Raw genomic sequence first — 225,371 nt, forward strand, 5'->3', positions numbered from 1 at the left:
TGGCTCGCCCCGATCAACGCGAGAACCGTCGTGGGCGCCCGCATCGGCGTCAACCTGCTGACCGCCTTCGCGCAGACGGCCATCTTCCTGGCGGTCGCCTCGCTGCCCTACTACGGGCTGGAACTGACCGGACACTGGTGGCTGTGCCTGCCGCTGGTCGTGTGCGGCACGCTGGCGTTCATGTCCATCGGACTGCTGGTCGGCTCGTTCGCGAAGACCGAGGAGGCGGCCAACGGGCTGGCGCAGCTGATCATCCTGCCCATGGCGTTCCTGTCCGGGGCCTTCTTCCCGCTGGACAACGCGCCGGGCTGGGTGCGCACAGTCAGCGATTTCCTGCCGCTGAAACATCTCTCCCAGGCCATGCAGGATGTCCTCAGCCGCGGCGAGAGCTGGGGCGCTGCGCTGCCCGTGATGGGCGGACTGCTGCTGTTCGCCGCGGTGCTGACGCTGATCGCGGCGCGGCTGTTCCGGTGGGACGACGCGTAGTCGGGAGGGCGGACGTGAGGGCTTCGCCCCCAGACTCCCATCGTCCTGGGGGCTCCCCCTCGGTCGTGGTCCTAGGGCTACAGCCTTCGTCCTCGGCGTCTGCGACCATGGACGGGTGATGGAGATTCCGCGCGGCAGTCTGGAGACGCAGACCTTCTACGAACAGGTCGGCGGCGAGGAGACCTTTCGACGGCTGGTGCGCCGCTTCTACCAGGGGGTCGCCGAGGACCCGCTGCTGCGGCCCATGTACCCCGAGGAGGATCTGGGCCCCGCAGAGGAGCGGCTGACGCTCTTCCTGATGCAGTACTGGGGCGGCCCCCGGACCTACAGCGACGCGCGGGGCCACCCCCGGCTGCGGATGCGGCACGCGCCGTTCAAGGTGAACCAGGCGGCGCACGACGCCTGGTTGCGGCACATGCGCGACGCCGTCGACAGTCTGGAGCTTCCCGAGCATCTGGAGGCGCAGCTGTGGAAGTACCTCGTCTACGCCGCCGGGTCGCTGATCAACTCCGCGGAGTGAGCGGGCCGACCGCCCCGTAGGGCCCCCTCACACCGGGGTGACGCTCAGCCCGCCGCCCGCGCCGCCCGGGCGCTCACCGCGCCGTACGACAACCGAACCGTAGGCCGTCCGCAGCCGCAGCCAGGGGCCGGACTCCAGCAGCACCGCGGGGTCCGTACCCCGCAGAAAACCGAGCGCGTGCGCCGCGTGCGCGGCCCGCAGCGGCAGCCGCGTACGCCCCAGCGGACGGGACCAGATCTCCTCCGCGAGAGAGTCCAGCTTCTGCCTGCCGCGCTGCTCGGGCGGCAGCTTCTCGGCCCGCTCACGGAACTCGCCGACAGCGGCAGCCGCCACCGAACCCACCGCGTCCACCGGCACCCTGGCGAACTCCTGCCAGCCGCCGCGCGGCGGCAGCACACCCGCCCAGGACGGCCCGGTGACGGCCTTCGGGACACCGACGGCCTCCCGCTCCTCCTCCACCAGCTCCAGCAGCTCACCGGCGGCCACGGTGACATCGAGATCGACCGGCTCCAGCAACCTGCCCGTACGCACGGCAAGGACCTCGAAACGGGCCGGTTTGGCGAACACCGCGGCCACGCCGCCGCCCGCCTGGATGCGCACGGCGGCATTCTTCTCCCAGCGCACCAGCCGCTCCAGGAAGGCGGCGAGACCCGCCGCCTCCCCGGGGTCGGCGAAGACCAGCCGGTCAGCCACTGTGGCTGTCATCGAAGTAACCCTCCAGGAAGGAGCGCTCGGCGGCCGACAGCCGCCGTGGATAGCCCTCCCGCACGTTGTACGGGACCACGATCGTCCGCGCCCGTACGAACGGACCCTCCGCGGACTCGGGGTCCTTGATCTCGTAGCCGAACGTGACCGAGGCTGCGGCCAGCTTCTCCACCCACAGCTCCACCGTCACCGGGTCGGCCTGGTGGACCAACTGCCGCAGATAGTCGATCTCGTGCCGCGCCACCACGGTGTCACCGGCGAACGCCCCCGGGTCCGCCTCCCGCGCCGCCCGGGTCAGGAAGTCGATCCGGGCCTCCTCCAGATAACGGAGATAGACCGCGTTGTTGACGTGCCCGAGGGCATCCATGTCCGACCAGCGCAGGGGGCACCGGTAGCTGTGCCGCACCCGATCAGCTCCGGGTGAGCTTCTTGTACGTCGCCCGGTGCGGACGCGCCGCATCCGGACCCAGCCGCTCGATCTTGTTCTTCTCGTACGACTCGAAGTTGCCCTCGAACCAGAACCACTTGCTCTCACCCTCGTAGGCGAGGATGTGCGTGGCCACCCGGTCCAGGAACCAGCGGTCGTGGGAGACGACCACCGCGCAGCCCGGGAATTCGAGCAGCGCGTTCTCCAGCGAGGAGAGCGTCTCCACGTCCAGGTCGTTCGTCGGCTCGTCCAGCAGCAGCAGGTTGCCGCCCTGCTTGAGGGTGAGCGCCAGGTTGAGACGGTTGCGCTCACCGCCGGAGAGCACACCCGCGGGCTTCTGCTGGTCCGGGCCCTTGAACCCGAACGCGCTCACATAGGCACGCGACGGCATCTCGACCTGGCCCACGTTGATGTAGTCCAGCTCGTCGGAGACGACCGCCCACAGCGTCTTCTTCGCGTCGATATTGGCGCGGCTCTGGTCCACGTAGGAGATCTTGACCGTGTCGCCCACCTTGATGGTGCCCGAGTCGGCCTCCTCCAGCCCCTGGATCATCTTGAACAGGGTGGTCTTGCCCGCACCGTTCGGACCGATCACACCGACGATGCCGTTGCGCGGCAGCGAGAAGGACAGGTCGTCGATGAGCACCTTCTCACCGAACGCCTTGTGCAGATTCTCGACCTCCACCACGACGTTGCCCAGCCGCGGCCCCGGCGGGATCTGGATCTCCTCGAAGTCCAGCTTCCGGGTCTTCTCCGCCTCGGCCGCCATCTCCTCGTAACGGGTCAGTCGCGCCCGGGACTTGGCCTGCCGCCCCTTGGCGTTGGAGCGGACCCACTCCAGCTCCTCCTTGAGGCGCTTCTGGCGCTTGGCGTCCTTCTGCCCCTCCACCTTGAGGCGGGACTGCTTCTTCTCCAGATACGTGGAGTAGTTGCCCTCGTAGCCGATGGCGCGGCCGCGGTCCAGCTCCATGATCCAGCCGGCCACGTTGTCCAGGAAGTACCGGTCGTGGGTGATGGCCACCACGGTGCCGGGGTACTTCGCCAGGTGCTGCTCCAGCCACTGCACCGACTCGGCGTCCAGGTGGTTGGTGGGCTCGTCCAGCAGCAGCAGGTCGGGCTGCTCCAGCAGCAGCTTGCACAGCGCGACGCGGCGCTTCTCACCGCCGGACAGGTTGGTGACCGGCCAGTCGCCGGGCGGGCAGCCCAGCGCGTCCATGGCCTGCTCCAGCTGCGCGTCCAGGTCCCAGGCGTTTGAGTGGTCGAGCTTCTCCTGAAGCTTGCCCATCTCCTCCATCAGCTCATCGGTGTACTCGGTCGCCATCTGCTCGGCGATCTCGTTGAACCGGTCGAGCTGCTGCTTCGTCTCCGCGACACCGTCCTGGACGTTCTCCAGCACCGTCTTCGACTCGTCCAGCGGCGGCTCCTGGAGCAGGATGCCCACGCTGTAGCCGGGCGAGAGCATGGCGTCACCGTTGGAGGGCTGCTCCAGGCCCGCCATGATCTTGAGCACGGTGGACTTTCCCGCGCCGTTGGGGCCCACGACACCGATCTTCGCGCCGGGCAGGAAGCTCAAGGTGACGTCGTCGAGGATCACCTTGTCGCCGTGCGCCTTGCGCGCCTTGCGCATGGTGTAGATGTACTCAGCCAAGAGGAACCGTCCGGCAATCTGTAGTCAGTCGTACGCGGTCAGGCCGCGCGGGTCGTCATGCGGCAGCGCGCCGCGGGTTGATATGCGGCCGCACCACGTAAGGCATACGCACCCCATCTTGCCGCACCCGGGCCCCACCCCGGAAACCGCACCTGACGGCGAGGGCCCCTGCGGGAGGGGCGCGGCCGTCGGAGCGGCTCGCTGTAGTCGGCAGGCGTACGGACGGTGATGCTCACCTGGCTCGCTTGGGGCAGGTGATGCTCACCGGGCCTCTGGGGGTAGGCGTACGTGACGGGCGGCGGGCGGGAGTGCCCGCTGCGGGCCGCGGCCGTGCGCGGCTTCCGCTTCCACTGCTCCACTGCGAACCGGCCACTGCGGCTCGTCTGACCTTGCGGATTCTCGACCATTGCGGAGACCAGGGTGTTGCGGCTTCCGCCGCGTTGGCGTTGCCCGACAGCCGCCGGCCCCCGGCCGCTGCGGACATCTGGGCGTTGCGGCTCCGAGGACGTTGCCGTTGCCGCACAGCCGCGGGGGCCCCGTTCGCTGCGGGATCCCGCCGTTGCAGTCCGTCAGCCCCGGCGGCGCAGGATGCGCAGGGTGGTCACGCCCACGGCGAGCAGGCCGATGGCCAGGGCACCGAAGAGACGGGTGCCGCCGCTGCCGGTGTCGGCCAGGTCGCCCGTGTCCGACACGGCGCCGCCCCCGCCGACGGTTGCGGGGCGCTCGACCGTCGTGGGCGCGCTCTGCTGGGTGATCCCGCGCGCCGCGGCCGAGGTCGTGCAGTCGAGGACGCCGCTGAACGTCTTCTCGTACCCGTGCGGCCCGCGCACCGGGATCCGGTACGGCTGGCCCTCGGCCACCGGCACCGTCACCGTCCCGTGCTTGCCCTCCGCGATCTCCTCGCGCTGCTTACCGAGCCGCAGCGGGAACGCGGCGTCACCGCTGTTGGCAACGGTGATGTCCACACTGGACGCGGAGCAGTTCTCCGCCGCGACGGTGGCGGGCACCGGTCCGCGCTTGGCCCAGTTGACTGCGGAGGTGGCCGAGACGGTCGACTGGCTGGACCCGGCCAGGATCTGCGCCTGGCCCCCGCCGCGCTCCCCCGCGCCGGTGAGGACTCGCCCCACGGGCACCTTGGTCGCCGCCTGCGCGGTCAGCGAGGCGTTACCGGGCTCGCCGCCCCTGGGCAGTTGGAAGTAGAGCTTCGTTCCGTTGCGTGCGGTACGGACCCGCCTGCCCTCCTCGTCGACGATCCGCACGCCCTGGGCGGCGGCGTGCGGTCCCGGCGCCACGCTCACGGTGGCGGCGTTCGTCCGCACGGTCACCGGGCCGGGACGCTCACCGTTCCGGCCCGAGACCTCGGCCTTGTCGAAGGTGAGCGAAGGACCCGGCTCTGCCATCGAACGGGCCTTCCTCACCAGGTAGGCGGCGAGCTTCTGGGCGGAGGGGTCGGTGGCGGTGATGACGGGGCGCTCCTGGGGGGCCTCCCTCCTTCCCCCACCCCCCCTGACCCCCCGTGCCCCGTTTTCGGCGAACCTCCAGATGGCAACCTGCGTACCCGCCGCCGCGGTCTGCGGGGTGAGCCCCTTGGCACCCGCGGCCTTGGCCAGCGCCTGGAGGTCGTTCCGCCGTGGATAGGAGTGCTCGACTATCCAGCGGATCCTGCCCGCGTTGCGGTTGCCGGCCAGCGACGAGGACTTCCACTCCCCCTCCGCGTAACGCGACTGCTCCTGTATCGGGTTGAGCGCGTCCAGCCCGTACGTCTGGAGCGTGCCGCCCCCGTCGACGGACATCTCGAACAGCCCGGCGCCGACCTTCTGCTTCTCGCCGCCCGCGGTCACGACCGCCTGACCGGAGGTCTCCAGACCGTTCAGCGTGGCCATCGCTCCGCTGCGCTGCTCGGGCATCCCGCCGGTGAGCGATCCCCCGACGGTGTACCCGGCGGCAGCCCGGGCCGGGGCCGCGGCCGCCGGCCCGCCGTTGCCCGCCATGCCGGTCGCGCACAGCCCGGTGGCCGCCGCGACGACGGCGAGCCGGCGGGCCGCCCGCGCGCGTGCAGAAGTCATGGTCTTCCCCTCTTGGCAGAACCTCCCCCCGGCCGCGTCGCCCACGTGCCGCTGGTCCACCGCAAAGCTCTGAACCCCCTGGTCAATACATCTGGGATCGTAAGGAGACCAACGGCGCGCGATCCCCACGATTCACGGTGGCCACACATTCCGACTCGGAATCGTTATCGCCGAATCCGGCGGACCGGGACGATCACGACGCACCGCGCTGACCTGGAACGCTTCCTTCCGCCACCGCCTCCGGCACCAACTGCTCCTCCCCCGGGGCCTCCTCGCGCTCCCCGCCGACACCGGCCGCGCCCGTCCCGTCACCGGGCGCCCCGAAAGGCGGCGGCCCGGCGGCTTCGACAGACGGCGGCGGCCAGGCTGGTGCCGGGCCGCGCGTCAACTCGGCCCCGCGAGGCAGCTCCGGACCGCGCGTCAGCTCCGGATGGGCACGGGAGACTCGCACGAAGGCCGCCGTCCCGCGCGTCAGATCGTGCCCGACTGTCGACGCCAGCAGATCCGCCGACAGATATCGCCTTCCCTCCCGCTCGTCCTCCACGATCCGCAACTGCCCACGTACGACCACCGGTTCGCCGCGCGCCACCGAGGAGGCGACATTGGTGGCCAGCCCACGCCAGGCCCACACCGTGTAGAAGCTGGTGGACGCGTCCGTCCAGCACTCCTTGTGCTTGTCGAACCGCCGGACGGTACTGGCCAGCCGGAACCTGGCAACCGCCACCCCCGACGGGGACGTCCAGTGGTCGACCTTCGTCGCCACGTTGCCCGCCACCGTCACATACGTCTCGTTCATACGAATCTCCCCCGCGCCCCCGCCTCGCAGCGGGTTGCTGCCTCGTCCTGTCGCCGGCCACCACTTCGGAGCCGTCGTACGGACCCGTCGTGCGAACCCCTCATACGGACCCGTCGTACGGACCCGTCGTAAGGACCCCTCGTACGGATCCGTCGTAGCGATTCCAGGATGAGGGCGGAGGCGGGGGCGTGGGGAAAAAGATTCTCAGCTGTGGATTACTCGGCAGTTGTGCACAACTCGGTCACCCCGGCGGGTGCTTCCTCCCCGGTCCCGGCCGCGGATTCCCCGGCGTCCGCCGGGCGCTCGTCCAGGGCCGAGTCCACGACGCCGGCCGCGATCGCGTACTGCTCCCGCACCTGCCGGTACCGCAGCAGTTCGGCGGCCACCGGCTCCAGCACCCGCGTCCTGCCGCAGCACGCCGCCAACTGCCGCAGCCTGCGCTCCTCCTGCAGCCCGTACGTCCGGGCAGGGCCACGCGCGGCCCTCCGGCACGCCCACGCGAGCACCGGGCCCGCGACGGTGGCCGCCGCGAACAGCGCGCAGGGCAGCAGCACGGCCTGGTCGAACCCGCGCGCGAGGACCAGCACGGCGACCGCCCATACGGCTCCCACCACCTGGAGGGCGAACAGCAGCCACTGGCCCGCGAAAGCCGCGGTGTGCCAGGTGGGGCGCGGCACTCGCGCCCCGTGGCCGGTCCGCCTGCCCGCGCCCTGCGGCGCCTCCTCGGGCACGATCGCCGGCTCGGTCACCGGCCCGGTCACCGACGCGGCCCCCGACGCCGTCCCCGATCCGGCTGCCGTCTCAGGCGCCCCGTCCGAACCGGATTTCGCGAGGGCGCCGCTCCGCTCTTCCGGCCCGCTGTCCTTGCCGCTCCCCGTTCCGCTTCCCGGAGCGGGCGCTTCCGCGAGCGACTGCTGCGCGGGCACCGTCGGTGCTGCGGCGTCCTTGAGTGACGAGGCGGCGTCCATCCCCAGGGCGACGTCCGTCATCGACGCCGTGATCGAGGCTCTCCGCGCCGCGTCAGGACCGGAAGCGCAGACTTCCATGACCTCGTCCAGCACCTCGGGCAGCCCTGCTGCGCCGCGGCGGGCGGACTCACGTACGGTGCGCGCCCAGGCGCTGGGCAGGCCGCCGGCCGCGGCGTCCGCCAACTCCCGTACGGCCTGCGCCACCACCGGCCGGGCGGCGAGCGGCTGCTGAAGGGTCGTGCGGCGGGCCGACGGTCCCCCGGCGGCGCCGTCCCGCTCCCCGGGCTGCTCCCCCGACTGTTCTGCGGCCGCGGTCCGGGCGGCCTCGTCCCGCGCCTGGGTGGGCCTGGAGGCGTACCAGCGCAGCGCGCGTACCCAGGGGATGCCGGAAGAGCGCTCGGCCTGGCGCAACCAGGCACGTTCCGCGGCCTGTCCGGCGGCAGCCGCGCCCACGGCGACTGCGAGCCGGTCCTCGAAGTCCTCGCGGGCGCTTTCGGTCAGCCCGATGGGGCTCTCTTCCGTACCGGGTCCGGGATCGGCGTAGACGGGGCGCAGGCGTTCCGTCGCGCCGTCCAGGTCGGCGGTCAGTCGCAGGACTGCTGCGCGCTGCTGTGCGACGAACTCGCCCAGTTCCTCCCGCAGTACGTCGATGCCCTCGTGTGTGAGGGCCGAGGCGGACAGGACGACGGCGCCGGGTTCGCCGTGCTCGCCCAGTGCCATGCCGTCCTCGTCCAGCAGCCGCCGCAGGTCGTCGAGGACGGCGTCGACTGCGTCGCGGGTGAGCCGGTCGGTCTGGTTGAGGACGACGAAGGTGACCTCGGCGTGGCCGGCGAGCCGGCGCAGATAGCCCTCGTGCAGCAGCGCGTCCGCGTACTTCTCCGGGTCGACCACCCACACCACCGCGTCGACCAGTTGCAGCATCCTGTCCACCTGTTCGCGGTGTCCTGGTGCGACAGAGTCGTGGTCGGGCAGGTCGACGAGGATGAGGCCGCTCAGTGTGCCGTCGTGCGTACGGTGCCGTGCGTGCTGCGGAATGCCGAGCCTGTCGAGCAGTCCGTCGGGGCCGCCGTCGCTGTACCGTCCCGCCTCCCAGGTGCACGCCACCGGCTGCGCGGTGGTGGGGCGGCGCATCCCCACCTCGGACAGCCGCCCCCCTGTCAGAGCGTTGAACAGTGAGGACTTTCCACTGCCTGTCGCACCGGCGAGAGCGACGGTCGTGTAGGAGCGGGGCAGTCCCCTGCGGGTTGTCGCCTCGTCCAGCACCTTTCCCGCCTCGGCGAGCACCTCGGAGTCGAGCCGGGTGCGCGACAGTCCGACGAGTTCGCGGAGCGCGCTCAGCCGCTGGCGCAGTACGTGCTCTCCGGCGTCGCGTCGGGGGTCCCTGCGGAGCTCTCTGCGAAGGTCCCGGCAGATGTCCGTTCCGACGCTGCGGCGCGGCTGCGTGCGGGTGTCCGGTACGGCTGCCCTTTCGACGTCCTCCTGGGCGTCCGGACAGACGTCGGTGTCCGCGTGGATGTCCGTTTCGGTGTCCACGTGAACGTTCGCGTGGACATCCGGGTGGGTGTCCGGGGGGACATCGCTGTGCTGTGCGGCCAAGGAGTGCGTCTGCTGCGCAGCCGTCGCGGGAGGCGTGCGGTCGGTGCCGGGCGGCGGTGTTTCTCGTACGGCATCCCGTACGGCTTCGGGGACGGTGCCGTACGAGGACTCGGGCCAGGCGGTGCCGCGCCAGGGCGGAGCGGGGGTGAAGCCGGGCCTGGGGTGGTCCCCTCCCCGCTCGGAGGTGTCCGCCTTCGGGACGTGCCCCCGGGGATTCGGCGCCCGGACCTCGGGCTCCGGTGCGGCGGCGGGCTCGACGGGCTCGTACGGCGCTTCGTGCCGCTCGGTGGGCTCGTGCGGCGTTTCGTACGGCGTTCCGTGCTGCGGAGCAGGCTCGTGCCGCGGCTCGTACTCCGGTTTGTACGACGACTCGTGCTGCGGGGCGGGCTCGGGTTGCGGGGCGGACTCAGCAGGCCGAACGGGTTCGGGTTGCGGGACAGGTTCGGCCCGCACAACAGTCTCCATCCGCACCGCAGACTCCGCCCGCACAACAGGCTCGGTCTGAGGCGGGGCCGTCTCGGCCTGTTGGGCGAGTTGGGCGGCCCGTTCGGCGGGTGCTCTGCGGGCGATGACGCCGTCGTCCCAGCCGGGCTCGCCCCCGGTGTCGGACGGGAGGTCTGCCGCGGCCTCCGACTGCTGACGCGGCAGCTCCGCCGTAGCACGGGGCGCCATGGGTCCGTCCGATCCGTCCGGTCCCTCGGGTGCGTCCGGCGCGGGGTGCTGCTGGGCCGGTGACGGCGATGGTGGCGGCGAGGGCGCTGGGGCGTCCTCGCCGTCGTCCAGGCTCAGTTCCAGCTGCCCCTCGACGGGCTCGCTGTGGGCGCTGACCCAGCCGTCGGGCAGGCTGCCGGTCCAGCGCTCGGGCGGTTCGCCCGGTCCGGTGTGGGTGGCATCGGTGGACGTCACTGGGTCACCTCTCCATGTGCGCGCTCTGTAGACCGCGCCCGCCGTCCGGGCCGAGCGGGGTACGCGTCGGCGGGAAGTCACGGGCGGTCACGTCCGTCCGGCTCGGCTCCTGCGGACCGGCCGACTCCTGCGGTACGGGCGTCCACTGCGGCTCCCGCGCCTGATGTGCCGACTCCTGCGCCTGGTGTGCCGGCTCCTGCGCCTGGTGTGCGGGCTCCTGCGACAGGTACAGCTCGCGCAACTGGTGCGGCTCGTGCAGCCCGTGCGTTCTGTTGAGCTTGTCCAGCACGGAGAACGCGGCGATCAGTTCCATCTGTGGTTCGGGCCCGGCGTTGAGCGTTGCCAGGGGGGCGAGGCGGAGGTCGCGTTCGCCGTACAGCACGCGTTCCACGCAGTCGTCCAGCAGTTCAGCGCACTGTTCGCGCAACTGCTGGGCGCTCTCCTCGCCGAGCAGGTCCTCCAGCGAGTCGTCGGCGCCTGCTGCCCGGTGTCCGCCCAGGAGGGCGGCGGCCAGCAGGGCGGCAGCGCGCTCGGCCTCCTCGTCGGAGCAGGTCGCGCGGCCTGCGGCGTGGGTCTCCTCCTCGGCCAATTCCTCGACGCAGCGGCGCCATCTGCGCACCATCACGCCGATCCGGCCGGTGGCCTCGTCGCGCTCGCTCTGGCCGCTCGGCAGGAGCTGGGCGCACCCCTCCAGTCCGGGTACGCCGCGGCGCAGTTCGGCGATCCGTTCGTCGGCTGCGGCGATCGCGCCGGACAGCAGTGCGGTCAGTCCATCGGCGAAGGCGTCGAACAGTTCGTCGCCGCCGCAGTCGGTGGGGAAGCTGCGCCAGTGCTCGGCGGCGTCGCCGGCCAGCAGTTCGCCGTCGGCGATACGGGTACGCATCCGTTTGCCCGCGGTCTCGTAGGCGGTCTCGATGCAGCGGGTGAGCCGCTCGGCGGCCGCGTGCTGTGCGGCGGAGGCGCCGGCGAGGGCGGTGATGCGGGGGCGCAGCGAGGCGAGGGTCCCGTCTGCGGTACGGCTGGCGGCCGCGTACCGGGCGTCGGCGTCCTGTGTGCGCTCTTCCAACCAGTCGCGCAGGCCGCAGACGGCGGAGACGGGCAGCAGTCCTGAGCCGCCGGCCGATTCGGGCAGCTCAGGGATGGTGAAGCGGGGTACCTGTCCGAGGCCTTCGCGTTCCAGCAGCAGGCCGTACTGTGCGGTGACCTCGGCGGCCATCTGGTGCGGCACCCGGTCGAGCACGGTGGCGAGGGTGACGTCGTACTCCTTGGCGGTGCGCAGCAGATGCCAGGGAATGGCGTCGCCGTAGCGCGCGGCGGTGGTGACCAGCACCCAGATGTCGGCGGCGCAGATCAGCTCGGCGGCCAGGTCGCGGTTGTGGGCGACGAGGGAGTCGATGTCGGGCGCGTCGAGCAGGGCGAGGCCGAGCGGCAGGCCGCTGTCGGTCTCCAGGCGGAGGACACGCCGGGGTTCACCCGGGTCGGCGTCCGCGTCCCACTCGGCTTCCCAGTCCGCCTCGGGGCCGGTGTCCCAGCCGTGCTCCCAACCGGTGCCGCGGCCGGGTTGCCGTCCGGGGTCCCAGTCGGCGGCCCACCGGCTGTCCCAGTCGCCGCTACGGTCGGCCGCCCGGTCGCCGTACCGGTCGGTGCCCCCGTCCCCGCCGTCCCGGCTGCCGTGCGGGCCGGGCATGCCATGGGTGCCGGTCGCGTCCTGCCGGGGCATCCAGACCCGCTCCAGCCGGGGGAGCACGCGTTGTCCGACGAACCAGCCGCGGTCGTCCGGATGGCAGACCAGCACAGGCGTGCGGGTCGTGGGCCGCAGCACTCCCGCCTCGCTGACCTTGCGTCCCACCAGGGAGTTGACCAGCGTCGATTTGCCGGCGCCCGTCGAACCGCCGATCACCGCGAGCAGCGGCGCCTCGGGGGTGCGCACGCGCGGAACGAGGTAGTCGTCGAGCTGAGCCAGCAGCTCGTCCCTGGAGCGGCGGGCACGCTCGGCGCCCGGCAACGGGAGGGGGAAGCGCGCGGCAGCGACGCGCTCCCGCAGTGCGGTGAGCGCGTCGAGCAGTTCAAGCCGTACGTCCAAGATCGCCACATGGGCAGAATGCCCAATTTTGCGGCAGTTTTGAAGCTTATTCGCGGTTGCGGACGGTGAAAATGGGTGGTTTCACCATCGAATGCCTCTTTCGCCCCCTTCGCCCCGCATGACCCACCTGCCACCCGGCCGCCCCCATAACGACTGCGCAACACCCGCACCCCGCGCCGCCAAAACCGCTGCACGAATCGCACCCGCCTGCGATTATCGGGACCGCTTCACGGAACCTCCACATAGCGTCGCGGACGTGGAGCGAGCAGGACGAGCCGCACGGCCCCCTATCCTTGACCCCGCCATGGTCACGGGGCCGGCGAGCCCGCCCACCCGCGACGGAGGCCGGCCCCCGTAGCTCAGTGGATAGAGCAGGCGCCTTCTAAGCGCTTGGCCGCAGGTTCGAGTCCTGCCGGGGGCGCCACGATCCGCCCTCCCACTGGGAGGGCATTTTTACTGGTCAGAGTGGGTGACACTCGACACGACGAAGCCCCGGGCCCTCACTCGGCGATCAAGGAGAAAGTCCGGGGCTGTCCGGCTGTCACCGGGTTTTTGCGGGTGGCTACGGTGGATACGCGGTGGCGCTTCCGTACCCGGTCAAACACCGTCGGGGAGCTCCGGCAGGTCCTCGTCTGCCTCCATCCGCCTCTTGAGGTCGGAGAGCTGCCCGGAGACACCGCGGGCGTAGGTGGCCAGCAGCACGGGGAGGCGGTTTCGGCTCACTCGGCCCCCAGACGCCCCGCTCGGCTCGAAGAGCCGCCTAGAGACTCGCCGCTGTGTGAGCCGAGTCCTTGCCACCGGCGAGGCGTTTTCAACCCCGCCCGCCACAAGAGCAGCCATTGCAGGAGCCGCCCTCGGTCCGTCTGTTTCCATTCGAAGTAGTGCGAAGCGTCACCGAATGAGTCCGGACGAGGCCTGGACTGGCCCGGGCCAGGGCAGAAGGGGGCTCCGCGGCCGGTGATCTCGCCGGACTGGTTCCTGGCCGCGGATCAGGGGGCGGTCGTGCTGTCGCAGAGCTCCTGGTATGCCTGGGAGATGTCAGCGAAGCGGACAGTGGTGATCTCTTCGCGTGTGGGCGTGCTGGAGCCTCCGTGGAGTTCATCCAGACGCAGGTCGCGCAGTGCAGCAGCCTTGCGGCACAGTTCACGGGCGAAGCGGCCGTTTCCCAACTGATCGACAAGATCGTCGTCCACGGCCCGCCTGCAACAGGCTTCGAGTGCGCTGGCGGCGTCCTCGTCAAGAACGTCACCCTGCGACTCCAAGAGGCTGCGAGCGATCTGTACGAGCTCATCAGCGGAGTACGACGGAAAGTCAACCCGCGTGGTGAACCTGGAGGCGAGCCCTGGATTGCTCGCGAGTAGTTCGGCGAGCTCGTTCGGGTAGCCGGCAAGAATGACGACGAGTCGGTCCCGATCGTCTTCGGCGCGCTTGAGCAGGACCTGGAGCGCTTCGGCACCGAAGGCGTCGCCCCCGGAGTAGCCACTGTTGGACAGTGCATAGGCCTCGTCGATGAACAGGACACCGTCGAGTGCCGAGTCGATCACCTTGCTCGTCTTCACCGCTGTCTCGCCGAGATGCTGACCGACCAGGTCGACACGCTGCGCTTCTACTACCCGCCCCTCTTCGAGCAGTCCTAGTCCAGCGAACACCTTGCCGATCACGCGGGCCACGGTGGTCTTTCCGGTGCCTGGAGGGCCGGCGAATACGAAATGCTGCGGAGTCGAAGCCGAGGGAAGTCCCTGCTCTCGCCGCACCGCAGCCATGCGCAACTGTGCGATGAGCGTGCGCAGTTGGCGCTTGATGGACTCGAGACCCACCATGCCGTCCAACAGCGTCATCGCCTCTGTCAGAAGCAACTCCCGCTTTTGGGGCTCGGCCGGAAGCGAAGAGTCGACCACAGAGTCTTCAGAGGATGCTGTCTGCGGACTGGAGGCCGCCTTGGCCTGAACGGGGACGGCTTTAGCACGGGCGGCTACATCGGTAAGGGTGGGGAAGCAGCGAAAAGCGTACTGAAAGTGGCGCAGGGCCTCTTCCTGTTGCCCGAGTCCCTCGTGCGCCAGCCCTCGCAAATAGCCGACTTCACCGTCGAACCGGCTTTCCTTGCCCAACGCCTGCGGAAGCGGGGCCAGAGCGTTGAGTGCCTCGTGGAAGACGTGCTGCTCGATGAGGGCCCTGGCTACGTACAACTGGGATTCGTCACGGAAGAACCTATCAGTGATGTTCCGCGAGAAATTCAGAACAAGCGGCCAATCCTGCCCCAAGAAGGCGTACCTCGTACACGCGAACCGCGTCTCATCGCAGTCGAGATAGGCCGTCGAAAGCGACTGCCACGCCGCATCCAAATGCCCCTCTTCCAGGAGCCTCGCTACGACAGCAAGCCAGAGGTCACGAGCAGTCTCAAGCCGAAAGGAAACGTAACGACCGAGATCGAATCGCGACTTCAGCGGCATCCCGCACTTCCTGCGCAAAGCACCGAAAGATTCGTGGTTCCGCGACATGGCGTCGACCGCTTCTGCCTGTCGGTGCCCAGCGGCGTGCATACCCAGCCAAGCATCAGCGGCCGACGGATCATGCTGGGTGGCCTGTTCGAAGCGACTCGCAGCCCAGTCCGGACGTCCCTGCCGCAAGAACCCGACGGCCTCCATCCAGGCACGCTCGCACTTCCTGGGGGAGTACCGCGGCGGGGACGCTCCCTGCAATGCTTCTCCTCTTCGCGTAAGCAGTTGGACCCGTCGTTCTGGCGCAGGGATTATTTCACCCCGTCACCAGCACCTTCCCATGCCGCTGCAGAAGGTATGAGCCAACCGACGTCGACTTCCCGTCATCTCCCGAATCCCTCAACGTCGTTGAGCGCGACCTCTGCCTCTGCGCGAGTCAACGGCCTCGATGGCTTCGCGAGCGTCCGCGAAGGGCGGCGAGGACGAGGCGGCCATAGCGGGTGGTGAGCAGTGCGGCAGTGGCGGCGAGGGCGCCGCTGGTGGCGGTGACGAGGTCTTCGGTGAGGTGGTCGATGCGGGAGCGCTGGACCATGCCGAACAGGAGGGCGTCGAGCTAGATGCTGCGCCCGTGGAGTTCGGCGTAGCCGTAGAAGGGGTCGGTGGGCCGTAGTCGCGGCGGTGGCCGATGAAAGCTGCGGCCTGGCGGAGGACGTGGCCGCTCCAGTCGGCGGAATACGTACCGACCAGCCTTGCCTTGTGGCTCCTACCGGAGGGGTCGAACCTGCGGTCACGACGCGGTACGGGGCACTGCGGCACCTGGCACCCACGCCGCCTGTTACCTGTCAGGCACCCATCGGCGGACCGGATGGGCAGCCATCCCAGACCGCCGCCAAATGTCCCGCAGGGCCCCGTCATCGGCGGCGGGCTCCGTCGCCGGAAGCCCCGGAGTTCGCCGCCCCTTCCTGACGGCCCATCAGGCCAATCCAGCAACTATCCGGCAGAGCCAACAGGATGGCTGTTCATCCAGCACACCCCGCCACGCGGTCGCCTAATTTCAGGGTGGCGTCGTTTCACCGTCTCCTTCTTGTCAGCCGATAGACGGCGTACGTGCCGCCCACGATGATGTCCACGGCAGCCCACAAACCGATGATCAAGCCCACACCGATCGTGGTGCCTACGTCCTTGGCGTCCTGGCATTCCTGAGGGGGCAGGCCCTCGCAGCTGCCGCCCTGGGCCTCGAGGCCGCCCAGGATCAGCCATACGATGAAGGCAGCCTGAATGGCTACGAAGAACCACCAGAAGATGCGGTGGCGCTTCTTCGGTTTTTCCTCACCAGGCGGCGCCGCTGGAGGCTGTGAACCACCACGGCCAGGGGAGCCGCTGCCCAGCTCATTTCCACTGCCCACATGGGCAGTCGTCCTAGAGTCCCATCGGGGGTCGCGACGCGCGTCGCGCTTCACTGTCTTGCTCATCGGATCTCCTGTTGGGGAACGCGCGAAAAGTGATCCCACATACTTAAAGTAGCAATTGGGGCAAAGTAGTCGACTATTGCTGGATCAATTTCATGTTCGACCACAAACCTGCACACACTTCGTGCTCACCATTCACCCGTGTGTGACCACGGGAAGGCCGTCAGGTTCATGGATTTCGGATGACCTCCGGCGCGGAAGTGGCCGGATGTCGTCCCCGGCGTGCGTGCTCGAAGTCGCGTGCTCTCCACCCGCTGGGAGGAGGTCCTGCAGGGCGCGTACGGAGGCAGGCTGCCTGGGCAATAACGACGGGCTATCGACTGGCTAGTGGGTGTTGTGATCGCGGGGCTGACGATCCATGTGCACAACTGTGCCGGGAAGTTCTGGAAAACCGCAGGTACAGGCGCCAGCGTTTCGGCCCTCCCTTTCGGGAGGGCCTTTTTGCGATCCGGGACGGCCCGGAGCCGCCGGGGTCAGCGGCGGAGGGTGTTGTAGATGGTGGCGCGGGAGACGCCGAGGAGGCCGGTGAGGGTGGGGACGGCGCCTTTGAGTTCGAGGAAGCCCTGGTCCTTCAGGGTGCGGATGAGGGTGGTGCGGTCGGTGGTGGTCAGGGCGCGCGGGGTGGTGCCGCGGGCGGCGGCGAAGGACTCGGTGACGGTGCGGAGTTCGTCCGCCGTGCGGGCGCGCAGGGTCTCGTGGACGGGCGGCTGGTGGTCCTCCGTACGCAGCAGTTCGGTGAGACCGCGGGTGAGGGTGGACAGCACGGAGACGTCCAGATTGAGGCAGACGGCGGCGATGTAGCGGCCCTCGCTGTTCCTGATGCCGATCGATGTGCTCTTGGCGGGGCGGCCGTCGGGGAAGCGGTTGGGGTAGTTCTGGAGGACCTCCGGATAGCCGGGGTCCGCGATGCGGGCCAGGCCCAGTTCGGTCGCCGGGTCGCCGGGGCGGCGGCCCGAGAGGTTGTTCTCCACGGTGCGTACCGCGTGGTCGGGGCGACGCAGGTCGTGCAGTACGGCCTCGCACAGGCCGGGGAACATCCGGCCCACAGCGGTGACGATCTTCTCCGCTTCCCGCAGCAGCACCTCGTCCTCGCTGAGGCCGCTCATACGACGCCCTTGACGATCCGCGCCGTCGCGGTGGGCGCCTTGAGGGCGGATCCGGTGAGGATCACCACCGTGGTCCCGCCCGGCGGCAGTTCGCCGCGCTCCGCGAAGACGTCGACAGCGGCCGCCGCGGTGGCGCTGGTGGGCTCCGCGTACAGGCCGGTGGCCGCGAGACGGCGTACGGCGGAGGCGATGTCCTGCTCCGGGATCGCGGCCGTGGTCCCGCCCGAGCGGCGTACGGCGGCCAGCACCTCCGGCAGCCGGACCGGCTCCTTGATGGCCGTGCCCTCCGCCATGGTCGGCTGCCATGCGCCGGGCACGGGCCCTTCGGCGTCAGCGGTGAACGCGGCGTGCAGCGGGGCGCAGTTGGCGGGCTGGGCCACCAGGAGGCGGGGCAGCGCGGCGATCCGGCCGGCGGCGAGCAGTTCGGTGAAGCCCAGATCGCAGCCGAGGACGATGCTGCCCGCGCCGGCCACCGTCACCACCGCGTCCGGGGCCCGGAAACCGAGGTCCTCCCAGATCTCGTACGCCAGGGTCTTGGTGCCCTCCAGGAAGTACGGATGCCAGTTGTGACTGGCGTACACCGTGTGCTCCGCCCGGCGCAGCGCCTCGGCAGCCGTCGCGTCCCGGTCGCCGGGCACCGGGGTGACCCGCGCGCCGTAGGCCGTGGCCTGCAACGTCTTGGCGGGTGAGGTGTGTTCGGGCACGAGGACGGTGGCCTCGACTCCGGCCGCGGCGCAGTACGCGGCGACGGACGAGCCGCCGTTGCCTGAGCTGTCCTCGAGGACCTGGCCGACGCCCTGCGCGGCGAGGGCGGAGATCAGCACGCTGCTGCCGCGGTCCTTGAAGCTTCCGCTGGGGTTGAACCACTCCAGTTTGAAGCCGACTTCGACGCCTCCCCAGGTCCGCGCCAGCAGCGGGGTGCACCCCTCCCCCAGGCTGATGCCCGGCGCCCCGGGCGGAACCGGCAGCGCCGCGCGGTAGCGCCACAGCGAACGGTCGGCCGCCACGATGTCGCCGGGGGCCGGCGCCCGCGCCGGGGAGACCAGCAGCGGCGTCCCGTCGTCGCCCCGCCAGCGCAGCGGGTCCAGCGGGTAGCGCCGCCCCGAGCGCGGATCGCACAGGGTGCGCTGATCGCTGGGACGGGACGCGTCCACACCGGGAGTGACCACGGCAGGTTCTCCTCGCTGACCTCGGCAGTTGTACGAGAAGTCTAGAAGTGGACGTTCCGTAAAACCAGAGCCGCAAGCCCCAGGGTCAGCCCACGTAGCGGCGCGCCGTCGACCGGCGTTGGGCGCTCTCCAGGGTGGCCAGCCGGGCCTCCACCGTGGCGGGGACGGGGCGGCGGTTGGCCAGCACCCAGGGCAGCGCTGCGGCGGCCCGGGCGAAGGCGCGGGCGCTGGCCGCGTCGCGGGGGACCGTACGGGCCAGATACCAGGTGCGGCGCAGCGCGGCGGGGAGGGGGCGGCGCAGCCAGGTGTACCAGAGGGTGTTGCGCAGCCCGTCCACCCGCCTGCCGGTGGCGTCCCGTACCCGGGAGGGGGCGTGGTGGACGGTGAGCTCTTCGGCGAAGGACAGCCACCAGCCGCGTACGGCCAGGTCGGTGGCGAGCAGTTCCTCCTCGCCGCCGAGCCACAGCCGGGGCTCGAAGCCGCCCGCCGCGCGGAACGCGGAGACCCGCAGACAGGTGGCGGCGGCCAGGAACGAGCCCAGCGCGGGGCCGGGCAGCCAGTCGGGGCCCGGCACCGGGGAGTCGCGCAGCTCCGCCACCACCGGGTCCTCCGTGCCCTCCGGCTCGACGACGATCCGCGCGACCACGCCCGCCAGCCACGGGTGCGCGTCCAGTTGGTCGGCGGCGCCGCGCAGCGAGCCGGGCGCCCACCACGAGTCGTCGTCGCAGAAGGCCACATACGGGGTGGTGACCTGGCGTACGGCGAGGTTACGGCCCACCGCGCCGGTGTTGCGGCCCGGCGACAGCAGCGTCACCTCCGGATGCGCGGCCCGTACGGCGTCGACGGTTCCGTCGGCCGACGCGTTGTCGACGACGATCACCCTGGGCCGCTCCGGGAGTTGGGCGAGCGCGCGGAGGGTGCGGAGGAGTTCGTCCTTGCGGTCGCGGGTGATGACGACGACCGTCACACGCGGGTCCGGCCCCCCGTCCGGCTCCGTCGCGGGCGGGTGCGGCGGCGTCTCCTCCGGCTCCGTCATACCGGGCTCCGTCATACCGCCATCCCCTCCACGCGGCGGGCGGCTTCCTCCACCGCCCGCGGGAGGGGGCGGCGGAGGCGGAACGCTGCCGGGAGGCGGGGCAGCAGGCCGCGGGCGGCGCTGCGGGCCTCGGGGTCCCGGGCGGCGGCCGCGCACAGCGCCGCCGTCCGGCCCAGGGCCACCGGCAGCGGACGGCGCAGCCAGGCGATCAGCAGTTCGTTGCGGCGGATCAGTGCCTGGCGGCCGGGCCGGGGCGCTTCGGGCGGGGCATCGGCGCGGTCGCCGTCCTGGGCGCCTGCCGGGGAGTGCCGGGCGACGACGTCGGGGCAGTGCAGCACGTCCCAGCCCGCCGCCGTCAGGTCGTACGCCAGGAGCGTCTCCTCGGCGCCGAAGAACAGCAGCGGGTGGTAGCCGCCGACATCCAGATACGCCTGCCTGCGGGCCACGGCGGCACAGCCGAGGAAACCGAGGACCTTGCGGCTGCGCGGTACGGCGCCGTCGCCCAGGGGCGAGGCCGCCAGCACGGCGTTGAGCGGGTCCGGGCGGCCGTGCGGGCCGACAGTGATGTCCGCGGCCAGCAGCCCCGTGGCGGGGTGGGCCGCGAGGATGTCCACCGCCTTGCGCAGGGCCCCGGGCTCCCACCAGGAGTCGTCGTCGCTGAAGGCAATGTAGGGGGTGTGCAGGGCGCGGACCCCGTCGTTACGGGCGAGGGCGCCGCGGTTGACGGGCAACCGCAGCACCTGCGCGGCGGGGAAGGAGCGCGCCACCATGTCGGCCGTCCCGTCCGTGGAGGCGTTGTCCACGACCAGGACGTGCGGCCGCTCGGGGAGGGCCAGCAGCTTGCCGAGCGTACGGGCGAGGGTGTCGCGCCGGTTGCGTGTCGCGATGACGACGCCGAGCCGGTCGGAGAGGCCCCGCTTGGCGCCGGACACGCTCTGCTGTGCGCGGCTGCTGGGGGGAGCCGGGTCCATGGCGCCTCGTCTTCTCAGCTCGACCGGGAGGAGGTGCGGGGGCTGTGGTCAGCCCCGGAACATCTCCTTCTCGACCTGGTCGGGGCCCTCGATGCGGTCGCTCTTGAGGTGGGCGATCTTGTCGACGACCTTGTCGCTCGCCTTGTTCTTCTTGGCGAGCTCGGTGAGCGTCTTACGGTCGGTCGGGTAGGAGGCTCCCTTGAGGGCCTGCTGGACCTCGATCGGGTTCATCTCGGCCATTGCGTCCTCCATTCGCGTGCGCCTTATGACGCTGAGTACCCCTTTGTCCTTCTTGCTCACTCCATGGTGAGAGCCCCCCGGGTGCCCCGCAACACAAGCCCCGGCAAGCAGCAGGCCGGCATGGGCAGGGGCACCCCATGGGCAGGGGCACCCCTCAGCGGCGCCCTCACGCAGTGGCAGGCTCCGCCTCGCGCACGGCCATCGCCGGAGTCGGCGCCGTACGCGGAGCAGGCACCACCGGGGCCTTCGGCATGGCAGGCGCGGCCTCAGCAGGCGCAGCGTCCCGTGCCGTACGACGCTGCGTGAGCAGCACCGCGCCGGTGACGACGACGATCGCCATTCCGCCCGCGATCAGCCCGCCCCGGGCGCCGGCGAACTCCATGAGGGCACCCAGCAGCGGCGGGCCGACCAGGCCCCAGCCCGTGCTGGCGCTGCGCCACACTCCGAGCACCCGGCCGCGCAGATGGCTGGGCGGCTCGGTCTGCAGGACGGTGGTACCGGCGGTGTCGGAGACCGACTCCACCACGGCCATGGGCGCCACCAGCAGGATGAGCACGACCAGCGAGGGGGAGAGCCCCGCGACGGCCTGGAGCAGCGCGCCGGCCGCGGCGAGCAGCGCCACGTGCCGTACGGAGGGCTTGCGCAGGCAGCCAGCGGCCACGGCACCGATCATGCCGCCGACGGCGAGCACGGTGGAGACGGTGCTGAACGCGCCGGCGCCGGCCGCCAGCGGGCCCGTCACCAGGACGGCCAGCGTCAGCTGGTAGTTGCGGCCGAAGATCGCGGAGATGCCGGTGATGGTGGCGAGCCCGACCAGCCGGGGGTTGCGCACGAAGTAGACCAGCCCCTCGCGGCTGCCGCCGGGCGCGGGGCGGCGCTTGCCCTCGGCGACGGCCGGGGCGGGGCGCTCCCGCTCCGTCTGCGGCTCGCGTTCCTCCTTGGGCACCAGCTTCAGGAAGGGGATGACGGCGGCGACCGCCAGGAACGACAGCCCGTTGACCACATAGGCGGACGCCATGCCGAACCAGGCGATGGTGGCACCGGCGGCGGCCGTACCCAGCAGCCGTCCGGCGCTGTGCACCACCGAGCCCAGCGCGATCGCGGAGGGCACGTCCTTGCGCTTGACCAGGTCGTTGCCGAGCAGCGAGCAGGCCGGGTTGTCCACCGTGGCGATGGATCCGGTGACGGCGGCGAGCACCATCAGCAGCGGAACGGTGAGCATGTCGAAGGCCACGAACGCGGCCGTGCTGAACGCGACCACGCCGAGCAGTGCCTGGCTGACCGTGGCGGTCATCTTGCGCGGCCAGGAGTCGACGAGGCGGCCGCCGACCAGGCTCAGCAGCAGTCCGGGCGCTGCCTGTACGGCGAGCGAGAGGCCGGTCGTGGCGGCGGAGCCGGTGAGTTGGAGCACCAGCAGGTTCTGCACCGTCAGCTGCATCCAGGTGCCGACGTTGGAGACCATATTGGCCGCCGACCACCAGCGCATGCTGGGGTAGCGCAGACAGCGCCAGGGATTGCGCTCGGAGCGATCGGAGTCAGCAGAGCCGCGTCGGAAACGCTCTGCCCAGCGGGCGGCAATCGAGTGAAGAAAAGGCATGGGGAATTCGCGCAGGAAGGCAGGGGACAGGAAGGCGGGGAAAGCAGTGGGAAGGCAACGGGCGGCCTCCCGCTTCGGGCGGAAAGGCTCGCGCCGGTTGCCCTCAGCCATGTTCACAGACGGTTCACGCCGACTCGTCGCCAAGTGCCGCCGCAATGCGCCGAACAGCCCGCTCGCACTGTCCTGAGCTGCGAAGGAAAGGCCCAAGTTGCCTTGCTCACAGGCCGGAACGGGGGCCGGGGAGTCGCCACGATGCGTCAATGACTGACCCCGCTTCACAGCGGTCAATGACAGGCCGTGACGGCTTCGTGTTTGGGTCGGTTCGGTCGGGTACTCGACCACGGTGAGCAGCGCTCGACAGCTCCTCGGTTGCGGCTCCAGTTACCGGGCCGCACGCTGAGAGGGCGAGCGGACGGGATTTCAGCCACCCGTCCGAATTCCGCCCGGAAGCTCGAGCGATACCCGGGAGTCCGGGTGAGCCAAGGAACATTCAGCACATCGCCCGTAGGAAAGCGCTTCATCTCCCGGAACGTATCTGTGCCCGAAGGCATGGTGACCTCAGGAGTGCCCATGGATTTGCCCACCGCTGCCGTACCTCGTTTCCGGCACGCCGTCGTGACCGGCGGGGCGGGCTTCCTCGGCTCGCATTTGTGCGCCGCGCTGCTGGAAAGCGGCTGCGCGGTCACCTGTGTGGACGACTTCTGCACCGGCCGCCGGGAAAATGTGGCGCATCTGACGGGGCGGCCGGGATTCACGCTGCTGGAGGCCGATATATGCCATCCGTTCGAGGTGGACGGGGTGGCTTCCGGCTCCTTGCCCCCGCCCGACCTGGTTTTGAATTTCGCCTCCCCGGCCTCGCCCGCCGACTATCTGCGCATGCCGCTGCACACGCTGGAGACGGGGAGTTCCGGCACCCGTAACGCGCTGGCGCTGGCCCGGCGGCACGGGGCGCGGTTCGTGCAGGCCTCGACCTCGGAGGCGTACGGCGATCCGGAGGAGCACCCGCAGAGCGAGCGGTACTGGGGGCATGTGAACCCGGTCGGGCCGCGCAGTGTGTACGACGAGGCCAAGCGGTTCGGCGAGGCGCTGACGGCGGCTGAGGCCCGCACCCACGGCAGCAACGTGGGCATCGTCCGCCTCTTCAACACCTACGGGCCGCGGATGCGCGGCTACGACGGGCGGGCCGTTCCCACCTTCGTACGGCAGGCGCTGGCCGGCGAGGAGCTGACGGTGACGGGCGACGGGCGGCAGACCCGGTCCCTCGCGTACGTCGACGACACGGTGCGCGGCGTCCTGGCGATGGCCGGCTCGGAGCTGCTGGGCCCCGTCAACATCGGCAACCCGGACGAGATCACCATGCAGGAGCTGGCCGAGCTGGTCATCGAGTTGGCCGGCTCGCCGTCGGGTCTGCGCTTCGTGGAGCGGCCCAGCGACGATCCGGCCGTGCGCTGCCCCGACATCACGCTGGCCCGCGGAAAGCTCCAGTGGGAGCCGCGGGTCACGGCCCGCGACGGGCTGGAACGGACGATCAGCTGGTTCCGGCGGCATCTCGGCGGCTGACCCCGCGGCCCGGCCTCCGGGCCCCTTCCGGCGAAAGGCAGACCATGCGCGTACTCGGTATCAACGCCCTCTTCCACGACCCGGCAGCCGCGCTCGTCATCGACGGACAGACCGTCGCCGCGGCGGAGGAGGAGCGGTTCTCCCGGCGCAAGCACGGCAAACGCCCGGTGCCGTTCGCCGCCTGGGAGCTCCCGTACAAGGCCGCCGCGTGGTGTCTGGCCGAGGCGGGGCTGCGGCCGCAGGACATCGACGCGGTCGCCTACTCCTTCGACCCGGATCTGGCCAAGCCCGCCGTCGACATGGGACTGGACGACCCGTGGGACCCGCTGCGGCTGACGTACGCGCGGGAGGCGCCGTCGTTCCTGTGCGAGGCGCTGCCCGGTCTCGACCGCGAGAAGGTGCGCTTCGTACCGCACCACTTGGCGCACGCGGCCTCCAGCGCGTTCGCCGCGCCGGACGCGGACCGCTCCTCGGTGCTGGTGGTGGACGGGCGCGGCGAGTCGACGTCCCATCTGGCGGCGCGGCGCCGTGGTACCGCCCTGGAACCGCTGCACAGCCAGCAGTTGCCGCACTCGCTCGGCCTCGTCTACGAGGAGCTGACCGAGCACCTGGGATTCCTGCGCTCCAGCGACGAGTACAAGGTGATGGCGCTGGCCTCCTACGGAAGGCCGCGGATGGCCGCCGAGCTGGCCAGGTACGTGCACTCCACCGGGGACGGCGGATTCGTCGCCAAGGACGTGCCGTGGGAGAGTTTCGCCCCCGCTGCCAGGGCGGGCCAGGGCTGGTCGCAGGAGCAGGCCGATCTGGCGGCCAGCGCACAGTGCTGCCTGGAGGACACGCTGCTGGACATGGTGCGCTGGCTGCACGGCCGCACCCACGACGAACTGCTCACCATGGCGGGAGGCGTGGCGCTCAACTGTGTGGCCAACTCACGGCTGGCCGCCGAAGGCCCCTTCTCCCGCGTCTGGGTGCAGCCCGCCGCCGGGGACGCCGGTACGGCGCTGGGCGGCGCGCTGGCGCTGGCCTCCCAGGGCGGCGACGCGACCGCGCCGATGGCCGGGGCCGACCTGGGCCGGCAGTGGGACGAGCGGGAACTGCGGGAGTGGCTCACCACCGCTGGGGTGCCGTTCGAGCGGCCCGACGATGTGGCGGAGACCGTGGCACAGGCGCTCGCCGACGACGCGATCGTCGCCTGGTTCCAGGGCCGCTCCGAGTACGGGCCCCGCGCGCTGGGCCACCGCTCGCTGCTGGCGCACCCGGGGCGGGCCGCCAATCTGGAGCGCCTCAACGATGTGAAGGGCCGCGAGCAGTTCCGCCCGGTGGCGCCGATGGTCCTCGGCGAACGGGCGCCGGAGATCTTCGAGGGGCCGCTGCCGAGCCCCTACATGCTCTTCGTGCACGATGTGCGGCCCGCCTGGCTGGACCGGATCCCCGCCGTGGTGCACACCGACGGCACCGCGCGCATCCAGACCGTCGACCGCGGACAGGAGCCGCGTCTCGCCCGGATGCTGGCGGCGTTCGAACGGCTCACCGGGCTGCCCGTCGTCGTCAACACCAGCCTCAACACGGCGGGACGGCCCATGGTGGACGACCCGCGGGACGCGCTGGAGTGCTTCGGCTCGGCGCCGGTGGACCTGCTCGCCATCGGCCCGTACGTGGTGCGCCGCGCCGGCTTCTTCCACAGGCCCGAACCGGTCCCGGCTCCCCAAGGCTTCGACGTCGCGGGAGGGGAGCCCACGTGAGCACCGGACATCCGGGCGACGCGCCCGAGTTCGCCGTCGTCGTGCCCACCCTGGGCAGGCCATCGCTGGCCGGGACGCTGCGGGCGCTGGCCGACGCCGGTCCCCCGCTGCCGCGCCGGATCGTGCTGGTGGACGACCGTCCGGCCCGCGAGTGCGGCCCGCTGCCGGTGCGGGTGCCGGACGAACTGGCCCCGCTCGTCGAGGTGGTGCCCGGCACGGCCGCCGGACCCGCCGCCGCGCGGAACGTGGGCTGGCGGGCCGCCGAGGAGGAGTGGATCGCGTTCCTGGACGACGACGTGCTCCCCGGCGAGCACTGGACCCGGCGGCTCGCCGCCGATCTGACAGCGGCCGACGCGACCACGGCCGGCAGCCAGGCCCGTATCACCGTCCCGCTGCCCGCACACCGGCCGGCCACCGACTGGGAGCGCAACACCGCGGGGCTGGCCGGCGCGCGCTGGATCACCGCCGACATGGCCTACCGGCGTGCGGCCCTGGAGTCGGTCGGCGGCTTCGACGAGCGGTTCCGCCGGGCCTTCCGGGAGGACGCGGATCTGGCGCTGCGGCTGCTGGCCGCCGGCTGGCAGCTGGCGCAGGGCGAGCGCCATACGGTGCACCCGGTGCGGCCCGCCGACCGCTGGGTCTCGGTACGTGCCCAACGGGGCAACGCCGACGACGTGTTGATGAACCGTATCCACGGGCCCGGCTGGTGGCGGCGCGCCGGAGCGGCCCGTGGCCGGCTGCCGCGGCATGCGGCCGTCACCGCGGCGGCGGGTGCCGCGCTGGGCACGCTGGCCGCCGGGCGCCGCCGGGCGGCAGCCGTGCTGGGCGGGCTGTGGCTGCTGGGCACCGGCGAGTTCCTCGCCGCCCGGCTGCGCCCAGGGCCGCGCACCCGGGACGAGATCCTCACCATGCTGCTGAGCAGCCCGCTGATCCCGCCCGTCGCCACCTACCACTGGGCCGGCGCCTGGCTGCGGGCGCTGCCCGCGCGGAGCAGCACCGGGGCCGCGGAGCCGGGCTTCGCCGGGCAACCGGGCCGCGGTGGCGAGGAGCTGACCGTCGGTGCCCGGGAGGTGCGGGCATGAACAGCCAGGCACCCGTGGAGCCCGCGCCCCCGCCCGGGGCCGGGAGCGCGCGCCCGGCGGCGGTGGTGCTCCGTACGGTGACCGCCACCTGGTACCAGGACGGGCCGCGGGAGCCGCTGGTGCGGATTCCGCACACCGGTTCGGTGCCCTGCGCGGCGGTACCGGCGTGCGGGCGGCCCCGCGCCGTGCTCTTCGACCGGGACGGCACCCTGATCGAGGACGTACCGGACAACACCGACCCCGGGCGGGTACGGCCGCTGCCGTCCGTGCGGGAGGCGCTGGCGACGCTGCGTGCCGCCGGGGTGCCGGCGGGCGTGGTGAGCAACCAGCCCGGCATCGGGCGGGGCAGGCTGCGGCTGGAGCAGCTCGACGCGCTGCACGCGCGGATGGAGGCGCTGGTGGGGCCGCTCGCGGTGACGGCAGTGTGCCCGCACCGCCCGCAGGACGGCTGCGGCTGCCGCAAGCCGGCCCCCGGCCTGGTGTTCGCCGCCTGCCGGGTGCTGGGGGTACGCCCGCCGGAGACCGCCGTGGTCGGGGACATCGCCGCCGACCTCGGCGCCGCGCACCGGGCGGGGGCCACCGGCGTGCTCGTACCCAACGCCGCCACCCGCGCGGCCGAGACCCGCGCGGCGCCCTGCACCGCCGCGCATCTGGCAGCCGCCGTCCGCGCCCTGGTCGGCGCCCCCACCCGGCTGGGAGGCCCGGCATGACCGTTGAGAACCCACGCCCGCCGGCCCGCTCGCGGCCCCGCCCGCACACGCTCGTCGTACGGCTCGACAGCGTCGGCGACGTCCTGCTGGCCGGGCCCGCCGTGCGGATGGCGGCGGCGGGGTCCCGGCGGGTGACGCTGCTGGCGGGGCCGCTCGGCGCGGGCGCGGCGGGGCTGCTGCCCGGCGTGGACGAGGTGCTCACCTTCGACGCGCCCTGGGTGGGCCGGGATCCCGCGCCGGTGGAGCGCACCGCGACCGCCGCACTGATCGACGCGCTCGCCCGGCGGCGCTTCGACCGCGCTCTGGTGCTCACCTCCTACCACCAGAACCCGCTGCCGACGGCGCTGCTGCTCAAGCTCGCCGGGGTGCCGTGGGTGGGCGCCGACAGCGAGGACTATCCCGGCTCGCTGCTGGAGCTGCGGCACCGCAGGGCGGCGGGGCGGCACGAGGCGGAGGCAGCCATGGACCTGGCGGCCGCAGCCGGGTTCGCGCTGCCGGAGGGCGACCACGGGGGCCTGGCGATCCATCCGCCGCCGGACACCGGCCCGTTGACCGGGACCGACCCCTACATCGTCGTCCACCCCGGCGCCTCGGCGCCGGCGCGCGCCTGGAGCCGCGAGCGGGCTGCGCGTGCGGTGGCGGCGCTCGCCGGGGCCGGGCATCGGGTGGTGGTCACCGGCGGAACGTCGGAGAAGGAGCTGACGGCCGCCGTCGCCGGGGAACACGCACTGGATCTGGGCGGCCGGACCGGGCTGCACGAGCTGGCGGGCGTCCTTGCGGGCGCCCGCGCGGCGGTCGTCGGCAACACCGGCCCCTCCCATCTGGCGGCTGCCGTGGGCACTCCGGTCGTCTGCCTGTTCTCCCCCGTGGTACCGGCCGACCGCTGGGCGCCGTTCGGGGTGCCGCATGTGCTGCTCGGCGACCAGGGCGCGCCGTGCGCCGGTACCCGCGAGGTGACCTGCCCGGTGCCGGGCCACCCCTGTCTGGAGCGGGTGGACGACGCGGAGGTGCTGGCGGCGCTCGACCGGCTGTCGCACGCCCCTGGACCGCGAACCGAACGAACGGCACGTACGGCAGCCGCGTCCGCCACGGACCGGGCTGCCGAGGAGGCCCGCACATGAGGATTCTGCTGTGGCACGTGCACGGCTCCTGGACGACGGCGTTCGTCCAGGGACCGCACACCTATCTGGTGCCGGTGCTGCCCGACCGCGGCCCGGACGGGCTGGGCCGGGCCGAGACCTTCGCCTGGCCGGAGTCGGTACGGGAGGTGACCCCGCGGCAGCTGGCCGACACGGACGTGGACGTCGTCGTACTGCAGCGCCCGCACGAGGAGGAGCTGGCGGCGCGCTGGCTGGGCGGGCGCCGGCCGGGCCGCGACATCCCGGCCGTCTACCTGGAGCACAACGCGCCCGACGGCAACGTGCCGAACACCCGCCACCCGTGCGCCGACCGGGACGATCTGACGCTGGTGCACGTCACCCACTTCAACCGGCTCTTCTGGGACAACGGCGCCACCCGCACCACCGTCATCGAGCACGGCATCGTCGACCCGGGCCACCGGTGGACCGGGGAACTGCCCCGTGCGGCAGTCGTCGTCAACGACCCCGTACGGCGCGGCCGGTACGTCGGCACCGACCTGCTGCCCGCGCTGAGCGAGGCCGCGCCGCTGGACGTCTTCGGCATGCGCACAGCGCCGCTCGCCGCACATCTGGGGCTGCCACCGGAACGCTGCCACGCCCAGGACCTGCCGCAGGAGCAGCTGCACTCCGCGATGGCACGGCGGCGCTGCTACCTGCACCCGGTGCGGTGGACCTCGCTGGGCCTGTCGCTGCTGGAGGCCATGCACCTGGGCATGCCGGTGGTCGCGCTGGCCACCACCGAGGCGGTCGAGGCCGTACCGGAGGGCACCGGCACCCTCTCCACCCGCCCCGAGGTGCTGGCCGAGGCGGCGCGCCGATACGTCAACGAGCCGCAGGCCGCGGCCGAGGACGGGGAACGCGCCCGGCGCGCCGCGCTGAGCCGCTACGGGCTCAAACCGTTCCTGCACCGCTGGGAGCAGCTTCTGGAGGAGGTGACCCGCTGATGACGGTGCAACAGCCGGCCTGGACGGCCCGGAAGAAGGAGCAGCTGCGCATCGCGCTCGTCTCGGAGCACGCCAGTCCGCTGGCGGCGCTGGGCGGCGCCGACGCGGGCGGCCAGAACGTGCATGTGGCGCGGCTGGCCGAGACGCTGGCCGCGCAGGGGCACCGGGTGACCGTCTACACCCGCCGCGACTCCCCCGACCTGCCCGAGCGGCTGCCGCTGCGGCACGGCGTGGACGTCCACCATGTGCCGGCCGGCCCGCCGCAGCCCGTGCCGAAGGACGAACTGCTGCCCTACATGGGGCTGTTCGGCGCCTTCCTGTCGTCCCAGTGGGCTGCCGAGCGGCCCGACCTGGTGCACTCGCACTTCTGGATGTCCGGTCTCGCCACCCTCCAGGCCGCACAGGAGCGCGCCCTGCCGTTCCTGCACACCTACCACGCGCTGGGCACCGTCAAGAAGCGGCACCAGGGCGACGCCGACACCAGCCCGGGCGAACGCATCCCCTGCGAGAGGGCGATCGGCACCTCCTGCGACCGGATCATCGCCACCTGCCGCGACGAGGTGGCGGAGCTGGCCGCGATGCGGGTGGGCGCCGACCACATCTCCGTCGTCCCCTGCGGCGTCGACCCGGATGTGTTCACCCCGGCCGGGCCGCAGTGGCAGCGCCCCGCACACCGCCCGCTGCTGGCGCACATCGGGCGGCTGGTGCCGCGCAAGGGCGCCGCGCTGTCCATCGCGGCGCTCGCCCGGATACCGGAGGCCGAACTGGTCGTCGCGGGCGGCCCGAAGGGCGCGGAGCTGGCGCGCGACCCGGAGGCCAGGCGGCTGCGCCGGCTCGCCCACGAGCTGGGCGTCGCGGAGCGGGTGCATCTGACGGGCGGGCTGGACCGGGAGGAGGTGCCGCGGCTGATGCGGGCCGCGGACGCCGTGCTGTGCCCCGCCGACTACGAGCCGTTCGGCATCGTCCCCCTGGAGGCCATGAGCTGCGGAACTCCCGTGGTGGCCACCGCCGTCGGGGGCCAGTGCGACACCGTCGCGCACCGCGGCACCGGGCTGCTGGTGCCGCCCCGCGACGCGGAGGCGCTGGCAGCCGCCGTACGGACGCTGCTGGCGATGCCCGCACGGGGCCGGGAGTACGGCGCCGCCGGGCGGCGGCGGGTGCTGTCCCGGTACAGCTGGCAGCGGGTGGTGGCGCAGACGGAGGACGTCTATCGGCGCGTACTGGACGCCCACGCGGCACGGGCCCCCGCCCGTCCGGCCGCCGTACCCGTGACACCTGCCGTCTCCTGAGGAGCCCGACATGCTTCCTGCCGACCCCGCACACGCACACTGCCAGGCACTCGAACAGGCCGTGGCCGCCTTCCGGGAACAGCACACGCCCCAAGTGACCGCCTGGGGCCAGCAGTTGGCCGAGGCGCTGCGCGACGGCGGCCGGCTGCTGGCCGCGGGCAACGGCGGCAGCGCGGCCCAGGCCCAGCATCTGACCGCCGAACTCGTCGGCCGCTACCAGTGCGAACGCAGACCGTACTCCGCCATCGCGCTGCACGCCGACACCTCGGCGGTGACGGCCATCGGCAACGACTACGGCTTCGCCGATCTGTACGCCCGCCAGGTGGCCGGCCACGGCCGCCCCGGTGACGTACTGCTGCTGCTGTCCACCTCGGGCCGCAGCGAGAACCTGGTCAACGCCGCGCTGGCGGGCCGCGAGACGGGGCTGCGGGTGTGGGCGCTGACCGGGCCGGGGCCCAACCCGCTGGCCGCGGCTGCGGACGCGGCGCTGTGCGTTGCCGCGGACACCACGGCAACCGTCCAAGAGGTGCACCTGGTGGCCGTCCATCTGCTGTGCGAGGCGTTCGACGCGGCACAGGAACCGGCCGAGGACCTGCTGTCGGCCACCGCCCCGCTGCCCGCCGCCCCTCCCGGAACCCCGTAGACCGCAACAGCGCGAACAGGAGCACGGATCGCACAGGAGACTGCAACGCGCAGGAGAGCAACGCGCAGGAGACTGCAACACGTAGGAGAACGGAACGCACAGGAGACCGAACGCACCTGACGAAGGAAGCCGTCATGCCTCGCAACCGCCCGATAGTCGTCGTCGGCGACACGCTGCTGGACACCGACGTCGAGGGCCAGGCCCACCGGCTGGCCCCGGACGCGCCCGCGCCGGTGCTGGACGTGACCGAGGAGCACAACCGGCCAGGCGGGGCCGGACTCGCCGCGGCGCTCGCCGGTGCCTTCCCGCAGGACGGCGCGGACCGTCCGGAGATCGTCCTGGTCACGGCGCTCGGCCAGAGCCGGTCCGACCAGGTGGTACGGGATCTGCTGGCGCCCCGGGTGCGGCTGCTGGAGTTGCCGCTGCGCGGCAGTGTGCCCGTCAAGACGCGGCTGTGCGCCGAAGGGCGACCCCTGCTGCGGGTCGACCGCGGCGGCGGCACCGTCGGGCCGGTCACCGACGAGGTACGGGTGGCGCTGGCCGGGGCGCACACCGTCCTGGTCTCCGACTACGGACGCGGCGTCGCGGCCCGGCTGCGCGCCGAACTCGCCGTACTGGCCGGACATACGCAGGTGGTGTGGGACCCGCATCCGCGCGGCGAGCCGCCTGTCCCCGGTGCCCGCCTGGTGACGCCGAACGCGGCTGAGGCCGTGCTGCTGTGCCCGGGGGAGCACCCGGACGCCGACGGTGACGGGCTGCACGGGCACGGCCGGCGCGGCGCAGCGCTCGCGGCCCAGTGGCGCAGTGCCGCCGTCGCGGTGACGCTGGGTCGGCGCGGCGCTGTGCTGGCGCGGCCCGACGACGAGGCGCCGCTGTACTTCCCGCCGCTCCAGGAGGCCGAGGGCGATCCCTGCGGCGCCGGTGACTGCTTCGCCGCGACGGCTGTGCGCGCCCTGGCCGACGGCGCCCTCCCGGAGGAGGCCACCCAGGAGGCGGTTCGGGAGTCGGGCGCCTTCGTGGCCGCCGGCGGGGTGCGCAACCCCGCGCTGTGGGGCGGGGTGCCCAGCGCACCGCAGGGCCCGTCGCCGCTGCGGTCGCCGCTGTCCAAGACGGACGACGCGCGCGCCCTGGCCGCCGCCGTACGGGCGCGTGGCGGCACGGTCGTGGCCACCGGCGGCTGCTTCGATCTGCTGCACGCCGGGCACGTGGGGATGTTGCAGAACGCGCGCCGTACCGGCGACTGCCTCATCGTCTGCCTCAACTCCGATGTGTCGGTGCGCAGGCTCAAGGGCGAGGGCCGGCCGATCACCCCGGAGGCCGACCGGATCTCGGTGCTGGCCGGGCTCGACTGTGTCGACGCGATCGCCGTGTTCGACGAGAACACCCCCGAACGGCTGCTGCGGGAACTGCGTCCGCATGTGTGGGTCAAGGGCGGCGACTACGGGACGGAGCGGCTTCCCGAGGCCGCCACCCTGGAGGAGTGGGGCGGCCGCGTCCTGCTGCTGCCGTATCTGGACGGCCGCTCGACCACGGCGCTGGCCCGCCGCGCCGCCGACCACCACGGCACGGTGCGCGCCTCGGGGCCAGCCGGTCCGGCCGGTCTGGAGCAGTCGTCGTGAGCGCCCGCCGGGCCGGTGATCCGCCGCCGGGCAGCGGTGCGCGGCGGGCCCGTGGGCAGCCCGGCGGGGCGTGGCCCGGGCGGCCGGGGGGTGAACCGGAACGTCCCGCGCCGCTGGTGCTGCGGGAGGGGGCGGGCGCCGACCCGGACCGGCCGCGCACGCTGGTGCTGCGCGCGCTGGGGCTCGGTGACCTGCTGACCGCCGTCCCCGCGCTGCGTGCGCTGCGCCGCGCGCTTCCGCACCACGAGTTGGTGCTGGCGGCCCCAGGGTGGCTGGCCGACGCGGTGCGGGCGGTCGATGTCGTCGACGTCCTGCTGCCCGCCGGTGCCGCGGACCGCGAGGTTCCGGCCCGGGTGCCGTGGCCGTGGGCCCCGCCCGACCTGGCCGTCGATCTGCACGGCAACGGCCCGGCGAGCCGTGCGGTGCTCGCCCGGCTCAGGCCCCGGCGGCTGCTGGCGTACGCGGACGGGTCGGCGCCCCACTGGCGCGCCGACGAGCACGAACGGGAGCGCTGGTGCCGCCTGTTGACCTGGTACGGCATCCCCGCCGACCCGGACGATCTGCTGCTGCGGCGGCCCGCCGCCGAGTCGCCCGCACCCGGAGCGGTGGTGCTGCATCCGGGCGCCGACGCAGGCGCGCGGCGGTGGCCGCCCGAGCGGTTCGCCACCGTCGCACGGGAGCTGCGCAGGCGCGGGGAGGAGGTGGCGCTCAGCTGCGGGCCCGGCGAACAGGAGCTGTGCCACGGCGTCGCCGAGCAGGCCGGGTTGCCGCCCGCCGCTGTGCTGGGGCCGCCCGCCGGGCTGCCGTTCGGCACACTGGCCGCGCTGGTGGCCCGGGCGCGCGCGGTGGTCGTCGGCGACACGGGAGTGGCCCACCTCGCCTCGGCGCTCGCCGTACCGTCCGTCGTGCTGTTCGGCCCCGTCTCCCCCGCCCTGTGGGGGCCGCCCCCGCATCCGCGGCACCGCGTGCTGTGGCGGCCGTTCCCCGGTGACGGGGTACGCCCCGGTGACCCGCACGGTGCCGGCACCGACCCGCGGCTGCTCCGCATCACGCCGGACGAGGTCGTGGTGGCCTGCACGGCGCTGCCGGGTAGGGGCGCGCCGGGGTCGCCGGGCGCGGGTTCCGTGGCGCCCGGCGACCCCGGGGCGGATGCCGGCGACGGTGTCGGGACGCGGGAAGCCGGAGCGCCGCACGGGGTGGGACTGTGACGTATCGGCGGGCGCTGCTCACCGGGTGGTTCAGCTTCGTGGACGGCGAGGTGACGGCCGGGGACGTGGTGGCGTTGCGGCGAGCCGAGGACGTGGTGCGGAGCATGGGGGTGGCGTACGACGTGGCGTGGAGCCCCGGGTTCCGACCCGGGGAGCTGTCGTTGGAGGCGGCCCCGGCCGGGGAGTACGACCTGCTGCTGTTCGTCTGCGGACCGTGCAGCGGCCCGCAGACGGCGGCCCTGCACCAGCGCTTCGCGCACTGCCGCCGCATTGCCGTCGGCGTCTCGGTGGTCGACCCGGAGGACCCGGCCGTGCGGGGGTTCCACGAGGTGATCGCCAGGGACGGCGGCGCGGCCCTCCCCCGGCTGACGCCGGGTGCCACCGGCCCGTCGCCCGATCTGTCGGCGGGCACCCGGCCACCGGACCGGCTGCCGCCGGTGGTGGCGACGGTCCTCACGGCCGGCCAGCACGAGTACACGGGCCGGCGGCGGCACGAGGAGACGGTGCGCCGAATCACCGACTGGCTGGGCAGCCAGGACTGTGCGCGGCTGGAACTGGAGACGCGGCTGGACACCCGCGACTGGCGGCTGTGTGGCACCCCGGAGCAGCTGGACGCCGTGCTGGCCCGGGTCGACCTGGTGGTGACCAACCGGCTGCACGGCATGGTGCTGGCGCTGCGGTCCGGTGTGCCCGCCGTCGCCGTCGACCCGGTGGCGGGCGGCGCGAAGGTCAGCGCGCAGGCACAGGCACTGGACTGGCCCGCGGTGATCCCCGCCGAGCGGCTGGACGACGCGGCGCTGGCGCACTGGTGGGAGTGGGCGCACGCGGAGGGCCGCAGCCGGGCCGCCGCCTACGCCGCCACGCCACGGCCCGAACCCCTCGCCGATGCCCTGCGCGACTCCCTCGCACGGACCGGAGAGGGCACCGGTCACGCCGCTCATCCCATTTGACACGTTTTGCTGGCATGAGAACCTGATTGGGGGAGGACCGGGCCGAAGGGAGCCGCATCATGACCACCGATCTGCACGGCACGACGGTGGCACTCCTCGCCACCGACGGCGTGGAACGCGTCGAGCTGGAGCAACCGCGCGGCGCCCTGCACGGTGCGGGGGCCCGTACGGAGGTGATCTCACCGCACACCGGGGAGATCAACGCCCGCCAGATGGACATCGACCCGGCAGGCACCCTCACCGTGGACAGGACGGTCGCCGACGCGTCCGCCGACGACTACGACGCGCTGGTGCTGCCCGGCGGCGCGATGAACCCCGACCAGCTGCGGACGGACCCCGACGCGGTCGACTTCGCACGGGAGTTCATGCAGGCCGGGAAACCCGTCGCGGCCATCTGCCATGGCCCGGTGACCCTGGCTGAGGCGGACGTGATCCGTGGCCGCCGCCTCACCTCGTGGCCCAGCATCCGCACCGATCTGCGCAACGCGGGCGCCGAGGTGGTCGAGGAGGAGGTCGTCATCGACGGCAACCTCGTCACCAGCCGCGGCTTCCCCGACGACTTCGCGCCGTTCTGCGCCGCCCTCGTCCAGCAGGTGGCCAAGGCCAGAACACCCCAGCCGGCCTGACCCACCCGACGCGTACACCGCCCCGGCCGCGCGGCACACGAGCAGGTCAAGCAGGTGCTCCCCCAGTCCCCTTGGGAACGAAGTCGGCCGGTGTCGCATGACGCAACCGGGTACGCAGATACGCCGGGAAGTGCGGGGCCGGGACGGTCAGGACCGGGCAGGTGGCCCGGGCCGGCACGCGGCGCCGGGTTCCGCCGTAATGGAACAGGCCGCGCCGCGCCACTCGTGTGCCGATGATCAGGCGGTCGTCGGGACGGCAGGCGGTACGGCACAGCGCACGCCAGGGCCGGTCCCTGACCAGTCGGCGTTCGACCGCGGTGACCCCGGGCGGGTCGCCCCCGAACGCCTCGTCGAAGGCCCGGTCCAGCCGCGCGGCGGCCTCCCGGCGCCAGTTCTCGGCCCAGATCCGGTCGGGCCGCAGCATGTACCCCGCCTCACCCTCCGGCGGCTCCCAGGCCAGCACCGCCAGCAGCGGGCGCCCGCTGCTCCGGGCCTCACGCGCCGCCGCCCGCAGCGCCGCGAGGCTGGCGAGCGACCCGCTCACACCGACGATCAGCCGTCCCTGCTGTGCCGCGTCGCCACCGTTACCGCCCGGCGCCGCCCCGCTCCGTCCGGTGGCGCCACCTCTGCCTCTCATCGCTCCCCCTTCCAGCTGCTCCGCTTCGGCGCGGCCTGTCCGACAACCGCTGTGGAAGGCAGTTTGGCGCTGATTGGACTGCTGGGACAGAGCCAATGCGAACGGATTGGTCTGCTGTGGATCATCGGGCCCTCGGGCCACAGGGGCATCGGCCGGGCGCGGGGCGTCAGGCGCGGGTTACGCGTGCTGCGGGGCGCGTGTCAGCCGCGGGGCGCTCCGGATGGCCCCCGCGCCGGGCGGCGGCGACCCCGGTCCGCCTGGCGGTCGTGCTCGACCTGCCGACGGACCCGCTCACAGCTCCTGGACAGCAGCCGGGAGACGTGCATCTGCGAGATGCCCAGCTCCTGGCCGATCCGCGACTGCGACATATCGCGGAAGAACCGCAGATACAGCACGCGGCGCTGGCGTTCGGGCAGTTCACGCAGACACGGCTTGACCGCCTCCCGGGCCACCACCGTGTCGTACTCGGCCTCCTCCTGACCGAAGGTATCGGCCAGCGAGAAACCGTCATCCGCACCGGCCGCCACCGAGGCGTCCAGCGACAGCGAGCGGAAACTGCCGATCGCCTCCAGCCCCGCCACCACGTCCTCCTGGGACATACCGGTGTGCTCGGCGATCCGCTCCACGGACGGAAGGCCGTCCTCCATGCCGGTGTTCAGCTCCCGGACAGCGGCCCGCACCCTGTTGCGCAACTCCTGGACCCGGCGCGGTACGTGCACATCCCACGTACGGTCGCGGAAGTGGCGGCGGATCTCGCCGGTGATGGTCGGCACGGCGAACGGCACAAACGGGGTGCCGAGCGCCGGGTCGTAGCGGTCGACGGCCTTGACCAGGCCCAGCGCGGCAACCTGCTCCAAGTCCTCCAGGGACTCACCACGGTTGCGGTACTTGGCCGCCAGCCGCCGGGCCATCGGCAGCCACGCCTCCACCAGACGGCTGCTCAGCTCCTCCCGCTCGGGACCCTCCGGCAGCGCGGCCAGCCGCGCGAAGTCCTCGGCGGTGTCAGGGGCGTCGTCGTGGCTGTGGCGTATGCGCTGCTGACGGTAGCGGACTGCACACATCTCGGAATCCTCCCGTCCCGCTGGTGCGATGACGCTGCGCGAGAGGGCGGCTCAGGGAGCACACACGGAGACACTCACCGGGGACCTGACCGCTCGCCTCCCGCGGTACGCCTGTTCTCCCAAGCACTTGGAGACTCGGCTAACCGGCACATCGCCCGCCAAACCTCCCCGCTCCGCTTCGGCACCGCCGGCTGCCCGCGTGTTCCTCCCGTCAGCTGCCCGTACGGCGGGTGTCGCCGGCGTCCTGGCGGAGCCGCCCGGTGTGGGAGGCGAGCGTGTCGACGCGCGCCGCGAGCTCCGGGTGGCTGCCGGTCAGATGCCGCTGAGCTCCTATCAGCGGACCGACGAGCCGGGCCGCGTCGTTGTCGGCGAGCGCGCCCGCCAGCACGGCGCGGGGTTCGGCGGGCAGGTCGGGCAGCGCGGTGATCTGCCCGGCGAGTTGGCGCAGGTCGGAGGCGTTGCGCCGGGCCCAGGCCGCGACCGTGCGATCGGCGGCGCGGCGGTCACGGGTGGCCTGCACCCGCTGCTCACCTGTCGTGCCGGGGGTGCCGGGCCGGCCGCGCAGATAGCGCCGCTCGGCGGCCTGCCGGCTGGCGACACCGAGCGGGCCGGCCAGCTCGGCCCAACTGGCGCCTGCCGTACGGGCGGTCTCGATCAGGGAGGTCTCCCAGCCGGCGAGCTGGTCGCGCACCTGGCGCAGCACCAGCAGCGCGGCCAGCGCCTGGTCACAGTCGGGTTCGCCGCTCTTCGGAGGCCGAGGGTCACCGGCCGGGTCCTGGGCGGCGTGTACCGCCTCCTGGATCCGGTCCAGCGCCGCCGCGGCGGCGAGAAAAGAGGCGGGAGCCGGGTCGCTCGCGGCGGTCGGCACCGGCTCTTCCGCGAGCCGCGCGCGCTGTTCTTCAGGTGTGGGCACGGGGGTCCTCCCCTAGCAATGTCGTCCATCGGGCGACAACCACGCTTGTCATCGTTCCGATGACATGGTACAAGAAAGGCAAGGTGCAGCGCATTGGCAGACGCAGATACTGCCCAGGCTCATCGGAGGTGTTTCGTAATGTTGATGCGCACCGATCCGTTCCGCGAGCTCGACCGCATCGCCCAGCAGTTCCTGGGCACGGGCGGCACCTGGTCCCGGCCGTCCGCGATGCCGATGGACGCCTACCGGGACGGCGACGACTATGTGATCGCCCTCGACCTGCCGGGCGTCTCGCCGGACGCCATCGACATCGATGTCGAACGGAACATGCTCACCGTCAAGGCCGAGCGCCGCCCTGTCGCCGGGAACGACGACGTGCACATGGAGCTCGCCGAGCGGCCGCTGGGGGTCTTCTCCCGCCAGGTCATGCTGGCCGACACCCTGGACACCGAGCACATCAGGGCCGACTACGACGCAGGTGTGCTGACCGTCCGCATCCCCGTCACCGAACGCGCCAAGGCTCGCAAGATCACCGTCGGCAACGGAGCCGACCGCAAGCAGATCAGCAGCTGACCAGCGCGGGAACACCCGCCGCCGCCGAGCCGGGAGCCGGGGTGCAGCCCACCCGGCTCCCCGCTCCGCCGCGCCCGCCCTGCGCGGCGAAGCCCCGTCCCTCAACCACAACCGGAGACTGAAACGTGTCACTGACGCACACGAAGCCCCTGGCCGACCCCGTCACGGATGGCATGACGTACGACCGGATGGTCGAACGGGTGAGGTACGACGGTGCCTACCCCACCCGCGAACGAGCCGAGGCCGTCATACACGCCGTACTGGCCGCCCTCGGACGACGTCTCTCCGGTGACGAACGCGTCGAACTCGCCGCCGTCCTCCCGCCGGAGGCCGCCCGTACGTTCACCGCCCAGATCCCCGAGCAGGCACGGCTCACCGGCTGGGAGTTCGTGAAGGACCTCGCCTCCCGGACCGGCGGCACGGCAGCCACCACCCGCTGGGACACCGGCACCGTCCTCGCCCTGGTGGCCCGCCTCGTCGGCGAGGAGCTGACCACCCGCATCATCGCCCAACTCCCTCCCGGCTACGCCCTATTGTTCGGCCGCGCCGAACTGAACCAGGCCGCCGCGTGAAGCCCTGACACTTGCGTACCCCGCAATGGGGGCTGCGCTTGCCCACCCTGCGCCCTGGGGGCACCTCCCGGACGGAGTCTGGGGGAGCAGACCGCCCAAGCGCAGCAGGGAGCGCGCGCCCCGCAAGGGGCGCGGGGAACTGCGCGAGCAACCACAGCGGACCCGCAGTCCGCGACCGACAGGCAGGGGCAGCCCCTCATCGGAACTCCGTCAGCGCAGGGGCGGCAAGCACAAGCGCAGCCTCCTCAGCCGGCGGAAACCCCAACCGGTTGAAGGCCATATGGACATGGTGCAGCAACAACTCCACGCGGGGCACAGGGACATGCGACGCCGCGCAATGGTCCAGCGACGCAGCCACCACGTCCGCGTGCGCCGCCAGCCGACCCCGCATATGGCCCCGCGGCCACGGAGCGCCCCGTACGCCGGCCGCCAGCCCCCGCAGCCGGTCCCGGATCTCATCCGCGGGCAGGGCCATCCGCAGCCGGGCCAGCCAGCGGCGCCGGTGCGCCGTCCAGAAGGCGTCCCGTTCCCCGGGCGCCAGACAGCGCTCCACCAGCATGCCGGTGAGATCGACAGCAGCAGCGGCACGTTCGTAAGCGGCGGGAAGCGCCACCAGCCGCGTCTCGTCGAGCATCGCGCAGCAGTCGGTGAAAACCGCCTCCGCCGAGCGGATGCCCACCGCGCCGCCGTACTTGGCCAGTTCGGGCGCGTACGGGGCGGGGCTCACCCCGGTGCGCTGGTGCCGAGGGGCCATGGTGGGCTCGGCGGGCAGCAGACTGCCGCCGTCAGGCTCTTCCGGCGGCTCGGGCAGGGTCGACATCAGCGCGCGCAGCCGCGGGACGCAGTCGTGCAGCGCGTCGGCCTGATCGGGTGTGCAGCGGATGCGCAGCCGCAGATGGTGGCCGGTCGCGTCCCAGTAGCGCAGGAAGTGCCAGGCTGGTGCCTCCAGTTCGGCCGCGCGCGCCGCCAGCCACGGCAGCGCCGCGCGGACTCCGGAGTCCATCCGTGCGGGTCCACCGGGGTAGGCCCGTACGTACCACCAGTCGGTTGCCGCGTCGGAGGCCGCGGTCGCGGTCACCGGTCCCCCTCTCCGTCCGACCAGTGCAGCAGTACGGCGTGTTCGGCGGCGCGCTGCTCGCCGTGCGCGTCGCGCAGCGGGTGCTGGTCGTGTGCCGGCAGTGCCTCGACCAGCCGTACGTGGCTGATCCCGGGGGTGATCCAGTGGGCCAGTACGTCGAGTGAGACGGCCGAGTCCAGCCGGATCCACAGCGGTTTCCGGTCGTGGTCCGGGCTCATCCCGCGCCCGGCGGGCAGCAGGTAGGCGAACAGTTCGTACGGCATGCCGTGTGCGCGGCGGAACGCGTCCGCTGCTGTGACGGCCTCCGCGTCACTGCCGGACCCCAGCAAGGGCAGCCGGTCGACCGGAACGATCCACGACGCGCGCCGGGTCACCACCCGGCCCTCGCCGCCCAGGGTCTGTCTGTCCAGGGCGAGCACCCGTTCGGGGTCGCGGGGCAGTTGGAACGGCATGCGGTAGTCCGACAGCGGTGAGCCGTTGATCCATGGGTCGGACAGCACGGCGAGGAACCGGGCGAACTTGGGGAACAGATGCGTGGGCACCAGCCCGGTGTAGGCGGCGGCCAGCGGCAGCCCGTCGGGCGCCAGCAGCGTGAGGGTGTCCTGGTGCGGGTCGTGCACCAGTCGGGTCGCGCTCAGCGCGAGTGCGCCGGGCGCCGTCAGCTCCCCGGGGAGGGTGAGCGGGGGGAGCAGACCGGCGGACTGGGCCTGCACGGTGCTGCACTCGGTCCACAGCACCAGCTCGTGGTGGTGCGCGGCATACGGCCAGCAACGGCGTACGTGGGTGCGCAGCGCGTCCGCGAAACCGTCGCCCAGCAGCCCCTTGAATCGGGTGAGCAGGCCACCCGTACCGGGGTTGAACTGGTTGACGACCATACGGGGGCCGCCGACCGGCCGCATCTGCTGGAAGAGCACGGCAGCCGAGGGAGGGGCGCTGCTCGGGCCGACCGGGAGCCAGGCCCGCTCCCCCGGGTCCTCACGTGCGGCGAGGTCGAGTTGCGCGGCCCGCTCCAGCTCCGGGTCGCGGTCGGTCTCGGCGCCGCAGCGCATGGCGAACCCGAGCACGTCGTCGCAGCTGCCGCCCCTCCCGTACAGGGCGACGAACCGGCGCACCAGTTCGTCGTACAGGTGCGAACGGAACAGCCGGGGGCGGATACTCGCGCCGAGGCGCCGCAGGTCGGCTGCCGTCTCCTCGTCCTCCAGCACGGGCGGCAGCCGCAGTTCGGTGACGGCGTCCTCGTAGCAGACCTCGGCCGGTTCGAACCGGTCCCAGCCCGCTGCCCGCGCCCACTCCCGCCCCAGCTCACGTACGCGCGCGACGGCGCCGGCTCGCTGCCGCGGGGCATCCGCCGCCGCTCCGAAGGGGGCGGCCATCCGGTCGCGTTCGGCGGCGAGCTCCCGCAACTGCGCCACGACGGCGGGCCCGTCGTCCCGCACGCCGTCGGTCAGTGCCAGCAGCACCGACACCGCGTCCTCGCCGCGCCGCCATGGGGCGACGGGGGCCAGGACGCCGCTGTCCAGCAGGCGCAGGTAGCGGCGGAACGGGTCCGCGCCGCCGAGTGCGCGCAGCGCCGCCTCGTGGGACAGCGTGCCGTCGCCCTCGTCGCAGGCCGCGGCCAGTGTGTGCGCCCAGCCCGCCGCAGGGCCCGCCTCCACCACATGGTCGATCCGCCAGGTGACGCCGCCGGTGGCGACGTACTCGGGGTGGAGCAGCAGCTCCCCCGTCGTGGGCGAGGGGCGGTAGCGGAGCAGCGGTGCCGTGTGCGGCGAGCAGGCGAGGGCGTACAGGGCGGTGAAGGCGACGGTGGCGGACACCTGGTGCACGGCGTGGCCGTCGTGGGCCCGGCCGGGGACGCCGACGGTGGTAAGCCGGGCGAAGGGGCTGGTCTTGGCGGCGGCGCGGACGGTGTACGAGTACAGCGTCCGGATGGCGCGCTGCCGTTTCCTGGCCTTGTGGAGCTTGCGGGCGCTGCCGTAGCGCACCCAGTCCGGAGTGGCCAGCGCGAGGGAGTGCGCGAAGGCCGGGTCCTCCAGCGCCGCGGTCAGGGTGTCCTCGGCGGCGGCGCGGTCCTGTGCGACCTCCTTCTCCAGCTCACCGGCCACCGCCTGCGCGGCGGCGGTCAGCTCCTGCCAGCGGTGCAGCGCGGCGCGCGCTTCCTCGTCGGCGTACTCCTCGATCCGCGCCGCTGTCCGCTCGTCCCAGCCCGGCGGAGCCGCACGGTGCGCGGCGCGGCGGGCCGCCAGGACGGCACGGCGCAGTTCACGCGCGTCGTCCAGCAGCGGTACGAGGGCGAACAGGACGTCCTCCACCCGCCCCCTGAGCTCCTCCAGCGCGCCGCTCAACTCTGCCTGCCGGTCCAGGAGTTCGGCGGTCCGGGCGCCGGGGCGGGGGCAGCAGACGGCGGGCAGCCCGGCGACGCGGGTCAACTCCGGGACGCCCAGCTGTACCGGGGTGTGCGTCGCGGTGGCTGTCACCGGCCCCACATCCCCTGCACGCTGCCGTACGAGAACGCCGTACCGCGCACCGCCACATACGCCAGCGCCAGCACATACAGCGTGCACAGTGCCCCGTAGGCCAGGTGCAGTCTGCGCGCGGCGGGGGTCATGGCGGCCAGGTGGGAGGGCAGCGGGCGGCGTCGCAGTGTGTGCTTGAGCAGGCCGAAAGCGCGGCCGCGCGCGTCGACGGTGCCCATGCCGGCCTCCAGCGCCGCGTAACCGTCGCTGGGCAGCAGTGGGTTGAGGTTGGTGATGACGCTGAAGAGCTGGAAGACCAGCATCGTCGCGGCCACGGTCGCCGCGGGGCCGTGCGCCGTGGTGGCGACCAGCGCGGTGATCCCGGCGACCCAGCCGTCGTTGACGGGCCCGGCCAGCGCGAGGACGACTCTGCCCGCGCGGGAGCGCAGCCGGTAGGCGTCGGTGCGGTCGACGTAGGCGAGCGGCATGAAGTAGAACAGCAACGCGAACCCGAAGCCCCGTACGGGCACCTTCAGGATCTGCGCGACCATCGCGTGCGCCGCCTCGTGCAGCACGATCTGGCACAGGAACAGGACGAGTGCGAGCAGCGTCGTCCAGTGCGCGGGGCGCGGATCGGCGGACGGCCCCGCGAGCAGCGCCCAGACGGCGAGCACGGTACCCAGCACGCCGCCGGCGATGTGCACGCCCGCCAGCGCGCTGCCGGGCAGCTTGCGCAGTACGGCTGCGAGGGGTTCCAGCAGCCGGGGCAGCAGCGTCCGGCTGACGACGAAGCGCGGCATCATCTGGTTGCGCTTGCCGCGCCGCCCGGCGTTCCGGGCCCGCTGCGGGGTGGGCGAGCCGTCCAGCAGGCCGCTGTCGTAGAGGTTCTGCACGAAGCGGTCGAGCTCGGCGCGGGCCGCCTCGGGTGTCTTGGTGCCGCGCGCCGCCATCAGCCCCGCGATGTCGTCCAGCGACCGGGAACCGTCCAGCCGCTGGACGAGGCCGGCGGCCGAGCGGCTGAGCCGGTGGTAGATACCGGAGGACTCGTCGTACAGCAGCGGATGGTCGTCCATCCCGCGAATGACTTCCAGGCCCTCGCGGAGCTTCGGTCGGGTGAGGGTCTCCATGCACAACTCCCTGCTGGCGGTCGGGCGCGCGGGCCGCGTCGTAGCCTGAGCGGTGCTCGCGGGTCGCATCCGCGAGCGCCCGGTTCCGGGGCGCTTCGCCCGCTCCGGAACCGGGGCCTCACCTCACGGCGCGGTCCGGTGTTCGCATCTCACCGGGCCGCTGACGGAACAGTTGCGTTCCGTTTGTCAGTTGCCGTTGGAGGAGAAGGAGCCTGCCGAACTCACGCAGGCGGGGCCCGGGCAGCTGCCGCAGCCCGCGGTGCCGGCACAGCCGAAGGTGCTGAACGGGCTGTCGGCCTCGGGGAGTGCTTCCAGTTCGAGGTCCTCGGCCCACAGTTCGAGGTCGGCGCTGTTGGTGTCCATGTGTGTCACCTCCTCTCGACGGTGCGGAGCGATGCTCGCCGAGCCACCCGTCAGCCGTAGCTGGAGGCGCTCGAATAGGACGAGGCCGAGCTGTACGGGCAGGACGCCGAGCCCGCCGTGGTGGCGCTGCCCCAGGTGCTCAGCGCGGTGCCCTCGCTCAGCTCCTCGACCACCAGGTCGTCGTCGAACGTCTCGACGAACAGGTCGAGGTCGTCACTGTTCTGCATCTCTCATCTCCCTTCTCGCGAGTCGGTGCGCAGGGCCGGGCCCTGCGCCGGCGCCGGCTGTCAGCAGCTAGCTGTCAGCCGATGCAGGACGCGGTGCCGACGGTGGCCGCCGACGAGCCGGGGCAGGACGCCGTGGACGCCGAACCCGCGCAGGCGAAGCAGCCGCCCGGTGCGTTGCCGTCCGGCAGTTCCTCGACCGCGAGGTCCTGATCCTCGATGTAAAGGTCCAGCTCCATGTGGTCCATGGGTTCCATGGGTCACCTCTTCCTGAGTACTTCCTGGTGGGAGCCGGTCAGCCGTAGCTCGAAACGCTGGAGGCGCTCGACGCGCTGGTCGCCGGGCAGGAGGCGGTGCTGGCGCTGGTGGCCGTGGAGAAGCTCGCCAGGGCGTTGCCCTCGGGCAGCTCTTCCAACGCCAACTCGTCCTCGGCCACGGCGTACAGGTCGATGACGTCTTCCACTGCGATTCACTTCCTTTCGTCGCTCGGTGCGGATCGGTGGGACATCCGACGACTTTGCCGTCGGACGATCAGTGGGCGGTTTCCCCGCCGGGCGGGCCCGCCGGGTGGCCCAGCGCGAGGGCGAACACCTGCTGCCTGCCGGTGCCGTCGGAGCGCAGCGGTGCCCGTACGGCAGCGGGGATGAACCCGGCGAACACCGAACCGGTCAGCCCGTGCGAGACCCCGGCCAGCCACATGGAGTGGACGGCCGCGCCGACCCGGGTCAGCAGCGTCCGGTAGCCGTGCCCTCCGTCGCGCGCCTCGGCCGTACGCAGATCCACGGCGACGGAGACGATCGCCGGCGCGGCCCCGAACTCGGCCTGGAGGGTGAGGGTGTGGCGCCGCTCGGGCGGCGGCAGTTCCATGACGGGGTGCGCGCTGCGGCCGGTCCCGTCGACGTGGTGCACGGCGGGTGCCAGACCTGCCACCCGGAAGGCCACGACGGTGATCTCCAGTGGGGTGTGCGGCTGTTCGTCCGGCCACTCCTCGGCGTCCGCCTCGACGCCCTCGCCGATGATGTCGGCCAGCAGCGGCGCGGCCAGCGGTTCGGGCGACCAGACGCGGTGCGCGCGGCGGGCCTCCAGAGTGTCCAGCAGGTCGAGCCGGGGCGCTGCGGGGTCGGGTGACCGCCCCAGACGGACGGGCGGACCCAGTGGTGCGGGCGCGGCCGCGCGCCGGGGTGCCGCCTCGGTGCGCGGGCTCGCGGGCGCGGACGCGAAGGAGTCGACGAGTTGGAGGGCGAGGTCGTCAGGGGCGATCACAGCGGCCTCCCGAGGTCGGTGACGGCGGTGACGGGTTCGACGCGCGGGTCGACACCGAGCGCCCCGGTGACCGCCCGCTCGTCCCAGCGCCGCACCGGCGTGCGGGGCAGCCCGAGGGTGCGGCAGACGCGGCGCAGGGTGGCCTGGGCGCAGCCCGCGTCGAGCAGCGTCACCCGCAGCGCGAAAGAGTGGTACTTCTTGGCGACCTTGCCGAGGTTGCCGGTCAGCACCAGCGTGGCCGGGCCCCGTCCCGGCACCCCGTCGAGCGCGGCGGTGCCGGGCGCGAGCAGGGCCAGCCGGTGGCCGCCGGGTACGTAGCCGTAGAGGCCGGGCTCCAGCCCCTCCGCCTCGCGTACGGCCAGATGTGCGAGGACGGAGCCGATGTTGCCGCCACTGGGTGTCCACCGGCGCAGGACGTCCGGGTCGCCCTCGCGGATGCCCGCGACGGTGGCCAGGACGAGCGAGAGGGTGTCCAGGTCGACGGCGACGTCCCGGACTGTTTCCGCGCTCCCGTACGGCTGCCCGGCCAGGCGTGCGGTGTCCGGGGCGGGCAGGGCGACCCGCGGGCAGACGGGCCAGCTCTTCTCCTGCCGCTGCAGGGCCAGGTTGGAGGGCTTGTAGTGCTGCTGGTGGCCCTTGAGGTCCAGGTACTCGTGCGGGGGGAAGCCGATGAACGCCTCGTAGCGCGCGGCCAGCGGGGCGGGTTCGGGGCCGTCGGGATCTCCGGGCTCCTCGGGGGCGGCTGGTACGGCGGAGCAGTTGGGGCAGCCGGGGCGGGTGGCTCCGCTGTACCGCCGCTGTTTGAGGTCCTCCAGGTCGACGGTGCGCCACTGGTTGGGGTAGGGCGAGGGCACGGAGCGGGAGAGGAATGCGAACAGGTCGTGCGCGGCGAGTGCCGCGGTGAGTGCTGCCGCCTCCTCGTCGGTCTCCGTACCGTCCGCGGCCTCCGTACCGTCCGCGGCCTCCGTACCGGACTCCTCCGTACACGCCTCCTCCGCCAACAGGCAGTCCAGGCACGGCGTGTAGCGGGGATGGGCGAACGGGCCCAGGCGTGCGCGTCCGGCGAAGACGGCCACCCGCACCAGCGGGAGGTCCCGTTCCCGGCAGCCGGCGGCGACGGCCGAAAGTTCGCCGGGCGGCAGATCGGCGGCGACGGCCAGCGTGGTGCCGTCGGGCGGTACGCCCTCCGTTCCGGTCACCCGGCTCACCCGCACGGACGGCGCCAGCTCCGTGGCCAGCGCCGTAGCCGTCGGCCCGGTGCCGAAGAGAGCGACCCGCGCGGTGGCCAGCCGCAGCGCGCCCTGCTCCCAGCAGCTGTTGGCGCCGGTGGAGTCGCCCATCCGGGAGAGGTAGTCGGCGAGTTCGGCGGCGAGCGCCGCCCCGGCGTCGGCCTCCTCTCCCCCAGCCGACGGGCTGTCCTCGATGACCCCGCACATCCACAGCAGCGAGAGGGCCTTGAAGACGGCGCCGGGCGCCATGTCCAGCTCCTCGGCGAGTGCCGCGCAGTCCCTGCCGCCGTCCAGCAGCGGCAGCAGCCGGGGCAGCAGCGCGGTGGCGGCCTTGCCGCGGAACACCTGCGGCGTGGGCAGCCCTTCGACGACCAGGCCCTCGCTGACCGGGTGGACCGCCACGCCGCGGCGGAGCCGGGGCAGCGCGGGTACGGACAGCTGCGGGTCGCGCAGCGCGGCGGCTCCGGTCTGTTCGGCGGTGAGTACGTCCCCCTTGGGCATGGTGCTCAGCTCCCCACCGGTGCGGCGCCGGTCAGCCCCTGGAAGATCCGCCACGAGGTGTCCTCGCCGCCGCGCGCAGGGCGGCAGCGCGGGCACTGGTCGACGGCGACCACATGGCTGCGGGCCGTCCTGCCGTCGGCGAGATTGACGGAGCGCACCCGTGAGGCCGGTGCGGGCTCCTGGCCCGCGGCGTCCCGTGGAGCGCCGGAGTCGAAGAGATCGTGCACGGCGGCACGGGCCAGCGCGACGGCCATGCCGACGTGGTGCGGCGCGTAGCCGGTGACGCGCGCCCGGCCGGCGGCCCAAGCGCCGGGCTCTTCCGAGGCGTTCCGGCGGTGCTGCCCGCGCTCCTCACGGGGGAGGCGCTCCTCGCGGGGGACGGGCGAGCGGTCGTGCTGGGCGCGGCGCCGGGTGAAACAGCGGTGGCAGGCGCCGGCGCCGGGCCGTACGGCCGGTCCGCAGCGTAGCTCGGTGGGCTCCAGTTCGATCGGGAACCAGGGCAGGTCCCAGGCGTACGCGGAGGACTCGACCGCCTCGGCGAGCGTCGGCCTGGGATGGTCGGTGACCAGCACCAGCAGATCGCTGACCGGCCAGAAGCTGGGGTGGCTGCCCTCGTCGACGCCCATGACGACGGCGCCGGTGTACACCTTGGCCAGCCGCTCGGTGACGGCGTGCCCGAAGGAGCCCGCCGCGAGAAACAGCGGTCTGCGGGGACCGGTTGTTCCGGTGTGCATCGCTTCTCCTGCCCGGGTGGTGTGGTGGATGTGCACGGGTGGTGCGCGCTTGGCGGGTGGCGCCGTGCGCGTGGCCGGTGCGTCAGGCGAACGGCTGCGGGAGCTGGGTGATCTCGTCCTCGTCCAGCACCGGATGGCCCATCGCACGCGGTGCCTCGTACAGCCGCGGATGGCCGAGGTAGCGGGCCCGGTGCACGAAGGAGAGGGGCATCAGCTGGGGCACCGCCACCCGGACGACGGTGGCGCCGACCTGGCGGGCCTCATCGGTGGTCAGATCGACGGCGAGCACTTCGCAGCCCCGCGCGTGCAGCCGCTCCAGCAGCCAGCCGAGGACGCCGCGCGGGTCGGTGGCGGCGGGGCGGGGCAGCGCGGAGAGCGGCCGGTGCGCCCGCTCGCCCTCCAGGAGGAAGGAGAAACGGTCACGGGCGGCGAGGGGCCCGGCCTGGACCGCGCCGCCGACGACGTCGACCAGCTGCTCGCCGCGCTCCGCCGCCGCGCGCGCCTTGTTCGCCGGGTTGGTGATGTGATGCCGCAGGGCGATCCGCAGCGAGGCGGCCTCGCGGTAGAGCTTGGCGATGGCGTCGCCCGGGTCCGGGTCGCAGGTGGCGGCGACGACCTGGGCCAGTTCCGGGTCGGAGTCCGCGAGCTGGACACCGTAGATCACCGGGATGCCGAGGTCGGTGGTGGCGTCGTAGAACTGGGTGCGGACATGCGGGTTGGCGGCGCGCTCGACGAACTGCCGCTGCCGGGGCGTCAGTTCATCGGCGTCGAAGGTCAGCCGGGGCAGTCGTAGCCGCTGCAGCCAGGTCAGCGCTATCGCGTCGCGTTCGACCACCTCCAGCAGACCGTTGACGACGGCCGACGTCACCTCGGTGTGGACGGCGCAGCCGGTGGACACGGGGTGGCTGATGCGCTCGCCCAGGGCCTCGGGCGGGTTCTTCAGCCATACGTGCACCGCGGGCACCCACACAGGCCGCTGCCGGGTGAACGACCAGCCGCGTACCCAGCGCATCGGAGCGTCCGGGTCGGGTCCGACCAGCCCGTGTCCGCCCGCCGCGAGTTCGGCGGCCGACAGCCTGGGCCAGACGTCCAGCGGCACGGCCTCGTCGCCGAGTTCCCCGGCCGTCGCCCAGCACCAGCGGTCGGTGTCCCGGGCGCAGGACGAGTAGCGCTCCAGTGACTCGGCGACCGCCAGCAGCGCGGCACGCTCGGGCGACAGATCGCCGCCGGCCCCGTCGAAGTTGCCGTGCTCGGCCCCCAGGTCCCAGTCCTCGTGCCCGGTCAGCACCTGCCCGGGGTTGCCGAGGGAGGCGGTGAAGACGGGGAAGTCGGGGTCGCCGGGGCTGCCGGGGAGTCGTGCCGCACCGCTGACGAGGCCGTACGGCGAGACCAGATCGCCCATCCGGCGCAGCGACGCGGGCGGCGTCGCGGTGACGGCGTCCTCGACGGGGTGCGGCGTGGTCGCGGTGTCGTCGGCGCCGTACGGCATGGTCGCGGCGCCCTCGGCGCTGTGCGGCGTGGTGGTCACGGTCATCAGTTCTTCTTCTCCGTGTCCCAGCGGAAGGCGCGGACTGCCGCGATGGTCAGCAGTGCGGCGGTGCCGGCGATGAGCAGCCAGTCGAGCCACTGCTGGTGCCGGGTGACACCGCCGGAGACGTCGTGCCGCAGCGCGTCGCCGAGCAGGGCGACGGGGTTCCACGACAGGACGTCCGCGAGTCCGTCGGGCATCAGCTCCAGCGGGAACAGCACGCCGGAGCCCATCAGCAGCAGCGGGGTGAGCAGTCCGGAGATCGCGTTCGTCAGCTCGGGCGAGCGCAGCGTGCCGCCGAGCAGGAACCCCACGGCCATCAGCAGCCACATGCCGAGCACTGTCGTCAGCAGCATCGTCAGCCCGGACAGCGGCGTCAGCAGCCCCAGCGCCGTGGCGACGGCCCCCGCGACCGCGAGCAGCGCCAGACCGAGCGCGCCACGCGCCGGCAGCAGCGAGACGAGGATGGCCTGCGGCCGGGCCGGTGTGGTGCGCAGCAGCCGCAGGGTGCCGTTGGCGCGCAGCGACACCAGCGTGCCGGCGGTGGCGCTCAGGGCGAGCGACATCAGCGCGAAGACGAGAACGCCCGGCACCACGAACGGCATCGGTTCGAACGGCGGACTGCCGTCGGTGCCGATCGCGTCGACCTCCCTCCCGTCCCAGCCGGTCTGCGGCAGCGCGTCGCGCAACGCGGAGACGACCGAGGGGCTTTCGGGGTCGGTGACCACCCGCAGGGTGTCGCCGTCGGCGGACGGTGCCACCACCGCTTCTGTGCCCTCGGGCGCGCCGCGCGGCGAGCCGACGGCGGTGACCTTGGAACCGTCGCCCAGCGCGTCCCGCAGCTCGGTCGCCTGGGTGCCGCTGCCCACCACCGCGATCTTGTACGGGCCACCGGCCCAGGTGAGCTGCATGATGGCGACGAAGAGCCCGGCCAGCAGCACCGGGAAGACGACGCTGAAGAACAGCGCCATCGGGTCGCGGACCAGTTCCTTGGTCATGCCCTTGGCCAGCGCCTTGAACTGCCCTGGCGGAGGGGCCGCGGTGCCGGGTCCCGGGGAGTCGTCGGGGACGGGGGCGCGTGGCGCGGTGCGGGTGCCGGTCGGGCTGGTGTCGAGCGCGCTCACTGCTCGCTCCCCTCGTCGGGGCCGGCGGGTCCGGTACCGGTGGCGGCCAGGAAGGCGTCCTCCAGCGTCGGGCGGTGGATCCGTACGTCCGCTCCGGGCGCCCGTTCCTCGAACCAGGCGACGGCCCGCTCGGGCCGCTCGGTCGCCACGCTGAACCGCGGGATTCCGCCGGCCTCAGGACGGGCGGTGGCACCGGGCTGCGGCTGTACCGCGTCCGTGCCGAACTCCGCGCGGGCGGCGCCGATCAGGTCATCGCGGTCCGACCTGACGGTGACGGTGCTGCCGTGGGTGAGGCTCCGCACGATCTGCGCGGGGGTGCCGGAGGTGCGCAGCCGGCCCTCGTGGAGGACGGCCAGCCGGTCGCACATCTCCTCCGCCTCCTCCATGGCGTGGGTGCTCAGCAGAAAGGTGGTGCCGCCCGCGCGGGCCCGGTTGATGACCCGCCAGGCGTCGCGGCGGGCGTGCGGGTCGAGCCCGGTGGTGGGCTCGTCGAGGACGACGAGCGGGGTGTTGCCGACCAACGCGGCGGCGAGCAGCAGCCGTTGCTGCTGGCCGCCGGAGAGCTTGCCGGCCCTGGTGCGGGCCTTGTCGGCGAGGCCGAGCTCCTCGATGAGCTCCGGCACCGGGCGCGGCTCGGGGTACAGCGACGCCCACATGTGCAGCGTCTCGTCCACCTGGAGACGGGGGAAGAGACTGGTCTTCTGCGGCTGGAGGGAGAGTGCGCTGCCCAGCCGGCCGCCGCTCCGCCGATCCGGCTCCACCCGCCTGCCGAGTACGGAGACGCTGCCGCCGGCGGGCCGCAGCAGTCCGGTGACCGCCGCGATGGTGCTCGTCTTGCCCGCGCCGTTGCGGCCCAGCAGGCCGTAGATCTCGCCGCGCCGCACGGTGAACTCCACAGTGTTCACTGCCGTGAAATCGCCGTAACGGACCGTGAGTTCTCTGACCGCGAGGGCGAGCGAGGCATCGGCTTCGGCGGCCTCGTGATCCGGGTGTTCGCTGCGTTCTTGAGTACTCAACATGTGACGCTGCCTCCCCACGTCCCGCGCATTTACGTCGATACGTTCTGCGCTATGCGTCAGGTCGGTCTGGTCGACGGTGACCGCGAGCAATGCTGGCCGCTCGGCGCGAGACGCGGCAAGGGGCGTTCGGAGAGACCGAATACGGGAACCGGGTCCGGCTGACCGCCAGTTGGGGCCCGATCTGCCCGGCTGTCCGTCAGCCGCCTTGTGCCATGCGGGACTTACGGGGAATAGTGAGTTGTCCGACCAGGCGGATACCGCGGGACGATCTTCCACGGCCCGGGCACCACCGCAGGCAGTGCCCTTCTGTCCGCTGGACACCGAGTTTGCATGATTTGCCACAACGGGGAGACTCAGTGAACGATCGGATGCTTCGCGCGTTCGTGACGTGCGCCCGAACCGGCAGCGTGACCAGGACCGCAACCGAATTGGGTTACTCGGCCGCCAGTATCAGCGACCAGATCCGACAACTGGAAGTCCACACTCAGAAGCCGCTGTTCCGGCGCACATCGGGGGGCATGAGTCTGACGGAAGCGGGTAGGCGCATGGTTCCGGTGGCGCACGACATTCTCTCGCGGATGGACCTGCTCTGCCGCTGCGAAGCAAAGGCGGGTTATGGCAGGCGGAACCGCGGCAATCGATCCGCGCCGCTCCACGAAGTTCACCACGTGCGCCGCAGCGCGTAATTGCGCGTACGCCGTGGCGGGTAATTGACCGAGCATTTACGGGGGATATTCGCAAAGGAAAACATGAAAGCGGGGAGCGATGGGCGAAGCATCGCTCCCCGCCTTCTGCTGGGGTGCGCCCCGAAGGGGCGCGGAACTTAGCGAGCATGACAAGCTCACCCACAGCCCGCATACAACGGACAGAGGCACGGCCTAACCGGGGCTGTCCATCGGCGGACCCACATCCAGCCCTCGCGCGATCGCCTGCAAACCCGCACAGTGCTCCTGGAAGACCTCCCTGCCTTTCGCGGTGGCCTTCAACCAAGTGCGGGGCCGCTTGCCGAGGTACCCCTTCTCGACCTCGACCAGCCCCGCCTCCTCCAGCGCGGCGGACTGCTTGGAGAGCGCCGAGTCGTTGATCTCGACCGCGTCCCGGACGAACCGGAACTCCAGCCGCTCGGCCGAGGCCAGCGCCGCCATGACGGAGAACCGCACCGGGGACTGGAGCAGCGGCTCAAGCCGGTGCCGCGGATGCCGTGCGGTGCTCACCGCGCGCCCGCTCGGCGCACCAGCAGCGCCGCGCCCAGGTTCCACACCGCGAGTACGGCCAGCGAGGCGAGCCACCACGGCAACGGCGCACCCCCGCTCCAGACGGTGCCGACGACGACGGCAGCCACGTACAGCCCGGTCCACCCGGCGCTGAAGGCTAGGTGGAAGCGGCGGAAGTCGCGGGTGACGACGGGACGCGTACCCGCGTAGCCCATCGCCGCCATACCGAGCAACGCGCCTGCCGTGGTGAGCGTGATGGCCACCGCGGGTTCGGTACGGGCCGCCGCCGCGGCGCCGAGCAGCAGCACGGTGTAGCCGAGAAAGCCGAACAGATACCGCGTATACCAACCGGCGTGCGCCCGCCGTCCGGTCCGCTGCACCGACTCCCGCCGGTCGAGCGCGGCCTGTGCCTCCGCTGCTTCCATGACATGCCTCCCGTCGCAGTCGGCCACTCACGCCCTTTCAGGCTAGGCATCTACTTTCCAACTTGGCAAGTACGTCTCCAGCGGCAGGTGGTCCGCCAGTTGGGCCGACCACCGCACCGCTGGGCACGGGATGACGGCCGGTAACGTGCCGTCCATGAGCACACAGACCTCCCCCGAGCAGCCCGGTTTCTGGGAGGAGCGCCGTACCTGCTTCCTGACCACGCCGCGTCCCGACGGCACCCCGCATCTGGTTCCGGTCGGGGTGACCTACGATCCGCTGACGCGGACCGCGCGGGTCATCAGCAGCCGCTCCAGCAAGAAGGTGCGCAACGTGCTGGCCGCCGGGCCCGGCGGAGTGCGCGTCGCGGTGAGCCAGGCGGAGGGGCGGCGCTGGTGCACGCTGGAGGGCACCGCCGTGGTTCGGGACGACCCGGAATCGGTGGCCGACGCCGAGGAGCGGTACACCCGGCGCTACAAGCCGCCCCGGCCCAACCCGGAACGGGTCGTCATCGAGATCGCCGTCACCCGGGCGATGGGCACCGCGAAGCCCCCCGGCTGGTGACCGGATCCGCCGGAGCGCCGCTCACCCCCAGACCGCCCCGGCCGCCGTCACTCCCGCGTAGGCCGCACCCAGCCCGACCGCGAGGCTCGCGGCCACGTTGAGCAGCGCGTACCCGGCCGCGCCCTGCTCGGCGAGCCGCAGCGTCTCGTACGAGAACGTCGAGTACGTACTCAGCGCCCCGCACAGCCCGGTGCTCAGGAGCAGTTGGACGTGCGGCGAGGAGAGGCCGGGGGCGCCCGCCGGCGCCGCGCCGGTGAGCAGGCCCAGCAGCAGGCAGGCGGTGATGTTCACCAGGAACGTGCCCCAGGGGAAGAGCATGTCGTGCCGGGCCTGGACGGTCCGGTCGGTCAGATAGCGCAGCGGTGCCCCGACGGCGGCTCCGGCGATCACATACAGCCAGTTCACGCGCCCGCCTCACCGCCGAGCGGGCCGTCCGCGGCCGGGGCGTCGCGGGCCGGGAAGCGGACGATCTCCACCTCGTCCAGCAGCACCAGTCGCCCACGGGCCGGCTCCTCCAGCTCGGGGAGGAAGGCCCGGACGCGGGCGGCCTCGTCCACGATGACGACGGCCACCGGCAGGTCCTCGCTCAGCGACAGCAGCCGGGTGGTGTGCACCAGCGACGAGGCGCCGAAGCCCTCGACACCTCGGAAGACGCTGGCTCCCGCGAGCCCGGCGGCGTGCGCCCGGTGCACGATCTCGGCGTATGCGGGGCGGTGCTGGAATTGATCGTTCTCGCCGAGCAGCACCGTAAGCCGCAGCGCGTCACCCCGCGGCCCGTCGCCGCGCGGCCCGTCACCGCGCGGCCCCGCCGGTCCGTGTGCCGTGTCCGTCATGGCCGCCTCCCTGAGGTCAGGCGCCGGGTCACCGTCGCCGTGAGCCAGACCGCCGCGACCGCGCCGAGCAGCGTCAGCCCGAGATAGCCCAGCGCGGTGCCGGGCCGGTGCGCCTCCAGCAGTTGCTGGGCGTCCACGGCGTACGTCGAGAAGGTGGTGAAGCCGCCCAGTACGCCGGTCCCGAAGAACGGCCGTACGAGGCGGTGCGCTGCCCAGACATCGCTGATCAGCACCATGAACACCCCGATGACGGCGCACCCGGACACGTTCACGCCCAGGGTGGTCCACGGGAAGGCGCCGTGCGGGGTGGGCCACAGCAGCGCGGCGCCGTAGCGGGCGCAGGCCCCGAGCACACCGCCGAGGGCGACGACCGCGATGACGGGGCCCTGGCCGCGCAGCACGGGCGGGCGCGGGGTCCGCAGCGGTCCTCGCAATGGCGGCACAGGGCGCCGTGAAACCTTCTCCACACTGTCTCCTACTCGCCGGGCGCCCATGGGCGCGCGCTGCCGCAAGCAGGGACCGTTGGCGGCACCGTTGCCGCGGTTCGGGTCCGGCGGGCCCCACCGCCGTACGGGTCCCAGGGGGACACCGCGCCCCCAGATTAACCCCGGCCCCACGGCCCCGCACCCGCGCGAGCCCGCCGGAGGGACCGGCGGTCGGGCCGATCATTGCGTTCGACCCTCTTGCGTGTGTTCGAAAATCTGGGGCAGGCTCCCCCCGTCCCATGCCAACACGGGGCGCATCCGGGGGAGTTGACACCGGGCGCGGCCCGTGCCATCGAGAGGACCCCCCATGCGTGCCTTTCACGCTCCTCTGGCCGTCGCACTCGGCACCGCGGCGCTGCTGGCGCTGTCCCCGCAGGCCACCGCGACGCCCCTCACTCCCGACTCCCCCACCCGCGCGAACGACGCTCCCGCCGACTACTACAAGGACGCCGAGGGCAAGACGGGCCCCGAGCTGAAATCGGCCCTGCACGGCATCATCAAGGAATCCGACGCGCTCTCCTACGACCAGGTGTGGGACGCGCTCAAGGCCACCGACAAGGATCCGGACAACGCCTCCAACGTCATCCTCCTCTACACCGGCCGTTCACAGAGCGCGGACGACAACGGCGGCGGCGAGGACCAGTGGAACCGGGAGCACGTGTGGGCCAAGTCGCACGGCGACTTCGGCACCGAAACCGGGCCCGGCACCGACATCCACCACCTGCGTCCCACCGATGTCTCCGTCAACAGCACCCGCGGCAGCAAGGACTTCGATGCGGGCGGCGAGGAGGTCGGGGAGGCGCCGGGCAACTACACCGACGGTGACTCCTTCGAGCCGCGCGACGAGGTCAAGGGCGATGTGGCCCGCATGATCCTGTACATGGCGGTTCGGTACGAGGGCGACGACTCCTTCCCCGACCTGGAGCCCAACGACAAGGTGGAGAACGGCTCGGCGCCCGCACACGGCCGGCTCTCCGTACTGAAGAAGTGGAACGAGCAGGACCCGCCGAGCGCCTTCGAGAAGAACCGGAACGACGTCATATACGACAAGTTCCAGCACAACCGCAACCCGTTCGTCGACCACCCGGAGTGGGTCGACGCGATCTGGTCCTGACCGACCCGGGGGTGGGGCCGACCGGCCGGCCCCACCCCCGGCCAACCCATGGCAAAACGCCCATATCCTGTGACGCTTGTCATCCAACGGCTATGTCACACCCGGCCGGACCGATCTCCGCGCAACCGCATCACCAGCACGGATGCCGCTGTTGGGTGTCAAGCCGCCGCAACGATCTTTACCGCCCCCTAATTGGAGCATTCGGACAGCTGTGCTTACGGTCGCTCCCGCTCGACACGTTCGCCTCGAACTCGCAGGCGGACAGCCGCGACCGAAGGAAAGAAAGACCATGCTGTTCTCCGGCAAGGGCCGTCACCGTCGTCCCAGCAAGGCCACCCGCATCGCCACCGTCACCGGTGTCGCAGGCGCGGCAGTCGCCCTTCCGCTGGTCTCCGCCACGGGCGCGCAGGCCGCCTCGGTGGACACCTGGGAGAAGGTCGCCCAGTGCGAGTCCTCGGGCAACTGGCAGGCCAACACCGGTAACGGCTACTACGGCGGCCTCCAGTTCAACAACTCCAGCTGGGCCGCGGCGGGCGGCACCAAGTACGCGCCGCGCGCCGACCTGGCCACCAAGGACCAGCAGATCGCCACCGCCGAGAAGCTGCTGAAGATGCAGGGCCCGGGCGCCTGGGCCTGCGCCGGCGCGGGCGGCCTGACCTCCGGCGGCCCCGCGGCCGATGTGAACCCGGACGGCGGCAGCAACCAGGCCCAGCCGCAGCAGGAGTCGGCGCCCAAGCAGGCCGCTCCGCAGAAGCCGGCCCAGCCGAAGGCCCAGCCGAAGCCCGCCCAGCCGCAGCAGCAGGCCCCCAAGAAGGGCCACGGCAACTACACCGTCAAGCCGGGCGACACCCTCGGCAAGATCGCCGAGTCGCACGGCACCACCTGGCAGCAGATCTACGCGGACAACAAGTCCACCATCGGCGACGACGCCGACCTCATCCTGCCGGGCCAGAAGCTCCAGGTCGGCTGACGACGCCCAGGGCTTCACCGCAGACCGCCATGGTCCGCGCCTCTTCCCCCGAGGGCGCGGGCCATGGCCCCTTTTGTCCGCCCGGGCTCAGTGCCTGCCCTGCGCCCGGCTGATGTTCTTCGCCAGCCCGGCCGCCGAACGCAGCCCCGGCTCCTCCGCGAGCCGGTCCGCCTCGGCGCGCAGCTTGTCGAGCGAGGGCGCCGCGGGCAGCGGCTCGGCCACCGACTCGGCCGGCCTGGGCTCGGGACCTGGCGAGGCACTGCCGTCCCCGGCGCGCAGCGCGTCGGCGAAGTACGCGGCGACCGCCGACAGCCGCAGATACGGGGAGACCTCGGCGCCCTGCCAGAGGCTGTCGCCGGTCAGCGCCGAGGCGGCGACCTCGTGCGACTTCTCGTGCGGCTTCCGGCTGTCGGGATCCAGCCAGCGGACCGTCGCGGTGGCCGCCTTGCCCGTCGCGCCGTGCTTCAGCCGGACCGCGTACAGTGCCGTGACCGTATGGCCGGGGCCGACCTCGCCGCCGTCCACCTTGTCGTCGCGGAAGTCGTCGTCGGCCACCTTCCGGTTCTCGTAGCCGAGCAGCCGGAAGTCGCGTACCGCGCCCCGGTCGAAGACGACCTGCGCCTTGGCGTCGCGGGCACGCAGCTGGATGTTGCGGGGCAGCTGGTTGACGAAGACCTCGCGCGCTTCCGTGCGGGTGGAGATGTAGACGGTGTGGCCGTCGCCCTTGTTGGTGAGGCGCTCCATCAGCGCGTCGCCGTAGTCGCTGCCCACGCCGACGCCGAAGAGGGAGATGCCCTGCTCCTTACGGTGCCGCGCGACATCGCTCAGGATCGCCTTCGCGTCGGTCTCGCCCGTGTTGGCGAGCGCGTCGGACATCAGCACGACGCGGTTGGTGGCGCCGGAGCGCCGGTGCTCGGCCGCCTGCTGATAGCCCTCCTTCACCCCGGCGCCGAGGTTGGTGCTCGACTGCGGCTTCAGCTCGTCGACGGCCGAGCGGAGTTTGCCCCGGCCGCCGTCGTCCAGCCGCGTCATGGGAAGGACGGTCTCCGCGTTGCCGCTGAAGGTCACCAGCGACACGGAGTCGCTGTCACGCAGCCGGCCCGCCGCCGTCCGCAGCGCGTCCTTGACCAGGTCCAGCCGCCCCGGCTCGGCCATCGAACCCGATACGTCGAGTACGAAGGTGAGCGCGGCCGGGCGGCGTGGTGCCTTCGGGTCGCTCTTCTTCGTCGCGAGCCCGACCCGCATCAGCGACCAGTCCGCCGCACCGGTGCGGGCGCCGTCCGCGGAGACGGAGAAGCCGTCGCCCTTCGGCCGCCGGTAGCCCTGCGGGAAGCTGTTGACGAACTCCTCGGTCCGCACCGTGGCCGGGGCCGGCTTGGCACCGTCCCTCAGGGTGCGCTGGGCGTAGCTGTAGGAGGCGGTGTCGACGTCCAGCGCGAATGTCGACCGGAAATCCTCCGGTTCGGTGGGCTTTGCGGAAGCGGCCTCCCCCGGTGCGGAGCCGCCCTTCGCATAGCCGGGCGCGCCGGGCCCGCCCTGGGCGCCGCCCTCCTTCGCGAGGTCGGCCGTCCTGGTGCTGTCGGTGCTGCCCGTGCATCCGGCCAGCATCCCCGCCGCCAGCGCTGTGGCGACCCCCGCCATCCATCCCCGTCGCATCGCGTCCCCTCACACCCTCGTTCGGCTCCGTGCCCCGATGTGACGGCGCGGGCCCCCGGCGGGACCCAGAAAAAAGGTCGCGATTGGATGACAACTCCACCCACAAACCGCCGGAGTCAGCGGGGGTAGGCCCCCGGCGCGAGCTCTTCCAGGAGGGCGCGGGTCCGCGGGGGGAGCCCTCGGTCGGCGCCATGGAGCTGGGCGGCGCGCTCCGCGACCCAGCGGACCGCATCGCCCAGTGCGGCCCGCTCCCCGGTGGCATGCGCGGCCCGCAACAGCGCGTCCCACAGCCGCTCGTCAGCGGAAGCACTCCGCAGGGCGGCCCGCACGGCGTGCAGCGCGGCCTCCGGTTCCCCGAACCGGAGCTGCTCGGCGGCGAGGGCGAGCCCGACCTCGGCGACGAGCAGCGGATGCTGCGCCTCCACGACGTCGTACGCCAGCCACCCGTACCGCCCCTCGGCCCGGTCGGCCAGCAGCGGACCGCGCGCGAGGTCCAGCGCTTCGGTGAGCTTCTGGATCCGCACCTGCGGCGCCAGCTTGGCGCCGCGTTCCCCGGTGCAGCCGTGGTGCAGGGTGCGCAGCACATCCCAGTCGGAGACGACGGAGGGCCGCAGCACGAGCCGCCCGTCCCGGTCGGTGGACAGCCGGGGCGTGCCGTCGGTCTCGATCCCCAGCCAGCCGCGCAGCCGTTCGACGAGCGCGTCCCGCACATCGTCGGTGACGCCCTTGGGCCACAGCGCCGAGGCCAGTACGCGCGGGTGCACACCGTCCCGGTTGAGCAGCAGCAGCGCCAGCGCCTCATGCAGGAGCGCGCTGCGCGACTCCTCGGGCGGCTCGATGCCGGTGACGTCGTAGCCGCCCATGATGCGCGCATAGACCGCCGGACGGCCGCCCTCGCTCAGGTCGACGCGGAAGCCGGGGCCGCGGCCGCCCGCGGTCTGCTCGTCGTCGGTGTCGGCGAACAGTTCGACCACCGCGGCGCGCAGCTCCTCGGGCAGCAGCTGAGCCCGTACCTCCAGACCCATCCGGGGCGCGGCGAGCGTCCCGTCCGCGCCGACGGTGAACTCCCATACGACGCTGGGCAGCCGCCCGCCGGGTACGCCGACGACGAAGCCGACCCGCGGCCCCTCGCTCTCGGTGGCGAGCGCGGCCAGCCGGCGGGCCTCGTCCTTGGTGGGCTCTACGCCGATCAGCACCACCTGCGGTGCCGCCGCCTGCCGCCCCGGCGTCTCCTCCCGCTCCCGCAGCAGCGCCGGCACATCCGCCAGGTACCGCACCCGGTCGGGGGCGAGCGCGGTCAGCTCCCGGCCGAAGCCGACGAGGGTCAGGCCGATGCCCTGGGACCAGCTGCCGGTTGCGAGTTCGGCGGCGATGGAGGCGAGGACGGCGGTACGCCGCTCCTCGCCGCCCGCCACCGAGACCAGCCCGGGCACCGACTCCAGGTTGAGCAGCAGCCGCGCCTCACCGCGCAGACCGAGGCTGACCAGCGCCGGGTAGGGCGCAGGGCCGCTGGTGTCCACATCGAAGCGGGTGTGAGCGCGCTGGATGGTCCAGAAGCTGGGGCTCTGCCCGAACCGCCAGGGCGCGGGCGGCTGTCCGGACTCCTGGGCGAGTTGCAGATGCAGATCCTGACCGGTCAGCCAGGCCGCATAGACGACGGGCAGCGGGCGGCCCGTCTCGGCGAGGTCCTCGGCCAGCCCGCGCAGCGCACGGTCGAGGAAGCGTACGGCGGCGGGGTCGGCGCCGACCAGAAGCGCGTCGTGAGCCTGCGCGGCCGGGTCCGACGGGGGCGTGAAGTCGTCGCCGGGTGCGCGCCGGTTGCCGACGGTGACCGCCTGCCACAGCGCCGTGCGCCGCCGCCGGCCCAGCGCGGCCAGCACCCCGGCCGCCAACAGAGGTGCGCCGAGCAGCGCTTCGGGCAGCCCGACCGGGCCGAGCGCGCCACCGTCGTCCGCGTCCGCCGAGCGGTCCAGCTGGTGGGTGCGGTCGCCTTTCGGGAGCTCGGCGTGGTCGAGGTCGGCGGGGGTGTCGTCGCCCTTGCGGTCGCTCGCCGCGTCCCGGCGGCTGTCGTCACCACGGTCGCCGCGGTCACTGCGGTCGCCGCTTGCGCCGTTGCCGTCGCTGTCGTTGTCGCCGTCGCTGTCGGTCGAGGGGCTGTGCGGTGCGGTGCCGCCCGGCCGGGTGTCCTGGGCACCCGGCCGGATGTCGCCGGGCTGGGAGATGCCGGGGCCCGGCAGCCCGTCGTCGTCCTCCGCGTCGCCGAGGTCGTCGGGGCGCGTCGGCTGCTGCTCGGTCGGGGCCTCGGGGACGGACTGCTCCTGCCGGTCGGGCGTGTGTTCGCCCGGCGGGACCTTCAGCTTCTCCCGCGTGTCCGGCCGTACATCGGCATCCGAGCCGTCGGAGCCGTCCGCGTCCTGGCCGCCCTGGCCGCCGGAGCTGGGCCCGTCGCCCGGGCGGGTGTCGTCGTCCGGTGTGTCGGGGATCTCCTGGTCCGGCTGGGTGGGCGAAAGGTCCTCGCTCCCGTCGTCCGGGTCGCTCTTCTCCGGGATGCTCGGCTTGAGTACGGGCTCGTCGGACCCCTCCTTGGAGTCCCCGTCGGAGTCCTTGGAACCCCGGTCCTGCGAGCCCTCATCGGACGAGTCCCGCTCCTGCGAGCCCTGGTCCGACGCGTCATCGTCCGGCGTGCCGGGCTCGTCCTGTGCCGGCCGGTCCCCGCCCTCGCCCTGCTCCCGGTCCCCGCCCTGCTCCCGGTCACGGTCCTGGTCCTGGTCCTGGTCCTTGTCCTGGTCCTGCTGCGACGGCTGTTGCTGCCCCCGTCCGTCGTCGTAACCGCCACCGTGGTCATCGGCGCCGCGGCCTGCTCCGTTGTCCTGGTAACGCTCGTACTGGGCACGCTCCTTGGCGCCCAGTTCCTCCGCGTCGTCCGGCATCTCGACCAGTTCGCCGCCGTGTGCGTCGGCGGGCATTTCCATGATCCAGCCGGGCCGGATGAGGCTCGCCTCGGACAGCCGGGAGCCGTCCGGCTGCACCCGGTCCTTGTTGAGACGGTAGATCTCCTTGTAGCGGCGGCCGTCGTCCAGGTGCCGTTCGGCGATCTCCCACAGGGAGTCGTGGTGGCGGCCCACCGGGGGCTGGATGCGGTAGAACTTCGTCTTCCTGGCCTGGGAGGTGTCGCCGGGCGCGGACGCCTGGTTCGCCGTACCGGCCCGCTCGCTGCCGCCCCCGGCCAGTACCACCGTGTCCGAGCCGCCCCCGCCCATGACGTGCGCACCGGAACCGTCCACCTGGGGGGCCGGCTCCCCCGCCCGCTGCTGGCCGGGGAGGAGCTGGGCGCTCGCCACGGTCTGCGACGGGTGGTGCGGCTGCACGGAGTGGCCGAGGTCGGCCAGGCCCGGCGCGAAGCTCGCGGTGCTGGAGCCCAGCAGCAGGATCGCGGTGACCAGTTGCCGGGCCAGCAGCTGGCTGGGGCCCGCGCCCGGCACCCGCGCGGGCAGGCCCACACCGGACAGCGCGGCCTTCGCCTCGACCAGCACACAGGCGGTGAACTGCGCCCAGGCGAGCCAGACGACGACCGTCAGTACGTTGATGAAGACGCCGACGCCCACCTCGTCGCGCAGCATGTCCAACGACGGCATCCGGTGCGGCAGTGGCCAGCCGATGAAGTACGCCAGCGCCAACGGCACCCCGGCCACCAGCACGGCCAGCGCGACGAACGCGCAGAACGCCTTGAGCACGTCCCCGAACGTGCGGCGGGTGCGCACGGGTACCGGCGTACGCGAGCGCGAGCGGGACCTGGGCCCGCCGGGGGCAGGTGCCGGTGTCGAACTGCGGCGCGCCATGTCGTGTGCTCCCAGTGTGAGAAGTGCGGACGTGGAGGAGGGGGCGGTGGTTCCGGGGGCCGGTCGGTCAGCCGGTCACGGATTCCGCCGTCGCCGTGCCGTGGACGGTGAGGGGTGCGCTGTAGAACAGCCCGGTGAGAACCGGACGGTAGGTGAGCCGGATCCGGACCTGCACCTGCTGGGCGCTGGCGGACACACAGCCGGAGGCCGCCACGTCGGCCCCGGAGAGGCCGGACTGGGTGGCGAACTCATGGACGCGGGAGGGACAGTTCTCGTAGTTGATCGGCGCGTTGCGGCCCTGGCTGGCGCGCAGCGCCTCCTCGTCGATGTCCTGCGCCGCGTAGCGGGCCGCCTGCTCGGCGATGTCGGCAGCACGTTCGCGCTTCGAGATGGACAGCCCGCCGTCCACCACGAACGCGGCCAGCACCATGAACAGCAACGCGAACATGATGACGGCCGCGGCACCTGACCCGCTGTCGTCGCAGGCCGCCCGTCTGGCGCGCAGCCAACTGCCCGCCCACGCGGCGAGGGCCCGTCTCCCCCGGCTCATCCGGTCCTCCGGTACGGGTCGATCGGCGAACTGGAGCGGCCCGAGATGTCCTTGGCGATGTCCAGGCCCAGAATGCCCAGCCCGCGCACCCGGCAGCTCACCTCGACGGTGAACAGCCCGCCGGAGCGGTAGTCGCTGCCCGCGTCCCGTACGGTGACGTTCCCCGCGCAGGTGCCCTTGAGGGTCGCGTTGGCCGCCTGTTGCGCGGCCGCCATCGCAGCGCCGTGGCTGCCGTGCTGCAGCGACCCGGCGCGTGCGGCGTCCCGGGCGGCGCTGTCCACGGCCCCGCGCCCGTCCACGAGCTGGCCGAACGCCACCAGTACGAGGATGAACAGGATCATCACCGGCGCGAGGATGACGACCTCGATGGTCGACAGCCCGGCGTCGCCGCCGCGCGGACCGGCCCACCGTCGCTCTCTCATCACCCGCCCCCGTCCGGTACGAACCGCTCCACCGGGCCGCGGGAGATCGCGTACACATCCATGTCCAGGCCCGGGAAGACGGAGGGCACCTGGGCGCGGATCTCCACACCCACGGCGTTGTCCTCGGGGCCCAGCAGCTTCACATCGGGGTTCAGGATCAGCTCGGGGCCGAGCTGTTCGATGTACTCGCCGGACGTCTGCCGCGCCTCGGCGCGCCAGCCGCCCGGATCGGCGTCGGCCTCCTGCCGGGCCTTACGGGCGCCGGCCTGGGCCGCCGCCTGTGCCACATGGTCCGCGAAGAAGTACAGCGCGAACTGCACCGTCGCGAAGATCAGGAAGAACAGCACCGGGGTGAGCAGCACGAACTCGATCGCGGTCATGCCGCTTTCGCCGCGCTGGGAGGCTGCCTCCCCTCTGCGGCGTATCCACGCGACGAGCCCTCGTTCCGCTCTCACCGGCGCTGCACCTACTTGCAGGTGCCGTCCTCGTCGGCGCCGTCGATGCAGTCGCTCACCTTGTCGGCCCCGTTGCGAAGCGCGAGGTTGATGATGGCGGCGACCACGCCGACGATCGCCACCACGACCGCCGAGATGATCACCCACTCGACGGCGGAGGCGCCGCGGTCCAGCTCACCGGAGCGGGCGCGCTGGATTCGGGCACGCAGGAACGTGACGAGGAAGTCGACGGCGGGATGACTGACCGAGCGAATCGGATTCTGCATCGTTCTCAGTCCTTTCTTTGGTCTCGGGCTTCGGGTCTTCGGACAGGTGGTCAGATCTGGAAGACGCGCATGGCCGCCGGATAGATGAGAAAGACGAGGAAGCCCGCGCAGAGCATCAGCTGGGCCACGAGCATCGACTGGGACTTCTCACCCGCGCTGCCCTCGATCTCGGACAGCTCGCGGTGCCGCATGGTCTCGGCGCGGGAGGAGAGCGAGGCGCGCACCTTGGCCCCGTCGTCGGCGACCAGCGCCAAGGATGCCGACAGATCCTTGAGTTCGTCGACCCCCAGCCGGATGCCGAGGTCCCCGAGCGCCGCCCACTGGCTCTGCCCGGTGATCCGCGCGTCGGCGAGGGTGTCGCGGATCCGGCGCAGCGCCCAGCCGTCGCTGACCTCGCTGGCCGCCTTCAGCGCCTCTGGCAGTCCGCGCCCGCCGGCCAGGTTCATGGCCACCAGGTCGAGATAGGCGCCGACGACCCGCCGCAGGTCACGCCGCTTGGCGGCGGCGTCGCGGCGCACCTCCAGGTCCGGCAGCATGAAGAACAGCCCGGCGAAGAACAGCGCCAGCCACAGCGGGACCAGCGGGCTGCGGCCGAAGCCGATCAGCCACCCGATCGAGAACAGGAACGGCCCGAAGAACAGCCCCGCGGCGCCCAGCAGCACCTTCGTCGCGAGGAAGCTCTCCCAGCGGCGCTCCAGCACCTCCAGGTCGGAGCGGAGGCTGCGCTGCTCCCAGCCCTGCCGCAGATACAGCTCGGCGACCCGGACACCGATCCGCGCCCGGAGGGCGGCGAACCGCCCGGTCTCCTCCGGGGCCCCCGCGCCGATCTGCTGGTGTGCGGCGGCGCGGGCGCGCAGCGCGTCGATCTCGGCGACGGAAGCGACGGCACCCCGCTTGCCGGGCACCAGCGCCCGTACGAGCAGGAACAGACCGAGCCCGGCGAGGGCACCGGTGAGTGCGGTGAGGGTGAGGGTGTTCATCGGCCCAGCGCCTCCGTTCCGCCGACGGCCGGCTGCTCGCCCCGGTCGGCCGGCTGGTCGCCCCGTTCCGCCGGGTGGCCCGCGCGGGCCGACGGCGCCGGCTGGTCGGCGTGGACCAGGAACCGCTGCGGGGTCTCGATCCGCGACAGCTTGCGCAGCCACCAGAAGCCGCAGGCGAACATCGCGCAGACGCAGGCGAGTACGACCTGCCCGAGCGGGGTGCCGTAGGGCTTGACGAAGTCCCGGTTGAAGACGGCCAGGCCCAGGACGAAGGCCACACTGACACCGACGACGATCTGCACGCTGCGCCGGGTGGACGCGCGCTGCGCCATCACCCGCTGCCGCATGTCCACTTCCTCGCGGGCCGACTTGGCCAGCGCGCCCAGCACCTCGCGCAGACCGGGGCCGCGCAGCCGGGAGTTGAGGATGAGGGCCGCTACGACGATGTCGGCCGAGGGGTCGTCCAGCTCGTCCGCCAGATTCTGCAACGCGGTCGGCAGCGGGGTGCGGGCCCGCAGCCGGTCGATGAGCGCGTCCAGATGCGGGCGGAGCGAGGGGGCTGCGGCGCGGGCCGAGGCGGGGATGGCCTGTTCGAGGCCGACGGCGCCCGCGATGGTGTCGCGCAGCGACTCCGTCCACGCCGCCAGCGCCTCCACCCGCTTCATCGCGGCCCGCTCCTCGGCCGCGCCGCCGAAGAGCCGGTCCCACAGGAAGACCAGGACACCGGTGGCGATCGCCGCCACCGGCCAGCGGGTCAGCAGCAGCACCAGCAGCCCCGCGCACACCGCGATGGAGCCGCGCCGGCTCATGAACCGGGCCAGCTCAGAGGCGCGCTTGCCCGCGTCCCGCTTCTCGTCCGGCGCCTTGGCCGGCAGCCCGCGCAGCGCGACGATCAGCAGCGCGAGACCGCCGCCGACGGCGACGCCGCAGGCGAGCGCATAGAGGGTGGGCAGGGAGAAGATGCCGCCCGTACCGCCGCTGAGAGGCACGGTCTCACCCCCAGTTTCCGGTCGGCTGGTATCCGTAGACGGCCAGCTCCCGCGCACAGGAGACCGGCGCGTGCGCCAGCAGCCGCCCGTCGGGTGTCTCGGCGAACACCTCGCTGGAGAGCACCCGGCCGTCCACGCCGTTGATCTCCCGTACGGAAGTGACCGAGCGGGACAGCCGCCCGCCGCTGGCGAAGGCGTTGCGGCGCTCGATGAAGACGACGAAGTTGATGGCCCCGGCGATCAGCATCTGGGTGGCTTCGATGGGCAGCCGCTCGGTTGCCTGGAGCGCGTAGGTGGAGATGCGGTTGAAGACCTCGCTGGAGCTGTTGGCGTGGATCGTGGACAGCGAGCCGTCGTTGCCCTGGGACATGGCGTTGAGCATGGTGACGATCTCGTCGCCGAGCACCTCGCCGACGATCACCCGGGAGGGGTTCATCCGCAGCGAGCGGCGCACCAGTTCGGCCATGCTGATGGCGCCCTGGCCCTCGGAGTTGGGCAGCCGCTCCTCGAACGCGACCACGTTCGGGTGCAGTTCGGGGAACTGGTCGAGGCCCAGCTCCAGTGCGCGCTCGACGGTGATCAGCCGCTCGTGCGGCGGTATCTCGTTGGCCAGAGCGCGCAGCAGCGTCGTCTTACCGGCGTTGGTCGCGCCCGCGATCATGATGTTCTTGCGCGCCCGCACGGCCGCCGTCAGAAAACTGCCCAGCTCCGGTGTGAGCGTTCCGTTGCCCACCAGGTCGGAGATGAAGACCTTGCCCATCCGGGCGCGCCGGATGGACAGCGCGGGGCGCCTCGTCACGTCCATGACGGCGGAGAGCCGGGAGCCGTCGGGCAGCCGCAGGTCCAACTGCGGGTTGGCGGAGTCGAACGGGCGGGAGGACAGGCCCGAGTAGGCGCCGAGCACCTGGATCAGCTCGATCAGTTCCTCGTCGGACTCGGCGACCGGCTCGCCCCGCATCTCGCGGCCGTCGGCATAGCCGACGAACACCTGGTCGTACCCGTTGACATCGATGTTCTCAACCTCGGGGTCGTCCAGCAGCGGCTGGAGCCGCCCCACGCCGAACAGCGCGGCGTGCACGGCCGCCGCGTAGGCCTCCTCGGACTGCGCGTCCGGCGGGGTACGTCCCGAGGTGATCTCCGTGCGCGCGTACTCCTCGAGGATCTGCGCGATCACCGCGCGCGCGAACTGCCGCTCGTCCTCGGTCGTCATCGGCGCGACGCCGGACGCCTGGTCTATTCGGCGCTGCTCGGCGATCCGGTCCCCGGCCTCCTGCCGGAACCGCTTCACCAACTGGTGGTCGACCATGCCCGCGCTCACGATGCGGCCCCCTCGTCCCGCGACCGCTCCCCGCTCCCGGGCAACGGCACCGGCGGGGTCGGCGCGGGTGCCGTGGCCCTGCGCCGCGCGCGCAGCCCCTTGAGCCCTCGCGAGGGCTCACCCTGCGCGGGGCCGCCTTGCGCCGGCGGTGCGGCTGCCTGCGCCGGCGGTGCCTGAACGGGGGGCAGCGCGCCGGGAGTCTGCGCACGAGGCGGCTGCGAAGGCGGGGCGCCGTAGTCGGGCCCGGCGGGTGGCGGGCCCTGCTGCGGGGGTGGGGTCCGATGCGGGGGTGGCCCCTGCCGCGGCGGCGGGGTGTGGTCCTGGCCCGCACCGGGTCGGCCCGTCGGGGCGTGCGGCGCCGGGCCGGTGGGGAGGGGCTCGGCCGGGCCGGTGGGCTGCCCGGCGACCGGCGCCGGACCGGGGCCCTGGCGCTGAACCCGGTCCTGGCCGCGCGAAGGTGAAGGCTGCGGCTGCGCTGCGGCCGGTGCCCAGGCCGTCGCGTACTGCTGGTGGAGGTCGGTGGCGACCTTCCGTACGGAGCGGACGAGCAGCGAGCGTTCGACCCGGCCCCGGCGACGGCCCGCCAACTGCTCGGCACCCAGCGGGTCATGAGCGAGTACGCCCACCACCTGGGCGCCCGCGCGGGAGGCGACCAGCATGTCGTTGACCTGCCCCGCGATCTTGGCGGCACCCTGTGCCCGGGCGACCAGCAGCACGCCGAGCAGCGGCTGGGCGAGCGGCGACATACCGCGGCCCGCGCCGTGCAGCCGCGCGGTCAGAGCCAGCGCCCGGTCCCGTACGCGGGCGATCTGCTCCGGCTCGTCCCGCGCGATCAGCAGCACCAGCGCGGCGTGCGGGAAGAGCGCGACCGAAGCGGACTCCGGGCCGATACGCCCGCAGTCGGCGATGACGTCGGCGGCCAGCTGCGGATGCGGGGAGTCCGCGAGGGAGGCGAAGGCACGGCCCAGGGTGTCCCACTGTCCGGCCAGCCCCGCCGACTGCTCGGCGTTGCCCAGTCCGACGAGGACCTCCAGCCCTCCGGAGAGCCGCTGGGTGTGGTCCCACAGCTGTTCGGCGGCGAGCCCTCGGCGCGCGGTCGCGGCCAGCGAGAGCAACCCGGCGTTGGGGTCCAGCGGACGGCCGTCCGACGCGGGGCTGCGGTAGACGAGGTCGCCGCCAGCGGTGTCCATCTCGGCCAGCAGTGCGCGGCGCGGCCACACCGCCGAGAGGGCCACGGCGGCCGTGGTGACCCCCGGTGCCCCTTTGTCGGCGGCGAGTGCGATCAGCGCCATCCGGCTACGCCTTTCCTTGGTGTCTTGTCGTCCCTGCCGTACTGCCCCTCGCTGCGTCTGCCGTCGTGTCCTGCCGTAGCCGACGACGATGCTCCGCGGCCAACGGTTCCGCGGCACGTTCCATCGTCCACGGTGCGTCCACGGCGCGGTGCGGCTGCGCGGGCCGTCAGTTTCCGCCGTCGGAGTCGAGGACGAGGGACACTTCCCCGTTGGACGCGGCCGCGGTCAACTCGGCCGCGTCGGCTTTGTCGACGACGACGGAGACGGGGAGGCTGCCGCTGGAGGCGAGGGAGTCGTCGGAACCGGACCTGACCGACTGGACCTTGGCGCCCTCGACGATCGCCGCGTTGCCGGAACCGCGGTTCCGCCCCGAGGTGTCACCGCTCGCGTCGTCGGACCCGCCGCTGCTGCCCGAGGAGGTCTCGCGGCCCACGCGGTACGCGGAGACCGTGTCGCCCTCCCGCAGCCGCGGCGGATACTGCCCGCTCTTGAGCGAGAGCCCCACCACGGCCTTGCCGGGACCGAGACCCTTGTCCTTGGTGAGCATGCTGCCCACCAGCACGGTCCCGTCGACCAGATCGGCGGCCGAGCGGTACTTCTTGAGCAGTCCGCGCTGGTCCCAGCGCACGTACTTGATGTCGCTGTCCTCGGCGACCATCACCGATTTGATGGCCGAGTCCGGAATCGGCTGCCCCTGCGGTACCCGCTTGGTGAGGGCGACGGCCTCGACCCGGTCACCCGCGCGCATCACCAGGACGGTCGCGCCCAGGGCGCCGAGCAGCACCAGGAGGACGGCGAGTGCGGCGAGCGCGGGCTTGCGTTCGCGTGGCGGGGACGGCAACCGGTCCCCGGCCGGTGCGGTGAGTGCTGCTCCGCGCCCGACCCCGGCGGAGCTCCGCTCCTGGGTCTTCACCTCACCACCCCCGTGTTGTGGTCTTTCCCCGTGTTGTGGTCTTTGTGCGTCTCACGTCGTGTCACGTCGAGAACCTGCCCCGTGCCGACATACCGCTACCGCCATGTCGGACATACCCCCGCGTACCAACAGGCGACTACGCCATGTAAATCCCGGGCACAGTATCAACACCCCCCGACCCCCTCAAGGCGGATCCGAACGCCCACCGGCCCGTGATCCGGGCGCCGTCGCGGCCCGCGGCCGGTGCGCTGCCCGGGCAATGACCCCGAACAAGTCCGGGCAGATCGCCGCAGTTCGAGTACGGTGTCAGAAAGGCGTCAAGATCGCGCCACGTTCTCATAGGTGTGCCGGGAAGTCTGGTCGGCGGTACGGGGCCCTCCCCGTATCTCCGCACGCGCCGATCCGGGGAGCCACCGATGACACCGCCCGCGACGAACGACGGCCGCACCTCCCTCTTCGCCCGGCCGTCGGCCCGGGAGCGCCGGGTGCTGGCGGACGCGCTGCGCACCGAGACCGTGGGCGGGACGGTGCTGCTGGCCGCCGCCGTGGTGGCGCTGATCTGGGCCAACACCCCACTCGCGCACCTGTACGAGACGGTGCGCACCTTCCACTTCGGCATCCCCGCGCTGGGCCTGGATCTGTCGGTGGAGCACTGGGCCTCGGACGGCATCCTGACGGTCTTCTTCTTCGTCGCCGGTGCCGAACTGAAACGGGAGCTGACCGTCGGCGAACTCCGCCGGCCGGCCGCCGCCGCACTCCCCGTGGTCGCGGCGGCGAGCGGGATGGCCGTACCCGCCCTGACCTACGTCGTGGTGAATCTGGCGCGCGGCGGCGATCTGAACGGCTGGGCCGTTCCGATGGCCACCGACATCGCCTTCGCCCTCGGCGTGCTCGCCGTGATCGGCACCAATCTGCCCTCCGGGATCCGCGCCTTCCTGCTGACCCTGGCCATCGTCGACGACCTGGGCGCGATCCTCGTCATCGCCGTCTTCTACACCTCCACCCTCAACTGGATGGCGTTCGGTGGCGCCGTCGCGGGGCTGGTGCTCTTCCGTATCCTCCACGTCAACCTGCGGCTGCCCGGCTGGTACGTGTACGTACCGCTGGCCGTGGTCATCTGGGCGCTGATGTACAACAGCGGCGTGCACGCCACCATCGCGGGCGTCGCGATGGGTCTGCTGCTGCGGGTGCAGCCCGACGATCCCGACGACCCGGAGAGCCTCTCCCCCGCCGAGCGCATCGAGCGCCTGGTCCGGCCGCTCTCGGCGGGCTTCGCGGTGCCCGTCTTCGCCCTGTTCGCGGCGGGCGTCGGTGTCTCGGGCCCGGCGCTGGCCGAGACCTTCCGGCAGCCGGAGGCGCTCGGGGTGATGCTGGGCCTGTTCGCGGGGAAGTTCATCGGCGTCTTCGGCGGCACCTATCTGGCCGCCCGCTTCACCCGGGCCCGGCTCAGCTCGGACCTCGCCTGGGCCGATGTGGCCGGAGTCGCGATGCTGGCGGGGATCGGCTTCACGGTCTCCCTGCTGGTGTCCGAACTGGCCTTCCAGGGCGAGACCGTCACCGAAGACGCCAAGGCCGCCGTCCTCCTGGGCTCCCTGCTCTCCGCACTGGTCGCCTGCGTCCTGCTGAAACTGCGGGACGCGAAGTACCGGGCACTGTGGGAGGAGGAGACCCGCGACGAGGACCGGGACTCCGTCCCGGACATAGACCAGGACGTGGACCCGATAAACCGCCCCACGGAGGCCGCGCGGCGCGCCCGCAAACGCGATTGACGGCGCGCGCGGGGAACTGCGCGCTCAGCCACAGCTCACCCGCAGCCTGCGACGCCGGCCAGGGGCACCCCCTGCCCAGTCCATGGGCGCCGGGCAAGCGGCTGACAGCGGGGCTGCCCCTTGCTGACGTCCGCAGGCTGCGGGCAGTTGGTGGTTGCTCGCGCAGTTCCCCGCGCCCCTTCGGGGCGCGCGCCCCCCAGCTGCGCTTGGGCAGTCTGCTCCCCCAGACTCCGTCCGGGAGGTGCCCCCAGGGCGCAGGGTGGGCAAGCGCAGCCGCCCCATTGCCGGGCAAGGGCAAGTCACCGCGCCTGCCCAAGAGTGAGCCGCAGAAAGCGGGGGCGGTAATAGGCGACGTCCCGATGAATGGCGGCGCCGGAATCGCGGAGCACGTTGACGTCGTAGCTGACCAGCAGTTCGCGGCCCGACCGGCGGGAGAACTCCGCATGCCACTGCGGGTTGTACGGCACGGCACCCGCACCCGGTGCACCCTCGGGGAGCGGGGGTTTCGCCACCCGCCCTGGCCCGCGCCAGGGCCCGGTCGGCGTACAGGACCAGTACGAGACGATGTCGGTGACCCCTCCCCCGTCCGGCGCCCCGGCGTCCATGGTCAGCAGCAGCCAGCTGTCCCGGTGCCGGACGACCGAGTAGGTGCCGGTCGCGCCGCGCTGCACCGTCTTGCCGACGAGTATCGGCTCCGACTTCGCGGGTTCGTCCTGCCACCCGCCGCCCTCGCCCCCCGCGCGCGGCGACCCCGCCCAGAATTGCCAGGCCGCGGCGTCGGCGAGTCTCCCCCGTGGCACCCGGGCGACATGGGCGCGGGACGCCTTGCCGCTGACGCTGCCCTCGTCGGCCCCGAAGACGAATGTCCAGCCGCCCCGGGTGACCGCCGACGTGCCGTACAGCACGCGCCGTTCGATATCGGCCTGGCGCGGGCGGTGGATCGGCGTGACCCCCTCCAGCTTCAGATCCGGCAGCGACAGGGTCGCCACCTCCGAGGCCCGGGGTACGCCGAAGATCCACGGCGGCTGCCCCGCCTCGCGCTGCCACAGCAGTACCCGCACCACCTTCTCGGCCGAGCCAGGGCGGCGCGGTTCCACCACGGCCTGCACCGGCCACCGCCACGCCTCGCGCCCGTCGGCGGTCGCGGTGCCGGGGAAGAGGGCGGTGGGACGGGTGTCGGTGCCGCCGAGCAGCGTCCGCTCGAACCGCCCGCCCCGGTCCGTCACCAGCGCCGAGTTGCGCACCCAGACGGGGTTGGGCTTACGGCTCCGAGGGCCGTTCACCGCGCCGTACACCTGGTCGAGGAAGGTGTCGGCGGACAGCCACAGCGTCCGCCCGTCGGGCAGCCGCACCGAGCGTGTGCCGTCGCCGCCGGTCCAGTCGTCGAACCGGGCGTTGTCGTCGCCGTACCGGGCCAGCTCCCGCGTCATCCGGTCATCGGTCCGCCAGCCGGTCACCTTCGCCCCCGAGCAGCCGTCCCGGCGGCGTTCCTCCCCGTCGGGCACCGTGAGCAGCACGCCGACCAGCACCAGCGCGGCCAGCACGCCCACCCCGAGTCGCCCTCGGGCACCCCGAGTTGACCCTTTCCCCTGACCCGCCATCGGCCACAGGCTAATGCGTGCCCCGCACTCACCCGAAAGAGCGCTGCATGAGGATGGTGTCGATCCACCGGCCGTGCTTGTGGCCCACCCCGGTGAGCCGGCCTGCCGGGACGAAGCCGAAACGGCGGTGCAGGGCTGGCGAGGCATCGCTGCCGGTGTCGGCGATGACGGCCACGATCTGCCGGACCCCGGCCTGTTCGCACTCGTGCAGCAGCCTCGTCAGCAGGGCCGAGCCAAGTCCCAGGCCGGTGCGGCCCGGTGCGAGGTAGACGGTGTTCTCCACGGTGTGCCGGTAGGCCGGCTTCGGGCGCCAGGGACCCGCGTAGGCGTACCCGACGACCTCGCCGGCCTCCCCGGTCTCGCCGGTCCCGCTGCCGAGCTTCGCCACCAGGAAGGGCAGGCCCCGCTCGGACAGCTCGTCCAGGCGGCGCCGCCAGTCGGCAACCGTCGGCGGAACCTGCTCGAACGTGATGACGCTGTCGGTGACGTAGTGCGCGTAGATCTCGGCGACGGCTTCCAGATCGGCGGGGGTGGCGGGGCAGACGATCGGGGAAGTGGCCATCGGACCGGTCCTTTTCTCTATAGCGCGTACTTCGCGGCGGATGTCTCGCATGGTTGCGCTCCCGCGCCCCGTAAGGGGCGCGGGGAACGGCTCCCCTGGGGGCACCTCCCGGCCGGAGGCTGGGGGACTTCGGCCGGGAGGTGCCCCCACAAGCCACGACACACCCGCAGCCTGCAACGTCGAGCAGGGGCACCCCGTTCCCAGCAGAGGGGAGGGTGACTGCGCAAGCTCCGCCGGACAAGCCATAGAGTGCTGGCACGAGACCCGAAGCACGAGGGCGGGGCTCGAAGTGAACGGGGGCAGGAACATGGTGAGCGCGGCCGAGGGCAATCAAGTGCGGCCCGCAAGCGACGACGACGCGGCGAACGACGACTCCGCGTACGGCGAAGCCCTCCTACGCGCCGAACTCGCCCCCGGCGCTCTGTGGGCGCGGGTCGCGCTGATCGTCGGCCTGTGCGCGGGCTGCGGCTTCCTGGCCTCCGGGATCTACGACTACACCCACGTCGGCCGCCCCAAGGGACTGGCCGCGAACCTGTCGCTCGGCGTCGGCGCCGCGCTCGTCCCGGCGACGCTCGCACTGCTGCTCACGCTGCGTGGCAAGAGCCGCGACCGGCGCAGGCTGATAGAGCTGTACGGGGTCGCGGCCCGCCGGGGCAGAACCGAACAGGCGCTGCGCGGGCGGCGGGCCGGGTGGATGACGGTCTGCGTCCTCGCGCTCTTCCTGGCGTTCCTCTTCCTCGTCGGCGGACTCCAGCAGGCGTTCTCCTCCGACCCGTACGAGGAGCCCGACCCCACCGTCTACGGCGCCCTGCTGGCGTGGGCCGTGATCCTGACGGCCGCCGCCTGCGCGGGCATTGCGAAGGCCCGCCGCTACCGGACGGGTCCGGACGCGAGCACCGGCGGCACCTACGGGAGCGGCACGCCCGCCCCCGGAGGCCGTACCGTCCGGGCCCCGCAGCCCTCGCCGCGCGCCGCGCTCTACGCACGGCTCGGCTCCCGGCCCGCCGCCCCGCACCGGCTCAGCCCCCGGCTGGACGCCCGTATCCAGCGGCTCTCCCGCCCCGCGGCCGTGGCGCTGGCGACGGCCGCCACACTTGTGGGCTGCGCGCTGGCGGGCGCCACCATGCTGCTGCCCCGGTATGCGGGCGGCGGCAGACCGCTGTTCTGGACGCTGCTGCTGCTCACCGTGGTCTATCTGATCTGCCTGCTGCTGGAGCTGACGTACTACGGGCCGCGCCGCCGCTATCTGCTGCTCGTCATCTTCGCGGGCATAGCCCTGCTGCCGATCTCCGGGCACGGCTACACCACCTCCGTACTGCTGGAGCGCGGTGAGTGGGTGCGGGTCGAGATGACGGAGGTGCACCACCACGCCAAGGGCGGGCCGACCTGCGATCTGCGGCCGCTGACCAAGGGAAGCGTCACCGAGGACGACGACCTGACCATCTCGTGCGACGAGGACGAGGCGGGCGACACCCTGTCGGTCTTCGCCGACCCGCAGGGCGAGGTGGGGCCGCGCCGCTCGGAGCCCACGAGCCTGATGAGCTTCTTCCTCGGCTGGGGCATCACCAGCACCGTGCTGGTGGGCTGCGCCGTCGGCGCCGCGCTCTACGGCCACCGGCGCCGCAGGGAGCTGGGACTGAACACGCCGGATACGGAAGGGGACCGTTGATGCCGACCGAGCCCGAGGCCGCCGCCACACCTGCCGCGCCCACAGCCGCCGCCCCCGCCGGGGACGCCCCCGTCTACCCCGACCTGGCGGGCAAGGTGGCGGTGGTCACCGGTGGTTCGCGGGGCATCGGCGCCGAGACGGGGCGGGCGCTGGCCGCACAGGGCGTCGCCGTCTGTCTGGTGGGCCGGGACCGGCCGGCGCTGTTCGAGGTCGCCGACAGCATCGGCAAGGAGGGCGGCAACGCGATCGGCGTCGTCGCCGACGTCACGGACGCCGCCGCGCTGGGCCGGGTGGCCGAACGGGTCGCCGACGAACTGGGCCCGGTCGACATCCTCGCCGCCTTCGCGGGCAGTCCGGGTGAGCCGACCCCCACCCCCGAACTGACCGAGGAGCGCTGGCGCCAGATCCTCGACGCGGACCTGACCTCCGCCTTCCTCACCATCCACACCTTCCTGCCCGGCATGGTCGAGCGGTTCAGCGGCAGCATCCTCACCCTGTCCTCGGCAGCCGGCCGCCAGCCAGGACAGGCCAACCTCGCGCACGGCGTCGCCAACGCGGGCCTGACCATGCTCACCCGGCAACTCGCCACGGAGCTGGGCCCGCAGGGCATCCGCGTCAACTGCCTCGCCCCCACCACGGTCCGCACCGAGAAGGTCACGGCCACCATGTCCAAGGAGCTCCAGCACAAGGCGGCCCTCCGCCATCCCCTCCGCCGCCTGGCCGAGCCCACCGACGTTGCCTCAGCCGCCCTCTTCCTCGCCTCCGACGCCGCCGGCTATCTGACGGGCGTCACCCTGGACGTGGCAGGCGGCCGGATCACCAACTAGCGCTTCGCCACCCATTCATCGTGGTCGACCCCCGGCCGGGGCGCACGACTGTCACGGCCCGGCCAGCTCCTCCTCGATACGGGTACGCAGAGCCACAGCACGCGGATCGCTGTACGCGGCCAGACCGCTTCGGGCTTCGGCCCAGTGGGCGCGCGCCGCCCCGGGGTCTTCCGGCTGCACGGCGGCGGCAAGGCAGTCGAGCTCCAGGACACGCTGCCAGGTATCGGAGAGTTCGGCGTGCACGACGGCGGCCTGCCGATGAAACGCGACGGCCTCGTCATGCCGGCCCATCGCCACATACGTCTGCCCGGTGCCCCGCCAGGCGAGGGCTTCCCGACTGCGGTTCCTCAGCCCACGGTGCAGCTTGGCGGACCGATGGTACGAGGCGAGCGCGTCGCCGAGCCGAGCAGTGGAGCGCTGGATATCCCCGAGAGTGAGCAGCCAGAACCCTTCCAGGGTGTGGGATCGCAGATTGAGTGCGATGTCGAGGGCTTCCTCGATCGCGCTCAGTGCCGCTTCATGCCGGCCCTGTTCCCGGCGAATTTCAGCGAGGATGTTGAGCGCGTTGCCGACGCTCCGCTGATTGTTCAGAGCCCGATGAGCGCTCAATGCCTGCTGCGCGGCCGTTTCGGCCTCCTGCAGACGGCCCGAGTCAAGCCTTGTGCTGGCGATGTTGGACAGGGCCATGGCCGCTCTGCGGGGCTCGTCCAATTCGCGGAACTGTGCAGCCGCGCGCTCGAAATGCTCGGCCGCCGGATCGAGCTGACGGCTGTCGAGGTGGATCAGGCCGATGAGATTGTTCGAGCGGGCCTCATCAAAAGGCACCTCTTCGGCACGAGCCAGTTCCAGAGCCCGTTGGTGACAGTCCAGGCCATCTTCAAGTCGATGGCACTGCCGGTAAGCCATACCGAGATTATTGAGCAGTCGGATCTGGGCAACCGGTTTGTGCGCGCGTTCAGCAGCCGCGAGGCCGGCGCGTCCGGTGTCGAGCCAGTCGAGAACCGACGACGACGGTGAGCGAGCGTTCCACAGGACCTCGGCCAACTGCCATGCGAGGGAATCGAATCCGGCGGAGAAGGCTGTCGACGCCAGACGAATGAGGATCGAGTGTTCGCGGTCCGCCCAGTCGACCGCCGTGTCGTAATCGGGAAAGCTCGTGGGAGATACGGTGTCGGCCGGCTCGGTCAGCGTGAGGCGTTCCTCGATCGGCTTGATCCAGCTCTGCGCCGCGTCGGCAGTGTGCAGATACCATTCAAGCACCCGGTGCAGGGCCATGGCGCGCTGTTCGGACGGCTCATCGCTCTGCGCCTGGTGTGCGGCGAAAGCACGGAGCAGGTCGTGGAATTGAAAGCGATCCGGTGCGATCTGCTCCAGCAGGTGAGCGCCGACGAGATCGTCCAAGAGTGGCCTCGTGCGCCGGGGCGGAAGCTCAGCCAGGGCGGCAGCCGCATGCAGGCTGAACTCCGGCCCGGGATGGAGCCCCAGCAGCCGGAAAAGCCGCGCGGACTGCGCGGGCAGGGCCCGATAGGACCAGGCGAAAACCGAGCGGACTGCCTCGGCATCCTCATCAATTCCCGTACTGAGCGCATCCCACAATGCCGACTCATCCCGCAAGTCGGCGATGAGATCGTCGATCCGCATATGGGGATGACTGGCGGCCCGCTCCGCCGCTATACGCAAAGCGAGTGGCAGCCGAGCGCAGAGCCGGCTCAGCTCGGTGAGCTTTTCCTCGCCGTCCTCGGGCCGGTAGTTGCTGGTAACCGCGCGCAGCAGCGCTACTGCCTCCTGCTCCGGAAGCGTGCCGAGGGAGAGATGACGGGCACCGTCGCGAACCGCCAGGCCGGTGAGGCGACTGCGGCTGGTGACGATGACCAGGCTGGTGCCGCCGCCCGGGAGCAATGGCCGCACCTGGCTCGCTGTGGCGGCATTGTCCAGCACGATGAGAACGCGCCGCTCGGCGAGCAGGGAGCGGTACAAAGAGGCGGCTTCGTCGACATCCTGGGGAATGCGATCGGCGGGCACGCCGAGTGCGGCCAGGAAACGGCGCAGCGCCTGGTTCGCGGTGACCGGTTCGCCAGGATCGTAGCCGCGCAGATTGATGAATAGCTGCCCGTCCGGAAAGTGGTCCTTCACCTCGTGCGCCCAGTGCAGCACGAGCGAGGTCTTTCCCGCGCCTGCGGTACCCGCGACCACATGAACGGAGACAACCAGCCGGTCGCCGCTGCGGTCGGTCAGGATTGCCTTGAGCTGACGCAGCTCGTCGGTGCGGTTGACGAAGGCGTGGACGTCGGCGGGAAGTTGCCGTGGCGTGGGTCCGCCCCCTTCCCGGTCCCGCCCCTGGTGAAAATGGATCCCGCCTGCGACACTTCCAGCCTGCACGACGTCACGGGAGTCCCCTGAAAGGTCGTTGCGGGACTCCTGCGAAGGTCCGTCCCCGTTTCCGGACACGCTGTGATCCGCTCCTCTCAGGCCGCTCTCAAGCCGCCGGGGGCGGTGGCAGGTGCGCCACCACGCGTTCGAAGTACGACTGGATGTCCTCAGCCACCGTGTAAGCCTGCTTCACAAAGGCCACCCAGGGTTTCACCACATCGGGGTCGGTGAAGCGGCGGGCGCGCTCGAAGGCGCCCTTTTCGGTGTAGAGGACTTCGTACAGCGTCTTGCCGTCCAGAACGACGATCTCGGGCAGCAGACCGTCGGTCTCGGCCGGGGCAACTTCCTTTGCATGCAGCACCCGGCATTGATGCCCGGCTTCCGCGCGCATGTGCAGCCAGTGCAACTCCCACTGCATATACGGCGTCAACGGCTCCTCCACCACACGCAGGCGGCGGAAGGGCGAAGAGCGCTTTCTGTCATCCTCGGCTGTCTTCCGCGCTTCATCAAGACGTGCCTCGAACAGGCGGAGTGCCTCCGGCCAGTCACCCCGCCGGAGCGCGTCCCGGGTAGGGCTGTCCTCCTCGAAATGCTGGAGCCGCTCCAACTTCCACGACTCGCCGTTACGGATGGCTTTGCGCCGCGCCCGGAAGTCACTGACGTAGGGGTCGTGTTCCAGGAGTTCACCTTGCTCCGGCGGGAGAGACGGAGCACGAAGATCAAGCATCAGGAATTTCTGCCTTTGCTGCGCTGAGCATGCTGCCGGGAATTACGACCAGCCGTTCGTCGGAACGAAGAGATACACCCTTCGGCAAGCGGGAGCCGTAGTCGTCGGTGAGATCTCGGCCTATGACGGCGATATCGCCGTTGTCCAACTGCCAGATGTCCGGGCAGTCTTCCTCATCCTCCGAGACCCCTATCTCCCCCGCCGACTTCCCCAGCCTCCGGAGGAATAACGCGGACGGGTCGGCTTCCCAGGTACGGGCCATGGCTACCCCCAGTCATTGTCACGTGACGGACTTCACGGTACCGGAAGTGTTTGAACGTGTGCAGTCCGTGTTCAGCCAGCCGCAGCGGTCGGTGCGAGATTGGCGCGACTCACTTCTCAAGTGCTTCGCGCTGCGCCGCGCTCAGGCGATCCGTTCGCGTGGTGAAGGTGTATATCCCGGGCCCGACAACACGCAGGACGAGGGGATCAGCGATGGCCGGCTGACGTTGGTTCGCGTCCAGGGCGGCGGCAGTACGCTCCTGGGGCCAGCCGAGTGCGGTGGCCAGGGCGTCCAGGCTGAGCGGCCGGCCGGCATGTACGAGGGCGGCGAGCACGGTCAGTGCGTCGTACACGACGGACTCGGCGAGGTTGCTGCCGCTCATCTGGTCGCTGAGCCGGGCGAAGAACTGGCCCATCCTGCCCAGCCGCCGGCCCGCGGTTGTGTCGGCGCCGAAGACTTCGACGCCCTGCTGGGCGGCGGTCGCGATCTCGCCGTGTGCGCTGGTGTCGGCCCGCCACGCCCGGAGCCAGGCGTCGTCGTCGATGACGTACCGATCACGGCGCCCGCCGGGATCCGGTTGGCGCACGACCAGTTCCAGGGCTTCGAGGAACGCGATGGATTTGGAAACCGACGCCGGGCTGACCTGCAGCCGGCGCACCAGGTCGCCCGCCGTCAGGCCGCCGGCGTCAGCGGTGAGCAGGCAGACGAACACCCGGGCGGTCATCCGGGGCAGCCCGGTCGCGGCGAGCAGGGTCGCGAAGGTGTCCACGAAATCGCGCTCCACCTCGGTCGGTTGCCCGTCGCCCACCGGCTCGGCCGGTCGGGCGGGCTTGCTCCGACGGGCACGGTCGCCGGCGGTCTGCTGCGCTTGGTCGGCCAGGTAGTTGCCGGGTTCGCCGTTGCGTGCGACCTCGCGGCTGATCGTGGAGGTCGGCCGGCCGAGCCGTCGGCCGATCTCGGCGAACCCGAGCCCGTCGGCCAGCCACTCCGCGATCCGCCGGCGGTCCTCGTGGGTCAGCCTGCCTCCCGGCATCGGCGTATCTCCTTTCCTTGCATTCACCCACAGCACGTTGCAACGGTTCGGTTGACGGAATTGCATTCATTCACATCGCTGTTGCAACGAATTGCTTCCACCTCCCGTTTTCAACCCTCCTTCCATTGACCCAACTTGAAACGCAACGTAGCTTTCCCACCTGGAAAACGAGGAGGGCACAATGATGCACGTAATGGCCGTGTCGACCGTCTCGGACGACGGCAAGTTCTGGAGCGGCCTGAAGAAGGCGCACGCCAAGCTCCCCAAGGGCGCCAAGTGGAAGCTGGCGGTCGGCAGCAAGGACGGGGCCAAGGCGGTGAACATCATCACCTACGACTCGATCGATGCCGTCCGGGACTTCTTCGAGGCGCACGCCGGCGCCTATGCCGTGACGGAGTTCTTCGAAGCAGACGCCGCGAACGCGGTCGGTCTCCCGCGATGAGGATCGACATACCGCGGATTATCGACATACCGCGGATTCAGTCCCGGGTCGTCGAACTCCTCGCCGAGTACGGAATTCCGAGTGCCGCGATCGGGATTCTCCACGGCGGACAGCTCGCCGAGTTCGCGGTCGGTGTCAAGAACGTGGAAACGCGCGAGCCCGCCACGCCGGACACCGTCTACCAGTGCGGCTCCATGACCAAGACGTGGACCGCGCTGGCCTTCATGCAGCTCGTCGACGAAGGGAAAGTCGATCTGGACGAGCCGGTGCGGACCTACTTGCCCGGTTTCACGGTGGCCGATCCCGAGGCAAGCGCCAAAGTCACCCCTCGTCATCTGCTGTGCCACACCAGCGGAATCGAGGAAGCCTTCGGCGATCCCGGCGAAGACGACGACGTCTACGAGCGCATGGTCGAGAACATCGCCGACGCGCCCCAGGTGTTCCCACTGGGCCACACCCATGGGTACAGCGCGGCGCTGGGTTACGGAATTCTCGCGCGGATCCTGGAGGTGCAGGACGGCAAACTCTGGGACGACGTCATGCGAGACCGCCTCTTCGACCCCATGGACCTCACCAGCACGAGCAGTCGGCCCGAGCAGGAGGACGAAACCCGGGTCGCGACCGGGCACCTGATCCGGTCCCTGGAGGAGGGCCCCATCGTCACACCGGTGGACCACCTGCCACGCGCCTTCGGCCCCGGCGGCAACATCACCTCGACGGTCCGGGAAGTGCTCGCAATGGCGCACGTCCTCCTCGACGAGGGCACGGCGCCGAACGGGCAGCGCATCGTCTCGGCCGAAAGCCTCCGGGAGATGACGCGTTCGCGGGTGCCGGTACCGGATCCGTACATGTTCGGACCGGAGTGGGCGCTCGGTCTCATAGCGTGTGACTGGAACGGCGAAACCGTCTATGCGACCGACGGCAGCACGATCGGCCAGAACGCCCGGCTACGGCTCCTGCCGGACTCCAACACCGCCATCACGATGCTGACGAACGGCGGACCGCGGGAAAGCTTCTACCGCCAGGTGTTCAACGAGATCCTGACCGGCCTCGGCACGGTCACCATCCCGGACATGCCCGCACCGCACCCGACGCTGAAGCTCGATCTGCCCAGGTACGAAGGCGTCTACGAGCGCCCCGGCGCACGGTACGAGGTGTCGGCCGACGGTGGAAAACTCCACCTGACCCTGGTCCTCGACCCGATGCAGGCGGAGTTCCTCCAGAAACCGGACCGCGTCACATATGAGCTGCTCCCGGTGAGCGAAACGCATTTTCTGATGCCGCCGGTGGACGCGTTGGAGGACACCCAGACGGTCGCGATCTACGACTTCACGCACGGCGCCGCGGGGTGCGCCGCGGGGTACGCGGCCCGGTACCTGCACACCAACTGCCGGGTGCACCCGCGAAGGGCGTAGCCTGCCGACTCCGGCGGCGGAGGGCCGGGCCCGGGGCTGCTCTCGCGGTTCGGTTGTTGAGAAGATCCCCGCCATGGAGTTCAACGACCCCGCCGACATGCGCCGCATATGCGCCGAACGGCTCGGCGAGCCGGCCGGGCGGCAGCTCGCGGCCATGGCCCGCCGCGGCTTCCGGCTCGACCGTCCGACGGACGAAACCCCCGCCACCGGCCGCTGCCGGCTCGGCGGTCCAGCGCTGCTGGAACCGGGCACCCCCTGGCCCGAGCTCGACGGCTACCCGCTGTCCCTCCACGCCGTACTCGACACCGACGCGCTCGCCCCCTGGCTCGGCGACGAACTCCCCACGCGCCCTGGCCTGCTCAACTTCTTCTATCTCGACCCGGATGTGCCGTACGAGGAGTACCGGAAGCTGGACGCCGACGCGCCCGAGGCGTGCCGGGTGATTCCCGCCGATCCCGCGCGCGCGGTCGAGACGTCTGCGCCCGCCCCCGCAAGGAGCTATCCGGTCGCCCCGGTGCATGCGGCCGGGACGGCCATGCTCCCGGACTGCTGGGATCTGGAGGATGGCGACATCCCATACGACCGGGACGAGCACTGGGGCCTGCCATCGCTCATCCTGACCCAGCTGGACGGTCTCGACGGGAACACCGCCGGCCACCACTGTGCCTTCGGCTGGCCCGACACCTCGTATGCCATCTACGTCACCGAACGGGACGCCGACGGCCCCGAGATCCATCTGCTCCAGCTCGCGGAGGACGGGGAGCTCGGGTGGGGCTGGGGTGACGCCGGAACCCTGTACTTCATGATCCCGGCGAGCGCCTTCGCGGCGGGCGACTTCAGTCGGGCCGAGGCGAGGATTCGCTGCTGCTGAGCCCCTTCGGGCGAGGGGGTGCCCCTGTCTGATGTTTGCCGACTGCGGGTGCCGTTGTGGCTGGTCGCGCAGTTCCCCGCGCCCCTGACGGGGCACGTCCGCGTCCCCCCTGCTGCGCCGCGATTGGGCACGCTGCCGCCCAGCCCCTTCGGACGAGGGGGTGCCCCTGTCCGACGTTTGCCGACTGCGGGTGCGTTGTGGCTGGTCGCGCAGTTCCCCGCGCCCCTGACGGGGCGCGTCCGCATCCCCCCGGCTGCGCCGCGCCTGGGCACGCTGCCGCCCAGCCCCTTCGGCCAAGGGGGTGCCCCAGTCCGACGTTCGCCGACTGCGGGTGCGTTGTGGTTGCTCGCGCAGTTCCCCGCGCCCCTGACGGGGCGCGTCCGCGTCCCCCCTGCTGCGCTGCCCTTGGGCACGCTGCCGCCCAGCGCCTTCGGGCGAGAGGGTGCCCCTGTCCGACGTTGCCGACTGCGGATGCCGTTGTGGCTGGTCGCGCAGTTCCCCGCGCCCCTGACGGGGCGCGTCCGCATCCCCCCTGCTGCACTTGGGCAGTCTGCGCCCGGGGCGCAGGGTGGGCAAGCGCAGCCCCACGCGCGGGGTGCCCCTAGCCGGCCCGCTTCACCTGGTCAACGAATGCCTGCCAGACCGGAGTTGAGAACGTCAGCGGCGTGCGGGCCGTGTCCTTGCTGTCACGTACCGGGACGACGCCGGGGAAGCCGTCCGCGACCTCGACGCAGTTGCCGCCCTCCTGGTTGCTGTAGCTGCTTGCGTGCCAGCGCGCGCCGGTCAAATCCACCATGGCTGGGGCCCTCCACTGCATCAGCGATCACCTGAGCGGACATCACCCGAGGGAGCGAGTCCGCACGCAACTGATCGTAAGCCCGGATGAACGACGCCACATCGTCCGGCTCTTCATAGAGCTGCCCCTGATCGGAGCCCTCGGTATACGCCACCTCGGACCCGTCCGGCATGGTCAGGATGGTGAGGGAGACGCCCATCATTGGGTGCTCCCCAGACGTGAACGGGAGCACCTGAATCGCATGCTTTCCACATGCCTGCCGCAGACCCTCGAACTGCTCACGCATCGTCCTGTCACCACCCACCGGACGCGCGAGAACGGCCTCGTCGAGCACTGCGCAGAGAGTGGGAGCATCGGCTGCTTGGAGCCGGGTCTGTCGTGCCATTCGTAGCGCGACACGTTCTTCAAGCATCTCGGGGCCCGTCAGGGTCCGTCCGACACTCAGCATGGCTCGGGCATACGCCTCGGTTTGAAGGAGTCCTGGCACGGCGTGCGCCGCGTATTCGCGGATGGCCACAGCCTTGGCTGCGAGCTCCATAAAGCGCCGGGACCAGTCCGGGAAGCTCTCCCGGTACACATGCGGCCACAAGTCGTTCAGCAGGTCGTTGGCGCCAACGGCGGCGTCAATGGCCCTGGTCAACTCCCTGGTCGGGCGGGCTCCCGACGCGCACTCCAGCTGCGCGATCCGCCCGGGGCTGACGTAGACCTTGGCGGCCAGCTCCTTCTGGGTCCAGCCGCGCTGCTCGCGGAGGCGTTTGAGGTGGACGCCGTAGAGGGCGGCCATGCTGGATGACGGGTCCAATTGATTCTTGGCCATGGGCTCACCCCGGCTGGCTACTTGGCAACTAGTAAAGCTCTCAGTGCTGTTGAGGCTACTTCGGGTGACGCACGCTGTTGGCGGTAACCAGCAATTCCAGCAAGAGGGAAATCAATGGAGAGTCCTCGTCCGGCCTGCCAGGACTGTGAGTGGTTCCGCACGATGATCAATCGGGCGGCGGGGGATCCGGAACCGCGGGCCGATCTGGAGGCGCTGTTCGGCGCGCATCTGCGCCACAAGCACAGCGACGAAGAGCGTCGGCTGCGGAGTGTGTGAGGTGTGGGCCGAGGGCGACAGGGTGCGGGACGCGAAGACCGGCAAGCCGGGGACGGTGGTGCAGGTGACGGGGCCGGCGCCGTTCATCTACCGGGTGCTGGTGGAGGGGGACGCGGCGGGCGGGGCGCCGATCATGATCTATCGGTACGGCGACCAGTTGCGCCGCGTGTCCGACTGCGAACGCAGCAAGCAGGGCTCCGCGTAATGAATACGAGCAACTCCAGGCGTCAGGACCGGGGTTGGCGTTTGGGGACGACCGCCTGGGCGAGGTCGTCCAGCGCGTCGGTGAGGAGTTCGGCCGTGCGCAGGGCGACGGGTGGCGGGTGGTCGGCCTGCTCCCACCAGCGGGCCAGCGCCTCATGGACGGCGTCCCACTCCAGCGGCTCGCTGTTCCGTACGGCGGTGACGGCGGTGGAGACATCGGAGGCGAGGGCCGCCGAGAAGTCGGCGGCGGCGCTGTCGGGCCGCGCACTGGGGTGGGGACTCGGCAGATGGGCTTCCAGCAGCATGCAGGCGCGGCCCATGGTGACCAGCGCCGACTGCGCTTCGCCGGCCGAGCGGCGGGAGAGCCGGCCGTGGTGGCGGACGGGTTCGACCTCGGCGCGGCTGAGGGTCTCCTCCCAGTCCTGCCGGGCCGCGCGGGTGTCGAGCAGCGCTTCGCGTACCCGGCGGGGGGCGTGTTCGGCGGGCTGCGCGAAGGCGTCCAGTACCGCGATGGCGTACCGTCCGGTCGCCGCCAGCCAGTCGGCGAGCCGGTCACGCAGCAGCGGGGTGTGCCAGGCGGGGAAGAGCGCGTAACTCAGCATGGCCAGCACCCCGCCGAGCGCGGTCAGTCCGGCGCGCTCGTAGGCGGTCTGGTACCAGTCGGCGCCCAGGATGCCGAGCAGGAAGATCACGTACGCGCCGGTCCAGACGGAGGCGATGACGTACCCGGTGTTCAGCAGCAGATACATCAGGCCCACGCTCACCACGGCCAGCGCGGCGCTCAGATACGGCCCCGGGCTCGCCAGCGCCATCACCGTACCCGCGACGGCGACACCGATGAGGGTGCCGACGGCCCGGCCGACGCCCCGCTCGTACGTACGCGAGAAGTCCGGCCGCAGCACCATGACCGCGGTCAGCGGCACCCAGTAGCCGTGTGCGGGCGGCAGGGATTTGCCGATCAGATAGCCGACGGAGACGACGCCGCTGACGCGCAGTGCGTGCCGCAGGATGGGGGACTTCCAGTGGAGTTCGCGGCGCAGGGCGCGGAGTGCGACCGGGACCAGGCCCGCGAGGGTGGGCATGTGCAGATGGCGTTCGCGGGCGAGCGCGTGCCCGGCGGCGGGGGTGTGCTTGCCCCCGGCCGCCTTGCGGCGGGCCCGTTCGGCCTCCAGCGCCGCGGCCTCCTCGGCGGCGACCTCCTCCGGGTCGGGGCCGTAGGGGCCGTCCAGGCTGGCGTCCACCACCGGGGGCCGGTCGGGGAAGCCGCGGCGGCGGCCCTCGCGGTCGGCCACATGCCAGGTCACCCGCGCCAGCACCCCGCCCTTGGTGACCTCGACGGGCTCCTGCGCGGCTTCCACGGCGTCGTCGGTGAGGGCGATCAGACGAAGCCCCGCACGCCGCGCGGGGCCGCTCAGCACGGGTCCCGTCTCGGGTACTTGGAGTACGTCCAGCGCCTGGTCGGGCAGCCGGACGCGTTCGCCACGCCGGATGGCGCGCGCGGTCGCGTCCAGCACGGTCGCGGCGGCGGCCAGCAGCTCGCGTACCCGGTCCCGTTCGGGTCCCACCATCGGTGCCCCGCCCACCACCGGGTCGGCGAGGGAGGCCAGCACCGGGCGGAAGCGCTCGGCCATCGCCCGGTAGCCGTGCAACTGGCGGGGCCTGCGGCGGGCCTGACGGGGGGTGACGGCGGCGGCGCTGCGGGCCTCGATCAGCGGTTCGGGGTCGAAGGGCGCCATCGGGTCGTGCCGCAGCCGCCGCGCGTAGTCCGCCACCGCGGCCAGCGCGTCCGCGAGGGTGTCACGCCGCTCGCCCCACGGCCGTACGGGGAACAGCACGATGAGTCCGGCCTGTACGACACCGCCGGTGGCGATCAGCGCGGCGTGGCCGAGCGCGCCCAGTGTGCTGGTGGGCAGATGGACGGTGATGAGCATGACGGAGATGTTGAACGCCGCCACCACGCCGGAGGTGGGGCCCACGCCCCACGCCATCCCGGCCAGGAACGACCACACGGCGAGAAGCAGTACGAACGCCCACGGCAGGTCGATCAGCAGATAGCCGAGGAAGGTGGAGACGGCGAGCCCGGTCGCCGCCGCCAGCGCCAGCACGGGCCGGGGCCGCCAGCTGCGCTGGAACGTCGCGATACCGGAGGCGAACGCGCCGAACGCGCTGGAGACCGCCAGTTGCGGGGTGCCGATCAGCAGCGCCAGCCCGACCACCAGGCCGACCCCGCACGCCCCGCGCAGCGCGGTCAGCGGCGTCAACGAGGCACGCTCCACGCTGACCCCGGAACGGGCGGTGTCCTTCAGCGCCCGGAGCCAGGGCAATGGTGCGGCGAGCATGCGGCGAGCCTATCGAAGCCGGACGTTCTGGTTTCGGCCCGCGCCTTTGCCGCCGGACTCCCGCCGTTGTGGCTTGCCGCCGCGTCGGCGGGAAGGGTTGCCCGGAACCTCTTCCCGCCGCAACGGCGAGCACCGCCCACCCACAGGGTCCGGCGGAAGGAATCAATGGTTACTGGGGAAGCCGAGGTTGATGGCGGAGGTTTCGGAGGGGTCGGGCCAGCGGGTGGTGATGACCTTGCCGCGGGTGTAGAACTGCACGCCGTCGTTGCCGTAGATGTGCAGGTCCCCGAAGAGGCTCTGCTTCCAGCCGCCGAAGGAGTGGTAGCCGACCGGCACCGGGATGGGGACGTTGACGCCGACCATGCCGGCCTCGACCTCCAGCTGGAACCGCCGGGCAGCCCCACCATCGCGGGTGAAAATGGCGGTGCCGTTGCCCCACTTGCTGGAGTTGATCAGCGCGATGCCCTCGTCGTACGTCTCGGCGCGTACGACGCACAGCACGGGGCCGAAGATCTCGTCGTCGTAGGCGGCCATACCGGGCTGGACCCTGTCGAGCAGCGAGACGCCGAGGAAGAAGCCGTCCTCGTGGCCCGCCACCGAGAAGCCGGTGCCGTCCACGACGACCTCGGCACCCTGCGCGGCAGCGCCCGTCACGTAGGAGGCGACCTTGTCGCGGTGCTCCCTCGTGATCAGCGGGCCCATTTCGCTGGCCGGGTCGTCACCCGGCCCGATCCGCAGCTTGCCGGCCCGCTCGGCGATCTTGGCGACCAGTTCGTCGCCGATTCCGCCAACCGCGACAACGACGGAAACCGCCATGCACCGCTCGCCCGCCGAGCCGTACGCCGCGTTGATGGCGTTGTCCGCCGCGTGGTCGAGGTCGGCGTCGGGCAGCACCATCATGTGATTCTTGGCGCCGCCCAGCGCCTGCACCCGCTTGCCGTGAGCAGTGGCCTCCGCCTGGATGTGCCGGGCGATGGGGGTGGAGCCGACGAAGGAGACGGCGGCCACGTCCGGGTGCGCCAGCAGCCGGTCGACGGCCGGCTTGTCGCCGTTGACGACGTTGAGGACGCCCTCGGGCAGCCCCGCCTCGGCGGCGAGTTCGGCGAGCCGATAGGAGGCCGAGGGGTCCTTCTCGCTCGGCTTGAGGACGAAGGTGTTACCGCAGGCGATGGCCAGCGGGAACATCCACATCGGCACCATCGCGGGGAAGTTGAACGGGGTGATGCCCGCCACCACGCCGACCGGCTGCCGGATGGCGGAGACGTCCACCCGGGTGGAGACCTGGGTGGACAGCTCGCCCTTGAGCTTGTCCGGGATACCGCAGGCCAGTTCCAGGATCTCCATCCCACGGGCGACCTCGCCGAGCGCGTCCGAGTGCACCTTGCCGTGCTCGGCGGTGATCAGCTCGGCGATCTCGTCGCGCCGTGCGTCCAGCAGTTCGCGGTACTTGAACAGAAACGCGGTGCGCCTGGCCAGCGAGGACTGCGACCACTCGGAGTAGGCCGCCTTGGCGGCGGCGACCGCCGCGTCCACCTCCTCGGCCGAGGCGAGGGAGACCTGGGTGGGCTGGGCTCCGGTGGCCGGGTTGTAGACGGGGCCGAAGTTGCCGGAGGTGGACTCCACCGGCTTGTTGCCGATCCAGTGGCCGAGGGTCTTCATGGGGGCGGGACCTTTCTTGGTACGTGACATGCTGCGGAGAATCACTGCGGCCGGCACTGAGGGCTTACAAGTGCCGCCGTTGCCGGGCGCGTTGCCGTTCGTACTCCTCGCGGGCCCGGCGCGCTGCCGGGCGCTGCGAGGTCTCGGCGACAGCCACGTCCCACCACGCCTGGGGTCCGGGCGCCGGAACGTCCGGCTCCGGGTCGGTCTCGACGTAGACGCAGCTGGGCCGCTCGGACGCGCGGGCCGCGGCCAGCGCCTCGCGGAGCTGGTCGCAGGTCGCGGCCCGGTGCACCTCCATGCCGAGCGAGGCGGCGTTGGCGGCCAGGTCGACGGGGAGCACCTCTCCGGTGTAGCCGCCGTCGGCGTCGCGGAACCGGTAGGCCGTACCGAAGCGTTCGCCGCCCGTCTGTTCGGACAGACCGCCGATGGAGGCGTAGCCGTGGTTCTGTACGAGGACGACGTTGATGTTCACGCCCTCCTGCACCGCGGTGACGATCTCGGTGGGCAGCATCAGATACGTACCGTCGCCCACCAGCGCCCATACCGGGCGGTCCGGCGCCGCCAGCCGTACGCCGATGGCGGCGGGGATCTCATAGCCCATGCACGAGTAGCCGTATTCGACGTGGTACTGCCGCGGGGAGCGGGCGCGCCAGAGTTTGTGCAGGTCGCCGGGCATGGAGCCGGCGGCGTTGATGACCACGTCCTCGTCCCCGACGACGGAGTCGAGCGCGCCGAGCACCTGGGTCTGCGAGGGGCGGGCCTTCTCGTCGAGCGGATGCGGGGCGAACGCCTCGGCGACGGTGCGCTCCCACGCCTGCTTGCCGCGCCCGTACTCGGCCTCGTAGTCCGGTGAGACCCGGTGCCCGCGCAGCGCGCCGGCCAGCGCCTCCAGCGCCGCCCGGGCGTCGGCGACGACGGCGAGCGCGCCGAGCTTGTGCCCGTCGAAGGCGGCGACGTTGAGGTTGAGGAAGCGGGCGGAGGGGGCGAAGAGGGTTCCGGAAGCGGTGGTGAAGTCGGTGTACCGGGTGCCGACACCGATCACGAGGTCGGCGGTACGGGCCAGTTCGTCGGCGACGGCGGTGCCGGTGTGGCCGATGCCTCCCACGTCGCAGGGGTGGTCGTACCGGAGGGAGCCCTTGCCCGCCTGGGTGGACGCCACCGGGATGCCGGTCATGTCGGCGAAGGCCCGCAGCGCTTCCTCGGCCTCGCTGTGGTGGACACCGCCGCCCGCCACCAGCAGCGGCCGCCGCGCGGCCCGTACCGCCTCCGCGGCCTGGGCCAGCGCCTCCGGCTCCGGAACCGGCCGCGCCACCCGCCAGACGCGCTCGGCGAAGAACTCCTCGGGCCAGTCGTACGCCTCGGCCTGCACATCCTGCGGCAGGGCGAGGGTGACGGCGCCGGTCTCGGCGGGATCGGTGAGCACCCGCATGGCCTGGAGCGCGGCGGGGATCAGCGCTTCGGGCCGCAGTACCCGGTCGAAGTAGCGGGAGACGGGCCGCAGCGCGTCGTTGACGGAGATGTCCCCCGCGTACGGCACCTCCAGCTGCTGGAGCACCGGGTCGGCGACGCGTCCGGCGAAGATGTCGCCGGGCAGCAGGAGGACCGGCAGCCGGTTGATGGTGGCAAGCGCGGCGCCGGTGGTCAGATTGGTGGCGCCGGGGCCGATGGAGGTGGTGACGGCCTGCGCGGAGAGCCGGTTGCGCTGGCGGGCGAAGCCGACGGCGGCGTGCACCATCGCCTGTTCGTTGCGGCCCTGGTGGAAGGGGAGCGGCGCGCCGGGGCCCTGGCCGCTCTCGACGAGGGCCTGGCCGAGCCCGGCGACGTTGCCGTGTCCGAAGATGCCCCAGCAGGCGTCGATGAGCCGGTACCGCTGCCCGTCCCGTTCGGTGTGCTGCGCGGCGAGGAAGCGTACGAGGGCCTGTGCGACGGTCAGTTCGACGGTCGTCATCGCCCGCCCTCCTCTTCTCGCGAGCCTGCTCGCGCTTCTGCGGATTCCTTCGCCCCGTACAGCGGAAGCCTTTGATCCATAGGCGTATCGGCCCACACACCACGAATCCACGCGTGATCTGGATGGTCGCAGATAAGCCAGGCGCGATCCACCCCCGGGCCCGCCATCACGTTCAGGTAGTACATGTCGTGCCCGGGGGCCGCCATGGAGGGGCCGTGCCAGCCGTCCGGAATCAGCACCGCGTCGCCGCTGCGCACCTCGGCCAGCACATCGGTGCCCTTGCCGTGACCGCTGGGGGACACCCGCTGGTAGCCGAGCCCTTCGGTGGTGCGGCCGTCGGGGTGGCGGTGCGGGGCGATCTCGTAGTAGTAGATCTCCTCCAGTTCGCTCTCCACCCCGTCACGGAACTCGTCGTGCTTGTGGGGCGGGTACGACGACCAGTTGCCGCCGGGGGTCAGCACTTCGACGGCGATGAGCCGGTCGGCCTCGAAGGTGTGTGCGGCGGCGAAGTTGTTGACCTGCCGCGAACACTGCCCGCTGCCCCGCAGTTCCACCGGCACGTCCGCTGCGGCGCCGTACCGCACCGACAGCCGCCGCTCGCAGCGCGCGCCGGTGAGCGCGAACCGGCCGCCCGCCGCGCTGCCGACCGTCACCTCGGCGTCGCGCGGCACGTACGCGAAGTCGCTGACGGCGGTGAAGACGCTCTCCCTGCCGTGCAGTTGCAGGGTCTGTCCCTCAGCCTCGACGGTGCAGCCGCCGCGCAACGGCAGCACGATCCACTCGCTCTCACCGGTCGTGAACGTATGCGACTCCCCCGGGCCGAGCTCCAGCACCCGCAGCGACGAGTAGCCCCAGCCCGCGCTCCGCGGGCTGATGTCCAGGGCGTACGGGCCCGATGCGGCGCTGCCCGCGCGCAGATGGAAGTCGGTGGTGGTGCGGTTCATCTCCTCCAGCCCCTTTCAGAGCAGTCCGACGGCGGTGTCCACGGCCGCGCTCACATCGCCGTCGGCCGGGTAGAGCAGGGAGCGCCCGACGACCAGCCCGCGCACGGTCGGCAGGCTGAGCGCCTTGCGCCACTTCTCATAGGTGCCCTCCTGGTCGCCGTGCACCTCACCGCCGAGCAGTACCACCGGCAGCGTGGAGGTCTCGCACACCCACGCCATGTCGTCCGGGTCCTCGGTGACGGGCAGCTTGAGCCAGGTGTAGGCGGAAGTGCCGCCCAGCCCGGAGGCTATGGCGACGGAGCGCGCTACGGCGGGCCCGCTCAGATCGTTGCTCACCCTGCCGTCCGCCCTCGCGCTGAGGAACGGCTCGACGAAGACGGGCAGCCGGCGCGCCGCCATGTCGTCCACGGCGCGGGCCGCGGCGTACAGGGTGCGCAGCGAGCCGGGGTCGTCGTAGTCGATCCGCAGCAGCAGCTTGCCCGCGTCGAAGCGCATCCGCTCTATGTCCTCGGCACGGTGCCCGGTGAAACGGTCGTCCAGCTCGAAGGAGGCACCGGCCAGCCCGCCGCGGTTCATCGAGCCGAGCACCACCTTGCGCTCCAGCGCACCGAGCAGCAGCAGGTCCTCCAGGATGTCGGCGGTGGCCAACACCCCGTCGACGCCTGGCCGGGAGAGCGCCAGTACGAGGCGTTCGAGCAGCTCGGCGCGGTTCGCCATGGCGAGCTCGTCACTGCCGACACCCAGCGCGCCACGCGCCGGATGGTCCGCGGCGACGATCATCAGCCGCTCGCTCGCATCCACCAGCGGCCGACGCGCACGCCGTGCCGCCGCCTCGGCTATGGCCTCCGGATGTCGGGTCCGTACGGACGCCAGCTCGGCGATGCTGACACTGCTGGGGGTCAAAGGTGACTCTCTTTCGGGGCGTTGTGGGGGGTGGGCGCGGGGTCGGGGGCGGGCCGCGGCAGGGCGCGCGCGGGCGGGAGCCTGCGGGCGCGCGGGGTGCCGACCGGCGCGCGGGTCAGGCGCGCAGAAGCTCCTCCACCTCGTCTTCCGTCGGCATGGCGGAGGAGCAGGCCAGCCGGGAGGCGACCAGCGCGCCCGCCGCGTTGGCGTACCGCATCGTGTACTCCAGGTCCCAGCCGGACAGCAGCCCATGGCACAGGGCACCGCCGAACGCGTCACCGGCGCCGAGGCCGTTGACGACCTCCACCGGGTGCGGCGGCACCTCGGCCACGGTGCCGTCGGCGTGCACGGCGAGCACACCCTTGGGCCCCTGCTTGACGACGGCCAGTTCCACCCCCGCCGCCAGCAGCGCCTCGGCACAGGCGTGCGGCTCACGAGTGCCGGTGGCGACCTCGCACTCGGCGAGGTTGCCCACGGCGACGGTGGCGTGGGCCAGCGCCTCCCGGTAGTACGGCCGCGCGGCCTCGGCGGCCTCGGCCTCGGTGTGCTGCCCGTCGGTGCCCGCGCCCCAGAACATCGGCCGCCAGTCCAGGTCGAAGACCGTGGCGACCGTCTCGTCCCGGCCGGGAGCGCGGGCGGCGAGCGCGGCGAGGGTGGCGCTGCGGCTGGGCTCGGCGCACAGCCCAGTGCCGGTCATCCAGAAGATCCGCGCCCCGGCGATCCCCGCCAGATCCAGATCTCCGGGATGGATCTCCAGGTCGGGGGCCTTGGGCCGGCGGTAGAAGTAGAGCGGGAAATCGTCGGGCGGGAAGATCTCGCAGAAGGTCACCGGCGTCGGATAAGCGGCCACACCGGTGACCCACCGGTCGTCGACACCGAAGTCGCGCAGCGCCTCATGGCAGTAGAGGCCGAACGGATCCTCCCCGGTGCGGGTGATGACCGCCGTGGAGCGGCCGAGCCGGGAGGCGGCGACGGCCACGTTGGTGGCGGAGCCGCCGAGGAACTTGCCGAAGCTGTCCACATGCTGGAGCGGCACGCCGGTCTGGAGGGGGTAGATGTCGACCCCGATGCGGCCCATGGTGACCACCTCGTGCGGCGTGTCCCCGTCGTGCGGCTCGGCCATGGCTCGTCCCTCTCTCCCATATAGCTGCCTGGAACATCGTCCGTCGCGGCAGCGACCACTGTCAATAATTTGTCCTTACATATTGACGTCACCGCCCTGGACTGGATACAGCAGAGTTCGGCAGGATGAAGCGTTGTCCTGACAAACTCTTGACCCGACTCCTTACGACCGGATTGGCTCTGGGCCATGACTGGCACTTCCGCCCCTTTCCCCGCCGCCCCCTCTCCCTCCGCCCGCTCCCTCGACCACATCCGGGTCGGCTCCGCGCCCGACTCCTGGGGCGTGTGGTTCCCCGACGACCCGCAGCAGGTGCCCTGGCAGCGCTTCCTGGACGAGGTGGCGCAGGCCGGCTACAGCTGGATCGAACTCGGCCCCTACGGCTATCTGCCGACCGACCCGACACGCCTCACCGACGAGGTCGAAGCGCGCGGCCTGCAGGTCTCCGCCGGCACCGTCTTCACCTCGCTGCACCGCGGACCGGACGTCTGGGACGAGACCTGGGCGCATGTCTCCAAGGTCGCCGAGCTCACCCGCGCCATGGGCGCCGCGCACCTCGTGGTCATCCCGTCCTTCTGGCGGGACGACAAGACGGCCGAACTCATCGAACCCGCCGAGCTGACGACCGAGCAGTGGCGCCATCTCGCCCAGGGCACCGAGCGGTTGGCCCGCGAGGTGGGTGAGAAGTACGGGCTGCGCATCGCCGTCCACCCGCACGCGGACACCCATATCGACACCGAGGAGCATGTCGTCCGCTTCCTCGACGCGACCGACTCAGGGCTGGTCAACCTCTGCCTGGACACCGGGCACTACGCCTACTGCGGCGGCGACAGCGTCGAGTTGATCGAGCGGTACGGCGAACGCATCGACTATCTGCACCTCAAGCAGGTGGATCCGGAGATCCTCGCCGACGTCGTCCGCGAGGGGACGCCCTTCGGTCCTGCGGTGCGCCAGGGCGTGATGTGCGAACCACCCGGCGGCGTACCGGAGTTGGAGCCGGTGCTGGCCGCGGCGCAGAACCTGGGCGTGGACCTGTTCGCCATCGTCGAGCAGGACATGTACCCATGCCCGCCGGACCAGCCCTTCCCCATCGCGGAACGGACCCGGCGCTTCCTGCGGAGTTGCGGGGCGTAACCGAGCGCCGAGTTGCGGGACGCAGTACGGCCAACGCCGAGTTGCGGGGGGCCTCGTACGGCCAACGCCGAGTTGCGGGTCCAGTACGGCCAACGCCGAACTGTGGGACGTAATACGACGAACGGCCAGTTCTGGGGCACAGTACGCGAACAGCAGACGACAGCCACGTCACCAATGTCACCGTTTCACCGGCTCGGTGTCACAGCCGTCGTACAGCCCCCCGCCGAGGCTCACTCTCCGTCGTTCACCAGGCACAGGCTGAGTGATCACCAGCCACCCCTGGGAGGTGCGAGAGATGGCCGACCGACAACTCTGGTCGTACAAGGAAATCGCCGCGCACATCAGCGTCCAACCCGACACCGTGCGGTCCTACCGGAAGCATGGCCTCCTACCGCCGCCCGACCTGGTCGAAGGAGGCAGGCCCTACTGGTTCGCGGACACCATCCGCGAGTGGGTCACCCGCAGGCCGGGGCACCGCGGGGGCCAATGAGGGAGCCTGGGCCATGACGTCCGGAATATCCCCGACCGCCGCATTCCCCTGGGGCGGCACCACAGGTGCCGCCCCAGTAAGCGTTTGAGGGGCGGACGCCGGGGCAGCCCCGGAAGCCGACCCCCGCAACGCCCGTCGCCGCAGCAGCCACTGCCCCGCGCAGGCGGCACCGGCCAGCAACGCGGCAGCGCCCACACCGATCAGCGCGCCGGACAGCGTCCCGGCCAGCGCCCGGCCGCCCCAGTAGCCCACACCCACCGAGTAGCCCGCCCACAGCAGCTCCGCGATGGCCGAGCCCAGCAGGAAGCGCCGCGCCGGATAACCCACCGTGCCGGTGGCCAGACCGCCGACGATCCGGCCGCTGGGCAGGAAGCGCACGGCCACCACGAACGGCACCCCGTACCGCCGTACATGCTCCGCCGTCCAGTCGAGCGCCGCCTTGCGCCGCAGGCTGGCGGACAGCCAGCCGCGGGTACGGGTACTCGCCCGCCGCCCCAGCCAGTACACCAGCGCGTCCCCGGCGAGCGCGCTGCCCGCCACGGTCAACAGCACCAGCGACAGGGGGAGTCGGCCTTCGGCGGCGAGCGCGCCTGCTGCCGCGATCAGCGCGGAGTTGGGCACCAGCGGAGGCAGGGTGGTGAGCCCCACGAGCGCGAGCGTCATCCACAGCGCGCCATCCACGCCTACCACCTGCCTTCCACCGTGCGCCCACCGTGGGCGCCTCACCTGTAAGCCCCAGCTGACAGGTGAAAGGCCCGGCGCACAACCGCCGTTCGACCATTACGGGGGCACCTCAGGGCGGGGTCGAGCGAACCCCTAAGGGGGTGCCGGACAGCGCATATGTGGGGTGGCCGAGCTTGGCTCATACCCGGAGGGGGTATATGATCGACCTCACGTACGCCGCCCGGACGCCCGGGTCGCGTTGCGCAGTTCACCCGAAAGCTCCGCAACGGGGGCTTTCGCACCGAGAGTTGAGGAGTGGGCCATGAGCACCGTCACGACCACATACAAGGTTTCCGGAATGACCTGCGGCCACTGCGAGGGCGCGGTCTCCGAGGAGGTCTCCCGGATCGAGGGCGTCTCAGCGGTACAGGCCGTGGCCGCGTCCGGAGAGGTCACCGTCACCTCTTCCAGCGAGCTGGACGATGCCCTGGTACGCGAGGCGGTTGATGAGGCGGGGTACGAATTGGTGGGCCGAGCCTGAGGGGGTGCCCCCGCCCGTTGCATGCGGGCTGCGGGTCCGTTGTGGCTGGTCGCGCAGTTCCCCGCGCCCCTGACGGGGCGCGGCCCCCTCCCCCCCACTGCGCTTGGGAGGTCTGCGCCAGAGGCGCAGGGCTGGCAAGCGCAGCCCTCCGTTGCGGGGTACGCAACCCATTGCGGGGCACGCAGGAATCGGCGGCCCGCGACAGCGAAAAGCGCCCCGTCGGCCAGGTCCCCCCACGGGCCCGTCGACGGGGCGCTTTCGATTCCCGGTCATGGATTCCCCCCACGGGATCCTGGCCGGGCGCTTCCTGGGTGTCCGTGCGAGCGGGAGGGCCGCTCAAAGCTCCCCGTGCACGTTCACCGTTCCTTCACCTCGCATCCGTCCCCCAAGACAGATGTGAAGCAGTGGCGAAGGCTCCGCCGGGAGGCCGACGCCACCCGGTTAGACCCACGAACCTCCCTGATGGTTACCCCCCAATTTCTGTGACCTACGTCTCGTCGTCAATCCGCACAAATGGAAGATCCCGATCCGAGGTGGACCGGGATCTTCCATTTGTGCTGGTGCGGAGACCGACCTGTGACGCCGTCGGCCCACCACGCCGGGGCAGACATTGACCCGTACGAGTCAGTGGCCCGTACGGGTCAATGCCCCGTACGGGCCAGTGGATCGGCGGGCCGGTAGGTCGACAGGCCGGCGGGGTGAGGGTCAGCGAGCCTCGACCGGGACGTACTCCCGCTCGACCACACCGGTGTAGATCTGCCGGGGGCGGCCGATGCGCGAGTTCGGCTCCTTGATCATCTCGTGCCACTGGGCAATCCAGCCCGGCAGCCGGCCGAGCGCGAACAGCACGGTGAACATGCTGGTCGGGAAGCCCATCGCGCGGTAGATCAGGCCGGTGTAGAAGTCCACGTTCGGGTAGAGCTTGCGCTCCACGAAATAGTCGTCGGACAGCGCGTGCTCCTCGAGGCGGAGCGCGATGTCCAGCAGTTCGTCGCTCTTGCCGAGGGCCGAGAGCACATCGTGGGCCGCCGCCTTGATGATCTTCGCCCGGGGGTCGAAGTTCTTGTAGACGCGGTGGCCGAAGCCCATGAGCTTGACGCCGTCTTCCTTGTTCTTCACCTTGCGGATGAAGTTGTCGACGTCCCCGCCCGAGGCCTGGATGCCCTGGAGCATCTCCAGCACGCTCTGGTTGGCGCCGCCGTGCAGGGGCCCCCAGAGCGCGTTGATGCCCGCGGAGATGGAGGCGAACATGTTCGCCTGGGAGGAGCCGACGAGGCGCACGGTGGAGGTCGAACAGTTCTGCTCGTGGTCGGCGTGCAGGATGAGGAGCTTGTCGAGGGCACTGACCACGACCGGGTCCAGGTCGTACTCCTGCGCCGGGACCGAGAAGGTCATCCGCAGGAAGTTCTCCACATAGCCGAGGTCGTTGCTCGGGTAGACGAACGGGTGACCAATCGCCTTCTTGTAGGCGTACGCGGCGATCGTCGGCAGCTTGGCCAGCAGCCTGATCGTCGACAGGTTCCGCTGCTCCTCGTCGAACGGGTTGTGGCTGTCCTGGTAGAAGGTCGACAGCGCGCTGACCACGGAGGAGAGCATCGCCATCGGGTGGGCGTCACGCGGGAAGCCGTCGTAGAACCGTTTGACGTCCTCGTGCAGCAGGGTGTGCTGAGTGATCTCGTTCTTGAACGCGCTCAGTTCGTCGACGGTGGGCAGCTCACCGTTGATGAGCAGATACGCGGTCTCCAGGAAGGTGCCGCGCTCGGCGAGCTGCTCGATCGGATAGCCGCGGTAGCGCAGGATGCCCTGCTCACCGTCGAGGTACGTGATGGCGGATTTGTAGGCGGCGGTGTTGCCGTATCCCGAGTCCAGGGTCACCAGACCGGTCTGGGCACGCAGCTTGCCGATGTCGAAGCCACGGTCGCCCACCGTGCTGTCGACGACCGGGTAGCTGTACTCGCCGTCCCCGTAGCGGAGTACTACGGAGTTCTCGCTGTCGCGGTGTTCGCTCACGTCATCCCTCACCGACGTAGTGCCTCTTCTTCGAGGTGCCCTGACTTATTCCACTCTCCCTTATCCAGCGCCGTGCGGTGCACTGGGGGTCAGCCAGAGGGCTCCATGGTGGCACGCAGTGCCGCCCATCTGGCTATCCTGCACCCTCTTGGCCGTCATGGTCACCCCCCGGAACCCATCCCGCCTCCCGAGACGGTGGCGGCCGCGCGAAGCCGGTGGTCGAGCGCCGTGCAGCGCCGCCCCGCCGAGACCGTGCGAACCGCCTGACCGAGTGCTCTTCGCGACCCCACCAGCACCACCAGCCGCTTGGCTCTCGTCACCGCCGTGTACAGCAGATTCCGCTGGAGCATCATCCAGGCACCCGTCGTGACGGGGATCACTACCGCCGGGTATTCGCTGCCCTGCGAGCGGTGGATGGTCACCGCGTAAGCGTGGGCGAGCTCGTCCAGTTCGTCGAAGTCGTACCCGACCTCCTCGTCCTCGTCCGTCAGCACGGTGAGCCGGTGGTCGTCGGGGTGCAGTGCGGTGACGACCCCCACCGTGCCGTTGAAGACGCCGTTCGCTCCCTTTTCATAGTTGTTTCTGATCTGGGTGACCTTGTCGCCCACCCGGAAAACCCGACCGCCGAACCGCTTCTCCGGCAGCCCGGGGCGGGCCGGGGTGACGGCCTGCTGGAGCAGCCCGTTCAGCGCGCCCGCGCCGGCCGGGCCGCGGTGCATGGGCGCGAGCACCTGCACATCGCGCCGCGGATCGAGGCCGAATTTCGCCGGGATGCGCCGGGCCACCACATCCACGGTCAGCTGCCCGGCCGCCTCGGTGTCCTCCTCGACGAAGAAGAAGAAATCCTCCAGCCCCTGGGTGAGCGGCTGGGTGCCGGAGTTGATGCGGTGGGCGTTGGTCACCACCCCGGACTGCTGGGCCTGGCGGAAGACCCGGCGCAGCCGCACCGCGGGCACCGGCCCGTCCTCGGCCAGCAGATCGCGCAGCACCTCACCGGCGCCGACGGAGGGCAGCTGGTCCACATCGCCCACGAGCAGCAGATGGGCGCCCGGCGGGACGGCCTTGATCAGCTTGTTGGCGAGCAGCAGATCGAGCATGGACGCCTCGTCCACCACCACCAGGTCGGCCTCCAGCGGGCGCTCCCTGTCGTAGGCCGCGTCGCCGCCCGGCTTCAGCTCCAGCAGCCGGTGGACGGTGGAGGCCTCGGCGCCGGTCAGCTCCGCCAGCCGCTTGGCGGCCCGTCCGGTGGGCGCCGCCAGCACCACCCGGGCCTGCTTGGCACGGGCCAGCTCGACCACCGAGCGCACCGTGAACGACTTGCCGCAACCGGGCCCGCCCGTCAGCACCGCCACCCGGCTGGTGAGCGCCAGCCGCACCGCCTCCTCCTGCTCGGGCGCCAGCCGGGCACCGGTGCGCTGCGCCAGCCAGCCGAGCGCCTTGTCCCAGTCGACGCCCTGGAACCAGGGCAGCCGGTCCTCCCGCGTACGCAGCAGCCGCTTGAGCTGGGCGGCCAGTGCCACCTCCGCGCGGTGGAAGGGGAGGAGATAGACGGCGGTCGAAGTGCGCTGCGGATCCTCCGGGTCGGGGACCGGTTCGCGTACGACCCCGCCGTCCTCCTCGTCCGCGGCCAGCTCGCCGAGGCAGTCGATGACCAGGCCGGTGTCCACCTGGAGGAGCTTGACCGCTTCCGAGATGAGCCGCTCCTCGGGGAGATAGCAGTGGCCCTGGTCGGACGACTGGGAAAGGGCGTGCCGCAGGCCCGCTTTGACCCGCTCCGGGCTGTCGTGCGGGATGCCGACGGACTGGGCGATGCGGTCCGCCGTCAGGAAGCCGATGCCCCATACATCGGCCGCCAGCCGGTAGGGGTTGCCGCGCACGACGGAGATGGACGCGTCGCCGTACTGCTTGTAGATGCGTACTGCGATGGAGGTGGAGACGCCGACACCCTGGAGGAAGACCATCACCTCCTTGATGGCCTTCTGCTCCTCCCAGGCGGCGGCGATCAGCTTGGTGCGCTTGGGGCCGAGCCCCGGGACCTCGATCAGTCTGTTCGGATCGGCTTCGATGATCTCCAGCGTGTCGAGGCCGAAGTGGCTGACGATCCGGTCGGCGGTGCGCGGTCCGACGCCTTTGACCAGCCCCGAGCCCAGATAGCGGCGGATGCCCTGGATGGTGGCGGGCAGCACCGTGACGTAGTTGTCCACATGGAACTGGCGTCCGTACTGCGGATGGGAGCCCCAGCGGCCCTCCATCCGCAGCGACTCCCCCGCCTGGGCGCCCAGCAACGCGCCCACGACCGTGAGCAGTTCGCCACCGCCGCGGCCGGTGTCGACCCGCGCCACGGTGTACCCATTGTCCTCATTGGCGTAGGTGATGCGCTCTAGTACACCTTCGAGCACGGCAGGCTGGAACGTCATGTCACCGACCGTAGCCTCGGGCGCCGACATCGCGGCAGCCCTGTGGATAACTCTGGGCTCACCATCGGAACTGTCCGCGTGACCACCGCAGTTACGTCTGCACGAGCATCATCACGATCGTGCATCGGCCACGTCCTCAACTTGCGTCACCATGCGCACATCACATTGCATGACCGATGTAATCGTTTCCATCCGCGGCGCGACACCCCTGGAGTGCCCTGCGCATGGAGGCACTTCACCCCCCTCTTTCCCAGCTTGGAACCGGCACGGCAATGGCAGGCATCAAGGACGTCGCGGCCCGCGCAGGCGTCTCCGTCGCCACGGTCTCGCGCGTCCTCAACGACCACAGCGGAGTCCGTGAGGAGACGCGTGCCCGGGTGCTGACCGCCGTCTCCGAGCTGAGCTACCGGCCCAACACGCTGGCCCGCTCGCTGCGCACCGACCAGACCCGCACCCTGGGGCTGGTCATCAGCGACGTACTGAATCCTTTCTTCACCGAACTGGCCCGCGCGGTCGAGGACGCGGCACGCGAGGGCGGCTACAGCGTGATCATCGGCAACGCCGACGAACAGCTCACGCTCCAGGACCACCATGTGCGCACGCTGCTGGACCGCCGGATCGACGGACTGCTGGTCTCCCCCGCCGACGGCGACTCGGTCGCGCTGCGGGAGGCCGCGCTGCTGGGCATCCCCATGGTCTTCGTCGACCGGTGGATCGAGGGCCTGGACGTGCCACTGGTGCGTGCCGACGGGCGGCCCGCCGTTCGTGATCTCGTCGCCCATCTGTACGCCCTCGGACACCGCAGGCTGTCCATCATCACCGGGCCGGTCGCGAGTACGACCAGCAACGAGAGGGTCCGCGCGTTCCGCTCTGCGCTGCACGAGCACGGTCTGCCGCTGCCCGACAGCTACATCGGCCAGGGCGACTTCCAGACGGCGAGCGGACGGCGGGCGACCGAGAAGTTCTTCGCGCTGCCCGAACCGCCCGACGCGATCTTCGCGACGGACAACCTGATGGCGCTGGGCGTCATGGAGCAGCTGCGCACGCTGGGCCTGCGGGTGCCGAACGACGTGTCGCTGGCCGCCTTCGACGACATCCCGTGGTTCCTGCACACCGACCCCCCGATCACCGCGATAGCCCAGCCCACCCAGGAGCTGGGGCACCGCGCGGTCGCCGCACTGACCGACCTGGTGGAGGGCAGGAGCGCCGGTTCCGTCACGCTCTCCGCCCACCTCATAGCGCGCCGCTCCTGCGGCGAAGACGAAAGGACGCGTCGTTGACCACCCCAGACCCGCCCCCGGCACGGGAACTGCTGCGCACGGAGGGCATCCGCAAGACCTTCCCCGGCGTGGTCGCCCTCGACGGTGTCGACTTCGACCTGCGCGCCGGTGAAGTGCACGTCCTGCTGGGCGAGAACGGCGCCGGCAAGAGCACCCTGATCAAGGTGCTCTCCGGCACCTACCGCGCGGACGCGGGACGGGTGCTGCGTGAGGGCAAAGCGGTACGTATCACCGGCGCCGAAGCCGCGGAGAAGCTCGGCATCGCCACCATCCACCAGGAGTTCAACCTGGTGCCGCACCTGTCCATCGCGGAGAACATCTTCCTGGGCCGGCAGCCGCGCCGGCTGGGTCTGGTGGACCGCAGGAAGATGGAAGCCGACGCCAAGGTGCTGCTGGACCGGGTCGGTGTCACCGCGCCCCCGCGCACCCCGGTCGGCGAACTGGGCATCGCCGGGCGGCAGATGGTCGAGATCGCCAAGGCGCTCAGCCTGCGCACTCGCGTCCTGATCATGGACGAGCCGACCGCCGTGCTCACCGCCGAGGAGGTCGGCCGGCTCTTCGCCATCGTCCGCAAGCTGCGGGCCGAGGGCGTGGGCATCGTCTTCATCACCCACCACCTGGAGGAGATCCCCGCCATCGGCGACCGGGTCACCGTGCTGCGCGACGGCCGCAGCGTGGGCCAGGTTCCGGCCGACACTCCGCAGGAGGAGCTGGTCCGGCTGATGGTGGGCCGCAGCATCGAGCAGCAGTACCCGCGCGAGACCGTACGGGCGCAGGAGGCCGCCGCTTCGGCCGCACCGCTGCTGCGCGTCACGGGGCTGCGCAAGCGAGGTGTCTTCGAGGACATCACCTTCGAGGTGCGGGCCGGCGAGGTCGTCGGTATCGCCGGGCTGGTCGGCGCGGGCCGTACCGAGGTGGTCCGCGCTGTCTTCGGCGCCGACGGCTACGACTCCGGCCGCGTCGAGGTGGCCGGCAAGCGGTTGCCGGGCGGCGATGTCTGGGCCTCGCACGCGGCGGGGCTGGGGCTGGTCCCCGAGGACCGCAAGGGGCAGGGCCTGCTGCCGAACGCCTCGGTCTCCGAGAACCTCGGCCTGGTCACCCTGCGCGAGGCGAGCAAGGTCGGGCTGGTGGACCGCGCCGGACAGCGCCGCGCGGCCTCCCGGATCGCCGACCGGCTCGGCGTCCGGATGGCCGGACTCGACCAGCATGTCCGCACCCTCTCGGGCGGCAACCAGCAGAAGGTCGTGATCGGCAAGTGGCTGCTCGCCAACAGCCGCGTGCTGATCCTCGATGAACCCACCCGTGGCATCGACGTGGGCGCCAAGGTCGAGATCTACCAGCTCATCAACGAGCTGACGGCCTCCGGCCACGCGGTGCTGATGATCTCCAGCGACCTCCCCGAGGTGCTGGGCATGAGCGACCGGATCCTGGTGATGTCCCAGGGCCGGATCGCCGGCGAACTTACCGCGCGGGAAGCGACCCAGGACGCCGTCATGGCCCTGGCCGTCGGCACCTCCGCGCCAGGAACGAGCGAGATGGAGGATTCTCCCCGTGGCCATTGACACGCAGCCGGGTCACCGCCTGGACAAGCGCCCCGGCGGCAGCGGGCCGCCGAACCTCGTACGCCGTGTCCTGTTGGACAACGGCGCGCTGAGCGCGCTCGTCGTCCTGATCGTCCTGTTGGCGATCATGTCCGGCGACTTCTTCACCACCACGAACCTGCTGAACGTGGGCGTGCAGGCGGCCGTGACCGCCATCCTCGCCTTCGGCGTCACCTTCGCCATCGTCTCCGGCGGTATCGACCTGTCGGTCGGTTCGGTGGCGGCCTTCTCCGGTGTGATGCTCGGCTGGTTCACCACGACTCAGGGCATGCCGGTCTTTCTGGGCGTGGTGCTCGCCATCCTTTCCGGTACCGCCTGCGGGCTGCTGAACGGTGTGCTGATCTCCTACGGCAAGCTGCCGCCGTTCATCGCGACGCTGGCGATGCTGTCGGCGGCGCGCGGTCTGGCGCAGGTCGTCTCCGAGGGCAACCCGGTGCTGCTGCCCGACTCGCTCTCCTGGATCGGCAAGACGATCGGTGAGTGGCTGCCGGTGCCGGTCATCGTGATGATCGTGATGGGGCTGCTGGCGGCGCTGGTGCTCAACCGCACCTACAGCGGCCGGTCGATGTACGCGATCGGCGGCAACGAGGAAGCCGCGCATCTGTCCGGTATCCGGGTCCGCCGGCAGAAGCTGGTGATCTACACCCTGGTGGGCACCTTCGCCGCCATCGCCGGAATCGTCCTGGCCTCCCGGCTCGCCTCGGCCCAGCCGACGGCTGCCAATGGTTACGAACTGGACGCGATTGCTGCCGTCGTCATTGGTGGTGCCAGTCTGGCCGGAGGTGTCGGCAAGGCTTCCGGAACGCTGATCGGCGCGCTTATCCTCGCTGTTCTGCGCAATGGACTCAACCTTCTCGATGTTTCCGCTTTCTGGCAGCAGGTTGTCATTGGGGTAGTTATTGCGCTCGCGGTGCTCCTCGATACACTGCGTCGCCGCGCATGATCTTTGTGCGACGGGGGAGCTCGCGTAGTTCATCCATCTGCCGACTGCAAGGAATGCAGCAATGAGCAAGAGAACGAACACGTCTGTCGTCGTCGTGGCCACGGCAGTCGCACTGACGGCAACGGCCTGTGGTTCCGGCGACGGTTCGGGCGGTGGCAAGGACAAGCCCAAGCTCGGCTTTGCCATATCCGCGCTCAACCAGCCCTTCATGGTCGAGATGAAGAAGGGCGCCGAGGAGGAGGCCAAGGCGCAGGGCGCGGAACTGAGCGTCCAGAACGCCTCGGACGATGCCTCCCAACAGGCGAACCAGGTACAGAACTTCACCTCTCAGCAGGTGAAGTCGATCATTATCAACCCCGTCGACTCCGATGCCGCGGCCCCTTCCGTGAAGGCCGCGAACAATGCCGATATTCCGGTCATCGCCGCCGACCGCAGCGTCAACAAGGCCGATGTCAAGGCAACTGTCGCCTCCGACAACGTCGCGGGCGGCAAGCAGGCGGCCAAGGAGATCGCCGACCAGCTCGGCGGCAAGGGCGAGGTCCTCCACCTGCAGGGGCAGACCGGCACCTCCGCCTCCCGCGAGCGCGGCAAGGGCTTCACCGAGGGCCTCAAGAAGTACCCCGGCATCAAGGTCGTCACCAAGCAGCCCGCCGACTTCCAGCGGACCAAGGGCCTGGACGTGACGACCAACGCCATGCAGTCGCACTCGGAGATCGACGCGGTCTTCGCGGAGAACGACGAGATGGCGCTCGGCGCGGTCAAGGCGCTCGGCTCCAAGGCCGGCAAGAGCGTCAAGGTCGTCGGCTTCGACGGCACTCCGGACGCGTTGAAGGCCATCAAGAAGGGCACCATCAACGCGACCGTCGCCCAGCAGCCGGCCGAGCTCGGCAAGATGGCCGTCCGCAACGCCATGCGCGTCGTGGACGGTTCCACCGTCGACAAGCAGATCAAGGTCCCGGTGAAGATCGTCACCAAGAAGAACGTCGACCGGTTCTCCTGACCGGGAGCCGCACGGACGACAGGCTGAACGGCCCGTCGCGGGCACAGCTGTCCGCGCGGGACCCGTGGCGGGCGGCCCTGCCCGCACGGGACGAGAAGGAGCACCCCGGATGCACGGATACGACCTGCTGGTCGTAGGTTCCGCCAACGCCGACCTGGTCATCGGTCTCGACCGCCGACCGGGCCCCGGCGAGACGGTGCTCGGGTCGGACCTGCAGATCCACCCGGGCGGAAAAGGCGCGAACCAGGCGGCGGCAGCTGCCCGGCTCGGCGCCCGCACCACGCTGCTGGCGCGCGTCGGCGACGACGCGTACGGCCGGATGCTGGCCGAGGCACAGCGTGCGGCGGGCGCCGCGCCGGCGGGGCTCCTCGTGGGAACGACGGACACACCCGGCACGGTGGGCAAGGACGGTGCCGCACAGGGCGCCGCCGAGGGCAAGGACGGTGCCGCACAGAGCGCCGCTGAGGGCAAGGGCGCACCGACCGGCGTCGCCCTCATCACCGTGGACGCGGCCGGGGACAACAGCATCGTCGTCTCCCCCGGTGCCAACGCCCGGCTCACACCGGACGATGTGGCGGCGGCGCGCCACCTCTTCGAGGCCGCTGCCGTTGTCTCCCTCCAGCTGGAGATCCCCCTGGAGACGGTCGCCGCGGCGGCACGGGCGGCCGACGAGCACGGTGCCCGCCTGGTCCTCAACCCCTCGCCCCCCGCCCGACTGCCCGAGGACGTACTGGCCCTGTGCGATCCGCTGGTCCTCAACGAGCACGAGGCGCGGCTGCTGCTGGACGGGCAGTCGCTCGGTACGGACCCCGAGGAGTGGGCGACCGCGCTTCTCGAACTGGGCCCGCGCAGCGTCGTGGTCACCCTGGGAGCCGAGGGCGCACTGGTGGCCGGGCCCGCGGTGGGCACCGAGGTGACGGACGGGATCGACATGGTGCGGGTGCCCAGCCCGCGGGTGCGCGCTGTGGACACCACCGGGGCCGGTGACGCCTTCACCGGTGCGCTCGGCTGGCGACTGGGCCGTGGCGACGGGCTGGAGGAGGCCGTGCGCTTCGCCGTACGCGTCGGCGCCCTCGCGGTCACCCGCCCGGGCGCGCAGGAGTCCTACCCCAGCGCGGAGGAAGTCGGCTCGGCCGGGGTGCAGGACGCAGCCGGCAATGTGCAGGAGAGAGCGGAATGAAGAAGTCCGGGATACTCAACCGCCATCTCAGCGGCGCCCTGGCACAACTCGGGCACACCGACCTCGTAGTGGTGTGCGACATCGGTCTCCCCATCCCCGAGGGGCCGACAGTGGTCGATCTCGCCTTCCGCGCAGCAGTGCCCTCCTTCGCCGAGGTGCTCACCGGGCTCCTGGACGAGCTGGAGGTCGAAGGCGCGGTTGCCGCGGCAGAGGTGCGAGAGGCCAACCCGGAGTGCGGCGCACTGCTGGACCGTCACTTCCCCGGACTGCAACTGGTGCCGCACGAGGAACTGAAGGCACTGACCGGGCAGGCCCGGCTGGTGGTGCGAACGGGCGAGGCCAGGCCGTACGCGAACGTGGTGCTGCGCTGCGGAGTGCCGTTCTGAGGCGGCAGTGCCACGAAAAGTTCCGGCAGTGCCACAGAAAGCTTCGAAGGGCCCGGTCCGTGGACCGGGCCCTTCGTATCCCCCCTCGGTCTCCCGCTTCTTCCCCCCAGGGAGCGCCGATACAGGTTTGACCCGCCACTGAGCGAAAGGGTTGCACAGCAGTGGGTGACTTTTTCTCGCGGCTCTCACCGCAGCCCGGTGCGCGGTCCTACAGCACGTGCTGGAGGTATCTCGCAGCTGTCTCCCGCAGCACCTCGGCGCCGTCCCGCTCCCACAGCGCCGGGTTGAAGATCTCCACCTCGACCGGGCCGCGGTAGCCGGCCGCTTCCGTCCAGGTCCGGAAGGCCCGCAGGTCGATCGCGCCGTCCCCCAACTGGCCCCGGCCCAGCAGTACTCCCTCGGGCAGCGGCGTGATCCAGTCGGCGAGCTGGAAGAGCGCTATACGGCCCTGCTCGCCCGCCCGCGCGAGCTGCCGCGGCACCCGCTCGTCCCACCACAGGTGGTAGGTGTCCACCACGACCCCCACCTCGTCGGCGGGGAACCGCTCGGCGAGTTCGAGGGCCTGGCCGAGCGTGGAGACCACGCACCGGTCCGAGGCGTACATCGGGTGCAGCGGCTCGATCGCCATCCGTACCCCGCGCTCCCGCGCGTAGGGGGCCAGTTCGGCGAGCGCGTCGGCGATCCGCTCGCGGACCGCCGCCAGATCCCGCTCGCCATCCGGCAGCCCGCCCGAGACGAGCACCAGTACGCCGGTGCCGAGTTCGGCCGCCTCGTCCAGTGCTGCCCGGTTGTCGTCCAGTGCGGCGCGGCGCGCCTGTGCCTCCCGTGCCGTGAAGAAACCGCCGCGGCACAGCGAGGTGACCGCCAGTCCGTGCTGGCGCATCAGGCGGGCCGCGGCAGCGGGGCCGTACTCGCGCACCGGATCGCGCCACAGTCCGACGCCGCCGATGCCCAGTTCGGCCGTCCCGCGGGCCAGTTCGGGCAGGGAGAGCTGGCGGACCGTCTCCTGGTTGACCGAGAGCCGGGCCAGGCCCTGCCCGGGGCTCACTGGGCCACTCCCTGGACGGCGAGCAGCTGTCCCATCCGGTGCTCGGCGCGCTCCGGGTCGGGGAAAACCCCCAGGGAGTCGGCGAGTTCGTAGGCACGTGCCAGGTGCGGCAGGGAGCGGGCCGACTGGAGTCCGCCGACCATCGTGAAGTGCTCCTGATGTCCCGCCAGCCAGGCGAGCAGCACCACACCGGTCTTGTAGTAGCGGGTGGGCTCCTGGAAGAGATGGCGCGCCAGTGGAACGGTCGGATCGAGTACAGCCCGGAACGCCGCCGCGTCCCCGGAGTCCAGCAGTCGTACGGCGTGCGCGGCGAGCGGGGCCAGCGGATCGAAGACGCCCAGCAGTGCGTCGCTGTGGCCCGCCTCGTCGCCCTCGATCAGCTGCGGGTAGTGGAAGTCGTCTCCTGTGTAGCAGTGCACCCCCTGGGGCAACCGCCGCCGCAGTGCCACTTCGCGGTCGGCGTCGAGCAGGGAGACCTTCACCCCGTCGACCCGCTCGGGGTGCGCCGCGATGACGCGCAGAAAGGTGCCGGTGGCCGCCTCCAGGTCGTCACTGCCCCAGTAGCCCGCCAGCGCGGGGTCGAACATGGGGCCCAGCCAGTGCAGCACGACGGGGCGGCTCGCCTGCCGCAGCAGGGTGCCGTAAACGCGCTCGTAGTCCTCGGGACCGCGCGCCACAGCGGCCAGGGCGCGGGAGGCCATCAGGACGGCCTGCGCACCGGTGTCCTCGGTGAGTGCCAGCTGCTCCTCGTAGGCGGCGGTGATCGCGGCCAGTGCCTTCCCGGGCTCCATTGCCCGGACATGTCCGTACGGGCCCAACTGGTCGGTGCCCACGCCGCAGACCAGCCGGCCGCCGACCGCCTTCGCCTCCGCTGCCGAACGCCGGATCAGCTCCGCCGCACCGGCCCAGTCCAGGCCCATGCCGCGCTGTGCCGTGTCCATCGCCTCGGCCACGCCCATCCCGTGCTCCCACAGATGGCGTCGGAAGGCGAGCGTGGCGTCCCAGTCGAGCACTGCCGGACCTTCGGGCGAGGTGTCGGCCAGCGGGTCGGCCACCACGTGCGCGGCGGCGAAGACGGTACGGGAAGCGAGTGGCACTCTCCCGGCCGTGCTGCGGACGCCGCTGCCGTGGTGGCTGCTTACCGCCTCCGCGGGCGTACGGCGCGGCTCGTAGGCGCGGATGCCCCCGGTGGCGGGGTCGGGCAGCCGGATCACAGCGCCAGCTCCGGTACCTCGCAGCGGCGGCCCTCGGCCGAGGAGGTGAGGGCCAGTTCGGCCAGCTGCACCCCGCGCGCGCCCGCGAGCAGGTCCCACGGGTAGGGCTCGGCCGCGCCCTGGTCCGCGACGTGGCGCAGGAACAGCTCCCACTGCGCCTTGAAGCCGTTGGTGTCCTCGTCGCCGTCGTTGTCGGGAACCTCCTGCCACTGTTCGCGGAAGCGCTCGGTGGCGGGCAGATCGGGGTTCCACACCGGCTTCGGGGTGCCTGCCCTGTGCTGGTAGCGGCAGCCGCGCAGCCCGGCGACCGCCGAGCCCTCGGTGCCGTCCACCTGGAACTCGACCAGTTCGTCCCGGTGCACCCGCACCGCCCAGGAGGAGTTGATCTGGGCGACGGCGCCGCCCTCCAGGGTGAAGATGCCGTACGCGGCGTCGTCCGCCGTCGCCTCGTACTGCTCGCCCCGCTCGTCCCAGCGGCGCGGAATGTGGGTGGTGGCGTGCGCCTGGACGGAGGTGACGCGGCCGAAGAGGTTGTGCAGTACGTACTCCCAGTGCGGGAACATGTCGCTGACGATGCCGCCGCCGTCCTCCGCGCGGTAGTTCCAGGACGGGCGCTGGGCGCTCTGCCAGTCCCCCTCGAACACCCAGTAGCCGAACTCGCCCCGTACCGACAGCACCCGGCCGAAGAAGCCGCTCTCGACCAGCCGCGCGAGCTTGCGCAGTCCCGGCAGGAACAGCTTGTCCTGGACGACGCCGTGCTTGACCCCGGCCCGGGACGCCGCCCTGGCCAGCTCCAGCGCGCCGTCCAGCGAGGTGGCGGTGGGCTTCTCCGCGTAGATGTGCTTTCCGGCCGCGATGGCCTTCTTGAGGGCGTCCTGGCGCGCCGAGGTGACCTGTGCGTCGAAGTAGATGTCGATGCTGTCGTCGGCCAGCACCGCGTCCAGGTCGGTGGAGACGCCCTCCGGGTCCAGCCCGTACTCGCGTGCGAGGGCGCGCAGCGCATGCTCCCTGCGGCCCACCAGTACCGGTTCGGGCCACAGCGTCTCGCCGCCGCCGAGGTCGATGCCGCCCTCCTCGCGCAGCGCGAGGATCGAGCGTACGAGGTGCTGACGGTGGCCCATCCGGCCGGTGACGCCGTTCATGGCGATCCGGACTGTCCTGCGTGACACGTGTGCTCGTCTCCCTGCTGTCGCCGGTGCTCAGCGCGCTGGAAAGCGCGGCAGTGGTGCGGTAGCGGTGTGTGTCGTAGTGCTGTGGTGGTGCTGTCGCGCCGTAGCGCTGTAGTGCCGTAGTGCTGTGGCGCCGTAACCGTAGTAAGCGCTTTCTAACTCGGCCACCGTAGACCCAAGGGAGAGCGCATACAAGGGACTTGTCACCCGGTGCGGCGGCACCTGTGCGCGTGGGAACATGTCCTCGAACGGGACGAGGCGGAGGAACGGATGGCAGTGACCCTGGCGGACGTCGCCGCACGCGCGGGTGTCTCGTCCGCGACCGTCTCCCGTGTGCTGAGCGGCAACTATCCGGTCGCCGACGCCACCAGGAACCGTGTACTGCGTGCCGTGGACGAACTGGAGTACGTCGTCAACGGGCCCGCCAGCGCACTCGCCGCCGCCAGCTCCGATCTGCTGGGCATCCTCGTCAACGACATCGCGGACCCGTTCTTCGGCATCATCGCGGGCGCCGTGCAGGGCGAGCTGGAGGGCCCGCAGGGCGGCCCGGTCCCGCGCAAGCTCGCCGTGGTCTGCAACACCGGCGGCTCACCCGAACGGGAGCTCACCTATCTCACACTGCTGCAACGCCAGCGCGCCGCGGCGATCGTGCTGACCGGCGGCGCCGTGGAGGACCCCGAGCACAGATCCGCACTGGCCACGAGGCTGCGCCGACTGGCCGCCAGCGGCACCCGGATCGTGCTGTGCGGCAGACCACCGCTGGAGGGGCCGGAGCAGCGGGCCGAGCCGGGCGCCCTCCCGCGCTCCGCGCACACCGCCGCGGACCGCGCGCAGGGCACCGCATCGGGCACCGTCCTCACGGTCGCCTTCGACAACCGGGGCGGCGCATATGCCCTGACCAGCCATCTGCTGACGCTGGGCCACCGGCACATCGGCTATGTCGCGGGCCCCGCCGAGCGCACCACCACCCGGCACCGGCTGGAGGGCCACCGCGCCGCGCTGGCAGCGCACGGCGGCCCGGATACGCGCCAGGCCGAGCGGCTGACCGTGCACGGCGGCGACTACGACCGTTCCTCCGGCTACGAGGGCGCCCGCGAACTGCTGCGCAGGGCGCCCGAGACGACCGCCGTACTGGCCGCCAACGACACCGTCGCACTCGGCGTCTGCGCGGCACTGCGCGAGCTGGGGCTGCGCGTCCCGCAGGACGTATCGGTCGCCGGCTTCGACGACCTGCCCTTCAGCGCCGACGCCTCTCCCGCGCTGACCACCGTACGGCTGCCGCTGCACGAGGCGGGCGCCCACGCCGGACAGCTCGCGCTGGGCACGCTGCCACCCCCGCCGGGCGGGGTGACGACAGTGGGCCACGAACTGATGGTCCGCGCCTCCACGGCACCGCCCCGCGCCGGAGGTTGAGCGCCCGCGCAGCGCCGGAGGTTGAGCGCCCGGTCCGGGGGCCAGGAGTGGCCGACACGTACTGCTGGGACCTTGCCGGGCGGAGGAGCATCTGATCGGGTGAGCGCATGCGACTCGCGTTCTCCACTCTCGGCGTCCCCGGCATGCCCGTTCCCGAAGTGCTGCGCCTGGCCGCCCGCTCGGGCTTCCACGGGGTCGAACTGCGCGGCCACCCGGAGGAACCGGTGCACCCTGGCCTCGACCGGAGCGAGCGGCAGCGGGTGGTGCAGCAGTTCGCCGAAACGGACATCGCACTGCTGAGCATCGCCGGGTACCCGCGGATGGCCGAGAGCGGCGACGACGCACCCGTACTCGGCGAAGTGCGCGCACTGTTGGAGCTGGCACACGACCTGGGCGCACCGTACGTCCGGGTCTTCCCCGGTGGCGGTGCGGATCCCGCGGAGGGCGACGCGACAGCGGTGCGGCGGCTGAGGGAGGCCGCCGTGATCGCCGCCGACCTGGGTGTGCGGGTACTGCTGGAGACGCACGACTCGCACAGCACGGGTGCCGACGCGGCACGTGTCCTGCGCGAGGTGGACCACCCGGGCGCGGGCGCGCTGTGGGACATGATGCACACCTGGCGCGGCGGTGAGGACCCGGAGGAGACCTACCGGCTGCTCCGCCCGTATCTGGGCTACGTACAGGTGAAGGACATCGCCTCCCGGGAGGACACCACCCCGCTGCCGCCCGGCGAGGGCGTACTGCCGCTCACGGACGTCGCGGAACTGCTCACCCGTGCGACGGACGCCGAGACGCCCGCCCCCGGGGAGGGGACGGGCGTCGAGTGGTTGTGCTGGGAGTACGAGAAGCGCTGGTACCCCGAGGTCCGTGAGCTGCCCGCGCTGCTGCCGCAGGTCCGTGATCATCTGCTGGGCCTGCTGTCCGACGCGGCTTAGCGGCTCGACGGACCGGGGCTGCCCGGGCTCGGTGGGCCCACGGGACGCGGACCGTCAGGGACGCAGCTGCAGCATGTCCTTGCGCGGCTTGTCCAGCTTCTTGTCGTAGGCCGTCAGCCGCTTCGGCTTCTTGTCCGGGTCGACCTCGAGGCCCGCGAACTCCATCACCATGCGGGTGGCGGCCGCCTTGTCGTCCTCCTCGAGGGTGGCGATCCGCGCACCGTGGTGCTGCCCGGGAGCCGTGTAGACGGCGGTGTCCTCGGTGTGCTTGCCGGGACGGAACGGCTCGGCGCCCCAGGGGTCGTTCTCGCCGTAGATGTACAGCATCTGCGAGGAGCTGTTGCGTACCCAGCGGTCGATGTCACGCATCGCCTTGTCGTGCTTGTTGAACTCCATCGGGATGCTGCGCGGGACGTAGGTGCGCGGCACGTTCAGGCCCGGGTACTTGCGCACGTCGTCCAGGAGCGGCTCCTCGTAGTCGGGCGAGCCCAACTGGGTGCCCGCCTGGTAGTAGTACGGGGTGTACGGCGTCATGCCCTGGTCGGTACCGGCCTGCCAGCCGCCGATCTCGTCGGCCCACTTGTAGAGCGCGTCCGTGGAGGCGTCGGTGGCGGGCACCTTGTCGCACTCGCTCTCCAGGTGGTACTGCCAGAAGCCCCACACAAGGTCCTGCGCGATCAGCTCGAATGCCTTGTCTGCGCTGCCGGCCAGCTTGAAGGTGTAGTTGTTCTCCTTGGCCCACGCCTTGATACGCGAGACCATCTCGCCGCGCCGCTCGAAGATCTCGTGCTGCGCGCCGTTCAGCCGGTCGCGGCACTCCTTGGAGCCCACGTTCTCGAAGAACGTGTAGTAGGCGGAGTCCTCGCGGTTGCGGACGTCGTTCGGGGCGACGTAGGGGACGGTGCCGTCCATGTCCTGGGGGTAGAAGCGGCGGTAGTAGGTCGCCGTCATTCCGCCCTTGCTGCCGCCGGTCGCGATCCAGTTCTTGTCGTAGATCTTCTTGAGCGCCTTGTAGATGCGGTGCTGGTCGCTGGCGGCCTGCCAGATGGTGAGCTTCGACCAGTCGGCGGGCTCGGGCCGGGAGGGGGTGAAGAAGCGGTACTCCATGGAGACCTGGTTGCCGTCCGTCAGCTGCGTCGGCTCACTGCGGCTGGGCTTGGTGTTGAGGTCGTAGCCGCTGGTGAAGAACACCGTGGGGCGGTTGGTGTCCTTGTGCAGGATGGAGATGCGCTGTTTGAACGTGCCCTTGCCAGGGCGCCTGTGGTCCACCGGCTGTTCGTAGTTGAGCAGGAAGAAGCGGTATCCGTCGACGGGCTTCTCTTCGATGAGGCTCATCCCGGGCACCGCGAGGATGCGGTCCTTGATATCCGTATCGGTCGCGGTTCCGGCCGCGCCGGCGGCCCCCGCCGTGGCACTGCCGACGCTGAAGGTGCCTATGAGCACCACCAAGGACAGCAGCCATCTGAGCGTTTTACGCATTCACCCTCCCCTTACTTCGCCAAAAGTCGTCGCGAACCTATCGGCGTCGGACCGGCACCGCCAGACCCTGGCACCGGCCGGGCGTACGGAATACGGAAGGGCACGCACCGCTCAGCGGTGCCAACGGCGCTGTCGTCGGCCGGGGTTACGCTGCCGCCATGACTGATCCCGCCACCCCGCCGACGCCCGCCCCGCTGGCCACGGGCCCGCGCGGGATGCGGCTGCTCTCCTTCCACCGCGAAGAGGAGGACGCCCGTTTCCCGGACGCACCCGTCGGCTATGTCCTGCTGGCCGTCCGGCACGCGGGCAGACTGCTGATGGTCCACGTCCGCAGCCGCGCCTGCTGGGAGCTGCCCGGTGGCGGCATCGAGGAGGGCGAGAGCCCACGCCAGGCTGCAGCACGCGAACTGCGCGAGGAGACCTGCCAACTGGTCGATCCGACAGCGCTGCGCTTCGCCGGCTTCGCCCGCACCGCGCTGGGGCCCGAGCAGCGGGTGCTCTACGGTGCCGTCTACACCGGCGAGCTGACCGAAGTGCTGCCCTTCACTCCGACCGACGAGATTTCCGCCATCCACTGGCGCACGGGTGAGGAACCGCTGCCCTATGGGGAGGTTCAGACAGTGGACGAATATGTGGTCGGCCTCTGCGGCGACTGAGGCGTAGATTCAGCGCATGCCACAGCCACATGGATTCGCCTACGAGCAACGCGACGGAGGGACGACCGTGGTGATCACCCACCACGGCCGCCCTGTCACCATCCTGCGCGGGTCACGCGCGGCGCGCTTCCTCCAGGAGGTCGCCGCGGGGGACCCCCAACTGGTGATGGCCCGCTGGACGGGCAACTACAAGCGCGGCAACGAGCGTTTTGCGCGAGAGCACCCGCGCAACAGCCGCTCGCTCTGAGCTGCCGTCCGCCGCCCCTCCCGCTCCTGTCGGAGCGTCACGCTGACGTGCTCGCCCTCAGACGCGGGACGGGCTCGGATGGGTGCCCTGCCCCGCGAACGTACGCCACAGCTCCGCGTAGCGTCCGCCGCGTGCCACCAGCTCCTGGTGCGTGCCGTCCTCGACGACCCGCCCGTGGTCGAGGACCACCACCCGGTCGGCACGCGCGGCAGTCGTCAGCCGATGTGCCACCACCAGCGTGGTGCGCGACCCGGCCAGCCGGTCCGTCGCCTGGTTGACCAGCGCCTCGGTCGCCAGGTCGAGCGCCGCGGTCGCCTCGTCCAGCAGCAGAATGGCGGGGTCCACCAGTTCGGCCCGGGCCAGCGCGATCAACTGCCGCTGCCCGGCGGAGAGATTGCGGCCCCGCTCGTCCACCTCGTGCAGATAGCCGCCCGACAGGGAGGCGATCATGTCGTGCGCTCCGACCGCCCGTGCCGCGGCCTCCACCTCGGCGTCCGTCGCGTCCATCCGCCCGTAGGCGATGGCGTCCCGCACGGTGCCCGGGAAGAGGTACGACTCCTGGGGCACCACCCCGAGCCGGTGCCGGTAGCCGGTCAGGTCGATGTCGCGCAGGTCCTGGCCGTCGACCAGCACGGCGCCCTCGCTCGGGTCGTAGAACCGGGCGACGAGCTTGACCAGGGTGGACTTGCCCGCGCCGGTCTCGCCGACGAAGGCGACGGTCTGCCCGGCCGGGATGGTCAGCCGGACGTCCGAGAGCGCTTCCTCGTCCCCCTGCGCACCGGCCGGGTCGGCGGTGGCGTAGCGGAAGTTGACGTCCCGGAACTCGATCCGGCCGCGCAGTGCGGTCAGCTCCCGCGGGGACGCCGCCGCGGGTGTGCTGCTCTCCTCGCGCAGCAGCTCCTGGATGCGGCGCAGTGAGACGGCTGCCTGCTGGTACCCGTCGAAGACCTGCGAGAGCTGCTGCACCGGTGCGAAGAACAGCTCGATGTAGAGCAGATAGGCCACCAGCGCGCCTGCCGTCAGGGTGCCGTTCTCGATCCGTCCGGCGCCGACGACCAACACTGCCGCGGTCGCCACGGAGGCGAGGAGCTGCACGAAGGGGAAGTAGACGGAGATCAGCCACTGGCCGCGCACCCGCGCCCGGCGGTAGCCGTCGCTGCGGCGCTCGAACTGCTCGGCGCCGCGCTCCTCGCCCCGGAACGCCTGCACCATCCGCAGCCCGGCCACCGACTCCTGAAGGTCGGCGTTGACCACGCTCACCCGCTCGCGGGCCAGTTCGTACGCCTTGACGCTCTGCCTGCGGAAGAAGACCGTCCCGACGACCAGCAGCGGCAGTGTCGCGAAAACGACCAGTGCCAGCTCGACGTCGAGCACCAGCAGAGCACCGAGTATGCCCAGGAAGGTGAAGAGCGAGACGACAGCGGTGACGAGACCCGTCTGCAGGAACGAGGACAGTGCGTCCACGTCGGTCGTCATACGGGTCATCACGGCGCCCGCCAGGTGCCGTTCGTAGTAGTCGAGGCCCAGCCGCTGCAACTGCGCGAATATCTTCACCCGCAGGGCGTACAGCACACGCTCCCCGGTGCGCCCGGTCAGCAGCAGCGAGCCGACCTGCGCGGCCCACTGGGCGACGACCACAGCGAGCGCCAGTCCGGAGGCGACCCAGACGGCACTCAGCGCGCCCTTCTCCACTCCGTCGTCGATGCCGTGCCGGATCAGCACGGGCAGCAGCAGCCCGAATCCGGCGTCCAGTGCGGCGAAGACGAGGGCGACCAGCAGGGCCGTACCGAAGCCGCGCAGCAGCCGGCGCAGCCCGTAGGAGTCCTCGCGCCGCTCCGCTTGTTCCTCGTCAATGTCCGGGGTGTCGTCGGCGGGCGGCAGCGCGGCCACTCTGGCGAGCAGTTCGGGGCTGCCGGGCAGACCCGCGAGTTCGGCACCGAAGCTGCCGGGCTGTCCGGCCTGCGCGGCGGCGGTGCCGGTGCTGCCGGCCGGGGCCGTACCGTCCGCTTCCGGTGCCTGCTCGCGCACCCACAGCTCGGGCGTGACCCCGTCGACGGTGTCGTGCGCGTCGTGCACCGCCATACCGGCCGGGTCGCGCTCCACATCGCCGAGTTCGTCCGGGTCGGTCAGCAGCCGGCGGTAGAGGGCGCAGCGCTCGGTCAGCTCCTCATGGGTGCCGATATCGGCCAGCCGCCCGTGCTCCAGCACCGCGATGCGGTCGGCCAGCGCGAGGGTGGACTGCCGGTGCGCGATCAGCAGCGTCGTACGCCCTGCCATGACCTCGCGCAGCGCCTCGTGTATCTCGTGCTCCACGCGCGCGTCCACGGCCGAGGTGGCGTCGTCCAGGAGCAGCAGGCGCGGGTCGGTCAGCAGGGCGCGGGCGAGCGCGATGCGCTGGCGCTGGCCGCCGGAGAGGGTCAGTCCCTGCTCGCCGACGGTGGTCTCGTAGCCGTCGGGCAGCTCCTGGATGAAGCGGTCCGCCTGTGCGGCCCGGGCGGCGGCGCGGATCTCCTCGTCGGTGGCGTCAGGTGCGCCGTAGGCGATGTTCTCCCGGAGGGAGGAGGAGAACAGGAAGGGGTTCTCGGGGACGAGGCCGATGGCGGAGCGCAGCGAGTCCAGCGTCAGATCGCGTACGTCCTGGCCGCCGACGCGCACGGCTCCGCCCGTCACGTCGTAGTAGCGCGGCAGCAGCATGGAGACGGTGGACTTTCCGCTGCCGCTGGCGCCCACCAGTGCGACGGTCTCGCCGGGCTCGATGCGCAGGCTGAAGCCGTCCAGTACCGGGTTGTCCGGTGCGTAGCCGAAGGTGACGTCTTCGAACTCGACGGACGCGTCGGCGGACTTCGGCAGGGCGCGCGCGTGCGGGCTCTCAGCCATCTGCGGCTCGGTGTCGATCAGGTCGTAGACCCGCTCGACGCCTGCCCGTGCCTGCTGTCCGACGGTAAGCATCATGGCGAGCATCCGCACCGGGCCCACCAGTTGCGCCAGATAGGTGGAGAAGGCGACGAAGGTGCCCAGGGTGATCTCCCCGCGGGTGGCCATCCAGCCGCCGAGCGCCAGCATGGCGACCTGGCCGAGCGAGGGCACTGCCTGAAGGGCGGGGGTATAGCGCGCGTTGAGTCGTACGGTGCGCAGCCGCCCGGCGAACAGCTTCCGGCTGATGGCCCGGAGTTTTCCGGTCTCCTGCGCTTCCTGACCGAATCCCTTCACCACGCGGACGCCGGTGATCGATCCGTCCACTACTGAGGCGACCGCACCGGCCTGCTGCTGCGCGTACCAGGTCGCCGGGAAGAGGCGCTTGCGGCTGAGGTTGGCCACCCACCACAGCAGCGGGAAAACAGCCACCGACACCAGGGTCAGCAGGGGGGACAGAACGAGCATCACGACGAGCGCGACCAGGAACAGCAGCACGTTGCCGATCATCATGGGGAGCATGAACAGCAGGCTCTGCACCAGTTGCAGGTCGCTGGTGCCGCGCCCGACGACCTGCCCGGTGGACAGCTCGTCCTGACTGCGGCCGTCCAGCCGGACGATCGAGCGGTACATCTCGGTCCGCAGATCGTGCTGGACGTCCAGCGCGAGCCGGCCGCCGTAGTAGCGGCGCGCGTAGGTCAGTACGTAGATGACGGCAGCGGCGGCGACGAGCAGCCCGATCCACGTCCACAGGCTGCCCTTTCCACCGACGACCACGTCATCGATGATGATCTTGGTCAGCAGTGGAACGAGCGCCATGACGGCCATGCCGCCGAGCGAGGCGCCCAGCGCGAGCACGACCGCACGCCTGTACCGCCAGCAGTACCCGGCAAGCCGCCGGGCCCAGCCCTGCGTATCCGGACTCTCCTTCGTCACGACGTCCCCAGTCCCTTCGCGTCGGGCCTTGTCCCGGCTTCCCTGCGGACAGCCCAACATCGAAGGGTCGGATTTTCATCCCGGAGTGCCCCGGGCCGGGGAGAAGTCGAGGCGGACCCGAGGAGCAGCGGCGACCGAGGAGAAGTGACCGAAGGCGGCCCGGTGAGCTCCATGGCTCTTCCTGGGCCGCCCCGGCCACCGACGGCGCGTCCCTGGGTGCGCGCGGGCCGGCACCCCCCACGAGGCCAGCTCCGCGATCGCTCCGCGCCGTCTTCCCGCGGGATCGCTTGTGCAGTCTGTCGAGAACTTCCACGGAATGCACATCGACCGATCAAAATCAGTAACGTCCCGTATTAAACCAGTGGCAGTCCGTGACTGAGCGGGCGTTTTACCGTGTACCGTCAAGCCCATCCCGACCTGCGCCGTTCGGCATCCCGAACGGGGACAGTTCCCCCCACGGGTACGGGAAACCACCCGAACCCACGCCGGACACCGGAAGGACCCGGTCCCCAAACACGGCCGGAACCCACTCATCCGGACCGCCGCCGGCCGCCTTCGTCAGCCGCGAGCTGCCGCGATCTGCCGTGTCATCAGGGTCGTGAGCTCGTACGCCGTGTGCGAGGCAGCCACCGAGGTGAGCTCCGCGTGGTCGTAAGCGGGCGCGACCTCCACCAGGTCTGCCGAGACGAGATTGCAGCCGGACAGACCGCGCAGGATCTCCAGCAGCTCCCGCGAGGTGAGCCCGCCCGCCTCCGGAGTGCCCGTCCCGGGCGCGTGCGCGGGGTCGAGCACATCGATGTCCACCGAGACATACAGCGGACGGTTGCCGATGCGCTGCCGCAGCTGGTCGGTCACCTCGTCCACGCCCCGCCGCATCACATCGGCGGAGGTGACGATGCCGAAGCCCATCTTGGCGTCGTCGTCCAGATCGCGCTTCCCGTACAGCGGCCCCCTGGTGCCCACATGGGAGAGCGCCGAGGTGTCCAGCAGTCCCTCCTCGACCGCACGCCGGAAGGGGGTGCCGTGGGTGTAGGCGGCGCCGAAGTAGGTGTCCCAGGTGTCCAGGTGCGCATCGAAGTGCAGCAGTGCCACGGGTCCGTGCTTACGGGCCATCGCGCGCAGCAGCGGCAGCGCGATGGTGTGGTCGCCGCCGAGCGTCATCAGCCGGGCGCCGCTCTCCAGCAGGGAGCCGGCCGCCTCCTCCACCGTCTCGACGGCCTCGTTGATGTCGAACGGGTTGACGGCGATGTCCCCGGCGTCCGCGACCTGCGCCAGCGCGAAGGGCGCGGCGTCCTGCGCCGGGTTGTAGGGCCGCAGCAGCCGCGACGCCTCCCGGATGGCGTTGCCGCCGAAGCGGGCGCCGGGACGGTAGGAGACGCCGGTGTCGAACGGGACGCCCACCACGGCGACATCCGCGCGGCCATCCGTCTCATCGATCCGCGGCAGCCGCGCGAAGGTCGCGGGGCCCGCGTAGCGGGGCACCCGGGAGGAGTCGACGGGGCCACGGGGCGTCGGAACGCTGTCGGAGGGAGGTATTTCGCTGCTGGTCATACCCCCGAGCGTAGGCGGAACCGTTCCGTCCGCCGTTGGACGGTCCGCAAGGGCGTACGCCGCCTTTTGGACACTCCGTCCATCGAGCGACCGTACGAGCCACAATGGTCACATGTCACAGCCTCTCTTGCCCGTGTCGCTGCCCCTGCCGCTGCCGGAAGCGCCCTCCCGTGACGAGCTGACCAGCCACTTGGTGCGCACCCGGATCGCGGGGGACGTCGCCACGCCGCGGGAGAACAATCTGTCCCACTACCGCAAGCTCGCCAACGGCGACCGCCACTACTGGCTCGGCCTGGAGCTGGGCGAGCGCTGGGCGGACGAGCAGGACGTGCTGGCGGTGATGGCCGAGCGCTGCGGCGTCAACGACGACCCGGACTACCGCACCGGCCAGGACACCATCGACCCGGAACTGACCATGGCCGCGCTCGACCGCGCCGCCGCCGAGCTGCGCAAGGCGGCGGAAGGGCGCAGCAGAGTGCTGTTCGCCACCGGTCACCCGGGAGCGCTGCTCGACATGCACGGCACTCTCGCCACCGCGCTGCGTGCGGCGGGGTGCGACATCGTCCGCACCCCGCTGCGCGTCTTCGCGGACGAGGGCGTCATCGTGCAGTTCCAGGGCGTCGCCGTCTACGAGCGGGGCGCCTCTCTGTGGCACACCCACTCCCCGGAGCCGATGGCGGGTGTGCTGCACGCCCTGGAGCAGGCCGGGGAGCCGCTGCCCGACCTGGTGGTGGCCGACCACGGCTGGGCGGGCCGCGCGGCACAGCACGGGCTGACGACCGTCGGATTCGCCGACTGCAACGACCCCGCGCTCTTCCTGGGCGAGGCGGAGGGCACGCTGGAGGTCACCGTGCCGCTGGACGACCATGTGGTCGACCCGCGCTTCTACGAGCCCATGACGGCCTACCTGCTGGCCGCGGCGGGGCTGGCCGGCTGACCGCCGCTCTGCCCCCGCGGGATCCGCACGACCCTGGATGACGGAGACGACCAGCCGTCCGTCCCGGGTGAAGATCCTGCCCTTGGCGAGTCCCCTGCCGCCCTGCGCCGTGGGTGACTCCTGGTCGTAGAGCAGCCACTCGTCCGCGCGGAACGGACGGTGGAACCACATGGCGTGGTCCAGGCTGGCCCCGACCACGTCACCGACCGCCCAGCCGCCCCTGCCGTGCGCGAGCAGCACGGAGTCCAGCAGCGTCATGTCCGAGACATAGGTCGCCAGACAGATGTGCAGCATCGGGTCGTCCAGCTCGCCGTCCAGCTTCCCGTTGGTGCGGAACCACACCTGGGAACGCGGCTCGCCCGGCCTGCCGACCCTGCCGAACGGCGGCTCCTCGACGTACCGCAGATCGACCGCGGCCCGTGCCCGCAGCAGCCGCTCGGGCACCTCGGGGTCGGCGAACAGCTCCCCGTACCGCGGAAGGATCTCCTCCGCGGTCGGCAGCGTCTCCGGATCGGGCGCCTGAGGCATCGGCTCCTGATGCTCCATCCCTTCCTCGTGCACCTGGAACGAGGCGGACAGATGAAAGATCGGCTGCCCGTGCTGAACGGCCACCACCCTGCGCGTGGTGAAGGACCGCCCGTCGCGTATCCGGTCCACTGTGTAGACGATGTGCGCACCCGGATCGCCGGAACGCAGGAAATACGCGTGCAGGGAGTGCGGCAGACGCCCCGCGGGCACCGTGCGGCAGGCGGCGACGAGTGCCTGGGCCGCGACCTGGCCGCCGAAGACCCGGGGGACGACGGCGGGGCGGCTGCTGCCGCGAAAGATGTCCTGCTCGATCCGCTCCAGATCGAGCAGATCGAGCAGGGACGTCAGTTCTTGGCTCATGTTCCTGATTCTGCCGAGGGGGGCTGCGGCGCGAACTCGGCGCTCACCGGCCCGTGGTCCGGCACACTCACCTTGCTCACAGCCCCATGGACTTGGCGACGATGGAGCGCATGACCTCGCTGGTGCCGCCGTAGATGCGCGAGACGCGGGTGTCGGCATACAGGTTGGCGATCGGGTACTCCAGCATGTAGCCGTAACCGCCGTGCAGCTGCAGGCACTTGTCGATGACCCGGGCGGCGAGCTCGGTGGTGAACAGCTTGGCGGAGGCGGCGTCCGCCGGCGTCAGCTCGTCGGCGTCCAGCGCCTCCAGAGCGCGGTCCACGACGGCCTCCATCGCGTCCACATCCGCCTTGCAGTCGGCGAGCACGAACTTGGTGTTCTGGAAGGACGCCACCTCCTTGCCGAAAACCGTCCGCTCCTTGACGTACTGGTGGGCGAAGCGCACAGCAGCCGCGGACATCGCGTAGGCACCTATCGCGATGCCAAGCCGCTCCTGCGGCAGATTGTGGGTGAGGTAGGAGAACGCCTTGCCCTCCTCGCCCAGCAGGTCCTCCACGGGCACCTTGACGTCGGTGAAGGACAGTTCGGCGGTGTCGGAGGAACGCAGCCCGAGCTTGTCGAGCTTGCGGCCGACCGCGTAACCCTCGCTCTTGGCGTCCACGACGAGGATGGAGATGCCGCCGCGCCGGTCCTCGGGGGACGGGGGCGCGGTACGAGCGCAGACCAGCACCCGGTCGGCCTGGACGCCGCCGGTGATGAAGGTCTTGGCGCCGTTGAGGATGTAGTGCGTGCCGTCCTCGGAGAGCTTGGCGGTGGTCTTCATCCCGGCCAGGTCGGAGCCGGTGCCCGGCTCGGTCATGGCGATGGCGGTCATCATCTCGCCGGAGACGAAGTCGGGCAGCCAGCGCTTCTTCTGCTCCTCGTTGCCGTACTTGAGCAGATACGGCAGGCACAGCGCGGTGTGCACGCTGGAGCCGCCGAAGCTGACCCCGGCCCGGGCGCACTCCTCGGTGATCACGGCGTTGTACTTGAAGCTGGTCTCGCCGGCGCCGCCGTACTCCTCGGGGACCTCGATACCGAAGACGCCCAGTTCACCGAGCTTCTTGTAGAACTCCTTGGGCACATAACCCTGCTCGGCCCACTGCGGGTAGTAGGGCACGACCTCCGCCGCGATGAAGTCGCGGATCGTCTGGCGGAACGCTTCGTGGTCCTCGTTGAACACCGTGCGGCGCACAGCACGCCTCCTCGTCCGAGCAGTCTTGGCCATGGCTAAGCGCTTGCTCAGCCCATGGGAGCCAAAGCTACCGAGCAGTCAGGTCAACTGTCCAGGGCAGCCCTGATCCGTACCGCGCTGCGGACCGGCACGCTCCGCCTATTCGGCGCGCTCGGCGGGACCGGTGTACTCGACGGGGCCGGTGTACTCGACCCGCTCGGCGGGCCGTGCGGACTCGGCGCCCTCGCCGCGCTCCCGCGGTGCCGCGGCCGAGAGGGCGCCGCGCGCCAGGCGGTGCAGCAGCGCGGCTGTCGTCTCCCGGTCGGGCAGCGCCGAGGGGCCGCTCAGATGCGGCGTCGAGTTCAGCAGCCCGAAGACGGTGTGCACCGAGACCCGGGCCTCCAGCTCGGTCAGCTCCGGATACACCGCGCGGACGGCGGAGACCCACAGCTCGACGTACTGCCGCTGGAGCTTACGGACCTGCTTGCGGTCCGCCTCCCGCAGCCGGTCCAGCTCACGGTCGTGGAGGGTGATCAACTCCCGGTCGTCCAGCGCGAAGTCGATGTGCCCCTCGATCAGCGCGTCCAGCGCCGCCTGCGGCGGTAGGCCCGCCGCCGCGGACTCCTCGGATCTGCGCCGCCCCCCTTCGTAGAGCCGCTCGCTGATCCCCACCAGCAGCTCGGCCAGCATCGCGTCCTTGCCCGCGAAGTGGCGGTAGAGGCCCGGGCCGCTGATACCGACGGCGGCTCCTATCTCGTCGACACCCACCCCGTGGAAGCCACGCTCGGCGAAGAGGCGTGCGGCCTCCCGCAGGATCTGCTCCCGTCGGCTGGGTGCGGCCGTGCCGGCCGTCCTCGTGCTCATGCGGACCATTCTAGACAGCCGCGTTAGTGAGCGTTAACCTAGAGGCATCGAGTTAACGACGACTAACTCACGAGGGCCGTCGCGGTGGCTCGTGGTGCGCTTGCGCCGGATGTGCGGTGGCGTGGCGCGCGGCTTGTAGTGGTGGTGTCGTGCGAGCAAGGGGGCTGGCCGAATTGGACGAGCGAACGGTGCGGGACGTGAGCGGGCATGGGCCCGCGGCGCCACGCCTGGTGAGCGCCCTCGATCCGGGTTCGGACGCCGCTGCGGAGAACCGCAGGGCCCATCGCGAGCTGGCCGGGCAGCTCCGCGAGAAGCTGGCGCGCGCCCGGCTGGGCGGCGGCGCCCGGGCCCGCGAGCGGCACACGGCACGGGGCAAGCTGCTGCCGCGCGAGCGGGTGGACGCCCTGCTGGATCCCGGCTCCCCCTTCCTGGAGCTCTCGCCGCTGGCGGCGGACGGGATGTACGAGGACGCGGCGCCGGCCGCGGGAGTGATCGCCGGTATCGGCCGGGTCTCAGGGCGTGAGGCGGTGATCGTCGCCAACGACGCCACGGTCAAGGGCGGCACCTACTACCCCATGACGGTCAAGAAGCATCTGCGTGCTCAGGAGATCGCCCTGGAGAACCGGCTGCCGTGCCTCTATCTGGTCGATTCGGGCGGCGCCTTCCTGCCGATGCAGGACGAAGTCTTCCCCGACCGCGAGCACTTCGGCCGGATCTTCTACAACCAGGCCCGGATGTCCGCCGCCGGCGTCCCGCAGATCGCCGCCGTCCTCGGCTCCTGCACAGCGGGCGGCGCCTATGTACCGGCGATGAGCGACGAGGCGGTGATCGTGCGCGAGCAGGGCACGATCTTCCTGGGCGGCCCGCCGCTGGTGAAGGCCGCCACCGGCGAGGTCGTCACCGCCGAGGAGCTGGGCGGCGGTGAGACACACTCCCGGATCTCAGGCGTCACCGACCACCTGGCCGAGGACGACGCGCACGCGCTGCGCATCGTCCGCCATATCGTCGCCACCCTGCCCGCACCCCCGGCCGCCGCGGCCCTCCCCTGGGCGGTGCGAGCTGCGGAGGAGCCGGCCCTGGACCCAGCCGGGCTCTACGACGTGGTGCCGGTCGACTCCCGTACGCCCTACGACGTGCACGAGGTCATCGCCCGCCTGGTGGACGGCTCCCGCTTCCAGGAGTTCAAGGCGGAGTACGGCACCACGCTCGTCACCGGGTTCGCCCATATCCACGGCCACCCGGTCGGCGTGGTGGCCAACAACGGCATCCTCTTCTCCGAGTCGGCCCAGAAGGGCGCCCACTTCATCGAGCTCTGCGACCAGCGCGGCATCCCGCTGCTCTTCCTCCAGAACATCTCCGGCTTCATGGTCGGCAAGGACTACGAGGCGGGCGGCATCGCCAAGCACGGCGCCAAGATGGTCACCGCCGTCGCCTGTGCCCGGGTGCCGAAGCTGACGGTCGTGATCGGCGGTTCCTACGGTGCCGGCAACTACTCGATGTGCGGCCGGGCCTACAGCCCACGCTTTCTGTGGATGTGGCCGAACGCCAAGATCTCCGTGATGGGCGGCGAGCAGGCCGCCTCGGTGCTCGCCACCGTCAAGCGGGACCAGTTGGAGGCGCGCGGCGAGGAGTGGAGCGCCGAGGAGGAAGAGGAGTTCCGCGCCCCCGTCCGCGCGCAGTACGAGACCCAGGGCAACGCCTACTACGCCACTGCCCGGCTGTGGGACGACGGGGTGATCGATCCCCTGGAGACCCGCCAGGTGCTGGGGCTGGCGCTGACCGCCTGTGCCAATGCCCCCCTGCCGCACCGCGATCCGGAGGCGCCCCGGTTCGGCGTCTTCCGGATGTGAGGGGGCGGGAGATGACACAGCCGAGCGCTGAAGACGAGGCCAGGAGCGACGGGGTCGTGAGGGCGAGGAGAGGGCCGATGTTCGACACGGTGCTGGTGGCCAACCGCGGCGAGATCGCGGTGCGGGTGATCCGTACGCTGCGCAGGCTCGGTATCCGGTCCGTCGCGGTGCACAGCGACGCGGACGCCGATGCCCGCCATGTGCGGGAGGCCGACACCGCCGTGCGGATCGGCCCCGCGGCGGCGGTGCACAGCTATCTGAGCGCGGACCGGCTGCTGGAGGCGGCCCAGCGCAGCGGCGCCCAAGCCGTCCACCCGGGGTACGGATTCCTCGCGGAGAACGCGGTGTTCGCGCGGCGCTGCGCGGAGGCGGGGCTCGCCTTCATCGGGCCGCCGGCAGCAGCCATCGAGCTGATGGGCGACAAGATCCGCGCCAAGGAGACGGTGCGCGAGGCGGATGTCCCGGTGGTGCCTGGCTCTTCGGGCACCGGGCTGACCGACGCCGAACTGGCCGTCGCGGCACGGGAGACGGGCCTTCCGGTGCTGCTCAAACCATCGGCTGGTGGCGGCGGCAAAGGCATGCGGCTGGTGCGCGACGAGGCGGCACTGCCCGACGAGATCGCCGCCGCGCGCCGCGAGGCCAGCGGCGCGTTCGGCGACGACGGCCTGTTGGTGGAGCGGTGGATCGACCGCCCCCGGCACATCGAGATCCAGGTGCTGGCGGACGGGCACGGCAATGTGCTGCATCTGGGAGAGCGCGAGTGCTCCCTCCAGCGCCGCCACCAGAAGATCATCGAGGAGGCCCCCAGCCCGCTGCTGGACGCGGCGACGCGGGAGGCCATGGGCCGGGCCGCGGTGAACGCGGCACGCTCGTGCGGATATCGGGGCGCGGGCACGGTGGAGTTCATCGTGCCGGGCGACGGATCCGGGTCGTACTACTTCATGGAGATGAACACCCGGCTCCAGGTGGAGCACCCGGTCACCGAGTTGATCACCGGGCTGGACCTGGTGGAGTGGCAGCTGCGGGTCGCCGCCGGGGAGCCGCTGCCCCTCGCGCAGGAGGACATCACCCTGGACGGGCACGCGGTGGAGGCCCGGATCTGCGCGGAGACCGCACGCCTCGCGCCGGGTGCCCAGGACGGCCGGGTGGACTTCCTGCCCTCGGCAGGGCGGGTGCTGCTGCTGGAGGAGCCGCGGGGCGAGGGCGTACGCACCGACTCCGGGCTGATCGAGGGCACGGAGGTGGGCACGACCTACGACCCGATGCTCGCCAAGGTCATAGCTTGGGGCCCCGACCGTGCCGCGGCACTGCGCGGGCTGCGGGCGGCGCTGGCGCGGACGACGGTGCTGGGGGTGGACACCAACACGGCGTTCCTGCGCGCTCTCCTGGCCCACCCCGAGGTCGCCTCCGGCGAGCTGGACACCGGCCTGGTGGACCGCGCGGCAGCCGGGCTGCTGCCCGTCGGCGTGCCTGACGAGGTGTACGGCGCGGCAGCGCTGCTGCGCCAGGCGGCGCTCACCCCGGACACCGGCGCCGCGCAGCCGCCCACCGCGACCCCTGGCGTTGCCCCCGGCCCGGGAGAGGGGACCACCGGCTGGGTCAGCCCCTTCTCGGTGCCGTCCGGGTGGCGGCTCGGCGGGCAGCGGGCCTGGACGGTGCACCATCTGCGGGTGCCCGGCCGCGATCCGGTGGCGGTGCGGGTCCGCCCGGCCGCGCCGGACGGCAGGCGTCCCGAAGGTCCCCCGCCGCCGGGCGAGATGGAGGTCAGCGTCGGCGGCGCCACCCCGGTGCGGGCACGGCTGGCGCCGGGCGCGGCGGCCGACGGTCCGACGGTGCGGCTCGACTGGGACGGGATGAGCCACACCTTCACCCGCGCCCTGTGCATGGACGGCGACACCCCGGGGGTGTGGCTGGGCCGGGACGGCGAAGCCTGGCAGGTGCGCGGCCACGACCCGGTGGCGGACGCCCTGCGGCGGGCCGGGAGCGCGCACGGCGCCGACGCGCTGACGGCGCCCATGCCCGGCACGGTCACCGTGGTCAAGGCAGCCGTCGGCGACGAAGTGGCGGCAGGCCAGAGCCTGCTGGTGGTGGAGGCGATGAAGATGGAGCACGTCATCACGGCTCCGCACGCCGGCCGCGTGGCCGAACTGGAGGTGACGGCCGGCAGCACCGTGGCGATGGACCAGGTGCTGGCGGTGGTGGATCCGTACGAGGACGACGAGCCGGCGGGCGGGACGGAGGCGGCGGGATGACGGACGCGACGACCCCCACGACACCGGGCGGCCGCCCAGGCGGTTCGCCGGACGAACTGCCCATGGCATTCCCCCTCAACGGCCTGCCCGCCCGGGTGCGGATCCATGAGGTGGGCCCGCGGGACGGGTTGCAGAACGAGTCGGCGACCGTCCCGGTCGAGGTGAAGGCGGAGTTCATCGAGCGGCTGGCGGCGGCCGGGCTGAGCACCGTGGAGGCCACCAGCTTCGTGCACCCCAAGTGGGTCCCCCAGCTCGCCGACGCGGAGGAGCTGTATCCGCGGCTGGCCGGGCTGGAGGGGGTGCGGCTGCCGGTGCTGGTGCCCAACGCACGCGGGCTGGAGCGAGCGCTGGCGCTGGGGGCACGGGAGGTGGCGGTGTTCGCCAGCGCCACCGAGTCGTTCGCCAAGGCCAATCTGAACCGCACGGTGGACGGGGCGCTGGAGATGTTCGAGCCCGTGGTCTCCCGTGCCAAGCAGGAGGGCCTTCGGGTACGCGGCTATCTGTCGATGTGCTTCGGCGACCCGTGGGAGGGCCCGGTCCCCGTCGACCAGGTGGTGCGGGTGTGCCGGGCGCTCGCGGGGATGGGCTGTGACGAGCTGAGCCTGGGCGACACCATCGGCGTCGCCACCCCCGGCCACGTCCACGCCCTGCTCGCCGCACTCCGTACCGCCGGACTGCCCGCTTCCCCCGGCGCGGCGTCACCCGGCGTCCCCGGCTCCGCGTCACCCGGCGCCCCAGGCGCCCCGGGCGCCCCCGTGCTTGCCGTGCACTTCCACGACACCTACGGCCAAGCCCTCTCCAACACCCTCGCGGCGCTCCAGTGCGGAGTGACCACGGTGGACGCCTCGGCGGGCGGGCTGGGCGGCTGCCCGTACGCCAGGAGCGCCACCGGAAACCTCGCCACCGAAGACCTGGTCTGGATGCTGCACGGCCTCGGCATCGAGACCGGCGTCGAGCTGGCCCGGCTCAGCGCCACCAGCCGCTGGATGGCCGAGCGGCTGGGCCGCCCGAGCCCGTCCCGTACGGTCCGCGCCCTCGCCGGCACGGCCTCCCCCGACTCTTCCCCGGAGCCCCAGGAGTCCCAGGACGCCCAGGACTCCCCCTCCCCCAAGGAGCAGTGACCATGGCACTCGACCACCGCCTCTCCCCCGAGCACGAGGAACTACGCCGTACCGTCGAGGAGTTCGCCCACGATGTGGTCGCGCCCAAGATCGGCGAGTTCTACGAGCAGCACGAGTTCCCGTACGAAATCGTCCGCCAGATGGGCTCCATGGGCCTGTTCGGCCTGCCCTTCCCCGAGGAGTACGGCGGAATGGGCGGGGACTATCTGGCGCTGTGCATCGCCTTGGAGGAGCTGGCCCGGGTCGACTCCTCCGTCGCCATCACACTGGAGGCAGGGGTGTCGCTGGGCGCGATGCCGCTGTATCTCTTCGGCACCGAGGAGCAGAAGCGCGAGTGGCTGCCGCGGCTGTGCACGGGCGAGATCCTGGGCGCTTTCGGGCTGACCGAGCCGGACTGCGGTTCGGACGCGGGCGGCACCCGCACCACCGCGGTGCTGGACGAGGACACCGACGAGTGGGTGATCAACGGCACCAAGTCCTTCATCACCAACTCCGGTACGGAGATAACGGGACTGGTCACGGTGACCGCCGTCACGGGGCGCAAGGACGACGGCGCGCCGCGTATCTCCACGATCATCGTCCCGTCCGGCACCCCCGGGTTCACCGTCGCGCCCGCCTACTCCAAGGTCGGGTGGAACGCCTCGGACACCCATGAGCTGTCCTTCGCCGACGTCCGCGTCCCGAGGGCCAACCTGCTCGGCGAACCGGGCCGCGGATACGCCCAGTTCCTGCGCATTCTCGACGAGGGCCGGATCGCGATCTCCGCGCTCGCCACCGGGCTCGCCCAGGGCTGTGTGGACGAGTCGGTGCGCTACGCCAACACCCGCAGGGCGTTCGGCCAGCCCATCGGCGCCAACCAGGCGATCCAGTTCAAGATTGCGGATATGGAGATGCGCGCCCACACCGCCCGGCTGGCCTGGCGGGACGCGGCCACCCGGCTGCTGGCGGGCGAGCCGTTCAAGAAGGAGGCGGCGCTGGCCAAGCTGTACTCCTCCGAGATCGCCGTCACCAACGCCCGCGAGGCCACCCAGATCCACGGCGGCTACGGCTTCATGAACGAGTATCCGGTGGCGCGTATGTGGCGGGACGCGAAGATCCTGGAGATCGGCGAGGGCACCAGCGAGGTGCAGCGCATGCTGGTCGCCCGGGAGTTGGGGGTGGGAGTCGAGGCGTAAGGCCGCAGCCCGGCGACAGCCGGACAGGGGGTGCGACGGACCGGGGGGTGGTGACCCCCGCACCTCGCTACCATCTCCTCCCTCCCCCTCCCCCGCCGATCCGTTCGGTGGGTGCGACGGACGGGGTGACCCCCGCACCCCGAGGCTAAATAATCGGGGTATGGCGGAAATCCTCCAGCGGGCCGGGGCATGGACCTTCGACGGGGAGACCGTCAGGATCGTGCCCGGCACCGAGCGTCAGGTGCACCAACTGCGCAAGGCCCTGGGAGAAGTAGCCGTGCCGCTGCGCGCGGTGGCGGGGATCGCCTACGAGCCCGGCGGGCGCAAGGGCGGCAGGCTCCGCCTGCGGCTGCGCGACGGCGCGGACCCGCTCTCCCAGGTGGCCAGCGGACGGCTGCCGGACGCCGCGGATCCGTATCAGCTGGCGGTGGAGAAGGACCGCACGGGTGTGGCCGAGTATTTCGTCGAGGAGGTGCGCAACGCCCTGCTGTTGGAGGAGGTGCCCGACACACCCTCCGACCGCTATCTGCTGCCGGGCCCGCCCGTGCCGCTGACGGCTACTGGCACGGACGGCACTGCCGCCTTCGACGGCGAGCACATCCAGCTGGAGTGGAACTGGATGGCCGAGCAGAGCAAGTCCTCCGCGGGCCCGCGCCGTCTGCTGCTCCAGGAGCTGGAGGGCGTGGAGTGGACCCCGGCGCTCGGCTGGGAGAACGGCAGCCTCCGCTTCCGCCCCAAGGGCACCTACCCCACCCTCAAACCGCAGCACGACCCCAACTGCCTGCTGCTGTGGGGCGTACGGCAGACGAAGGAGACCGGCGGCGCGGTTCTGCTGGCCGCCGCGGTCGTCGCCCGGCTGCCGCACCCGCTGGCGGGGCACACGGCGGAAACGGCAGCCCGGTCCGGGACCGGGGCGAAGGAGCCGGAGTTGAGCGGCCCAGCCCCTCTCCCGGCCACGGCGGACCACGACGGCCTACTGCGGCGGCTGCGGGAGCTGGGTGAGCTGCACAGTGAGGGCGTACTCACGGATGACGAGTTCGCCCTCGCCAAGAAGGCCATTCTCGACCGCTTTTGACTCCCCCTCGCGCCCAAGCCGCCGTCCGCAGCAAGCCGCACACACCATCAGGCCGCGCCCTCCGCTTAGGCCGTGTCCGGCGGATCTTGACCGGCCCTCTTCGTTGTTCCGGTGAGGGGGTGCCCCTGCCCGACGCTTGCGGACTGCGGGTTCATTGTGGCTTGTCGCGCAGTTCCCCGCGCCCCTTCGGGGCGCACCCCCTCCACCACAAGTCACCCCGGCCAATCCACCTGCGGCGACCGGTAGTAGTTCACCCCCATCAGCTCCCAGCGCGGCCCCTGCTGCGCCAGCCGTTCACGGTAGCCCTCCCAGCCGTGGGTAGCAGGGAGCGACCAGCCCAGTTCGGCCACACCGGGCAGCCGCGGGAAGGCCAGGTATTCGAGCTGTGTGCTGGTCGCGATGGTCTCCGACCACAGCGGCGCCTCCACCCCGAGCACGGCCCGCTCGGGCACCCCCGCCAGATAGTCGCCCGGGTCCCAGTCGTAGGACCGCTGGACCGGCACATACCCGGCCCAGGAGAGGCCCAGCGGGGTGTCCTTGTCGTACTTCATGTCGAGGTAGGCGCGGTCGGCCGGGGAGAGCACCAGTTTGGTGCCGCGCCGCGCGGCCTCGGCCACCTGGGCCCGCTCCTCGGCACCAGTCTGGTCGTAGCCCCAGTACTGGGCGACGGTGCCCCGGGCCGGCGCGGCCGTGATCTGGTGCCAGCCGATGGCCTTCTTGCCGTACTTGGCGACGACGGGCTGTACGCGCCGCATGAAGGTGACGTAGTCCTCGTGGCTGGTGGAGTGTGCCTCGTCCCCGCCGATGTGGATATAGGGGCCGGGCGTCAGGGCCGCCAGTTCGCGGAGCACGTCGTCGACGAAGTCGTACGTACGCTCCAGCGGCACGCACAGCGAGCTGAAACCGACCTCGATGCCGGTGTAGCGGGGCGGTGCGACACCGTCGCAGTTGAGCTCGGCGTAGGAGGCCAGTGCCGCGTTGGTGTGGCCGGGCATGTCGATCTCCGGGACGACGGTCAGATGCCGGGCCGAGGCGTAGCGCACGATCTCGCGGTAGTCGGCCTTGGTGTAGTGGCCGCCGGGGCCGCCACCGACCTCGGTGCCGCCGCCGTAGGTGGCCAGCCGGGGCCAGGAGTCGATGGCGATGCGCCAGCCCTGGTCGTCGGAGAGGTGCAGATGCAGAGTGTTGATCTTGTAGAGGGCGAGCTGATCGATGTAGCGCTTGACGGCAGGTACGGGGAAGAAGTGGCGGGAGACGTCGAGCATGGCGCCCCGGTAGGCGTAGCGCGGCGTGTCGGTGATGGTGCCGCCCGCGATCCGCCAGGGCCCGGGCTGCTCGCTGCGGGCCTCGACGGCGGCGGGCAGCAGTTGCCGGAGGGTCTGCACCCCGTGGAAGAGCCCGGCGGGCTCGCGGGCGCTGAGCTTGACGGCGCGCTCCCCCACATCGAGCCGGTAGCCCTCGGCGCCCAGCGTCCGGTGGCCGCCGAGCCGCAGCTGGATGCCGTCGCTACCGGCGCGTGTGGTGACGGGCAGCCGATAGCCGGTGGCGGGCCGCAGCAGCTCGGCGAGGTGTTCGGCCACCTGCCGTACGTCCTTGGTGGCGCCGGGCACCCGGATCGCGGTCCGGGGGCCGATCGTGTAGGGCTCGCCCCGCTCGCGCACCGAGGCGGGTGCGGGTATCACCTGGCCGAGCGGCCGGGGAGAGCGGGCGGTGGCCACGTCCTCCGCTCCGGCGGCGGCGGTCGCCGGAGTGCCGGGCAGTGTGGTGGCGAGCAGCGAGGCGCAGAGAACCAGTAACGGACCGAGTCGTCGTCCCATCAGCGATCCCTCCGGGATCCACACAGGACCCCTTCGAACGGTTGTTCAATCGGAGGTTCGGGGGTGGCGCACTCTCAACGAAAGCCGTGTTCAGGACACTTCGTCATAATGGCGGCCCCGACCGTGGCCGGGAAGACATCGGCAGGGACCATTTCTGCGCCGTTTTCGCCACACGGTGCCCGCTATCGGGCAGATTTCTTGCGATCGAGGCGCTGAGACCGCAGTATCGACGGGTGCTCGACGCCCCGACGCCGGTCCACGAGGACCTCATCGACCACCTGGTCCGTACGACGCCGCTCCAGCGCGGCGAAGCGGCCCGGGTGGTGCTGGACGTCCTGTCGTACTTCGACGAGACGGCCGCCGAATTCGTCCGCCGCCGGCACCGCGAGCTCCAGGCCAAGGGCCTGACGAACCCGGAGATCTTCGAGCGTATCGAGGCCGAGCTGCCGCACCGCGCCGTGGCACCGCCCCAGCTGTCCCTCAGACAGCTGCGCCGCATCGTGTACGGCTGACACGGCGCGGCGCCGGCGGATCATCCGCAGCAGCAGGAACAGCGGCCAGGAACAGCGGCCAGCAACAACAGCACGGACAACAGCACAGACAGCGCCACACACAGCGCCACAGACAGCCGCAGAAACAGCAGCTGTAACAGCAGTAGAAATCGCAGAGCACGACGGAGAGGCAGGCATCAGCAGCATGTGCGGAATTGTCGGATATATCGGTAAGCGCGACCCTGCCCCGCTCCTGCTGGAGGGCCTCCAGCGGCTGGAGTACCGAGGCTACGACTCGGCGGGCATCGCGATCCAGGCCGGTACGGGCGGCAAGCCGGGCGGGCTGAAGACCGCCAAGACCAAGGGCCGGGTCCGCGACCTGGAGGAGCGTGTCCCCAAGCGCTTCACCGGCACCGCCGGCATCGCCCACACCCGCTGGGCCACCCACGGTGTGCCCAACGACGTCAACGCGCACCCGCACCTCGACGCGGCCGAGAAGGTCGCCGTCGTCCACAACGGCATCATCGACAACGCCGCCGAGCTGCGTGCCAAGCTGACCGCGGACGGCATCACCTTCACCTCCGACACCGACACCGAGGTGCTGGCCCATCTGATCGCCGGTGCCCAGGCCGAGCGCCTGGAGACCCGCGTCCAGGAGGCGCTGCGGCACGTCGAGGGCACCTACGGCATCGCCGTACTGCACGCCGACTTCCCCGACCGCATCGTGGTGGCCCGCAACGGCTCGCCCGTGGTGCTGGGCATCGGCGAGAACGAGATGTTCGTCGCCTCGGACGTTGCCGCGCTGGTCTCCCACACCCGCCAGGTCGTCACCCTGGACGACGGCGAGATGGCCACCATCAAGGCCGGTGACTACCGCACCTACACGACCGAGGGCTCCCGCACCTCCTCCTCGCCCGAGACGGTGGAGTACGCCGCCGAGTCCTACGACCTGGGCGGCCACGACACCTATATGCACAAGGAGATCGCCGAGCAGGCGGACGCGGTGGACCGGGTGCTGGCCGGACGCATCGACGACCGGTTCGCCACCGTCCACCTCGGCGGCCTGAACCTGGACCCGCGCGAGGCACGCGCCGTGCGCCGGGTGAAGATCCTCGGCTGCGGCACCTCGTACCACGCGGGCCTCATCGGCGCGCAGATGATCGAGGAGCTGGCCCGCATCCCCGCCGACGCGGAGCCCGCCAGCGAGTTCCGCTACCGCAACGCGGTCGTCGACCCGGACACGCTCTACATCGCCGTCTCGCAGTCCGGTGAGACCTACGACGCGCTCGCCGCCGTCCAGGAGCTCAAGCGCAAGGGCGCCCGCGTCCTGGGCGTCATCAACGTCGTCGGCTCGGCCATCGCCCGCGAGGCGGACGGCGGGGTCTATGTGCACGCCGGGCCCGAGGTCTGCGTCGTCTCCACCAAGTGCTTCACCAACACGGTGGTCGCCTTCGGCCTGCTCGCCCTGCACCTGGGCCGTATCCGCGACCTGTCGGTCAAGGACGGCAAGCGCATCATCGCGGGGCTGCGCCGGCTGCCGGGCCAGATCGCCGAGATCCTCAAGCAGGAGCCGGAGATCGAGAAGCTGGCCCAGCAGTACGCGGACGCGCGCTCGATGCTCTTCATCGGGCGGGTGCGCGGCTACCCCGTGGCGCTGGAGGCGTCCCTGAAGCTGAAGGAGGTCTCCTACATCCACGCCGAGGCCTACCCGGCGTCCGAGCTCAAGCACGGGCCGCTGGCGCTGATCGAGCCCGCGATGCCGACGGTCGCGATCGTGCCGGAGGACGATCTGCTGGAGAAGAACCGGGCCGCGATGGAGGAGATCAAGGCCCGCAGCGGCCGCATCCTGGCCGTGGCGCACCAGGAGCAGGAGAAGGCCGACCACACCATCGTCGTCCCCAAGAACGAGGACGAGCTGGACCCGATCCTGATGGGCATCCCGCTCCAGCTGCTGGCCTACCACACGGCGCTCGCCCTGGGCCGGGACATCGACAAGCCCCGCAACCTGGCGAAGTCGGTCACCGTGGAGTAAGGAAGGCGTAGCGTGCTGTAGAGCACGCGGATGGGCGGAATCCCACGCGGGCCACCAACCGCGCGGGATTCCGCCTCCCCTGTGCCGGCGTCGCCCATTACGCCGGCGGGTGGGCTGCCGTCCGGGACCGTCACCTCCCGCTCGGCAGCGCGCCCTCGGGTCTTGGCCACCCGTGTGTTGTCTGTATGCCCCTCACAAGCGCACAACCCACCTCTACGGGTGGGTAGATTTGTCGATGCGTGGGAGCCGCGTCACCGCCGAACTCACGGGGCGCGCAAGGGAGTCGGGACGTATACGAAGGAGCCGCCTCCCCGCAAGGAGGCCGCCGGGATCCGCCCCGCCAGGTCGTCGTACGGGGACGGCGGGAAAGGGTCAGGGCACGACGATGACCGGGCGCTGGGCGCGCCGGGCGAGCCGGCCGGCCACGGAACCGAAGATCCGTCCCACCAGCCCGTGCGTCGAGCCGACCACGATGGCGTCGGCCGCGTACTCGCTGCCGACCTCCTCCAGCTCGTGGCAGATGTCGCCGCCCCGCTCCACCAGGATCCAGGGCACCTCCGCCAGATGTTCGGCGCAGGCGAGCTCGAGTCCGAGCACCTCGGTGCGGTGATCGGGGACGTCGACGAAGACGGGCGGCTCGCACCCCGCCCATACGGTGGTGGGCAGCCGGTTGGCGACGTGGACGATGATCAGTCCGGAGCCGGAGCGGTGGGCCATACCGATCGCATAGGCCAGTGCACGCTCACTGGAGACCGAGCCGTCGAAGCCCACGACGACACCGTGCTGGAAGGCCGGATCGCAGGAGTGGCGCGTCTCGTCCGCCGCTTCGGGGATCGCCGTCGAGTCGGCGACCTGCCTGCGGTCTGCTGGGTCAGGGATCTCGTGTCCTGCCATGACTTGTCTCGGCGAAGTGAGTCCTCTGTGCAGAGGGACGACGGACGGCTTGCGCTCTCTCGGATCTGCTCGGCCGATCTCTCGGTCGAAATCTGCTGGTGCCTGTACGGCCTGCTCGATGAAGACCGGGAATCGTCTTCCCAAGTCCCTTACCCACAGGGTACGGCCGCACTCCCCTCTTGCCCAGGTGGAGAATGACGGCCGCCCGAGGCAGTTGACCCCGGAGCATGCCTCAGCACGGGCCGCAGCGCAATGCCGCGTTACGCCCCTTACGCGCCTCCTTGACAGGCGTATGGGGCCCCTGTGGCCGGAAGAGGCGTCGAACAGCCCAGGCCCTCGGCTCGTGCACCCCATGTGCCGCGCTGGTCACACGCCGTGGGAGCGCTTCCGCTCCGCCATGGGGCGGCAGACGCGGATTCCGGGGGGGCGGCGGAGTCGACCTGACCCGATCGTTGCGATGGCGCGAGAAGACCCCTTGGGGCGCACAACGGAACACACCGGCGCGCACAGAGCCACAAATAATCACGCTCCGTCGTATGCCGCGCACGCCGGGCGTACACCACCCGTCACACGCGCCTCACGCACCTCTTGCATCACTGATGACTGCTCCTTGAGTGACTGAATCGCACGTCTGACCCCCCGCGAATTTCAGCCAACTTGCTGCCTCTTTGCAGTCCTTGCAGCCCACTCCCCCAACCCCCCTGCCACCAGGGGCGAAAGGAGCGTCGCGCGGGTGTGCACCCTACGTTGATGGGGCAGAGAGGGCATGCGTACTTCCCTGGAGCGCCGTTGAGTGAAACGCTTCGTGATCGAATGCTTCACGCCAAGTTGCCTTGTCGACATAGCGCCGGATGCCGAACTTGCACCGCCCACCTCATCCGACGCAGTAGATTCGATCTTGGCTTTCGCTGCGGGGGAGAGCGGGGGATGTGCATGGACCGAGAGGAACACAACGATTGAGGGGGGCTTAGTTCCAATGAGCCAGGACTCCACGAACGGCCCAGTCGAGACCCGCAAGCTGGCCGCGCGCCGCCGGCGCGAGATCGTGGCGGTGTTGCTCTTCAGCGGTGGTCCCATCTTCGAGAGTTCCATCCCGCTCTCCGTCTTCGGAATCGACCGCCAGGACGCCGGAGTTCCGCGCTACAGGCTGCTTGTCTGCGCGGGTGAGGACGGGCCACTGCGCACCACCGGCGGGCTCCAGTTGAGCGCGCCGTTCGGGTTGGAGGCGATCTCCCGTGCCGGCACCGTCGTCGTGCCTGCCTGGCGCTCCATCACCCAGCCACCACCAGCGGCCGCACTGGACGCGCTGCGCCGGGCGCACGAGGAGGGAGCCCGAGTCATCGGGCTGTGCACCGGCGCGTTCGTCCTCGCCGCCGCCGGACTGCTCGACGGCCGTCCGGCCACCACCCACTGGATGTACGCGCCGACGCTCGCCAAGCGCTATCCGGCCGTCCATGTCGATCCGCGCGAACTCTTCGTGGACGACGGCGACATCCTCACCTCGGCCGGCACGGCCGCGGGCATAGACCTGTGCCTGCATGTCGTACGGACCGACCACGGCGCCGAGGCGGCCGGGGCACTCGCCCGACGGCTGGTCGTCCCGCCGCGCAGGGGCAACGGGCAGGAGACCGGCGGCCACCCCCGCCACCTGGACCGTTCCTTACCAGAGGAGATCGGCGCCGACCCGCTCGCCGAGGTCGTCGCCTGGGCGCTGGAACACCTCCACGAGCAGTTCGACGTGGAGACGCTCGCCGCGCGCGCGTACATGAGCCGCCGTACGTTCGACCGGCGCTTCCGGTCTCTTACTGGGAGCGCTCCACTGCAGTGGCTCATCACCCAGCGCGTGCTCCAGGCGCAGCGTCTGCTGGAGACGTCGGACTACTCCGTGGACGAGGTGGCGGGCCGCTGCGGCTTCCGCTCGCCCGTCGCGCTGCGCGGCCACTTCCGCCGCCAGCTCGGCGCCTCCCCCGCCGCCTACCGGGCCGCGTACCGCGCGCGCCGGCCGGACGGGGAGCAGGGCCACGAGGGACCGGGCGGTACGGGAACGGCGGGCGGCCCGGGGGGTGGCGGCGCGGGGCCGGGCGGCCAGGGGCCGGAGAGCCCGCTGCGCCTGCCCCACCAGTCCCAGCCGGGCCAACCCGGGCAGCCGGGGCAGGCCGGACCCCCCGGCCATCCGGGACCGGCCGGGCACCCGGGGCACTCCGCGAGCGGCCATGAGCCGGGCGCGGCGGGCGGACCGTCGGCGTACGGCACCAGACAGGACACCCGACACGAGACCCGACAGGAGCTGAGGGAGCACAGGAACGCACAGCAGAACCGCTCCGAACGCCTTGAACAGGGCAAACCGGAGTCGGACGCGTATGCGCCGCGGGTGCCGGGGCAGCGCGGCCGGGGAGCGGGCTGAGCGGGCCGCGTCACGTAGTGTGAAGCGCATGAACGATCGCATGGTGTGGATCGACTGCGAGATGACCGGCCTCTCGCTGTTGGATGACGCGCTCATCGAGGTGGCCGCGCTGGTGACCGACTCGGAGCTGAACGTACTCGGCGACGGCGTGGACATCGTGATCCGCCCGCCCGAGCACGCTCTCGAGGCGATTCCGGAGGTGGTGCGCGAGATGCACACCACCTCCGGTCTGCTGGAGGAGTTGGACGCGGGTACGACGCTTGCCGACGCCGAGGCCCATGTCCTGGCGTATGTACGCGAGTGGGTACCGGAGGCCGGCAAGGCGCCGCTGTGCGGTAACTCCGTCAGCACCGACCGCGGCTTCCTCGCCCGGGACATGGCCACGCTCGACAGTCATCTGCACTACCGCATCGTGGACGTCTCCTCGATCAAGGAGCTGGCCCGCCGCTGGTACCCGCGCGCCTACTACAACAGCCCGGAGAAGAGCGGCAACCACCGCGCGCTGGCGGACATCCGCGAGTCCATCGCCGAGCTGCGCTACTACCGCGAGGCGGTGTTCGTGCCCCAGCCGGGGCCGGACTCGGAGACGGCGAAGAAGATCGCAGCCCGGCACGTGCTGCCCCCGGCGGACTGACCGCAGGGGGCAGCCGGAGCGGTCGGAGCCGCAGGGGGCATTGCGTGGTCCGGCACCGGACCGGTGCCCGTAATCCTGGGAGCGAGCACGGCGCCGGACCCTGTACACTCGTAGCGGCCGGTCAGGGAAGATCTTCTCTTCCCCGCCGGACATGGTGGTCGTAGCTCAGTTGGTAGAGCACCTGGTTGTGGTCCAGGATGTCGCGGGTTCAAGTCCCGTCGATCACCCTTCACTCAGAGGCCCTGTGGTCCGCGGAGACGCGGACCACAGGGCCTCTTCGGTGTGCGCGCAAAAACACTGCGTCCCCGGCCTCCCACCCGGGAGACGGGAACGCAGTGCTGACGGGCAGGCAGAGCTGGTTCTCTGCCACGGGAAAGCGCTCGGCTCAGTCGTTCAACATCGGGCCGAAGTAGAAGAAGGCCGAGTCGCTGATGTTCGTGTCGTCGTCGGAGACGTTGACCTTCTTCAACTCCCCGCGCACCGACTCGTACACCCAGTTGTACTGGTTCCCCTTCGGCCAGGCTGCGGCCGAGCCCGCACCCGCGCCGGCCAGGCCCAGGACGGCGAAGCCGACGGCGACGGAACGCACGAGCGTACGCATGCGCATGTGAACCTCCAAGGGTTGGTTGGACGAGGCACCACAATGGCGGGCGAAGTGTCACCTTTTGGTACAACACGACAACGCCGCCCGGAAAGAACCCGGACGGCGCACCCGCCCTCGCATTCGAACTAATATTCGGCTCGTGAGTGAGTGGCGCGACCGTGCGGGACCGTGGGCGCGGGCCCGGATGCCGGACGGACAGGAGCTGGACGTGATCGTCATCGGCCGCTCCCGTACGCCCGACGGCCACTGGTGGTACGAGTGCGAGGCGATCCTGCCGAGCCGCTACCAGCACCCCGACGGGCGCGCCGAACCCAAGAGCGCGCCGACCGCGATCAGCGTCGCGGCCGAGAACATCACCCCCATCCCCGGCGAGAGCTACGACGCGGTGCCGACGGCCGGCGCCGTGGCGGGCCGCCAGTGGGTGGCCGTCCGGATGCGCGGCGTCGGCGACTCGGGGCCGTGGTGGTGCGTGCACCGCCGGGACTGCTGGCAGGCCCGCGACGGCTGGCTCACCCGGCGCATCACGGCCAGGGAAGCGGTGGAGCTGCTGGCACGGACCGAGGAGGCGCGGGTGTGCGACGTGTGCCGTCCGGACAGGGCGCTGGGCCGGGCGGGGCGCTGACGGCGGACGACCGCCACCGGCGCGGCACGGGCGCGGGACACGGGCGGGCCGGGTTCAGACGAGGAGTACGCCGTGCTCGGCGAGGTAGTGGACCGGGTCGACGTCCGTGCCGTAGCCGCGCTGGGCCCGTACCTCGAAGTGGAGGTGCGGGCCGGTGGAGCGGCCCGTGTTGCCGGAGAGGCCGAGCCAGGTGCCGGGGCGGACCGCGGTGCCGGGCGTGACGAAGATCTCGGACAGATGGGCGAAGAGGGTGTACATGCCGTCGGTCATCCGTACCGTCACGGCGTTGCCGTAGGCACCGGCCCACCCCGCGGAGACGACCGTCCCCGGGCCGACGGAGCGCACCGGGGTGCCCTCGGGAACGGCCAGGTCGATACCGGTGTGATAGCCCGCGGCCCAGTTGCCCCTGACACCGTACGGCTGCGAGACCCGGACCCCCGTGGCAGCAAGCGGCCGGACCCACCGTTCCCCCGCCGCGGCGCCCGCGTTCCCGCCGGCCTCCGCCGCCTGCTCCCCGGCCCCGGAGGGCGAGGGGGTGGGCGCGGGCGCCTTGGATGGGATGCCGGAGGGGGTGGCCGCGGGCGTGGGGGTTCCGGGGGGCGGCGTTCCGGAGGGGGAGGCCGCGGGTCCGGCGGGCGCGGACGCCTCGGGTGCAGGTGTCACCGCTGTGCCGGGGGACTGCTGGGCGGGGGTGTCCGGTGGGGGTGCGGCGAGGGCGGTGGGGATGCCGGACACCGTGAGGAGGGCGGCGGCTGTCAGGGCGACGCCGGCCGGGTGGCGGGCACGGCGCCGCCGCGATGCGTACGGCCACGGGTTGCCGGTCCGGGTACGAGCCATGTCTGCGATGCAACGGGTACGGCGGACCCGGCGCACCCGGAGCGCGGCCCAAAGGGTGAGGTGATCCCCCGTCAGGAGGAGGCTCGGGGGATCAGTTCGGTGGGCAGGACACGGTGCCGGCGGTCGCCGCCCCGCCCCTCGACGGGTGCCGGTCGGGCGGCAGCCGCCGTACCCGGCGTCCACTTGCCCAGCAGTTCCAGCAGCACGCGGGCCATCTCCCGCCCCATGTCGGCGATCGGCTGGCGGACGGTGGTCAGCGGCGGGTCCATATGGCGGGCCACGACCGAGTCGTCGAAGCCGACGAGCGCGACATCGTCCGGCACCGAGCGGCCCGCCGCACGCAGTGCGCGCCGGGCGCCGGCGGCCATCACATCCGAGGCGCAGAAGACGGCGTCGAGCCCCGGCGTACGCTCCAGCAGCTGCCGCATCGCGCGGTCCCCGCCCTCCTCGGTGAAGTCGCCGCATGCCAGCAGGGCCTCGTCCAGCGGCCGGTCCGCCTCGCGCAGCGCCTCGCGGTAGCCATCGGTACGGCAGCGGGCCGCGTACACGTCCTCCGGCCCGGCGACCGTGGCGATCGTCCCGCGGCCCCGCGCCAGCAGATGGGCGACGGCCGAGCGCGCACCGCCGGTGTTGTCGCAGTCGACGTACGGCACCGGCTCGGCGGCGCGGCGGCGGCCGCCCAGCACGGCGGGTATCTCGGAGCGGACCAGCAGGTCCGGCAGGGTGTGGTCGGCGTGTACGGAGACGAGCAGCACTCCGTCGATCCGGTGCGCTGCCGCGTACTGCGCGAAGCGGTCCCGCTCCTGCCGGCTGTGCAGCAGCGTGAGGAGCAACTGCATGTCGGCGTCGGCGAGTTCGGAACTGATGCCCTGCACGATGGCGGGGAAGTACGGCTCGGTGAAGAACCGGGACTCCGGCTCGGGAACCACCAGCGCGACGGTGTCGGCGCTGCCCGCCGCCAGTGCGCGGGCCACCCGGTTGGGGACGTATCCCAGTTCGGCGACGGCGTTCTCGACGGCGGCGCGGGTGCGGTCGCTGACACGGGGCGAGCCGTTGATCACGCGGGAGACGGTGCCGCGGCCCACCCCCGCGCGGCGGGCGACCTCCTCCAGGGTCGGTCCGGACTGTGCTGTCCTGCGGGCCCGTCCGCCGCGCACTGCTGCCATGGTGCCCTCCCCGTGTGCTGCGGGCCCGCACCCCGCGGGGTGCGGGCGAGGGGCCCATTCAACTACAACCGGCCCCGGCAACAAGGCGGAAGCGGGAGGGACGGGAGGGAGAGGACAGGGAGGGCGACGCGGGACGAGGAGGGCGGGGCACGACGGCGGGTGTGGGGGGTGTGGGTTGCCGTCGCGCCCCGCCTGTGGGGGGTGGTTGGGGGGTGGCTGTTTGGGGGGTGGCTGTGGGGGGTGGTTCCGGGTCAGCCGGCGAACGCCTTGCTGAAGTCGTAGGGCTGCTGGTCGATGCTGGAGCAGGTCGGGTCCGCCTGGTCCTTGGGCCCGCCGGGGCAGGGCTTGTCACGGGTGCCGGACCACATGGACAGCCAGCCCATGCCGTGCTTGTCGGCGAACGCGCGGACCTCCTTGGCGTCCTCGGGCTTGAAGACCTCGACGGGGACGTCGTTGACGCCGATCATCGGGGTGATGGCGAGTGCCTTCCAGGCGGCGGCGTCGTCAAGGCCGAGCGCTGTCGCGACCTGCTTGTGGGACGAGGTGGCGGCCTTGGTGGCGTACTCGCCCATGTCTCCGTCGTAGGAGGGGCCGTAGTCCATCGCCATGATGTTGACGGCCGAGACCTTCACCCCGTTCTCCTTGGCGTTCTTCAGCAGGGCGACGCCGGGTTCGGTGAGGCCCTCGGGCATCACCGGCAGGGTGTAGGAGACATCCAGGTCCTGGTGGCTGTTCTGGAGCTGGGCAATCGCCTTGGCGCGCCGCTCGTTGGCCTCCGCGTCGGGCAGTGCCGCGCCCTCGATGTCCAGGTCGATCTTCTTGAGGTCGAAGGCGTCGATGACCTTTCCGTACGCCTTGGCGAGCTCGTCCGCCGAGTCGCAGGCCAGGCCGAGTTCGGAGCCGTTGGCGCCGCCGAAGGAGACCCGTACGTCGCCGCCCTTGGCCCGCAGCTCGGGTATCTGCTTGGCGACCGGGTTGTCCTTCAGCTCCTGGTTGCCGCCCCACTTGGGCTCGCATCCGCCGCCGCTGGTGACGAAGGCGAGGTTGTACTCCTTCACACCGGTCTTCCCGGCGCTCTCCACCAGGTCGTAGGAGGGCTGGAGCGAGGTGTCGACGTACGGCGCGAAGGGCGTGCCGGCGGCGTCGGAGGCCGCCGGCTCCTCGCCCGCCGTCGCGTTGCCCGCGAGCAGAAAGCCGCCACCGGTCACCAGGGCCGCCGCCGTGGCACCCAGCACGGCCTTGGCGGTGCGGCTGGTACGGCGGCGGTGGCCTGCTGTGTTCGTCATCTCGTTGCTGCCTCGTTCTGTGGGGGATGGGGACGGGGCAGCACATTACTGACGGTGAATCGGGCAAAGGCCGCGTTGCGGACTTCGGCCGGTGTCCTTAGGGCGCTCTTAAGGCAGCGGAAAGGGCCTACTTAAGGGGCGGCGCCCGTCGGGGAGTTCGGGGCGCGCGAGAAGCGAGCGCGGGGGCTGCGTCGCGCCGTTGCTCCGTTCGCCGCACAGCCGGACCACCCGGAGGGGTGAGGGTGCGGCGGTCGTCGGAAAGTCACAACGACGCGGCCCGGTCAGCTGTGCCTGGATGGTGCGCAAGTTGTCTGTCTCCTGGAGGAAGAACACCATGCTTCGTCACGTGACCACGGCCGCCCTCGCCGCCACCTTCGTTCTCGGCGGTGCCTCCGTCGCCGCCGCCGACGCCGGTGCGCAGGGCGGCGCCGCCAAGTCACCGGGTGTGCTCAGCGGGAACGTCGTGCAGGTTCCCATCCACCTGCCGGTTCAGGTGTGCGGCAACACCGTCAACATCGTCGGGCTGCTGAACCCGGCCTTCGGCAACAAGTGCGTCGCTAAGTAAGCGGGGCGCGCTTCCACAGCGCCGCCGGGTCAGGACCGCCGCATCGGTCCGGACCCGGCGGCGTTTTCGCATCCGGGCCCGGGATTCGCCGAGGAGCCCGGGATCCGGATTCGCTGAGAAACCCGGGGTCCGGATTTCGCTGAGAAGCCTGGGGGTCCGCGCCGAGAACTGACGCGGACTCAGGCAGCGAGCCAGCCGGCTCCCTCAGCCCAGCCGCCGGGCCCGGCGCCGCCGACGGCCGCTCTCCCGCCGGCCGGCACCGGTCCGCAGCGCGAGCCACACCCGCACCTCCGTACCGCCCAGCACCGAGCGCCCCAGCCGTACGTCGCCGCCGGTGGACTCCGCGACGCGGCGCACGATGTCCAGGCCCAGTCCCGTCGAGCCGGGGCCACCGGCGCCATGGCCACGGCGCAGCGCCGCCTGGGGGTCGGCGATGCCGGGCCCGGCATCGGAGACCAGCACGATGACGGCCTCGCTGCCGGGCCCACCGCTGTGCAGGTCGACGGAGAAGGCGGTGCCCTCGGGGGTGTGCCGGAAGACATTGCCGAGCAGCGCGTCGACGGCGGCGGCGAGTTCGCCCCTGGCGACCGGTACCCGCACAGGGCGCTCAACTCCCGCGACCCTCGCCTCCCGTCCCTCGTCCTCGGCCAGCGCCGACCAGAAGGCCATCCGCTCCCTGATCACCTCGGCCGCGTCGGAGGCGGCGGAGTGCGCCGCGCCCGGCGACTGGGCACGCTGCTCGCGGACCGCGCCGATGATCCGGTCCACCTCGCCCTCCAGCTGGGCGACGGCGGCCCTCGTCTGGTCGGCGGCGTCGCCCTCGCCCAGCGAGGCGGCGTTGAGCCGCAGCACGGTCAGCGGCGTACGCAGCCGGTGCGAGAGGTCGGCGGCCAGTTCGCGCTCGTTGGCCAGCAGTTGGACGACCTGGTCGGCCATCGAGTTGAAGGCGACGGCGGCCGACCGCAGCTCCGTCGGCCCCTCCTCGGGCACCCGCACGTCCAGTTCGCCCTCGCCCAGGTCGTGCGCGGCGCCCGCGAGCCGTTCGGCGGGCCGCACCATCCGGGTGCCGAGCCGGTCGGCGACCGCGACCGAGCCGATGATCAGCGCGATGCCGACCCCGGCGAGCACCATCCAGGAGGTGGCCACACCGTGGGTGACCTCCTCGTCGGGTACGAAGACCTCCACGACCGCGACCTTGCCGCCGGCCACCGCGGTGGGCCGCAGCAGCGCGTATCCGCCGTCGACGGCGACCGTGGAGGCCCGGCCGAGCCGCTGCGCCGCGGCGAGCCGGTCGTGCGGGGCACGGGTGTGCCCGACCCGCAGTTCGCCTCCATCGCCTTCGGAGCCGCCGGAGCTGCCGGTGCCCCCGCCGGTGCCGCCGTCGCCGGAGCCCGCTTTGCCGGCCGGCACATGGACCGCGATCCGCCCCTCAGCGCCGGCCTGGGTGATGGCGACGGCGCGCAGGAGTTCGCGGCGGTCGCGGGTGATGGCCAGGGCCGGGCCGACGGCGGACGCCTGTCGCTCGGCGCCTGCGAAGGCGCGGTCACGGGCGGTCTCCTTGACGACCAGCGCCAGCGGCACGGCGAAGGCCACCACCACCATCACCGTCACGGCGAGGCAGACCTTCACCAGCGCCCACCTCACGCCGTACCGCCCCTCACCCCACGCCGCCTCTCGCCGGCAAGCCGCCCCTCACTCCGGGCCGCCCTCGCTCTGCGGCGGCTCCAGCTTGACGCCGACGCCGCGCAGGGTGTGCAGATAGCGCGGCCGGGCGGCCGTCTCCCCCAACTTCCGCCGCAGCCATGACAAATGTACGTCGATGGTCTGGTCGTCCCCGTACGAGAGCTGCCACACCTCGGCCAGCAGCTCCTTGCGCGATACGACGACGCCGGGCCGCCCCGCCAGGAAGGCCAGCAGGTCGAACTCCCGGCGGGTGAGATCGAGCACCACCCCGTCCAACTGGGCCATCCGGCGCAGCGGGTCGACGACGAGCCCGCCCACCCGCAGCACACCGTCTCCGGCGTGCTCCCCGCTCCCGCCGCCGAACTCCCCGGTGCGCGTACGGCGCAGCACGGCCGCCATCCGGGCCGACAGGTGGGCCACCGAGAACGGCTTGACCAGGTAGTCGTCCGCGCCCGCGTTGAGCAGCCGGACGATTTCGGCCTCGTCGTCCCGCGCGGTGGCGATGATCACCGGGACGTCGGTGACGCCGCGCAGCATCTTCAGCGCCTCCGCACCGTCCAGATCCGGCAGCCCGAGATCGAGGATGACCACGTCGAATCCGACCTGCGCGACCTCGCGCAGGGCCTCCAGCGCCGTACCCACGCTGCGGACCGTATGGGCGGCCTCGGTCAGGTGCCGGATGAGGGCGGAGCGCACGAACTGGTCGTCCTCGACCACGAGCACACTTGCCATGGGCGGAACCGTACGACATTCCGACTGGCTCTAGGCTGACGGGGATGCAGCGCCAACGACGACTTCCCGGACACCGCTGGCTGCACGCCGGCGCGTGGACCCTGGCCACCGGCGCCGCCACCACACTGTCCTGGTTCGGCGTCCACACCGTGCTGAACGACACCTCCGAGGACCCGCCCCGCGCGCTGCCCGTCTCCGGCGGGCCCGCCGACGAGGCGACGCCCCGGGCCTCCTCCACCCACCGTCCCAGGCCGACGCCCTCCTCGCCCTCGCCCACCCCCTCGGACACACCCACGCGGAAACCCACGCCCACCCGCCATCACCACCCCGGCACGGACGGGCACGCTTCCGGAACGGTGGAGAGCGCGAGCGTGCGCGGCGGCAGAGCCGTGTTCGATCTCGGCGGCGACACGGGGACGCTGGTGTCCGCGACGCCCGACCCCGGGTGGCAGATGAAGGTCTGGCACGCACCCGGCTATGTCCGGGTCACTTTTACGGACGGCTCCGTCTCCTCGTCGGTCTTCTGCCGCTGGGATAACGCGGCGCCGCGTATCGAGACGTACGACGGGTAGTTGGGCTGCCGGTGAGGGGGTGCCCCTGCCCGTCGCTTGCGGGCTGCGGGTCGCGCTGTGGCTGGTCGCGCAGTTCCCCGCGCCCCTGACGGGGCGCGCTCCCCCAGCCCCCCATGCCGGGTACGCCCTAGTCGAAGGTGCCCTCCGGGGGTGCGGGGGAGGCCCTCGCTGTTGCGTCCGTCACCGGGGTGGCGCCGCCGGTGAACGCTTCAAGGGAGGGCCCCGCCTCCACTCGTCCGGGATGGGAGTCACCGGCCGTACGCCGGGTCAACTCGACGACGGGCAGTGCGCCCTCGGCCGCCAGCAGCACGCTGTTGCCGAACCGGCGGCCGCGCAGCACCGCGGGGTCGGCGAGTACGCAGCGCTCGGGGAAGACCACCCCCGCGGTGGCGATCTGGGCCCGCAGATGGTGCAGCGGCGCACCGTCGGCGATGTTCGCCGCGTACCACCCGGCGGGCCGCAGCACCCGGCGTACCGCGTGCAGGAACTCGACGCTGGTCAGGTGCGCCGGTGTGCGGGCACCGCTGAAGACGTCGGCGATGACGAGATCCGCCCACCCCTCGGGCAGCCGCTCCAGTCCCTCGCGCGCGTCACCGCCGCGTACCCGGATGCGCCAGCCGCGTTCCAGCGGGAGGTGCTCACGCACCAGCCGGATCAGCGCCTCGTCCACCTCGATCACCTGCTGCGTGGAGCGCGGCCGGGTGGCGGCCACGTACCGCGCCAGCGTGAGGGCACCACCGCCCAGGTGTACGACCTGCACGGGGCGGCCGGGCGGCGCGAGGAGATCCACCACGTGGCCGAGCCGACGCTGGTACTCGAAGCCGAGATGGGTGGGGTCGGCGAGGTCGACGTGCGACTGCGGGGCTTCGTCCAGCAGCAGCGCCCAGGCCTGCGGCCGGTCCGGGTCCGGCACCAACGAGGCGGTCCCGCCGCCGACTTGGGCGACGACGACATCCCTGTCGCGCTCCCTGCCGCGCTGCTTGTCACGCCGCTTGTCGCGCCCTCTGGTGCCCCGTGCCATATGCCCATTGTCCGGCACTCTTCCCGGGTACCCCACACGAGCGGTTCTCCGGCCGCCGCCGCGCGCCGGTCGGGCCGATTCCCCCATGTCCGATAGGGTCCGGGCCCTTTATTCAGAATCCGCCCATACTGTACGGAAAGTGCAGAATTCTTGATTTTGCCCTTCTCTGCCCTCGATTCTCTCTTTTGTCGCCCTTGGAATCGGGCGATCGGCTCTGTCGGCCGTGCGACTGAGGAGAAAAGAGAAAAGGAATGAAGGTTCGGAATTCCCTGGCTGCGTTGGGTATGAGCGCGGTGCTCGCGCTCGGGGTCGGCGGGGCGGTGGCCCCCGCGGCCCACGCGGCCACGCCCACCACCTCGGCAGCGACCGTGGCGGCGAACGCCGACTACTCGAGCAAGGACCTCAAGACCGGCCACAAGCAGAACGGCAAGGCGTCACCGGCCGGCAGGGCCGGAGAGGCCCAGCCGCCGGCCCAGTCGACGCTGCGCTGCTGGAACCCGCGCCTTTCGGGGCGGGTTTTCGCGGTTTCCTGTTCCGGACGGGCGTACCGGGTGTTCGTCGACTGCTCCAACCGCGTCCGGTACATCACACCGGTGCTGTCCGGCAGCAAGCGCGTGACCATGATCTGCCCGACAGGCACCCGGGCGCTGCGTGGCGGTGCGTTCGGCCGCTGAGGCGCGGCTGGGCGGACCGGCGCGACGAAACCGGACCACTGAGCTGAACTACTGAGACAACTCCTACAGTTGGGCTGCCGAGCGTCCCGGAAACCGGGCGCTGGGCAGCCCTTCGGCATATCCGCTAGACCCGGCTCGCGGCGGCGATGGTGCGGGCCGCCTCGCCGAGGGCCGCGCGGAGTTCGGCCGGCTCGGTGGCGTGTGCGTAGGCGCCCTCGGGCGGCACCAGCCATCCGGTGCCGGCCACCGGCGGCTCGCTGGGGGCGCTGCGGGCACCCGGCCCGTAGGTCTGCGTACAGGCGCTGCCGGGCAGGTCCCAGCAGTCCGCGGTGCCGGGTGGGACGAGGAAGCCGAGGGTGTCACCCGCGCGGTCGTGCAACACAGGGCCGACGCCGTCGCGGAGCCGGAGGATGTCCACGGCCTCGAGTCCGTGCCGCGCCGGCACGGTCACAAGGTCGCAGGGGCCGGGGACGCGCCCGGCCGGAGTGCCGCCGCCTACGCCAGTGTCCAACAACTCAGACCCCTCCTCGCGGTCGCTGTGCATCGTTCAACGGCTGTCCTTGTCAACAGCTACGGTGGCGAACCAGCGCATTGGATGGCACTTCATGGCAGAACCAGGGTGAGATATCCCGTTTGTAGCTAAACACTGGGTGTTGCGGACGTCACAGCCGGTACGTTTCCGCCATGGCGTCGTCACCCTCAACGTCACCAGCACCGCAGCACCGGCCCAACACCGCTTTTCGGGCACTGAGGGGGCATCTCTCCCCAGGGGAGTTCGCGGCGAACGTGCGCCGCTCGGCTCGCGAGATCGGCGAGCAGGTCTCGTGCGACGCGCGCTACATCGGCCGCGTCGAGTCCGGGGAGATCAGGTGCCCCAACTACGCCTACGAGCGGGTGTTTCTGCACATGTTTCCGGGCTACTCGCTGACGGACATGGGCTTCGCACCCCGGGAGTCCGTACGTGGTCGTGCGGCGCGCACTCGTGGGGCGCGCGCCGGTGGGCGGGCGCCCCAGCAGTCCCCCGCGCGCCGCGATAACCCGGCACTCCCCCAACTTCCCCCGTTCACCGACCATCCCGACAGCCCCGGTCTCACCGAATTCCCCAACTGTCCCGAGTACGACGAGGAGAGCGACGTGCTACGTCGCGCTTTCATGACAGGCGGCCCCGCCGCCCTTGCCACCGCTTCGCTTGGCGGTACCGCGCCCAGCGCCTGGGCCGCCCGCCCGGCGCCGCCGACCTCCCCTGTGCACGCGCGGGTGGGAGACGCCGAGGCCAGTGCCGTCGAGGACGCGGTACGCCGGATCCGGCTGCTCGACGACCGGCACGGCGGGGCCGGGCTCTACCGCCAGGCCACCGGCTCGCTGCGCGCCGCGTACGGCATGCTGGACACCGGCGTCCACCGCCAGTCGGTCACCGACAGACTGCACGCCGGTGCGGGTGAACTCGCCATCTCCGTGGGCTGGCTGGCCCACGACTCGGGCCGCTACAGCGATGCACGCTCGCACTACGCGGAGGCGCTGGCCACCGCGCGGGTCGCCCAGGACCCGGCGCTCGAGGCGCACGCCTTCTGCAACACCGCCTTCCTCGCCCGGGACGCGGGCCGCCCCCGCGAGGCCGTACGGGCCGCGCAGGCGGGCCAGCACGCGGCGAAGAATCTGGGCTCGCACCATCTGCTGTCGCTGCTCGCGCTGCGCGAGGCCGGCGGCTGGGCGGGGCTCGGCGACCGGGCGGGCTGCCGCCAGGCGCTGGCGCGGGCCCAACACCTGTTCGCCAAGGGGCCGTCGGACAACGACCCGGAGTGGATGAGCTTCTTCGGCGAGGCCGAACTGGAGGGCCTGGAGGCGCAGTGCTGGTCGGCGCTGGGGCTGTGGGACCGCGCCGTGGATCACGCGGAACGCGCCGTACGGCTGCTGGATCCGCACTTCACCCGCAACCGCGCGCTGTTCACCGCCGAACTCGCCGGTGACCTCGCCGCCCAGGGCAAGCCGGCGGAGGCAGCCGCCGCGGGGTCGCGTGCGCTCGACTTCCTCGGCCCCGTCCAGTCCACCCGGATCAGCGCCATGCTGGAGGCGGCGGCCAACCGCCTGCGCGCCTTCCGTACGGAGCCGGGAGTCGCCGCCTTCCTCACCCGCCGAGCCGCAACTGTCTAAGGCCGCGTGCGCGTTGGCCGCGCCTGGCGGCACACCGCCGAGCTCCACTCGTGGCGTTGCGCGCCGCTGCGGCGGACAGAGTTTCACCCCGAACCCCGGGCAGGGGCCGGGGCACAGCCCTCAAGCCATGTCCGCCGGTACGGCGTGCAACCACGACGGCGAGGGTCCGGCGGAAAGGCGGCGGCCCGCACCACAGCGTTCGGTCAATCCAAGTGCCCCGTGTCGTTCCAGCGTTCGATGGCGGGGGCGTCGTAGGCCCAGCCGAGGATGGAGAGGGAGGCGGGATCCAGTCGGAGGCGGGCGGCGAAGGACGGGTCGTAGCCGAGCCAGCGGGCGCCGAGCACCCGCAGGATGTGGCCGTGCGCGAACACGAGGACGTCACGGTCGGCCGACCGTGCCCAGCGGACCACCTCGTCGGCGCGGGCGCCCACCTCGGCCAGGCTCTCGCCGCCGGTGACGCCGTCCCGCCAGATGAACCAGTCGTCACCGGCGCGTTCGCGGATCGCCTGCGGGGTGAGGCCCTCGTAGTCGCCGTAGTCCCACTCCAGGAGCGCGTCCCAGCGCTGGGCGTCGGCGAAGCCCGCCAGCTCGCAGGTCTCCCGGGCGCGGGCGAGCGGGCTGGTGCGCACCTCGGCGCCGGGCAGCCCGTTCCAGGGCGCGCGGTGCAGCCGCTCGCCCAGCAGCTTCGCCGTCCGGCGGCCCTCGTCGAGCAGCGGTACGTCCGTCCGGCCGGTGTGCTGCCCGGTCACCGACCACTCGGTCTGACCGTGCCGGACGAGGAGGATGCGCGCTGCCATAGGGACCTCTCGGACGTGCTTCTCGGTGCTCCGGTCTGTCCGGAAACCACCGCTCCATCTTCGCGCAGCTCGCGCGGAAGCGACCGGGTGGGGGCGCGATGTCAGCAGAGGATGCGAGACTTCCGCGGGTACCGCACCCTCCCCTGAGGCCACAGCCGATGACTTGCTCCCCGCTACCGAAGCAGACCCCGCCGCAGGGCACCGCGCCGGCCACCAGCCCGGACGGCCGGCAGGCCACGGTGCAGCGGCTCGCCGAGCTGCGCGGCGGGCCCGATGTGCCGCAGCGCCCCCTCGACGCCCGGGCGCTGGCAGCCCTCGCCGCCAACCCCGGCTGCCGGCGCCGCGCGCTGCTGGACGGCGCGGGCGTCGACAAGGGCGCGGTGGCCCAGGCGCTGGGGTCGCCGGCGCCGTTCGGGCAGTCGCAGTTCGCGCTCATCCGCGGCAACGCGTTCGAGGCGCGGGTGAAGGCGGACGGCGGCGAGGTGCTGCTCGCGCTGCTGTGCGAGCACACCGGCGCGGCCCGACCGGATCCGGCCGAGGTCACCGTGCCGCAGCTGACCGCCGACGGCCCGGCGGGACGCGCCTACCGCACCCGGCAGGCGCTGGCCGAGGCGCCGGAGGGCGGATGGACGCTGCTGGACCATCCGCTGCTGTCGCTGGAGGTGGCCGGGTCGACGGCGTATCTGGAGCCGGACGCGCTGGCCGTCCATCCGGACGGCACCGTGTCGATCATCGAGATCAAGTCCTTCCCGATCCTGGACGGTTCGGCCGACCCGGTGAAGGTCGGCGCCGCCGCCCGGCAGGCGGCGGTGTACGCGCTCGCGCTGGAGGGGCTGCGCACGGTGCGGGAGAGCGCGCTGCTGGTGTGCCCGAAGGACTTCTCCAACCTGCCCGCCGCCGGGCTGCTCCAGCTGCGCAAGCAGATCGCCGCCACCCGGCGCCAGCTGCGGCGGCTGACCCGGCTGGAGGAGATCGCCGCCGAGCTGCCCGAGGGCGTCCACTTCGCGCCGGACCAGGAGCCCGGCCGGCTGACGGCGGCCGTTGAGTCGGTGCCCGCCGCGTACGCGCCCGAGTGCCTGTCCACCTGCGAGCTGGCCTTCCACTGCCGCGACCGGGCCCGCGGCGCGGGCGACGTGGTGGCGTTGGGCCGCTCGGTGCGCGGCGAGCTGGGCGGGCTGGAGACGGTGACGGATGTCCTCTCGGCGGCCTCCGGCGATCCGGAGAGCCCGGCCGCGCAGGACCCGGCCGCCGCAGTACTGCGCCGGGCGGCGGCGCTGCGCGCGGAGGCGCTGGAGGCGGCCGGGGTGTGCGCGGCCCCGCCCGCCGCACGGGCGGCGGTCACACCCGGTACATCGGCGCCGCGGACGGAGGCGCGCTGATGTCGCTGCTGACCGCGCTGGCGCGGATGGAGGCCGCCGCGTGCGGATACGCCCGGCCGGTGGCGACCGTACGCCACCGGCAGCTGGCCGAACGCCCGCTGGTCCTCGTCCCGTTGACGACGGCCGGTGAGAACGGCGCTCCGCTGGGGGTGATGCTGGGTACCGACCGGTCGGTGCCCGAGGTGTTCACCGTGCCGCAGCCGCGCGACCGTGACCTGCGGTTCGCGTTCCTGGGGCGGCTGGCCGAGGCGATGCTGCCGCATCTGGAGTCCTGCCAGGACGAGGTGGAGCTGGTCGAGCGCAAGGAGACCGATCCGGAGACCGGCAAGCGCGTCACCGTCGAGGCGGAGCTGTGCGCCGACGCGCCGCAGGTGCTGGTGCCGACCGGGCCAGGTGTGGAGTTCGTACGGCTGCTGGGGCGCTCGATGCGGTTCCGGCGTACCGCGGAGGAGGACCCGGACGCCGAGCACCCGGTGCCGCCGCGGGTGCCGCTGCTGGGCCGCTGGCTGACGCACTACGGGGAGCGCGCCCGGGTGCCGGGCTCCTCGCTGCTGCTGTCGATGACGGGGCTGCTGTCCCGGCACTGGGCCACCGGGCAGAGCGGGCTGGAGGACCAGCACCTGGGCGCGCTGCTGGCGTGGCTCGCACCGCCGGAGGGGCTCACCGGGGCCGAGGCGGCGTTGCGGGCCGAGCTGGGCCGGGACGAGCGCGGCCAACTGCTGGTGCCACCGGCCGGGCCCGCGACGGACCCGGCGTTCGACAACGAGCTGCTGGCCCCCGCCATCGCGCGGTACGACTCGGGTGTGCCGGGCGCTGCGCAGGAGGTGCACGAGCTGGTGGCCTCCCAGCTGCGCCCCACCTGGGAGGCGATGTGGCAGGGCATCGATCTGCTGCGCGCCCTGCCCGAGGCCGCACATGTGCCGGACAGATGGCGGCGCGACCGCCAGTCCTACACCCACCACCGGGACCGGTTGCGCGCCGCCGAGCCGCCGCAGCCGCGCCGGGACGACGCGGTGACGGCGGCGCGCAAGCTGGCCATGCGCGAGCAGCGGCAGGCCGAACTGGACGCGCAGGAGGCGCTGGACGACCCGCTGGTGATGGCCGTACGGCGGCTGGCGGGCGAGGCGTTCCTGGGGGAGGTGCTGGAGGTGGAGATGGCGTACTCGGACGGCAAGCGGCCCTCGCCCCGCCCGCTGGTGACGGTGCACACGCAGGACGTACCGCTGCTGTCCGACGGGGACAAGCTGCACCGGCAGCTGCCCTCGGGGGCGCAGCAGCGGGCCGAGCTGGTGGAGATGGCGGGGCCGGGAGAGTACGTGCTGCGGCTGGTCAGCGGGATGGGCCGGGGCAAGGAGCCCGCGGAGGGGACGGTGCCGGAGAAGGGCGATCTGGTGTGCTGGACGCTGTTCGAGCACGCGCCACGGGGCGGGCCCGGGCTTCCCGAGCCGGAGGAGACCCCCTGGACCCACGGCGGCCCGCCCGGTGAGCCGGTCGCGGAACGGCCCGACCCGGTGACCGCGGAGGACGTGCTGTGACAGCGATCGTGGAACCGGCCACGCCAGGCGGGGCCGCCGCCGCTGCCACCGAGGCGATCCTGGCCGACGCGCTGGACGGCGCGCACCGGGGCGTGGTGGTGGACTCGCCGCCCGGCGCGGGCAAGTCCACCCTCGTGGTGCGCGCGGCGCGGGAGCTGGCCGCCGCCGGGCATCCGCTGATGGTCATCGCGCAGACGAACGCGCAGGTGGACGATCTGGTGGACCGGCTGGCCACGGCCGATCCCGAGCTGCCGGTGGGCCGGCTGCACAGCAGCGAGCCCAAGCCGTACGACCCGATGCTGGAGCGGCACCCGTCGGTGCGGACCTCCGCGAAACCGGCCGACCTGGCCGGCCTGGACATCGTCGTCTCCACGGCGGCCAAGTGGGCGTGGGTGACCCCTAACGAGCCCTGGCGGCACGCGATCGTGGACGAGGCGTACCAGATGCGTTCGGACGCGCTGCTGGCCGTGGCCGGGCTGTTCGAGCGGGCGCTGTTCGTGGGCGATCCGGGGCAGCTCGACCCGTTCAGCCAGGTGGGCGTCGAGCAGTGGGCGGGGCAGGCGCACAACCCCTCGGCCAGCGCGGTCAGCACCCTGCTGGCGCACAACCCGGGGCTGCCGCAGCACCGGCTGCCGGTCTCCTGGCGGCTGCCCGCGTCGGCGGCCGAGCTGGTGTCGGACGCGTTCTACCCGTACACCCCGTTCCGCAGCGGAACCGGCCCTGGTGAGCGGCGACTCGCCTTCACCGCGCCGGCCGACGGCTCGCCCGTGGACGCGGTGCTGGACGAGGCCGCCGGCGCGGGCTGGGGCCTGCTGGAGCTGCCAGCGGCCCGTACGCCCCGTACGGACCCGGAGGCCGTCGCGGCCATCGCCAGGCTGGTGCACCGGATGCTGGAGCGCGAGGGCCGTACGCGCAGCGAGCGGGACGGCGCCGACGGTCCGGGGACGCTGTTGTCCGCCGACCGGATCGCGGTGGGCACCGCGCACCGCGACCAGGCGGCGGCGGTCCGGGCGGCGCTGGCCGAGCTGGACGGATCCGAGAGCGGGGCCGCCGCACAGGTGACCGTCGACACCGCGAACCGGCTCCAGGGGCGGGAGTTCGACGTCACTGTCGTACTGCACCCGCTGTCCGGGCGGCCGGACGCGACCGAGTTCCATCTGGAGACCGGGCGGCTGTGTGTGCTGGCGTCCCGGCACCGGCACGCGTGCGTGGTGGTGTGCAGGGCGGGCGTGGCCGAACTGCTGGACGACCATCCGGCGACCGAGCCCGTGCAGCTCGGTGCGGTCTCCCCCGCGCCGGACGGCTGGGAGGCCCACCAGGCGGTGCTGGCCCATCTGGCGCGGCACCGGGTACGGCTGGGGTGAGCCGCCGCGGAGGGCGGGCTTCCCGCAGGCCGTGCGGGCGCGGGGGTGCGGAGCGCACAATGGGGGGCGGCCCACGACCTTGGAGGTATGTACATGGCTGAGCCGCACTCGGCTCCGGACCCCTCGCGCTCCTCCGGGGGGAGCGGTGGCGGTGGCCCGCACTACCGCCGCCCCGCGCCGCTGCTGTTCGAGCCGACCGAGGCGGCCCCCGACGACGAGCACTTCTTCGGCCTGGAGTCGATCACCGACCCGAACGAGTTGCTGGACCGGGCGACGGAACTGGTGCACGCCTTCCGGGCCGCCGCCGACCGGGCGCAGGAGTACCAGGCGGCGGCAGCCGCCCAGCTCGCCGACCCGAAGAAGTTCGACAAGCTGCCGGACGCCGCGATCGCGGACCGCGGCGGCTGGAGCGAGGAGTACGCCCGCAAGATGATCGAGTTCGGCCGGGACCTGCTGAAGGACCGGGTGCCGGGCACCCAGCCGCCGCCTCAGCACTGACGGTCTCAGCGCTGATGGTGCAGGTCGGGAGGGTGGCGGGCGGAATATCGATTTTCGCTTCACCGGATCGTGGTGTTAAGGTCTACGACGTCAGCAGGCGCCGCTAGCTCAGTTGGTTAGAGCAGCTGACTCTTAATCAGCGGGTCCGGGGTTCGAGTCCCTGGCGGCGCACAGACAACCGAAGGCCCCTCGCGGAAGCGGGGGGCCTTCGGCGTTCCCGGCACTGTTCCCGCTACCTGGTGAGCGACCCGGCAGCGCTGGGGGCGCCCACCGTGGCGGGCGCCCCCAGGTGGTGTACCCGGGCCGGTGGCAGGTTGGACAGGACCAGTCGCTCCTCCAGCAGGTGGGGCGCGATGGCCTCCCGGACGGCGCGGCGGGCCGCCGCTCTGCGCGGGTCGGCGCTCCGGAGCGCCCGTCCGCCCGCGTAGCTGAAGAACGAGAGCGTGCCGCCCGGGCGCAGTGCGGTCAGCAGCCGGGCGAAGACCGCCGTCACGGCCTCGGGCGCGAAGTTCGCGAACGGGAGCCCGCACACGATCGTGTCGTACGCGCACTCGCCGAGCTCCTGCTCCTCGACGAGTCCTGGCCACAGCCGGGTGCGGGGCGCGACCGGGGTCAGGGCCGGGTCGCGGTGGAGTGCCGTGCGGAGCCGGGTGACGAACTCGGGGCTGGATTCGACCAGGTCCAGCGGGTCGTGCGGGCCCAGGAGACGGGCGATGTGCCGGGTGACGGCCCCGGTGCCGGGACCGACCTCCAGTACGGCTCGCGGCTGGTCGGGGCCGCCCGGGCGGATGTGCTGGGTGAGTGCTCGCGAGAGGGCCGCGCTGCTGGGTGCTATCGCTCCTGTGGTGCGGGTCGCGGTGAGGAATGCGCGGGCGAAGGCGAGGGTGTCGCGTGTCATTGGCGGGGCTCCGTACCCAGCGCGGCCAGGGGCAAACTGCCGGCGGCCGGTGCGGCCAGGTCCCGTTCCGGTGAGGCGAGCATGTGTCCCCCCAAAGGGAATAGATAGTGGATAGTCCTACTGCCGATAGTTGGACTATCTATCATGGTTGGGGGAAGGTGCAAGTGCCGTCCTACACAGCGGAGAAGGGGAGCCGATGCGCATCGCGGAGCTGAGCCGACTCAGCGGAGTGCCCGCGCCGACGATCAAGTACTACGTACGGGAGTCGTTGCTGCCGCCCGGCGAGCGCACCAGCCGGAACCAGGCGCAGTACGACGAGCGGCACGTGACCAGGCTCCGTCTCATCCGCGCCCTGCTGGAGGTGGGCGGGCTCTCGGTGGCCGCCGTACGAGACGTCGTCGCCGCGCTCGACAGCCCCGAGACGGGCACCCACAAGGTGCTGGGCGCGGCCCAGCAGACCGTAACCGCGACCCGGGAGGGCGGCCACCACGACGAGCCGGGGCACCAGGAAGCGGTCGCCGAGATCCGGGCCCTGGTCGAGCGCCAGGGCTGGAAGGTCTCCGAGCACAGCCCCGCGCTGACGGCCGCCGCGGAGGCGCTGGGCGCGCTGCGGCAGCTGGGCCAGGACGACTTCGCCGACCAGTTGGACGCCTACGCGCGCGCGGCGGACGCCGTCGCCGCCACCGATCTGGAGATCCTCCACCAACGGCCGGACGCCGATGCCATGGCCGAGGCGGTGATACTCGGCAACATCCTGGGCGACGCCCTGCTCGCAGCGCTCCGCCGCCTCGCCCAGGTGCACAGGTCAGCGGAGCTCTTCGACTGAGACCGCGGACGCCCGGCGGAGAGGGGGGCTCAGCCCCTCGTGAGCCGCACCTCCCAGTCGCCCTCCCGGGTGCGGCCCGTGACATCCACGCGGAGCGCCTCGCGGGGGTCGGACCAGCTCTCGCCGACGCCGAGGGGTGCGTCGGCGAGCTGGCTGTGCACGGAGGTGTCCCGGCAGCGGGAGGTGCCGGGATGGCCGTCGACGACCTCCACGGGTCCCTGGGTGGAGGGGGTGTCGCTGCTGACCCGGTAGATCAGCAGCCCCTGGGCGCAGGAGTCCCGGTCGTTGCCCTTGCGCTCGCGGGCCTCCACGGCCAGGGCCCGGTGTTCGCCGGTACGCAGGACGAGGAGCCGGACACCGTCGGGACCCGTGGCCGGGCCGGTGGCCGGGCGCCGCGCCCCGCGCCGGACCGGCTGGTGCGCGGGGGCCTCCAGGGGCCGCAGGGCGTAACGGGACTGCGGCGGGGCCCCCTTGCCGTTCCGCCGGGCCGCGTTCCCCACTGCGGAGACGCAGGCCACGTTCTGCCGCTCCAGCCAGCCCAGCTTCCACTTGTGCCAGCCGAGCGGCTCGGGCGCCAGTCCGAACTGGCTGCCCATCAGGTCCCAGTCCCCCACCCTGGTGTCCCAGTCGGCCTTGCCGTCGGAGGGGCGCTGGTAGAGGTCGGGCAGATCGAAGAGGTGTCCCGTCTCGTGGGCTAGGACGTTGCGGTCGGGTGGACTCTGTTCGAACACGGTGACCATACGGCTCAGTTCGGCTCCGTCCGCGGTGAGCGGTTCATCGAGGTTGACGACTTTTGTGGCGTCCGGGTCCACGCCGGGAGCGTCCGGGTCCGCGACGAGGTAGACCACGTCGTAGCGGCTGAAGTCCACATGCGGGTCGGCGGCGTCCACGGCGTCCCGCAGATAGGAATTGCGCTGGTCGGAGTCCCAGTCGCGCTGTATGCCGTAGTCCTCGGCGGGCCGGGGCAGTTGGAGCCAGCGGTCGACCGGACGCGGCCGCAGCCGGAACTTTCCGTAACTAGCCCGCTCGAAAAAGTCGGATGTGGCAGGGAAATGGTCGTTCACAAGCTCGCGAGGGGTGGCCATGGGGGTCGCATCGGGGAAAGAGAGAAAGAGAAGGGCGGCATCGAGCGTCCCCTCGGGGCGCGGATAGGAGGCGTTCCAGGTGTCCAAACCCAGCGAGTGGTGCGCGTCGGTGCGAGGCAGAGCGCACGGCATGTCCGCCGCAACGGAATGTACGGGGCCGGCCACGAGCCCGACGCCCATGAAGGCCGTCAGCGCCATGACGACCGCCCCCACCCGGTGCCGGGTACCGGGTACCGGGGGGTTCGCGCCGCACCCGAGGCGGCGCGGGGCCACTCCGTCGGGTACAGACGCACGCGCCACGCGAAGACCTCACCGGAAGAGGACAGCCGGACCCTCTCCAGGCTGGCGTCATATGTCCAGCAATGCCCCGTTTCGATAGTCCGGACGAGGCAACCGCAATATGACTACTCTTCGTGACCCCCGGTCGTTAGCGGTCAGCGCGCTCTCAGCACCGGTGCAGAAACGGTCACCCGCGTGCCCATGCCCGTCCCCCGGCCGCCTGAGCGACCGGCAACCGCAGCGGAGACACTGGCTCCGCTCCGGCGTCAACCTCTATGATCGGCACATTTCCAGCGCGGATCCTCCCCTGGGCGGCCTACGGGCAGCCGGCCGACCGATCCGCACGAGACGAGCCCCCCGCGGAGCGATCGGTGAACGGACCCCTCGAAGGACCGGGCAAAGACTCCGGCGAAGCCCTCGTAACCCAACCCCAGACCATCACGGAAAGTAGCCACAAGCGCTGGCGACGCCGCGCACACAACGGGCACAGCGAGAGCGACTTCCGGGCCGCCTTCCACGCGGCGCAGCTGCCGATGGCCATCGTCGACCCCAACGGCCGGGTACTGACGGCCAACCGCGCGCTGGGCGCCCTGCTCGGCGCCGATCCGCGCCGGCTGACCGCACGGCCCATCGCCGAGCTGGCCGGGCTCGGCCTGGACGGGCGGGTGCGCAGCGCCTACCACGAGGCGCTCCAGGGCCGTACCGACCGGATGTCCTGCACCCGCAGGCTCAAGCACGCCGACGGTCACACCCTCTGGGCCGAGATCACCGTGACCCCCACCTCACGCGGTGGCGAGGCGCTGCTGTCCATCGCGGACGTCAGCGAGCGCCGCGACCTCCAGGAACGGCTGCGGCACCTCCAGATGCACGATCCGGTCACCAGGCTGCCGAACCGCACGCTGTTCTTCGAACGGCTGGCCGGTGCGCTGGCCGACTCGGCGACCGGCAGGACCGGGCTGTGCTACATCGATCTGGACGGCTTCAAGGCCGTCAACGACACCCTCGGGCACCGGATCGGCGACAGCCTGCTGAACGCGGTCGCCCAGCGGCTGACGCAGTGCGCCGAGGCGGGCGGCGAGGAGTGCGGCGGCCATCTGGTGGCCCGGCTCGGCGGTGACGAGTTCGCGCTGCTGGTCGAGTCGTCCACCGGGACCGAGCAGCTGACCGAGCTGGCCCAGTCCGTACTCGCCGCGCTCCAGCGGCCGTTCGACCTGGCCGGGCAGCGGCTGGCGGTCTCGGCCAGCATCGGCGTCGTCGAACGCGAGACGGCGGGCACCACTCCCACCGAGCTGATGCAGGCCGCCGACACCACGCTCTACTGGGCCAAGGCCGACGGCAAAGCCCGCTGGACCCTCTTCGACCCGGAGCGCAACGCGCACCGGATGACCCGGCAGGCCCTCTCCTCCACACTGCGCCGGGCCGTGGAACGGGGCGAGTTCGTGCTGGAGTACCAGCCGATCGTGGGCTTCGCCGACGACATGCTGCGCGGTGTCGAGGCGCTGGTGCGCTGGCGGCATCCGCAGTTCGGCACACTCGGCCCCGACCGGTTCATCGGGCTCGCGGAGGAGAACGGCGCCATCGTGCCGCTGGGCCGCTGGGTGCTGGAGGAGTCCTGCCGCCAGGCCCGACGCTGGATGCGGCAGCACCCCGGGCCGCCGCTGTACGTGAGCGTCAATGTGGCGGTGCGCCAGGTGTGGGACTCCGACCTGGTGCGCGATGTGGCCGACATCCTGGAGGAGACCGGCCTGCCCGCCGGGCTGCTCCAGCTGGAGCTGACCGAGTCCGCGGTGATGGGCTCGGCCGGACGGCCCCTCCAGGCACTCCAGGCGCTGTCGGAGATGGGTGTGCGGATCGCCATCGACGACTTCGGCACCGGCTACTCCAACCTCGCCTACCTCAGCCGCCTCCCGGTGCGCGCCCTCAAGCTGGACGGCACCTTCGTCCGCGGCTTCCGTACGGCCCGGCACCAGAACCCCGCGGACGAGACCATCGTGACGGCGCTGGTCCAGCTCGCCCACAAGCTGGGTCTGACCGTCACCGCGGAGTGTGTGGAGGGCCCGGCGCAGGCGGAGCGGCTGCGCCGCATCGGCTGCGACACGGGCCAGGGCTGGCACTACGCCAAACCCATGGAGGCCGACCGGATCGCGGAGCTGCTGTTGCGCGTTGCTGTGTGAGTCGGACGTTGTGGCTGCGGGGGCTCGATTTGCCGCCGGACCCTCGCCGTCTGGGTTGCGCGCCGTCGCGGCGGACATGGTTTCTGGGGGCTTCGCCCCCAGAGCCCCCTTTCTGGGGCTTCGCCCCGGCCCCAGCCGGCCTCACATCGCGTAGGCGTCGGCTATCAGTTCCAGTGAGCGGATGCGGGCTTCGGGGGTGTGGGCGTTGGCGGTGAGCATCAGTTCGTCGGCGCCGGTTCGCTTGACCAGGGCGTCGAGTCCGTCACGTACGGCGTCAGGGGTGCCGTATGTCACATTGGCGAGCCAGCTGTCGACGAAGTCGCGCTCCACCGGGCTGAAGGGGTAGGCCTCGGCCTCCTCCGGGGTGGGGATCAGCCCGGGGCGGCCGGTACGCAGCCGGACCATCGACAGGGCCCCCGTCAGCACCTGGCGGTGCGCTTCCTTCTCGTCCTCGGCGGCCAGCGCGGCGGCGCCGATCAGGGCGTACGGCTCGGACAGCACCGCCGAGGGGCGGAAGCTCTCGCGGTAGAGCTCCAGCGCGGGCAGCGTGTTGGCGGCCGAGAAGTGGTGGGCGAAGGCGAACGGGAGGCCCAGTTGCCCGGCGAGCTGGGCGCTGAACCCGGAGGAGCCCAGCAGCCAGACCGGCGGCCGGTGCGCGGCGGCCTTCGCCGCGGTGCCGCGCGCCTGCACCGGACCCGGCACGGCGTGGATACGGGCATAGCGGTGGCCGTCGGGGAAGTCGTCGTCCAGGAACCGGATCAGTTCGGCGAGCTGCTGCGGAAAGTCCTCCGCGCCCTCGCGCAGCTTCTCGGTGCGGCGCAGCGCTGCCGCCGTCGCCCCGTCGGTGCCCGGCGCCCGGCCGAGACCCAGGTCGATCCGGCCCGGTGCCAGGGCTTCCAGGGTGCCGAACTGTTCGGCGATGACCAGCGGCGCGTGGTTGGGCAGCATCACCCCGCCGGAGCCGAGCCGGACCCGGCGGGTGTGCGAGGCCAGATGGGCCAGGATGACGGCGGGCGAGGAACTGGCGACACCCGGCATGGAGTGGTGCTCGGCCACCCAGTAGCGGGTGAGGCCGCGGGCGTCGGCGAGCTCGGCCATCCTGGTGGAGGCCGCCAGCGCGTCCCCCGCGGTGTATCCCTCACCCACGTTCACCAGGTCGAGAACGGAAAGAGGTACGGGAGCCTCGCCCCGCGCCTCACCCCGGATACCGGTCGTCGGTTCCCCGCGCTGTGCGTCCTCGCCTGCCTGGCTCACGATGGCCTCGCCTTCCTCCTGCGTTCCGGTGCACGACCCGCTCCCCCGGACGGGGAACGGGCCACGAGCCGGTACAACGCATCAGCGGGCCACCGTCTTCCCGGTGACGTGTTCGCCTGCGGCTGCCGCCGCTGCGCTCCGCGCGTTCATCGCGGTACGGAGACCGCGCGCCCCGGCCCTCGGCGGCGGCCGGTGCGACCACCGCCGGGGCCGGGTAGCGCGTCCTGGCCCGGCAGGCGAGGCGGGCGGGCCAGGACGCTCCGAGCGGGCGTCCCGGGTCAGGAGAAGAGTGCCCCCAGGGCCGGGCAGTGGACCTTGAGGTCCAGCAGTCGCAGCCCCTCCTTGGCGGTGACCTGGTTCGCCGTCAGGACGGGCTTGCCCAGTTCGGCCTCCAGGGCCGGGATGTAGGCGGCGGTGTGCAGGGCGGTGTCCGGCAGCAGTACCGCCTGGGCGTCGGGGTGATCACCGCCGCGGGCCAGGGCCAGCACCTCCTCCTCGCCCCAGGTGCCGACCTCGGCCGCGGTGATGATGCCGCTGCCGCGCATGGCGACCACCTCGGCGCCCGCCGCCTTGAGGAAGCCGGTGAACAGTTCGGCGACGTCCTCCGGGTACGTCGCGGCGATGCTGACCCGCTCGACGCCCAGATCGCGTACGGCGTGGGCGAAGGCGAAGGACGTGCTGGAGGCCGGCAGCCCCGCCGTCTCGCCCAGCTCGCGCACCTGCTCGTGCGCGCCTTCCCAGCCGAAGACGAAGCTGGCGCTGGTGCAGGCCCACACCACGGCCTGGATGCCGTGGCCCTTGACCTCCTCGACCTTCGCGGCGAGCCGCGCGGCCGAGCCCATCTCCAGCAGCGCGTCCACCCGGTGGGCGTCCTCGCCGATGTCGGTGTGCACGAGCGGCAGCCGTACCTCGGCGCCCGCCTCGGCGAGGATTCGCTCCAGCCTCGGGTAGTCGTCCTCGGCCGAGTAGCCGGGGTAGAGGAATCCGACCGCCGGTGCCGATGCCGCCTGTGCCATCTACGCCTCCTGTGCGTGCTCGAAAAGCTGGGGTGAGGTGGGTGGGGGTGAGATGTGGGTTGGGGGGTTGGCCGGGTGCGTACGCGCACACCGGGGCGTGGGCGCGTACCTGGACCGCCGTACTGCCGGTAGCGGTACGGCGGTTGGGGTCTGCGAGTCGGGTTCCGCGGGTCGTGTTCCCCGGGTCGCCGGGTCGTGTTCCGCGGGTCCTGCGGTGCGGGCGGCGCGGGTCAGGCCGGGGGCTGGGGGTTGCCGCCCCAGTCCTCCTGATGCCCGGACTGCCCGTAACCGAGGTCGGAGGTGCCCTCCAGCGGTTCGGCGGACTCGGTGCCCGCGCCCGCCAGCGCCGCCTCCGGCTCGTGCTGCTGCTCCTCCGGCTCGACCAGCCCGTCCGTCTCATGGGCCACCGGCTGGGTGCCGGTGGTGGACGTCATGGCGGCCGGGCCGCGTCGGGCGACCGGGTCGAGCAGCGCCTGGTAGGGGCCGACGGCCTGTTTGCCGACGGCTCGCAGCGCGGCCCACATGGTGACCTGGTTGGCCGAGAGGACCGGCATCCGCAGCTCGGCCTCCAGCTGCGGGATCACGTCGTACGTCGGGAGGTTGGTGCAGGAGATGAACAGCGCGTCCGGCGCGTCCACCACCGCCTCCCGCGCCATGTCGACCACGTCCCGGTAGGCCACCCGCCAGATCTCCCGGGTGAGTCCCATGTAGCAGCGCCCGGTGATGCCGATGCCGGCCTCGTCCAGGTACTCCTCCAGGGAGTCGGTGACCGACTTGGTGTACGGGGTGACGATGGCGATGCGCCGGGCATCGATCTCACGGAGCGCGTCCAGGAGCGCACCCGAGGTCGTGAGGGCGGGCATGTCACCGGCTTCCGCCATGGCAGCCGCCATGGCCCGCTCACCGGCCGTACCGCCCACGAAACTGCCCGACGTGCAGGCGTAGGCCACCACTTCGGGGGCCACGGCGCACAGCGCCCGTACCGCCTCGCGCAGCGTCTCGTGCTCGCTGACCAGGCGGGCGAGGTCCAGGCTGACCTCCACAGGGACGAAGGGAGTTCGGGTCAGATGCAAGGACACGTCGTCCGGCACCCAGCGCCAGAGCTCACGGTCCAGTGCGAAGTCGAAGGGAGCGACGATTCCCACGCCGCGCTGCGGCAACGGTCCGCCGAGGAAGGAGACGTCCATTTCGGGCCCCAAAAGAACGGAGGGGAAGGCTCATGGCCAGAAGGCCCCTGAGTCAAGGGAAGTCAGAGGAAAAGCAAAGCCGGTCAGAAGCCGGGACGCCGGGACAGATGTCTTTGTTGACGAAGGTAGTTTCTGCTCCCTACCGTGGTCAATCCCGCCAATGAGGCTGGTTCCCGTCCCTCCCCCGGCTCACTCGTTCAGCCAACCGTCCCTGCGTTTCGAAACGGTTTCCTGCCTATGTCCGAAACCTGCGTTCTTGTCCTCGACGCCGAGCCGCTTCCGCGGCTCGACCGACTCGCGGGACGCGCACGCGTCATGCATGCCGACGAGAAGACTCTCGCCGACCAACTACCCGAGGCCGACGTGCTGTTGGTCTGGGATTTTCTCTCCGACGCGGTGCGCGAGGCATGGCCGGGCGACGGGCCGAGGCCCCGCTGGGTGCACACGCCCAGCGCCGGGGTCGACCGGCTGCTGCCGGAGCTCGCCGACGGACGTGAGACCGTCATCACAAATGCACGAGGCGTCTTCGACCGGCCCATTGCCGAATACGTGCTGGGACTCGTGCTGGCCATGGCCAAGGACTTCCGTGGCACTTGGGAATTGCAACGACAGCGGCGCTGGCGGCACCGGGAGACATTCCGCGTGGGCGGAACTCGCGCGACGGTCGTGGGATCGGGACCGATCGGCCGGGAAATCGGGCGCGCGCTGCTGGCACTCGGTGTCAAAGTGGACCTCGTCGGCCGGACAGCACGGGACACGGACTCCGAATTCGGGCGCGTCCACAGCATCGCCTCACTGCCCGAGCTGGTCGGCGAGTCCGACTGGGTCGTGTGCGTGGCGCCGCTGACCCAGGAGTCGACGGGCATGTTCGACGCCGGAATGTTCGCGCGGATGAAGCCCGAAGCCCACTTTGTGAACGTGGGCCGGGGCGCACACGTGGTCGAGGACGACCTGGTGGACGCGCTGCTGAAGCACCACATCAAGGGCGCCGCGCTGGATGTCTTCGCCGAGGAGCCGCTGCCCGCCGACAGCAGGCTCTGGGACGTACCGGGGCTGCTCATCTCGCCGCACATGAGCGGCGACACGGTCGGCTGGCGCGACGATCTGTCGGAGCAGTTCCTGGACAACTTCGACCGCTGGGAGGCGGGCGAACCGCTGCTCAACGTCGTCGACAAGGACCTCGGCTACGTTCCGACAGCGCCCCCGGCGCCCACCTCCCCCGACCCGGCTCCCTGACCCGGCGCGTCCCGCTCCCGCCACCGGCCACCGGTCCACCCTGGACAGGCGGCCGGGGCGGGACCGGCGGCGGTACGGGCGGTTTCCGGTGATCGAGGGCCCGACGGTGCCACTGCCGGGCCGTCGAGCGAGATGTTCAGCCGGTCGGCCGGGCGGAGGCTTTTCGTTCAGCCCGTTGGCTTACCTCGTTTGTTTATCCGGTTTGTTTATCGGGTTCGTTTTACCGGTTCACTTTGCCGGTTCTCTTTGCCGATTTGCTTTACCTGTTTGCAATACCCGTTTGCTTTCCCGGTCACGTTCATCCGGTTCCCTCTGCCGGGTCGTTCGGCCGGGGCGCCTCTTGTCCGCCTCCGTGCGGGCCCGGGGCTCGTCGTCCTGTGGCAGTCCGCGTTGCGGGGTGCCCGGTCTCTCGGGAGGTTTCGTCATGTCCGATCTCAACGCTCTGACCGCGACCCAGCTCGTGGCGGGCTATGAAACGGGGGACTTCACCCCCGTGGAGGTGACCCGGGCGGCGCTGGAGCGCGCGGCACAGACCCAGGAGCGCGTCAACGCGTTCGTCCGTATCGACAGCGAGGACGCGCTGCGGCAGGCCGAGGAGTCGACGGGGCGCTGGCGGCGCGGCGAGCCGGCGGGCCCGGTCGACGGGGTGCCGGTGACCGTGAAGGACATCCTGCTCCAGCGCGGCGGCCCCACCTACAAGGGCTCCTGGGCCGTGGACGATTCCGGGCCCTGGGACGAGGACGCGCCGTCGGTCGCCCGGCTGCGGGAGAGCGGCGCCGTCTTCCTGGGCAAGACGACGACCCCCGAGTTCGGCTGGAAGGGCGTCACCGACAGCCCCCGGCACGGGGTGACCGGCAACCCGTATGCGCCGGACCGCACCGCCGGCGGCTCCAGCGGCGGCAGCGCCGCGGCCGTCGCGACGGGCGCCGGGCCGCTGTCGCTGGGCACCGACGGCGGCGGCTCGGTACGGATCCCCGCCTCGTTCTGCGGGATCTTCGCGCTGAAGCCCACCTACGGGCGGGTGCCCATCTACCCGGCGAGTGCCTTCGGGACGCTCGCCCACGTCGGCCCGATGACGCGGGACGCGGAGGACGCGGCGCTGCTGATGGACGTCATCACCACCCCGGACCCCCGGGACTGGTCGCATCTGGGCCCGGTGCCGCACAGCTTCCGCGGGGCACTGGCGGCGGGCGCCGAGGGGGTGCGCGGGCTGCGGGTGGCGTTCTCGCCCGATTTCGGGGGCCGGGTGCGGGTGGACCCGGAGGTCGCGGCGGCGGTACGGGGAGCGGTTGCGCTGCTGGAGGAGCTGGGCGCGGTCGTGGAGGAGGCCGATCCGGGGTTCGCCGATCCGGTCGATTCCTTCCACACGCTGTGGTTCAGCGGTGCGGCGCGGGTCACACAAGGTTTCAGCCAAGATCAGCGGGAGAGTCTGGATCCCGGCTTGCAGGAGATCTGCGCGGACGGTGCCGCACGCAGCGCGCTGGACTATCTCGCGGCCGTGGACGAGCGGATGGACATGGGCCGGCTGATGGGCGCCTTCCACGAGCGGTACGACCTGCTGGTGACGCCGACCATGCCGATCACCGCCTTCGAGGCGGGGGTGGAGGTGCCGGAGGGCTCGGGGCTGACCCGGTGGACCGGGTGGACCCCGTTCTCGTATCCGTTCAACATGACGCAGCAGCCTGCCGCCTCGGTGCCGTGCGGCACCGACGGGGACGGGCTGCCGGTGGGGGTGCAGCTCGTCGGTCCGCGGCACGCGGACGCGCTCGTGCTCAGCGCCTCGCACGCCCTGTACGAGGCGGGGGTCGCGGCCGAGGTGCCCTCGGCCCTGGGCTGAGGGAGAACCGGCCGGGGCCCGTTGGGGGGTGCCGCCCCCCAACGGGCAACTTCCTCAGGCTCGGCGGAAGTTGAGGGTTTCGCCGATGGCTCCGGACCGCCACAGGTCCTGGCAGGCCTCGGCCATGGTGTCGAGACCCTCGACGATCTGCCCCCAGACGATGCCGGGCACCCAGCCCGCGTCACCGTTGATCAGCAGGTTGTTGCGCTCGTAGAAGAGCGCGAGGTCGATGACGGTGGCGTGGTTGGCGTGTGCCGCCTGGGCCCCCTGCTGTTCCGCCGCGGCCTCGTATCCGTATCCCGGCGTCGCCAACTGCGTGTTGGAAAAGGTGAAATAGCAGAGGTCACCTGGGATGGGGGTAATGGTCGGATTCTCCAGCGGCGGCTCCTGGGGGGCGAAGGGGGGAATGAGGGCGTAGATCTCGTTACGCGCATACTTCGCGTGGTAGACATCGCCGCCCAGCGGCAGTGCGTCCCACACCGCCGCGCAAGTGATCGGTGCGCGGTCGTCGAGCAGCTTTGCCGTGCAGCTCACTCCCCGCTTGTCCAACGACACTTCAATGAAGCGCTCAGCCATCGTGCCTCTTCCGCACCAGGGTGGTCATTTACCAGCTAATGGTGACCTAGATGTCGCCCTCGGCGCGACCCCATAACGGCTTGAAATTATCCGCATATCTTCAGCATGGCTGGGTATACGCGCGCCCATGGCTCCACCACAGAGGAACAACACGGCAGGTGCCGGGAGACGTTTGAGCCGTCGGTCGCTGCTCGCTGGAGCGGCGTCCTTGAGTGCGGTGAGTGCGCTCGGCGCAACAACCGCATGTAGCCGGGTGTCCAGTGCGGACACCGAGAACGGGGGAGATCTTCTGGAGCGGTTGAAGGCCCAGGGAACGGTGAAACTGGGTCTCGCCGGTGAACAGCCTTACAGCTACATAGACAAGGACGGCGAGCTGACGGGCAGCTCACCCGCCATCGCACGCGCCATCTTCCAGCGACTGGGAGTCCCGCAGGTACAGCCGTTCCCGACCGAGTTCAACTCGCTGATCCCGGGGCTCAACTCGCAGCAGTTCGATGTGGTCGCGGCCGGTATGTACATTACGCCCGACCGCTGCAAGCAGGTCCTCTTCGCCGACCCCGAGTACGAGATGCGCGACGCGTTTATCGTGCGCAAGGGGAACCCGAAGAACCTGCGCAACTACGAGGACATCAAGAAGAGCGGCGCCAAGATGGCCACCGGCACCGGCTACGCGGAAATCTCGTACGCCGCCGAGGTGGGCATCAAGGAGTCGGAAATTCTGCTGCTGCCCGACCAGCTGGCCGGACTCCTTGCCGTGGAACAGGGCCGGGCCGATGTATTCGCCGGTACTGCCGTAACCGTTCGCAACGTGGTCAAGCAGACCAAGAGCCGGAAAGCCGAGTACACGGAGGCGTTCACTCCGAAGTTGGACGGAAAGCCCGATCTGGGTACCGGCGCGTTCGCATTCCGTCAGACGGAAACGAAACTCCGGGACGCGTTCAACCGCGAGCTCCACAAGATGAAGAAGAGCGGCGAACTTCTCCGTCTCATGAAGCCTTTCGGCTTCCTCGCGGAGGAGATGACCGAAATGACCGCGAAGGAGCGTTGCGCATGACGGACCTCACCGCGGGTTTGTGGGAACTGCTCTTCAAGGGCGTCTGGGTCACCGTACAGCTGACCGTCTTCAGCGCGGCACTGGGCGCGTTCGTCGCCTTCGTGGTGGGCGTCGCCAGGACGCACCGGCTGTGGATCGTCCGGTTCCTCTCCGGCCTGTACATGGAGATCTTCCGGGGCACCTCGGCCCTGGTGCTGATGTTCTGGATGTTCTTCGTGCTGCCCGTCGCGTTCGGCTGGCAGCTGGTGCCGATGTGGGCCGCCGTGCTCGCCCTCGGCCTGTCGTACGGCGCCTACGGCTCGGAGATCGTGCGCGGCGCGCTGGCCGCGGTGGCGCCGGCCCAGCAGGAGGCGGGCATCGCGCTCAGCTTCTCGCCCTGGCAGCGGCTGACGAAGGTCCTGCTGCCGCAGGCGTGGCCGGAGATGATCCCGCCCGCCAACAACCTGCTGATCGAGCTGCTCAAGGGCACCGCGCTGGTGTCCGTACTGGGCGTCGGAGACATCACCTTCGGGGCCGCGCTGGTGCGCAACGCGCTCGGCGAGAGCGCCCCGGTCTACACGATCATCCTGGTCATGTACTTCGTCCTGGCCTTCCTGCTGACGCGTGTGATGCGCGCCGTGGAGCGGAAGGCGAAGGCAGGCGTCGGCCAGGCCCCGGAGAAGGGCGTCGGAGTGCTGCGTAGGCTCAACATCCGGCAGCAGACGGAGAGTTCTCGCGACTTCTCGAGCGCGGGAGGTGCCTGATGAAGTGGGACTGGTCCGCTGTCGCCGACTTCATGCCGCGCTTCTGGGACGGCGTGCTCGTCACGCTCCAGGCGCTGGTGCTCGGCTCGCTCATAGCCTTCGCCGTCGGTCTGGTCTGGGCGATGGCCCAGCGCTCGCCGCTGAAGGCGGTCCGCTGGCCGGTGACGATCGTCACCGAGTTCATCCGCAACACACCGCTGCTGGTGCAGCTGTTCTTCCTGTTCTACGTACTGCCCGAGTGGGGCGTCACCCTCTCCGCGCTCACCACCGGCATCATCGGTCTGGGGCTGCACTACTCGACGTACACCGCTGAGGTCTACCGCGCCGGTATCGACGGAGTGCCGGTGGGCCAGTGGGAGGCGTGCACCGCGCTGAGCCTGCCCCGTGGCCGGGTCTGGGGCGCGGTCATCCTGCCGCAGGCCATCCGCCGCGTGGTGCCCGCGCTGAGCAACTACGTGATCGCGATGCTGAAGGACTCGCCGATGATCGCGGTGATCGGCGCCCTCGAAATGCTCGGCCAGGCACGGCAGTTCACCGCTGTCACCTTCCAGCCGACCGAACCGATCACCGTCGTCGGCATCGCCTTCATCCTCATCGCCTACCCGGCATCCCTGCTTACGCGAGCCCTGGAGCGTCGTCTTGTCCGCTGAGAAGAACTCGAGCACGGCCGCGAACGGCGGTACGAACCCCGCCGTCGACGGCAGCGAACTGATCAAGTTCGACAACGTCACCAAGCGCTACGGCAGCAACGTGGTGCTGGACAACCTCTGTTTCGACGTGTCGTCCGGCAAGCACGTCACCCTCATCGGCCCCTCCGGATCGGGCAAGACGACGATCCTGCGGCTGCTGATGACCCTGGTGAAGCCCGACGAGGGCACCATAAAGGTGGGGGGTGAGTACCTCTCCCACGAGGAGAAGAACGGCAAGCTCGTGCCGGCGAGCGAGAAGCACTCGCGCCATGTCCGCAAGAACATCGGCATGGTCTTCCAGCAGTTCAACCTCTTCCCCAACATGAAGGTGCTGCGGAACATCACCGAGGCGCCGGTGCACGTGCTGGGCCTGGGCAAGGACGAGGCCGAGCAGCGCGCCCGCGAGCTGCTGGAGATGGTGGGTCTGACCGACCACGTCGACAAGTACCCCACCCAGCTCTCCGGCGGTCAGCAGCAGCGGGTCGCCATCGCCCGCGCGCTCGCGATGCGGCCGCAGGTGCTGCTCCTGGACGAGGTCACCTCGGCGCTCGACCCCGAGCTGGTGGCCGGAGTGCTGGACGTGCTGCGGGACATCGCCCACACCACGGACATCACGATGCTGTGCGTCACGCACGAGATGAACTTCGCGCGGGACATCTCCGACGACGTGCTGATGTTCGACGCGGGCCGGGTCATCGAGTCCGGTGCGCCGGAGAAGATCTTCACCGACCCGGAGCACGAGCGGACCAGGGAGTTCCTCAGCGCCGTCCTGTGACGTGCGTGGCCGGCGCTCCGCACGACCGCCGCGCCTCCCCGATCCCCGCCGAGCCCGCGCCACATCCGGCGCGGGCTCGGCCGTGCGCGCGGGCTCGGCCGTGCGAAGGACGCGGGCTCGGCCGTGCGAAGCGCGCGAAGAGGGTGCGAAGAGGAAGGCGCACAGGGGGAGGAAGGGCGGCGGAAGCGCCGTAGGATCGGGAAGCGCTCCCAGGGGGCGCATCAGGGGGCGCGCCAGGGGGCGCATTCAGCCGTCTGGCATATGCCGATAGCGGCAACAGCCCCCTGCTCGGCCATGGTTGACCGCTATCGTGAGATATGAAGCCGTGACCGCACGAAGCGGGCTCGGTACAAACGGTCACAACCTCCAGGGGGACACCGTGACGCTACTCCAACCACCCGGAGGCCCGTCCGAGGAGCCGGGACGGGAGCCGGTCACGCCCTTCGGCTCCGTACGGCATGCCCTGCGGGTGCTGGAGACCGTCGCCCGGTACCGGGACGGCGTCAACGAGGAGGCGATCGCCCGCGGTGCGGAGCTGCCCGCGGGCCAGCTGGATCAGCTGCTGCGGATGCTGTGCCGCGAGGGCTATCTGGCCCGCCTGGAGGACGGCTCGTACGTCGTCGGCGAGGCGCTGGTGCTGCTGGGCTCCGGCGTGGACCGGGCCCGTGCGCTCCGCGAGCGGCTCCAGGCCACGCTGGACGAGCTGCGGGACACCGTGGGCGCCGCCGTCTACTTCGGCCGGTATCAGGACGGGGAGCTGGAGAACACCCAGGTCGCCGACGGCCCCACGACCCCGGCGGTCAACCAGTGGGTGGACTTCCGCTCGGCCGCGCACGCCACCGCTATCGGCAAGTGCCTGCTCAGCCAGCTCGACCACGACCGGCGCCTCGACCACCTCTCCCGGCACAGGACGCCACGGCTCACCTCGCGGACGATCACCGACGAGCGGCTGCTGCTGACCGCGCTCGACCGGCAGCCGCCCACCGTCCCGGTGCTCGACCTCCAGGAGTACGCCGTGGGCACGGTCTGCGCCGCGGTGCCGGTGACGGCAGGCTCCGCGGTCAGCTGTCTGGCCCTCTCGCTCCCCGTCACCCAGGCGCACCGGCTGCGCAGAGCCGCCGAGGTGCTGAGCCAGCGGGCCGCGCCGGTGATGCTGTCGCTGGCGATCTGAGGCGCCGGGCACGGACGCGGCCGAAGCGTCGCGCACGATCATGACGGCGCCCGGTGCACATACGACTGTGGCCCCCTTGGAAACCAAGGGGGCCACAGTCTCTGTGTACGCCGCCAGGGACTCGAACCCCGGACCCGCTGATTAAGAGTCAGCTGCTCTAACCAACTGAGCTAGCGGCGCCCGTCGCCGTTTCCGGCCGACGAGAGAAATACTACCCCCTTCGCGAGGGTGCTGATGACCACTCGTCCGCCGCTGTCCGGCCCGCCACCAGCCCCACCCGGCCGTGTGCCGCGTACCGGTCGAGCAGCGCCGCCAGGTCCGGGCCGGTCAGCGGACGGTAGCCGGCGCCCGGGCCGCGCTGCAGGGCCTCTCCCCCGGTCCGCCCCGGCTCGTCGTATGGCGTCCACCACACCGGCTCCGGGCAGCGGAAGCCCGTGCGGCGCAGCGCTGCGCGGTCGATCTTGTGGGTGGCGGTGAGCGGCAGCGCGTGCAGTACGCGGACGAACCGGGGCGCGGCCTTGGTGGCCAGATCTGGTTGGCCGGCCAGGAAGGCCGTGAACGCCTTCGGATCGAAGGTGCCCTCCTGGCCGACGGCGAGGGCGGCCATGACCTGGTCGCCGGAGACCGGGTCGGGCACCGCGTAGACGGCGGCGGAGCGTACGCCGGGGCAGCGGGCGAGGATGTTCTCGATGACGGCGGCGGCCAGGTTCTCGCCGTCGACCCGCAGCCTGTCGTCCGCGCGCCCGGCGAAGTGGAACCAGCCCTCCTCGTCGCGGAAGAACAGATCGCCGGTCCAGTACCAGCCGTTCCGGGTGCGGGCCGCGTCGGCTGCCGGATTCTTCCAGTACCCCTCGAACCGGGTCGGCTCCCGGTTGACGAGCTCGCCGATGGCGGCCGCGACGCCTCGCAGTGTGCCGTCCGGTGCCCGGCGGGCGCGGGGGCGCTCCACGCCGGTGTCCGGGTCCACGACGGCCAGGTCGGTGCCCGGCGCGGCGCGGCCCACGGCGCCGGGCGGGGCGCCCTCGGTGTGCTGGAGGGCCGCACCGCCCTCGGAGGAGCCGTAGCCCTCCACCAGCCGGACGCCGAACCGGGCGGTGAAGCGGGCCGCGTCCACAGGCCCGGCCTCGGTGCCGAAGCCGAGCCGCAGCGGGTTGTCGGCGTCGTCCTCGCGGGCCGGGGTGGCGAGCAGATACTGGACGGCGCGGCCGACATAGGTGAAGTAGGTGGCCCCGTAAGCGCGTACGTCGGGCAGGAAGCGGGAGGCCGAGAAGCGGCGGGCCAGCGCAACCCCGGCGCCCGCGGCGAGCGCCGGCGCCCAGCCCGCGATGACGGCGTTGCCGTGGAACATCGGCATGCACAGGTAGTGGACGTCCTGAGGCTGTACGGCGAACCGGCGGGCCAGCGCGCTGCCGGCTGCGGCCAGCCTGCCCTGGGTGACGACGACGGCCTTGGGGGCACCCGTGGAGCCGGAGGTGAAGGTGAGCAGCATGCGGCGGGAGGGCTCGGGCGGGGCGACGGTGACCTCGCCCGGCTCGGCGGCGGCGTAGGGGCGCAGCAGCTCGGTGTAGTCCGGCTCGTCGGTCACCAGCAGCCGCCCGGGGTGCGTGCCGGTGCCGCGCCGGAGCACGGGCAGCTCCAGGCCCTCCAGCAGCGCCAGATGGGCGCGTTCGGTGACCAGGAGGGCGCACTCGGTGTGGGTGATGTCGAGGGCCAGTTCGGCACCGCGCCGGGTGGGGTTGATGCCGACGGCGGTGGCTCCGGCGAGCGCGGCGGCGGCCAGCCAGAGGGGGTATTCGGGGGTGTTGTCGAGCAGCAGCCCGACGTGCGGCTCGGCGTCGCGGGGCAGCAGATCGGCCAGGAGCGCGGCGCGCGCTGCGGCCGCGGAGGCAGCGGCCTGCCGGGTGAGGGTGAGCCCGGCGGCCTGCAGCCCGCCGGGGTGCGGATCGTGCCACTGGGCCCGTATCAGCTCGGCGACGGTGCCCGCCGGCTGGGGCGCGGGGTGTGTACGGGGTGCGCTCGCCGATGCGCTCATGGCCGCGCACGATAGCTGACGTAGCGTCAGGTCGGGAGGGGCGCGGCCCGCCGGGCTCCTCAGGTCGGGAGGCCCGCAGCCCTCTGCGCCCTTCAGGTCGGGAGGCCCGCAGCCCCCCGGGCTCCTCAGATCGGGAGGGACAGCCCGGGCTCCCTGCGCCGCAGCGACCCCAGCATCAGCAGCACCGCACCCGCCAGTGCCCAGACCGCGAGCACCAGCAACGGGGTGCCGAGCGCGTTGCCGGAGAAGTAGACGATGTTGCGTACGGCACTCGTCCCCGCGCCGGTCGGGATCCAGTCGCCGATGGCCCGCCAGAACGAGGGAATCAGATGCTTCTGGAAGGCGCCGCCCGCGCTCGGGTTGCCGAGCACGACGAAGATGAGCACCGCGACCCCGATGCCGACGACCCCCAGGAACGCCTCCAGCGCCAGCGTGCACGCCGCCGTACCGAAGACCAGCAGCGCGCCCACCCACCACAGCGCCACGAAGTGCCCCGGCAGCGCGTGCAGCACCGGGTCGACGATGATCGCCCCGCCGAGCCCGGAGAGGATCGCGTACCCCGCCGTCCCCGCCAGCCGCAGCGCACCGAGCTCCGGCCGGGCCGGGCGGGTACCGGCCAGCACCCCCATGAGCGAGGCCAGCAGATAGCCGCCGACGAGCCAGCCGACGATGAGGTAGAACGCGGTCAGGCTCTCGTAGTCCTGCTGCCCCGACGGAGCGATGTCGACCACCTTCAGCTGCCGCTGCTGCTCGCCGGCCACCCGCTCGCCGACGTTGCGCAGCGCCTGGGCCTGCGGTCCGCCCGCGCCGGAGGCGACCAGCAGGGTGTCCCGGTCGCCGCGCGGGTTCATCACATAGCCGCCCTCCGCCTTCCGCTCCCGGATGCGTTCGTGGGCCGCCCGCTCGTCCTTGACCACGGTGACGGCCAGCGGGTCGCCCGGCAGCCGGTCGAGCCGCTCGGCGGTCTGCTGGGGCGCGACGACGGCGACCGGGATGCCCTGCGGATCCGGGTTGTGGAAGGAGCCGATGTAGGAGAGCAGGAAGCCCAGTTGGACGACGAACACCCCGAGGACCAGGGCGAGCGTGCCGGGAGTGAGCGCGCCGCGGGCTCCGGCGCCCGCGGTGGCGTTGTGCATGGACGGCATGAAGGCGTTCCCTTATCGGTGCCCTTGCGGAAAGAGTCTCCATCCATACCGCATGGACCGGTTCGTCCCCCGCCGTTGGGGTTCCGGGCGCGCCGTGCTGCGTCATCGCGTGGCGCGGCGGGGTGCCATCGGCGAGACTCTCACCATGCCCGCAACCCTGACGCGGCCGGCCCTGAGCCGCGCACTCCTCGCACGTCAACTCCTCGTCGAACGCGCCAAGATGCCGGTACGGGACGCGGTCGAGCACCTGGTCGGCATCCAGGCCCAGGCGCCGAAACCGCCGTACTTCGCGCTGTGGAGCAGGGTGGCGGACTTCGACCCGCGGGAGCTCTCGCTGCTGCTGGAGGGCCGCGAACTGGTCCGGCTCAGCGTCATGCGCGGCACCGTGCACCTGGTCAGCGACCGCGACGCCCTCCAGTTGCGCGCCCTCACCCAGCCGCTGCACGAGAACTGGGTGCGCACCTCCCTCGCCAAGCAGCTCGGCGGCGAGGACCCCTGGCAGGTGGCCGAGGCGGCTCGCGAACTGCTCGCCGCACAGCCGCTGACCGGCAGCCAGCTCGGCGTCCGGCTCCAGGAGCGCTGGCCACAGGTGGAGGCCCGTCCGCTGGCGATGACGGCGCGCTATCTGCTGCCGCTGGTGCAACTGCCGCCACGCGGACTGTGGGGGCGCTCCGGGCAGCCGGTGGTGGACACGGTCGAGCGGTGGCTGGGGCGGCCCCTGGCGGCCGAGCCTTCCGTGGACGCGATGGTGCAGCGCTACCTCGGCGCCTTCGGCCCGGCCTCCGTACGGGACGCGCAGGCATGGTCGGGGCTGACCCGGCTCGGCGAGGTGCTGGAGCGGCTACGGCCGCAGCTGCGGGTCTTCACCGACGACGAGTCGGGCCGCGAGCTGTTCGACCTGCCCGACGCGCCCCGGCCCGACGCCGAACTCCCGCTGCCGGTGCGCTTCCTGGCCGAGTACGACAACATCATCCTCTCCCACGCCGACCGCTCCCGGCTCATGGACGAGCCGGTCCGCCGCGCCCTGGTGAGCAAGAACGGGCAGGTGCCCGGCACCTTCCTGGTGGACGGCAAGGTGCGCGGCACCTGGAAGGCGGACACCAGCCGCAAGACCGCCACCCTCACCCTCACCCCCTTCGGACGGCTGGACGACGAGGCGGAGCGGGCGCTGGCCGAGGAGGGCGAGCGGCTGCTGGCGTTCGCGACCGACGGCCGCCCGGGGCCGCATCAGGTCACCTTCGCCGCACCCCGCCCGGAGGGGCCCGCGTAGGCTGACGGCCCAAGAGCGGGATGCCGGAGCCCGAAGGGCGGGATGACGCAGCCCGGTGACCAAGCCCGGGTGAAGGAGGCCACAGGGTGCGCAGCCGGGGAAGACTCGGGGAGATCCAGGAGCGGATCAAGAGGCTGATCATCGAGGAGCGGCTGCCGCCCGGCGCCCCGATGCCCACGGAGACGGAGCTGATGGAGCGGCTGGAGGTGAGCCGCAACTCCGTACGCGAGGCGCTCAAGGCGCTCCAGGCGATGGGCATCGTGGAGATCCGGCACGGCTTCGGCACATACGTCGGCGCCATGTCCATGGCCCCCATGACCGAGGGGCTCTCCTTCCGCACCGTCGCCGGGCACTACCGCGGCGAGGACAGCCTGCTGCAACTGCTGGAGCTGCGCGAGGCGGTGGAGACGGGGCTGATGGCGCGGCTGGTGGCCGGACCGCGGCAGCTGGCCGAACTCGAGGAACTGGTCGACCGGATGCGCCGGGAGGCGGACGCGGGCCAGGTGCGGGCCGAGACCGACCGGGCCTTCCATTCGGCGCTCTACGCCGGGCTGGGCAACTCGCTGCTGAGCGAGGTGCTGGACGCGTTCTGGGACGCGTTCCACCGGGTGCGCACCGACCTCGCCGAGCTGCACCCCGACCCGCGGGTGACCTGGCAGCAGCACGCCGCGATCCTCGACGCCGTACGGGACGGTGATATGCGGCGCGCGGAGCAGGCCGTCCGCGCCCACTTCGGCAACATCCGGGAGCGGCTCCGTTCGACCGCGCCGGACGCCACCACGCGGCAGCCACGGTTCGATGACTCCTCCATCACATCTGCCGCTTCCATAACGCCCCAAGGGCGTTAAACCGCCCTTCCGCTCTTGCGTTCATGTGCCAAGTTGTAGAACCTGACGTGCGATCGGTCGAACAGTGCTGCGGGGGGCAGGGGCACTGAGACCAAGTACGCCGCGCCCAACGCGGGGGCCAGGGTGCGGATTCGGCACGAGGGCACGCCCCATACGGGCGTGCGGGGGGACAGAAGCATGACCACGCCGCGCACGGGCGGCCCGCAGGGTTTCGACGACCAGGACCCGACGCAGACGACACAACTGCGCATACCGAGACCGCCGATATCCGGCGGACAGCAGCCCTCACAGCGTTTAACCGCCCCCCACCGCTCCCGCTCCCGCAGACCCTCCCAGCACCCCTGGGAGCGCGCCGCGCCCCGCTACGACTACGAGCACTTCAGCCGGCTGGCGGGCCCGCTCACCCGGCCCGACCCCGAACGGCCCTACCGGGTGCGGTACCGCAGCCTGCTGGCCGACGAGCCGCACCGGTTCCGCGCGGGCTTCCTACTGTGCCTGGCCCCGCTGCTGTCCGCCGCGCTGCTGATCTGGCTGATGCAGCCGGACCACTGGACGCGCCGCGACGCGGGCGAGGTGTCCGACCTCGTGCTCAAGCTCGACGTCGTCATGCTCGTCTCGATCGGTCTGATCGAGTTGTTCCGTACGCTCAATGTGCTCTCCAACGCACACGCCACCCTGGTGGCCCGCGACCCGGTGCCCGTGGTGCCCGAGACCGGCACCCGCGTCGCCTTCCTCACCTCGTTCGTGCCCGGCAAGGAACCGATCGAGATGGTCACCAGGACCCTGGAGGCGGCCGTCCGGGTCCGGCACCGCGGCACCATGCACGTATGGCTTCTCGACGAGGGTGACGACCCCGAGGTGAAGGAGGTCTGCCGGCGCCTGGGGGTGCACCACTTCTCCCGTAAGGGCGTCCCCGGGTGGAACACCGCCAAGGGCGCCTTCCGTGCGAAGACCAAGCACGGCAACTACAACGCCTGGCTGGACGCGCACGGCGACGACTACGACTTCTTCGCCGGTGTCGACACCGACCACGTTCCGCTGCCCAACTACCTGGAGCGGATGCTCGGTTACTTCCGCGACCCGGACGTCGGCTTCGTCATCGGCCCGCAGGTCTACGGCAACTACGACAACTTCGTCACCAAGGCCGCCGAGAGCCAGCAGTTCCTCTTCCACGCCCTCATCCAGCGCGCCGGCAACCGCTACGACGCACCGATGTTCGTCGGTACGAGCAACGCGGTGCGCATCAAGGCGCTCAAGGCCATCGGCGGCCTCTACGACTCCATCACGGAGGACATGGCCACCGGCTTCGAGATGCACCGGCACCGCAACCCGGCCACCGGCAACAAGTGGCGCTCCGTCTACACCCCCGACGTGCTGGCCGTCGGCGAGGGGCCCAACGCCTGGACGGACTTCTTCACCCAGCAGCTGCGCTGGTCGCGCGGCACGTACGAGACCATCCTCAAGCAGTACTGGCGCGGCCTGGGCAGCATGCCGGTCGGCAAGATGTTCAACTACACGCTGCTGATGCTCTTCTACCCGGCCTCGGCGCTCAACTGGATCCTGGCCGCGCTGTCCTGCGCCCTCTTCCTCGGCATGGGCGCCTCCGGCGTGCAGATCGACCCGACCATCTGGATGGCGCTGTACGGCAACGCCACCGCACTCCAGATCGGGCTGTACGTGTGGAACCGGCGGCACAACGTTTCCCCGCACGAGCCGGAGGGCTCGGGCGGGCTGGCCGGGATGCTGATGTCCGCGCTGTCGGCGCCGATCTACGCGCGCTCCCTGTTCGACACCGTGCTGCGGCGCAAGAGCAAGTTCGTCGTCACCCCCAAGGGCAACTCGGCCAGCCCGGACACCCTCTTCGGCACGTTCCGGGTGCACCTGTTCTTCATCGCGGTCTTCGGGGGCTCGCTCGTCGGCTCCCTCTTCCTGGGCCACGACCACCCGGCGATGCTCACCTGGGCCGCGCTGGCGCTGCTGATCACGGCGGCGCCGATCGTCGGGTGGCGGTCCACCGTGCGGGCTGAGAAGCGGCGCCGTGCGCGCAGGGGACGCCGGAGGAGGTCCGCGTCCGCACCCGCGCCCTCGCCCGGGCCCCCTGAGTCCTCGGCCTCGCCCGCACCCTCGTACGACCAGCAGATGCACCACACCGCGCTTGGGGGACACGAACGATGACAAACCGACGGAGCCGCCGCCGGGTGGCGGGCGCCAGGAAGCGGCGGGCCCGGCGCATAGCCATCGGTACGGCGGTCGTTGCGCTCATCGCCGGGTTCAACGGCCCGGCGCTGTACGGCTTCGCCTCGGCGAAGTACCACGACTACGAGATCAACCAGCCCGAGTACAAGGCGGAGAAGGGCCACTGGCAGATCGTCGGCGTACCCGAGAAGTACCGGATCAACACGATCCACGCGGCGCTGCTGCACACCGGCAAGGTGCTGCTGGTGGCGGGCTCGGGCAACGACGCGACGAACTTCAAGGCCAAGAGCTTCCGCACCGTGCTGTGGGACCCGGCGAAGAACACCTTCAAGAACATCCCCACCCCCAACGATCTGTTCTGCTCGGGGCACAACCAGCTCCCCGACGGAAAACTGCTGGTCGCGGGCGGCACCCAGCGCTACGAGACGCTGAAGGGCGATGTGAAGAAGGCCGGCGGGCTGATGTTCCTCTACAACGAGAACCCGGACCGCGGGAAGACGATCAAGAAGGGCACCCGCTTCACCGGGCGGAAGAGCGGCAAGACGTTCGTCGCCCAGCACACGGTCATCCTCCCCCGCGCGAAGAAGGTGAAGAACCCGAGGACCGGCAAGGTCGACACCGTGCACAGCGTCACCCGGGTCTACGCCGAGGCGGCGAAGAAGGGCCGGAAGCACCAGACGGGTACGGAGGACCAGTACCGGGTCAGCGGCCTGCACGGCACATGGAAGCGGAACGTCTACGGCGTCGCCCAGAAGATGTCCTTCGACAAGAAGGACTTCCAGGGCATCAAGGACGCCTACGAGTTCGACCCGGTGGCCGAGCGCTACATCACCGTCGACCCGATGAACGAGGCCCGCTGGTACCCCACCCAGCTCACCCTCCAGGACGGCAGGGTGCTGACCGTCTCCGGGCTCGACGACATCGGCCAGGTCGTCCCCGGCAAGAACGAGATCTACAACCCGAGGACGAAGAAGTGGCACTACATGCCCAGGACCCGCTTCTTCCCCACCTACCCCGGGCTGCATCTGATCGGTGAGAACCGGGTCTTCTACAGCGGCACCACCGCCGGCTACGGACCCGCCGACAAGGGCCGCGTCCCCGGCGTCTGGAACCTTCGGACGAATCGGTTCACCAAGATCCCCGGCATGAGCGACCCGGACGTCCTGGAGACGGCGATGTCCGTGCCCCTGCCCCCCACCCAGTCGCGGAAGTTCATCGTCGAGGGCGGCGGCGGGGTCGGCGAGTCCGACAAAACCACGGACAAGACCCGCGTCGTGGATCTGACGTCCGACACCCCGCGCTTCCAGGACGGCCCCAAGCTCTACGACAAGGTCCGCTACCCCAGCAGCGTGATCCTGCCGGACGACACCGTGCTGACGACCAACGGCTCCGGCCGCTACCGGGGCAAGAGCGACAGCAACGTGCTGAAGGCCGCGCTGTACAACCCGAAGTCCAACCAGTTCAAGGAAGCCGCCGCGCCCCTGGTCGGCCGCAACTACCACTCCGGCGGTCTGCTGCTGCCCGACGGCCGGGTGATGACCTTCGGCTCCGACTCGCTGTACGCGGACAAGGCCAACACCAAGCCGGGCGCGTTCGACCAGCGGATCGAGATCTACACACCGCCGTATCTGCACAAGGGAAAGCAGCAACCGGAGTTGCGGAAGGCGGGCGGCAGCCCTCGGACGCTGGCGCCCGGCGCGCGTATCTCCTTCAAGAGCAAGGACGCCGCCTCACTGAAGAAGCTCCGACTGGTGCGGCCCGGCTCCTTCACTCACGTCACGAACGTGGAGCAGTCGTCGGTGGCGCTGAAGATGAAGAAGTCGCCTGACGGGACGGTGACCACGACCATCCCGGACGATCCGTCACTGGTGACGCCGGGCTGGTGGATGGTCTTCGGCGTGGACGGGAACGGTGTCCCGTCGAAGGCCCAGTGGGTCAAGGTGAACGTCGACCCCGGTGCGGCCCATCCCCCGGTGACTGCGGGGAACCCGAAGTAGGGGGGACGCGCCCCGTAAGGGGCGCGGGGAACTGCGCGAGCAACGACAACGCACCCGCAGCCTGCAACCGACAGCCAGGGGCAGCCCCTCCCCAGAACAGGGCGGGAGGGCTACCCCTTGGCGTTGCGGGCCAGTTCCAACGCGTAGGACGGCCACCAAGTACCCGGCGCAGGACCCCCACGGCACTGGCCGTCCGACTCCCCGGGGCGCTTGATCCACAGGTAGGCGTCCACCGCCTTGTTCCCCGTCCTGGTGGTGGGCGCCTCGCCCAGCGCCCGCCCGGGCGGGTTGCACCAGCTCTCCTGCCCGCCACCGCGCAGCGGCCCGTTTCCGTTCCTGCTGGTGTCGACGACGAACGGCTTGTCGCCGACCATCGCGGACAGCCGCTTGCCGTACGCGACGTTCGAGGCGGTCGTCTGGAAGTTGGAGACGTTCAGCGCGAACCCGTCGGCCGCGCCGATCCCCGCCCGGTTGAGCGGTTCGACCAGCCCGCCCGGATCGCGGACCCAGTCCGGATTGCCGGCGTCCAGATAGACCTTCGTACGGGGGAGTTTCCCGAGCCGGCTGACGGCGTCGTGGAGGAGCTGGTAACGCTCCTCGCGCTGCTGCGGCGCGGCGCAGTCGCCGGAGACCGTGTGCGCCAGGGCGTCCGGCTCCACGATCACCGTGGCCGTCCGGTTCCCGATGCCCTCCGCGACGCCGTCCAGCCAACTGCGGTACGCCGCCGAGTCCTTCGCGCCGCCCTTGCTGTACTGGCCGCAGTCGCGGTGCGGGATGTTGTAGAGGACGAGCAGCGCGGCGCGGTCCGCGGCGGCAGCGGCCTTGGTGACGCGGGCGGTGTGGCCACGGGGGTCCTTCGCGTCGATCCACTCCGCCACCGGCTGCCGGGCGATCTTCGCGAGCTGCCTGGCCCGTGCGGAACTCCCGTCCTTCGCATAGGCACGGGCCTGCCGCGCGGCGCTGCCCTGGGGGTTCACCCAGTACGGGGCAACGGACTTGGGGCGCTGCCGCACCGTCGAATCCGGCTGCTCACCGTCGTCCGAACCGCCGCCCGACGACGAGCAGCCGGCCAGCAGCAGGGCCGCTGCCAGGGCGCTGCCCGCCACGTTCCGGGCGCGGGCGCGCACCGTATGCGCCGTACGCAGGTGTCGTGCGCCGTCTTTGGCGCTGCCGTACATCCATTCCCCCTCGGCTGTGCTCCGGCCGCCGACGGACCAGCGACCGGCCGTCGGCCGGACCCCTGACGGGCCACAACGTCGCCCATCGTGTCACAGGGCCCGTACCGCACGGCCGGGTTCCGCACCCGGTGTGACGGAGTCCTTATTGACAGTGCCCATGTCAGGCTGGGAGCCTCCCGGACGGCACACTTCCATATTGAGGCGACAGAGCGCAGGAACCCGGTGCGACTCCGGGACGGTCCCGCCACTGTGTCCGCAGCCGCCCCCGACGGCTGCGGGAGTCAGGAACTGACCTGTCGCTTCTCCACCGATGGGGCGTGGAAACCCCAGGAGGAGGCATGCGGATGTCCCCGCACACCGTCGGCACGACCGTCGCATCCGAGAGCGCCGCCGCACACCCGGCGACTGTCAGGACCCGCGACTGGCTCATCGTCGCCGCCGCCGCGATCGTCGCACTGATCGCGCTGTACGCCGTCTTCGTCGACAACGGCAATCTCGTCTCGGCCACCGGCTCCTACCTCCACGAGTTCTCACACGACGGCCGTCATCTGTTCGGCGCCCCCTGCCACTGACCGATCGGGGGTCGCTCGACATGTCCGTCTCCGCACAGCCAACTCCCTATCCCCTGCTGCCCCTTCTCGGCCGCGGCCTCGCGGCCGGCGGGATCGCGGGACTGGCCACGGGGCTGTTCTCGCTGCTGCTCGCCGAACCCGTGATGGACCGCGCCATCCGGCTGGAGGAGAAACGCTCGGCGGCGGAAGCCGCCGCGCACAGCCACGCGGGTCACGGTGGGCACAGCCATGCCGCCGAGGCCGAAGAGCTGTTCAGCCGGGGCACCCAGCACTTCGGGCTGGTGGTCACCGCCGTGGTGGCGGGGCTGGCGATCGGGGTGTTCTTCACCCTCGCCTATGCCCTCGTCAACCGCTCCGCCGCCCGCGACGACGGCCGCGGCTGGCAGCGCGCCATGGGCCTGGCCGGTGCGGGATTCCTCGCGCTGTCCCTGCTCCCGGCGCTGCGCTACCCCGCCAACCCGCCTGGGGTCGGTGACGGCGGCACCGTCACCGAACGGCAGGGCCTGTGGCTGGCCGCGCTGGTCATCGGCGTACTGGGAATGGTGCTGGCGCACCAGGTGCACCAGCGGCTCGGACAGGCCGGGCACGGCCTTCCGGTACGCCAGTTGGGGGCCGCGGCAGCCGTCGTCGCCACCTTGGCGGCGCTCTTCCTGCTGCCGGACAACCCGGACCCGGTCCCGGTTCCGGCCGCCCTGCTGTGGGACTTCCGAGTGCTCTCGCTGGGCGGGCACCTGGTCCTGTGGACCGTACTGGGCGCCGTGTTCGCGGCCCCGGCGCTGCGCCGGCAGCGGCCCTCCGACCGGGAGGGGCAGCCCGAGCCGGCGACGGCTTCGGCGGCCTCCTGAAGTCGGAAGCCTGCACCGGGACGCCGGGCGGGGGCCGCGCCGCCGCCTCCGCCCGAGCATCCGGCCTCGGCCCGGCTTCGGCCCAGCCGCAGAACCGTGCGGCCCCCGCTTCGGGCCCGCCCCGCCGCGGATCCGGTTGTGGACCTCCGCGCCTCAGATCCGGTCGACGAGGTCCGCGATCGAGTCGACGACGCTGGAGGGGCGGTAGGGGTAGCGCTCGATCTCGTCGGGGCGGGTCAGCCCTGTCAGCACCAGGAAGGTCTCCAGACCGGCCTCCATACCGGCACGGACATCGGTGTCCATCCGGTCGCCGATCATGGCGCTGGTCTCGGAGTGGGCGCCGATCGCGTTGAGCCCGGCGCGCATCATCAGCGGGTTGGGCTTGCCGACGAAGTAGGGGTGCTGGCCTGTGGCCTTGGTGATGAGGGCCGCGACCGAGCCGGTGGCGGGCAGCGCACCCTCGGCCGAGGGGCCGGTCTCGTCGGGGTTGGTGGCGATGAAGCGCGCGCCGTCGTTGATGAGCCTGATGGCCCGGGTCAGCGCCTCGAAGCTGTAGGTGCGGGTCTCGCCGAGGACGACGTAGTCGGGGTCGGCGTCGGAGAGGACGTACCCGATGTCGTGCAGGGCCGTCGTCAGCCCGGCCTCCCCGATCACATAGGCGGTGCCGCGCGGGCGCTGGTCGTCCAGGAACTGCGCGGTGGCCAGCGCGGAGGTCCAGATGTTCTCCGTCGGCACGTTCAGCCCGATACGGGACAGCCGTGCGTGCAGGTCGCGAGGGGTGTACATGGAGTTGTTGGTGAGCACCAGGAACGGCCGCCCCGACTCCTTGAGCCGCTTGATGAACGAGTCGGCGCCGGGGACGGGGATTCCCTCGTGCATCAGCACACCGTCCATGTCGGTGAGCCAGGACTCGATGGGCTTGCGCTCTGCCACGGATGGACTCCTGCCAGGTCGTGGTGGTCCGGCCGACGGGGATGTGCCGCTACGCCGAGGCACGAAACCGGCCGCCGCGCTCAGCGTAACGGCAGCAACCGGTGCTGGTCAGCCGAGACGTACGCCGCCGAGTGCGTCGGGTGCCCGGGCGCGACGGTGCGACTTGTTACCGCTCCGTAGAGCATCGTCTGCGGCAGTCGGCAGGCAGTTCCGCCGACAGAGGTTCCGCGCCGCGTTCACCTCGCCGTTGTGCCGGGGCCACAAGCGCACATCCAAATGCGGACGTTGGGCGGCAGCTCCGCGTGGGCGAGGGATGACTGGGGCGGGTGCGTGCTCCGGTGGGCGGGCTTTGCAAGGGTGGGGGCATGAACCGCATGGACACCACCGTCACGCCGCTCCGCGTCGGGCTGCTCGGCTACGGCCTGGCCGGATCGGTCTTTCACGCCCCGCTGATCGCCACCACGCCGGGGCTCGCCCTGGACACCGTCGTCACCTCGGACCCGGAGCGCCAGAAGCACGCACGGGAGGCCGGCGGCCCGGACGGTGAGGTGCGCACGGTCGCGTCGGCGGACGAACTTTTCGCGGACGCGGACAGATTCGACCTGGTGGTGGTCGCCACCCCGAACCGCACCCACGTACCGCTGGCGCACCGTGCGCTGGACGCGGGGCTGCCCGTCGTGGTGGACAAGCCGCTGGCGCCCACCGCAGCGGAGGCCCGGGAGCTGGCGGCGAAGGCCGAGTCGCGCGGGCTCCTGCTGGCGCCGTTCCAGAACCGCCGCTGGGACAACGACTTCCGTACTCTGCGCTCGCTGCTGGGCCAGGACGCGCTGGGCGATGTTTTCCGCTTCGAGTCCCGGTTCGAGCGCTGGCGGCCCCGGCTCAAGGGCGGCTGGCGCGAGTCGGGCGACCCGGAGGAAGTGGGCGGGCTCCTCTACGATCTGGGCAGCCACCTCGTCGACCAGGCACTGACCCTCTTCGGCCCGGCCGCGTCCGTCTACGCGGAGTCGGACGTACGGCGCGCGGGTGCCGAGGCAGACGACGACACCTTCATCGCCATCACCCATGAGAACGGCGTCCGCTCACACCTGTGGATGAGCGCCACGGCGGCCCAGCTGGGCCCACGCTTCCGGGTGCTGGGCAGCCGGGCCGCGTATGTGAAGTACGGCCTCGATCCGCAGGAGAACGCCCTTCGCGCGGGCGCCCGCCCCGCCGAGGGGGTTCCCTGGGGCGTGGAACCCGAGGAGTCCTGGGGGGTCCTCGGCGCCCAGGACGCCCCCGACGAACTTCGTACGGTGCCCACGTTGGACGGTGACTACCCCGCGTTCTACGACGCCGTCGCCTGTGCGCTGCGCGACGGTACGCCGCCGCCGGTCACCGCCCACGAAGCGGCGGCCACGCTTCAGGTACTGGAAACGGCACGCACGTTTGCGCAGGGCGCGTAAGCCGAAATTGCGCTTGGGCAGTCTGCGCCAGGGGTGCAGGGTGGGCAAGCGCAGCCCACCGGCCCGCGGACGGCAACGAAACGGCGCGCACCCGCGGCGGGGAGCCGACGCATCGTCGCCGGGTGCGGCCCGGTGGCCGGTGCTGCGCTTGCCAGCCCTGCGCCTCTGGCGCAGACCTCCCAAGCGCAGCTCATGCGCAGCCCTCCCAAAGCGCAGGTCAGGCGCAGACCCCCCAAGCGCAGATCAAGCGGAGCCCTCCCAAAGCGCAGCGCAGCGCAGTGCAGTCGGCGGCTACGCCGATTTCATGACCTGGCGTTGGCGGCCGAGGCCCGCGATTTCGAGCTCCACCACATCGCCGTCCCTCAAATACGGCTTGGGGTCGGGCATTCCCATGGCGACGCCGGCGGGGGTGCCGGTGGAGATGACGTCGCCGGGGTAAAGCGTCATGAAGTGGCTGAGGTAGCGCACGACTTCGGCGACGGAGAAGATCTGATCCGCGGTGCTGCCGTCCTGCCGCAACTCGCCGTTGACCCAAAGGCGCATCCCGAGCGCCTGCGGGTCCGGCACGTCGTCGGCGGTCACCAGCCAAGGCCCCAGCGGGTTGAACGTCTCGCAGTTCTTGCCCTTGTCCCACTGGCCGCCGCGCTCGATCTGGAAGGCGCGCTCGGAGACATCGTTGGCGACCGCGTACCCGGCCACGTGGGACAGCGCCTCCTCGTGGGAGGTCAGATAGCGAGCTGTGCGGCCGATGACGACGGCGAGTTCGACCTCCCAGTCGGTCTTCTCGCTGCCGCGCGGGATCAGCACCGTGTCGTCGGGGCCGACGACGGTGTCGGGCGCCTTCATGAAGACGATGGGCTCCTCCGGCACCGCGGCGCCGGTCTCCCGGGCGTGGTCGTGGTAGTTCAGCCCGATGCACACGATCTTGCCGATCCGGGCCAGCGGCGGCCCGGTCCGCAGCCCCTCGGGGCCGTCGCCCGCCGCCATCTCGGGCAGCCTTCCGGCGGCGGCCGCCGCTCGTACCCGGTCGAGTGCGGCGCCGTCGGCGAGCAGGTCGGGGTCGATGTCCGGGACGATCCCCGACAGATCGCGCAGGGTTCCGTCCTCGTCCAGCAGCGCGGGGCGCTCGGCTCCCGCGGGTCCGACGCGGAGCAGTTTCACGTGACTCTCCCTCCCAGGCGAATCAGCTGATCCTCCAAGAGGGCGTTCAGAACTACAAGAGAGCGTTCACGTACTGGACCGTAGCTTCCATGGCACGGAACCGCAGGCGGGCCTACACCCCGAACAGCCGGGCCAGCGTGTAGATCGCCAGCCCGGCCAGCGAGCCGACGACCGTGCCGTTGATCCGGATGAACTGGAGGTCCCGGCCGATATGGGCCTCGATCTTCTTCGAGGTGTGCTCGGCGTCCCAGCCGGCGACCGTCTCGGAGATCAGCGAGGTGATCTCGTCCCGGTAGGTGGTCACCAGATACACCGCGGCGCCCTCGATCCAGCCGTCCACCTTGGACCGCAGCCGCCCGTCGGCCGACAGCCGCTGGCCCAGCGACAGCAGTGCGGCCCGGGCCCGGATCCGCAGTTCGCTGCGCTCGTCCTCGGCGGCGGCCACCAGCATGGCCCGTACGGCACCCCACACCGAGGCGATCAGGTCCTGCACCTCGTCGCGGGCCAGCGTCTCGTTCTTCAGCCGTTCCACCCGGGCGCGGGTGTCCGGGTCGGACTGGAGGTCGGCGGCGAAGTCGGTGAGGAAACGGTCGACGGCGCCCCGCGCGGGATGGTCGGGCATGTCCCGCATCTCGGTGACGAAGCGCAGCAGTTCGCGGTAGACGCGCTCGCCGACCTTCCGGTCCACGAACTTCGGCGTCCAGCCCGGCGCGCCCCCAGCTACCGCGCCCATCACCGAGTCGCCGTGCTCTCGCAGCCACTCGGCGGCCCGGGTGCACACCAGGTCGACCACGCGGCGGTGGCCGCCGTCCGTGACGATCTTCTCCAGCATCGTGCCCAGCCCCGGCGCCACCTCTTTCGCGGTGGCCCGGCGGGTGATGGCCTCGCTGACGACGGCCTGGACGTCCGAGTCCCGCAGCACGGTGAGCGCGCCGCGCAGCGCGGTGGACAGCTCGGCCGTCACCCGGTCCGCGTGGTCGGGCTGAGCCAGCCAGGCGCCGAGCCTGCTGCTGATGCCGACGGCACGCAGCCGATCGCGTACGACGTCGGCGGAGAGGAAGTTCTCCCCGACGAATTCACCGAGGCTCTGGCCGAGTTGGTCCTTCTTGGTCGGGATGATCGCGGTGTGCGGGATCGGCAGCCCCATCGGATGCCGGAAGAGCGCCGTGACCGCGAACCAGTCGGCGAGCGCACCCACCATCCCGGCCTCGGCGGCGGCAGCCACGTAACCGGTCCAGGGGCCCGCACCCGCGTGCTCCGCCCACTTGGTCAGCGCGAAGACGGTGGCCATCAGCAGCAGCGCGCCGGTGGCGATGGTCTTCATTCGCCGTACTCCGCGCCGCCGCTCCTCGTCGGCGGCGGTGAAGCCACCGACCCCGCCCGGCCCGCGCGGCCCCGAGCCCCCGGCTCCACCACCCGCACCGCCCGCACCACCGGAAGCACCGCCCGCGCCACCCGCGGCATCCGAAGCACCCCCGGCGCCCGCGCCGCCCGCGGCACCCGAGTGGCCCAATGCCCGGTCCCCGGATCCGGTGAGTTGCCGTTCCACGGCGTTGCCGCGTGTGATCGCCCTCACGTGGGCATCCTCACCTCCCGGCCGCTCGCCCTCGGTCGTCCGTTCCATCCGCTCCCACCCTCCCCCTGAATCGCCGCTGGCCACGCCCCGAATACCGGCGGAAATCCCGGAATCGTGGACTGCCCGGCAGCACCGGTCCCGTCCCGATCCGCCAACGAACGCGGGGAGGGACATTCTCCCTCCCGGGGCATCAAGTGGAACGGAGCAAGGGTGTTCCGCGTCTGTGTGAGCGGCAGTAGCGAAACAACGTCAGCAAGGACCAGGTGCCGGGGGAACACCCACCGACTGCCCGTCCGGCGTACGGCCCCGCACAGGCGCCGTGCCCCGATCGTGGGATCATGGCACCGCAGACCATCCGGAGCCGTGGGCTCCGTGCAGCCCGAGGAGAACCATCGCGCGTGACCAGGAACATGGGCTATGCCCTGCTCGCCGGACTGGCGGCGATCGTGGTCCTCGTCTCGACCGCGATATTCATCGGAGCGGGCAACAACGGCAACGGGCTGGACGAGAACTCACCCCAGGCGCGTAACCCGGCCGCGCCCGCCTCCTCGGGCAACTGGGTCGGCACCTGGTCGGCGGCGCCCGCGGCGGCCGAACCGCACACCCGGGACGGCTTCGCGAACATGTCGATACGGAACGTCGTGCACACCTCGGTGGGCGGCACGGGCGCCCGTGTGCAGCTCTCCAACCTGTTCGGCAACCGCCCGCTGACCATCACCCACGCGAGCGTCGCCCTCGCCGCGGCCCCCAGCAACCCCACGGCCGCGGCCGGCAGCATGCGCCGCCTCACCTTCGGCAACAAGCCCTCGGTCACCATCCCGGCCGGCGGCGAGGTCACCAGCGACGCCGTGCGGCTCAACGTGCCGCACGCCGCGGACCTGCTGGTCACCACCTACTCGCCCACCCCCTCCGGGCCTGTGACGTACCACCCGTACGCACGGCAGACCAGCTATGTGGCCGCGGGCGACCGCGCCGAGGACACCTCCGGCACGGCCTTCAACCAGCAGAGCCCGTACTGGCGTTACCTCACAGCGGTGGACGTGTGGAGCTCCGAGACCCAGGGTGCCGTGGCGGTGCTGGGGGACTCGATCACCGACGGCATCACCTCCAGCCCCGGTGCCAACCGGCGCTGGACCGACTTCCTCGCCGAACGGCTGCGCACCGAGCGGGACGCGCCCCGGCTGAGCGTCGTCAACTCGGGCATCAGCGGCAACCGCGTCCTGGTCGACGGCAGCAAGTTCTCACCCAACAACGGGCCGAGCGGGCTGACGCGGATGAGCCGGGATGTGCTCTCCCGTACCGGGGTGAAGGTCGTCGTCGTGGAGATGGGCCTCAACGACATCATCAAACCGCCCAGGCAGCGGGATCCGAAGCGGATCGTCAACGGCCTGCGGGACATCGTGCGGCAGGCGCACACGCGCGGGCTGCGCGTCGTCGGCGCCACGCTCACCCCCTTCGGCGGGCACCGCGGCTACACCCCGCGCATGGAAGCCGTCCGGCAGGCCGTCAACGCCGAGATCCGTAAGGGGAAGGTGTACGACGACGTGGTCGACTTCGACGCAGCGCTGCGGGATCCCGCGCACCCCGAGCGGCTGCGCGCGGCCTACGACTCGGGCGACCATCTGCACCCCAGCGACAACGGGTACCAGGCGATGGCCCAGGCTCTCGACCTGAAGAAGCTGAAGGGCGCCCGCCCCGCCAAGCTGTGAGGGATCGCGGGTTCAGCCCGCGTACATCCGGGCGATGACGTCCTCGATGTCCGGCTCCCGGATGGAGAGATCCACCAGCGGATACTCCGCCGCCAGCTGGGAGACCAGCGGGGCGGCGCTGGCGGAGGCGGGGAAGGCCAGCCACTGCCGCGGGCCCTCCGTGCGGACCGTACGGGCGCCCGCGATGCCCTCGATGGGCGGCAGCTCGTGCTCCAGGTCGACCACCAGGGTGCGTTCGCCCCGGCCCACCTCGTGCAGGCCCGCGAGAGGGCCGTCGTACATGAGGCGGCCGTGGTCGATGACCACCACCCGCTTGCACAGCTGCTCGATGTCGCTCAGGTCGTGGGTGGTCAGCAGCACGGTGGTGCCCCGCTCGGCGTTGAGGTCCAGCAGGAACCGGCGCACCCTGGCCTTGCTGACGACGTCCAGGCCGATGGTGGGCTCGTCCAGATAGAGCACCTCGGGGTCGTGCAGCAGCGCGGCGGTGATGTCACCGCGCATCCGCTGGCCCAGCGACAGCTGCCGTACCGGCACGTCCAGCAGATCGCCCAGCTCCAGCAGCTCCACGCAGCGCGCCAGGTTCTCCTCGAAGCGGGCCCGCGGAATGCGGTACATCCGGCGGACCAGTCCGTAGGAGTCGCGCAGCGGCAGATCCCACCACAGGGTGGTGCGCTGCCCGAAGACGACGCCGATACGCCGCACCAGCGTGGTGCGCTCGCGCCACGGGTCCACCCCGGCCACCCGCAGCCGCCCGCCACTGGGGGTGAGGATGCCGGTGAGCATCTTGATGGTGGTCGACTTTCCGGCGCCGTTGGGTCCGATGAACCCGGTCATCTCGCCGCGGCGCAGGGTGAAGGAGATACCGTCGACAGCCCGCACCTCGCCCGCCGAACGGCGCAGCAGGCCGGTTTTACGGCGCACCGTGAAGGTCTTGGTCAGGTCCCGTACGTCGATGAGCCCGCCGTCCGTGTCGGCCACTGCTGCTGCGTCCTTTCTGTCGTCTGCCGTCCGTCTGCCGTCGTCTGTCAGCTTCCTGTGCTGCGGTACGCGCGCAGTCCCGCCCGCCACACCAGGCCCGTCAACGCGCAGCACAGCAGTGCAACGGCGGGTGCCGCGAAGTCGGCCCAGCCCGGCAGGCCCAGCGGATCGTCCCGGCCCAGTACGCGCAGCGCGGGCAGCCAGTTGACGAAGGCCAGCGGCACCACGAACGTCACCCCGCGCACCAGTTCCTTGCCGAAGACGGTGGGCGGGTACTGGAGCAGCGTCGTACCGCCGTAGGTGAAGGCGTTCTGCACCTCGGAGGCGTCCTGCGCCCAGAACTGGAAGGCGCCGCCGATGACGAACATGCAGCCGAATATGGCGGCGCCGCACAGCACCATCGAGCAGACCAGCGCGATCCTGCCCGGTGTCCACTCCAGCTCCAGCCGGGACACGGACCAGCCCAGCACGAGCGAGCCCTGGATGACCCGCCCCAGCCTGCGCAGCGCGAAGCGGTCGGCGGCGAGCTGGGCGAGGACGGGGACGGGCCGGGTCAACAGGACGTCCATGGTGCCGTCGCGCACCCGGCGGCCGACCCGCTCCGCCGTGCCCAGCAGCAGGTCGGACAGGCCGAAGGCGACGCAGGAGGTGCCGTAGAGGAAGGCGACCTCGGGCAGCGCGAAGCCGCCCAGCGCGTCCACCTGCGCGAACATGATCATGATGGCGGCGAAGTCGAGGAACGTCGTCACGAAGTTGGCCGCCAGCATCATCACGAACGAGGCCCGGTACGTCATCGTCGAACGCACCCACATCGCCGCGATGAAGCCATAGGCCCGCACCCCCCACGCCATCCGGCCCAGCGCGGCGCGGGACCGCGGCAGTACGTCAGCCACCCTGGACCACCACCTTGCGGGTCGCGGCGGTCTGGAGCAGCCGCCCCGCGACCAGCAGCACCAGTGCCCAGCCCGCCTGGAAGGCGAGCCCCGCCGCCGCGCCGCCCGGGTGGGTGCCCAGCAGCACATCGGCGGGCACCTGGAGCGTCGCCGACCACGGCAGCAGCCGCGCCGTCTCGCCGAAGGTGCCGGGGAAGACGGTCAGCGGCAGCAGCATCCCGGAGAAGAAGAGGCTCAGCAGGGTGGACAGGGCGTTGATCCCGGTCGCGTCCAGTAGCCAGAAGCCGCACAGCGCGAACAGATAGCGCAGCGCGAAACTGACCACGATGGCCAGCAGCACGGCGAGCAGGAACAGCAGCCACGTCCAGGGGGAGGCCGGCAGCGCCAGATCGAAGGCGAGAGCGCCGACGGCCAGCGGCACCACACCGCGCCCCAGCAGCTGGAACGCGGCCCGCCCCAGGTCCGCGGCGAGCCACCACAGCTGGAGGTCGACCGGCCGGTAGAGGTCGATGGCGACATCGCCGTTCCGGATCCGTTCGTGGAATTCGTCCTGAAATCCGCCGCCCATCAGCGCCGCGCTGGCCAGCATCGCCTGCCCGATCCAGACGAAGGTCAGCGCCTGGCTCTGGTCGTAGCCGCCGAGGTGGGGGCGCTCGTGCCACAAGGCGATGAACGTATAGGCGAGAATGAAGCCGAAGACGGTGTTGGTGAAGACGCCGGCTGCCGTGGCGACACGGTAGGTGGCGTAGCGCCGGAAGCCGCTGAGGGCTACGTCGAAATTGAGACGGAGCAGATGCATCCTTTCGAGCCCCTCTACCGTCTTCCCAGTAGCACTTCCGTGCGAGCACCGTGCGCGAGCGAAGCCAGCGAGCTTAGTTCACGGGTCTGGTGGGTGACCATCGAATATCCACCGGGCCGGGCTACGGCCCCGACGGCGTTCTCCGGTTCGGAGGGTGCGACAGTGTTCTACGGGGCGTACCAGCATCGCCCGCCATTGGACGAGGAGTCCCTGCATACATGAGTGACGAGCCGAACAGCGACGCCGAAGGCCGGGAGCCGGAGTCGGACGGCCCGCCAGAGCAGACCCCCGAGGGGAAGCCCGCCGCCGCCTCCGGGAAGAGCACGGGGGCCGCTGAGCAGAACGCGGGGACTTCCGGGCAGAGTACGCAGAGATCCCAGGCCGCCGGAGAGCGCTCCGCGGCCGCCGAGCAGGGCTCCGAAAACCAGCACGGCCCGGGGGGCGCGGACGGCTCCCGCGGGGAAGACGGCCTGAAGGCCGGTGAGGGCCCGCGCGCCGGGGGCAGCTCGCAAGCGGAGAGCGGCCCGCGCGCCGGCAACGGCCCGGAAGCCGGAAACGGCTCGGAAGCCGGGAAGGGCCCGCAGGCCGGGAACGACCCGCAAGCCGGCAACGGCCCGAAGGCCGGGAACGGTCGCGAAACCGGGAAGGGCCCGGAAGCCGGCAACGGCCCGGACGCCGAGAAGAGCCCGCAAGCCGGAAACGCCTCGCCCGCAGGCGGCAGCTCGCAAGCCGCGAGCGCCCCGCGCGCAGGGGACAGCTCGCCCGGGAAGCCTGCCGCGCCGAGTGCGCCGGGCGCCACAGGTGAGCGCCGGATATCCGCGCCGGGGCAGCCCGCGCCGAGCGAGCAGCAGGCATCGCCGGACGAGCCCGCGTCCAGCGGGCACCCCGCGTCCCCGGAGAAGCCCGCGTCCAGTGGGCAGCCCGCGCCACCGGAGAAATCCGCGTCACCGGAGAAGCCCACGCCGAGCGAGCGGTCCACGCCCAGCGAGCGGTCCGCAGTCGGCGAGCCGGCCGGCCCGTCCGACCGGACCACTCCCCCGGCGGCGTCCACCCCGCCCACCCCGCCACCACCGGCCGGACCGGCCGCGACTGCCGCCATGCCCGTGGGGCAGGCCCCGGCGGGGGGCAGCCCCCCACCTGAGGAGAGCGGCAGCCTCATGGCGAACTCTTCCGCCGCGAACAACGGCAAACAGGCCAAGAAGGAAGCGAAGAAGGCGGCGAAGCTGGCGAAGAAGCAGAAGCGCCGCCGTACCGGCTGGCGCCGGCTGCTGCCCACCTGGCGGATGGTGCTGGGCGGCCTCCTGCTGGTCGTCCTGCTGATCTCGGGCGCGCTGGTCGCCGGCTATCTGCTGGTGAGCATCCCGGCACCGAACGACGCCGCAGCGGCGCAGACCAACGTCTTCCTGTACTCGGACGGCTCCCAGATCGCCCGGGACGGCGAGATCAACCGGGAGAACATCACGCTCGGTCAGGTGCCGAAGAAGACGCAGCACGCGGTGCTGGCCGCCGAGGACCGCGACTTCTACAACGAGTCCGCGGTCGACCCGCAGGCCATGGCCCGCGCCGGCTGGAACATGGTCACCGGCGGAGAGCGCCAGTCCGGTTCGACGATCACCCAGCAGTACGTGAAGAACTACTACCTGAGCCAGGACCAGACGGTCACCCGTAAGGCCAGGGAGTTCTTCATCGCGCTGAAGCTGGACAACGAGGTCAGCAAGAACGACATCCTTCAGGGCTACCTCAACACCAGCTACTTCGGCCGGAACGCCTACGGCATCCAGTCGGCGGCGCACGCCTACTACGGCAAGGACGTCAGCAAGCTGACCGCGGCCGAGGGCGCCTATCTCGCCGCGCTGGTCAACTCGCCCAACGCCTACGACACCCGCGCCCACCCGGAGAACAAGGAGCGCGCCGTCGCCCGCTGGGAGTACGTGCTGGACGGCATGGTCAAGGAGGGCTGGCTCAGCAAGAGCGAGCGCGCGGAGATGAAGTTCCCCGAGCCGGACCGGGTGAAGCCGCCGCGGAACATGTCGGGCGAGCGCGGCTATCTGGTCGAGGCGGTCAAGAACTACCTCATCAACAACAAGATCATCGATGAGCAGCGGCTGGCGGCCGGCGGCTTCCGGATCACCACCACCTTCCAGCCGAAGAAGCAGAAGGCCATGCGGGACGCCGTCGACAAGCAGCTGATGGCCCAGCTGGACAAGAAGAACCGCAAGGTCGACAAGTACGTCCGCGCGGGCGGCGCCTCGGTGGACCCGAAGACCGGCAAGGTCGTCGCGATGTACGGCGGCATCGGCTACACCAAGCAGTACACGAACAACGCGACGCGCCGGGACTACCAGGTCGGCTCCACGTTCAAGCCGTTCCTGTTCACCGCGGCCATCCAGCACAAGTCCACCACCCAGGACGGCCGGCCCATCCGCGCGAACACCATCTACGACGGCACCAACAGGCGCGAGGTGGTGAGCAACGGCCAGGGCACCGGCTATGCGCCCGCCAACGAGGACCAGCGCTCCTACGGGAAGATCCCGGTCACGACCGCCATGGACAAGTCGGTCAACAGCGTCTTCGCCCAGATGGGCATCGACGTCGGCCCCAAGAAGGTCAAGGAGACCGCGGTCGATCTGGGCGTGCCCGAGGCCGTGCCCAACTTCACCCCTGACGGCTCCATCGCGCTCGGCGTCACCACCGCCTCGACGCTGGACATGGCCGAGGCGTACGCCACGCTCGCCAACCACGGCAAGCACGGCCACTACAGCCTGGTGCAGAAGGCCACCCGCGGCGGTGAGGTCGTCAATCTGCCCGACCACGAGCCCAAGCAGGCCGTGTCCCGGGCCGCCGCCGACTCCACCACGGCCACGCTGCGCAGCGTCGTCCAGGGCGGCACCGGTACGGCGGCGCAGTCCGCCGGCCGTCCGGCGGCCGGCAAGACCGGTACCGCGGAGGAGGACAAGGCCGCCTGGTTCGCGGGTTACACCCCGGACCTGGCCACCGTCATCTCGGTGATGGGCCAGAACCCGAAGACGGCCGTCCAGGAGCCGCTGTACGGGGCGGGCGGCCAGCCGCGCGTCAACGGTGGCGGCTACCCGGCCGAGATCTGGGGCGCCTATACGAAGAAGGCGCTGGAGGGCCGCCCGGTCAAGGACTTCGACCTGGACACCGCGGGCAACGGCAACGTGCCCGGCACCCAGCCGCCGAGCTCGGCCCCGACGACGAAGCCGCCGTCGAACGAGCCGAGCGACAAGCCGTCCGAGACCGAGCAGCCCAGCGACGACCCCTCGACGCCGCAGCCGCCGACCTCCCAGCCGCCGTCCAGCCCGGGGCCGAGCATCCCGGAGATCGGCGGCGTGGACGGGGGCGATCCGGGCGGTGACCCGGGCGGCACCGACGGCGGTACCGGCGGAACCGGCTCCCCCGGCGGCGACGCCAACGGCGATCCCGGCACCGGCTGGAACGGCGGCGGCCAGGGCGTCCGCCGCTGGTAGAAAGCCGCCGCCGAAGGGGAGCCCCCTCCCCGCCGAGCACTCTCCCCGCCGGGAAGCCTCTTCCCGGCGGGGAAGCCTTTTCGGGAAGCAATTTCCGCCGCGAAGGCGGCGAACCCCCACCGGGGGTATCGGCGGTGCCGAACGACCGTCAGCGCCCGGACCCGAACGCGAGGCCGACGACGACGCTCAGTGGCACCGCCGGACTCCCCGGCGGGGGTGCGCCGCCGCTGCGGCGGGAAAAGTTCCCGGCACCACCGCTCCGGCGGGAAACATTCTCGGCGTTGAGGGGCGCGGAGCGCTTACAGGTACAGCCCCGTCGAGTCGGCGGTGTCCTGGAGGCGCTCCGCCGCGACGGCGTGCAGATCGCGTTCGCGCATCAGTACGTACGCGACCCCCCGTACCTCGACCTCGGCGCGGTCCTCCGGGTCGTACAGCACGCGGTCCCCGGGCTCCACCGTCCGTACGTTCTGGCCGACGGCGACCACCTCGGCCCAGTCCAGCTTGCGTCCTACGGCCGCCGTGGCGGGGATCACGATGCCGCCGGAGGAGCGGCGCTCGCCCTCGCTGTTGTCGGTCCGTACGAGCACGCGGTCGTGCAGCATGCGGATCGGCAGCTTGTCATCGTGTGCGGAAGCAGGGGTCTTTGGGCTCACCGGAAGACCGTATCTCAGCGCCTCAGTGGTGGTGGCGGCGAGCCCGGCGACGGCCGGCGGGCTTGCGCCGGGAGGAGAGCGCGAGGGCGCCGCCGACCAGGGCGACGGCCACCACGGCGGCGGGCACGAGCCGCTCCAGCCGGGGGGCGCCGTCCTCGCTGACGAACTGGGCGCGCACATCGGAGACCGTGCGGTTGGCGACGACGTAGGCCCGCCCGGCGGTGCGGTCCACCGCGGCGGCCGCCTTGGCCTTGGCGTCCCCGATGATGGTCTTCGGATGAACGCGTACGGCGATCTCGTCCAGCGCGGCGGCGAGATCCTGCCGCCTGCGGATGATGTCCGCCTCGATGTCCGCGGGGGTCCTGGCTTCCGGCACCGAGCTGCCTCCGTCGCTGTCAGTCCTGCGTCCTACCGTGTGTGTCAGCGGCCATCCTGTCAGCTTGCCGGTGCCGCCGCCCCATGGCACCCCCGATCGACGGCTGTTGGCTACGCTCGGACCGGAGTGGGTCCGCCATGGGTCCACCACGGACAAGTACAGCATTACCGGTGGGTACCGCGGTGGCCACCTGAGGAAACGCAACTGCCCGAAGGAGCCCCGATGAGCCCACGACTCGAGCCCGGCGACGCCGCCCCGGACTTCACGCTGCCCGACGCCGACGGCAAGGACGTCTCGCTGTCCGAGCACCGCGGCCGCAAGGTGATCGTCTACTTCTACCCCGCGGCGCTGACCCCCGGCTGCACGAAGCAGGCGTGCGACTTCACCGACAACCTCGAACTGCTGGCAGGGCAGGGGTACGAGGTCATCGGCGTCTCGCCGGACAAGCCGGAGAAGCTGGCGAAATTCCGTGAGAAGGAGTCGCTGAAGGTCACGCTCGTCGGCGACCCGAGCAAGGAGACGATGGAGGCGTACGGCGCCTTCGGCGAGAAGAAGCTGTACGGCAAGACCGTCACCGGAGTCATCCGCTCCACGGTGATCGTGGACGAGGACGGCAAGGTCGAGCGGGCGCTGTACAACGTGAAGGCCACCGGGCACGTCGCCAAGCTGATCAAGGACCTCGGGCTGGCTTCGGAGTGATCCTGCCGGGCTGCCGCGGTGGCCTGCCGGGGGTGCGTATGCCTAGGTGGGGCCGGTGGTACCCATGAGGGATGAAGCACGAGGATCAGCCCCGGGACCCGGCTGCCCTCAAGCGGCACCGCCACCTCTTCCGCGCCGTCAGACGCCGACGGACGCCGAAGGTCCGCCGTAGCGACATCACGGTGACGGACGAGGCGACGGTCAAGCGCGCCACCAAGGCCGCCGCTGTCGGTAATGCCATGGAGTGGTTCGACTTCGGGATCTACGCCTATCTCGCGGTCACCATCGGCAAGGTCTTCTTCCCCGCCGGCAGCACCCAACTGCTGGCCTCGTTCACCGCCTTCGCCGCCTCGTTCCTGGTGCGGCCGCTGGGCGGACTGTTCTTCGGTCCGCTCGGCGACCGCATCGGGCGCAAAAAGGTGCTGGCGCTGACGATGGTGCTGATGGCGGCCGGCACCTTCTGTATCGGCCTGATCCCCTCCTACAGCTCCATCGGGCTGGCCTCGCCGGTGCTGCTGCTGGTGTGCCGGCTGGTGCAGGGCTTCTCCACCGGCGGCGAGTACGGCGGCGCGGCCACCTTCATCGCGGAGTACGCGCCGGACAAGCGACGCGGCTTCTTCGGCAGCTTCCTGGAGCTGGGCACGCTTGCCGGATACACCGGTGCGGCCGCGCTGGTGCTGGTGCTGAACACCGCGCTGGGCGACGACATGATGCTGCGCTGGGGCTGGCGCATCCCGTTCCTGGTGGGCGGCCCGATCGGGGTCGTCGGTCTGTATCTGCGGATGCGGCTGGACGAGACCCCGGCGTTCCGGAAGCGGGCGGCGCAGCTGTCGCACTCCCCCGAGGCGAGCGCCGTGGAGGCGAACGAGCCGAGGCTGTCGGAGAACGTGCCGCAGAAGGAGCTGAGGTCGATCTTCGCCGAGCAGTGGCGCACGCTGCTGCTCTGCATCGGCCTGGTGGCCGCCTACAACGTCACCGACTACATGCTCCTGTCCTATATGCCCGCCTATCTGACCGACGCCCTCGGGTACGAGAACTCGATGGAGCTGGTCGCCGCCATCATCGCCATGGTGGCGATGGCCGCGGTGATCCAGCGGGTGGGACACCTCAACGACCGCTTCGGCCGCAAGCCGGTGCTGATGACCGGCATGGTCGGCTTCTTCGTCCTGACGATCCCCGCCTTCGCCCTCTTCCAGCAGGGCAGCTTCGGCGCGGTGCTGCTCGGGCTGCTGGCGCTCGGCGCCTGTCTGGTGTGTCTGCTGGGCACCATGTCGGCGACGCTGCCCGCGCTCTTCCCCACGGATGTGCGGTACGGCTCGCTCTCCATCGGCTACAACGTGGCGACCGCGGTCTTCGGCGGCACCGCGCCGGGTGTGATGACGTATCTGGTCGACACCACCGGCGACAATCTGGCCCCCGCCTACTACGCCTCGGGCGCGGCAGTCCTCGGCATCGTCGCGGTCGCCTTGATGAAGGAGACGGCCCAGCAGCCGCTGGCGGGCTCACCGCCCTCGGTCAGTACCCATGAGGAGGCCCGCGCCCTGGCCCGCGCCGAAACCAACCAGCCCACCTTCTGACCCCGCCCGCCTGCTGCCGGCCCGCACCCCGGCCCGGCGGACCCGGATGCGGGCGCAGTACGATACGTGCGCGCGCGAGTGCCGGAATTGGTAGACGGGACGGCTTTAGGTGCCGGTGTCTTCGGACGTGGGGGTTCGAGTCCCCCCTCGCGCACCGTGGGTGGTCTCAGCCGAGTTGGAGCAGTTCCTGAACGGCGGGGACGAGGGCGCGGAACGCCTCGCCGCGGTGGCTGATCGCGTTCTTCTCCGCGGGGCTGAGTTCGGCGCAGGTCCTGGTGTCGCCGTCGGGCTGGAGGATCGGGTCGTAGCCGAAGCCGCCGTCGCCTGCGGGGGCGTGCCGGAGGGTGCCGCGCAGCCGGCCGCTGACGACGCGTTCGGTGCCGTCGGGCAGTGCGAGGGCCGCGGCGCACTCGAAGTGGGCTCCGCGGTGGGCGGCGTCGATGTCGGCGAGCTGGGCGAGCAGCAGCTGCAGATTGGCGCTGTCGTCCCCGTGCCGGCCGGCCCAGCGCGCGGAGAAGATGCCGGGCGCCCCGCCGAGCACGTCCACACAGAGACCGGAGTCGTCCGCGACGGCGGGCAGCTCGGTGGCCTTCGCGAGGGCGTGTGCCTTGAGGAGGGCGTTCTCCGCGAACGTCACACCGGTCTCCTTGACGTCCGGCACCTCGGGGTAGGCGTCGGCGCCCACCAGGTCCAGTTCGAGGCCGGCGTCGGCGAGGATCGCCTTCAGCTCGGTGACCTTGTGGGCGTTACGGGTGGCCAGGATCAGGCGCTTGGTGCTCATGGCCACCAAGTATCGCGCCCGCCCGGCGCGTGACGGTCGGTGGGAGGGCCCGGCCGGGCGGGCGGCGCCGGGCGAGGCTCAGCCCGGGGAGCAGACCTTCGTCAGCTCGTCGGCCGCGTCGGAGACCGGCTTGGTCCGTGGCGTACGGCCCGCCTCGACGTCGGAACGGACGCTGTCGACCGCCTCGCGCAGCCGGGAGACGGACTTGCCGACATCGCCGTCGTCCGTCTCCTTGTCGATCTTGGTGAGGTTCTTGTCGATCCGGTCCAGGGCCTTGTCCGCCTGGGTGGGGTCCTCGCTCGCGTCGGAGGCGGCCTGCTGGAGGTCGTCGACGGAACGGGCGACGGCCGAGGCGGTGTTGGCGCAGTCCAGCGCCCTGTCGACGGCCGAGCAGCTCGCCAGCAGTGGTACGACGACCAGCGCTGCAGCGGCTGTTGCGGTGACGGTCTTCCGTGGCACCTCTACGTCCCCTCCCGAAACCGATACTGGTCGGGCCGCACGGTTCGGCGACACGTGCGGCCCGCACTCGGATAGACGCGTAAAGCGGGGGCAAAGTTCCCCCCTGGCGCCCGCTTCGGCCCGGCGCCGCGCCGGGCCGTCTTCCGCTTCAGCGCCCCAGTGCGGTGCGCTGCGCGCCGTCGAGCTGGGCGCAGCCTGCGACGGCCAGATCGAGCAGTCCGTTCAGCTCGTCGCGGGCGAACGGCGCCCCCTCGGCGGTGCCCTGCACCTCCACGAAGCGGCCGTCACCGGTGCAGACCACGTTCATGTCCGTCTCGGCGCGCACGTCCTCCTCGTACCGCAGGTCGAGCATCGGTACGCCGTCGACGATGCCGACGCTGACGGCGGAGACGGTACCGGTCAGCGGCTGGGCCCTGGCCTTGACGATCTTGTGCTCCTGCGCCCAGCCGATGGCGTCGGCCAGCGCCACGTACGCGCCGGTGATCGCCGCGGTGCGGGTGCCGCCGTCGGCCTGGAGCACATCGCAGTCGATCACGATGGTGTTCTCGCCCAGCGCCTTGTGGTCCACCACGGCACGCAGCGAGCGTCCGACGAGGCGGGAGATCTCATGGGTACGGCCGCCGATCCGGCCGCGCACGGACTCGCGGTCGCCGCGGGTGTTGGTGGCGCGCGGCAGCATGGCGTACTCCGCGGTGACCCAGCCCTCCCCGCTGCCCTTGCGCCAGCGCGGCACGCCCTCGGTCAGGCTGGCGGTGCACAGCACCCGGGTGTCGCCGAAGGAGACGAGGACGGAGCCCTCCGCGTGCTTGCTCCAACCGCGCTCGATCGTGACGGGTCGTAGCTCCTCGGCCGTGCGGCCGTCGATACGTGACATGCGTGCGAGCGTATCCCTGGGCGGGGGCCTTGGCCGAACGTGGTGGTTGCGGTGCCTTCGCTTTCCGCCGGACCCTCGCCGTGGGGGTTGCTCGCCGTTGCGGCGGACATGGTGCTGGGGGCTTCGCCCCCAGGCCCCCCAGGCCCGAAGGGGCGCGGGGAACTGCGCGATCGGCCACGATGCGGCCGCGGCCTGCGGGCGGCGGGAAGGGGCAGCCCCTCAGCAGAAGAGGGGCGAGGCTCACATCATGTCTTCGATTTCGGCGGCGATGGGGTCGGCGTCGGTGCCGATGACCACCTGGATCGCGGAGCCCATCTTGACGACGCCGTGGGCGCCGGCGGCCTTCAGTGCGGCCTCGTCGACGAGGGAGGCGTCGTTGACCTCGGTACGGAGGCGGGTGATGCAGCCCTCGACCTCCTCGATATTGTCGAGCCCGCCGAGTCCGGCGACGATCTTCTCAGCCTTGCTGGCCATGTCGTTCTCCTGTGTTCGCGGACGGATTTGTCACGCTAGCCCACGATCAGCCCAGCTATGCGAGCGCCGGTACGCCGTCTGGCGAATCATGACGGTTACGACGTTCGCCCCGTCGCCATTAATGGTCTACACCATTATGCGCCAGCTGCAGTCAGGAGGAGGTCGTGAGCGCCAACGCCGCAGCCGGGCCGGGGAGGAAATGGAGCTCGGCCTTCTTCCAGGGCCTGCAGAAGATGGGCCGCAGCCTCCAGCTCCCCATCGCGGTGCTCCCGGCCGCCGGCATCCTCAACCGGCTCGGCCAGCCGGACATCTTCGGCGACGACGGGCTGGGCTGGACGGACGTGGCCAAGGTCTTCCAGGGCGCGGGCGGCGCCCTGCTGGATTCGGCGCTCGGACTGCCGCTGCTGTTCTGTGTCGGCGTGGCCATCGGCATGGCCAAGAAGGCGGACGGTTCCACCGCGCTGGCCGCCGTCGCGGGCTTTCTCGTCTACTACAACATCCTCCAGCAGTTCCCCGACTGCCCCTCGGGCGCCACCTTCGACCCCGAGCAGCGCACCTGTCTGACCAAGGACGGCACCGCCGCGGGCGCCGCGACCTTCCAGAACCCGGGCGTCTTCGGCGGCATCGTCGTCGGGCTGCTGTCGGCGTGGTTCTGGCAGCGGTTCCACCGGGTGAAGCTCGTGGACTGGCTCGGCTTCTTCAACGGCCGCCGGCTGGTGCCGATCATCATGGCCTTCGTCGCGCTGTTCTTCGCTGTGCTGTGCCAGTGGGTGTGGCCGCCGATCGGTGACGGGCTGACCAGCTTCTCGAAGTGGATGACGGACCTCGGCGCCTGGGGCGCGGGCATCTTCGGCGTCGCCAACCGGGCGCTCATCCCTATCGGCATGCACCAGTTCCTGAACACCTTCATGTGGTTCCAGTTCGGGAGCTACAAGAAGCCGGACGGCGAGGTCGTGCACGGCGACATCAACCGCTTCCTGGCCGGCGACCCGAGCGCGGGCCAGTTCCTGTCCGGGTTCTTCCCGATCATGATGTTCGCGCTGCCCGCCGCCGCGCTGGCCATCACACACGCGGCCCGCCCGGAGCGCCGCAAGGTGGTCGGCGGGCTGATGCTCTCGACCGCACTGACCTCGTTCGTCACCGGGGTGACCGAGCCGATCGAGTTCTCGTTCCTCTTCGTCGCCCCGGCGCTGTACGTCATCCATGTGCTGCTGACCGGCGTCTCCATGGCGGTGACCTGGGGGCTCGGCGTCCACGACGGCTTCAGCTTCTCGGCCGGACTCATCGACTACGTCATCAACTGGAGCCTGGCCACCAAGCCATGGCTGATCATCCCGATCGGGCTGTGTTTCGGAGCGGTCTACTACGTGATCTTCCGCGCCGTGATCTCCAAGTTCGATCTGAAGACCCCGGGCCGGGAGCCGGAGGAGGTCGCGGAGGAGATCGAGGATGAGGTGACCCGATAGGGGTGACGCGGTAGGGGACATTACGCGGCTCACCCGGAGCCCGGCCGGCCGGAGGGCTCAGATCTCGTACACGGCCCCCGGCCGGGCGAGCTCGACCGGGCCCGCGAAGACCGCCTTCGCGTCCCGCAGATTGATCTGCGGGTCCGTCCACGGCGGTACGTGGGTGAGCACCAGCCGGGCCGCACCGGCCCGGGCGGCGACCTCCCCGGCCTCCCGGCCGTTCAGATGGAGGCCGGGGATCTGCTCCTTGCCGTCCGTGAAGGACGCCTCGCACAGGAACAGATCGGCGTCCCGGGCCGCGAGTTCGAGCTGCGGACACGGGCCGGTGTCACCCGAATACGTGAGGACGCGCCCGCTCTCCTTGTGCTCGACCCGGAAGGCGTACGCCTCCACCGGGTGGTCGACCAGCTCCGTACGCACCCGGAACGGGCCGGCGTCGAAGCTGCCGCCGGCGGCGAGCGTACGGAAGCTGAAGACCTCGCTCATCGACGAGTCGGACGGGGTGTCGGCGTACGCGGTGGTGAGCCGCTGCTCGGTGCCGGGCGGGCCGTAGACCGGAATGGGCCCGCAACGGCCGCCCTCGTGCCGGTAGTACCGGGCGACGAAGTAGCCGCACATGTCGATGCAGTGGTCGGCGTGCAGATGGCTGAGCGCGATCACATCGAGGTCGTAGAGGCCGCAGTGCCGCTGGAGCTCACCGAGCGCGCCGTTGCCCATGTCCAGGAGCAACCGGAAACCGTCGGCCTCGACGAGATAGCTCGAACAGGCCGATTCCGTGGACGGAAACGACCCGGAACAGCCGACGACGGTGAGCTTCATGGAGTGGGAACCTCCGTTGGCGGCCTGCTGGAGAAGTCCCCAGGTCGTTGACGAGGGGACTTCCGAGCGTAAGCCGCCCGGGTCGGGGTGGCTCCTCGATGGGGCGGTGGTGTGGGCGGAATCACCAGCCCGGGGTAGCGCCGTTCCCCGCTGGGCCCGATGCAAACGTCGCGGTTTCGCCGATCGCCTTCCGCCGGGCCCTGTCCGGCCCGTTCGCCCTCACGCCCAGAGTTGGCCCTGCACCGTGGCGATGGCGGCCTCGTCGGAGTCGGCGGTGTACAGGCCCGTGGACAGGTACTTCCAGCCGCCGTCGGCGACGAGGAAGACGATGTCAGCGCTCTCCCCGGCGCGGAGCGCCTTGCGGCCCACCCCGATGGCGGCGTGCAGCGCGGCACCCGTGGAGACCCCGGCGAAAATACCCTCCTGCGCGAGGAGTTCCCTGGTACGGGTGACGGCGTCCGCGGAGCCGACCGAGAAGCGGGTGGTGAGTACGGACTCGTCGTACAGCTCGGGCACAAAGCCCTCGTCCAGGTTGCGCAGCCCGTACACCAGGTCGTCGTAGCGCGGCTCGGCGGCGACGATCCGGATGTCAGGACGGTGCTCGCGCAGATAGCGGCCCGCGCCCATCAGCGTGCCGGTGGTGCCCAGGCCCGCCACGAAGTGGGTGACCGACGGCAGGTCGGCGAGGATCTCGGGGCCCGTGGTGGCATAGTGCGCGCCCGCGTTGTCCGGATTGCCGTACTGGTAGAGCATCACCCAGTCCGGGTGCTCGGCCGCCAGCTCCTTGGCCACCCGTACCGCCGTGTTGGAGCCGCCCGCCGCGGGGGACGAGATGATCTCCGCGCCCCACATGGCCAGCAGCTGGCGGCGCTCCTCGCTGGTGTTCTCCGGCATGACGCAGACGATGCGGTAGCCCTTGAGCCTGGCCGCCATCGCCAGCGAGATGCCGGTGTTGCCCGAGGTCGGCTCCAGAATGGTGCACCCGGGCCGCAACCGGCCGTCCTTCTCGGCCTGTTCGACCATGTGCAGGGCCGGACGGTCCTTGACGGAGCCGGTCGGGTTGCGGTCCTCCAGCTTCGCCCAGATCCGTACGTCCTCGGAGGGCGAGAGCCTCGGGAGCCGTACGAGGGGGGTGTTGCCGACCGCGTCGAGCGGGGAGTCGTAGCGCATCAGCGCATCCGGCCCGCGTGCAAGCTGTGCATGCTTCCTCCGGCGACGGCGGGCAGGATCGTCACACTGTCCCCGTCGCTGACCTTGGTCGAGATGCCGTCCAGGAAGCGCACGTCCTCGTCGTTGAGGTAGACGTTCACGAAGCGGCGCAGCTCGCCGCCGTCCACCAGGCGGTCCTGGATTCCGCTGTGCCGGGCCTCCAGGTCGGCGAAGAGCTCGCCGATGGTGCTGCCACTGCCCTCGACCGCCTTCTGGCCGTCGGTGTAGGTGCGGAGGATGGTCGGAATGCGGACCTCGATGGCCATGAGAGTGCTCCCGTCGGAGAGGAAAGAGGGCTGGCTGTTCGGCGGGCCGGGGAGACCTCCCGCCCGTGGGCCGGGGAGGGCGGCTGCGGGCGCGGCGCGGGCCCCGTACCGCGGGCAGGGCGTACTGACGGGCCCTGGCGGGCAGCGCGACAGACCGCCCTGGCGGGCAGGCGTCAGGCCCGTGGACAGATCGCGCTGGCGAGGCGGCACAGGTCGACGTGCAGGCGCGCCACGAGCAGCATGCCCGGGGTCTTCTCGAATGCGCTCACGTCGTGGACAACCATGGGCTCATCGTAACGATTCCCGGCGGTGGAATCGGATGTGAGTTTCATGATGCGGACCGATCCGTCTCAAAGACGCCGGTCAGCGGGTCTCGGCGAGCTGTTCCCCGTAGCTCTCGACGACCTGGACCTCTTCCTCGGTCACCTCGCCGTCCACGATGCGGAATGAGCGGAAGGAGAACGGTCCCTCGTCGTTGCCGCACTCGGCGGTGGAGACGAGGACGTAGTGCGCACCGGGCTCGTTGGCGTAGGAGATGTCCGTACGGGAGGGGTATGCCTCGGTGGCGGTGTGCGAGTGGTAGATCACGACGGGTTCCTCGTCGCGGTCGTCCATCTCGCGGTAGAGCTTGAGCAGATCGGTCGAGTCGAACTCGTAGAAGGTGGGCGAGCGCGCCGCGTTCAGCATCGGGATGAAGCGCTCGGGGCGGCCCTCGCCGACCGGTCCCGCGATCACACCGCACGCCTCGTCGGGGTGGTCCGCGCGGGCGTGGGCGACGATCCGGTCGTGCAGCTCCTGGGTGATGGTCAGCATGACCGCCAGGATATGCGCGCCTGCGCACACCCGTCCGCGCCCCCACCCCGCCACCGACCCGGGAGCGCGCGGCCACCCGCCCGGGAGCGTGCGAAGGGCCGGACCGTACGGCTGAGCAGTACGGTCCGGCCCTGCGAACCGGCTTTCCGGACCCCCGGTCCTGGCGCCGGTGGCGGCCTCAGTCCTGGCCGGTGGCGGCCTCGGGCTCGAGCTTGCCGGCGCTCGCGGTCACCGGCGCCCCGATCGCGGGCAGCGAGGAGCGGTGCGCGTGCGCGGCCCGACGGGCGTGCAGCAGCCAGTACGCGCCCAGCAGCACGGCCCAGCCGGCGCCGACGTACAGCGAGATCCGCGCCGTGTCGTCGAGTGCCACGATCACCAGCACCATGGTGAGGAAGAGCAGCGCGACCCAGGTGAAGACGCTGCCGCCCGGCGCGGGGAACGAGGACTTCGGCAGCCGTCCCGCCACGACGGCGCGCCGGTACATCAGGTGGCTGACGAGGATCATCATCCAGGTCCAGATGCCGCACGCGGTGGCGACGGAGGTCACGTAGGCGAACGCCTTCTCCGGCACGACGTAGTTGAGCACCACACCGATGCCCATGAGCAGCACCGAGACGGAGATGCCGGCGGCGGGGGACTGCCGCTTGTTCAGGCGCTCGAAGTAGCCGGGGGCCTCCTTGTTCTCCGCCAGGTCACGCAGCATGCGGCCGGTGGAGTACATCCCGGAGTTGCAGGAGGAGAGCGCGGCGGTCAGCACGACGAAGTTGACGATGCCGGCACCGAGCGGAATGCCGATCTTGCCGAACGCGGCCACGAAGGGGCTGACGCCGTCGGCGAACTCCGTCCACTTGACCACGGACAGGATCACGACGAGCGAGCCGACGTAGAAGATGATGATGCGCCACGGCAGCGTGTTGATCGCCTTGGGCAGCGTCTTCTCCGGGTCCTGGCTCTCACCCGCGGTGATACCGACGAGTTCCACCGCGATGTAGGCGAACATCACGCCCTGCAGCGTCATCAGGCTGGAGCCGATGCCGGTCGGGAAGAAGCCGTCGTGGGCCCACAGGTTGCTGACGGCCGCGGTGTCACCGGCCTGCGAGAAGCCCAGGGTGAGCACGCCGAGACCGATCACGATCATGCCGATGATCGCGGTGACCTTGATCATCGAGAACCAGAACTCGACCTCGCCGAAGACCTTCACCGAGATCAGGTTCACCCCGAACAGCACCACCAGGAAGACCAGCGCGCTGACCCACTGCGGGATGTCCGGGAACCAGTAGTGGATGTAGATCGCCGCCGCGGTGAGCTCGGCCATGCCGGTCACGACCCACAGCAGCCAGTAGGTCCAGCCCGTCACAAAGCCGAAGAACGGCCCCAGGAACTCCCGCGCGTACTCCGCGAAACTGCCGGAGACCGGGCGGTACATCAGCAGCTCGCCGAGCGCCCGCATGATGAAGAAGATGACGACGCCCGCCAGGGCGTACATCAGGATGATGCTGGGGCCGGCCTTGGCGATGTTCGCCCCGGCTCCCATGAACAGGCCGACACCGATGGCACCGCCGATGGCGATCATCTGGACCTGGCGGCTGCCCAGCCCTCGCTGGTAGCCCTCGTCGGAAGGCCCGGCCGCGCCGCTGCTTCCGCCCGTGCTTGCGGATGCGGGTTTCCCCCTGCCGTCCGCGACCTGCTCGGAGGTCATGTGGTGCGCCTTTCTCCATTCCGATCCGGCCTTCCCGGATCGGGTCCCGATCCCCCCGGTGGAGTTGTGCGTGCCGACGATCGGCCGGCGGTGCACCGCTGTGCGGGCATGGGTGTTGCCCGCGGTCAGCGGATCCGTGCAGGTGTACCACGGAGGGATGTCCTCAACGCGTGACCCGACTCACAGACAGAAAGGGCAGAGAAGGACATCACGCCCGGAAGATTCCGGACGTGATGTGTTCGTTAAGAGGATTTTGCTCTCCGATTACCGAACAAATGCACAAGCGTTGATCACTCGTCACCCGCGTATGTCACGGCAGCAGCGTCTCGACCAAGGTCTCCTGGAGTCCGCCCAGCCACAGATAGGCCATGACCATGGGCTTGCGTTCGTCGGAGTCGGGCAGCTGGTACAGCTCGTCGTCGCTGTCGTCGCTCACCTCGAGGCGGGTGCCGATGGCCAGCCGCAGATCGTTGAGGGCGCCCAGCCACTGCTTGGACTGCTCAGGGGAGAGGGTGAGCACGGCTCCCCGCTCCCCCGGCGTCAGCGAATCCAGCGCGCGCACCACGGCAAGCCCGTCCTCCCGCTTGCGGGCCCGCAGATCGTTCTCCGTATAGCGGCGGAACTCGGCGGATGCCGCCCGGTCCTGCTTAGCCCGCGCGGCCTCGTCGCTGTCCGGGGCCAAGTCCTCGGGGGGCGCGGCCTCAGGGCCCGGGCCGTAGGCGTCCGGGAAGAGCCGGGCCAGCGCCGGGTCGGCGGGCGGCTCGCTGGGGCCGTCGGCGAACGGCGGCCAGGAGACGGCCTCGATACCCGCCAGCTCGTCCTCCAGGCTCCCGCCCTCACCCTTGGCGGCGCCCTCGCCCGGTGCGCCGGGCTCCGCTTCCTGCGGCGGGCGCGGCTGGTCGGCGGGCTCGCTGCCGGGGCCGATCAGCTCCAGCAACTGCACCACCAGGCTGCGCAGGATCGAGATCTCCACCTCGTCCAGCGCGATGGCGGCGCCACCGTCCTCGGTCGGCTCGAAGTGCCCTGCCATCAGCGGTCCTGGGTGAGCGTGGCCCACAGACCGTAGCTGTGCATGGCCTGCACGTCGCGCTCCATCTCCTCGCGGGTACCGCTGGAGACGATGGCGCGCCCCTTGTGGTGGACGTCGAGCATCAGCTTCTTCGCCTTCTCCTTCGAATAGCCGAAGTACGCCTGGAACACGTACGTCACATAGCTCATGAGGTTGACCGGGTCGTTGTGCACCACGGTCACCCAGGGCACATCCGGCTCGGGAACCTCGACAGGTTCCTCGGTGGTCTCCGGGCGCTCGATCTCCGTTGGGGTGGCGACACTCACAGGTCCCATGCTGCCACCCTGCGCCCGGGGCCGCCCAAACAGCACCCCCGGTCACCGTATATCGTCAAGCTGACGAGATCCGGGGTACGCTCGCAAATGAGCGACCCGAACACACGAGGTGAGGCAGCAGTGCTGGATTCCCCCACAGGGCAGCCCCCGCAAGACTCCCGGCAGGCGGAAGACCACCGGCAGGCCATGGAAGCGCGGCAGGAACACGCCCGGCGGATGGAGACGGGACTACCGGTGGCCGTTCCCTCCACGGCGCTGTTCACCGACCAGTACGAGCTGACCATGCTGCAGGCCGCGCTGCGCGCCGGGACGGCCGAGCGGCGCTCCGTCTTCGAGGTCTTCACCCGCCGGCTCCCCGAGGGCCGCCGCTACGGCGTCGTCGCGGGCACCGGGCGGGTGTTGGACGCGGTGGAGAACTTCCGCTTCGACGACCAGCTGCTCGACTTCCTGCGCGAGACCCGGGTGGTGGACGAGCCGACCCTCCGGTGGCTGGCCGACTACCGCTTCCAGGGCGACATCCTCGGCTACCCGGAAGGCGAGGTCTACTTTCCCGGCTCGCCCATCCTGCGGGTGGAGGGGACGTTCGCCGAGTGCGTGCTGCTGGAGACGGTGATCCTCTCCATCCTCAACCACGACTCGGCGGTGGCGGCCGCCGCCTCCCGGATGGCCGTCGCCGCCGCGGGCCGGCCGCTGATCGAGATGGGCGCCCGGCGCACCCACGAGCTCGGCGCCGTCGCCGCGGCCCGCGCCGCCTATGTGGGCGGCTTCGACACGACCTCCGACCTGGCCGCCGGGTTCCGCTACGGCATCCCCACCGTGGGCACCAGCGCCCACGCCTTCACCCTGCTGCACGACACCGAGCGGGACGCGTTCACCGCGCAGGTCGAGTCGCTGGGCAGCGGTACGACGCTGCTGGTGGACACCTACGACGTGGCCGAGGCGGTCCGTACGGCGGTGGAGATCGCGGGCCCCGAGCTGGGCGCCGTGCGCATCGACTCCGGTGACCTGCTGCTGGTGGCCCACCGGGTACGCCAGCAGCTGGACGAGCTGGGCGCCGACCGGACCCGGATCGTGGTCACCAGCGACCTGGACGAGTACGCCATCGCCTCGCTGGCCGCCGCCCCCGTGGACGCGTACGGCGTCGGCACCCAGCTGGTTACCGGCAGCGGCCACCCGACCTGCTCGATGGTCTACAAGCTGGTGGCCCGCGCCGACTCCGAGGGGCCCGGTGCCCCGCTGCGCGCGGTGGCCAAGCGCTCGACGGGCGGCAAGACCTCCATCGGCGGCGCTAAGTGGGCGGCCCGCCCGGTGGACGCGGAGGGCGTGGCCGAGACCGAAGTGGTGGGCACCGGTGACGTGCCGCCCGAGCTGGCGGACCGCATGCTCCAGGTGCGGCTGATCGATCGGGGCACCGTCGTCGGCCGCGAGCCCTTGGACGCCGCCCGCGAACGCCACCGCGCCGCCCGGGCCCGGCTCCCGATGTCCGCGACCCAGCTCTCCCGCGGAGAGCCGGTGCTGCCGGTCGAGCATGTGTAACCCCCGGTACGGGCAGCGGCCGCCTACCGGCGTCCATGCACTGCCGCGGGACCCCTTGAGTGTCTAGGCTCGGAGGTGTCGGGCGGCGGCTCCTGGACACAGGGGATGTGCGACGTCCGGCACCTGCTGAAGACTCATGGCGGCCGTCGGCCACGGTCCGTCCCCATCCAGCCGACCCACCAGCCGAAGGGTGTGCACCATGCACCGGGCACTGATCGTCGTGGACGTGCAGAACGACTTCTGCGAAGGCGGCAGCCTCGCCGTCGCGGGCGGCGCCGACGTCGCGGCCGCCATCACCGACCTGGTCGGGGACGCCTCCGCCGGATACCGCCATGTCGTCGCGACCCGGGACACGCACATCGATCCGGGCGACCACTTTTCCGCCGACCCGGACTTCCAGCGCTCCTGGCCGCCGCACTGCGTGGCGGGCACCGAGGGGGTGGGCTTCCACCCCAACTTCACCCCCGCCGTCGCCTCGGGCTCCATCGAGGCGGTCTTCGACAAGGGCGCCTACACCGCCGCCTACAGCGGGTTCGAGGGCGCCGACGAGAACGGCGTCGCGCTGGCGGACTGGCTGCGCGAGCGGGATGTGACCGAGGTGGACATCGTCGGCATCGCGACGGATCACTGTGTGCGGGAGACCGCTTTGGACTCCGCGCGGGAGGGGTTCCGTACGCAGGTGCTGCTGGATTTGACCGCGGGGGTCTCCGAGGAGACGGTCCAGCGGGCGTTGGATGAGCTTCGCGATGCGGGGGTCGAGTTGATCGGTAAGCCGGTGGTTGCCTCCGCGTAGCGCTCCGCGCGGGGAGGGCGGACTCTGGGCGGGGGCCTCGCGCCGGTGCCGGCTGCGGGTGCCGCTGTCCGCGCGGGAGGGCGGACTCCGGGCGGGGGGCCTCGCGCCGCTGCCGACTGCGGGTTCGTTGTGGCTTGTCGCGCAGTTCCCCGCGCCCCTTCGGGGCGCCAAATGCCGGGGCGCCTGTTCGGGCGCCCCGGGGTTAGGCGGGGGTGACTCTCAGTAGGGCGGCGATGGGGCGCCAGGAGTTGCGGTCGTCGTCGGGGACGGCGCGCCAGACGAGGCCCTCGGGGTGGTGGAGGACCGCGGTGACCTCGTCCGCGGTGGGCGGCTCGGTGTTGCCGCGCAGATAGATCGCACGCAGTCCCAGGTTCCGCAGCCTGGTCAGGGCACGGGCCCGGTTGCCCGCGTGCACCAGCACCCGGACCCGTTGCTCCTCGCACGGTCTGCGTACCGTCGCCTCACGCACCGTGTGCGGTTCGTCCGCGAACGCCGACCAGCGCCGTGCGGCCGGCACCAGCCCGGCCCGGCGGGAGCCGGTCCCGCTCCTGCTCCGGGCACCCGGGGCAGCGGCGTCGGCGGCGCCACCGGCCGCGGCGCCGTGCGGCTCGCGTGGCACCGGAAGCGTCAGCGCGACGATCACGCTGCCGTCCGGAAGCCTGACGAATCCGCCTCCTGACATGATCACCATCTCCCCCGTGAGACTCGTTCGGGTCGGTCGATACGGGGCCGCCATGAGGCAGCCCCACCGTGCATCTAAACGCGATCGAGCGCCGATCGCCAGGGGGTAACGGATGATCATGTTTTGACCTGCAACGATGCAAACAAATTCATACCTGGGTTGCACAGCCGTCGATCACCAGTACCCAGGGACCCGTTTGTGGATCTTCACGCCTTCTTCACAGTGCGTAGCCGCGCCCCTCCTGTGCCCGTTTTGACCCTATTTACCCTGCTCATCCTCGGTCGTTGAAGCCGCTACCACTTTTCACGTCGCCATTGGCTGTACCGGTGGCAACCCTGAAACCCGCTGCGGCCGGTTGCGGAAGCGGAATCTCCAACTCCCCATCAGATAGCGGGTGCGAACATCGGTGCGGGGCGCGTGTGCCGCTTGTGGGCCACCGTTGCGCCCGGCGCCGGACGCGAGCCTCGCGCGACTCGCACAAGACCCCGCTGCTGTCCGCTAGTTGGGACAGCCGGAGCCATGTGCGTCAGTGCGCCCCCCGTGCAACTAAGGCGTGGGTCACCTCACGCTTGCCGTGCTTTCCGCCAGGGCATGCCGGACCGTAGAGTCGTTCGATGGCGCCCCGTTTGTACCGAGGCAACGCGTAGCGCACAACGACCTGTTCACACGTTCAGACCGTGCCCACACCCCCGAGGACGGTTCCGCCATGCCGCGTCCGAACCCCGCCCAACTCGCCTACGGCTCGGCCACCGTCATGTGCTCCACGCTCGCCATGCTGCTGCTCTCCGAGACACGTTCAGGCGTCTGGATCGCCGTGATCGCGTTCGCGGCCCTCGCACTTGGCCTGCTGGTGGCACTGACGGCCCCCTCCGCCAAGCCAACTCCCCAGCGCCGGAAGGCTGTCGGCCCTGCCGCCGCTGCGGGCCCGTACTCCGCCGCCGACCGGCCCGACCCCGTTCCCGCCGCCCAGCACGCGGCGGCCGCGGCCCCCGCGCCCGCGGCAACGGCGGGCCTGGGGGCCCGCCACTGAGCAAACAGCGCACGATCCTGGCCCGTCCCCCGGCGACCTCGCCGGGGGACGCCTTTGCTCATGCCCGCGGCCCCGGGCCGGTTGGCCGGTCGACTCGCGTCCGTCAGTCCGCCGCGACCACCACCGTGCGTGCCGCCTTGTCGTGCAAACACTGCTGATACGGCTTGTCCCAGGTGCAGAAGAGCACGTTCACCAGCCAGAACAGCGAGCCAACGCACGGCACCAGCGGTGGAATCTGGTAGACGGCCGCCCGCAGCCAGCCGGGCGCGCCCGCCGGTACCGCACCGTTCTGCAATATGGCCACCCGGATGCGCATCAGCTTCTTGCCAACCGTCTGGCCCGAGTTGGTCAGCATCAGGCCCTCATAGAGGAAATAGACGACGGTGTAGCCGAGCTGAGGCCAGTAGCTGATCCCCGTATCGGTCGAATAGCCCCCCTCGACCACCCCCGCGATGATGCCGATCGGAATGGCGATCAGCAGCGCGTCGATGATGCGGGCCAGCAGCCGTTTGCCGCGGGACGCCAACGGCGCCATCCCCGCGAGGGGGTCGGCGGCGCCCTCCGGACCGCCGTAGGGGTTGTCGTACGGGCTCCCGCCGCCCGGACTGCCGCCGAAGCCGCCGCCCGGCCCGCCGCTCGCGGGAGGTGGCGGGGGATTGCCGTACGGCATGCCAGGACCGCCCGGCGGCGGAGACTCCCGGCCGGGCGGCTCCTGATCGGAAGGCTCCTGGCCGGGTGCCTGCCCGCTCGCCGCAGGGTTTTCGGGCCCCTGCGGCGGCTGCTGCGGCTCCTGCTTCCGGAACGGATCGTTCTCCGGCTGCTCCGTGCTCATGGCCCGAGTGCACAGCCCCCGGGCGCCCGCCGCATCCGGGGCGGGCTGTTCGGGGTACGTGCGCGCGGGGCCCGGCACTCCTTCGGGGCACCCCCGGCCGCCCCCGGCCGTACCAGGACGATCACACCCGGGTCGTCACGCCCCGGGTGTCACAGCCTCAGTTCGCCGTCTCCCGCGCTGCCCTTGGCGACGAACGTGCCGGCCACCTTGTCGTGCCAGCACTGCCGCCAGGGGCGGTCGAACAGGCACCACACGACATTGACCAGTCCGATCACCAGCAGCCCCAGCACGCCGTGCACCAGCCAGCGCAGTACGGACTTGCCGAAGGCGGGCTTCCCGTAGCCCTCGATGTTCACCACCGAGAGCCCGAACAGCTTCTTGCCGAGCGTGCGGCCCCAACGGGCGGTCGGCAGCACCTCGTAGAGCAGCCCGAAGACGAGCAGCACACCAACGACCAGCGCCAGATAGCTGCCCGTGGTGCCGTCGATCAGCCATACCCGCTGGGTCACGCCCGCCTGCTTGACCGCCTCCACCTTGGCGTCGATGTGGTCCACCGTCTTGCTCACGAACGGGAACGCCGCGGCCGCGCCCACGCCGAGGGTGAGGACGAGGTCGACGAGCCGCGCGCCGAACCGCTTGCCCAGCGCTCCTGGCCGCGCCTCCTGCCGTGCGGCCCGCGCGAACGGGTCGTCGGCGGGCGGCCGCCAGGGGGTGACGGCGTCCGGACCGCCGGACGGCGGCTGTGCGGGCAGCCCCGCGGGCTGCGTCCAGGAGGGGCCGGCCGGCCCCGTGCCGCCCGGCTGTGTTGCCGGCAGCGCAGCCGCCTGGTCCTGCCCCGGCAGCCGTCCGGGCACCGCGGGCGACCCCTGCTGCGCCGGCAGCCCGGCCGGTGTCGTTCCGAGCGCCGCCTGACCCGGCCGGTCGGCAGCAGCCCCGGGCGCCAACTGCCCGGCCCCCGCCGCACCGGCGGATGCCCCGGAGAGGCCGGCTGCGCCTGCTCCCTGCCCGGAACGGTCCGGCGCCGTGCTCTGCCCCGCACCGGCGGCCGGGCGGGAAACCTGCGGCCCGGACGCCGCACCTGCGGTGCCCGCCGCCGCTGCGGCTCCGCCCGGAACCCCGGACGCGGCCTGGCCGGAACCTGCGTTCCCACCCGACGCCTGCTGGCCGGACGCCGCGCCCGGGGAGCCAGTCTGCGCGGCTCCGCCCGGCACGGCGGGGCCCTGCGCGGGGCCGGCGGACGCCTGGCCGGGGACGCGGGGAGCGGACGCCGCATCCGTACCTGCGGCCCCGGCGGAAACGCCCGGAGGCGCGCCCTGCCCCCCGCTGCCGGACGCCTGGCCGGGGGGCCGCTGGGTGGACGTCGGCTCAGCGGGCGCGTCCGTACCCGCGGCCCCGGCGGAAACGCCCGGGGCCGTGCCCTGTGCCCCGCGGCCGGACGCTTGGCCGGGGACACGCTGGGTGGCCTGGGTGTGGCCCGGGCCCTGTTCGGGGTTGCTGGGTGCGGTGGGGCTCGGGTCGGTGCCCGAGGCCTGGCCCGGGACCCGTGGGGTGGCAGCCGCGCCGGGGGTGCTCTCCGGTGCGGGGGACGACTGGGAGGGAATGTCCGCCTGCGGGGGCCGGTCGCCGGTGCGAAGGACCTCGGAGCGGCGCAGGCCGACCGTCTTCTCGCGGCCGCCACGGTCGGTGAGTTCGCCACCGCCGGCGGGTGCGGAATCCGGTCCGCTCGCGCCGGTCGGGCCTGCGGGCTCCCGGTCCGTACGTCCTGAGGTGCGGCCCTCGTTGCCCCAGTCGCCCCGGGGGTCGGCCGCGGGCGGCCCGAATCCGCCCTGCGGCGACGCGGACGGCTGCCAGTTCGAGGTGGGTTCCGGGCCCGGTACCGACTGCTGGAGGCCCCGGGCGCGGCGTTCGTCGCCGTCCTCGTCGAGGAAGACGGGGCCCGTCTCGTCCGAGGAGGTGCGCCGCGGGCTCGGCGGTCCCGCGGGGCCCTCCTGGTCGGCGGTGGCGGGAGGCGCGGGAGCCGTGGCGGGCGAGGACGCCACAGGCGGCGGCGCGGGCATGGGTTCACCCTCCCGGGGCTCCGGGCGGCTGGTGCCGGGCACCCAGGACGAACCGTTCCAGTAGCGGATGTATCCGGGGATGGACGGATCCGGATAGTACCCGGCACGGGGCACCTCACCATGAGTACCGGAGGGTCCCACAACCCCCAACTCCCCTCACGCACGACGCTCTTGACCAGGCCACGACTGCGTGGCCGCACGGCCCGCCGCTCGCAGTGCGGCGGGATCCTCCACCTGTCCGAGAAGGACGGTAAGGAGGACAGTAACGAAGAAGAGCGCGCGGCGAGGAAGCAGACGGCTGGTAAGACCGCCTTCGAGCGACCCGGGGCGCCCCGCCGCCCCCGGGCACCCGGCGAACAAATCCTCGGGACGCCGGGCGAAAAACTCCGCGAACCCGTGTAAGAAACCGCGCCCGGCGGCCTCTTCCCCGGTACGGGTCTCACACAGCGACCCGTACCGGGGAACAGGGGATCAGCGGAAAGGGCGCACCGTATGCACACCGTGATCGAACGCGAAGTGGAGATGAGGCTCGTTCTCGCACCGGAGCGCAGCGTTGCCGTACCGGCACGGCTCAGCTACCGGACGGACGACCCGTATGCCGTCCATATGTCCTTCCACATCTACTCCGAGACGCCCGTCCACTGGACGTTCGCCCGCGAGCTGCTGATGGCGGGTGTGGCGCAGCCGTGCGGGGACGGCGACGTGCGGGTGTGGCCGACGTGCGTGGGCGGGCGGAACGTGCTGTGCCTGGCGCTCAGCTCGCCGAACGGCGACGCGCTGCTGGAGGCGCCCTCCCATGTGGTGGCGGCCTGGCTGGAGCGGACCCTGCGGGAGGTGCCGCCGGGCAGCGAACGGGAAGCGCTGGGGCTGGACGCGCAGTTGAGCGAGCTGCTGGAACAGTGACGCGGTGACGGGAGCCCGCACCGCCCGCGCTGCGGCACCCGGCACGGTGTGCGGCGGACCGACCGGTCAGTCGGTGTGCTGGGTGGGCTTGGCCGGCGTACCGACCACCCGGTCGGTACGCCGGTCGACCCACCGGCCGGCCCTCAGAAGAGCTTTCCCGGGTTGAGGATCCCGTGCGGGTCGAAGGCGGCTTTGACGGCACGGTGGAGTTCGAGGCCGACCTCGCCCAACTCCTCCGCCAGCCAGTCCTTCTTCAGCACGCCGACGCCGTGCTCACCGGTGATCGTCCCGCCCAGCATCAGGCCCAACTCCATGATCTCGTCGAAGGACTTGCGGGCCCGGCTCGCCTCGTCCTCGTCGGCGGCGTCGAAGCACACCGTCGGATGGGTGTTCCCGTCGCCCGCGTGGGCGCAGACGCCGATGGTCAGCCCGTACCGCTCGGCGATCTCGGCCGTTCCCGTCAGCATGTCGGCCAGCCGGCTGCGCGGTACGCACACGTCATCGATCATCGTGGTGCCCTTGACCGCTTCCAGCGCCGTCAGTGCGGCGCGCCGCCCCTGGAGCAGCAGTTCGGACTCGGCGGCGTCCTCGGCGGGTACCACCTCGCTCGCGCCCGCCGCCGTGCACAGTTCACCCACCGCCCGCAGCTGCGGCGCGGGGTCGGGGGTGTCGAACGCCGCGAGCAGCAGCGCCTCGGTGGTCTCGGGGAGGCCCATCTTCGTCATCTCGTTGACGGCGCGGAGCGTGGTGCGGTCCATCAGCTCCAGCAGCGCGGGCGTATGACCCGCCTCCATGATCCGGCACACCGCGTCGCAGGCCGCGGCCGCCGACGGGAACTCGGCGGCCAGAGCGAGCTGTTGCGGCGGCTGGGCGCGGAGCGCGAGGGTGGCACGTACGACGATGCCCAGGCTGCCCTCCGAGCCGACGAACAGGCGGGTGAGGTCGTAGCCCGCGACGCCCTTGGCCGTACGGCGGCCGGTGGTCAGCAGCCGCCCGTCGGCCAGTACGACGTCCAGGCCGAGCACGTACTCCGCGGTGACGCCGTACTTCACGCAGCACAGACCGCCGGAACCGGTGCCGATGTTGCCGCCGATGGTGCACATCTCCCAACTGGAGGGATCCGGCGGGTAGCTCAACCCGTGCTCGGCCACGGCCCGGGAGAGCCGCGCGTTGATGACGCCCGGCTCCACCACGGCGATCCGGTCGACGGGGTTGATCTCCAGGATGCGGTCCATGCGGGTGAGGGAGAGCAGCACGCAGCCGTCCGTCGCGTTGGCCGCGCCGGACAGCCCGGTGCGGGCGCCCTGCGGGACGACGGGGGTCCGCAGGGCGTTCGCCGTACGCATCGTGTGCTGGACCTGCTCCACATTGCGGGGTACGACGACGGCGGCCGGCGCGCCTGCGGGGCAGAAGCTGGCCATGTCGGTGGCGTACGACCGGAGTACGGCCGGGTCCGTCAGCACCGCGTCCGCGGGTAGCCCCTCGCGGAGCCGCGCGATGAGCTCACTCATCCCTCCACCCTGGCACCCCCTTTCTTCGCGGGGAAGCCCCGCGGGCCCCGTCGCTTGTGTGGCTCAGGGTGGGCGGGGGTTGGGGATGGCCTGGGGTGGGTGGGGGGTTGGTGGCCACGCTGGGATGAGTGGGCGTTGGCAGTGGCGTGGGTGAGTCGGGGTTGGGGCGGCTCGGGTGGGTGGGGGTGGGGGTGGTGGCGGTGTGGGGTGGGTGGGGGTTGGCGGTGGCGTGGATGGGTGAGGGCTGGTGGTGGCGTGGGTGGGTGGGGGTTGGGGGGCGGCTCCCCCCACCTGCCGCCGGGCCGGCTGGCTTGTGGGGGCACGCCCCCTTGCGTTTTCGGCTGCCGCCGACAGGTCGTGTCGGGGGGCTCCGCCCCCCAACGGCCCCCCGCTAGGTGGGCTTCGCCCCCCTAGGACCCCCCTTCCGCAACACCGCCACCTATTGACGTAAGAGCCGTCCGCTTCAGGGCTGAGGCCCTTTGTCTGCCCGTGGCGCCCATATCTGGGGTGGATGACAGCGCCCATGCTCCAACCCCAGATATGGGCGCCACCCGCACCGAATAGTCCTGGAGCGGGTGCGGGGGACAAATTGTCCAGACGGCGGCATGGGGTCGGGGGGGCTCCTAGGGGGGCGGAGCCCCCGTAGCGGGGGGCAGTTGGGGGGCGGAGCCGCCCCAACGCCTGTCCGGCGAGGACCGGGGGTTTGGGGGCAGCGCCCCCAACAGAGGGAAGGGCCCAAGGTTGGGCCCTCAAGCCCACCCCAGGTCAGAGGTTGCCGCGGAGGGCTTGCTCCCTCTCGATGGCTTCGAACAGCGCCTTGAAGTTGCCCTTACCGAACCCCATGGACCCATGCCGCTCGATGATCTCGAAAAAGACGGTCGGCCGATCCTGCACCGGCTTCGTAAAGATCTGCAGCAGATACCCGTCCTCGTCACGATCGACGAGAATCTTCAACTCACGCAGCGTCTCCACGGGCACCCGCGTCTCACCCGCCCACTCCCCCAACGTGTCGTAGTAGGAGTCCGGCGTGTCCAGGAACTGCACGCCCGCGGCCCGCATGCCCCGCACGGCGGAGACGATGTCGCCCGTGGCCAGCGCGATGTGCTGGACGCCGGCGCCGCCGTAGAACTCCAGGTACTCGTCGATCTGGGACTTCTTCTTGGCGACGGCGGGCTCGTTGATCGGGAACTTCACCTTGAGGGTGCCGTCGGCCACGACCTTCGACATCAGTGCCGAGTACTCGGTGGCGATGTCGTCGCCGACGAACTCCTTCATGTTCGTGAAGCCCATGACCTTGTTGTAGAACGCGACCCACTCGTCCATCCGGCCGAGTTCGACG

The 225,371-nt window shown here is 71.5% G+C and carries 200 protein-coding genes, 5 tRNA genes, 4 pseudogenes and 1 riboswitch (2 of these 210 running past the window's edge); of the genes and pseudogenes, 89 read left to right on the forward strand and 120 right to left on the reverse strand.

What is annotated here, in order from left to right:
- Positions 1-486, forward strand: partial view of an ABC transporter permease gene (locus ACQEU8_RS30285; RefSeq protein ID WP_433106695.1) — the final stretch only. The gene continues 591 nt to the left of window position 1, outside the view; only the last 486 of its 1,077 coding nucleotides appear in the window; its start codon lies beyond the left edge, outside the window; its stop codon occupies positions 484-486.
- A gap of 118 nt (positions 487-604) precedes the next feature.
- Complete coding sequence (locus ACQEU8_RS30290; protein WP_433106697.1) at positions 605-1,006, forward strand: globin; 402 nt, start codon at positions 605-607, stop codon at positions 1,004-1,006.
- A gap of 27 nt (positions 1,007-1,033) precedes the next feature.
- Here the strand turns inward: ACQEU8_RS30290 and ACQEU8_RS30295 are convergent, their stop codons facing one another.
- The 7 genes from ACQEU8_RS30295 to ACQEU8_RS30325 form a co-directional block, all read right to left on the reverse strand.
- On the reverse strand, positions 1,034-1,711 hold the full coding sequence (locus ACQEU8_RS30295) for a hypothetical protein (RefSeq protein WP_433106699.1): 678 nt from the start codon (positions 1,709-1,711) through the stop codon (positions 1,034-1,036).
- A complete protein-coding gene (locus tag ACQEU8_RS30300; RefSeq protein WP_433106701.1) occupies positions 1,692-2,117 on the reverse strand; it encodes an acyl-CoA thioesterase in 426 nt (141 codons plus the stop codon). The genes ACQEU8_RS30295 and ACQEU8_RS30300 overlap by 20 nt, the downstream gene beginning before the upstream one ends.
- A gap of 4 nt (positions 2,118-2,121) precedes the next feature.
- The gene (ettA, locus tag ACQEU8_RS30305; RefSeq protein WP_433106703.1) at positions 2,122-3,786 is read right to left on the reverse strand and encodes an energy-dependent translational throttle protein EttA; all 1,665 of its coding nucleotides are present in this window, start codon (positions 3,784-3,786) and stop codon (positions 2,122-2,124) included.
- A 569-nt stretch (positions 3,787-4,355) separates the two neighbouring features.
- Positions 4,356-5,852 carry a thioester domain-containing protein gene (locus ACQEU8_RS30310; protein ID WP_433106705.1) on the reverse strand — a complete coding sequence of 499 codons (1,497 nt, stop codon included), beginning with the start codon at positions 5,850-5,852 and terminating at the stop codon, positions 4,356-4,358.
- Positions 5,853-6,045: 193 nt separating this feature from the next.
- On the reverse strand, positions 6,046-6,648 hold the full coding sequence (locus tag ACQEU8_RS30315; protein WP_433106707.1) for a single-stranded DNA-binding protein: 603 nt from the start codon (positions 6,646-6,648) through the stop codon (positions 6,046-6,048).
- A 215-nt stretch (positions 6,649-6,863) separates the two neighbouring features.
- Complete coding sequence (locus ACQEU8_RS30320; protein WP_433106709.1) at positions 6,864-10,118, reverse strand: GTPase; 3,255 nt, start codon at positions 10,116-10,118, stop codon at positions 6,864-6,866.
- A gap of 4 nt (positions 10,119-10,122) precedes the next feature.
- Positions 10,123-12,210 carry a dynamin family protein gene (locus tag ACQEU8_RS30325; protein ID WP_433106711.1) on the reverse strand — a complete coding sequence of 696 codons (2,088 nt, stop codon included), beginning with the start codon at positions 12,208-12,210 and terminating at the stop codon, positions 10,123-10,125.
- Between the two features lie 339 nt (positions 12,211-12,549).
- On the opposite strand from ACQEU8_RS30325, the gene ACQEU8_RS30330 reads away from it, so the two are divergent.
- Positions 12,550-12,625 (forward strand) — tRNA-Arg (locus ACQEU8_RS30330).
- 173 nt (positions 12,626-12,798) lie between these two features.
- On the opposite strand, the gene ACQEU8_RS30335 is transcribed toward ACQEU8_RS30330, so the two are convergent.
- Positions 12,799-12,924, reverse strand: a complete 126-nt coding sequence (locus ACQEU8_RS30335) for an integrase (RefSeq protein ID WP_433106713.1) — start codon at positions 12,922-12,924, stop codon at positions 12,799-12,801.
- Between the two features lie 266 nt (positions 12,925-13,190).
- Entirely contained in the window at positions 13,191-14,846 is a 1,656-nt protein-coding gene (locus ACQEU8_RS30340) for an AAA family ATPase (protein ID WP_433106715.1), read from the reverse strand.
- Between the two features lie 241 nt (positions 14,847-15,087).
- On the opposite strand from ACQEU8_RS30340, the gene ACQEU8_RS30345 reads away from it, so the two are divergent.
- The gene (locus tag ACQEU8_RS30345; RefSeq protein ID WP_433106717.1) at positions 15,088-15,309 is read left to right on the forward strand and encodes a hypothetical protein; all 222 of its coding nucleotides are present in this window, start codon (positions 15,088-15,090) and stop codon (positions 15,307-15,309) included.
- Positions 15,310-15,709: 400 nt separating this feature from the next.
- Here ACQEU8_RS30345 and ACQEU8_RS30350 read toward each other — a convergent pair whose 3' ends face one another.
- From ACQEU8_RS30350 to ACQEU8_RS30380, 7 genes are all read right to left on the reverse strand, one after another.
- Positions 15,710-16,111: a hypothetical protein gene (locus ACQEU8_RS30350; RefSeq protein ID WP_433106719.1), complete on the reverse strand. Its 402-nt coding sequence runs from the start codon at positions 16,109-16,111 to the stop codon at positions 15,710-15,712.
- A gap of 470 nt (positions 16,112-16,581) precedes the next feature.
- The gene (locus tag ACQEU8_RS30355; RefSeq protein WP_433106721.1) at positions 16,582-17,214 is read right to left on the reverse strand and encodes a helix-turn-helix transcriptional regulator; all 633 of its coding nucleotides are present in this window, start codon (positions 17,212-17,214) and stop codon (positions 16,582-16,584) included.
- On the reverse strand, positions 17,211-18,383 hold the full coding sequence (locus tag ACQEU8_RS30360) for a threonine synthase (protein ID WP_433106723.1): 1,173 nt from the start codon (positions 18,381-18,383) through the stop codon (positions 17,211-17,213). The genes ACQEU8_RS30355 and ACQEU8_RS30360 overlap by 4 nt, the downstream gene beginning before the upstream one ends.
- 85 nt (positions 18,384-18,468) lie before the next feature.
- Positions 18,469-19,419, reverse strand: coding sequence for a glycosyltransferase family 2 protein (locus ACQEU8_RS30365; protein WP_433106725.1), 951 nt, complete (start codon positions 19,417-19,419; stop codon positions 18,469-18,471).
- 11 nt (positions 19,420-19,430) lie between these two features.
- Positions 19,431-20,390, reverse strand: coding sequence for a glycosyltransferase family 2 protein (locus ACQEU8_RS30370; RefSeq protein ID WP_433106727.1), 960 nt, complete (start codon positions 20,388-20,390; stop codon positions 19,431-19,433).
- A gap of 48 nt (positions 20,391-20,438) precedes the next feature.
- Positions 20,439-20,630, reverse strand: a complete 192-nt coding sequence (locus ACQEU8_RS30375; protein WP_433106729.1) for a DUF2795 domain-containing protein — start codon at positions 20,628-20,630, stop codon at positions 20,439-20,441.
- Between the two features lie 166 nt (positions 20,631-20,796).
- On the reverse strand, positions 20,797-22,116 hold the full coding sequence (locus tag ACQEU8_RS30380; RefSeq protein WP_433106731.1) for an MFS transporter: 1,320 nt from the start codon (positions 22,114-22,116) through the stop codon (positions 20,797-20,799).
- A gap of 681 nt (positions 22,117-22,797) precedes the next feature.
- Between ACQEU8_RS30380 and ACQEU8_RS30385 the strand changes: the two genes are divergently transcribed.
- The 12 genes from ACQEU8_RS30385 to ACQEU8_RS30440 all read left to right on the forward strand — a co-directional run bounded on the left by ACQEU8_RS30385 (position 22,798) and on the right by ACQEU8_RS30440 (position 35,739).
- Entirely contained in the window at positions 22,798-23,787 is a 990-nt protein-coding gene (locus tag ACQEU8_RS30385; RefSeq protein ID WP_433106732.1) for an NAD-dependent epimerase/dehydratase family protein, read from the forward strand.
- A gap of 44 nt (positions 23,788-23,831) precedes the next feature.
- Positions 23,832-25,529 (forward strand): carbamoyltransferase family protein, encoded by a 1,698-nt coding sequence (locus ACQEU8_RS30390; RefSeq protein WP_433106734.1) that lies wholly within the window; start codon positions 23,832-23,834, stop codon positions 25,527-25,529.
- Positions 25,526-26,611, forward strand: a complete 1,086-nt coding sequence (locus ACQEU8_RS30395) for a glycosyltransferase family 2 protein (RefSeq protein ID WP_433106736.1) — start codon at positions 25,526-25,528, stop codon at positions 26,609-26,611. Before ACQEU8_RS30390 ends, ACQEU8_RS30395 begins: the two co-directional genes overlap by 4 nt.
- Positions 26,608-27,321, forward strand: a complete 714-nt coding sequence (locus ACQEU8_RS30400) for a D-glycero-alpha-D-manno-heptose-1,7-bisphosphate 7-phosphatase (RefSeq protein WP_433106738.1) — start codon at positions 26,608-26,610, stop codon at positions 27,319-27,321. Before ACQEU8_RS30395 ends, ACQEU8_RS30400 begins: the two co-directional genes overlap by 4 nt.
- Positions 27,318-28,442 (forward strand): glycosyltransferase family 9 protein, encoded by a 1,125-nt coding sequence (locus ACQEU8_RS30405; RefSeq protein WP_433106740.1) that lies wholly within the window; start codon positions 27,318-27,320, stop codon positions 28,440-28,442. The genes ACQEU8_RS30400 and ACQEU8_RS30405 overlap by 4 nt, the downstream gene beginning before the upstream one ends.
- Positions 28,439-29,404, forward strand: coding sequence for a glycosyltransferase (locus ACQEU8_RS30410; RefSeq protein ID WP_433106742.1), 966 nt, complete (start codon positions 28,439-28,441; stop codon positions 29,402-29,404). The genes ACQEU8_RS30405 and ACQEU8_RS30410 overlap by 4 nt, the downstream gene beginning before the upstream one ends.
- Complete coding sequence (locus ACQEU8_RS30415) at positions 29,404-30,693, forward strand: glycosyltransferase (RefSeq protein ID WP_433106744.1); 1,290 nt, start codon at positions 29,404-29,406, stop codon at positions 30,691-30,693. The genes ACQEU8_RS30410 and ACQEU8_RS30415 overlap by 1 nt, the downstream gene beginning before the upstream one ends.
- A 10-nt stretch (positions 30,694-30,703) precedes the next feature.
- Positions 30,704-31,336, forward strand: a complete 633-nt coding sequence (locus tag ACQEU8_RS30420; protein WP_433106746.1) for a D-sedoheptulose-7-phosphate isomerase — start codon at positions 30,704-30,706, stop codon at positions 31,334-31,336.
- Between the two features lie 134 nt (positions 31,337-31,470).
- A complete protein-coding gene (gene rfaE2 / locus ACQEU8_RS30425) occupies positions 31,471-32,955 on the forward strand; it encodes a D-glycero-beta-D-manno-heptose 1-phosphate adenylyltransferase (protein WP_433106748.1) in 1,485 nt (494 codons plus the stop codon).
- A 116-nt stretch (positions 32,956-33,071) separates the two neighbouring features.
- On the forward strand, positions 33,072-34,163 hold the full coding sequence (locus ACQEU8_RS30430) for a glycosyltransferase family 9 protein (RefSeq protein ID WP_433108827.1): 1,092 nt from the start codon (positions 33,072-33,074) through the stop codon (positions 34,161-34,163).
- Entirely contained in the window at positions 34,160-35,113 is a 954-nt protein-coding gene (locus tag ACQEU8_RS30435) for a polysaccharide pyruvyl transferase family protein (RefSeq protein ID WP_433106750.1), read from the forward strand. The genes ACQEU8_RS30430 and ACQEU8_RS30435 overlap by 4 nt, the downstream gene beginning before the upstream one ends.
- Positions 35,114-35,172: 59 nt before the next feature.
- Entirely contained in the window at positions 35,173-35,739 is a 567-nt protein-coding gene (locus ACQEU8_RS30440; protein ID WP_433106752.1) for a DJ-1/PfpI/YhbO family deglycase/protease, read from the forward strand.
- A 46-nt stretch (positions 35,740-35,785) separates the two neighbouring features.
- Here the strand turns inward: ACQEU8_RS30440 and ACQEU8_RS30445 are convergent, their stop codons facing one another.
- From ACQEU8_RS30445 to ACQEU8_RS30455, 3 genes are all read right to left on the reverse strand, one after another.
- The gene (locus tag ACQEU8_RS30445) at positions 35,786-36,376 is read right to left on the reverse strand and encodes a universal stress protein (protein ID WP_433106754.1); all 591 of its coding nucleotides are present in this window, start codon (positions 36,374-36,376) and stop codon (positions 35,786-35,788) included.
- 200 nt (positions 36,377-36,576) lie between these two features.
- The gene (locus ACQEU8_RS30450; RefSeq protein ID WP_433106756.1) at positions 36,577-37,437 is read right to left on the reverse strand and encodes a SigB/SigF/SigG family RNA polymerase sigma factor; all 861 of its coding nucleotides are present in this window, start codon (positions 37,435-37,437) and stop codon (positions 36,577-36,579) included.
- A 211-nt stretch (positions 37,438-37,648) separates the two neighbouring features.
- Positions 37,649-38,305, reverse strand: a complete 657-nt coding sequence (locus tag ACQEU8_RS30455) for a type III effector protein (RefSeq protein WP_433108829.1) — start codon at positions 38,303-38,305, stop codon at positions 37,649-37,651.
- A 183-nt stretch (positions 38,306-38,488) separates the two neighbouring features.
- Between ACQEU8_RS30455 and ACQEU8_RS30460 the strand changes: the two genes are divergently transcribed.
- Positions 38,489-38,923, forward strand: coding sequence for an Hsp20/alpha crystallin family protein (locus ACQEU8_RS30460; RefSeq protein ID WP_433106758.1), 435 nt, complete (start codon positions 38,489-38,491; stop codon positions 38,921-38,923).
- 173 nt (positions 38,924-39,096) lie between these two features.
- Positions 39,097-39,495 (forward strand): DUF2267 domain-containing protein, encoded by a 399-nt coding sequence (locus ACQEU8_RS30465; protein WP_433108831.1) that lies wholly within the window; start codon positions 39,097-39,099, stop codon positions 39,493-39,495.
- Positions 39,496-39,691: 196 nt separating this feature from the next.
- Here the strand turns inward: ACQEU8_RS30465 and ACQEU8_RS30470 are convergent, their stop codons facing one another.
- From ACQEU8_RS30470 to ACQEU8_RS30530, 13 genes are all read right to left on the reverse strand, one after another.
- Complete coding sequence (locus tag ACQEU8_RS30470; RefSeq protein WP_433106761.1) at positions 39,692-40,573, reverse strand: lantibiotic dehydratase C-terminal domain-containing protein; 882 nt, start codon at positions 40,571-40,573, stop codon at positions 39,692-39,694.
- Positions 40,570-43,047, reverse strand: coding sequence for a hypothetical protein (locus ACQEU8_RS30475; protein ID WP_433106763.1), 2,478 nt, complete (start codon positions 43,045-43,047; stop codon positions 40,570-40,572). Before ACQEU8_RS30475 ends, ACQEU8_RS30470 begins: the two co-directional genes overlap by 4 nt.
- Entirely contained in the window at positions 43,044-44,153 is a 1,110-nt protein-coding gene (locus ACQEU8_RS30480; protein ID WP_433106765.1) for a PqqD family peptide modification chaperone, read from the reverse strand. The genes ACQEU8_RS30475 and ACQEU8_RS30480 overlap by 4 nt, the downstream gene beginning before the upstream one ends.
- A gap of 186 nt (positions 44,154-44,339) precedes the next feature.
- A complete protein-coding gene (locus tag ACQEU8_RS30485) occupies positions 44,340-44,516 on the reverse strand; it encodes a thiocillin family RiPP (protein WP_433106767.1) in 177 nt (58 codons plus the stop codon).
- A gap of 50 nt (positions 44,517-44,566) precedes the next feature.
- On the reverse strand, positions 44,567-44,743 hold the full coding sequence (locus ACQEU8_RS30490) for a thiocillin family RiPP (protein ID WP_433106769.1): 177 nt from the start codon (positions 44,741-44,743) through the stop codon (positions 44,567-44,569).
- Between the two features lie 74 nt (positions 44,744-44,817).
- On the reverse strand, positions 44,818-44,997 hold the full coding sequence (locus tag ACQEU8_RS30495; RefSeq protein ID WP_433106771.1) for a thiocillin family RiPP: 180 nt from the start codon (positions 44,995-44,997) through the stop codon (positions 44,818-44,820).
- A gap of 38 nt (positions 44,998-45,035) precedes the next feature.
- Entirely contained in the window at positions 45,036-45,203 is a 168-nt protein-coding gene (locus tag ACQEU8_RS30500) for a thiocillin family RiPP (RefSeq protein WP_019358890.1), read from the reverse strand.
- A gap of 68 nt (positions 45,204-45,271) precedes the next feature.
- Positions 45,272-46,003 (reverse strand): nitroreductase family protein, encoded by a 732-nt coding sequence (locus tag ACQEU8_RS30505; protein ID WP_433106774.1) that lies wholly within the window; start codon positions 46,001-46,003, stop codon positions 45,272-45,274.
- Positions 46,000-47,787 (reverse strand): TOMM precursor leader peptide-binding protein, encoded by a 1,788-nt coding sequence (locus ACQEU8_RS30510; protein ID WP_433106776.1) that lies wholly within the window; start codon positions 47,785-47,787, stop codon positions 46,000-46,002. The genes ACQEU8_RS30505 and ACQEU8_RS30510 overlap by 4 nt, the downstream gene beginning before the upstream one ends.
- A complete protein-coding gene (locus ACQEU8_RS30515) occupies positions 47,739-48,467 on the reverse strand; it encodes a hypothetical protein (RefSeq protein WP_433106778.1) in 729 nt (242 codons plus the stop codon). Before ACQEU8_RS30515 ends, ACQEU8_RS30510 begins: the two co-directional genes overlap by 49 nt.
- An 82-nt stretch (positions 48,468-48,549) precedes the next feature.
- Positions 48,550-50,001, reverse strand: coding sequence for a YcaO-like family protein (locus ACQEU8_RS30520; RefSeq protein WP_433106780.1), 1,452 nt, complete (start codon positions 49,999-50,001; stop codon positions 48,550-48,552).
- Positions 50,001-51,119, reverse strand: coding sequence for an ABC transporter permease (locus ACQEU8_RS30525; RefSeq protein WP_433106782.1), 1,119 nt, complete (start codon positions 51,117-51,119; stop codon positions 50,001-50,003). Before ACQEU8_RS30525 ends, ACQEU8_RS30520 begins: the two co-directional genes overlap by 1 nt.
- Positions 51,116-52,138: an ABC transporter ATP-binding protein gene (locus tag ACQEU8_RS30530; RefSeq protein WP_433106784.1), complete on the reverse strand. Its 1,023-nt coding sequence runs from the start codon at positions 52,136-52,138 to the stop codon at positions 51,116-51,118. Before ACQEU8_RS30530 ends, ACQEU8_RS30525 begins: the two co-directional genes overlap by 4 nt.
- Before the next feature lie 356 nt (positions 52,139-52,494).
- Here ACQEU8_RS30530 and ACQEU8_RS30535 point away from each other — a divergent pair, with 356 nt between their 5' ends.
- Positions 52,495-52,824, forward strand: coding sequence for a LysR family transcriptional regulator (locus tag ACQEU8_RS30535; protein ID WP_433106786.1), 330 nt, complete (start codon positions 52,495-52,497; stop codon positions 52,822-52,824).
- Between the two features lie 192 nt (positions 52,825-53,016).
- Here ACQEU8_RS30535 and ACQEU8_RS30540 read toward each other — a convergent pair whose 3' ends face one another.
- Together ACQEU8_RS30540 and ACQEU8_RS30545 are read right to left on the reverse strand one after the other, a co-directional pair.
- Positions 53,017-53,352 (reverse strand): winged helix-turn-helix domain-containing protein, encoded by a 336-nt coding sequence (locus ACQEU8_RS30540; protein ID WP_433106788.1) that lies wholly within the window; start codon positions 53,350-53,352, stop codon positions 53,017-53,019.
- Positions 53,349-53,777: a hypothetical protein gene (locus ACQEU8_RS30545; RefSeq protein WP_433106790.1), complete on the reverse strand. Its 429-nt coding sequence runs from the start codon at positions 53,775-53,777 to the stop codon at positions 53,349-53,351. The genes ACQEU8_RS30540 and ACQEU8_RS30545 overlap by 4 nt, the downstream gene beginning before the upstream one ends.
- 154 nt (positions 53,778-53,931) lie before the next feature.
- Here ACQEU8_RS30545 and ACQEU8_RS30550 point away from each other — a divergent pair, with 154 nt between their 5' ends.
- Positions 53,932-54,339 (forward strand): pyridoxamine 5'-phosphate oxidase family protein, encoded by a 408-nt coding sequence (locus ACQEU8_RS30550; protein WP_433106792.1) that lies wholly within the window; start codon positions 53,932-53,934, stop codon positions 54,337-54,339.
- A gap of 21 nt (positions 54,340-54,360) precedes the next feature.
- Here ACQEU8_RS30550 and crcB (ACQEU8_RS30555) read toward each other — a convergent pair whose 3' ends face one another.
- Genes crcB (ACQEU8_RS30555) through crcB (ACQEU8_RS30565) form a run of 3 tightly spaced genes read right to left on the reverse strand, consistent with a single transcriptional unit; the run spans position 54,361 to position 55,666 of the window.
- On the reverse strand, positions 54,361-54,744 hold the full coding sequence (crcB, locus tag ACQEU8_RS30555; protein WP_433106794.1) for a fluoride efflux transporter CrcB: 384 nt from the start codon (positions 54,742-54,744) through the stop codon (positions 54,361-54,363).
- On the reverse strand, positions 54,741-55,172 hold the full coding sequence (locus tag ACQEU8_RS30560) for a DUF190 domain-containing protein (protein ID WP_433106796.1): 432 nt from the start codon (positions 55,170-55,172) through the stop codon (positions 54,741-54,743). Before ACQEU8_RS30560 ends, crcB (ACQEU8_RS30555) begins: the two co-directional genes overlap by 4 nt.
- Positions 55,169-55,666 (reverse strand): fluoride efflux transporter CrcB, encoded by a 498-nt coding sequence (gene crcB / locus ACQEU8_RS30565; RefSeq protein WP_433108833.1) that lies wholly within the window; start codon positions 55,664-55,666, stop codon positions 55,169-55,171. Before crcB (ACQEU8_RS30565) ends, ACQEU8_RS30560 begins: the two co-directional genes overlap by 4 nt.
- A gap of 298 nt (positions 55,667-55,964) precedes the next feature.
- On the opposite strand from crcB (ACQEU8_RS30565), the gene ACQEU8_RS30570 reads away from it, so the two are divergent.
- Positions 55,965-56,771 carry an endonuclease I family protein gene (locus tag ACQEU8_RS30570; RefSeq protein ID WP_433106798.1) on the forward strand — a complete coding sequence of 269 codons (807 nt, stop codon included), beginning with the start codon at positions 55,965-55,967 and terminating at the stop codon, positions 56,769-56,771.
- Positions 56,772-57,060: 289 nt separating this feature from the next.
- Complete coding sequence (locus ACQEU8_RS30575) at positions 57,061-57,741, forward strand: transglycosylase family protein (RefSeq protein ID WP_433106800.1); 681 nt, start codon at positions 57,061-57,063, stop codon at positions 57,739-57,741.
- An 87-nt stretch (positions 57,742-57,828) separates the two neighbouring features.
- On the opposite strand, the gene ACQEU8_RS30580 is transcribed toward ACQEU8_RS30575, so the two are convergent.
- The 11 genes from ACQEU8_RS30580 to ACQEU8_RS30630 all read right to left on the reverse strand — a co-directional run bounded on the left by ACQEU8_RS30580 (position 57,829) and on the right by ACQEU8_RS30630 (position 70,421).
- Positions 57,829-59,397: a YfbK domain-containing protein gene (locus tag ACQEU8_RS30580; protein WP_433106802.1), complete on the reverse strand. Its 1,569-nt coding sequence runs from the start codon at positions 59,395-59,397 to the stop codon at positions 57,829-57,831.
- A gap of 116 nt (positions 59,398-59,513) precedes the next feature.
- Entirely contained in the window at positions 59,514-63,236 is a 3,723-nt protein-coding gene (locus tag ACQEU8_RS30585) for a BTAD domain-containing putative transcriptional regulator (protein WP_433106804.1), read from the reverse strand.
- A gap of 67 nt (positions 63,237-63,303) precedes the next feature.
- Positions 63,304-63,786 carry a pilus assembly protein TadG-related protein gene (locus ACQEU8_RS30590; protein WP_433106806.1) on the reverse strand — a complete coding sequence of 161 codons (483 nt, stop codon included), beginning with the start codon at positions 63,784-63,786 and terminating at the stop codon, positions 63,304-63,306.
- Positions 63,783-64,208, reverse strand: a complete 426-nt coding sequence (locus tag ACQEU8_RS30595; protein ID WP_433106808.1) for a TadE/TadG family type IV pilus assembly protein — start codon at positions 64,206-64,208, stop codon at positions 63,783-63,785. The genes ACQEU8_RS30590 and ACQEU8_RS30595 overlap by 4 nt, the downstream gene beginning before the upstream one ends.
- Positions 64,208-64,588, reverse strand: coding sequence for a TadE family protein (locus ACQEU8_RS30600; protein WP_433108835.1), 381 nt, complete (start codon positions 64,586-64,588; stop codon positions 64,208-64,210). The genes ACQEU8_RS30595 and ACQEU8_RS30600 overlap by 1 nt, the downstream gene beginning before the upstream one ends.
- 86 nt (positions 64,589-64,674) lie before the next feature.
- A complete protein-coding gene (locus ACQEU8_RS30605; protein WP_433106810.1) occupies positions 64,675-64,929 on the reverse strand; it encodes a hypothetical protein in 255 nt (84 codons plus the stop codon).
- Positions 64,930-64,979: 50 nt separating this feature from the next.
- Entirely contained in the window at positions 64,980-65,909 is a 930-nt protein-coding gene (locus ACQEU8_RS30610; RefSeq protein WP_433106812.1) for a type II secretion system F family protein, read from the reverse strand.
- Positions 65,906-66,898 carry a type II secretion system F family protein gene (locus ACQEU8_RS30615; RefSeq protein WP_433106814.1) on the reverse strand — a complete coding sequence of 331 codons (993 nt, stop codon included), beginning with the start codon at positions 66,896-66,898 and terminating at the stop codon, positions 65,906-65,908. The genes ACQEU8_RS30610 and ACQEU8_RS30615 overlap by 4 nt, the downstream gene beginning before the upstream one ends.
- Positions 66,899-66,902: 4 nt before the next feature.
- Positions 66,903-68,204 carry a CpaF family protein gene (locus ACQEU8_RS30620; RefSeq protein WP_433108837.1) on the reverse strand — a complete coding sequence of 434 codons (1,302 nt, stop codon included), beginning with the start codon at positions 68,202-68,204 and terminating at the stop codon, positions 66,903-66,905.
- A gap of 8 nt (positions 68,205-68,212) precedes the next feature.
- A complete protein-coding gene (locus tag ACQEU8_RS30625; protein ID WP_433106816.1) occupies positions 68,213-69,508 on the reverse strand; it encodes a hypothetical protein in 1,296 nt (431 codons plus the stop codon).
- A 166-nt stretch (positions 69,509-69,674) separates the two neighbouring features.
- Complete coding sequence (locus ACQEU8_RS30630; RefSeq protein ID WP_433106818.1) at positions 69,675-70,421, reverse strand: hypothetical protein; 747 nt, start codon at positions 70,419-70,421, stop codon at positions 69,675-69,677.
- A 416-nt stretch (positions 70,422-70,837) separates the two neighbouring features.
- On the opposite strand from ACQEU8_RS30630, the gene nhaA reads away from it, so the two are divergent.
- Positions 70,838-72,190, forward strand: coding sequence for a Na+/H+ antiporter NhaA (nhaA, locus tag ACQEU8_RS30635; protein ID WP_433106820.1), 1,353 nt, complete (start codon positions 70,838-70,840; stop codon positions 72,188-72,190).
- Positions 72,191-72,489: 299 nt separating this feature from the next.
- Here nhaA and ACQEU8_RS30640 read toward each other — a convergent pair whose 3' ends face one another.
- Together ACQEU8_RS30640 and ACQEU8_RS30645 are read right to left on the reverse strand one after the other, a co-directional pair.
- Positions 72,490-73,740, reverse strand: coding sequence for a hypothetical protein (locus tag ACQEU8_RS30640; RefSeq protein ID WP_433106822.1), 1,251 nt, complete (start codon positions 73,738-73,740; stop codon positions 72,490-72,492).
- 79 nt (positions 73,741-73,819) lie between these two features.
- Positions 73,820-74,353 (reverse strand): N-acetyltransferase family protein, encoded by a 534-nt coding sequence (locus ACQEU8_RS30645; RefSeq protein WP_433106824.1) that lies wholly within the window; start codon positions 74,351-74,353, stop codon positions 73,820-73,822.
- A 307-nt stretch (positions 74,354-74,660) separates the two neighbouring features.
- On the opposite strand from ACQEU8_RS30645, the gene ACQEU8_RS30650 reads away from it, so the two are divergent.
- Entirely contained in the window at positions 74,661-76,022 is a 1,362-nt protein-coding gene (locus ACQEU8_RS30650; protein WP_433106826.1) for a hypothetical protein, read from the forward strand.
- Positions 76,022-76,849 (forward strand): SDR family NAD(P)-dependent oxidoreductase, encoded by an 828-nt coding sequence (locus ACQEU8_RS30655; protein WP_433106828.1) that lies wholly within the window; start codon positions 76,022-76,024, stop codon positions 76,847-76,849. The genes ACQEU8_RS30650 and ACQEU8_RS30655 overlap by 1 nt, the downstream gene beginning before the upstream one ends.
- Positions 76,850-76,900: 51 nt before the next feature.
- Here ACQEU8_RS30655 and ACQEU8_RS30660 read toward each other — a convergent pair whose 3' ends face one another.
- The 4 genes from ACQEU8_RS30660 to ACQEU8_RS30675 form a co-directional block, all read right to left on the reverse strand.
- The gene (locus tag ACQEU8_RS30660; protein ID WP_433106830.1) at positions 76,901-79,297 is read right to left on the reverse strand and encodes an ATP-binding protein; all 2,397 of its coding nucleotides are present in this window, start codon (positions 79,295-79,297) and stop codon (positions 76,901-76,903) included.
- Between the two features lie 28 nt (positions 79,298-79,325).
- Positions 79,326-79,946, reverse strand: coding sequence for a DUF6879 family protein (locus tag ACQEU8_RS30665; RefSeq protein ID WP_433106832.1), 621 nt, complete (start codon positions 79,944-79,946; stop codon positions 79,326-79,328).
- Positions 79,939-80,208 (reverse strand): hypothetical protein, encoded by a 270-nt coding sequence (locus ACQEU8_RS30670; protein WP_433106834.1) that lies wholly within the window; start codon positions 80,206-80,208, stop codon positions 79,939-79,941. Before ACQEU8_RS30670 ends, ACQEU8_RS30665 begins: the two co-directional genes overlap by 8 nt.
- Positions 80,209-80,317: 109 nt before the next feature.
- Complete coding sequence (locus tag ACQEU8_RS30675) at positions 80,318-81,241, reverse strand: MarR family transcriptional regulator (protein WP_433106836.1); 924 nt, start codon at positions 81,239-81,241, stop codon at positions 80,318-80,320.
- A 181-nt stretch (positions 81,242-81,422) separates the two neighbouring features.
- On the opposite strand from ACQEU8_RS30675, the gene ACQEU8_RS30680 reads away from it, so the two are divergent.
- From ACQEU8_RS30680 to ACQEU8_RS30690, 3 genes are all read left to right on the forward strand, one after another.
- Complete coding sequence (locus tag ACQEU8_RS30680) at positions 81,423-81,683, forward strand: hypothetical protein (RefSeq protein WP_433106838.1); 261 nt, start codon at positions 81,423-81,425, stop codon at positions 81,681-81,683.
- Positions 81,680-83,098, forward strand: a complete 1,419-nt coding sequence (locus tag ACQEU8_RS30685) for a serine hydrolase domain-containing protein (RefSeq protein ID WP_433106840.1) — start codon at positions 81,680-81,682, stop codon at positions 83,096-83,098. The genes ACQEU8_RS30680 and ACQEU8_RS30685 overlap by 4 nt, the downstream gene beginning before the upstream one ends.
- A 73-nt stretch (positions 83,099-83,171) precedes the next feature.
- Positions 83,172-83,969 carry a DUF1963 domain-containing protein gene (locus ACQEU8_RS30690; protein ID WP_433106842.1) on the forward strand — a complete coding sequence of 266 codons (798 nt, stop codon included), beginning with the start codon at positions 83,172-83,174 and terminating at the stop codon, positions 83,967-83,969.
- A gap of 601 nt (positions 83,970-84,570) precedes the next feature.
- Here the strand turns inward: ACQEU8_RS30690 and ACQEU8_RS30695 are convergent.
- Together ACQEU8_RS30695 and ACQEU8_RS30700 are read right to left on the reverse strand one after the other, a co-directional pair.
- A pseudogene (locus ACQEU8_RS30695) lies at positions 84,571-84,687 on the reverse strand (DUF397 domain-containing protein); the annotation flags it as partial.
- Positions 84,656-85,549, reverse strand: a complete 894-nt coding sequence (locus ACQEU8_RS30700) for a helix-turn-helix domain-containing protein (protein ID WP_433108839.1) — start codon at positions 85,547-85,549, stop codon at positions 84,656-84,658. The gene ACQEU8_RS30700 and the pseudogene ACQEU8_RS30695, both read right to left, overlap by 32 nt.
- Before the next feature lie 147 nt (positions 85,550-85,696).
- Between ACQEU8_RS30700 and ACQEU8_RS30705 the strand changes: the two genes are divergently transcribed.
- Both ACQEU8_RS30705 and ACQEU8_RS30710 read left to right on the forward strand, forming a co-directional pair.
- Positions 85,697-85,858, forward strand: coding sequence for a hypothetical protein (locus ACQEU8_RS30705; RefSeq protein ID WP_433106844.1), 162 nt, complete (start codon positions 85,697-85,699; stop codon positions 85,856-85,858).
- Positions 85,851-86,063, forward strand: coding sequence for a hypothetical protein (locus ACQEU8_RS30710; RefSeq protein WP_433106846.1), 213 nt, complete (start codon positions 85,851-85,853; stop codon positions 86,061-86,063). Before ACQEU8_RS30705 ends, ACQEU8_RS30710 begins: the two co-directional genes overlap by 8 nt.
- Before the next feature lie 22 nt (positions 86,064-86,085).
- On the opposite strand, the gene ACQEU8_RS30715 is transcribed toward ACQEU8_RS30710, so the two are convergent.
- The 6 genes from ACQEU8_RS30715 to iolC form a co-directional block, all read right to left on the reverse strand.
- On the reverse strand, positions 86,086-88,401 hold the full coding sequence (locus ACQEU8_RS30715; RefSeq protein ID WP_433106848.1) for an FUSC family protein: 2,316 nt from the start codon (positions 88,399-88,401) through the stop codon (positions 86,086-86,088).
- A 162-nt stretch (positions 88,402-88,563) separates the two neighbouring features.
- Positions 88,564-90,060, reverse strand: a complete 1,497-nt coding sequence (locus ACQEU8_RS30720) for a CoA-acylating methylmalonate-semialdehyde dehydrogenase (RefSeq protein WP_433108841.1) — start codon at positions 90,058-90,060, stop codon at positions 88,564-88,566.
- A gap of 64 nt (positions 90,061-90,124) precedes the next feature.
- Positions 90,125-92,011, reverse strand: coding sequence for a 3D-(3,5/4)-trihydroxycyclohexane-1,2-dione acylhydrolase (decyclizing) (gene iolD / locus ACQEU8_RS30725; protein ID WP_433106850.1), 1,887 nt, complete (start codon positions 92,009-92,011; stop codon positions 90,125-90,127).
- Positions 92,008-92,955 (reverse strand): 5-deoxy-glucuronate isomerase, encoded by a 948-nt coding sequence (gene iolB, locus ACQEU8_RS30730; protein WP_433106852.1) that lies wholly within the window; start codon positions 92,953-92,955, stop codon positions 92,008-92,010. Before iolB ends, iolD begins: the two co-directional genes overlap by 4 nt.
- Before the next feature lie 15 nt (positions 92,956-92,970).
- The gene (locus ACQEU8_RS30735) at positions 92,971-93,858 is read right to left on the reverse strand and encodes a Cgl0159 family (beta/alpha)8-fold protein (protein ID WP_433106854.1); all 888 of its coding nucleotides are present in this window, start codon (positions 93,856-93,858) and stop codon (positions 92,971-92,973) included.
- Positions 93,859-93,973: 115 nt separating this feature from the next.
- A complete protein-coding gene (iolC, locus tag ACQEU8_RS30740; RefSeq protein WP_433106856.1) occupies positions 93,974-94,981 on the reverse strand; it encodes a 5-dehydro-2-deoxygluconokinase in 1,008 nt (335 codons plus the stop codon).
- 186 nt (positions 94,982-95,167) lie between these two features.
- On the opposite strand from iolC, the gene ACQEU8_RS30745 reads away from it, so the two are divergent.
- Positions 95,168-96,112: a sugar phosphate isomerase/epimerase family protein gene (locus ACQEU8_RS30745; RefSeq protein WP_433106858.1), complete on the forward strand. Its 945-nt coding sequence runs from the start codon at positions 95,168-95,170 to the stop codon at positions 96,110-96,112.
- A 295-nt stretch (positions 96,113-96,407) separates the two neighbouring features.
- The gene (locus tag ACQEU8_RS30750) at positions 96,408-96,602 is read left to right on the forward strand and encodes a helix-turn-helix transcriptional regulator (protein ID WP_433106860.1); all 195 of its coding nucleotides are present in this window, start codon (positions 96,408-96,410) and stop codon (positions 96,600-96,602) included.
- A 255-nt stretch (positions 96,603-96,857) separates the two neighbouring features.
- On the opposite strand, the pseudogene ACQEU8_RS30755 reads toward ACQEU8_RS30750, so the two are convergent.
- Positions 96,858-97,265: pseudogene (locus ACQEU8_RS30755) on the reverse strand (DedA family protein); the annotation flags it as partial.
- A gap of 322 nt (positions 97,266-97,587) precedes the next feature.
- On the opposite strand from ACQEU8_RS30755, the gene ACQEU8_RS30760 reads away from it, so the two are divergent.
- Positions 97,588-97,806 (forward strand): heavy-metal-associated domain-containing protein, encoded by a 219-nt coding sequence (locus ACQEU8_RS30760; RefSeq protein WP_433106862.1) that lies wholly within the window; start codon positions 97,588-97,590, stop codon positions 97,804-97,806.
- 705 nt (positions 97,807-98,511) lie between these two features.
- On the opposite strand, the gene ACQEU8_RS30765 is transcribed toward ACQEU8_RS30760, so the two are convergent.
- Together ACQEU8_RS30765 and recD2 are read right to left on the reverse strand one after the other, a co-directional pair.
- Positions 98,512-99,828, reverse strand: a complete 1,317-nt coding sequence (locus ACQEU8_RS30765; protein WP_433106864.1) for a citrate synthase — start codon at positions 99,826-99,828, stop codon at positions 98,512-98,514.
- A gap of 149 nt (positions 99,829-99,977) precedes the next feature.
- Positions 99,978-102,233: an SF1B family DNA helicase RecD2 gene (gene recD2 / locus ACQEU8_RS30770; RefSeq protein ID WP_433106866.1), complete on the reverse strand. Its 2,256-nt coding sequence runs from the start codon at positions 102,231-102,233 to the stop codon at positions 99,978-99,980.
- Positions 102,234-102,505: 272 nt separating this feature from the next.
- Here recD2 and ACQEU8_RS30775 point away from each other — a divergent pair, with 272 nt between their 5' ends.
- The 5 genes and pseudogenes from ACQEU8_RS30775 to rbsD all read left to right on the forward strand — a co-directional run bounded on the left by ACQEU8_RS30775 (position 102,506) and on the right by rbsD (position 108,623).
- Positions 102,506-103,513, forward strand: a complete 1,008-nt coding sequence (locus tag ACQEU8_RS30775; protein ID WP_433106868.1) for a LacI family DNA-binding transcriptional regulator — start codon at positions 102,506-102,508, stop codon at positions 103,511-103,513.
- The gene (locus ACQEU8_RS30780) at positions 103,510-105,075 is read left to right on the forward strand and encodes a sugar ABC transporter ATP-binding protein (protein ID WP_433106870.1); all 1,566 of its coding nucleotides are present in this window, start codon (positions 103,510-103,512) and stop codon (positions 105,073-105,075) included. Before ACQEU8_RS30775 ends, ACQEU8_RS30780 begins: the two co-directional genes overlap by 4 nt.
- A gap of 19 nt (positions 105,076-105,094) precedes the next feature.
- Positions 105,095-107,057, forward strand: a pseudogene (locus ACQEU8_RS30785) (ABC transporter permease/substrate-binding protein).
- A gap of 109 nt (positions 107,058-107,166) precedes the next feature.
- A complete protein-coding gene (locus ACQEU8_RS30790) occupies positions 107,167-108,237 on the forward strand; it encodes a ribokinase (protein ID WP_433106872.1) in 1,071 nt (356 codons plus the stop codon).
- Positions 108,234-108,623 carry a D-ribose pyranase gene (rbsD, locus tag ACQEU8_RS30795; protein ID WP_433106874.1) on the forward strand — a complete coding sequence of 130 codons (390 nt, stop codon included), beginning with the start codon at positions 108,234-108,236 and terminating at the stop codon, positions 108,621-108,623. The genes ACQEU8_RS30790 and rbsD overlap by 4 nt, the downstream gene beginning before the upstream one ends.
- 208 nt (positions 108,624-108,831) lie before the next feature.
- Here the strand turns inward: rbsD and ACQEU8_RS30800 are convergent, their stop codons facing one another.
- Genes ACQEU8_RS30800 through ACQEU8_RS30810 form a run of 3 tightly spaced genes read right to left on the reverse strand, consistent with a single transcriptional unit; the run spans position 108,832 to position 112,054 of the window.
- Positions 108,832-109,671: a sugar phosphate isomerase/epimerase family protein gene (locus ACQEU8_RS30800; protein WP_433106876.1), complete on the reverse strand. Its 840-nt coding sequence runs from the start codon at positions 109,669-109,671 to the stop codon at positions 108,832-108,834.
- Complete coding sequence (locus tag ACQEU8_RS30805) at positions 109,668-110,885, reverse strand: dihydrodipicolinate synthase family protein (protein WP_433106878.1); 1,218 nt, start codon at positions 110,883-110,885, stop codon at positions 109,668-109,670. The genes ACQEU8_RS30800 and ACQEU8_RS30805 overlap by 4 nt, the downstream gene beginning before the upstream one ends.
- Complete coding sequence (locus ACQEU8_RS30810; RefSeq protein ID WP_433106880.1) at positions 110,882-112,054, reverse strand: Gfo/Idh/MocA family protein; 1,173 nt, start codon at positions 112,052-112,054, stop codon at positions 110,882-110,884. Before ACQEU8_RS30810 ends, ACQEU8_RS30805 begins: the two co-directional genes overlap by 4 nt.
- A 270-nt stretch (positions 112,055-112,324) precedes the next feature.
- Between ACQEU8_RS30810 and ACQEU8_RS30815 the strand changes: the two genes are divergently transcribed.
- Both ACQEU8_RS30815 and ACQEU8_RS30820 read left to right on the forward strand, forming a co-directional pair.
- A complete protein-coding gene (locus tag ACQEU8_RS30815) occupies positions 112,325-113,467 on the forward strand; it encodes a LacI family DNA-binding transcriptional regulator (RefSeq protein WP_433106882.1) in 1,143 nt (380 codons plus the stop codon).
- A gap of 107 nt (positions 113,468-113,574) precedes the next feature.
- The gene (locus ACQEU8_RS30820) at positions 113,575-114,402 is read left to right on the forward strand and encodes a sugar phosphate isomerase/epimerase family protein (protein WP_433106884.1); all 828 of its coding nucleotides are present in this window, start codon (positions 113,575-113,577) and stop codon (positions 114,400-114,402) included.
- Between the two features lie 54 nt (positions 114,403-114,456).
- On the opposite strand, the gene ACQEU8_RS30825 is transcribed toward ACQEU8_RS30820, so the two are convergent.
- Positions 114,457-115,881: a S28 family serine protease gene (locus ACQEU8_RS30825; RefSeq protein WP_433106886.1), complete on the reverse strand. Its 1,425-nt coding sequence runs from the start codon at positions 115,879-115,881 to the stop codon at positions 114,457-114,459.
- Between the two features lie 158 nt (positions 115,882-116,039).
- On the opposite strand from ACQEU8_RS30825, the gene ACQEU8_RS30830 reads away from it, so the two are divergent.
- Both ACQEU8_RS30830 and ACQEU8_RS30835 read left to right on the forward strand, forming a co-directional pair.
- Positions 116,040-116,537 (forward strand): NUDIX domain-containing protein, encoded by a 498-nt coding sequence (locus tag ACQEU8_RS30830; protein ID WP_433106888.1) that lies wholly within the window; start codon positions 116,040-116,042, stop codon positions 116,535-116,537.
- Positions 116,538-116,553: 16 nt separating this feature from the next.
- Positions 116,554-116,784, forward strand: coding sequence for a hypothetical protein (locus ACQEU8_RS30835; protein ID WP_433106890.1), 231 nt, complete (start codon positions 116,554-116,556; stop codon positions 116,782-116,784).
- Positions 116,785-116,841: 57 nt separating this feature from the next.
- Here the strand turns inward: ACQEU8_RS30835 and ACQEU8_RS30840 are convergent, their stop codons facing one another.
- Entirely contained in the window at positions 116,842-120,693 is a 3,852-nt protein-coding gene (locus ACQEU8_RS30840; protein WP_433106892.1) for an ABC transporter ATP-binding protein, read from the reverse strand.
- 498 nt (positions 120,694-121,191) lie between these two features.
- On the reverse strand, positions 121,192-122,184 hold the full coding sequence (gene speB / locus ACQEU8_RS30845) for an agmatinase (RefSeq protein WP_433106894.1): 993 nt from the start codon (positions 122,182-122,184) through the stop codon (positions 121,192-121,194).
- Between the two features lie 112 nt (positions 122,185-122,296).
- Here speB and ACQEU8_RS30850 point away from each other — a divergent pair, with 112 nt between their 5' ends.
- Positions 122,297-123,121: a phosphatase gene (locus tag ACQEU8_RS30850; RefSeq protein ID WP_433106896.1), complete on the forward strand. Its 825-nt coding sequence runs from the start codon at positions 122,297-122,299 to the stop codon at positions 123,119-123,121.
- Here ACQEU8_RS30850 and ACQEU8_RS30855 read toward each other — a convergent pair.
- The 3 genes and pseudogenes from ACQEU8_RS30855 to ACQEU8_RS30865 all read right to left on the reverse strand — a co-directional run bounded on the left by ACQEU8_RS30855 (position 123,088) and on the right by ACQEU8_RS30865 (position 126,086).
- Positions 123,088-124,009, reverse strand: a pseudogene (locus tag ACQEU8_RS30855) (acyl-CoA thioesterase). The gene ACQEU8_RS30850 and the pseudogene ACQEU8_RS30855 sit on opposite strands and share 34 nt — an antisense overlap.
- A 76-nt stretch (positions 124,010-124,085) precedes the next feature.
- Positions 124,086-125,243, reverse strand: a complete 1,158-nt coding sequence (locus ACQEU8_RS30860; RefSeq protein WP_433106898.1) for an acyl-CoA dehydrogenase family protein — start codon at positions 125,241-125,243, stop codon at positions 124,086-124,088.
- A 138-nt stretch (positions 125,244-125,381) separates the two neighbouring features.
- A complete protein-coding gene (locus tag ACQEU8_RS30865; RefSeq protein WP_433106900.1) occupies positions 125,382-126,086 on the reverse strand; it encodes an SACE_7040 family transcriptional regulator in 705 nt (234 codons plus the stop codon).
- Positions 126,087-126,274: 188 nt separating this feature from the next.
- On the opposite strand from ACQEU8_RS30865, the gene ACQEU8_RS30870 reads away from it, so the two are divergent.
- From ACQEU8_RS30870 to ACQEU8_RS30890, 5 genes are all read left to right on the forward strand, one after another.
- Positions 126,275-127,936, forward strand: a complete 1,662-nt coding sequence (locus tag ACQEU8_RS30870) for a carboxyl transferase domain-containing protein (protein WP_433108843.1) — start codon at positions 126,275-126,277, stop codon at positions 127,934-127,936.
- A 77-nt stretch (positions 127,937-128,013) separates the two neighbouring features.
- Positions 128,014-130,188, forward strand: a complete 2,175-nt coding sequence (locus ACQEU8_RS30875; RefSeq protein ID WP_433106902.1) for an acetyl/propionyl/methylcrotonyl-CoA carboxylase subunit alpha — start codon at positions 128,014-128,016, stop codon at positions 130,186-130,188.
- Positions 130,185-131,309 carry a hydroxymethylglutaryl-CoA lyase gene (locus tag ACQEU8_RS30880; protein ID WP_433106904.1) on the forward strand — a complete coding sequence of 375 codons (1,125 nt, stop codon included), beginning with the start codon at positions 130,185-130,187 and terminating at the stop codon, positions 131,307-131,309. The genes ACQEU8_RS30875 and ACQEU8_RS30880 overlap by 4 nt, the downstream gene beginning before the upstream one ends.
- Positions 131,310-131,311: 2 nt before the next feature.
- The gene (locus tag ACQEU8_RS30885; protein WP_433106906.1) at positions 131,312-132,484 is read left to right on the forward strand and encodes an acyl-CoA dehydrogenase family protein; all 1,173 of its coding nucleotides are present in this window, start codon (positions 131,312-131,314) and stop codon (positions 132,482-132,484) included.
- Between the two features lie 160 nt (positions 132,485-132,644).
- Positions 132,645-133,559 carry a DUF4429 domain-containing protein gene (locus ACQEU8_RS30890; protein ID WP_433106908.1) on the forward strand — a complete coding sequence of 305 codons (915 nt, stop codon included), beginning with the start codon at positions 132,645-132,647 and terminating at the stop codon, positions 133,557-133,559.
- Between the two features lie 212 nt (positions 133,560-133,771).
- Here the strand turns inward: ACQEU8_RS30890 and ACQEU8_RS30895 are convergent, their stop codons facing one another.
- On the reverse strand, positions 133,772-135,376 hold the full coding sequence (locus tag ACQEU8_RS30895) for a beta-N-acetylhexosaminidase (protein WP_433106910.1): 1,605 nt from the start codon (positions 135,374-135,376) through the stop codon (positions 133,772-133,774).
- 233 nt (positions 135,377-135,609) lie between these two features.
- Between ACQEU8_RS30895 and ACQEU8_RS30900 the strand changes: the two genes are divergently transcribed.
- Both ACQEU8_RS30900 and glmS read left to right on the forward strand, forming a co-directional pair.
- On the forward strand, positions 135,610-135,888 hold the full coding sequence (locus ACQEU8_RS30900) for a hypothetical protein (RefSeq protein WP_433106912.1): 279 nt from the start codon (positions 135,610-135,612) through the stop codon (positions 135,886-135,888).
- 184 nt (positions 135,889-136,072) lie between these two features.
- Entirely contained in the window at positions 136,073-137,899 is a 1,827-nt protein-coding gene (gene glmS / locus ACQEU8_RS30905) for a glutamine--fructose-6-phosphate transaminase (isomerizing) (protein ID WP_433106914.1), read from the forward strand.
- A 372-nt stretch (positions 137,900-138,271) separates the two neighbouring features.
- Here glmS and ACQEU8_RS30910 read toward each other — a convergent pair whose 3' ends face one another.
- Positions 138,272-138,793, reverse strand: a complete 522-nt coding sequence (locus ACQEU8_RS30910) for a universal stress protein (RefSeq protein WP_433106916.1) — start codon at positions 138,791-138,793, stop codon at positions 138,272-138,274.
- A 976-nt stretch (positions 138,794-139,769) separates the two neighbouring features.
- On the opposite strand from ACQEU8_RS30910, the gene ACQEU8_RS30915 reads away from it, so the two are divergent.
- The 3 genes from ACQEU8_RS30915 to ACQEU8_RS30925 all read left to right on the forward strand — a co-directional run bounded on the left by ACQEU8_RS30915 (position 139,770) and on the right by ACQEU8_RS30925 (position 142,058).
- On the forward strand, positions 139,770-141,197 hold the full coding sequence (locus tag ACQEU8_RS30915; protein WP_433106918.1) for a helix-turn-helix domain-containing protein: 1,428 nt from the start codon (positions 139,770-139,772) through the stop codon (positions 141,195-141,197).
- 28 nt (positions 141,198-141,225) lie between these two features.
- Positions 141,226-141,831 carry an oligoribonuclease gene (gene orn, locus ACQEU8_RS30920; protein WP_433106920.1) on the forward strand — a complete coding sequence of 202 codons (606 nt, stop codon included), beginning with the start codon at positions 141,226-141,228 and terminating at the stop codon, positions 141,829-141,831.
- Positions 141,832-141,985: 154 nt separating this feature from the next.
- Positions 141,986-142,058: transfer RNA gene (locus ACQEU8_RS30925), tRNA-His, on the forward strand.
- A gap of 158 nt (positions 142,059-142,216) precedes the next feature.
- Here ACQEU8_RS30925 and ACQEU8_RS30930 read toward each other — a convergent pair.
- Complete coding sequence (locus tag ACQEU8_RS30930; RefSeq protein ID WP_433106922.1) at positions 142,217-142,432, reverse strand: hypothetical protein; 216 nt, start codon at positions 142,430-142,432, stop codon at positions 142,217-142,219.
- Positions 142,433-142,574: 142 nt separating this feature from the next.
- Between ACQEU8_RS30930 and ACQEU8_RS30935 the strand changes: the two genes are divergently transcribed.
- Positions 142,575-143,057 (forward strand): DUF6233 domain-containing protein, encoded by a 483-nt coding sequence (locus ACQEU8_RS30935; protein WP_433106924.1) that lies wholly within the window; start codon positions 142,575-142,577, stop codon positions 143,055-143,057.
- Between the two features lie 54 nt (positions 143,058-143,111).
- Here the strand turns inward: ACQEU8_RS30935 and ACQEU8_RS30940 are convergent, their stop codons facing one another.
- The 3 genes from ACQEU8_RS30940 to ACQEU8_RS30950 all read right to left on the reverse strand — a co-directional run bounded on the left by ACQEU8_RS30940 (position 143,112) and on the right by ACQEU8_RS30950 (position 146,346).
- Complete coding sequence (locus ACQEU8_RS30940; protein WP_433106926.1) at positions 143,112-143,894, reverse strand: M23 family metallopeptidase; 783 nt, start codon at positions 143,892-143,894, stop codon at positions 143,112-143,114.
- A 71-nt stretch (positions 143,895-143,965) separates the two neighbouring features.
- Entirely contained in the window at positions 143,966-145,060 is a 1,095-nt protein-coding gene (locus ACQEU8_RS30945) for a LacI family DNA-binding transcriptional regulator (RefSeq protein ID WP_433106928.1), read from the reverse strand.
- 251 nt (positions 145,061-145,311) lie between these two features.
- Complete coding sequence (locus ACQEU8_RS30950) at positions 145,312-146,346, reverse strand: chitinase (RefSeq protein WP_433106930.1); 1,035 nt, start codon at positions 146,344-146,346, stop codon at positions 145,312-145,314.
- A 334-nt stretch (positions 146,347-146,680) separates the two neighbouring features.
- On the opposite strand from ACQEU8_RS30950, the gene ACQEU8_RS30955 reads away from it, so the two are divergent.
- Complete coding sequence (locus ACQEU8_RS30955; protein WP_433106932.1) at positions 146,681-146,911, forward strand: chaplin; 231 nt, start codon at positions 146,681-146,683, stop codon at positions 146,909-146,911.
- A 204-nt stretch (positions 146,912-147,115) separates the two neighbouring features.
- Here ACQEU8_RS30955 and ACQEU8_RS30960 read toward each other — a convergent pair whose 3' ends face one another.
- The gene (locus ACQEU8_RS30960; RefSeq protein WP_433106934.1) at positions 147,116-148,555 is read right to left on the reverse strand and encodes a sensor histidine kinase; all 1,440 of its coding nucleotides are present in this window, start codon (positions 148,553-148,555) and stop codon (positions 147,116-147,118) included.
- 48 nt (positions 148,556-148,603) lie between these two features.
- Positions 148,604-149,326, reverse strand: coding sequence for a response regulator transcription factor (locus ACQEU8_RS30965; protein ID WP_433106936.1), 723 nt, complete (start codon positions 149,324-149,326; stop codon positions 148,604-148,606).
- Positions 149,327-149,370: 44 nt separating this feature from the next.
- On the opposite strand from ACQEU8_RS30965, the gene ACQEU8_RS30970 reads away from it, so the two are divergent.
- Positions 149,371-149,898 (forward strand): hypothetical protein, encoded by a 528-nt coding sequence (locus tag ACQEU8_RS30970; RefSeq protein ID WP_433106938.1) that lies wholly within the window; start codon positions 149,371-149,373, stop codon positions 149,896-149,898.
- 127 nt (positions 149,899-150,025) lie between these two features.
- On the opposite strand, the gene ACQEU8_RS30975 is transcribed toward ACQEU8_RS30970, so the two are convergent.
- Complete coding sequence (locus ACQEU8_RS30975) at positions 150,026-150,919, reverse strand: spermidine synthase (RefSeq protein ID WP_433106940.1); 894 nt, start codon at positions 150,917-150,919, stop codon at positions 150,026-150,028.
- A 251-nt stretch (positions 150,920-151,170) separates the two neighbouring features.
- On the opposite strand from ACQEU8_RS30975, the gene ACQEU8_RS30980 reads away from it, so the two are divergent.
- Entirely contained in the window at positions 151,171-151,593 is a 423-nt protein-coding gene (locus ACQEU8_RS30980; RefSeq protein ID WP_433106942.1) for a hypothetical protein, read from the forward strand.
- A 124-nt stretch (positions 151,594-151,717) separates the two neighbouring features.
- Here ACQEU8_RS30980 and ACQEU8_RS30985 read toward each other — a convergent pair whose 3' ends face one another.
- Positions 151,718-152,137, reverse strand: coding sequence for a hypothetical protein (locus tag ACQEU8_RS30985; RefSeq protein WP_433106944.1), 420 nt, complete (start codon positions 152,135-152,137; stop codon positions 151,718-151,720).
- A 140-nt stretch (positions 152,138-152,277) separates the two neighbouring features.
- On the opposite strand from ACQEU8_RS30985, the gene ACQEU8_RS30990 reads away from it, so the two are divergent.
- On the forward strand, positions 152,278-153,744 hold the full coding sequence (locus ACQEU8_RS30990; protein WP_433106946.1) for a tetratricopeptide repeat protein: 1,467 nt from the start codon (positions 152,278-152,280) through the stop codon (positions 153,742-153,744).
- A gap of 203 nt (positions 153,745-153,947) precedes the next feature.
- On the opposite strand, the gene ACQEU8_RS30995 is transcribed toward ACQEU8_RS30990, so the two are convergent.
- A complete protein-coding gene (locus tag ACQEU8_RS30995) occupies positions 153,948-154,541 on the reverse strand; it encodes a histidine phosphatase family protein (protein ID WP_433106948.1) in 594 nt (197 codons plus the stop codon).
- A gap of 158 nt (positions 154,542-154,699) precedes the next feature.
- On the opposite strand from ACQEU8_RS30995, the gene ACQEU8_RS31000 reads away from it, so the two are divergent.
- The 5 genes from ACQEU8_RS31000 (at position 154,700) to ACQEU8_RS31020 (ending at position 159,488) form a co-directional block, all read left to right on the forward strand.
- Positions 154,700-155,920 (forward strand): hypothetical protein, encoded by a 1,221-nt coding sequence (locus tag ACQEU8_RS31000; protein WP_433106950.1) that lies wholly within the window; start codon positions 154,700-154,702, stop codon positions 155,918-155,920.
- The gene (locus ACQEU8_RS31005; RefSeq protein ID WP_433108846.1) at positions 155,920-157,455 is read left to right on the forward strand and encodes a hypothetical protein; all 1,536 of its coding nucleotides are present in this window, start codon (positions 155,920-155,922) and stop codon (positions 157,453-157,455) included. The genes ACQEU8_RS31000 and ACQEU8_RS31005 overlap by 1 nt, the downstream gene beginning before the upstream one ends.
- On the forward strand, positions 157,452-158,819 hold the full coding sequence (locus tag ACQEU8_RS31010) for an AAA family ATPase (RefSeq protein WP_433106952.1): 1,368 nt from the start codon (positions 157,452-157,454) through the stop codon (positions 158,817-158,819). The genes ACQEU8_RS31005 and ACQEU8_RS31010 overlap by 4 nt, the downstream gene beginning before the upstream one ends.
- A gap of 93 nt (positions 158,820-158,912) precedes the next feature.
- On the forward strand, positions 158,913-159,317 hold the full coding sequence (locus ACQEU8_RS31015) for a hypothetical protein (RefSeq protein ID WP_433106954.1): 405 nt from the start codon (positions 158,913-158,915) through the stop codon (positions 159,315-159,317).
- A gap of 97 nt (positions 159,318-159,414) precedes the next feature.
- Positions 159,415-159,488 (forward strand) — tRNA-Lys (locus tag ACQEU8_RS31020).
- 61 nt (positions 159,489-159,549) lie between these two features.
- On the opposite strand, the gene ACQEU8_RS31025 is transcribed toward ACQEU8_RS31020, so the two are convergent.
- On the reverse strand, positions 159,550-160,215 hold the full coding sequence (locus ACQEU8_RS31025) for a class I SAM-dependent methyltransferase (RefSeq protein ID WP_433106956.1): 666 nt from the start codon (positions 160,213-160,215) through the stop codon (positions 159,550-159,552).
- A 196-nt stretch (positions 160,216-160,411) separates the two neighbouring features.
- On the opposite strand from ACQEU8_RS31025, the gene ACQEU8_RS31030 reads away from it, so the two are divergent.
- Complete coding sequence (locus tag ACQEU8_RS31030; RefSeq protein WP_433106958.1) at positions 160,412-161,041, forward strand: MerR family transcriptional regulator; 630 nt, start codon at positions 160,412-160,414, stop codon at positions 161,039-161,041.
- 29 nt (positions 161,042-161,070) lie between these two features.
- Here ACQEU8_RS31030 and ACQEU8_RS31035 read toward each other — a convergent pair whose 3' ends face one another.
- The gene (locus ACQEU8_RS31035) at positions 161,071-162,324 is read right to left on the reverse strand and encodes a M6 family metalloprotease domain-containing protein (protein WP_433106960.1); all 1,254 of its coding nucleotides are present in this window, start codon (positions 162,322-162,324) and stop codon (positions 161,071-161,073) included.
- Between the two features lie 452 nt (positions 162,325-162,776).
- On the opposite strand from ACQEU8_RS31035, the gene ACQEU8_RS31040 reads away from it, so the two are divergent.
- A complete protein-coding gene (locus tag ACQEU8_RS31040; RefSeq protein WP_433106962.1) occupies positions 162,777-164,579 on the forward strand; it encodes a putative bifunctional diguanylate cyclase/phosphodiesterase in 1,803 nt (600 codons plus the stop codon).
- A gap of 141 nt (positions 164,580-164,720) precedes the next feature.
- Here ACQEU8_RS31040 and ACQEU8_RS31045 read toward each other — a convergent pair whose 3' ends face one another.
- The 3 genes from ACQEU8_RS31045 to ACQEU8_RS31055 all read right to left on the reverse strand — a co-directional run bounded on the left by ACQEU8_RS31045 (position 164,721) and on the right by ACQEU8_RS31055 (position 168,036).
- Positions 164,721-165,833, reverse strand: coding sequence for an LLM class flavin-dependent oxidoreductase (locus ACQEU8_RS31045; protein ID WP_433106964.1), 1,113 nt, complete (start codon positions 165,831-165,833; stop codon positions 164,721-164,723).
- A 278-nt stretch (positions 165,834-166,111) separates the two neighbouring features.
- Positions 166,112-166,849 carry a maleate cis-trans isomerase family protein gene (locus ACQEU8_RS31050; protein WP_433106966.1) on the reverse strand — a complete coding sequence of 246 codons (738 nt, stop codon included), beginning with the start codon at positions 166,847-166,849 and terminating at the stop codon, positions 166,112-166,114.
- A gap of 230 nt (positions 166,850-167,079) precedes the next feature.
- Positions 167,080-168,036, reverse strand: coding sequence for a maleate cis-trans isomerase family protein (locus tag ACQEU8_RS31055; protein WP_433106968.1), 957 nt, complete (start codon positions 168,034-168,036; stop codon positions 167,080-167,082).
- 237 nt (positions 168,037-168,273) lie between these two features.
- On the opposite strand from ACQEU8_RS31055, the gene ACQEU8_RS31060 reads away from it, so the two are divergent.
- Both ACQEU8_RS31060 and ACQEU8_RS31065 read left to right on the forward strand, forming a co-directional pair.
- On the forward strand, positions 168,274-169,272 hold the full coding sequence (locus tag ACQEU8_RS31060; protein ID WP_433106970.1) for a D-2-hydroxyacid dehydrogenase: 999 nt from the start codon (positions 168,274-168,276) through the stop codon (positions 169,270-169,272).
- Between the two features lie 424 nt (positions 169,273-169,696).
- A complete protein-coding gene (locus ACQEU8_RS31065; protein ID WP_433106972.1) occupies positions 169,697-171,109 on the forward strand; it encodes an amidase in 1,413 nt (470 codons plus the stop codon).
- Between the two features lie 54 nt (positions 171,110-171,163).
- On the opposite strand, the gene ACQEU8_RS31070 is transcribed toward ACQEU8_RS31065, so the two are convergent.
- Positions 171,164-171,685, reverse strand: coding sequence for a DUF3830 family protein (locus ACQEU8_RS31070; protein ID WP_433106974.1), 522 nt, complete (start codon positions 171,683-171,685; stop codon positions 171,164-171,166).
- A 127-nt stretch (positions 171,686-171,812) separates the two neighbouring features.
- Here ACQEU8_RS31070 and ehuB point away from each other — a divergent pair, with 127 nt between their 5' ends.
- From ehuB to ACQEU8_RS31095, 5 genes are all read left to right on the forward strand, one after another.
- A complete protein-coding gene (gene ehuB / locus ACQEU8_RS31075; RefSeq protein ID WP_433106976.1) occupies positions 171,813-172,739 on the forward strand; it encodes an ectoine/hydroxyectoine ABC transporter substrate-binding protein EhuB in 927 nt (308 codons plus the stop codon).
- Positions 172,736-173,482, forward strand: coding sequence for an ectoine/hydroxyectoine ABC transporter permease subunit EhuC (ehuC, locus tag ACQEU8_RS31080; RefSeq protein WP_433106978.1), 747 nt, complete (start codon positions 172,736-172,738; stop codon positions 173,480-173,482). The genes ehuB and ehuC overlap by 4 nt, the downstream gene beginning before the upstream one ends.
- A complete protein-coding gene (gene ehuD / locus ACQEU8_RS31085) occupies positions 173,482-174,132 on the forward strand; it encodes an ectoine/hydroxyectoine ABC transporter permease subunit EhuD (RefSeq protein WP_433106980.1) in 651 nt (216 codons plus the stop codon). Before ehuC ends, ehuD begins: the two co-directional genes overlap by 1 nt.
- Entirely contained in the window at positions 174,122-174,946 is an 825-nt protein-coding gene (gene ehuA, locus ACQEU8_RS31090) for an ectoine/hydroxyectoine ABC transporter ATP-binding protein EhuA (protein WP_433106982.1), read from the forward strand. The genes ehuD and ehuA overlap by 11 nt, the downstream gene beginning before the upstream one ends.
- 379 nt (positions 174,947-175,325) lie before the next feature.
- A complete protein-coding gene (locus ACQEU8_RS31095; RefSeq protein WP_433106984.1) occupies positions 175,326-176,117 on the forward strand; it encodes an IclR family transcriptional regulator in 792 nt (263 codons plus the stop codon).
- Positions 176,118-176,223: 106 nt separating this feature from the next.
- On the opposite strand, the gene ACQEU8_RS31100 is transcribed toward ACQEU8_RS31095, so the two are convergent.
- From ACQEU8_RS31100 to ACQEU8_RS31110, 3 genes are all read right to left on the reverse strand, one after another.
- A tRNA-Lys gene (locus tag ACQEU8_RS31100) sits at positions 176,224-176,297 on the reverse strand.
- Between the two features lie 31 nt (positions 176,298-176,328).
- Positions 176,329-178,149: an AMP-binding protein gene (locus ACQEU8_RS31105; RefSeq protein WP_433106986.1), complete on the reverse strand. Its 1,821-nt coding sequence runs from the start codon at positions 178,147-178,149 to the stop codon at positions 176,329-176,331.
- Positions 178,150-178,274: 125 nt separating this feature from the next.
- Complete coding sequence (locus tag ACQEU8_RS31110) at positions 178,275-179,285, reverse strand: DUF3533 domain-containing protein (protein WP_433108848.1); 1,011 nt, start codon at positions 179,283-179,285, stop codon at positions 178,275-178,277.
- A gap of 154 nt (positions 179,286-179,439) precedes the next feature.
- Between ACQEU8_RS31110 and ACQEU8_RS31115 the strand changes: the two genes are divergently transcribed.
- The 4 genes from ACQEU8_RS31115 to ACQEU8_RS31130 all read left to right on the forward strand — a co-directional run bounded on the left by ACQEU8_RS31115 (position 179,440) and on the right by ACQEU8_RS31130 (position 185,605).
- Positions 179,440-180,564 carry a winged helix DNA-binding domain-containing protein gene (locus ACQEU8_RS31115; RefSeq protein WP_433106988.1) on the forward strand — a complete coding sequence of 375 codons (1,125 nt, stop codon included), beginning with the start codon at positions 179,440-179,442 and terminating at the stop codon, positions 180,562-180,564.
- A gap of 86 nt (positions 180,565-180,650) precedes the next feature.
- Positions 180,651-181,412 (forward strand): FadR/GntR family transcriptional regulator, encoded by a 762-nt coding sequence (locus ACQEU8_RS31120; RefSeq protein WP_433106990.1) that lies wholly within the window; start codon positions 180,651-180,653, stop codon positions 181,410-181,412.
- 177 nt (positions 181,413-181,589) lie between these two features.
- Positions 181,590-183,587 carry a glycosyltransferase family 2 protein gene (locus ACQEU8_RS31125; RefSeq protein ID WP_433106992.1) on the forward strand — a complete coding sequence of 666 codons (1,998 nt, stop codon included), beginning with the start codon at positions 181,590-181,592 and terminating at the stop codon, positions 183,585-183,587.
- Complete coding sequence (locus tag ACQEU8_RS31130) at positions 183,584-185,605, forward strand: galactose oxidase-like domain-containing protein (protein ID WP_433106994.1); 2,022 nt, start codon at positions 183,584-183,586, stop codon at positions 185,603-185,605. The genes ACQEU8_RS31125 and ACQEU8_RS31130 overlap by 4 nt, the downstream gene beginning before the upstream one ends.
- Before the next feature lie 110 nt (positions 185,606-185,715).
- Here the strand turns inward: ACQEU8_RS31130 and ACQEU8_RS31135 are convergent, their stop codons facing one another.
- Complete coding sequence (locus ACQEU8_RS31135; RefSeq protein WP_433106996.1) at positions 185,716-186,783, reverse strand: glycoside hydrolase family 6 protein; 1,068 nt, start codon at positions 186,781-186,783, stop codon at positions 185,716-185,718.
- A gap of 189 nt (positions 186,784-186,972) precedes the next feature.
- Positions 186,973-187,094: riboswitch (cobalamin riboswitch) on the forward strand.
- Between the two features lie 27 nt (positions 187,095-187,121).
- Between ACQEU8_RS31135 and ACQEU8_RS31140 the strand changes: the two genes are divergently transcribed.
- Both ACQEU8_RS31140 and ACQEU8_RS31145 read left to right on the forward strand, forming a co-directional pair.
- Complete coding sequence (locus ACQEU8_RS31140) at positions 187,122-187,355, forward strand: CbtB domain-containing protein (protein WP_433106998.1); 234 nt, start codon at positions 187,122-187,124, stop codon at positions 187,353-187,355.
- Between the two features lie 20 nt (positions 187,356-187,375).
- A complete protein-coding gene (locus tag ACQEU8_RS31145) occupies positions 187,376-188,200 on the forward strand; it encodes a CbtA family protein (RefSeq protein ID WP_433107000.1) in 825 nt (274 codons plus the stop codon).
- A 153-nt stretch (positions 188,201-188,353) separates the two neighbouring features.
- Here the strand turns inward: ACQEU8_RS31145 and ACQEU8_RS31150 are convergent, their stop codons facing one another.
- Positions 188,354-189,133 (reverse strand): HAD-IIA family hydrolase, encoded by a 780-nt coding sequence (locus ACQEU8_RS31150; RefSeq protein ID WP_433107002.1) that lies wholly within the window; start codon positions 189,131-189,133, stop codon positions 188,354-188,356.
- A gap of 365 nt (positions 189,134-189,498) precedes the next feature.
- Here ACQEU8_RS31150 and ACQEU8_RS31155 point away from each other — a divergent pair, with 365 nt between their 5' ends.
- Positions 189,499-190,575 carry a Gfo/Idh/MocA family oxidoreductase gene (locus ACQEU8_RS31155; RefSeq protein WP_433107004.1) on the forward strand — a complete coding sequence of 359 codons (1,077 nt, stop codon included), beginning with the start codon at positions 189,499-189,501 and terminating at the stop codon, positions 190,573-190,575.
- Positions 190,576-190,866: 291 nt separating this feature from the next.
- On the opposite strand, the gene ACQEU8_RS31160 is transcribed toward ACQEU8_RS31155, so the two are convergent.
- Positions 190,867-191,736, reverse strand: coding sequence for a fumarylacetoacetate hydrolase family protein (locus ACQEU8_RS31160; protein ID WP_433107006.1), 870 nt, complete (start codon positions 191,734-191,736; stop codon positions 190,867-190,869).
- A gap of 112 nt (positions 191,737-191,848) precedes the next feature.
- Entirely contained in the window at positions 191,849-193,360 is a 1,512-nt protein-coding gene (locus ACQEU8_RS31165; RefSeq protein WP_433107008.1) for a DUF445 domain-containing protein, read from the reverse strand.
- Positions 193,361-193,722: 362 nt separating this feature from the next.
- On the opposite strand from ACQEU8_RS31165, the gene ACQEU8_RS31170 reads away from it, so the two are divergent.
- Positions 193,723-195,021, forward strand: coding sequence for an SGNH/GDSL hydrolase family protein (locus ACQEU8_RS31170; protein WP_433108850.1), 1,299 nt, complete (start codon positions 193,723-193,725; stop codon positions 195,019-195,021).
- A gap of 12 nt (positions 195,022-195,033) precedes the next feature.
- Here ACQEU8_RS31170 and ACQEU8_RS31175 read toward each other — a convergent pair whose 3' ends face one another.
- Genes ACQEU8_RS31175 through ACQEU8_RS31185 form a run of 3 tightly spaced genes read right to left on the reverse strand, consistent with a single transcriptional unit; the run spans position 195,034 to position 197,691 of the window.
- Positions 195,034-195,999, reverse strand: coding sequence for an ABC transporter ATP-binding protein (locus ACQEU8_RS31175; protein WP_433107010.1), 966 nt, complete (start codon positions 195,997-195,999; stop codon positions 195,034-195,036).
- Between the two features lie 47 nt (positions 196,000-196,046).
- Entirely contained in the window at positions 196,047-196,850 is an 804-nt protein-coding gene (locus tag ACQEU8_RS31180) for an ABC transporter permease (protein WP_433108852.1), read from the reverse strand.
- 34 nt (positions 196,851-196,884) lie between these two features.
- On the reverse strand, positions 196,885-197,691 hold the full coding sequence (locus ACQEU8_RS31185) for an ABC transporter permease (protein ID WP_433107012.1): 807 nt from the start codon (positions 197,689-197,691) through the stop codon (positions 196,885-196,887).
- A 218-nt stretch (positions 197,692-197,909) separates the two neighbouring features.
- On the opposite strand from ACQEU8_RS31185, the gene ACQEU8_RS31190 reads away from it, so the two are divergent.
- Positions 197,910-201,179, forward strand: coding sequence for a transglycosylase domain-containing protein (locus tag ACQEU8_RS31190; RefSeq protein ID WP_433107014.1), 3,270 nt, complete (start codon positions 197,910-197,912; stop codon positions 201,177-201,179).
- A gap of 299 nt (positions 201,180-201,478) precedes the next feature.
- Here the strand turns inward: ACQEU8_RS31190 and ACQEU8_RS31195 are convergent, their stop codons facing one another.
- Both ACQEU8_RS31195 and ACQEU8_RS31200 read right to left on the reverse strand, forming a co-directional pair.
- Positions 201,479-201,781 carry a GroES family chaperonin gene (locus ACQEU8_RS31195; RefSeq protein WP_433108854.1) on the reverse strand — a complete coding sequence of 101 codons (303 nt, stop codon included), beginning with the start codon at positions 201,779-201,781 and terminating at the stop codon, positions 201,479-201,481.
- 73 nt (positions 201,782-201,854) lie between these two features.
- Positions 201,855-202,208 carry a DUF3618 domain-containing protein gene (locus tag ACQEU8_RS31200; protein ID WP_433107016.1) on the reverse strand — a complete coding sequence of 118 codons (354 nt, stop codon included), beginning with the start codon at positions 202,206-202,208 and terminating at the stop codon, positions 201,855-201,857.
- A gap of 222 nt (positions 202,209-202,430) precedes the next feature.
- Between ACQEU8_RS31200 and bcp the strand changes: the two genes are divergently transcribed.
- The 3 genes from bcp (at position 202,431) to ACQEU8_RS31215 (ending at position 204,638) form a co-directional block, all read left to right on the forward strand.
- Entirely contained in the window at positions 202,431-202,907 is a 477-nt protein-coding gene (bcp, locus tag ACQEU8_RS31205; protein WP_433107018.1) for a thioredoxin-dependent thiol peroxidase, read from the forward strand.
- 71 nt (positions 202,908-202,978) lie between these two features.
- On the forward strand, positions 202,979-204,484 hold the full coding sequence (locus ACQEU8_RS31210) for an MFS transporter (RefSeq protein WP_433107020.1): 1,506 nt from the start codon (positions 202,979-202,981) through the stop codon (positions 204,482-204,484).
- Between the two features lie 72 nt (positions 204,485-204,556).
- Positions 204,557-204,638: transfer RNA gene (locus ACQEU8_RS31215), tRNA-Leu, on the forward strand.
- Positions 204,639-204,650: 12 nt separating this feature from the next.
- Here ACQEU8_RS31215 and rdgB read toward each other — a convergent pair.
- From rdgB to ACQEU8_RS31235, 4 genes are all read right to left on the reverse strand, one after another.
- Positions 204,651-205,265 carry an RdgB/HAM1 family non-canonical purine NTP pyrophosphatase gene (gene rdgB / locus ACQEU8_RS31220; protein ID WP_433107022.1) on the reverse strand — a complete coding sequence of 205 codons (615 nt, stop codon included), beginning with the start codon at positions 205,263-205,265 and terminating at the stop codon, positions 204,651-204,653.
- A gap of 78 nt (positions 205,266-205,343) precedes the next feature.
- Positions 205,344-205,724: a hypothetical protein gene (locus ACQEU8_RS31225; protein ID WP_433107024.1), complete on the reverse strand. Its 381-nt coding sequence runs from the start codon at positions 205,722-205,724 to the stop codon at positions 205,344-205,346.
- Between the two features lie 148 nt (positions 205,725-205,872).
- Complete coding sequence (rph, locus tag ACQEU8_RS31230) at positions 205,873-206,598, reverse strand: ribonuclease PH (RefSeq protein ID WP_433107026.1); 726 nt, start codon at positions 206,596-206,598, stop codon at positions 205,873-205,875.
- A gap of 240 nt (positions 206,599-206,838) precedes the next feature.
- Complete coding sequence (locus ACQEU8_RS31235) at positions 206,839-207,072, reverse strand: glucose PTS transporter subunit EIIB (RefSeq protein WP_099881286.1); 234 nt, start codon at positions 207,070-207,072, stop codon at positions 206,839-206,841.
- A gap of 164 nt (positions 207,073-207,236) precedes the next feature.
- Here ACQEU8_RS31235 and ACQEU8_RS31240 point away from each other — a divergent pair, with 164 nt between their 5' ends.
- Positions 207,237-208,538: a PTS transporter subunit EIIC gene (locus ACQEU8_RS31240; RefSeq protein WP_433107029.1), complete on the forward strand. Its 1,302-nt coding sequence runs from the start codon at positions 207,237-207,239 to the stop codon at positions 208,536-208,538.
- 57 nt (positions 208,539-208,595) lie between these two features.
- Here ACQEU8_RS31240 and ACQEU8_RS31245 read toward each other — a convergent pair whose 3' ends face one another.
- The 8 genes from ACQEU8_RS31245 to clpS all read right to left on the reverse strand — a co-directional run bounded on the left by ACQEU8_RS31245 (position 208,596) and on the right by clpS (position 214,688).
- Positions 208,596-209,357, reverse strand: coding sequence for an MBL fold metallo-hydrolase (locus tag ACQEU8_RS31245; RefSeq protein ID WP_433107031.1), 762 nt, complete (start codon positions 209,355-209,357; stop codon positions 208,596-208,598).
- Positions 209,358-209,576: 219 nt separating this feature from the next.
- The gene (locus ACQEU8_RS31250) at positions 209,577-210,527 is read right to left on the reverse strand and encodes a PLP-dependent cysteine synthase family protein (RefSeq protein WP_433107033.1); all 951 of its coding nucleotides are present in this window, start codon (positions 210,525-210,527) and stop codon (positions 209,577-209,579) included.
- On the reverse strand, positions 210,527-210,832 hold the full coding sequence (locus ACQEU8_RS31255; protein ID WP_433107035.1) for a MoaD/ThiS family protein: 306 nt from the start codon (positions 210,830-210,832) through the stop codon (positions 210,527-210,529). Before ACQEU8_RS31255 ends, ACQEU8_RS31250 begins: the two co-directional genes overlap by 1 nt.
- A gap of 173 nt (positions 210,833-211,005) precedes the next feature.
- Positions 211,006-211,116, reverse strand: a complete 111-nt coding sequence (locus ACQEU8_RS31260; RefSeq protein ID WP_433107037.1) for a putative leader peptide — start codon at positions 211,114-211,116, stop codon at positions 211,006-211,008.
- Between the two features lie 79 nt (positions 211,117-211,195).
- Entirely contained in the window at positions 211,196-211,645 is a 450-nt protein-coding gene (locus tag ACQEU8_RS31265) for a Mov34/MPN/PAD-1 family protein (protein ID WP_433107039.1), read from the reverse strand.
- A gap of 178 nt (positions 211,646-211,823) precedes the next feature.
- On the reverse strand, positions 211,824-213,344 hold the full coding sequence (locus ACQEU8_RS31270; protein ID WP_433107041.1) for an amino acid permease: 1,521 nt from the start codon (positions 213,342-213,344) through the stop codon (positions 211,824-211,826).
- 310 nt (positions 213,345-213,654) lie between these two features.
- A complete protein-coding gene (locus ACQEU8_RS31275; RefSeq protein WP_433107043.1) occupies positions 213,655-214,374 on the reverse strand; it encodes a DUF2017 domain-containing protein in 720 nt (239 codons plus the stop codon).
- Entirely contained in the window at positions 214,374-214,688 is a 315-nt protein-coding gene (gene clpS / locus ACQEU8_RS31280; protein WP_099881308.1) for an ATP-dependent Clp protease adapter ClpS, read from the reverse strand. The genes ACQEU8_RS31275 and clpS overlap by 1 nt, the downstream gene beginning before the upstream one ends.
- A 216-nt stretch (positions 214,689-214,904) precedes the next feature.
- On the opposite strand from clpS, the gene ACQEU8_RS31285 reads away from it, so the two are divergent.
- Positions 214,905-216,224 carry a nicotinate phosphoribosyltransferase gene (locus ACQEU8_RS31285; RefSeq protein ID WP_433108856.1) on the forward strand — a complete coding sequence of 440 codons (1,320 nt, stop codon included), beginning with the start codon at positions 214,905-214,907 and terminating at the stop codon, positions 216,222-216,224.
- Positions 216,225-216,423: 199 nt separating this feature from the next.
- A complete protein-coding gene (locus ACQEU8_RS31290; protein ID WP_433107045.1) occupies positions 216,424-217,017 on the forward strand; it encodes an isochorismatase family protein in 594 nt (197 codons plus the stop codon).
- A gap of 202 nt (positions 217,018-217,219) precedes the next feature.
- Here ACQEU8_RS31290 and ACQEU8_RS31295 read toward each other — a convergent pair whose 3' ends face one another.
- The gene (locus ACQEU8_RS31295; RefSeq protein WP_433108858.1) at positions 217,220-217,486 is read right to left on the reverse strand and encodes a hypothetical protein; all 267 of its coding nucleotides are present in this window, start codon (positions 217,484-217,486) and stop codon (positions 217,220-217,222) included.
- A gap of 919 nt (positions 217,487-218,405) precedes the next feature.
- On the opposite strand from ACQEU8_RS31295, the gene ACQEU8_RS31300 reads away from it, so the two are divergent.
- Positions 218,406-218,729 (forward strand): hypothetical protein, encoded by a 324-nt coding sequence (locus tag ACQEU8_RS31300; RefSeq protein ID WP_433107047.1) that lies wholly within the window; start codon positions 218,406-218,408, stop codon positions 218,727-218,729.
- 103 nt (positions 218,730-218,832) lie between these two features.
- Here ACQEU8_RS31300 and ACQEU8_RS31305 read toward each other — a convergent pair whose 3' ends face one another.
- Together ACQEU8_RS31305 and ACQEU8_RS31310 are read right to left on the reverse strand one after the other, a co-directional pair.
- Positions 218,833-219,561 carry an RDD family protein gene (locus tag ACQEU8_RS31305; protein WP_433107049.1) on the reverse strand — a complete coding sequence of 243 codons (729 nt, stop codon included), beginning with the start codon at positions 219,559-219,561 and terminating at the stop codon, positions 218,833-218,835.
- A 149-nt stretch (positions 219,562-219,710) separates the two neighbouring features.
- On the reverse strand, positions 219,711-221,732 hold the full coding sequence (locus ACQEU8_RS31310) for an RDD family protein (protein WP_433107051.1): 2,022 nt from the start codon (positions 221,730-221,732) through the stop codon (positions 219,711-219,713).
- A 378-nt stretch (positions 221,733-222,110) separates the two neighbouring features.
- Between ACQEU8_RS31310 and ACQEU8_RS31315 the strand changes: the two genes are divergently transcribed.
- On the forward strand, positions 222,111-222,521 hold the full coding sequence (locus tag ACQEU8_RS31315; protein ID WP_433107053.1) for an SsgA family sporulation/cell division regulator: 411 nt from the start codon (positions 222,111-222,113) through the stop codon (positions 222,519-222,521).
- Positions 222,522-222,664: 143 nt separating this feature from the next.
- On the opposite strand, the gene ACQEU8_RS31320 is transcribed toward ACQEU8_RS31315, so the two are convergent.
- Both ACQEU8_RS31320 and hppD read right to left on the reverse strand, forming a co-directional pair.
- Positions 222,665-224,032 carry an FAD-binding oxidoreductase gene (locus ACQEU8_RS31320; protein WP_433107055.1) on the reverse strand — a complete coding sequence of 456 codons (1,368 nt, stop codon included), beginning with the start codon at positions 224,030-224,032 and terminating at the stop codon, positions 222,665-222,667.
- Positions 224,033-224,797: 765 nt separating this feature from the next.
- On the reverse strand, positions 224,798-225,371 hold the 3' portion of the coding sequence (gene hppD / locus ACQEU8_RS31325; RefSeq protein ID WP_433107057.1) for a 4-hydroxyphenylpyruvate dioxygenase. Its footprint extends 575 nt past the window's final position; only the last 574 of its 1,149 coding nucleotides appear in the window; the start codon falls outside the window, past its right edge — the gene reads right to left on this strand; the stop codon is at positions 224,798-224,800.

Origin of the sequence: Streptomyces sp. CA-250714, from assembly GCF_050936705.1 — a bacterium.
In the GTDB taxonomy this organism is placed as follows: Bacteria; Actinomycetota; Actinomycetes; order Streptomycetales; family Streptomycetaceae; genus Streptomyces.

Excerpts from the sequence above, each read along its gene's own strand:
- ACQEU8_RS30290 (WP_433106697.1), top strand. The coding sequence starts at position 605 with ATGGAGATTCCGCGCGGCAGTCTGGAGACGCAGACCTTCTACGAACAG.
- ACQEU8_RS30295 (WP_433106699.1), bottom strand. The coding sequence starts at position 1,711 with ATGACAGCCACAGTGGCTGACCGGCTGGTCTTCGCCGACCCCGGGGAG.
- ACQEU8_RS30310 (WP_433106705.1), bottom strand. The coding sequence starts at position 5,852 with ATGACTTCTGCACGCGCGCGGGCGGCCCGCCGGCTCGCCGTCGTCGCG.
- ACQEU8_RS30315 (WP_433106707.1), bottom strand. The coding sequence starts at position 6,648 with ATGAACGAGACGTATGTGACGGTGGCGGGCAACGTGGCGACGAAGGTC.
- ACQEU8_RS30340 (WP_433106715.1), bottom strand. The coding sequence starts at position 14,846 with ATGGAGGCCGTCGGGTTCTTGCGGCAGGGACGTCCGGACTGGGCTGCG.
- ACQEU8_RS30345 (WP_433106717.1), top strand. The coding sequence starts at position 15,088 with ATGGCTTCGCGAGCGTCCGCGAAGGGCGGCGAGGACGAGGCGGCCATA.
- ACQEU8_RS30350 (WP_433106719.1), bottom strand. The coding sequence starts at position 16,111 with ATGAGCAAGACAGTGAAGCGCGACGCGCGTCGCGACCCCCGATGGGAC.
- ACQEU8_RS30355 (WP_433106721.1), bottom strand. The coding sequence starts at position 17,214 with ATGAGCGGCCTCAGCGAGGACGAGGTGCTGCTGCGGGAAGCGGAGAAG.
- ACQEU8_RS30365 (WP_433106725.1), bottom strand. The coding sequence starts at position 19,419 with ATGACGGAGCCGGAGGAGACGCCGCCGCACCCGCCCGCGACGGAGCCG.
- ACQEU8_RS30370 (WP_433106727.1), bottom strand. The coding sequence starts at position 20,390 with ATGGACCCGGCTCCCCCCAGCAGCCGCGCACAGCAGAGCGTGTCCGGC.
- ACQEU8_RS30375 (WP_433106729.1), bottom strand. The coding sequence starts at position 20,630 with ATGGCCGAGATGAACCCGATCGAGGTCCAGCAGGCCCTCAAGGGAGCC.
- ACQEU8_RS30380 (WP_433106731.1), bottom strand. The coding sequence starts at position 22,116 with ATGCGCTGGTGGTCGGCGGCCAATATGGTCTCCAACGTCGGCACCTGG.
- ACQEU8_RS30385 (WP_433106732.1), top strand. The coding sequence starts at position 22,798 with ATGGATTTGCCCACCGCTGCCGTACCTCGTTTCCGGCACGCCGTCGTG.
- ACQEU8_RS30390 (WP_433106734.1), top strand. The coding sequence starts at position 23,832 with ATGCGCGTACTCGGTATCAACGCCCTCTTCCACGACCCGGCAGCCGCG.
- ACQEU8_RS30400 (WP_433106738.1), top strand. The coding sequence starts at position 26,608 with ATGAACAGCCAGGCACCCGTGGAGCCCGCGCCCCCGCCCGGGGCCGGG.
- ACQEU8_RS30405 (WP_433106740.1), top strand. The coding sequence starts at position 27,318 with ATGACCGTTGAGAACCCACGCCCGCCGGCCCGCTCGCGGCCCCGCCCG.
- ACQEU8_RS30410 (WP_433106742.1), top strand. The coding sequence starts at position 28,439 with ATGAGGATTCTGCTGTGGCACGTGCACGGCTCCTGGACGACGGCGTTC.
- ACQEU8_RS30415 (WP_433106744.1), top strand. The coding sequence starts at position 29,404 with ATGACGGTGCAACAGCCGGCCTGGACGGCCCGGAAGAAGGAGCAGCTG.
- ACQEU8_RS30420 (WP_433106746.1), top strand. The coding sequence starts at position 30,704 with ATGCTTCCTGCCGACCCCGCACACGCACACTGCCAGGCACTCGAACAG.
- rfaE2 (WP_433106748.1), top strand. The coding sequence starts at position 31,471 with ATGCCTCGCAACCGCCCGATAGTCGTCGTCGGCGACACGCTGCTGGAC.
- ACQEU8_RS30440 (WP_433106752.1), top strand. The coding sequence starts at position 35,173 with ATGACCACCGATCTGCACGGCACGACGGTGGCACTCCTCGCCACCGAC.
- ACQEU8_RS30445 (WP_433106754.1), bottom strand. The coding sequence starts at position 36,376 with ATGAGAGGCAGAGGTGGCGCCACCGGACGGAGCGGGGCGGCGCCGGGC.
- ACQEU8_RS30450 (WP_433106756.1), bottom strand. The coding sequence starts at position 37,437 with ATGTGTGCAGTCCGCTACCGTCAGCAGCGCATACGCCACAGCCACGAC.
- ACQEU8_RS30460 (WP_433106758.1), top strand. The coding sequence starts at position 38,489 with ATGTTGATGCGCACCGATCCGTTCCGCGAGCTCGACCGCATCGCCCAG.
- ACQEU8_RS30465 (WP_433108831.1), top strand. The coding sequence starts at position 39,097 with ATGACGTACGACCGGATGGTCGAACGGGTGAGGTACGACGGTGCCTAC.
- ACQEU8_RS30480 (WP_433106765.1), bottom strand. The coding sequence starts at position 44,153 with ATGGAGACCCTCACCCGACCGAAGCTCCGCGAGGGCCTGGAAGTCATT.
- ACQEU8_RS30485 (WP_433106767.1), bottom strand. The coding sequence starts at position 44,516 with ATGGACACCAACAGCGCCGACCTCGAACTGTGGGCCGAGGACCTCGAA.
- ACQEU8_RS30490 (WP_433106769.1), bottom strand. The coding sequence starts at position 44,743 with ATGCAGAACAGTGACGACCTCGACCTGTTCGTCGAGACGTTCGACGAC.
- ACQEU8_RS30495 (WP_433106771.1), bottom strand. The coding sequence starts at position 44,997 with ATGGAACCCATGGACCACATGGAGCTGGACCTTTACATCGAGGATCAG.
- ACQEU8_RS30515 (WP_433106778.1), bottom strand. The coding sequence starts at position 48,467 with ATGCACACCGGAACAACCGGTCCCCGCAGACCGCTGTTTCTCGCGGCG.
- ACQEU8_RS30520 (WP_433106780.1), bottom strand. The coding sequence starts at position 50,001 with ATGACCGTGACCACCACGCCGCACAGCGCCGAGGGCGCCGCGACCATG.
- ACQEU8_RS30530 (WP_433106784.1), bottom strand. The coding sequence starts at position 52,138 with ATGTTGAGTACTCAAGAACGCAGCGAACACCCGGATCACGAGGCCGCC.
- ACQEU8_RS30545 (WP_433106790.1), bottom strand. The coding sequence starts at position 53,777 with ATGGAAGCAGCGGAGGCACAGGCCGCGCTCGACCGGCGGGAGTCGGTG.
- ACQEU8_RS30550 (WP_433106792.1), top strand. The coding sequence starts at position 53,932 with ATGAGCACACAGACCTCCCCCGAGCAGCCCGGTTTCTGGGAGGAGCGC.
- ACQEU8_RS30560 (WP_433106796.1), bottom strand. The coding sequence starts at position 55,172 with ATGACGGACACGGCACACGGACCGGCGGGGCCGCGCGGTGACGGGCCG.
- crcB (WP_433108833.1), bottom strand. The coding sequence starts at position 55,666 with ATGGGCGCCCGGCGAGTAGGAGACAGTGTGGAGAAGGTTTCACGGCGC.
- ACQEU8_RS30570 (WP_433106798.1), top strand. The coding sequence starts at position 55,965 with ATGCGTGCCTTTCACGCTCCTCTGGCCGTCGCACTCGGCACCGCGGCG.
- ACQEU8_RS30575 (WP_433106800.1), top strand. The coding sequence starts at position 57,061 with ATGCTGTTCTCCGGCAAGGGCCGTCACCGTCGTCCCAGCAAGGCCACC.
- ACQEU8_RS30580 (WP_433106802.1), bottom strand. The coding sequence starts at position 59,397 with ATGCGACGGGGATGGATGGCGGGGGTCGCCACAGCGCTGGCGGCGGGG.
- ACQEU8_RS30585 (WP_433106804.1), bottom strand. The coding sequence starts at position 63,236 with ATGGCGCGCCGCAGTTCGACACCGGCACCTGCCCCCGGCGGGCCCAGG.
- ACQEU8_RS30590 (WP_433106806.1), bottom strand. The coding sequence starts at position 63,786 with ATGAGCCGGGGGAGACGGGCCCTCGCCGCGTGGGCGGGCAGTTGGCTG.
- ACQEU8_RS30595 (WP_433106808.1), bottom strand. The coding sequence starts at position 64,208 with ATGAGAGAGCGACGGTGGGCCGGTCCGCGCGGCGGCGACGCCGGGCTG.
- ACQEU8_RS30600 (WP_433108835.1), bottom strand. The coding sequence starts at position 64,588 with ATGACCGCGATCGAGTTCGTGCTGCTCACCCCGGTGCTGTTCTTCCTG.
- ACQEU8_RS30605 (WP_433106810.1), bottom strand. The coding sequence starts at position 64,929 with ATGCAGAATCCGATTCGCTCGGTCAGTCATCCCGCCGTCGACTTCCTC.
- ACQEU8_RS30610 (WP_433106812.1), bottom strand. The coding sequence starts at position 65,909 with ATGAACACCCTCACCCTCACCGCACTCACCGGTGCCCTCGCCGGGCTC.
- ACQEU8_RS30620 (WP_433108837.1), bottom strand. The coding sequence starts at position 68,204 with ATGGTCGACCACCAGTTGGTGAAGCGGTTCCGGCAGGAGGCCGGGGAC.
- ACQEU8_RS30625 (WP_433106816.1), bottom strand. The coding sequence starts at position 69,508 with ATGGCGCTGATCGCACTCGCCGCCGACAAAGGGGCACCGGGGGTCACC.
- nhaA (WP_433106820.1), top strand. The coding sequence starts at position 70,838 with ATGACACCGCCCGCGACGAACGACGGCCGCACCTCCCTCTTCGCCCGG.
- ACQEU8_RS30645 (WP_433106824.1), bottom strand. The coding sequence starts at position 74,353 with ATGGCCACTTCCCCGATCGTCTGCCCCGCCACCCCCGCCGATCTGGAA.
- ACQEU8_RS30650 (WP_433106826.1), top strand. The coding sequence starts at position 74,661 with ATGGTGAGCGCGGCCGAGGGCAATCAAGTGCGGCCCGCAAGCGACGAC.
- ACQEU8_RS30655 (WP_433106828.1), top strand. The coding sequence starts at position 76,022 with ATGCCGACCGAGCCCGAGGCCGCCGCCACACCTGCCGCGCCCACAGCC.
- ACQEU8_RS30665 (WP_433106832.1), bottom strand. The coding sequence starts at position 79,946 with ATGCTTGATCTTCGTGCTCCGTCTCTCCCGCCGGAGCAAGGTGAACTC.
- ACQEU8_RS30670 (WP_433106834.1), bottom strand. The coding sequence starts at position 80,208 with ATGGCCCGTACCTGGGAAGCCGACCCGTCCGCGTTATTCCTCCGGAGG.
- ACQEU8_RS30675 (WP_433106836.1), bottom strand. The coding sequence starts at position 81,241 with ATGCCGGGAGGCAGGCTGACCCACGAGGACCGCCGGCGGATCGCGGAG.
- ACQEU8_RS30680 (WP_433106838.1), top strand. The coding sequence starts at position 81,423 with ATGATGCACGTAATGGCCGTGTCGACCGTCTCGGACGACGGCAAGTTC.
- ACQEU8_RS30685 (WP_433106840.1), top strand. The coding sequence starts at position 81,680 with ATGAGGATCGACATACCGCGGATTATCGACATACCGCGGATTCAGTCC.
- ACQEU8_RS30690 (WP_433106842.1), top strand. The coding sequence starts at position 83,172 with ATGGAGTTCAACGACCCCGCCGACATGCGCCGCATATGCGCCGAACGG.
- ACQEU8_RS30700 (WP_433108839.1), bottom strand. The coding sequence starts at position 85,549 with ATGGCCGCCCTCTACGGCGTCCACCTCAAACGCCTCCGCGAGCAGCGC.
- ACQEU8_RS30705 (WP_433106844.1), top strand. The coding sequence starts at position 85,697 with ATGGAGAGTCCTCGTCCGGCCTGCCAGGACTGTGAGTGGTTCCGCACG.
- ACQEU8_RS30715 (WP_433106848.1), bottom strand. The coding sequence starts at position 88,401 with ATGCTCGCCGCACCATTGCCCTGGCTCCGGGCGCTGAAGGACACCGCC.
- ACQEU8_RS30720 (WP_433108841.1), bottom strand. The coding sequence starts at position 90,060 with ATGAAGACCCTCGGCCACTGGATCGGCAACAAGCCGGTGGAGTCCACC.
- iolD (WP_433106850.1), bottom strand. The coding sequence starts at position 92,011 with ATGACGACCGTCGAACTGACCGTCGCACAGGCCCTCGTACGCTTCCTC.
- iolB (WP_433106852.1), bottom strand. The coding sequence starts at position 92,955 with ATGAACCGCACCACCACCGACTTCCATCTGCGCGCGGGCAGCGCCGCA.
- iolC (WP_433106856.1), bottom strand. The coding sequence starts at position 94,981 with ATGGCCGAGCCGCACGACGGGGACACGCCGCACGAGGTGGTCACCATG.
- ACQEU8_RS30745 (WP_433106858.1), top strand. The coding sequence starts at position 95,168 with ATGACTGGCACTTCCGCCCCTTTCCCCGCCGCCCCCTCTCCCTCCGCC.
- ACQEU8_RS30750 (WP_433106860.1), top strand. The coding sequence starts at position 96,408 with ATGGCCGACCGACAACTCTGGTCGTACAAGGAAATCGCCGCGCACATC.
- ACQEU8_RS30760 (WP_433106862.1), top strand. The coding sequence starts at position 97,588 with ATGAGCACCGTCACGACCACATACAAGGTTTCCGGAATGACCTGCGGC.
- recD2 (WP_433106866.1), bottom strand. The coding sequence starts at position 102,233 with ATGACGTTCCAGCCTGCCGTGCTCGAAGGTGTACTAGAGCGCATCACC.
- ACQEU8_RS30775 (WP_433106868.1), top strand. The coding sequence starts at position 102,506 with ATGGCAGGCATCAAGGACGTCGCGGCCCGCGCAGGCGTCTCCGTCGCC.
- ACQEU8_RS30790 (WP_433106872.1), top strand. The coding sequence starts at position 107,167 with ATGCACGGATACGACCTGCTGGTCGTAGGTTCCGCCAACGCCGACCTG.
- rbsD (WP_433106874.1), top strand. The coding sequence starts at position 108,234 with ATGAAGAAGTCCGGGATACTCAACCGCCATCTCAGCGGCGCCCTGGCA.
- ACQEU8_RS30815 (WP_433106882.1), top strand. The coding sequence starts at position 112,325 with ATGGCAGTGACCCTGGCGGACGTCGCCGCACGCGCGGGTGTCTCGTCC.
- ACQEU8_RS30820 (WP_433106884.1), top strand. The coding sequence starts at position 113,575 with ATGCGACTCGCGTTCTCCACTCTCGGCGTCCCCGGCATGCCCGTTCCC.
- ACQEU8_RS30825 (WP_433106886.1), bottom strand. The coding sequence starts at position 115,881 with ATGCGTAAAACGCTCAGATGGCTGCTGTCCTTGGTGGTGCTCATAGGC.
- ACQEU8_RS30830 (WP_433106888.1), top strand. The coding sequence starts at position 116,040 with ATGACTGATCCCGCCACCCCGCCGACGCCCGCCCCGCTGGCCACGGGC.
- ACQEU8_RS30835 (WP_433106890.1), top strand. The coding sequence starts at position 116,554 with ATGCCACAGCCACATGGATTCGCCTACGAGCAACGCGACGGAGGGACG.
- ACQEU8_RS30840 (WP_433106892.1), bottom strand. The coding sequence starts at position 120,693 with ATGTTGGGCTGTCCGCAGGGAAGCCGGGACAAGGCCCGACGCGAAGGG.
- speB (WP_433106894.1), bottom strand. The coding sequence starts at position 122,184 with ATGACCAGCAGCGAAATACCTCCCTCCGACAGCGTTCCGACGCCCCGT.
- ACQEU8_RS30850 (WP_433106896.1), top strand. The coding sequence starts at position 122,297 with ATGTCACAGCCTCTCTTGCCCGTGTCGCTGCCCCTGCCGCTGCCGGAA.
- ACQEU8_RS30865 (WP_433106900.1), bottom strand. The coding sequence starts at position 126,086 with ATGAGCACGAGGACGGCCGGCACGGCCGCACCCAGCCGACGGGAGCAG.
- ACQEU8_RS30875 (WP_433106902.1), top strand. The coding sequence starts at position 128,014 with ATGTTCGACACGGTGCTGGTGGCCAACCGCGGCGAGATCGCGGTGCGG.
- ACQEU8_RS30880 (WP_433106904.1), top strand. The coding sequence starts at position 130,185 with ATGACGGACGCGACGACCCCCACGACACCGGGCGGCCGCCCAGGCGGT.
- ACQEU8_RS30885 (WP_433106906.1), top strand. The coding sequence starts at position 131,312 with ATGGCACTCGACCACCGCCTCTCCCCCGAGCACGAGGAACTACGCCGT.
- ACQEU8_RS30890 (WP_433106908.1), top strand. The coding sequence starts at position 132,645 with ATGGCGGAAATCCTCCAGCGGGCCGGGGCATGGACCTTCGACGGGGAG.
- ACQEU8_RS30895 (WP_433106910.1), bottom strand. The coding sequence starts at position 135,376 with ATGGGACGACGACTCGGTCCGTTACTGGTTCTCTGCGCCTCGCTGCTC.
- glmS (WP_433106914.1), top strand. The coding sequence starts at position 136,073 with ATGTGCGGAATTGTCGGATATATCGGTAAGCGCGACCCTGCCCCGCTC.
- ACQEU8_RS30910 (WP_433106916.1), bottom strand. The coding sequence starts at position 138,793 with ATGGCAGGACACGAGATCCCTGACCCAGCAGACCGCAGGCAGGTCGCC.
- ACQEU8_RS30915 (WP_433106918.1), top strand. The coding sequence starts at position 139,770 with ATGAGCCAGGACTCCACGAACGGCCCAGTCGAGACCCGCAAGCTGGCC.
- orn (WP_433106920.1), top strand. The coding sequence starts at position 141,226 with ATGAACGATCGCATGGTGTGGATCGACTGCGAGATGACCGGCCTCTCG.
- ACQEU8_RS30930 (WP_433106922.1), bottom strand. The coding sequence starts at position 142,432 with ATGCGTACGCTCGTGCGTTCCGTCGCCGTCGGCTTCGCCGTCCTGGGC.
- ACQEU8_RS30940 (WP_433106926.1), bottom strand. The coding sequence starts at position 143,894 with ATGGCTCGTACCCGGACCGGCAACCCGTGGCCGTACGCATCGCGGCGG.
- ACQEU8_RS30945 (WP_433106928.1), bottom strand. The coding sequence starts at position 145,060 with ATGGCAGCAGTGCGCGGCGGACGGGCCCGCAGGACAGCACAGTCCGGA.
- ACQEU8_RS30950 (WP_433106930.1), bottom strand. The coding sequence starts at position 146,346 with ATGACGAACACAGCAGGCCACCGCCGCCGTACCAGCCGCACCGCCAAG.
- ACQEU8_RS30955 (WP_433106932.1), top strand. The coding sequence starts at position 146,681 with ATGCTTCGTCACGTGACCACGGCCGCCCTCGCCGCCACCTTCGTTCTC.
- ACQEU8_RS30965 (WP_433106936.1), bottom strand. The coding sequence starts at position 149,326 with ATGGCAAGTGTGCTCGTGGTCGAGGACGACCAGTTCGTGCGCTCCGCC.
- ACQEU8_RS30970 (WP_433106938.1), top strand. The coding sequence starts at position 149,371 with ATGCAGCGCCAACGACGACTTCCCGGACACCGCTGGCTGCACGCCGGC.
- ACQEU8_RS30975 (WP_433106940.1), bottom strand. The coding sequence starts at position 150,919 with ATGGCACGGGGCACCAGAGGGCGCGACAAGCGGCGTGACAAGCAGCGC.
- ACQEU8_RS30980 (WP_433106942.1), top strand. The coding sequence starts at position 151,171 with ATGAAGGTTCGGAATTCCCTGGCTGCGTTGGGTATGAGCGCGGTGCTC.
- ACQEU8_RS30985 (WP_433106944.1), bottom strand. The coding sequence starts at position 152,137 with ATGCACAGCGACCGCGAGGAGGGGTCTGAGTTGTTGGACACTGGCGTA.
- ACQEU8_RS30990 (WP_433106946.1), top strand. The coding sequence starts at position 152,278 with ATGGCGTCGTCACCCTCAACGTCACCAGCACCGCAGCACCGGCCCAAC.
- ACQEU8_RS30995 (WP_433106948.1), bottom strand. The coding sequence starts at position 154,541 with ATGGCAGCGCGCATCCTCCTCGTCCGGCACGGTCAGACCGAGTGGTCG.
- ACQEU8_RS31000 (WP_433106950.1), top strand. The coding sequence starts at position 154,700 with ATGACTTGCTCCCCGCTACCGAAGCAGACCCCGCCGCAGGGCACCGCG.
- ACQEU8_RS31005 (WP_433108846.1), top strand. The coding sequence starts at position 155,920 with ATGTCGCTGCTGACCGCGCTGGCGCGGATGGAGGCCGCCGCGTGCGGA.
- ACQEU8_RS31015 (WP_433106954.1), top strand. The coding sequence starts at position 158,913 with ATGGCTGAGCCGCACTCGGCTCCGGACCCCTCGCGCTCCTCCGGGGGG.
- ACQEU8_RS31025 (WP_433106956.1), bottom strand. The coding sequence starts at position 160,215 with ATGACACGCGACACCCTCGCCTTCGCCCGCGCATTCCTCACCGCGACC.
- ACQEU8_RS31030 (WP_433106958.1), top strand. The coding sequence starts at position 160,412 with ATGCGCATCGCGGAGCTGAGCCGACTCAGCGGAGTGCCCGCGCCGACG.
- ACQEU8_RS31035 (WP_433106960.1), bottom strand. The coding sequence starts at position 162,324 with ATGGCGCTGACGGCCTTCATGGGCGTCGGGCTCGTGGCCGGCCCCGTA.
- ACQEU8_RS31050 (WP_433106966.1), bottom strand. The coding sequence starts at position 166,849 with ATGGCACAGGCGGCATCGGCACCGGCGGTCGGATTCCTCTACCCCGGC.
- ACQEU8_RS31055 (WP_433106968.1), bottom strand. The coding sequence starts at position 168,036 with ATGGACGTCTCCTTCCTCGGCGGACCGTTGCCGCAGCGCGGCGTGGGA.
- ACQEU8_RS31060 (WP_433106970.1), top strand. The coding sequence starts at position 168,274 with ATGTCCGAAACCTGCGTTCTTGTCCTCGACGCCGAGCCGCTTCCGCGG.
- ACQEU8_RS31065 (WP_433106972.1), top strand. The coding sequence starts at position 169,697 with ATGTCCGATCTCAACGCTCTGACCGCGACCCAGCTCGTGGCGGGCTAT.
- ACQEU8_RS31070 (WP_433106974.1), bottom strand. The coding sequence starts at position 171,685 with ATGGCTGAGCGCTTCATTGAAGTGTCGTTGGACAAGCGGGGAGTGAGC.
- ehuB (WP_433106976.1), top strand. The coding sequence starts at position 171,813 with ATGGCTCCACCACAGAGGAACAACACGGCAGGTGCCGGGAGACGTTTG.
- ehuC (WP_433106978.1), top strand. The coding sequence starts at position 172,736 with ATGACGGACCTCACCGCGGGTTTGTGGGAACTGCTCTTCAAGGGCGTC.
- ehuD (WP_433106980.1), top strand. The coding sequence starts at position 173,482 with ATGAAGTGGGACTGGTCCGCTGTCGCCGACTTCATGCCGCGCTTCTGG.
- ACQEU8_RS31105 (WP_433106986.1), bottom strand. The coding sequence starts at position 178,149 with ATGAGCGCATCGGCGAGCGCACCCCGTACACACCCCGCGCCCCAGCCG.
- ACQEU8_RS31110 (WP_433108848.1), bottom strand. The coding sequence starts at position 179,285 with ATGCACAACGCCACCGCGGGCGCCGGAGCCCGCGGCGCGCTCACTCCC.
- ACQEU8_RS31115 (WP_433106988.1), top strand. The coding sequence starts at position 179,440 with ATGCCCGCAACCCTGACGCGGCCGGCCCTGAGCCGCGCACTCCTCGCA.
- ACQEU8_RS31125 (WP_433106992.1), top strand. The coding sequence starts at position 181,590 with ATGACCACGCCGCGCACGGGCGGCCCGCAGGGTTTCGACGACCAGGAC.
- ACQEU8_RS31130 (WP_433106994.1), top strand. The coding sequence starts at position 183,584 with ATGACAAACCGACGGAGCCGCCGCCGGGTGGCGGGCGCCAGGAAGCGG.
- ACQEU8_RS31135 (WP_433106996.1), bottom strand. The coding sequence starts at position 186,783 with ATGTACGGCAGCGCCAAAGACGGCGCACGACACCTGCGTACGGCGCAT.
- ACQEU8_RS31140 (WP_433106998.1), top strand. The coding sequence starts at position 187,122 with ATGCGGATGTCCCCGCACACCGTCGGCACGACCGTCGCATCCGAGAGC.
- ACQEU8_RS31145 (WP_433107000.1), top strand. The coding sequence starts at position 187,376 with ATGTCCGTCTCCGCACAGCCAACTCCCTATCCCCTGCTGCCCCTTCTC.
- ACQEU8_RS31155 (WP_433107004.1), top strand. The coding sequence starts at position 189,499 with ATGAACCGCATGGACACCACCGTCACGCCGCTCCGCGTCGGGCTGCTC.
- ACQEU8_RS31165 (WP_433107008.1), bottom strand. The coding sequence starts at position 193,360 with ATGGAACGGACGACCGAGGGCGAGCGGCCGGGAGGTGAGGATGCCCAC.
- ACQEU8_RS31170 (WP_433108850.1), top strand. The coding sequence starts at position 193,723 with ATGGGCTATGCCCTGCTCGCCGGACTGGCGGCGATCGTGGTCCTCGTC.
- ACQEU8_RS31180 (WP_433108852.1), bottom strand. The coding sequence starts at position 196,850 with ATGGCGTGGGGGGTGCGGGCCTATGGCTTCATCGCGGCGATGTGGGTG.
- ACQEU8_RS31185 (WP_433107012.1), bottom strand. The coding sequence starts at position 197,691 with ATGCATCTGCTCCGTCTCAATTTCGACGTAGCCCTCAGCGGCTTCCGG.
- ACQEU8_RS31190 (WP_433107014.1), top strand. The coding sequence starts at position 197,910 with ATGAGTGACGAGCCGAACAGCGACGCCGAAGGCCGGGAGCCGGAGTCG.
- ACQEU8_RS31195 (WP_433108854.1), bottom strand. The coding sequence starts at position 201,781 with ATGCTGCACGACCGCGTGCTCGTACGGACCGACAACAGCGAGGGCGAG.
- bcp (WP_433107018.1), top strand. The coding sequence starts at position 202,431 with ATGAGCCCACGACTCGAGCCCGGCGACGCCGCCCCGGACTTCACGCTG.
- ACQEU8_RS31210 (WP_433107020.1), top strand. The coding sequence starts at position 202,979 with ATGAAGCACGAGGATCAGCCCCGGGACCCGGCTGCCCTCAAGCGGCAC.
- rdgB (WP_433107022.1), bottom strand. The coding sequence starts at position 205,265 with ATGAGCACCAAGCGCCTGATCCTGGCCACCCGTAACGCCCACAAGGTC.
- rph (WP_433107026.1), bottom strand. The coding sequence starts at position 206,598 with ATGTCACGTATCGACGGCCGCACGGCCGAGGAGCTACGACCCGTCACG.
- ACQEU8_RS31235 (WP_099881286.1), bottom strand. The coding sequence starts at position 207,072 with ATGGCCAGCAAGGCTGAGAAGATCGTCGCCGGACTCGGCGGGCTCGAC.
- ACQEU8_RS31245 (WP_433107031.1), bottom strand. The coding sequence starts at position 209,357 with ATGAAGCTCACCGTCGTCGGCTGTTCCGGGTCGTTTCCGTCCACGGAA.
- ACQEU8_RS31250 (WP_433107033.1), bottom strand. The coding sequence starts at position 210,527 with ATGCGCTACGACTCCCCGCTCGACGCGGTCGGCAACACCCCCCTCGTA.
- ACQEU8_RS31255 (WP_433107035.1), bottom strand. The coding sequence starts at position 210,832 with ATGGCCATCGAGGTCCGCATTCCGACCATCCTCCGCACCTACACCGAC.
- ACQEU8_RS31260 (WP_433107037.1), bottom strand. The coding sequence starts at position 211,116 with ATGGTTGTCCACGACGTGAGCGCATTCGAGAAGACCCCGGGCATGCTG.
- ACQEU8_RS31265 (WP_433107039.1), bottom strand. The coding sequence starts at position 211,645 with ATGCTGACCATCACCCAGGAGCTGCACGACCGGATCGTCGCCCACGCC.
- ACQEU8_RS31270 (WP_433107041.1), bottom strand. The coding sequence starts at position 213,344 with ATGACCTCCGAGCAGGTCGCGGACGGCAGGGGGAAACCCGCATCCGCA.
- ACQEU8_RS31275 (WP_433107043.1), bottom strand. The coding sequence starts at position 214,374 with ATGGCAGGGCACTTCGAGCCGACCGAGGACGGTGGCGCCGCCATCGCG.
- clpS (WP_099881308.1), bottom strand. The coding sequence starts at position 214,688 with ATGGGACCTGTGAGTGTCGCCACCCCAACGGAGATCGAGCGCCCGGAG.
- ACQEU8_RS31285 (WP_433108856.1), top strand. The coding sequence starts at position 214,905 with ATGGAGACGGGACTACCGGTGGCCGTTCCCTCCACGGCGCTGTTCACC.
- ACQEU8_RS31290 (WP_433107045.1), top strand. The coding sequence starts at position 216,424 with ATGCACCGGGCACTGATCGTCGTGGACGTGCAGAACGACTTCTGCGAA.
- ACQEU8_RS31300 (WP_433107047.1), top strand. The coding sequence starts at position 218,406 with ATGCCGCGTCCGAACCCCGCCCAACTCGCCTACGGCTCGGCCACCGTC.
- ACQEU8_RS31305 (WP_433107049.1), bottom strand. The coding sequence starts at position 219,561 with ATGAGCACGGAGCAGCCGGAGAACGATCCGTTCCGGAAGCAGGAGCCG.
- ACQEU8_RS31315 (WP_433107053.1), top strand. The coding sequence starts at position 222,111 with ATGCACACCGTGATCGAACGCGAAGTGGAGATGAGGCTCGTTCTCGCA.
- ACQEU8_RS31320 (WP_433107055.1), bottom strand. The coding sequence starts at position 224,032 with ATGAGTGAGCTCATCGCGCGGCTCCGCGAGGGGCTACCCGCGGACGCG.